We start from the raw sequence: 203352 nt of genomic DNA, 5'->3' as shown, positions 1-203352 counted from the left end.
CTCCCGCCTGCGGGAGAGGGGTTGGGGTGAGGGCAAGCTTTCAGCAAGCAACGCGTCACCCCAAAACGTTCATGTCAGAACGTAAACCGCACCCGCCCATACCAGTACGCACCGTTGCTGCCGATCGGCGACAACACGTCGTAGGGCAGGTTGCCGAAGTAGTAGATGTCTTCGTTCGACTTGTCCGGGTAATTGTCGGTGAGGTTCTGGCCGCCGATGGCCACGCTCCACTGCGGCGTGATGCGGTATTCCACTTCCGCATCCAGTTGCCACTCGGCTTGATAGGTCTGGGTCGGGATGTAGCCGTCGCCGAAATCGAACACGCGCTTGGCACTGCCATGACGGCTCACGCGACTGCTCAACGACCAGTTGTCATTGCCCCAGCTGGCGGCCAACTGCGCGCGGGTGCGGGGGGCTGCGTCGGTCAATGTGTTGCTTTCTTCCACGCCAAACAGCACGTAATCCGGATCCAGCGCCAACAGCTGCGACGGCGTGGCGACGACATTCTTCAGCTCGGTTTTGGCGTAGCTCCAGGTGCCGGTCAACAGCAGCTCACCGTCACCCAGCGACTGCCGCCAGTTGGCGACGAACTCGGCGCCACGGGTGCGCGTATCGGCGGCATTGACGAAGTAATGCGCGCTTTCCAGCCCGCCCACGCCGAACTGCTGCTGCACGAAATCAGTCAGCGCATCACCGGTGATGCTTTCCGACAAGGCGATGCGGTCATCGATGTCGATCTGGAACAGATCCAGCGACAGGTCCAGATGGCTGCCGATCTGGCTGGTGAAGCCCAGGCTGTAGTTGATCGACTTCTCCGGCTTCAGGTCGCTGGCGCCCAGCGCACGCGCGATGGGGTTGTTCACCGACAACAGGCGGCCCTGCAGGAGTTTTCCGTCTTGGCCATATCCGGTTGAAGTGGACTCATAGCCGATCTGGCTCAGCGACGGCGCGTGGAAGTTGTTGGACACCGAGCCACGCAGCGCGAATGCCGGCGCAAAGGCATAGCGCGCGCCGATCTTGCCGGTCAGCTCGCCGCCGAAATCTTCGTAATGCTCGTAGCGCGCGGCGATGTCGGTGGAGAACTTCTCGCCGAACGTCGAGGACAGGCTGCTGTAGGCGCTGATCACATCGCGCGACAGATTGGCCTCGTCCTGCGGGGTCAAGCCACCGCCGGCCTGCGAGCCGGTCGGGCGATCAGTGAACGGGCCGGCCGCGTAGCTGGCGGCGTCGCCTGCGCCGGTTTCGTAGCGCTCGTGACGGCCCTCGATGCCGAAGCCGAGGCTGTGGGTGTCATTGCTGCGCACGAAGATGCGGCCGATATCCAGATTGGCCACGGTCTGCTCGAAACTGAAATCGGCGGTCTTGAAGCGCGTCGGGCTGTTCGGGCCGAGCGAGGCGTTGAGCGAGTTGCGCAGGCGGTAGGTGAATTCGTTGCGGCCGTGGTCGAGGCTGGCATCGTAATTCCAGTCGCCCAGCTCGCCGCGGGCACCGGCCACCAGCTGCACATCCAGGTTTTCGCCTTCGGAAATCGGGCGGTAGCCGTTGGGATACAACTCTTTCCAGTTGGCTTCGCCATCCGGGTAACGGAAGTAGTTGGCGCCTTCGGTATCGCGCTGGTTGTAGGTGCCGAACGCGTAAGCCTTGGAGGCGGTGCCGAAAGGAATTTCAGCGTTGAACCAGGCGTTGAGGTCCTTGCTGGCGCCATCGCCCAGCGCGTAATTGCGCTTGCCGACCAGGGCCAGGTTGTCGGGCGTCTGCGCTTCCCACGGCGGAACCTGATCGAAGCCAGCACGGTTGGTGGCTTCGCGGTTTTTCAATTCCAGGCCAACGCGCAGGAAGCCGCCATCGTCGGTCAGCTTGGTGCCGACCTTGGCACTGAAATAACTGGTCTGGCCATCGGTGAGGGTGCGGTTGATCGGCTTGAGGTCGGTGTGGTGCGCGCCAAAGCTGGCTTCGATGGCGCCGCCTTCCGGGGCGTCGTCGAGGATCACGTTGATCACGCCGGCCACCGCGTCGGAGCCGTACAGCGCACCGGCGCCGTCACGCAGCACTTCGATGCGCTTGATCGCGCTGACCGGGATGGCGTTGAAATCCACCGGCGTGGTGCCCTTGCCGATCTTGCTGTCGGTGTTGACCAGCGCGCTGTTGTGGCGGCGCTTGCCGTTGACCAGCACCAGCACATGGTCCGGCGACAGGCCGCGCAGCTGCGCGGCTCGCACGTGGTCGGCACCGCCGGAGTTGGACTGGCGCGGGAAGTTGAACGACGGCAGCAGCGCCTGCAGCGCGCTACCCAGTTCGCCATTGACCACGCCGGCCTTGCGGATGTCTTCGGCGCTGAGCACGTCCACCGGTGAGGTGGACTCCAGCACGGTGCGGTCCACCGCGCGGGTGCCGGTGACGATCACCGTGTCCAGATTGGTCGCCTGCGGGGCGTCCTGGGCAAAAGCGGGGGAAGACAGCGCCAGCGCGATGGCCAGGCCGAGTGGGGCCGAGGTGGGACGGGACATGCAGACTCCGGGGGAGAGAGGGGGAGGAAGGATGAAATGCTTACATCCATCCGGATGAAGCGATATATTATCTTCGCGTTAACACGCTGCAGGTTGCAAGCGCTGTCAGCAATCTGCTCATAAGCAAGTGCGATATCCCCGCGGTGCAATGGATGCCACCGTATTTCCTGTTTCCGGAGGTTTTCCATGAAGTTGCACGCTGTTGTCCTTCCGTTTCTGCTGTCCGTCGCCGGCAGCGCCATCGCCGCATCCCCAACCCCGCCGCAGACGCCGCCGCAGGCCAGTGCAGCGCTGCACGGCGACGCGCAGCGTCCGGCCGAGGCCGGTGGCTGGGTGCGCAGCGAGCTGTATTTCGGCGTGGGCGAGGAAAGTGGCGTCTCGGCGCGTGAGCAGACCGACGCCATCAGCGACGCGCAGTGGACCGCCTTCCTGGACAAGGAAGTGACGCCGCGCTTCCCGGACGGCCTGACCGTGTTCGACGCCTACGGCCAATGGCTGTTCCGTGGTGCAGCGGAGCCGAACCGCCTGCGCACCAAGGTGCTGGTGGTGCTGCACGAAGACACCCCGCAACGTCGCAACGACATCGAGGCCATCCGCTTGGCGTGGAAGCAGGCCACCAAGCACCAGTCGGTGCTGTGGTCGCGGCAGCCGGTGGAGGTTTCGTTCTGATCAGCGCCGGATCGGCTAGCCTGCACGGGCGGACCCCTCGCAGTCGGCCCGATGCGCGGGCCGCTATGGTCCGGCGTCCACTATCGATTACTTTTTTTCTTCATCAGCGCTGACCGCGCCAGCCTTGCAGACGATATCCCCCATGAATTCCCCCGCATCCTCAACATCGCGCACGCGCTGGTTCGTCGCCGGTGATCTCAACGGCTTCTTCGGCCTGGTGGTCGACAACCTGTCCATCCTCGGCTTCATCGCGATGGCGCTGGTCGGCATTTTCCAGTTCCCCGCCGACGTGGTGTTCGGCCGCATGTTCCCCGGCACCGCCTTCGGTGTGCTGATCGGCAACCTGATGTACACGCTGATGGCGCACCGTTTGGCGGCTCGTACCGGCCGCGACGACGTCACCGCGATGCCGCTGGGCCTGGATGCACCGACCAGCATCGGCATGGCGTTGCTGGTGCTGGGCCCGGCGTTTGTCGGCTTCAAACAATTGGGCATGGACCCGCATACGGCGGCGATGGCGACCTGGAAGCTGGGCATGGCCTCGTTGGTGGTGATGGGCCTGCTGAAGCTGGTGTTGTCTTTCGTGGGCGATGCGGTCACCCGACATGTGCCGCGCGCGGCGTTGCTGGGGTCCATCGGCGGTGCTGCGCTGACGTTGCTGGGCTTCCTGCCGCTGATTGAAAGCATGCGCCAGCCGCTGGTCGGCCTGGTGACGCTGGGCGTGCTGCTGTACGTGCTGGTCGCGCGTGGCGTGGTGCCGTTGCGCTTGCCCGGCGTGTTGTTCTCGCTGCTGGTCGGCGTTGCCCTGTATTACGGCTTGGGCGCGGCCGGAGCACTGACTGGCTTCCAGTGGCCGCCAGCGATCTCCTTCGCGGTGGCGCTGCCGTTGCCGTCGCTGGGCTTTATCGAAGGCCTGCCGCTGACCGTGCCGTATCTGTCGCTGCTGCTGCCGTTCGGCCTGCTGATGGTGGTGGGCGGCATCAATGTCGCCGAAAGCGCACGCGCCGCCGGCGACGACTACCGCACCCGCGACATCCTGCTGGTCGAAGCCATCGCCACGCTGGTCGCCGGTGTCTGCGGCGGCGTCGCGCAGACCACGCCGTACATCGGCCAGCCGGCCTACAAGCGCTTGGGCGCGCGCACCGGCTATACGCTGTTGACCGGCCTGTTCATCGGCATCGGCGGCATGTTGGGCGTGGTGGCTGGCTTGGTGCAGTGGCTGCCGGTGGCGGTGCTGGCGCCGATCATCGTGTTCGTCGGCCTGGACATCACCGTGCAGGCGTTCCAGCAGACCAAGCGCGAACACGCGATTGCGGTGGCGCTGGCGTTCCTGCCGGCGATTGCTTACCTGATCAACATCAAGTTCGGCACCTGGGTGGCCCCGGATGCGGCCGCTGCGATGTATGCCGCAGTGGACGGTCATGGTTTGTCGGATGTGGCCACGCTGCAGCTGCTGGGCAACGGTTTCATCATCAGCGCGATGATCTGGGCGGCGGCCTTGGTCGCCTTGATCGAGCGTCGCCCCGGCGTGGCGGTGAGCCTGTTGCTGGTGGCCGCGGCGCTCAGTGTATTCGGTGTGATTCATTCCACCGATCCGCGCGGCGGCATCTATCTGCCGTGGCAGCTGGAAGGCCTGCGCCAGTCGATCACCCTGCAGGTGAGTGCGGCCTATGCGGTGCTGGCGCTGGTGATCGGCTTGATGTCGCTGCAGAAACCGCGCTGAAAACAAGGGATTGAACCGGCGGGGGAACCCGTCGGGTTTGCCCGGGTCACACCATCACGTGCAATAGAGGTGCAAGTGATGGAAAAGCGCAAAGCAATCGTGTGGCCGTGGGTTGTGGTGGGTGTTGTCGCCGTGGGCGGCGCGGGCTGGTGGTTGTTCCGTGATGACGTGGCGCAACTGCGTCAGGCCGCGCCCGCAACACCGCCGCCGATCAATGCGGCGACAAGCTCGGCAACGCCACTGCTGGACATACCAGAACCGCCGACCGCGCCGCGTCACCCGCTGGAAGCGGCCGCCGATGCCGCATTGCCGGCCTTGGCCGATAGCGATGAATCGGCCTGGCAGGCCCTGAGCGGGCTGCTCCCGGGCGAGGCCTTGTCCCTGCTGTTGCGTGAGCACCTGCTCCAGCGCGTGGTGGTGCACGTGGACAACCTCACCCAGCCGAGCATGCCCAGCAGCGCGATGGCGCTGCGGCCGGTGCCCGGCAGTGTGATGGTGGAACCGAGTGCCACCGGCAATGAACAACTGGCCGCTGCCAATGCCGCGCGTTATGCGCCGTGGGTGGATGCGTTCACCCGTGCCGATGCGGGCGCGCTTGCCGCGGCGTATGTGCGTTTTTATCCGTTGGTGCAGCAGGCCTACCGCGACATCGGCCATCCCGATGGGCATTTCAATGACCGTTTGGTGGCGGTGATCGACCACCTGCTGCAAACCCCCGAGCCGGCGCGGCCGCTGGCAGTAGAGCCGGATGGCAAGGGCAAATACCGCTTTGTTGATCCTGCGCTGCAGTCGCTGTCCGTCGGGCAGAAGGCCTTGCTGCGCATGGATGCGACGCAGCAGCAGGCGGTCAAACAGCAGTTGCGGGCAGTCCGCGCGGCGATCACGCGCGGTTGAGTGCTGCCGGCGCTTGCGCTGGATCAATGTTGCGTCGGGCCAGCTGGCGATACTGGACGTAGGGGCGGATTTCAGCTGAATAAGGGCGCTTGTCACCCTTGAATCACACGGTTGCAACCGCATCTGATTCAGTATCGCCAGCAATGCTGGCCTCCCGAACATTGAGGAAGAAGACCCATGCGGATGGATAAGCTCACCTCCAACTTCCAGAAGGCGCTGTCCGACGCGCAGTCTCTGGCCGTTGGCCGCGACAACAACATCATCGAGCCGGTGCATGTGCTCAGCGCGCTGCTTGACCAGACCGGCGGCAGCAGCCGTCCGCTGCTGGCCCAGGCCGGCGTCAACGTGCCGGTGCTGCGCGAGCGGCTGGCCGAATCGCTGGATGCGCTGCCCAAGGTGTCCGGTCAGGCCGGTAACCTGTCGATGGGCAACGACCTCAGCCGCCTGCTCAACCACACCGACAAGCTGGCCCAGCAGCACAACGATCAGTTCATCGCCAGCGAGTGGTTCCTGCTCGCCGCGGTGGACGACGGCGGCGCGGCCGGCATGGCGTTGCGCGGCGCCGGTGCCGACAAGAAAAAGATTGAAGCCGCCATCGACAAGCTGCGCGGCGGTGAAACCGTGCAGAGCGAAAACGCCGAAGAACAGCGTCAGGCGCTGGAGAAATACACCATCGACCTGACCGCGCGTGCCGAAAGCGGCAAGCTCGATCCGGTGATCGGCCGCGACGAGGAAATCCGTCGCACCATCCAGGTACTGCAGCGTCGCACCAAGAACAACCCGGTGCTGATCGGCGAGCCTGGCGTGGGCAAGACCGCGATTGTCGAAGGCCTGGCCCAGCGCATCATCAACGACGAAGTGCCCGAAGGCCTGCGCGGCAAGCGCGTGCTGTCGCTGGACATGGGCGCGTTGATTGCCGGTGCCAAGTTCCGGGGTGAGTTCGAGGAACGCTTGAAAGCGGTGCTCAGTGATCTGTCCAAGAACGAAGGCCAGATCATCCTGTTCATCGACGAACTGCACACCATGGTCGGCGCCGGCAAGGGCGAAGGCGCGATGGACGCAGGCAACATGCTCAAGCCGGCGCTGGCGCGTGGCGAGCTGCATTGCATCGGTGCGACCACGCTGGACGAATACCGCCAATACATCGAGAAGGATGCCGCGCTGGAGCGCCGCTTCCAGAAGGTGTTCGTGGGTGAGCCGACGGTGGAAGACACCATCGCCATCCTGCGCGGCCTGAAGGAACGCTACGCCGTGCACCACGGCGTGGAAATCACCGACCCGGCCGTGGTCGCGGCGGCCACGTTGTCGAACCGCTACATCACCGACCGACAGCTGCCGGACAAGGCCATCGACCTGATGGACGAAGCCGCCTCGCGCATCCGCATGGAAATTGATTCCAAGCCGGAAGAACTGGATCGCCTTGAGCGCCGTTTGATCCAGCTCAAGATCCAGCGCGAGATGCTGAAGAAGGAGAAGGACGACGCCTCACGCAAGCGCCTGGCCGACCTGGAAGCCGATATCGACACGCTGGAGCGTGAGTTCTCCGACCTCAATGAAATCTGGAAGTCGGAAAAGGCCGCGCTGCAGGGCGCGACCAAGATCAAGGAACAGGTGGAGAAGGCCAAGCTCGACCTGGAGGCCGCACAGCGCCGCCAGGATTTCGCCAAGATGAGCGAGATCCAGTACGGCGTGCTGCCCAATCTTGAGAAGCAGCTCGCTGCCGCGCAAGAAGTGGACCGCAAGGATTTCCGGCTGGTGCAGGACAAGGTGACCGACGAGGAAATCGCCGAAGTCGTCTCGCGCTGGACCGGCATCCCGGTCAGCAAGATGCTGGAAGGCGAGCGCGACAAGCTGCTGCGCATGGAAGACATGCTGCACAACCGCGTGGTCGGCCAGGAAGAAGCGATCCGTGTGGTCTCCGACGCGGTGCGGCGTTCGCGCGCGGGCTTGTCCGATCCGAATCGCCCGAGTGGCTCGTTCCTGTTCCTGGGCCCGACCGGCGTGGGCAAGACCGAGCTGACCAAGGCGCTGGCCGACTTCCTGTTCGACTCACCCGACGCGATGGTGCGCATCGACATGAGTGAGTTCATGGAGAAGCACAGCGTGTCGCGCCTGATTGGTGCGCCCCCGGGTTATGTGGGCTACGAAGAAGGCGGCTATTTGACCGAGGCCGTGCGTCGCCGCCCGTACAGCGTGATTCTGCTGGACGAAGTGGAGAAGGCACATCCGGATGTGTTCAACATCCTGCTGCAGGTGCTGGACGACGGCCGTTTGACTGACGGACAGGGCCGTACGGTGGACTTCCGCAACACCGTCATCGTGATGACCTCGAACCTGGGCTCGCACCAGATCCAGGACATGAGTGGCGACGACAGCCCGGAAGCCTATATGCAGATGAAGGCCGCGGTGATGGGCGTGGTGCAGGCGCACTTCCGTCCGGAGTTCATCAACCGCCTGGACGACATCGTCGTGTTCCATCCGCTGGACAAGCAGCAGATCAAGCAGATCGCACGCATCCAGATGCGTGGCCTGGAGAAGCGTTTGGGCGAGCGTAGTTTGCGCCTGGAAGTGTCGGATTCGGCGTTCGACGTGTTGAGCAACGTCGGCTTCGATCCGGTCTATGGCGCACGTCCGTTGAAGCGCGCGATTCAGGCGCAGCTGGAGAACCCGCTGGCGCAGAAGATTCTGTCCGGCGAGTTTGTCAGCGGCGACACCATCAAGGTGGAAGCTGGTGGTGGCGGGCATTTGCAGTTTGGTAAGGGCTGAGAGCCAGAGCTGCAAAAGCTTTAAGAGCTGCCCTCACCCCAACCCCCGCTCCGCGCCCCGGCCCTTGCGCTGGCGCAAGGGCGTTCGACGGGCAGCGAACCAGTGGTTCGCAAGCTGCCCCTCTCACCCCGCGCGCGGGAGAGGGGCTCGGAATGCGGCGGCTCGTAGTGCATTAGCCCCTCTCCCGTTTACGGGAGAGGGGGTGGGGTGAGGGGAAGCTTCTAGCTAGAAAAAAGCATCACCTCATTCCATTCCCTCACAAGTAACCACTGCAACCGTCCTCAGCAGCACGCATGCATTGGGCTATGGTCAGCGATTCTCTTTCGCGTGAGCACCGCAATGACCGATCCACAGTGGAAGCCTGAAACCATCGCCGTGCACGGCGGCTATTCACCCGATCCCACCACGCGCGCAGTCGCGGTGCCGATCTATCAGACAGTCGCCTACGCCTTCGATGACACCCAGCACGGCGCCGACCTGTTCGACCTGAAAGTGCAGGGCAATATCTACACGCGCATCATGAACCCGACCACCGATGTGCTGGAAAAGCGCATTGCGGCATTGGAAGGCGGCATCGGTGCATTGGCACTGGCCTCAGGGCAGGCGGCCATCACCTACGCCATCCAGACCATCGCCGAAGCCGGTGACAACATCCTGGCATCCAGTGCGTTGTATGGCGGCACCTACAATCTATTCGCGCACACGCTGCCGCAATTCGGTATCCAGACCCGCTTTGCCGACTACCGCGATCCGCAGGCCTTCGCCGCGTTGATCGATGAACGCACCAAAGCCGTGTTCGTGGAATCCATCGGTAACCCGCGCGGCAACGTCACCGACATCGAAGCCATCGCCAAGATCGCCCACGCGCATGGCGTGCCGGTGATCGTCGACAACACCGTCGCCACGCCGTACCTGCAGCGCTCGTTTGATTTCGGCGCCGACATCGTCGTGCATTCGTTGACCAAGTATCTGGGCGGCCACGGCACCAGCCTGGGCGGCGCCATTGTCGATTCCGGGCGCTTCCCGTGGGCCGAGCACAAGGAGCGCTTCCCGCGTCTCAATACGCCGGACGTCAGTTACCACGGCGTTGTTTACACCGAAGCCTTGGGCCCGGCGGCGTTCATCGGCCGCGCACGCGTGGTGCCATTGCGGAACATGGGCGCGGCGATTTCGCCGTTCAACGCGTTCCAGATTCTGCAGGGCATCGAGACGCTGGCGCTGCGCATGGACCGCATCAACAGCAACACGCTGGCTGTTGCCAGGTATCTGCAGAAGCACGCCAAAGTGGCCTGGGTGAACTACGCCGCGCTGCCGGATCATCCGGAGCATGGGCTGGTGCAGAAGTACCTGCGCGGCCACGGCTCGGGCGTGCTGACGTTTGGTCTGCCGGGCGGTCGCGAGGCGGGTGCGCGCTTCCTGGATGCACTGCAGTTGTTCACGCGCTTGGTGAACCTGGGCGATGCCAAATCACTGGCGACGCATCCGGCGTCGACCACGCATCGTCAGTTGGATGCGGCGGAACTGGAGAAGGCCGGCGTGACGCTGGATACGGTGCGGCTGTCGGTCGGCATTGAGCATATCGACGACTTGCTGGCGGATTTGGAGCAGGCGCTGGGGAAGGCTTGAAGCTGGTTTGGTTTTGCTAGCCAGGAGCTTCCCCTCACCCCAACCCCCGCTCCGCGCCCCGGCTCTTGCGCTGGCGCAAGGGCGTTCGATGGGCAGCGAACCAGTGGTTCGCAAGCTGCCCCTCTCACCCCGCGTGCGGGAGAGGGGCTAGTGCACTGGCAGCTGACGCATTCCGAGCCCCTCTCCCGCAGGCGGGAGAGGGGTTGGGGTGAGGGGAGGCTTCCAGCAAGCACCCCCCCCAAAAAAAAACCTCACCAAGCAACCGTAAACCGCTCGCCCACATGCTTCGGCGTTTCCAGCTCATCAACCACCGCCAGCGCCAGATCAGCCACGCTGATGGTGCCCGGGCCGTCGCCGGTGTTCAGTGGGGTATCACCGCCGACGCGGTACTTGCCGGTGCGCTCGCTGGGGCCGCCCGGGTGGAAGGCGACCGGGGGGCTGAGCTGGGTCCAGTCCAGTGCGGTCTCCTGCTTCAGTTCGGTCAGACCATCACGCGCGGCGCTGGCGCCGGGATAGATCGCTGCCGGGAAGTCGGGGGAATCCACCAGTTGGGTGCCGTCGGGCGCGTACAGGCTGCCGGCGCCGCCGATCACGATGTAGCGCTTCACGCCTGCGGCTTTGGTGCCGGCAACAATCGCGCGGGTGCCGCTCATGAAGTCCTGGTAGATGTTCGGGTTGGCCCAGCCGGGGTTGAAGGCGCTGATCACTGCGTCATGGCCGGCGACGGCGGCCTGCACCTGGGCGGCGTCCTGTACGTCCGCCTTGACCACCTGCAGCTGCGGGCGAGCGGCGAGTTTGGCCGGGTCACGGGCCAGCGCGGTGACTTGGTGGCCACGGGCCAGCAGTTCTTCCAGCAGGGCGTTGCCAACGAAACCGGTGGGGCCAATCAGTGCGACTTTCATGGAGAGTTCCTTTGGGGGTTTGAGGACTGACGACAGTGTCCGCCTGTGGCAGTGAAGAGGGCAGTCACTCAAATCCACAATCACCTTGAAGCCTTGCTTCACAATGGCCGCCAAGGAGGTGGCCGATGGACAGCTTCAAACGCATGGCCCTGTTTGCCCAGGTGGTGCAGCACGGGTCGTTGAGTGCGGCGGCGCGCGCGCTGGGCATGAGTACCTCGGCGGTCAGCCAGCAGCTGCGAGCGCTGGAGCGTGATGCCGGCGTGCCGCTGCTGCATCGCTCGACGCGACGGCTGGCCCTGACCGATGTTGGCAGCCGTTATTACGCAGCGTGCGCGCGTCTATTGGATGCGGCCGGCGAAGCGCAGGCGGAGTTGTCGGCCGCGCGCGAAGCACCGAGCGGCGAGCTGCGCTTGTCGGCGCCGTTGGGCATGGCCGATCACCTTGGCCCGGCGCTGGGGCCGTGGCTGCGCGAGCATCCGCAATTACGCGCGCACCTGTATTTCGAGGACGGCTGGACTGACCTGCTGCAGGCGCGTATCGATCTGGCGCTGCGCTTCGGGCAACTGCCCGACAGTGATTGGATGGCGCAGCGCATCGGCACCCTGCAGCGTTGGCCCTGCGCCGCGCCGTCGTGGCTGCAGGTGCATGGCACGCCGGATGATCCCCTGCAGGTGCCGGCCGGCGAATGGCTGGGTTTGCCGCAGACGCCGGGTTTGGCGTGGCGGCATTCCGGCTCGGGCGAGGAGCGTCTGGTTCCCGCGCATCCGCGCATCGTCAGCCAGAACCAGCCCGCCGTGCGGCAGTTGTGCACGTCCGGCCTGGGCGTGGCGGTGCTGACCTGCCTGGACGTGGCGCCGTTGTTGGACAGCGGCGCGCTGCAGCGGTTGTTGCCGGATTGGGAAGTGCCGCCGCTGCCGGTCTGGGCGGTGACGCCGCACCGGCAAACGCAGCCGGCCAAGGTGAAACAGGCCATCAGTCTGTTGCAGGCATACCTCGCCCGTGTGCCCGGCGGCAGTGGTGCAGAAGCGCAAGATCGGAAACGCGGCGGTTGAGCCATCGCGGTTGAATGTGCCCACCGACACACGGAGAACACGGATGAAAGCCCACGCCTCGCACCTGCCGAAACTCGACCGCGTCATCGCCTGCCTGCAACAGGCCGTTGCCAGCGGCGGGCCTTTGCCTGACCTCGACGCACTGGCCGCCGTGGCGCATTACTCGCCGTTCCACTTCCACCGCGTGTACCGCGCCATGACCGGCGAAACCGTCGGCCGCACCGTGCAGCGGCTGCGTCTGCTCAAGGCGCTGCAGCGCTTGAGTGACAGCGATGCCAGCGTCACCGAAATCGCCTTGCTGGCCGGCTACGACACGCCGCAAGCCTTGGCCCGGGTGCTGCGCGAGACGCTGGATGCCAGCCCGACCGAGTTGCGCTCTGATCCGGCGCTGCTGGCTCGGCACCTGCAGCGGCTGTCGCGCCCGGCGTCGCCCTCGGCAGCGCAGATGGCGCCACTGAGCGTGGAAGTGGTGACGCTGGAACCGTTTGAAGTGGTCGCGCTGCGTGCGCAAGGTGCGTTTGACGATCTGGATGGCAGCTTCGGCGAACTGTTTGGCTGGGCGGCCGAGCAGGGCCTGGTCGAGAGCCTGCAGGAGTTGATCGGTTTCCCACTGGGCGACCACCGCGAGCTGCCGGCCGAGGAGTTGCTGTTCGATTGTGCAGTGACGCTGGATGCCGAGCTGCCGCCACTCCCCGCGCCGTTGCGCCGGATGCAGGTGGCGGGTGGCACGGTGGCGCGGCTGCGGCATGTCGGCAGCTACGGTTTGTTGGAGGACGCGACCGACTGGCTGCTGTCGCAATGGCTGCCGGCAAGCGGCTACGCCTTGCGCGACACACCGCTGCATTACCACTTCCTTGACGACCCCGAACACACTCCCGAAGCCATCCTGCGTGCCGACGTGTACCTGCCGCTGGCAGCAAGCTGACATGCAGGAGCGGCGTTCGCCGCGAAGCCGGGAATACGACCGTCAGGCGATGGCTGCAATTGCAGCTGTTTCCTGCAGCGGATGGTCGCTCAGCTTCGCGGCGCAAGCCGCTCCTACGCAGCGGTAGGGGCGTCGGGGGTTGCCGGCGGCGGCGTGGCGCCGGGGCGCAGGCTGCGGTAGGGCGGGGTGGCCATGATCATTTCTGCCAGCGAGTACGCCAGCTCGCGCTCGGCCATCACCGTGCCGTCGGCGCCGTGTGCCAGCAGATGCTTCACTTCGGCATCGCTGTGCGCGCGGGCCAGCAGGGTGAGATTGGGGTTGATGGCGCGCAGCTTGGCCAACGCCTCGCCCGATTCCAGCGGCTGCGGAATGGCCAGCACCGCGATCTTGGCGCGCTCGGGATGGGCTTCGGCCAGCACTTTGTCGGCGGCAGCGCTGCCACGGATGCCGGGAATGCCCGCTGCATGCGCGCGCACCACGTGCTCGCGGTTGTCGTCAATCACCAGCACCGGCACGCCGCGGTCACGCAGCACCTGTGCCAGCTCACTGCCGACGCGGCCATAGCCGACCACGATGGCGTGGTCCTGCAGGTCCAGCGACGGGCCTGGCGGGATATCCGGCGTTTCCGGCACCGGCGTGGTTTCCTTGTGCCGCGCCTGCCAGCGGTCGAGCAGGCCGAACACCAGCGGGTTGAGCATGATCGACACCAGCGCACCGGCCAGCACCAGCGATTGGCCTTCCTGCGGCAGGATCTTCAGCGCCACACCGAGCCCGGCGATGATGAAAGCGAATTCGCCGATCTGCGCCAGCGAGGCGGAGATGGTCAGTGCGGTGCCCTTGCTGTGGCCAAACGCACGCACGATGAAAAATGCCGCGGCCGATTTGCCGAACATGATGATCAGCACCGTTGCCAGCACCTGCCACGGATGCTCGATGATGATGGCCGGGTTGAACAACATGCCAACCGAGACGAAGAACAGCACCGCGAATGCATCACGCAATGGCAGCGAATCGTGCGCCGCCTTGTGGCTGAGTTCGGATTCGTTGAGCATCATGCCGGCGAAGAATGCGCCCAGCGCGAACGACACACCGAACAACGCCGCCGCACCGAACGCCACGCCCAGTGCGATGGCCAGCACGCACAGCGTGAACAATTCGCGCGAACCGGTGCCGGCCACTTTTTCCAGCACCCACGGAATCACCCGGCGGCCGACCACCAGCATCACCGCCACGAACAAGCCCAACTGCACGAAGGTCCAACCGATGGACGCGAGCAGGCCGGTCACGGACGGGCTCTTGCCGCTGGCATCGGGGCCGAACACCTCCGCAATCACCGGCATCATCACCAAGGCCAGCACACAGGCCAGGTCTTCGACGATCAACCAACCCACCGCGATCTTGCCGCGCGTGGTTTCCAACAAGCGGCGTTCTTCCATCGCCCGCAGCAGCACCACGGTGGACGCGGTCGCCAGCGAGAAGCCGAAGATCACGCCATGCAGCGTCGGCCAGCCCATCAACGCGGCCACGCCCCAACCCAGCAAGGTGGCGACCAGAATCTGGCCGATGGCGCCGGGGATGGCGATCGCCTTGACCTCCATCAGGTCTTTCAGCGAGAAGTGCAGGCCCACGCCGAACATCAGCAGCATCACGCCGATTTCGGCCAACTGGTTGGCCAGCGCCTGGTCGGCGACGAAGCCGGGCGTGAACGGGCCGACGACGACACCGGCGATCAGGTAGCCCACCAGCGGAGACAGCCGCAGTTTGTTGGCCAGGGCGCCGAACACAAAGGCAAGGCCCAGGCCAATGGCGAGCATGTTGATCAGGGCGGTGTCATGGTGCATCGAGGCTCGCTTGGTGATTCGGGGGCAGAGCCCGATTCTAAAGGTGCACCGGTGTACACATCGGGAAGATTTTGAAAAATCTGATCTTTTTTGGCAAACGGTGTGTATTGGTGGGGTGAGTGGTTGCGCTTGACGGGCTTGGTACTTGATCAAAGGCTTGCCCTCACCCCAACCCCCGCTCCGCGCCCCGGCCCTTGCGCTGGCGCAAGGGCGTTCGATGGGCAGCGAACCAGTGGTTCGCAAGCTGCCCCTCTCACCCCGCCCGCGGGAGAGGGGCTCGGAATGCGTCGGCTCGTGGTGCACTAGCCCCTCTCCCGCAAGCGGGAGAGGGGTTGGGGTGAGGGCCGCTCTAAGGGCAGCCCCAAAAACAACAGCCAAAAAAATGCCCCGGTCTCCCAGGGCATCTTCTTTCCACGACGTTGCTGCGGTCTTACCAGGTGTAGCTGATGCGGCCGTAGACATAGGCGCCGTTGAAACCGAACGGCGAATAGTTGCTGTACGGCAGCATGCCCCAGGTGGAGTTCTGCAGATCGGTGGTGCGGTCCGGGTACTCGTCCAACAGGTTGTCCGCACCCAGGGTCAGCTTCCACTGCTCGCTGGGCTTGAAGCTGGCCGAGGCATCCAGCACCCACTTGGCGTCATACGTCTGGTCGCGGGTGGCGGTGGCCGAGTTGCGCACGGTGAAGCTGCCGTAGCGGGTGGCAGCCAGGCCCAGCTCCCAGCGATCCGAGCGCCAGGTGCCGCTGAGGATGGCCTTGTCACGCGGGAAGCTGTCCTCGATGCGGCCGATCTCGTCGCGGCCGATCAGCGACTGGGTGATGCCCAGGCTGCCGAACACTGCCGGCGAGGCGATGAACTTCTTCACCTCGGTCTCGTTGTAGCTGTACGCCGCCGTCAGTTCCAGCGAGCTGGCGGTGAACGGGACGGTGTAGCTGGAGACGGCATCGACGCCGCGGGTGCGGGTGTCCAGACCATTGGTGAAGTAGGAGAACGCGGTGACCTGAGGCAGGCCCAGATCGGCCAGCAGTGCGTTGGCTGCGGCGTTGGTGGTGATGTTGGTGGACAGCGCGATGCGGTCGTCGATGTCGATCTGATACGCATCGACGGTCAGGTACAGGCGATCAACCGGCTGCAACACCAGGCCCACGCTGTAAGAGGTGGAGCTCTCAGCCTTGAGCGGGGTGGCACCCAGCGCCTGCGCCGCAGCGCTGGTGGTGGGGAACGTGCCGCGGTCAACGAACACACCGTTGATGATGGTGCTGGTCACGGCCTGATAGCCCTGCTGTGCCAGCGACGGTGCGCGGAAGCCGCTGGACGCGGTGGCACGCAGTGCAACCTTGTCGGTGAAGGCATAACGCGCCGACAGCTTGCCGGAGAACTTGTCGCCGAAGTCGGAGTAGTCCTCGTAGCGGCCGGTCAGGCCGGCGGAGAACTTGTCGGTCAGGTCGGCTTCCAGGCCGGCATAGACGGCGTAGTTGTCGCGGTCGGTGTTCACCGCGTTGATCGGGGTGAAGCCGCCAAAGCCCTGTGCGCCGCTGCCGGTGTAGGAGTTCAGTTCACCGGCGTTCTGCTCCCATTTCTCGCGGCGGTACTCACCACCGAAGGAGAGCGTGACCGGGTAGGCCAGGCCCCAATCCAGTGCCTTGGTGAAGTCGGCGTTGAAGATGTCCTGCTGGTACTTCAGCGTGCCGTCGTAGAACGAGGACGGGCTGTTCTCGCCGAGGCTGTAGTTGATGCTGTTGCGGGTGTGGAAATCCAGCGTGTTTTCGCCGTGGTTGGCGCTCACATCCCAGGTCCAGCCGCTTTCGGTGCTGCCCTTGACGCCGGCAACGACGGAACGGTCCTTGGAGTACTGGTTGATCTGCGGCACGAAGCCGTCCGGATAGACCTGTGCCAGCAATGCGGTCTGGCCGCTGTGGTTGGGCGAACGGTAGAACGCGAACGAGGTGATGTCGCGGTTGCTCAGCAGCGCGTTGGCGTAACCGGTGATGTTGTCGGTGAAGTTGAAGCTGAGGTTGGCCGAGGCTGCGGTGGCATCCACGCGCGGGTCGCCGACCACAAAGGTCTTCTCGCCGATCGACGGGAAGTTGCCGGTGTTCGGCGTGCTGCCCAGGTACGGGCCGGCACGGTTGCTTTCATCCTGCTGGCTGATCTGGCCGGCCACATGCAGGCTGCCACGGCCATCGGCAAAGCTGACGCCGGTGTCGCCTGAGAGCTGGTACTTGTTGCCGTCGCCGGCCGAGTACTGGCCGTAGTCCACGGCCAGGCTGCCGCCGCTGCCACTGCCCTTGAGCACGATGTTGATCACGCCGGCGATGGCGTCGGAGCCGTACTGGGCCGAGGCACCGTCACGCAGCACTTCCACGCGCTCGATGGCGGCAATCGGAATGGCGTTGATATCCACCGCCGAAGAACCACGGCCGATGCTGCCGTTGACGTTGATCATGGCCGAGGTGTGGCGGCGCTTGCCGTTGACCAGCACCAGCACCTGGTCCGGGGACAGACCGCGCAGCTGCGCCGGGCGGATGCCGCTGGTGCCGTCGGTCAGCGCCGGGCGCGGGAAGTTCAGCGAGGGCAGGGCGCGCGACAGCGCGGTGGCCAGCTCCGAAGTACCGGTGGACTGCAGCGCCTCGGGGGTGATGATGTCGATGGGGGACTGCGACTCAGCCACGGTGCGGTCGGCCACGCGGGTGCCGGTGACGATCACCGTGTCCAGCGTGCTGGTGGTGGATTGGGCGAAGGCGGGGGAGGCGAGCGCGATGGCAATTGCGACAGCGAGCGAACTGGACGTGCGGTTCATCAGATTGCAGCTCCGGTATGAAAAGGCGCACTGGCGGGCGGTGAAGTCGTCGCCTTTGCTGTGGTGCGCCATTACGAATTAATGGAATTTTTACGTTGTGTCAAACCGGATTGCATCGCTAAATCGTTGCTTTTGAAAGCAATTTTCGACCAAGGCACCGCGTTATGACGAAGAAAGTAAGGCCTGGGCGCGAAATTCATTAGGGATTTGCGCGTGCAGGAAGTGAGTCAAGTATTCGTTAACGCTAGAATCGCGTCGCAGGAATGCTGCTCACATGCACATTCCGTTTCGTTATAACGGACCTATTCATGATTGCCCTTCGTAATTTCGCCCTTCGCCGGGGCGAGCGCCTGCTGTTGTCCAATGTCGACCTCACCCTGCATGCCGGTTACCGGGTGGGCGTGGTGGGCCGTAACGGTGCAGGCAAATCCAGTCTGTTCGCCGCCGTGCGCGGCGAACTGGAAGCCGACAAGGGTGACGTGTCGCTGCCGGGCAAGATCCGCATTGCCGACGTCGCCCAGGAAACCCCGGCGCTGCCGGACCGCGCCATCGACTATGTGCTCGGCGGTGACGACGAAGTCGCAGCAGTCCTGAATGAAGAAGCCGCCGCCGCTGCGCGCGAAGACTGGGAGGCCGTGGCCAACGCGCACCAGAAGATGGCCGAGCTCAATGCGTATGACGCCGAGGCCCGTGCTGGCAAGCTGCTGCACGGCCTGGGCTTCCCGGCCGACACCCATGAGCGCCCGGTTGCGGCGTTCTCCGGCGGCTGGCGTGCGCGTTTGAATCTGGCGCGCGCGCTGATGATGCCCAGCGACCTGCTGCTGCTCGACGAACCGACCAACCACTTGGATCTGGACGCCGTGTATTGGCTGGAGCAGTGGCTGCTGAAGTATCCGGGCACCTTGCTGCTGATCTCGCATGACCGCGAGTTCCTGGACAACGTCGCCACCCACACGCTGCACCTGCACAGCGGCACCGCCAAGTTGTATGTGGGCGGTTACACCGACTTCGAGCGCCAGCGTGCCGAGCACCTGCGCCAGCAGCAGATCACGCACGAAAAGGAACAGGCCGAGCGCGCGCACCTGCAGAGCTTCATCGACCGCTTCAAGGCGCAGGCCAGCAAGGCGACCCAGGCGCAGAGCCGCATGAAGCGCCTGGCCAAGATGGCCGGCACCGAAGCGGTGCGTGCCGAGCGCGAGTTCCGCATCGAGTTCTCGCCGCCGGCCAAGCTGCCGTTCTCGCTGATCCGCCTCAACGACGTGACGGCCGGTTACGGCCCGGACGCGGTGATCCTGGACAAGGTCGGCTTCGGTCTGGAAGCCGGTCAACGTGTCGGCCTGCTCGGTCCGAACGGTGCCGGTAAGACCACGCTGGTGAAATCGCTGGTCGGTGACCTGCCGTTGCTGGCTGGTGACCGCATGGCCCACCCCGACCTGCAGATTGGTTACTTCGCCCAGCACACGGTGGAGTCGCTGCACGCTGGCATGACGCCGATGGATCACTTCCGCGAGATCGCACCGGACGGCGTGAATCAGTCGTTCCGCGATTTCCTCGGCAAGTGGAATTTCCCGGGTGATCGCGCGTTCGAGACCGTGGATGGTTTCTCCGGCGGTGAGCGCGCGCGCCTGGCGTTGGCGTTGATCGCCTGGCAGCAGCCGAACGTGCTGCTGCTCGACGAACCGACCAACCATCTTGATCTGGAAATGCGCGAGGCCTTGGCCGAAGCGTTGTCGCTGTTTGAAGGCGCGATCGTCATGGTGTCGCATGATCGCCATTTGATTGGCTTGGTCTGCGATACGTTCTGGCGTGTGGCCGATGGTGTGGTTGAACCGTTTGCCGGTGACCTGGACGAATACGCGGCATGGCTGCGTACCCGTGCCAGTGCACAGGGTTCACGCAACAAGGCCGACCGCACCGAGAAAGTCGAACTGCCCACGCCGGTGCAGGTCGTTGCACCGGTGAAGCCGGCCAGCGGCAAAAAGCCGGTCAATCCGCACAAGCTGGAAGCGGCGGAGAAGAAGGTGGAGCAGTTGGGTGCCGCGTTGGCTGATATCGACAGTCAGCTGGCCGACCCGGGCAACTACGCCGACAGCGTCAAGATGGCCAAGCTCGGCAGCGAGCGCGAAGTGCTTGCCCAGCAGCTGGAACAGGCCGAAGCGACCTGGATGGAAATGCTGGAAGACTGAGCCTTGCAGGCGCGGCGCTGGGTGGCCTTGGGCCATAAGCCGCTGAACCGGCAATGCTTGGAATGCCACTGTAGAGCCGAGCCATGCTCGGCTGATGCCTTGCCGATGACACCTCTGCCGAGCATGGCTCGGTACTACCGCCTTAGCCCCTCTCCCGCTTGCGGGAGAGGGGTTGGGGTGAGGGCAGCGTTTTGCTGGTGACGCTCTCGCCGAGCAAGGCGCGGCACTACGACTCCAGTTCTCCCTGCGCCAACAACCACAGTCGGAACCGACGCAGTGGCTCGCGCTCTGCGCGCGAACGCAACCGCGTCAGCCAGTACCGGCCCAGATTCACCGTTTGCGTAAATGGCTGCAGCAAGCGGCCTTCTGCCAGTTCCTGCTCGAACATGCGCAGCGGCAACAACGCCACGCCCGCGCCGGCAGTCGCTGCACTGGCCAGGGTCAGTGACGAATCGAACACCGCACCACGCGCTTCCACACCACTGACGCCGGCCAGCTGCAACCAGCGCGGCCACTCGTCATTGCGATAGGAACGCAGCAACGGCAGCGCGCCGAGATCGCGCGGTTGCCGCAGCTTGCGTGCCAACGCCGGCGCACACAGTGGCGCGAACGGTGCATCGACGATGGCCGTGCATTCCTGTCCCTGCCAATCGCCGTCGCCGAAACGAATGGCGAAATCCAAGCCTTCGCCGGCCAGATCAATGCGGTTGTTGTGGGTCTGCAGGCGCAGGTCGATATCCGGATGCGCGGCTTCAAATGCCGGCAGGCGCGACAGCAGCCAGCCGGTCGCAAACGTACCGACCACGCCAACCGTGAGTACGTCGCGGAAGCTGCCGCCGGTGAAGCGATCCAGCGCAATGGCCACACGGTCGAAGGCATCGGTAAGCACCGGGTACAGCGCCGCGCCCTCATCGGTGAGGGCAACGCCGCGCGGCAGGCGGTGGAACAGCGTGACTTGCAGGCGGTCTTCCAGCGAGCGGATCTGGTGGCTCAATGCGGCCTGGCTGACGCACAGTTCCAGCGCCGCGCGGGTGAAGTTCAGGTGCCGGGCAGCGGCCTCGAAGGCGCGCAGGGCGTTGAGCGGGAGTTGCGGGCGGATCATGCCGAGCCATTACGAAGAGTGATGGGCGCGGCCATTATTCCGCCTTTCACGGCCGGAATCAGGCCTGAGCGGCAAATTTAACTAATGGCTCCTGCAGCTATTTCGCGCTGGTGAGCCTGTGCCGGGCCTGCTGATAATCCATCCCAATCAACACCAAGGAGCGTCTGCATGTTCGCCCGTCGCCAGTTTCTGAAGTTCGGTGGTACTGCTTTGCTCAGCGCGGTAGCGGTGCCCGCGCTGGCACGGGCAGCCAGTGCGACCACCGTCGCACCAACCGCGCGCGATTTCGCCGCGCTGGAGGCCGAAAGCGGTGGCCGCCTCGGTGTGTGCCTGTGGCACCCGGCCAGCGGCGCGCGTTACGGCCATCGCATGGATGAGCGCTTCCCGATGTGCAGCACCTTCAAGTTCCTGCTCTCGGCGGCGGTGCTGCACCGGGCCGATCACGGCCAGCTGTCGCTGGATCAGCGCGTATCGGTGCGTGCGTCGGACATCATCAACCACTCGCCGGGCACCGAACGGCATGTTGGCAAGGACATGACCGTGCGCGATCTGTGCCGCACCACCATGGTCACCAGCGACAACGCCGCCGCCAACCTGCTGCTGCCGCTGGTGGGCGAACCGGCCGGGCTCACTGCCTTCCTGCGCGCGCAGGGCGATGCCGTCACCGTCACCGCGCGCTATGAGCCGGACGCCAATCGCTTCGCCACGGACGATCCGCGCGACACCACCAGCCCGGCCGCGATGGCCGGCAATCTGCAGCGTTTCGTGCTGGGCGATGTGCTCAGCGTGGCATCGCGCCAGCAACTGGCCGATTGGCTTATCGACAACGAAACCGGCGATGCGCGTTTGCGTGCGGGCTTGCCGCAGGGCTGGCGGGTGGGCGACAAAACCGGCAGCAATGGCAAGGACACTACCAACGACGTCGCTGTGTTGTGGCCCGAAGCAGGTGGCATGCCGTGGCTGTTGAGCAGTTTTCTGCAGGGTTCGACGCTGGACGACGACGGTCGCAACGGCATCCTGCGCCGCGTCGGCGAGCTTGCGGGTGTGCGGCTGCGCTGATGCAAGCAGCCGCGTGCGCGGCATTGATCCTGCTGCTGTCGCTGAGCGGCGCGCGTGGAATGCTGCAGAGCGCAGCCACCGATGCGGAGTAGCGCGTCGGAATCGTAAGAGACGCCGATGCCGCGCGCACTCCCGACGATCCAATGCGGCAATCGCGCGGAACAAGGCAAAAGCACCGCTATCATCATCCCCGGGAAGCGCGGCACGACAACGCCGCGCGTACAGGGGAAGTGGGTGGATCGCGATAGTTGGCAACAGGTACGGCAACTGTTTGACGCGGTATGCGAGCTTGAACCGTCGCAATGGCAGCGCGAGCTGTCGCGGCGGAGCATCGATCCGGTAGTCATCGCCGAGACGTTGGAACTGCTGCAGGCGCAGACGCGCGATCTGGGCAATGCGCGCGCGCCGTTGGAACAGTTGCTGACCGCGTCCATGGCGTCGGAGTTGGCCGAAGGTGATCACATCGGCCCGTGGCGTTTGTGCGGCCGTCTGGCCAGCGGCGGCATGGGTATCGTGTTCCGCGCCGAACGCGCCGACGGCCTGTATGCGCAGGAAGTAGCGATCAAGTTCCTGTTGGGCGAACCCGGCCCGCGCGTGGCCGATCGGCTGGCGTCGGAGCGGCGCATCCTGGCTGGCCTGCAGCACCCCAACATCGCGCGCTTGTACGACGGCGGCACCACGCCGGCCGGGCATCCGTATCTGGTGATGGAATACGTCCACGGTGAGCCGTTGGATGTGTACTGCGCGCGGCACAAACTGGATCTGCGTCAGCGCCTCGCTGTGTTCCTGAAAATCTGCAACGCGGTGCAGGCGGCGCACGCGCGGCTGGTGCTGCATTGCGACCTCAAGCCGTCCAATATTCTGGTGCGCGCCGATGGCGAGCCGGTGCTGCTGGACTTCGGCGTGTCGCGCTTGCTCGATGCCGGCGCGGGTGAGGCGCGTGCGCAGTTTTTCACGCCGGCCTATGCATCACCGGAGTTGCAGGCAGGGCAGGCGGTCGGTGTTGCCAGCGACGTTTTCAGCCTGGGCGCGGTATTGGCCGAACTACTGGCCGGCAAAGGCGGCAGGCGCGATGGCCGCGATGCGGGCACTGCGGTATCGCCGCCAAGTGCGTCGGCCGGCGCGGACTGCACCTGGACGCGCGCGCTGCGCGGCGATCTGGATGCCATTGTGGTGCGTGCCGGCGCCTTGCCGCCGGAGCAGCGCTATCCATCGCTGGAAGCCATGGCGGCGGATATAGCGCGTTGGCAGCAGCATCGCCCAGTGCAGGCGCGCGGTGGTGGACGTGGTTATCGCGGCGGTCGTTGGCTGCGCCGGAATTGGCGCGGCATGAGCATGTTGTTGGCGATGCTGCTGCTGGCCGCATGGTTTGTCTGGCGCTTGGCCGAAGCGCGGGCCGTAGCCCAGCGCGAGGCCAAAGTGGCTGAGCAGGTGAGCACCTTCCTGGTGTCGATGTTTGAAGCGGCAGATCCGCGCGCCAAGGGCATGCGAGCGGGTGAAGACATTTCCGCACGCGAAGTGCTGGATCGCGCTGCCAGCCGTGTAAATGAAGAGCTGGATGCCTCGCCGGAAGTACGCGCACGGCTGAAGGGCACGATTGGCCTGGCGTATCGCAACAGCGGCGATCTGCAGCGCGCTCAGCCGTTGATGTTGGAGGCGGCCGAAGCTTTGGCCACCGCGGGCGGCGAGCGCAACCTCGATGAAGCGGCCAAGCTGTTCAATCTGATGGCCGGCAGCTTTGCCAACAACCGCAACGGTGCCGAAGGCATTCGTATGGCGCAGCGCGCGTTGGCCTTGCTGGATGCACAACCTGCCGACAGTTTCCGCGTCGCGCAGTCGTACAACTCGCTGGGTTTGTCGTTCCTGTCCGAGCAGCGTTATGACGATGCGGAGGCGGCATTTCAGCAAGCGCTCAAGCGACACGAACTGGGCAAGCGCGATCAGTTCATCGGCGTGAGTCTGGACAACCTGGGCATGATGTATCGCCGCAAGGGTGATCTGGCGGCTTCCGCAGCGGTTTTCGACCGCTCCACGCCACTGTTCAAGCGCATGTTTGGCGAGTTCTCTTACGATTTCTGGACCAGCAATACCGAGCGCGCGCTGATGGTGATGGATCGCGGTGATCTGGACGAAGCCATCGCCACCTTTGAGAGCAATCTGGCCCGCGCGCCGAAGATTTTCGGCGAGCACAGCGTCTACTTCATCAGCGAGAACAACCGGCTGGCGTTGGCGTTGATCCGCAGGGGGCAGTACGAGCGTGCGCGGCCGTATATCGCCACGGCGTTGCGGCTGTCGGCGCAGGTGATGGGCGAGGCCAGTTACAACTATTCGTTGATGCTGGAAACCGCCGCCATGCTCGCTGCGGCCACCGGCGACAATGCCGCTGCCGAAGCCGATTATCGACGGATGCTGGACACCCGCGCCGCCGCGATTGGGCGTGACCATCCCGACACGCTCGATGCGAGCTTGCAGCTGGGTTTGTTCCTCACCCGACAAGGCAAGGCAGAGGGCGATGCGTTGGTGCAACGCGCACATCAGCAGTGGCTGGCCCGCATTCCCGCCGATAGCGCCAATGGCATCCGCATTCGTCAGGGCTGGGCTGAGTGGCTGCTTGCAAAGGGCCGGCTTGATGACGCAGCGGCGACGTTGGCGGCGTTGCAGCCGGTTGTCGCCAGCAGCCCGTATGCGGCAATTCAGCAGACTATTTTGCAAGCACGGTTGACGGAATTGCGCGGTCAGTATCGCGACGCTCTACCACTTTGGCAGCAGGTGGTGATATCGGCCGAAACACTCTATGGCAAGGATTCCGCGCGGACGAAGCAATGGGAAGCTGTGTTGGAATCGGCTCGGAAAAGGCGAATTTCTACACCGTGAGTGCGCTTGTCAGGCTGCCGGGGCACGGGCTACGTTCGCGGCCATGGACAAGAATTCCCACGGATTGAAACTACGGGTGCTGGCCATCGCCAGCACGCTTGCCATCACTGCATGTACCGCCGAAGTTGATCGCGACAACGCACCGGCCGATCAGTTCATGGCGGCCTTGGCCAGCCACTGCGGCAAGGCTTTCGCCGGCAAGGTGACGGTCAATGAACCAGCCTCCAGCGTGCCCGATCCGTTTGAAGGCAAGCCGCCGGTGTTGCATGTGCGCGACTGCGACGGACCCGCACGCGAAATCCATATGCCGCTGCATGTCGGCGAGGATCATTCGCGCGCATGGACCTTCACCCGCACCCGCGACGGGCTGCGTTTTCGACATCATCAATGGCGGGCAGACGGCACCGCAGATGCGGTCACTTTTTTTGGCGGCACGACGGTGACACCGGGCACGGCGGTTCGACAGATATTTCCGGTGGATGCGGAGTCGATCAAGATGTTCAAGAACATCGGCTTGCCGGCATCGCTGGAAAACAATTGGACCGTGGAGCTGCATCCGCAGCAGGGCTTTACCTATGAACTGTCGCGGCCGGATGGGCGCGTGTTCCGACTGGAGTTTGATTTCTCCCAGCCCGTCGCCGTGCCGCCGGCATCGTGGGGCGACATCGGCAAAGGCGCCTGAGCCGCGCATTGCTTGATCAGTACGCCAGCAACCGAACGCGCTGGCGGTTGCATGCACCGAGCCGACTTGCCTGCTGGCAAGCCAGCGGCTACGGTCGGGCCATGAACCTCAAACCTTTTTCCGTAGTGTTGTGCGCGCTGGCGACTGCCGGCGCGTTTGTTTCCACGCCTGCCAATGCGGCGGGCACTGCCGATCCGGCGGCGGCCGACCAGTTCATGGCGACGTTGGCCAGTCACTGCGGCCAGGCCTTTGCCGGCCGCATCATCAACAACCTGCCGGCCTCGACGACGCCGGATGCCTTTGAAGGCAAGGCGCTGGTAATGCATGTGCGTGGCTGCGACACGCCTGAGCGCGAACTGCGTGTGCCATTCCATGTGGGTGACGATCACTCGCGTACCTGGGTGCTGACCCGCACCGCGAGCGGCCTGCGCCTGAAGCACGATCATCGCCACGAAGACGGCACCCCCGATGCGGTGACGATGTATGGCGGCGACACCGCCGATTCCGGTACTGCAGCGCGCCAGGTGTTCCCGGTGGACGCCGAATCGGTGGCGATGTTCACGCGCGACGGCATGAACGCCTCGCTCAACAACGCCTGGGCGATGGAAGTGGAGCAGGGCAAGCGCTTTGTCTATGAACTGTCGCGCCCGGGTGGCCGTTTGTTCCAGGTCGAGTTCGACCTGAGCACGCCGGTTGCCTTGCCGCCAGCACCGTGGGGCTCGCAGTAACCGACAAGAAGGGCGCCGATCAGGCGCCCTTTTGATTCCTGCCGTCGCTGTGTTCAGCGCGTACCGAAGCGCGCGCGGCAACCGCCGTTCACCCAGATGCTGTTGCCGTTGTAGCCCCAGTTGCGGCCTTCCACGCATTGCGTGTTGGACAACTGCTGGATGATCACCGGCCGGCCCTGACGGCGATCCCAGCCGCAGGAGCGCACGCGGTTGCCGTCGCTGGCGCAGTCCACGACGTAGTTCGAGCTGCCGCCACCGCCCCAGCCGCTGCCATTGCGGGCTTCGGCAAATTCGCCACGGCAGCCGCCGCTGACCCAGATCGTGCCGTTGCCGCTGCGCCAGTTGCGGCCTTCGATGCAGCGGGTGTCGGAGAGCTGCCGCACCAGCACCGCGCTGCGACGCCAGCCGGTATTGCAGGTCTGCTGGCGGTTGCTGTTGCTCTCGCAGCGCACGGTGCCGTTGTTGCCGCCGCCCCAATTGCCGCCCGGGCCGCCGCCGCCCCAGTTGCCGCCGTTGCGGCCTTCGGCGAATTCACCCCGGCAGCCGCCGTTGACCCAGATCATGCCGTTGCCGCTGCCCCAGTTGCGGCCCTCGATGCAGCGGGTGTCGGAGAGCTGGCGGACCAGCACCGCGTTCCGGCGCCAGCCGGTGCGGCAGGTCTGCTGACGGTTGCTGTTGCTTTCGCAGCGGATGGTGTTGCTGTTGCCATTGCCGCCACCCCAGCCGCCGCCGCGGCCCGGACCGAACTCGCCACGGCAACCGCCGTTGACCCAGATCGTGCCGTTGGCACTGCCCCAGTTGCGGCCCTCGGTACAGCGGGTATCGGACAACTGGCGCACCAGAATGGCGTCGCGCCAACCGGTTCGGCATACCTGTTGGCGGTTGCTGTTGCTCTCGCAGCGAATCGTGCCGCCGTGGCCCAGCGGGCTGGTCTGCGCGGCGGCCGGGGCGGACATCGAGGCCAGCGGCAGCGCGGCCAGCAGGCAGGCGAGCAGGAAGCGGCGGTTCATGGCGGTGGCCCTGTTCAGGTTTGGGACGCGGAACTATAGGACCAATCCCGCTTAAAACGACGTGACTATCCGCAGGATTTGCCCCAGCCCCCGCGCGGCCGCAAAATACCGGGCTTGTCCGGCCTTTGGCTGGCGTAAAACCTTGACCGGCGCGCTTTGCGTGCTGGCATCCCCTGCGGAGTTTTCCATGCGTACCCATTTCTGCGGCCTGGTCGATGAGACCTTGACCGGCCAAACCGTGACCCTCGCCGGCTGGACCGACGTTGCCCGTAACCTCGGCGGCGTCTGCTTCATCGATCTGCGAGATCACGAGGGCATCGTCCAGGTCACCGTCGAGCCCGACAACGCCGAGGTCTTTGCCGTCGCTGCCAGCCTGGGTTACGAGGACGTGCTGCAGGTTGAAGGCGTGGTGCGCGCGCGCCATGCGGTCAACGACAAGATCCGCAGCGGCAAGGTGGAAGTGATCGCCACGCGCATCACCATCCTCAACAAGGCCGCGCCGCTGCCGTTCCACGCACACGAGAACCCGGGCGAAGAAACCCGCCTGAAGTACCGTTACCTGGACCTGCGTCGCCCGGAAATGCAGCGCATGCAGCGCACCCGCATCAAGCTGGTGCAGGCGCTGCGTCGCCATCTGGACGCGCGCAGCTTCCAGGACATCGAAACCCCGATCCTGACCAAGGCCACCCCGGAAGGCGCCCGCGACTTTCTGGTGCCGGCGCGCATGCACCCGGGCGAGTTCTACGCCCTGCCGCAGAGCCCGCAGCTGTTCAAGCAGATCCTGATGGTGGCCGGCTTCGACCGTTACTACCAGATTGCCCGCTGCTTCCGCGACGAAGCACTGCGCGCTGACCGCCAGTTGGAGTTCACCCAGCTGGACATGGAATTCGCCTTCGTGCGCGAGCGCGACGTGCAGGATTTCGTCGAGGACATGATCCGCGTCATCTTCAAGGAAGTGGTCGACGTCGATCTCGATGCCAGCTTCCCGCGCATGACCTGGGCCGAGGCGATGCGTCGCTACGGTTCGGACAAGCCGGACCTGCGCATCGCGCTGGAGCTGGTGGATGTGGCCGAACTGGTCAAGACCAGCGAATTCCCGGTGTTCACCGCCGCTGCCAATGACGCCGACGGTCGCGTGGCCGCGCTGCGCATTCCCGGTGGTGCTTCGCTGTCGCGCAAGCAGATCGACGAATACGCCGCCCACGCCGCCAAGTACGGCGCCAAGGGGCTGGCCTATATCAAGATCAGCGAGAGCGGCGAAGTCAGCTCGCCGATCGCCAAGTTCTTCGGTGAAGAAGCCTTCGCTGCACTGGTCAAGCACGTCGGTGCCGGCAACGGCGACATCGTGTTCTTCGGTGCCGGCGGCTACAACAAGGTGTCCGACTTCATGGGCGCGCTGCGTCTGAAGGCCGGCAAGGACTTCGACCTGGTCGCCGCTGGCTGGGCACCGCTGTGGGTTACCGACTTCCCGATGTTTGAGTGGGACGAGGAAGAACAGCGTTACGTGGCCCTGCATCACCCCTTCACCGCACCGGCGGTGGACGATGTGGCCGAGCTGCGTGCGCATGCCAAGACGGCGGTGTCGCGCGGTTACGACATGGTGCTCAACGGCAACGAAATTGGTGGCGGCTCCATCCGTATCCATCGCCCGGAAATGCAGAGCGCGGTGTTTGAACTGCTCGGCATTGACGCCGAAGAGGCACGCGCCAAGTTCGGCTTCCTGTTGGATGCACTGAACTACGGCGCACCGCCGCACGGCGGCATCGCCTTCGGCATCGACCGTATTGCTGCGCTGATGGCCGGCACCGAGTCGATCCGCGACGTGATCCCGTTCCCGAAGACCACCGGCGCGCAGTGCCTGATGACCGATGCGCCGTCGCCGATCGCCGACGCGCAGCTGGCCGAAGTGCACGTGCAGGTGCGCCCGCGCGCCGACAAGGCCTGAGTCTTGTCCGGCAACGCCCGCATCCGTCGCGCTACGCCCGAGGATGCGGGCGTGCTGTGCAGCCTGGCCGAACGTACCTTCGTGGAGACGTTCGGCCATCTGTATCCGCCGCAGGACCTGGCAGATTACCTGGCCAGTGCGTATCCGCAGGATGTGCAGCGACAGCAACTGGAATCCGGCGACTACGCCGCGTGGCTGCTGGATGTCGACGGCGAAGCGGTGGGTTTCGCGTTTGCCGGCCCGTGCGGACTGCCGCATGCGGACGCGCAGCCGGGTGATGGCGAACTGAAGCGGCTGTATGTGCTGCGCGCGCACCAGAACGGCGGCAACGGCGGCCGTTTGTTCGCCGAGGCATTGCATTGGCTGGAGTCGTGTGGCGATCGCACGCTGTGGATTGGCGTGTGGTCGGAAAACCTCGGCGCGCAGCGCTTCTACGCGCGGCACGGCTTTGAGCCGGCGGGTGCCTACGAATTCCCGGTAGGCCGCGTGCGCGACAAGGAATTCATCCTGCGCAGGTCCGCCCACACACGGTAATGCCGGGCCATGCTCGGCCTGCAGTCCTGGCGGTATTAGCGCAGCGCGGCCGGGGCGGTTGAGTTCCTCCCAAAAGCACCCCTCCCCAGCTCTCCCCTTCGCTAGGCGAAAGGGAGGGGGTGGATCATGCTGTCGCTCGGTTCGCTCGGTTCGCTCGGTTCGCGGCCGGGCGCTTTTGCTCCCTCCCTTGCGCCGAAGGCGGAGGGGAGGGCTGGGGAGGGGGAGCGCTTGCGAGTCTCCGATCCCAATCCCAGACGTCTCCTCCCAAAGCCGCATGGCATCCGCGCCGGCAATCAGACAGACTGCGCGCATGTCGCCATCCCCCACGCGCCATCCCCGTGTGCTGTTGCTGCACGGTATCTGGAACACCCGCTCCTGGCTGATCCCACTGGCGTGGCGGTTGCGCGCGCAGGGCTTCGGCGTCGATATCTTTGGCTATCCCAGCGTTTCCGGCGGCCCGGACGTGGCAGTGCCATTGCTGCTGGAGCGGCTGCAGGGCGCCGGGCCGATCAACTTGGTCGGGCACAGTCTGGGCGGGCTGGTCGCACTGGAAGCGCTTCGTCAGGCGCCGGAGCTGGAAGTGCCGCGCGTGGTCTGCCTCGGCTCACCGCTGTGTGGCAGCGAAACCGCACGCAGCCTGGCCGATCACGGCTGGTCGGCCGCGCTCGGGCGCAGCAGCAATCTATTGCTGCGGGGCTTGCCGGACTGGCACGGCCCGGCGCAGGTGGGGTTGATCGCCGGCTCCGTCGCCCACGGCCTGGGTGCGCTGATGGGCGCAATGCAGGGCGATTCGGACGGCACCGTGGCTCTGTCTGAAACCTGTCTGGCCGGGTTGGCGGACCATTGCATCGTGCCAGCCAGTCACAGCGGATTGGTGCTTTCCCATGACGTCGCCACCCTGACCGCTGCCTTCCTGCGGCAGGGGCGGTTCCCGAGTGAAGCGGTCCGTCGCGCGTCGTAACGGGCCGTGGCCGGGGGATCGGGTAGAATTCGCGTCCTGTTCCTGACAGATGTACGGCATTCCCATGGGTAGAGGTCCTTCCATCGAAGGTCGCAAAAACGCGTCTGACGCGAAGCGCGGCAAGATTTTCACCAAGATCATTCGTGAGATCAGCGTTGCTGCTCGCGGCGGTGGAGGCGACCCAAACAACAACCCACGGCTGCGCGTAGCCATGGACAAGGGCTTGAGCGCCAACATGTCCAAGGACGTGATCGAGCGCGCCATCAAGAAGGCCACTGGCGAGCTTGAAGGTGTCGAGTACGAAGAGATCCGCTACGAAGGCTATGCCCCCGGCGGCGTGGCGGTCATCGTTGACTGCCTCACCGACAACCGCGTGCGCACCGTGGCCGATGTGCGTCATGCCTTCAGCAAGTGCGGCGGCAACATGGGTACCGAAGGTTCGGTGGCTTTCATGTTCAAGCGACTGGGCGTGCTGAGTTATGCGCCGGGTGCCGACGAGGAAAAGATCACCGAAGCGGCCATCGAAGCCGGTGCCGACGACATCGTCGTGTACCCGGAAGACGGCGCCATTGATGTCATCACCGCGCCGGATACGTTCCAGTCGGTGAAGGAGGCAATGGACGCGGCCGGTTTGGTCAGCGATCACGCTGAAATCACCTTCCGCGCGGACAACGACATCGCCGTGGATGGCGACACCGCGCTGCAGGTCAAGAAGCTGCTGGACATGATCGAGGACCTGGACGACGTGCAGGACGTGTACTCCAACGTTGACCAGGCCAGCCTGGAAGGCTGATCCAGTCCCGGTAGATGAGACGGCGCGCTGCAATGCTGTGCGCCGTCTTTCTTCCACAGGCCCCTACATGACCCGCATCCTCGGCATTGACCCCGGTTCACAACGCACCGGCGTCGGCATCATCGACATTGATGCCAGCGGCAAGGCGCGGCACGTCCACCATTGCCCGCTGGTGTTGCTGGGCGCGGCGGATTTCCCGCAGCGTTTGAAGCTGCTGGCGCACGGGTTGCACGCGCTGATCGAGGAATACCAGCCGCAGGAAGTGGCGATCGAACGTGTATTCATGGCCAAGAACGCCGATTCGGCGTTGAAGCTGGGCCAGGCGCGCGGCGCCGCCGTGTGTGCGGTGGTGATGCGCGACCTGCCGGTCAGCGAGTACGCCGCCACCGAGATCAAGCTGGCCGTGGTCGGTCGCGGTGGCGCGGAAAAACAGCAGGTGCAGCATATGGTCGGACTGATGCTCAACCTGCAAGGCAAGTTACAGGCCGATGCCGCCGATGCGCTGGCAGTGGCCATTACCCACGCGCATGTACGCGCCACGGCCAACCGGCTGGGCGTGGACGTGCGTCAGGCATGGAGTCGGAAATGAATCTTGAAGCAGGGAACAGGGAGCAGGGAGCGGGGAATGTGCGTTCTCTGCGAACTGGACGCCTTGGCGCTGTCACGGAAACGGTGATCTTCCATTCCCCGTTCCCCATTCCCCGTTCCCCGATCGCGAGGTCCATCCCATGATCGGACGACTGCGCGGCATCCTCGCCTACAAGGCCCCGCCGTGGCTGGTGATCGACGTCAATGGCGTTGGTTATGAGCTGGAGGCGCCGATGAGCACCTTCTACGACCTGCCGGATGTCGGTCGCGAGGTCATTTTGTTCACCCATTACGCACAGAAGGAAGACAGCGTCTCGCTGTACGGCTTCCTGCGCGAAGGCGAGCGGCGCTTGTTCCGCGATGTACAGAAGGTCTCCGGCATCGGCGCGAAGATTGCGCTGGCGGTGTTGTCCGGGGCCAGCGTCGATGAATTTGCGCGTTTGATCCAGAGCGGCGACATCACCGCGCTGACCCGCATCCCCGGCATCGGCAAGAAGACCGCCGAGCGCATGGTGGTGGAACTGCGCGATCGCGCAGCCAATTTCACCGGTGGCGGCGCGCCCATCGCCGGGCAGCTGGGCAACGACCCGGTGTCCGAGGCGACAGTGGCGTTGCAGCAACTGGGCTATAAACCGGCCGAAGCAGCAAAGATGGCGCGCGATGCGGGAGCCGAGGGCGATGATGTCGCCCAGGTGATCCGCAAGGCACTGCAAGCCGCGCTGCGTTGAACCCTTCCACGGCCGCCTGACGGCAACCCGAGATCGCCATGTCCCACGCTTCCCCCGCCCCTGAATCCAGTGGGCATCACGTCAGCCATGGTCCCGCCGGGGGCATGGCGCTGGTCGTCGGTGCCATCGGCGTCGTGTTCGGCGATATCGGCACCAGCCCGCTGTACACCCTGAAGGAGGCGTTCTCGCCGCACTACGGGCTCAATAGCGATCACGACACGGTGCTGGGCGTACTGTCGCTGGCGTTCTGGGCGTTGAACATGGTGGTCACGCTGAAGTACGTGACCATCATCATGCGCGCCGACAACGACGGCGAGGGCGGCATCATGGCGCTGATGGCACTGGCCCAGCGCACCCTGCGCAACGGCTCGCGCTCGGCGTATGTGGTGGGCATTCTCGGTATTTTCGGCGCCTCGCTGTTCTTCGGCGATGGGGTGATCACCCCGGCCATTTCAGTGTTGGGCGCGGTCGAGGGCCTGGAGGTCGCGGCGCCGGGGCTGGGCCACTTCGTGGTGCCGATCACCTTGGTGGTGCTGGCGGCGGTATTCGCTGCGCAGCGCTTTGGTACCGAAAAAGTGGGCAAGGTATTCGGCCCGGTGATGACCGTTTGGTTCCTGTCGCTGGCGGCCATCGGCATTTGGAACGTGATTGCTGCGCCGGAAGTGCTCAAGGCCTTCAACCCGATGTGGGCAGCACGCTTCTTCATCGAGCATGGCTGGCACGGCGTCTTCATCCTCGGCGCGGTGGTGCTGGCGGTGACCGGTGGTGAGGCGCTGTACGCGGACATGGGTCACTTCGGTGCGCCGCCGATCCGCCACGCGTGGTATTTCTTCGTGCTGCCGTGTCTGGTGCTGAATTATCTGGGGCAGGGCGCGCTGGTGTTGCAGCGGCCGGACGCGGTGTCCAACCCGTTCTTTGAGGCGGTGCCGGGCTGGGCGCTGATCCCGATGATTCTGCTGGCGACAATGGCGGCGGTGATCGCCAGCCAGTCCGTCATCACCGGTGCGTTCTCGGTGTCGCGACAAGCCATGCAGCTGGGTTACATCCCGCGCATGCGCATCCTGCACACCTCGCACGACACCATCGGCCAGATCTATATCCCCGGCATCAATTGGGGCTTGGCAGTGATGGTGTTCGGGCTGGTGCTGGCGTTCCGCAGCTCCAGCAATCTGGCCGTGGCATACGGCATTTCGGTGTCGGGCACGATGCTGATCGACACCTTGCTGCTGGCACTGGTGGCGCGTGTGTTGTGGCCGCGTGCGCGTCATGCCATCGTCGCGCTGTGCGTGGTTTTTCTGTTCATCGACCTGGGCTTTGTTATCGCCAATGGCGCCAAGCTGCTACAGGGCGCATGGTTCCCGCTGGTGCTTGGGCTGGTGCTGTTCACGATGATGCGCACCTGGCGGCGTGGCCGCGAGCTGCTGCGTGACGAGATCCGCAAGGACGGTATCCGCCTGGATACCTTCCTGCCCGGCTTGATGCTGGCACCGCCGGTACGGGTGCCGGGGACGGCGGTGTTCCTGACCGCCGATCCGACCGTGGTTCCGCATGCGTTGATGCACAACCTCAAGCACAACAAGGTGCTGCACGAGCGCAATGTGTTCCTGCATGTGGAAACCCTGCCGATGCCATACGCGGCCGATGGCCAGCGCCTGCGGATTGATTCGGTGGGCGATGAGTTCTACCGCGTCTACGTGCGCTACGGCTTCATGGAAACCCCGGATATCCCGCTGGCGCTGATGCGTTCCTGCGACCACGGTGGCATCTATTTCGACCCGATGGACACCACCTTCTTTGCCAGCCGCGAGACCATCGTGGCCAGCGCCAACCGTGGCATGCCGATCTGGCGCGACAAGCTATTCGCTTTCATGCACCGCAACGCGGCCCCTGCCACTGGTTTCTTCCGCATTCCGGGCAACCGTCTGGTGGAACTGGGCGCGCAGGTGGAGATCTGAGGACGGGCCGGGAAGCAGCCGCAAGCCATGCTTCAGTGCCGCGCATTGAGCCCTTCTCCCCTTGCCCGAAAGGGGCTCAGATTGCTGCAGGTTGAAGCAGTCCGAGCAACTGCAGCTTTAAAGCCCCTCTCCCCTTGCGGGAGAGGGGTTGGGGAGAGGGGCAGGGTGAGGCAGGAAAAGACAGGACGCCGCGGTACTTCCATTTCATTCACCGCGCGGCGGCAGAAACGCCGTTGAAGATGAAGGTGAAGCTCTTTTGTCCGGCTTTTTCTCGCTACTCACTCCTCTTCGCTCACTTCTGCCCGTAACATAACCCGATGACTGACGACCGCATCATCGGCGCCGGCGCCACCCGCGAAGACGAGGTGGCCGATGCCAGCATCCGCCCACGCAGCCTGGCCGACTATCTCGGCCAAGCGCCGGTGCGCGAGCAGTTGGATATCTTCATCCAGGCCGCCAAATCACGTCGCGAGGCGCTGGATCACGTCCTGATCTTCGGCCCGCCGGGCTTGGGCAAGACCACGCTCAGCCACGTCATCGCCAACGAACTTGGGGTGAGCCTGCGGGTGACCTCCGGCCCGGTGATCGAAAAAGCCGGCGACCTGGCCGCGCTGCTGACCAATCTGCAGCCGCACGACGTGTTGTTCATCGACGAAATCCATCGCCTCTCGCCAGTGGTCGAGGAAGTGCTGTACCCGGCGATGGAGGATTTCCAGATCGACATCATGATCGGCGAAGGCCCGGCCGCCCGTTCGATCAAGCTCGATCTGCCGCCGTTTACCCTGATCGGCGCCACCACCCGCGCCGGTCTGCTGACCGCGCCGCTGCGTGATCGCTTTGGCATCGTGCAGCGGCTGGAGTTCTATTCGACCGAAGAGCTGACCCGCATCGTGCGGCGTTCGGCCGGCATCCTCGGCATTGATTGCAGCGCCGAAGGCGCAGGCGAGATCGCCCGCCGCGCGCGCGGCACCCCGCGTATCGCCAACCGCCTGCTGCGTCGCGTGCGCGATTACGCGCAGGTCAAGGCCAACGGTCACATCGATCACAACGTGGCACAGGCCGCGATGCAGATGCTCAAGGTGGACCCGGAAGGCTTTGACGAGCTGGATCGGCGCCTGCTGCGCACGATGGTGGAATATTTCGATGGTGGCCCGGTCGGCATCGAGTCACTGGCCGCGGCGCTTTCCGAAGAGCGCGGCACGCTGGAAGACGTGGTCGAGCCGTATCTGATCCAGCAGGGCTACCTCATACGCACCGCGCGCGGCCGCATGGCCACGCACAAGGCCTACCGCCACATGGGCCTGAAGCCGAAGGTGACGCCGACAGATCTGTTTGCAGAGCAAGCCGATGAGTGAGCCCCGGTTCAGTTGGCCGACACGCATTTACTGGGAAGATACCGACGCCGGTGGGGTGGTCTACCACGCCCGCTATGTCGCTTTCATGGAAAGGGCACGCACCGAATGGATGCGCGCCCTGGGTTACGGACAGGAGTCCATGCGCAGTGGTGGCGGTCAGGTGTTCGTGGTTCGCGCCATGACGCTGGATTTCCTCAAGCCTGCCAAACTGGACGACGTGCTGACCATCTCGGTGGAGCTGGCGCAGTGTCGGCGGGCAAGCCTGCTGATGGAGCAGGCGGTGCTGCGTGGGGAAGAAGTGTTGGTCACCGCGCAGGTACGCCTGGCAGCGGTGGGCGCCGTGGATTTCCGCCCGCAGGCCATTGATGACACGCTGTACGCAACGCTCAAACCCCTACAAACCAAACTCGCGTAAGTAAGACTGAGGAAGATCGGATGATCGCTTTGCTTCTGGCCCTGCAGGCCACCGTAACCGAGGCGTTGCCGGCGGATGTCAGCGCCGCCGCCGCGCAGACTGTCGCGCAGGCCAGCCACGGCGGTGGCATCAATTATCTGGACCTGATGATCAAGGCCAGTATCCCGGTCAAGTTGATCGTGCTGCTGCTGCTGGCAGGGTCGTTCATCAGCTGGGTGATCATTTTCCGCAAGGCACGCGTGTTCAAGGCTGCCGACCGCGAAGCCAGCGACTTCGAGAACCGCTTCTGGTCCGGTGCCGACCTCGGCAAGCTGTACGCCTCGGCCACCGACCGCAACCGTTCGGTTGACGGCCTGGAAGCCATCTTTGAATCCGGTTTCCGCGAATACACCCGCATGCAGGGCCGCCGTGGTCTGGATGGCCGCAGCCAGCTGGAAGGTGCGCAGCGCGCCATGCGCACCACCTACGCACGCGAAGTGGACGGGCTGGAACGCAACCTCGAATTGCTCGCCAACATCGGTTCCACCGCGCCTTATGTGGGTCTGGTCGGTACCGTGTTCGGCATCATGGTGACCATGCACGACATGATCAGCAGCGGCGAGCAGGCCGGTATTGCCTCGGTTGCACCAGGTATTTCCGAAGCCCTGTTCGCCACCGCCATCGGCCTGTTCGTGGCCATTCCGGCCGTGTGGGCCTACAACCGGTTCACCACCCGTGTGGAGCGCCTGTCGGTGCGTTATGAAACCTTCGCCGAAGAGTTCAGCTCCATCCTGCAGCGCCAGACCGGCGCTGATGAGTAAGCGCCTGCGCGCTTTCCTCTGACTGCAGGAGCCCAACACATGACCGCCGCCATACCCCGCCGCAAGCGCCGCAAGCTCAAGTCCGAGATCAACGTCGTGCCGTATATCGACGTGATGCTCGTGCTGCTGATCATCTTCATGGTGACCGCGCCGTTGCTGACGCTGAGCTTTGAAGTCGACCTGCCCAGTTCCACCGCCAAGGCGCTGGAGAGCAAGCAGGATCCGGTGATCGTCTCGGTGCGCGCCGACGGCCAGCTCAGCCTCAAGCTGCCCGGTGCCAAGGATCCCGAAGCGATGGACCCCGGCGCGCTGCAGGCGCAGCTGGGTGCGTTGGCGTCGCAGGACAAAGACCTGCGCGTGATCGTTGCCGCCGACAAAAGCGTGGCCTATGAAAAAGTCGTGTCCGCGATGGACGTGATCAAGGCGGCGAGGATCGAGAAGGTGGGTCTGGCGACCGATGCACGCTGATTCCCTGCCGCCGCCGCGTCAGTCCAGCAACGAGTGGGGCCTGCCGGTCGTCCTCGCGCTGTTGGTGCACCTGTTGGTGGCGGCGATTTTCATCATTGCCTGGGTGTGGTCACCGGCGCGCAGCACCGAAGCTGCTGCGGGCGATCCTGCGGTAGAAGCGAGCTTGCAGGTGTCCTCGGCCGAAGCCGCGGCCGCGCGTCAGGCGCTGCGTGCCTCGGAAAAACTGCCAGATCTGCCCGAGCCGGTTGAGGAAGTGCCGCCGGAGCCGGTGCCCGAAGACACCGTGCCGCCGCCGCAACCCATTCCCGAGCCGCGTCCGCAGGATGCGCCCACGCCGCAGCAGCACAATGCGCAGGAGCGCATCGCGCAGCCGGATACGGTGGATCAGGAGCGCGTCAGCGCCTTGGCGATCTCGCAGGAAAAGGCCAAGCAGGAACAGGAAGCCAAGCGCCGTCAGGAGCAGATCGACCTCACCGAGCGCAAGCGCGTGGAAGAGGCTGAGCAGAAGTTGCGCCTGGCCAAGCAACAGGAAGAGGCTGATCGCCAGAAGAAACTGGCCGACGAGCAGCGCCGCGCTACCGACAGCGCCGAGCAGGAGCGTCAGCAGAAGATCGCTGAAATCCGCCGCAAGCGTGAGCAGGCCGAGCGCGAAGCCAAGCTGGCCGAGCAGCGCCTGCGCCAGGTAGCCGATGCGCGGGCACGCGCGCAGGGCAGCTCGTCCAGCAATACCGCCAGCAGCGGTCCGGCCACGCCGTCACCGGGGCAGGGCGGTACCAGCACGGATTTGACCGCCAAGTACGCCGCGGCCATCCAACAGGCCGTGCTCAACCAATGGATGCGTCCGGATTCAATTCCGCGCGGCCAGCGTTGCCGCCTGACCATTCGCCAGTTGCCTGGCGGCGAAGTGGTGAACGTCGAATTCTCGGCAAGCTGCCCGTATGACGAGGCAGGGCGTCGCTCGGTGGAGGCTGCCGTGCTGCGCGCCCAACCGCTGCCTTACCGGGGTTACGAGTCGGTGTTCCAGCGCAACCTGAACTTCAATTTCGAAGCGCAGGACCGTTGAGTCTGCTGAAGCCCCGTGAGGGCTCGCCGGTTTCACCGGTAACCTTTTTGTAACGTTCCCGTGTTCATTCAAGGGGATGGCTTTCACGCGGTATTCGTTCACGATTGCGAAAATGTTCATCCGCCTGCTGCTATCCCTCTTTCCTGCATTCATTCCGTACCGTTGAGCGCCTAATGAAGAAATTGCCTCGCTGGCTGGTCGCCCTCACTGCCCTGTTGTTGCCGCTTGCGGCAATGGCGCAGCAGAAGGGGTTGGAAATCGACATCATTGGCGGCAACGCCTCGGCACTGCCGATCACCGTTGTGCCGATGCCGTATCAAGGTTCGGCGGGTGCGCCGCAGACCGATGTGGCGGCGGTGATCCGCGCGGATCTGGACCGTTCCGGCCAGTTCCGCAATCTGCCGGAAGCGCAGATCGTTGAGCGCCCGACCCGCGGCAGCGAAGTGCAGTACCCGACCTGGCGTGCGCTCAAGCAGGACTACCTGGTCGCCGGCCGTGTGCTCGACGCCGGTGCCGGCGCCTACCGCGTCGAATACGAACTGTTCGACGTGGCCAAGGGGGAGCGCATCCTCGGCCTGGCGATGACCGCGCGCTCCAACGCGATGCGCGATGTCTCGCATCAGATGGCCGATGCCATCTACGAAAAAATCCTCGGTGTGCGCGGTGCGTTCTGGACCCGCATCGCCTACATCACCGCCAGTGGTAGCGGCGCCAACATGCGCTACGCGCTGATGGTGGCCGATTCGGATGGCTACAACCCGCAGACCATCGTGCGTTCGGCCGAGCCGCTGTTGTCGCCGAGCTGGAGCCCGGATGGCCGCAAGCTGGCTTACGTCAGCTTCGAGCGCGGCAACTCGGCGATCTACATGCAGGACATCGCCACCGGTGCGCGTGAGCTGCTGACCAGCTTCCGTGGCATCAACAGTGCGCCGGCGTTTTCGCCGGATGGTCGTCGCCTCGCGCTGGCGCTGTCGCGCAGTGGCAACCCGGAGATTTACGTCATGGATCTGGGCAGCAAGCAGCTGACCCAGTTGACCAATCACTTCGGTATCGACACCGAACCGACCTGGGCCGCGGATGGCAGCTCGGTCTATTTCACCTCCGACCGTGGCGGCCGCCCGCAGATCTATCAGGTGTCGGCAAGCGGTGGCAGTGCCAACCGGGTAACCTTCCAGGGTAATTACAACGCGAAGGCCACCGTGTCTTTCGATGGCAAGAAGATTGCCGTCGCGCAGGGCGCAGGCAGCAGCTACAAGATCGCAATGATGGATAGCAGCCTGGGCGCTCCGCGTTGGAGCACGTTGTCCCCGGGCTCGCTGGACGAATCACCGAGCTTCGCGCCTAATGCGAGCATGGTGTTGTATGCCGCCCGCGAAGGCGGACGTGGTGTGTTGTACGAAGTGTCTGCTGATGGCCGTGTGCGTCAGCGCCTGGTTCTCGCTGATGGCGATGTACGGGAACCCGCTTGGGGCCCATACCGCACCGCGCGTTGATAAAGTGTTAACATCCGACTCGGATTAATCCCAAAAAATTGGCCCAGGAGCCTCTAGGTATCGCCATGAACAAATCCACTCGTGTTTTGCTCGTTTCGTTGCTGTCCGTAGCCGCTCTGGCCGGCTGCTCGAAGAAGGTCAAAGAACAGCCGGCACAGCCGCCGGTCGACAATGGTTCGACCACGCAGCCGACCGGTCCGTCCACCTCTGGCCTGTACGGCCCGGGCGACCTCGATACCGACGCTTGCCTGCGTCAGCGCGTTGTTTACTTCGACCTGGACAAGGAAGAAGTGAAGTCGGAGTTCCAGCAGATCATGGCGTGCCACGCCAAGTACCTGCGTGACCGTCCGTCGTCGCGCATCACCCTGCAGGGCAACACCGACGAACGCGGCAGCCGCGCTTACAACCAGGCACTGGGTGAGCGTCGCGGTAACTCCGTGAACTCCTCGCTGCAGGCCAATGGTGGTTCGGCTTCGCAGCTGACCGTCGTGTCCTACGGTGAAGAGCGTCCGGTGTGCACCGAGTCGAACGAGTCCTGCTGGTCGCAGAACCGTCGCGTCGAAATCGTCTACACCGCGCAGTAATCGATGCGTATCAGCATCAAATCACTGATGCTCGTGGTAGCGGCAGCCCTGGTGGCTGCCGCTCCTGCGTATGCACAGCGGGTAAGTTTGGCTGACCGTGTTGGCGCGCTGGAACAACAGGCCAACAACACGCAGGCCAACACCGACATGCTCAATCAGCTGCAGCAACTGCGTAGTGAAATGCAGGCGTTGCAGGGCACGATCGAGCAGCTTCAGCACGAGAACGAACAGCTGAAGCAGCGCAATCGTGACCAATACCTTGATCTGGACGGGCGGTTGAACCGTTTGGAAGGCAATGGCGGCGCCGATGCCCCTGCGGCATCGGCTGCTCCCGTGCTTCCGGCGAACCCGTCAGCGGCAAGCAAGGAACGCGCACCGACGGTGCGTGGCGATGCTGGCAGCCAGGCGGCGGCCGGTGACGAACGTGCTGCCTACAACGTGGCATTTGATGCGTTGAAGGCCGGCAACTATGCGGATTCGGCGCAGCTGTTCCAGAGTTTCCTGGAGCTGTACCCGAATGCGGCGTACACGCCCAATGCGCTGTATTGGCTGGGCGAAAGCTATTACGCGACACGCAATTTCAAAATGGCGGAGGCGCAGTTCAATGACCTCATCGCCCGTTATCCCACCCACGACAAGGCCGCCGGCGGTTTGCTGAAGCTCGGTCTGTCGCAGTACGGCGAAGGTGATGCCGTGCTGGCACAGCAGACGCTGGAGCAGGTGGTTTCCCGTTATCCCGGCAGTGATGCGGCCCGTACCGCCCAGGATCGTTTGCAGTCGATCCGGGTTGGCCAGCAGCTGCGTTGATTGGTACTGCACCGCGGCAACGCGGTGCGGTTTGAAGTGCAGATGAATTCTCCCGCCGCCGCTGTTCCCAGCGAGATCGTGCAGTCGCCCTTGCCGCGACTGAAGATCACCGAAATATTCCTGTCCCTGCAGGGCGAGGCCGACACCGTCGGCTGGCCGACCGTGTTCGTGCGCCTGACCGGCTGCCCGCTGCGTTGCAGCTACTGCGATACCGAGTACGCCTTCCACGGCGGCACCTGGTGGGACATTGATGACATCGTTGCTGAAGTGCTGAAGCAGGGGGTTCGCCATGTCTGCGTGACCGGCGGTGAACCGCTGGCGCAGAAGCGCTGCCTGATCCTGCTGCAGAAGCTGTGCGATGCGGGAATGGATGTGTCGCTGGAAACCTCGGGTGCGCTGGATATCGCAGCGGTAGATGCACGCGTATCGCGCGTGGTCGACCTGAAGACGCCGGATTCGGCGGAAATGGCGCGCAACCGGCTGGAGAACATTCCGCTGTTGACCGCGCGCGACCAGCTCAAGTTCGTGATCTGCAGCCGTAGCGACTACGACTGGGCCAAGTCCATGTTGATCGAGCACCAGTTGCCTGCGCGTTGCATGGTGTTGTTCTCGCCGAGCAAGTCACAGGTGAGCGCGCGTGAACTGGCGGACTGGATCATTGCCGACCGCCTGCCGGTGCGCTTCCAGATGCAGTTGCACAAACTGCTGTGGGACGACGAACCCGGCCGCTGATGCGGTGATGCTGCCGCAGCTTCGCGCGCGGTGCTGGTTCGGCATCCACGGTTGTGCCTTGTAAGCTTCTTTTTCGCGGGCCGCGGGCAATTTTCCGCTGCGTACCCGCAATCCTGTGGACTGCCGTCCACAGCTACACCCCGGCGCGGGACAGCGTGCTGGCTCTGATCCCCCAACCGGATGTAATCCCATGAAGAAAGCAGTTGTGCTTCTTTCCGGCGGCATGGACTCGGCCGCCGTCGTCGCCATCGCCCAGGAACAAGGTTTTGAGGTGTACGCGCTGAGCGTGCGCTATGGACAACGGCATACGTCGGAACTGGAGGCCGCCGTGCGCGTGTCTGCGGCGCTCGGTGTGGCCGGGCACAAGGTGGTCGATGTCGATCTGCGCAGCATTGGCGGCTCGGCGTTGACGGATGACATCGAGGTGCCGGAGGCCGGCGGTGAAGGCATTCCGATCACCTACGTGCCGGCGCGCAACACCATCATGTTGTCGCTGGCGCTGGGCTGGGCCGAGGTGCTGGGTGCCAATGACATCTTCTGCGGCGTGAACGCGGTGGATTACTCCGGCTACCCGGATTGCCGGCCGGAATTCGTCGCCGCCTTCCAGGCGCTGGCCAACCTGGCCACGAAGGCAGGTGTGGAAGGCGCGGGCATCGTCGTCCACGCGCCGCTGCAATACCTGAGCAAGGCGCAGATTGCTGCAGAGGGCCAGCGGCTGGGTGTGGACTTCGGCTTGACCGTGTCCTGCTATCAGGCCGATGCGGTCGGACGGGCCTGTGGGCACTGCGATGCGTGCCGTTTGCGTGCGGAAGGTTTTGCCGCAGCGGGCATGGCCGACCCCACACATTACGTTTGAATTCCGATTTTCCAATTCTTGCGCTAGAATACGCGCCCCGGCTGCGGCCGGGTCGTTGTTTGGGCCGTTAGCTCAGTCGGTAGAGCAGAAGACTTTTAATCTTTTGGTCGAAGGTTCGAATCCTTCACGGCCCACCAGTATTTCAAAGGCTCCGGAGCAATCCGGGGCCTTTTTTTATTTTCCGCTGGATGACTGCGTGCTTCGTGGAAGCGCCGCGCTGAGCGGGCAGTGCCGGCCTTCCGCGGCAGGAATGCTTTCGCCTGTGCTGGTCGGGGGTAAGCATCGGGCTTTGCGGGCGTGGTGAGGTGAGCCGGTCAGGTCGGCTGTGATGTACCTCCCGCAGCGGGCCGTGCCTCCCTTGTTTCAACAGACCGCGTTGCTGCACGCAGCCGAAGTGCCAGCTGGCTTGGTGACATGACGCGCGGGCGGCGTGGGGCGCCTGCTTTTGCGGCGAGAGTCCGATTGTGGCGTAAGCGTTGGGGTACATTCGGCCCCCCATATTGCTGCAGCGAAGGTGTGGTGATGGTGGCGTCGTTGCGTGATTCCCCGTACATCCTCGTGCTTGAGGACGACGTTGAGATGCGCGAAGAAGTGGTGATGCCGGGACTGCGTGACTATGGTTTCGCAGTGGCCGGTGTGGGCACGGCGGCGGGGTTGTATGAGGCGCTGAAAACGCGCACGCCGGAGGTGGTGATCCTGGACGTCGGCTTGCCCGATGCGGATGGATTCAGCGTTGCGCAGGCCGTGCGTGCTTTGTTGCCCAGCATCGGTGTGGTGATGCTGACCGGGCATGGTGCGGTGGACGAACAAGTGCGGGGACTCAGTCAGGGCGCGGACGCCTATCTGGTGAAGCCGGTGCAGATCGAGCTGCTGGCGGTCTGCATTCACAGCCTGCTACGGCGGCTGCATGGGCCGATTGCGCCGTTGGCAATGAATCGATGGCATTTCGACCCGGAAGGCTGGTGTGTGGTGTCACCACAGCGGCGTACGGTGGCGTTGACCAAGAGCGAGCAGCGCATGATGGTCCGTCTGGCTGGGTCGCTGGGACGTCTGGTCACGCGCGAGCAACTGGCGGCGGCAATGACCGACAACATCGACGATTTCGACCTGCACCGCATCGAGTCGCTGGTACATCGCCTGCGCAGGAAAGTGCTGGACCAGATCGGCGAACGGCTGCCGCTGGTCGCGGTGCACGGCAAGGGTTACGTGCTCGACGACCATTGCAGAGCAGAAGCGCCGCTGGGTGCACTCACTGCCGTGCAGTGAGCTTTCATGCCATTGCTCCCTGTGGCGGCGGCAGCAACACATGGAATGCAGTGCCCTGTCCGGGAGCGCTGTCGACGGTGATGTAGCCGCCGGCGTTGAGCACCATGTCATGGATGCCGGTCAGCCCCAGGCCGGTGCCACCGGTGGCGGATTTGGTGCTGAAGAACGGTATGAATATCTGTTGCTGCACCTGTGTGCTCATGCCGTGGCCGCTGTCGGCCAGTGTCAGCACCGAGAAGCCTTCGGCATTGCGGTCCAAGCCGATGCGGAAGTGCCCGCCGTCGGGCATCGCGTCGCATGCATTGGCGGCGATGTTGAGCACCATCAGTTCGAACTCACTGCGGTCGAAATGCACGAGCACGTCCGGTCGCATATCGGGCAGGTGCAGTTGTACGTTGCCTGGCAGCAGCTGACGCAGCATCGGATGCATGTCGTGCACGGCATGGCCGATGGCGAAACGTTGTGGGCGTGCGGACTCGGGGCGGTTGAAAGCCAGCAATTTTTCGGTGATCTGCATGCCGCTGGCGGCGGCGTTGGCGATGCGTGTCAGGTTGCGATCGATGGCCTGTTCCATCTCCTGGCGTGTGTCGGCCGACAGGATGCGATCACGTTGCCCGGCATAGCCGACGATCAGTCCGAGGATGTGGTTGAAGTCATGGGCGATGCCACCGGCAAGGCGTCCGGTGGCTTCCATTTTCTGTGCGTGGATGAGCCTGGCACGGGCGCGCTCGCGCATCTCATGTTGCAGTTCCTGTTGTCGGCGAATGGATTCGGCAAGGCCGTCGCGTAGTGCGGTAACCGTGCGGTCCAGCACCAGTGTCACCAGCAGGTAGCCGAGCAGCACCGACGGCAGGTGACTGTATGCGCGCTCGATGGGCTGGCCTGCCACCAGCAGACGATGTGCATCGACTGCGAAACCGCAGCCTGCCACCAGCAGCAGTGCAAGCAGGATCCACCATAGTGCCCGCCGTCCGAGTACGAGCCCGCCAATGATGAGGACCAGGAACTGGTCAGTCTGATTGTCTGCCAGGACTGAAAAGCCGAGCCGCAGGTGATCGATACCCTGGATGGCCAGCAGCATTGTCAGATACAGCGTCACCGCAGCGCGGAAATGCCCCTGCCGGATCATCACCACGCAGCTCAGTGCGATGCCGGCCATGAACAACGCCAACGTCATCAGTGAGTGATCACTGACGGGTGTTGTGCCCGCGCCAAGGAAGTACAGCCAACTGATTGGAATCGTCAGGCCCAGCGCCAGGAACAACCGCTGCAACGTCGCTGCGTTGCGTTGATCAATCGGGTCGTTGAGTGGAGCGCTGTGCAGCCATCGAAGCAGGGGGATGCGGTCGTGCATGGCGATGCGGCGAATCCTTACAGAAGAGAGGCGGACATCGGATGGAGCGTGAGTCCGTGACATGGACGGTGAGTATTGAGTGAGCGAAGCGTGCGTGACAAGCCAAGTTGGCGCGCCGTAGTTTCCGTATGCACGTATGGGGCGGCCTGATCAGGACGTCACCACGAACCGGCGGAGTGCACAGGGGACGCCGACACACGACATGCGATGCAGTGGCGGCGGCCGCACAACGGCCGTACATGGCCGCTGGGCGTCGCTCACCTTCAAGAACCGCAACGTGGTGGGAGAGAGTTGATGAACAGGATCTATCGGCGAGTGTGGAGCCATAGCAAGAACGCCATGGTGGTCACTTCGGAACTTGCGTCGGTAAAGGGCCGTAAGGACGGGGCACGCCGCCTGCTCGGCCCGTGCATGGCGGTGTTGGCATCAACGTTCGGATTTGCGGTATTGGCGCCGCCCGTGCATGCCGGGCAGATCGTGATCGAACGCAACGACGCGGGCTGTGTCGTGCGCGGCGAAGATGGCAGCGTGGTGCGGCAGGTGGACTGTGCGCTGTACGAACAAGTGCTGGGTGCACAGGCGCAGCTGCGTTCAAGTAACGCTGCAGCGACTGACGCTTCCCGCAACACGCCTGCTGAAAACAGCACCGCGACGGGTGAGATGAGCATGGCCACTGGCGAGAACAGTACGGCTACCGGTGCGTTCAGCATTGCAAACGGTCAGGACAGCAGCGCCTATGGCTACCAGGCGGACGCGGAAGGTGATTATTCCACCGCCATCGGCAGCAGCAGCCTGGCGCTGGGTGCGGGCTCGCAGGCGGTTGGCACAGGGGCCAATGCGTTCGGCGAATACAGCATCGCCAGCGGCTATGCCAGCATTGCTGACGGTGATAACAGTGTGGCGAACGGCACACAGGCCCAGGCGCTGGGGATGGGCAGTATCGCGCTGGGCTACAACAGCCTGGCGGCGGGCTTCAACAGCGTTGCCATCGGACCGGAAAGCATCGCCAATAGCGCGTTCTCCACGGCGCTCGGCGTATTGGCGAACGCCGACAGTCCGTTTACCACGGCATTGGGCAGCGGCAGTACCGCAAGCGGTTGGCAGAGCAGCGCCATCGGCAGCAACGCCTGGTCCAATGGTTGGTATGCCACGTCGGTTGGCGCTGTCAGCACGGCGGACATGATGGGCACGGCGGTCGGCACCTACAGCCATGCCAATGCTGCCTCGACCGCGATTGGCTACAGCGCCGTTGCCGGTTTCGTCGAGCTGGATACCAATGGCGATCCGGTTGCAACAGGCGCCGGTACGGCCATCGGCAATGCGTCGAAGGCGCTTGGCAACAATGGCACCGCGCTGGGTATCAATACGCTGGCGGGTAAGGATGCCGCCAGCACCACACACGCCGACAACACCACGGCGCTGGGCGCAGAAGCCTGGGCTACCGAAGACGGTGCAAGCGTGGTGGGTTACAACAGCTACGCACAGGCGGTGAACGCCACGGTGCTCGGTTCCAACGCGTGGACCACCAAGGACGCCGAAAACAGCGTCGCGCTGGGAGCGGGCTCGCTGGCGGATCGCGCCAATACCGTGTCGGTGGGTGCGGCGCAGGACTGGACCGATGCCGCTGGCGTCGTGCATTCGGCGATTGATCGTCAGCTCGCCAATGTTGCTGCGGGTACCGAAGCCACCGACGCGGTGAACAAGGCGCAACTGGATGCATTAGCCGACCGTGTCGGAGACGCCAGCAATTATTTCGCTACCAATGGCGCCGGTGATGGCAGCGACCTTGCCGTGGCCAGCGCCGACAACGCCGTTGCCGCCGGTGCCAATGCCGCTGCCACTGGCGTGGAAAGCAGTGCCTTCGGCTATCAGGCCAACGCGGTGGGTGACAACACCATCGCGCTGGGCAGCAGCAGCCTGGCCATCGGCACCGGTGCATCGGCGCTGGGCAGCATGGCCAATGCGCTGGGCGATTACAGCATCGCCAGGGGCTGGGGCAGCGTTGCCGACGGCACAAACGCAATCGCTCAAGGCATGAACAGCAGCGCCAGTGGCAACGCGTCAGTGGCGATAGGCTTCGAGGCCAGCGCGGCGTACAACAATTCGTTGGCACTGGGCTCTTTCGCCGAAGCAAAAGGCGTGGGCAGCGTGGCGGTCGGCGATGGCGCTTATACCGCCGGTGCGTTGTCGGCCAGCCTGGGCATGCTGAGCTGGGCCGAAGGCCGTGAAACGACTGCGCTGGGTGCACTTTCCACCGCGATTGGACGGGGCGCGATGGCCGTTGGCGTGGGCAGCACTGCCAAGGACTACTTCTCCTCGGCGGTGGGCACGTATAGCCAGGCTGGCGGGTTCGGCACCGCGCTGGGCGCACGCAGCATCGCTGGACTGCGTGCCACGGCCGTCGGCATCGATGCCGTTGCCGCACAGGATGCGACCGCCGTGGGCGGCGATGCGCATGCCTCCGGCAAACTCAGTGCTGCGTTTGGTCAGAACGCGCTGGCCGGCGCGGATGGAAACAGCGTTACCGATGGCAACCACACCACCGCCATCGGCGGTGAAGCATGGGCCACCGAAGACGGTGCCACAGTGGTGGGCTACAACAGCTACGCGCAGGCGCTGAATTCGACCGTGCTGGGCTCCAATACGTGGACGACCAAAGATGCCGAAAACAGCGTCGCGCTGGGTTCGGGTTCGCTGGCTGACCGCGCCAATACCGTGTCGGTGGGTGCGGCGCAGGACTGGACCGATGCTGCTGGCGTCGTGCATTCGGCGATCAATCGCCAAATCACCAATGTGGCCGCAGGTACCGCGGCGACCGATGCGGTCAACAAGGGGCAGCTCGACCAGGCCATCGCCGATGTCGGTGGCAGTGTTGGCAACCTCGGTGCCAGCGCAGTGAAGTACGACGACGCGGCGACCAAAGACAAGGCGACGCTGGGCGGGCAGGGCGGCACCACACTGGCCAATGTCAAAGCCGGCGTGAATGCCGACGAAGCGGTCAATGTCGCGCAGCTGGATTCGGTTGCCGCCGCATTGGGTGGCGGTGCAGGCTTGGGCGCCAACGGCATGCTGGTCGCGCCCGCGTACGGCTTCCGGGGTGGTAGCTACGGCAGCGTCGGCGCGACGTTCGATGCCATCGACGCGGCGTTCGGTGGTTTGAGCGACCGCGTATCGAAACTGGAAGGCATCCCGCCGATGAACACCGGCACCGGCACCGGGCTGGCGCTGGGCACGGGCAGCCATGCACAGGACAGCAATGACATCGCCATCGGCAACGGCGCAACAGTGGGCGCGGCCAACGGAACGGCAGTGGGCACCGGCAGCAACATCGATGCCGCCGCGAGCAATGCAGTGGCGGTTGGCGCGGACAGCAAGGTCAGCGCGAGCGGTGGTACCGCGATCGGCCAAGGCGCGTCGGCGACGGCGGAAGGTGCGGTGGCAATCGGGCAGGGCTCGGTGGCCAACGAGGCCAACACCGTTTCGATAGGCAGTGGCGGCAACGAACGCCGCCTTACCCATGTCGCAGCCGGCGTGAATGCTACCGATGGGGTCAACGTGCAACAGATGCAGTCCGGTGATGCGAAGACCTTGGCTTCGGCCAACGCCTACGCCGATACCACCGCCACGCAGACGCTGACCAAGGCCAACAGCTATACCGACAGTCGTTACCAAGCGTTGAGTGATGAGTTCACCGGGCTGCGCAACGACCTGGGCTATCGCCTCGGCAAGATGGACGAGCGCATCGACCGCCAGGGCGCGATGAGCTCGGCAATGATGAACATGTCGATCAACGCCGCAGGAGGCCGTAGTCCGCGCGGTCGTGTCGCGGTGGGCGCGGGTTGGCAGAACGGCGAGAGCGCGCTGTCGGTGGGGTATTCCAAAGCGATGGGCGAGCGTGCGTCGTTCTCGATCGGCGGTGCCTTCAGCAGTGACGACCGTTCAGCAGGTGTCGGCTTTGGTGTCGACCTGTAAGACACACACCGCCAAGGCCGCATGTGCCAGAGAGTGCCGCGCCGCAGCGGGTGCACGTCCGCTGCTCAGCGCGGGGCGCTCCGAACCCATCACGCGTACTTCCATCCATTGAACCGCCACGGCGAAGCGGGCGCATGGTCGCCCGCACGCTTGCGGCGGCACTGTTCCGCCGACCCCCAGTAAACGGAGAGAGAAAATGAAAAAGCACACCCGACTCATCGCCAGCGGTGCGCTGGCCACGGCGGTGATTGCCGCACTTTCGGCCTTCGCCTCGGGTTACACCGGGACGTTGATCAGCGCCTCCACCGGCGCCGCTCCCAACACCAGTGCCGCTCCCGCAGCGGGCAGCCGCACCGTCGCAGGCAAGGGCGCAACCGGCGTGATGAAGCAGCTGCCGACCAGCAGGCCGGCGCAGGCGAACTTTGATCGCTTCATCGTCAAGTTCAAGGATGGCACTGCCGCGCAGCGCAGCCAGACAACCCTGCTTGGCGTGATGAACTCCGCCGCTACCCGCGCCGGTGTTGCCGGCACGCGCAGTACGTTGACCTTGCGTCACCTGCGCAGGACGGCGCAGGGCGCAGAGGTGGTCAGGTTGTCGCATGCGTTGAACCGCACACAGGCCGACGCACTGCTGGCCGAACTGCGCAAGGACCCCAGCGTCGCCTATGCCCAGCCCGACTTCCTCAAGCATGCGTTCGATACAACGCCGAACGACCCCAAGTTCAGCCTCTTGTGGCACTACACCAACCCGACCACCGGCATCCGCGCACCGCTGTCCTGGGAGACCAGCAAGGGTGATGGCGTGCTGGTGGCCGTGCTCGACACCGGCTATCTGGATCACGCTGATCTGAACGCCAACATCGTGCCCGGTTACGACTTCATCAGTGCCTATGGTCAGGACGCGCAGAACCCGGACATTGCTGGCGACGGTGATGGTCGCGATGCCGATGCGCACGATCCGGGCGACTGGACCGACGACACCATGCCGTGGTGCGGCGATACCGGTAGCAGCAGTTTCCATGGCACGCATGTCGCCGGCACGGTCGCGGCGGTGGGCAACAACAACCTCGGTGTAGTAGGTGTTGCCTATGAAGCCAAGGTGCAGCCGGTGCGCGTGCTCGGCCACTGCGGTGGCTTCACCTCCGACATCGCGGATGCCATCACCTGGGCATCGGGTGGCAGCGTGCCGGGTGTGCCGGACAACAGCAGCAACCATGCCGAGGTGCTGAACCTGAGCCTGGGTGGCTCCGGTTCGTGCGCGAATGACCCGGCGACGCAAGCCGCCATTGATGGCGCGATCAGCCGTGGCGTCACGGTGGTCGTGGCCGCCGGCAACGAAAACGCCGATGCGGGTGGCTACTCGCCGGCAAGCTGCAAGGGCGTGATCACCGTGGGTGCCAATGGCGTTGATGGCGCGAAATCGTGGTTCTCCAATTACGGTGCCAGCGTCACCGTGACGGCGCCCGGCGGCAACGCCAAGAGTGGCAGCGCGCCGGACGATGCATGGATCTGGTCGCTCGGCAACGTGGGGACCAAGGCGCCGGAACCCAGCCCGGCGGGTGATCGCCTGATGGGCAGCATTGGCACGTCGATGGCCAGCCCGCATGTGGCGGGCATCGTTGCGCTGATGCAGAGTGCTGCCGTGGCTGCGGGCAACCCACCGCTGACGCCGGACCAGGTGCGCGCGATCCTGCGCCGCACTGCCAAGCCATTTGCTGTCACCCCGCCGACCAGTACGCCGATGGGCGCAGGTATCGTTGATGCAGCCAATGCAGTGCTCGCAGCGACGCAGCCGGTCACCCCGGATTCGTCAACGCTGCTGGACAACCGCATCGCACTGGCCAAGCAGAGCGGTGGAGCGGGCGAGGGACTGATGTACTCCATCGTCGTGCCGGCAGGCACCGCCAGCCTCAACCTGCGCAGCTACGGCGGCATCGGTGATGTCTCGCTGTACGTTTCCTACGACACGCAGCCAACCACCGCGTTGTATGAGCGCAAGTCGGCCAAGCCGGGCAACAGCGAGGCGGTGGTGATCAGCAATCCGAAGCCGGGCACCTATTACCTGCGTATGGAAGGCGAGAAGGCATTCTCCGGCGTCACGGTGATGGGGCTGTATCAGTAAGCAGAAACGACGCGACAACATAAAGGAGGCGGGCGCTCCGCCTCCTTTACCGCTGGCCGCCGAACCTGCAAGTGCAAGGCCCGGCGACGCGGGAATCACGGCTGCTCACAGCGAAAGCATCATCGGCTTCGCCCCGGCGGCTTGGACAAGAGTGTTGGCACTAACACGCATGCCGGCCTACCATGGAGCGATTCCACCCGCGCTTGAAGCAGCGCGGGGAATGATCGTCGGCGCCGGGGGCACGTTTGAGTCAGCAGATAACCCAACTTCTGCATCTTTGGCAGCAGGGCGACCTGGCTGCACGCGAGCACCTGTTCGAGGCGCTGTACTCGGATTTGATGCAGATTGCGCGGCATCGGCTGTCCAATCACACCAACGGCACGCTGCAGCCGGCTGCACTGGTCAATGAATCGCTGATGCGGCTGCTGGGCAGCAGCGCGGATTACAACGACCGCACCCATTTCATCGCCATTGCCGCACTGAAGATGCGCTCGGTATTGGTGGATCACCTGCGCGCGCGCGCGGCGGACAAGCGCGGCGGCAATGCCGAACAGCTGACGCTGTCGCATGCGGTGGAGATGCAGGATGAAAACAATGTCAGCTATGACGTGCTGGCCTTGCACCAGGCCTTGAATCAATTGGCGGAGATGGAACCGCGCGCAGCCAGCACCATCGAGTTGACTTACTTCGGCGGCATGAGCCGCGATGAGATCGCCTTGGTGCTGGGTGTGTCCGCGCCGACAGTGGACCGTGATCTGCGCTTTGCGCGGGCCTGGTTGAATCGCCAGCTCCGCTGACTGGCGCGCAGAGCAGCCACGGCATGGGCATCGAACGATGGAGACAGGTTCGCGATCTGTTTGATGTGGTCTGCGAACTGCCGCGTGAGCAGTGGAAAGCGGCCCTGCTTGAACGTTGTGACGATGCATCGATACGCGACGAGGTTGAACAACTGCTGCGTTCGCAGACGGTGGGGCTGAGCCGGGTCAGCAATCGTCTCGATACCGCACTGGCGCATGCATTGATGCCCGAGTTTGGTGTTGGCGAACGGCTGGGGCCGTGGCGCTTGACCGAGCGTATTGCGCAGGGCGGCATGGGCACCGTGTTCAAGGCCGAACGCGCTGATGGCGTTTATCAGCGCACGGTGGCGATCAAGTTGCTGCATGGCTTGCCAGGCGCGATTGAAGTCGAGCGCCTTGAGGCCGAACGGCAGGTGTTGGCAAATCTGCAGTTGCCGCAGGTGGCGCGCTTGTATGACGGCGGCACCACACCGGATGGTCATCCGTACCTGGTGATGGAGTTTGTCGACGGCGTGCCGCTGGATCGCTGGTGCGTAGAGCATCAGCTGGGTTTGGTGCAGCGACTGCAGTTGTTCCTGGATATCTGCAGCATCGTGCAGTCCGCGCACGAACAATTGGTGCTGCATTGCGACCTCAAGCCCAACAACGTGTTGGTGATGAACAATGGTCAGCCGGTGTTGTTGGACTTCGGCCTGGCCCGCTTGCTCAACGAAGCACGCGACAGCCAGAACTCGGGCTTCTGCACGCCGGCCTATGCCAGCCCGGAGATGATCGCCGGTGACGCCGTCGGTGCGGCCAGCGATGTGTACAGCCTGGGCGTGATGCTGGTGGAATTGCTGTCCCAGCAGCCCTGCGCGCGCGAGCCGCAGGACACCGAGGTGCCGGTTGTCCTGCCCAGCGCCAATGCAGCCGAAGCACTGCCTTGGCGCAACAAGCTGCGGGGCGATCTGGATGCCATCGCCCGCAAGGCCTGTGCGATCAAAGTGGGCGAGCGCTACCGCACGGTGGAAGCGCTGATTGCCGATGTGCGGCGCTACCTTGAGCGGCAGCCGGTAGTGGCGCGAGGCGGTGGGCGTTGGTATCGGCTGCGCAAGGGGCTGCGTCGCAACTGGCATGGCGTTGCACTGGTGACGGGCGTGGTGACGGTGTCGTCGATCTTCATCACCGGCTTGCTGCAAAGCCGCCACCAAGCGCAGGAAGATGCGGCGGTGGCGCGGCAGGTCAGCAACTTCATGATTGGTGTGTTTGAAACCGCCGATCCTTTCCTGCGCACCGAGCGCGGTGAAGAGGAACTCACGTCGCGGCAACTGTTGGACAAGGCTGCGCTGCAGGTATCGCATGATCTGGCGGATGCGCCGGCGCAGTTGGCGCGGATGCGCGCGGTATTGGGCGTTGCCTATCAAAATTCCGGTGTGTCACATCAAGCCGAGGCGCTGTTGCAGCAGGCCTACAACGGCTTCATGGACCCTCGCGTGCACCGCAAAGAGGATGCAGCAGCGGTGCTGGCCGATCTGTCGGTGCAGAAGACGCTGGACGGCAATGGCCGGCTTGGGCTGCAGATGGCCAACCAGGGCTTGGCGTTGTTGCGCAGCGATGATGCATCCGCGACAAGGGCGAAGCTGCTCGGCGCAAAGGGCATGGCGCTGATCAACCAGCAGGCGTTCGACCAGGCCGAAGTGGTGCTGGATGCCGCGACGACGCTGTACGACAAACAGGCCGATCCGACGGCAGCGGCCAAGCGCCTGGAGCTGACCTACAACAAGGGACTGATGTACCTGCGCTGGGGCCGGCAGGAGGCTGCAGAGCGCGAGTTCGGTGAGGTATTGGCGAGCCTGCACGGGCGCCGCACCAGCATGGCGCTGGCCTCGGAAGTGCGGCTTGCGCAGGTGCTGCGCGAACAGGGCAAGTACGCGCAGGCATTGCCGTTGCTGCAGTCGGGCATGCGTCATGCGCTGGAGCTGTACGGGCCGAGAAGCCGGTTTGTGCTGATCCAGCATGATGGCCTGGCCGATCTGTACAGCGATTCCGGTGATTACGCTGCGGCGGACAAACAGTACGAACAGCGCCATGCGTTGAGCGCACTGCTGGATGGCATCGACTCGGTGGAATACTCGATGGGCCTGTTCAACCACGGCACCTTGCGTGAGTTGCGCGGTGACCTGTCGGCGGCCGAGCGTTTGTATCGGCAGGCGCTGGAAATCAGGACGGATCGATTGGGCATTGATTCGCCGACCAGCCTTCGTGCGGAGAGTGGGCTGGGCCGCTTGTTGATGCGCGATGGGCGGATGGAAGAAGCCGGTCGGTTGTTGATGCATGCCGATCAAGGTTTGGCTGCGGCATTGCCGGTGGATGCGCCGGGTCGCATCGAAGCGCGCTTGAACCGGATTGATTGGCTGGTGCGCATGGGCCAGACACAACAGGCCGGGCAGCTGCTTGAGGAAATGGCCACGCATGTGCCGGCCAGCTTCCATCTACAGATGCTGCAGGTACGTTCGGCGCTGGCCTGGCGGCTGGGCCAAGGCGGGCAGGCATTGGCGTTGCGCCGCGCCGCACTGGAATTTGCCCGTGGCCGGTTTGGTGAGGCGGGCAGTGAAACGGCAAGCAGCCGTCTGGCGCTGGCCGAAACGCTGCTGTTGCTCAGTCATGCCCAGCCGGCGCTGGACGAACTGCGCAAGGCCGAGCCGGTGCTGCAGAAGCTGCAGGTGCCGACCTCACCGGAACGGCGCCAGCTGGACGGCTTGGTGCTATTGGCCCGTACTAGCCTGGAGGGCGGGCAGGCCCACTGAGGCGCGTCGCCCGGGAGGCGATGCGGTCGTAGCGGAGGCCGCGACCAGGGTGTGCTGTCATAAATAACCCGTATTAATGAACGGGTTCATGTTTATCGCGCTCAGCCTCCTTTGTAGATGATCGAAATGCGCTGCTTTCCCCGGTTTATTAGACAGGGAGCATTTTTTCGTCACTACCAGGGGGATATCCATGAAGCAGTTGCTTATCTATGAGCGCCCGGTGCAATTGAACCGCGTTGCGCATCGCAATCATCGTGTCCTGCCGAGCCAAGGGGACTTCCGTTTCGCCAATGCGGTGAATTCGGTGCCTTTGGCCTGCGTGGAATTTGTGCAGGTGGCGCGGCAGTACCCGATCGTTTTTGCCGGCAACAGTGCCGAGTCCGTGGTTCCGGCGGCATTGCTGGGGCTGCGCAGCGGCCAGAACCTGATGGTGGATGCCGAAGGCCGTTGGGCGGAAGGCGCCTATGTGCCGGCCTTCCTGCGGCGCTATCCGTTTGTGTTGGCCGAGCGCGAAGCAGAGGGTGAGGATTTCACCGTATGTCTGGATGCCGCCTATGACGGTATCCGTGAAGGTGGCGACGAAGGCGCGCCGCTGTTTGACGAAGAGGGCAAGGACAGCGCGCTGCTGACCAATGCCCTGCAGTTCCTGCAGGAATATCAACTGCACCTGGCGCGTACCCGCGAGTTCAGTGCTGCTTTGGCAGCGCATGGCCTGCTGGTGTCCAAGCAGATCAACGTGCAGAGCGCACAGGGCGAGATGTCGTCGCTGGACGGTTTCTTCGTGGTTGATGAGCAGAAGCTGCGCGATCTGAAGGGCAAGGCATTGCAGGAGCTGGCCAAGTCCGGCGACCTGGGCTGGATTTACGCCCACCTGCTGTCGCTGGGCAATGTGGAACAGCTCAGCCGCGCGCTGGACAAGTCCAGCGCCCCGGCAGCCACCCACTAAAGCCATCGCGAAATACCGCACCCGCGCGGCTGCGCCTGCAGCCGTGCGTCCGCATACCTGAGTGTTGCAGCCAAGCCTGCAGCGCTGCCCGGAGCCTGCCATGAACCGCATCAACGCCAACCGCAAGAACCCTTTGTCCGCCACGACTTCGATTTGCGGGGAGGCGCATCCTCGTCGCGCAGGCCTGGCAGCGGCGATCGGTTCAGTGCTCGGCATCGCGCTGCCGCTGACGGTATGGGCGGGTGATGCGGGCAGCTCCATCACCACCGATGGCAAGACCGACACCACGGTGTCATTGACCGCGCAGGATCGCTGGAAAGTCGCGACCACGACGATCAAGGGCCGGCAGCCGGGTAACCAGGTGGCGTTCAACTCGTTCAAGGAATTTGGTATCGAAGCCGGTCAGACCGTTGATCTGATCCTGCCGACCAAGGACGGCAGCCAGGTGCACAACCTGGTCAACCTGGTGAGCGATTCGCGGGCGTATATCAACGGCACCTTGAACGGTTTTCTGGCCGACGAAGCCACGGTCGGCGGCCGCGTGTTCTTCGTCGATCCGCATGGTTTGCTGGTCAGCGCCGGTGGTGTGGTCAATGTGGGCTCGTTGTCGGTGGCCACGCCCACGCGCACGGTGATGGACGACATGCTTGCCGTCGGTGAAAGCCTGGACGGTTTGATGTTCGGCACGCTGAAGCCGGAACAGCTCAGCGGCGGCGAAGTGCGCATTGCAGGGCGCATCAACGCCAGCAACGGCGTGCGGGTACAGGCGCGGGCGATTGATGTCACCGGCACCATCTTGGTGGCAGTGACACCAGCAGCGGGGCGCGACGCCAATTCCAGCCTGCAGCGCGTGGACGAAACCGCCGTCAATACCGGCGGTGCCGGTGCGCCGCTGACGCTGGTCGATGACGGCGGCAAGATCCAGCTGCGCGCAGCGGCCATTTCCGATACGGGGCTGGGTGAGCGCAGTGCGGCAGCGACCGTCACGGTCGGCGGCAATGCGAAGCTGGAGGCCGATGACATCGAGCTGAGGGCGATTGCGATGGTCGATTCCGGCTACGACAAGGATGCGGCCACCTTCGACGAGCTGAAGGCGGATCTGCTCGGCAGCGTCAAAGACATGTCCACGTTGACCGATCTCGGCGATGCGCTGGTGAATCTTGGCGTGGACAAGGTGCTGGGCGAGCAGGTGTCGTTCCTGCATGCCAGCACCACCGCCCGGGTGGAAGTGAAAGACAACGCAACGCTGGACGCACGCAACGATATCGCGCTGCATGCCAGTACCCGCCAGGCCATCGACAACTCCGCCGCCGGCAAGGCGTATGAGAAGGGCGACTACGTCACCGACGCCAATGGCGATCCGGTGAAGGACGCCTCGGGCAACCCGGTGCCCAAGAAGCATCTGCTGAGCCTGGGCGCGGCCTATGGCCAGATCAATGCCACCAGCGAAGCCATCATCCGCTCCGGCGCAAGCGTCACCGCTGGCGGCGACGTATCGGTGAAGGCCGATGCGGATACGGCAATGAAGCTGGCGGCCGAATCGTTTGCGGTCAACAACACCACGGCGGCGTTCACGGCGGCCATCAGCAACGTCAACGTCAACACGTCTGCGGTGATTGAAGCGGGCAAGCCCTTGACCGCCGGCAGCGTCAATGTTTCTGCCGTAAACACCTCATCGATTGAAACCTCGGCCACCGCGCGTGCCGACAACCAGGGCGCGGTGGGCCTGGCCGGTGCGGTCAGCCTGCAGGACATCAAGGCCGAGGCGCGCCTGGACCGTGATGTCACCACCCATGCAACGGGCGGGCACAGCGGCGATGTGACCGTGCAGGCGGCCAGCATCACTTCGCTCAACAAGACCGAGAGCCTGATCGCTGGCCCCAAGAGCGAGCCACTGCCGGGCCAGGAACAGGTGGAGGCGATCAGCAGTGGCAGCGACGGCCTGATGGGCATGGCGCAGTCGCTGGCCGGCTCGGGCATCGGCAAGGCATTGGAAAAGATCAACGGCGATGACGCCGGCGGCAATACCGGTGGCGGCACCACGCCGACCACACCGCCCAAGGCAGCGCGTTTCCGTCTGGGCGGCGCCATCAGCTTTGTTGATGGCGAACACGCGGCCAAGGCGTCGATTGGCAACAACGCCACGATCAACAGCGCTGGCGACATCGTGGTCGACAGCCAGGTGGTCGACGCGCAGATCGGCAACCATGCCATCAGCAACGTACTGGCCAAGGGCAAGAGCGGCGACGGTTCGGCCTTTGCGCTGTCCGGTGCGATCACCATTGCCAACCTCGAACACGATGCGCAGACGCTGGTGGGCAGCGGTGCGAAGCTCAGTGCCGACCACATCGGCCTGGCCTCGGACGTGCGCCTGCCGCGTGATTTCAGCGCGCTGACCGGTGCAGTGCCGAACTTCGACAGCTTTGACAAATTCAAGGATTCCCTGGGCAAGGCGAAAGATCTGATCACCGATCCGTCGGACCTGTTCACGTCCTACTCCGCCGCCAAGGGTTCGGCTGAAAAAGTGGCCATCGGCGGCGCGGTCAGTTATTTCAAGGCCAAGAACAGCGCCCGCACCGATGTAGCCAGCGGTGCATCGTTGACGACCACGGACGCGTCCGGTAAGCCGTGGAGCGTGGCATTGGATGGCGACGACCATGCAGGTAAGGCGCGGGCGCGCAGCTTCGATGCCGCCACCGAGATCAGTGCTACCACCGATGTCACGGCCTTGCATGCGGCCGGTGATCTGGCGCTGAAGAATCTCATCAGCAGCAACGTCGACAAGGGTGGCACCGCCCTGGGCGGCAGCGTCGGTTACATGGACTACGACAACACCGCTGCGGCCATCGTCAACGATGGCGTCACCATCAATGCGGGTGCCGGCTCCATTGCCGTGGATGCGCTCAACAAGGAAACCATCGTCTCGTTGGCGCTGCAGTCCGGCCAGGGCGGCAGCATCGGCGTCAGTGGCACGGCGTCGGCGCTGGATCTGGACAGCCGCACGCTGGCAGGGGTGAGCAACCGCGCCACGCTGACCGCAGACACGATTGGCATTTCCGCAGAGGAAGACATGTTCGTCTGGTCGGTGGCCGGTGCGGTGGCGATGAGCGACAGCATCTCGGTCGGCGCCAGCGTTGCCTATCAGCAGATGGACACCGATACGCACGCGTTCATCGGTGCGATTCCTGCAGATTTCAAAACGGGCACCAGCGGCGCCACAGGCCAGGTCAATACGGGCGATTTGTCGGTCAATGCTGCCAGCGAAGGCCTGTCCGGCGCGGTGGCGGCGGCAGGCGCCATTGCCAAGAGCAGCTCCGAGCAGCTCAAGCAGCAGCAGGATGCGCTGGCGAAGAAACAGAATGCTGAAAATCCGGGCTTCCTGGACGGCTTGAAGAAGCGCGCGATGGGCAAGGTGACCGCGTTGGAGGGCATGGCCAAGAAGGCCGACTCCGAAGGCAGTGCCGGGCTCACCCAGTATTTCGACAAGGCCAAGGGCTTGTTGGGTTCGGGCAGCGGGCAAGGCGGGCAGGGTGCGCAGACGCCGCAGCCGAAGTTCGGCGTTGCCTTGTCCGGCAGCGCCACGGTCAACCGCGCGCGGCAGAACACCAAGGCCGACATCAGCAACGCCGTGGTCAAGGACAACAGCGGCAATGGCGTGAAGCTGGATATCGCTGCGATCAACAAGACCCTGCTGGTCAGCATCAGCGGTGCGTTGTCGGTGACTGCAGCCGGCTCGGACAACAACCAAGGCAGCGCTTCGCTGGCCGGCGGCGTGGCCTATGGCGACATCCAGAATTCCACTACTGCCGGGCTGTTGAACAGCCGCGTGCAGGATGCCGGTGACGTAACGGTCACTGCGCGCAATGAAAGCGAGCAGGTCAACGTCGGCATCAGCGTGGGCGTCAATGCCTCCAGCGATCAGACCACCGCCGCGGCAGGTGCGATCTCCGCCACGGTGGCGATGTCCAAGAACGAAACCGCAGCAAACCTGCGCGGCTCCACCATACAAGGCAAGGCCGGTGCGTCCGCGGATGTGGACGTCAAGGCGGTCAACGAGTCGAAGATCGCCAATGGCGGCGGCGCGCTCTATGCCGGCGGCAAGGCCGGCTTGGGCGCGGCGGTGACGTATGCCGAGATCAAGGACGACACGCGTGCGGGTATCAGCGGCGGCGTCATCAGTGGCGTGAATGATGTGCGTGTGCGTGCGGCCGATGCGTCGCGCATCATCGCCGCCGCGGCCAGCGGTGGCGCGTCAACCCAGAATAATGGCGTGGCGGTTGCCGGCTCGGTACTCGTCAATCAGGTCGCCAACACCACCATCGCCAGCATCAACGACGGCGCCAGCATCAGCTTTGCAGGTGATCTGGAGGCGTTTGCCGGTACCGCCAGCATCAGCGATGTGCGCTCCACCACTGGTGGCTGCGAGTCCGGCGCGGGCATGGACTACTGCGGCGCCGCCATTGGCGGTATCCAGGTGGATGCCAATGCCGACACGAGCAGCAAGGAAGACACCACGGTCGATGCGGCTGGCCGCAATGCTGGCAAGAGCTCGATCATCGCCGTTGCAGGCATGGTGCAGGTGGGCGGCAACAATGCCGGCGTCGCCTTTGCCTACAACACCATCAAGAACACGCACGCGGTGTCGGTGAACGGCGCGACGCTGAACGCGACCAGCGGTGGCGACATCGCACTGACGGCGGCAGACAAGGCAGACATCCTGGCGGTAAGCGCCGGCATCGGTGGCAGCACCGGCAACTTCACCGGCGTAGGCAGCGCGTCGTACAACGCCATCGGCAACACCACGGCGGTACTGGTGGGCAGCAGCGTTCCCGGCGTGGGTGCGGCGAGCAAGGCCGGTGCAACACTCAATGCGGGCAACATCACGCTGGATGCCAGCGATGAGGCCTTCATCGGTTCGTTTGCCGGTGCCGCCACGCTCGGCTCCAAGGTGGCCGTGGGCGCGGCGCTGACCATCAACGATATCGGCAACAACACGCAGGCCTTGGTCGATGGCGCCAACCTGGATGTGGACAGTGGCGATGTGACGCTGCAGGCGGCCAACAAGGCCAAGATTCTCTCGGGTGCGGTCGCCGCCGGCGCCGCCAACAACGTGGCGATCCAGGGCTCGGTGGGTTGGAGCACGATTGCCAATACCGCCGAAGCGGCATTGAAGGGCGGCACGCTGGAAGCGGGCGGGCTGGGTGTTCACGCCAGCAACCGTTCAAAGGTCTACACGCTGGCCGGTGCGGTTGCCGGCAGTGGCAATGCTGCCATCGGTGCGGCGATCAACGTGGCCACCATCGGCGACACGACCCGCGCGACCGTGGATGAAACCGCGCTGGCGGTGTCCGACACGCTCGATGTCACCGCCGCTGCCGATGCGACCACCAAAACCCTGGCCATCGCCGGCGCACTGGCCGGCACCGCATCGATTGCGGGCAGCAACACCAGCAATTTCATCGACAGCACCACCGAAGCCAGCATCCACGACGTTACCGCGCAGGGCGCAGGCGTCACCGGCGATGTCACGGTGAATGCCGACACGAAGGGCAAGACCTATTCACTGGGCGGCGCATTGGCTGTCGGTGGGTCAGCCGGCGTCGGCGCGGCGTCAAGCGGCAACAGCATTGGGGGCAGCACGTCCGCCGTGGTGGACGGGGCTGCGTTGAACAACGCCAGCAGCCTTGCGATTGAGGCTGCCAACCGCAGCCTGATCCGCACCGCTGCCGTGTCTGGTGCAGGTGCAGGCGCGGCGGCGGTGGCCGGCAGTGTCACCACCAATCTGATCAGTTCCACGACCGGCGCCAGCCTGGTCGACAGCGTGGTGAACAATGACGCCGCCGATGTCGTGGTGCGTGCCCGTGACGAACGCAATATCGACTCGCTGGCCGGTTCCGCCGCGGTGGCAGGCAGTGTCGGTGTGGGTGCTGCAGTGGCCTACAACGACATTGGCGGCAGCACCTCGGCAGTGGTGAAGGGCAATGCGCTGGATCTGGACGTGCGCAACCTTCTGGTCAGCGCGGATGCGTCCGGCGCAGCAGGGGGCAATGGCAATCGCATCCGTACCATTGCGGCCGGCCTTGGCGGTGGCGGCGCGGTCGGCGGTGCCGCCTCGGTTGCGGTCAACCGGATGCAGGGAACCGTCAGCGCCCGGATCGAGGGCGGAGCAGACGTCGTCGCACAGAACAATGTCGGTGTGCTGGCCGCACAGGCACAGAGCATTGACGTGTTTGCCGGCAGCGTTGGCGGCGGCGCTGCTGCCGGCATCGGCTTGGGCACGGTGGTCAACCTGGTCGATGGCACCACCGAAGCGGGCATTTACGGCAGCAATACCGAAGTGACCGCGCTGGGCCACGGTGACGCGCTCAAGGGGATCAACAGCGGCGTGCGCACTACGGCGAACACGCATAGCAGCCGTACCGATACCGCAGGCATGAGTTTCGACAAGATTGATCTGCGCACCGGTTCCATTGATGTGCACGGCGTGGCGGTGGATGCGGCAACCCGCCAGCAGGTCAGCACGCTGGGCTTCAGTGGTGCGCTGGGCACCACGCCCATCGCAAGTGGCGCAGTAGCGGTGATGGCTGCGGTCAATCAGATTGCAGGTTCGACCGTGGCGACCATCAAGGATGCCAAGATCAATCAGCATGGCGTGAGCGCATCCGGCGATCTGGAATCCACCTCGGATAGCCTTGCAAACAACGCGCAGGGTGTGGACGTTCGCGCCAGTCACCATGTTGCATCGGCCAGCTATGTCGCCGGCATTGCCGGCAGCCCTGGTGTGTTCTCCGGCGCGGGCGCGCTGTCCACCAATCTGTTCGACAGCAACAGCACCGCATCCATTGATGGCGCCACGGTGAGCGCGGCCGACGATGTGACGGTCGCGGCCAATGCCAGTCAGAACGCCTTGGCCATTGTCGTCGGTGCGGCGGCAGGCCTTGTCGGCGGTGCCGCGACGGGAGTGGTGAACGACTTCAACACCAACACTCGGGCCAGTGTGCTGGGGGGCTCTGTCCGGAGCGGTTCGCTGGAGGTAACCGCCGATAGCGATAACGCCGCTTCACTTGTCGGCGGTGCCGGCAGTGCAGGTCTGGGGGCAGCAGTCGCCGGTACCGCGTTGGTCAACCTTGGCCGCAGCAGTACGCAGGCGCGGGTGGGGCAAGCGGGCAAAGCCACGGACGTATCGGTCAGCCGTACGCTGGAGGTTGCTGCACGCAGTCGATCCGATTTCAATGGCGTGGCGATCAGCGGTGCATTGGCCGGTGGTGCGGGCGTGGCCGGCATGGCACAGGTACATCTGCTGGAGAACGACACCCAGGCCGTCATCCAGAATGCAACGGTTTCTGCCACCGACACGTCGGTCGTCGCGGATGAAATCCTGCGTTTGTCCTCGTTCTCGGGCGCGCTGGGCGTGGGCGTGACAGGAAGCGGCGTAGGTGCGGGCGCCTCGGTCGCCATCTTGGGCAGCAGTGTCCGTGCCAATGTGCTGGACAGCGACATCAAGGCCAGTGGTGAGGTGGCGGTAAACGCCGCATCGGACCGTGCCGTGGATATGGTCACCATGACCGGTGGCGCAGGGTTGAGCACCGGTATCGGTGGTGCGGCTTCCCTGTTGCTGGCCGGTGTGGGCGACACTGGCGACAGTGGCTCGGAACTGGGTGGCACCTTCGGCAGTTTGAAGCGATTGGGCGGCGGCGAGAAGGTCAACAGCGCTGCGCTGCAGGGCACGTTGGGAACACAGGGTGCTTCGGCACTGAATGCACGCGGCTCGGTGGATCTGGGAAGTCTGCAAGGTCGGGGAGACCTGGTGCAGGCCAAGGTGAGCGGTGGCAGCCTCGAGGCCCGCGAGCTCGGCATTACCGCCGATAGCCGCATGCGTAGCAGCAACACCGTGGGCGGTGTGGGCCTGGGCGGCCTGGGTATCGGTGGTGCATTCGGCATGACCGGCCTGTATGGCACCACCGAAGCTACTTTGGCCGCAGCAAAAACCCGCGCGTCATCGATTGACGTGATTGCGCGTGCAGGGGATGGGGCTGGTGGAAAGGCAGCGGAGTTGGATGTCTATGCCGGCGCGGCCGGTCTGGTCGGCGTGGGTGCGGCGGTAGGTATTGCCAACCTGGAACAGACGGTGACCGCGTCGGTACAGGGCGATGTTGCGGTGACTGGTCAGGCCAAGGCGCTGGACGTGCGCGCTGCCGATGACAGTCAGCTCGATGTGTTTGCTACCGGTATGGCCGTGGGTGCCGCTGCTGTGGGTGCTGTGGTTGCCAAGGCTGAGCGCGATGCCAACGTCGCGGCTTGGCTGGCCAACGACAGCATCGTCAATGGCTTCTCGGATGTGATCATTGATGCTGCCTCGGCAGGTGCTGCACACGCGAAAGCCATTGGTGCGGCGGGTGGTGTGCTGGCCGGTGTCAGTGCAGCGGTAGCGCTTGCCGATGACTCGTCCAAGGCCAATGCCTGGGTGGGCGACCGCAGCAAAGTGTCTGGTGTCAACGGCGATGTATCTGTGACTGCCAGCGCTCGGCCCGATGTGTCGGCAGAAGCCGTCGGCGCCGCAGTGGCAGTTGGATTGGCCGTGGGTGCAGCAGTGGCCGATGCGACGTCGCACACGACGGTGGGTGCATGGGTGGGCAAGAACAGTGTGTTGGCCAACCGCGGTGATCTGAACGTGTCGGCTGCCGTCAATGCAGGCAAGGTGGAAGCAAGCGCCTTTGCAGGCTCCGGTGGTATGTACCTGGCCGGCGCCGGTGCGTTTGCTACCGCCAGCAGCAGCAATGCAGTGGATGCTGAGATCAGGGACGGTGTCATGGTCCATGGTGAGGCCACGGCACAAGGCGGCACCAACGGCTATGGGCGTGCGGGAGACGTATCGGTCAAGGCCACCAACAACAGCCACCAGAACGCACACGCAACGGGCATCAGTGTTGCGGGGCTGCTGGCCGCGGGTGTGGTCAAGGCCAAGGCGACCTCTGACTCCACCACCGACCTGCGAATCGGTGATTCGACAATGCTGTTTGCCGGTGACGTTGTACTTGGCGCCAGCGGTACGGATGAGAACACGGCAAAGGCAAAGGCTGGCAGTGGCGGCTTGCTGGCAGGCAACGCTGCGCTTGCATCCACCCAGTCCAGGAGCGGCACCTTGCTGCTCATCGGCGAAAATGCCGTGATGGACGTGAGTCGCCTGGAGGCCCGGGCAGCACACGATGCCCGCTACGGCGGCAGCGCGGACAGCACCAGTGCGGGTGTACTCAACGCGAGTGGTGCGGATGTCTCCAACGTCGCCGCATCGGATGTGCATATCCAGATCGGTCAGGATGCCCGCTTGATTTCTGCAGGGTCCACAACCCTGCGCACGGACAACAACTACAACAGCACGCTGGGCAGTGCGTTGGCCGTCAGCGCGGCCGGCGGCGGTGTGTTGACTGGCAGTGCGGCGGGGGTCACGACCGAGCTGACGGGTTCAAGCATGATCGACGTGGACCGCGGCGCCTTGCTGCGCACCGGTCACCAACCGGGTGAAGGTGATACGGGCGTATTGGATGTGGTGGCCGGCACGCGTGCCAATACCGACGACCGCGCTGGTCTGACCACGGGCGGCGCCATCAATGTGGCGATCGTCAAGGCCAGTACCCAGGCGTCGTTGCGGAACAAGGTCAACATTGCCAACGATGCAAAGCTGCAAAGCAGCTACATGCTCAATGTCGGCACCTATGCCAATACCGATATCGGCGCCAACGCCTTGGTGAACACCTGGGGTGTGCTGGCAGCGGTTGGCAAGTCCGATGCGGATGTCACGCTGGACATGGACCAGCAGGTCAACGTGGAAAGTGGTGCCAAGTTGGAGTCGCTGCACAACGCGTTTGTGTCGGCCGGCCAGGATGGCATGAATGGCTGGACCTCCAGGCTGTCGGCCAATGCGGTGGCGCTGGGCTATAGCCGTGGTTTGATCGCCATCCCGGATTCATCGGCGCATTCCACGTTGAACAGCGATGCAAGTACACGTTTGGCCGCAGGCAGCAGCCTGCTCAGTGGTGCGTTTGTCTCGCTCGGTTCCTACGGCGAAAACGTATTCCGCAATGCCGATGGTGCTGCAACCGGATACAACCTTGGCTTCATTCCGGTCACGGTGCGTGACAGTCAGGCGTTGGGAAGGACAACTGGAGACGTCATCGTCGACGGCACCGTTGTTGCCGGGCGCTACAACGTGCTGGACATCGTCATCGATGCTGATGGCACGTTGAACAAGAGTGGCGCTGGCGGTGATGTACTTGAGTTCGAGAGCTCGCTGTGGAACAGCAACGAGCTCAAGGCAGTGTTGAATGCTGACGGTATCCACAGCTTCGACGAAACGGCGAACAAGGCAGCCAAGACCTGGAGCATTGGAGATCTGTACGCCGCGGGGGGCGACATCATCCTGTTCGGCAACAACATCCGCGGGACGGGGTCGATGACGGCCAAGGGCGCACCGCGTATCACCATCGTCAATAACAGCAACCACAACCTGTTGTTGGCCGGCGACATACTGGTGCCGGACTACAGTGGTGGCAACATCCTGTTCACCGGCAACAGTGACCAGGCCCATGGCATTGGCTTGAGCCAGAATCCGGGGCTGGGCAATGCTCAGGTGAGCATCAGCAACCTTGGTAGCCTAGGCTCCGCGATCGGAGCGGGCGGCCGGATCTCCGTGACTGGCGGCCAACTCAGCATATACAACGCCCAAGGCAGCATCTATGGCTGGGGCGAGCAGCTCGCCGAGAACGTAACCATCAACGCGCCCAACGGCGAGGTGGGCTACAACCTTGGGACCGGCTCCTGGTACGGCAATATTGCCAGTTCGCTGTGGCGCCAGCACAGCCTGGCTTACGGCATCACCAATGCGGACGATGCCGCGGGCTTCATCGCCAACGCCGTGTATGGCAAGGCAGCTGCCCAGGCGGGTATGTCGTTGACCGACTACCTGCTGTACAAGGGATATGACACCAGTAAATCCAGCGGCGGCGGCAGCATCTTTGTCTATGGTGCCTGCAATTACCGGGTGGGCGACAAGGACTGCACCGAGTCGAGCCTGAAGGGGCAGTTCTACGACGGCGGTCAGGTGTCGAAGTACAGCCATGACAGTACCAATTTCGTGCCCAGAGTGAATGCAAGGACGCTGCTCAAGGAGTTGAGCAGCCAACCGAATGACGTCACTTCGACGGCACAGAACGGCTCGGGCAATACGGGGCCTGGAATCAACGCCGGTACTGGCATCAAGATCACTGCCAACTACATCGACGTAAACGTAGCACTGAAGGCCGGCAAGCCGGTGGACTATTCGGCCATCGTGTCCAACAGCCCAGGGCTGCGCGCGTGGATCGATGCCAAGGACGCGCAGGGCACCAAGGGAATATTCGACGTCCCGGTCGAGTACGTCAGCCGCACCAGTGGCGACTCGCAGAAGGTCAGCCTGAAATACGACTCGTTGAATCGCCAATTCATCGTCCCGGACATCTGGGCCAATGGTGGTGGCTCGATCACGCTGGATGGCAAGATCGTCAGTACCTCGACATCGGGCTCGTTGAACGTCATCAGCGGCAAGGGTTCGGTGGTGATCGACAACAAGCTGGCCGATGTGGGGCTGCAGCTGGGCAATATTCTTGTCGGCAACGGAGCTCCGGGCCAGATCACCATCCGCGACCGCCTGCGGAATGTGTCGACCTGGTATCAGCGGGATGCAAACGGCAATGTGAGCGCTCGCGTTGGCGCTGTTGATGCATCGGGATGGTCGTCGCCCGGGTTGACGCCGTTGGCCGCGACGGGTGCGTACAACCCGCTTACCGGCATGCGTGGGCGTTGGACACAGACGGCCAACATTCGCCGGAACATCAACTGGGCAGACAACGGTGCGATGAGCGCCGAGAACTGGCGCTGGGTGGATGCCAATGGCAAGACGCTCTATGACGGGCAGCAGTGGGCTGTCTCGGGCATGGAGTATTACAACGGCTCGGGCAACGGCAATCTGTTCGATTCCAAGGTCAGCGGTCAGTTCTATAACCAGGCTAGTACAGGGGTGAACTACCGTTGCGAGAAGGGGAACTCGCAGGGCTGCCGCTACAACTACGGTTTCCCGGGTGAGAATCAGTTCAAGGATGGCGAGACCTGGCGTACTTTCTGGGGTTTGAAGGCGCCAACCAGCGGGCGGCTGACGGTGACCAACACGGTCAAGGCCGATAACGCCATCGCCATCAATTTCAAGTCCAATGATGCCGGCGTGCTGGACATTGATTCGGGGCAGACCATTCGCATCAATGGTGTACTGAAGAACACCGATGGCAGTACCTCCCTGACCAGCGTCTACGGCAGCATCGAAAGTGTTTCCAACGATGCCCGCATCATCACCAACAAGTTGACGTTGGAAGCCGGTCGCTCCATTGGCACCCTTGTGGGTGCCCAACCCGGGGATGCGGCCAACCCGATCGACATTCAGATGGTGTCGTACAAGGGCGTCAATGGCGGCACGGTGGAGGCCGGAAGCATCACCGTCAGGGCCGGCGGCGACGTCGCGCTGGACGTGGACTCGGCTGCCAAGGTGTTGATCAGCGCGGGCAATGGCACCGCGACGGGCAATGTATGGCTGCGTGCAAAGTACGACATCGAAGGTGTCAACACCGGTACCGCATCGATCACTGGTGGCGACATCACGCTGTACAGCACGTATGGCGGCATCGGTTCCATGAGTCGTCCGTTGCTGCTCAGGGCAAATGAATTCCCGCGCAGCGATGGCGCAATGCAGGGTGGATTGGTGACGGCCAAGGCGACCGGTGATATCGCACTGAGCGACCTGGCCGGTGATTTCTGGGTGCGGCATATTGAGTCCACCGCTGGCGATGTGCTGGTGGACGCCGCGTCGGGTTCGATCTTCAGCGCATCCCAGCGCGGCGCGGCCAGCTTCCTCAGCGAGGCGGAGCTCAATAGCCTGCGTGAGAACCTGAAGCTCTACCAGGGTGCGGGTGAGCAGTCGGTGGTCAGCTACCAGAGCCAGGTGGATGCCAGCTACGCTGAGTACTTCCAGTTGCGTGGCCTAGGGAGTGTGTCTGGCGGGCAGTTCGTCGCTGGAAGCAATGCCATCAATCTGTATCGCTCCATGGCCGAAGCGGCCAAGGAAACGAGCCTGGATGATGCAGGTGTGGCCGCCTATCTGGCTGAGCGCTACGCACGGCTCACGGTGGTGTTTGCAGACGCATTTGGCGCTGCCTGGGAACAGGAAACGGTCTTCGCCTCGGGCTTCGACGCATCCTTCCGCTACGAGCTGGCCGGCAATACGGGTGACAGTGCGCAAGCTGCGGCACGCAAGGGTCAGCTGTTTAGCAGCCTGACCGATGAATCCAAGTGGACCAAGGATCAGCTGCAGTACGTGTTCAATGCCAACGCGCTGGAGCCATCGACCGGTTCCGCGCTGAATGCAGAGCCTGTGATCGTTGGCCGCAACATCACGTTGCGTGCAAAGGACAACCTTGGTCGTTTGGCCAATGAGTACACCGTCAGTCTTGCGGATGTGAACCGTGGCGCCATCAGCGATGATGCCGCGCTCGCCATGCGTCTTGCCACGACGCCGGGTGACGTTGAAATGCTGGATGCCAGCGGCAACGTACTTACCGCACAGCAGGTTCGCGATGGGTACGTGGTTGCTTCGCTGCGGATCAAGAGCACCGCGCCCGTGGTGGTGGATGCCAAGGGCACGGTAGATGCGATCGTTGGCGCTGACACCTATCTGCATGGAAGTTCGACGCTGACCTTCAGCCGCTTCTCCAGTGGTGGCAATGCACGTATCGGCAGTGATGGAGACATTCTGGGTGTTTCGGGTACTTCGGCGGCATCAATCGTCGTTGGCAAAGACCTGAGCCTGAGCGCTTTGCGCAGCATCATGGGGGGTGATGGGAAGCCACTGCGGGTGCAGGTCAACGGCACGCTGCTGCTGGCCGATGCCGGGGAGCATGTGAAGCTCGCACAACAAAGCGGCAACCTGCGCATCGGCATCGTCAATGCCAATCAGGATGTGGTGCTGAATGTCGCCGATGGCAGCTTGCTGTCTTATCTGAAGGATGTGGCGGCAGTGACCGGCCGTAATATCCAGTTGACGGTCCGTGATGACATCCAGGATGAAACCGGCGCGATGCTTGCTGTGCGGATCATCACCGGCGGTCAGCTCAATGGCGAGGCAAAGGGGGATATCGGGCTTTCCAGCAAGACCGACATGCCGATCGGCACCCTGACAGCCGGGGGCGATCTGCAACTGGCAACCACGGCGGGGGCGTTGTCGGCCCAGGTGCTGGATGCGGGCGCTGGGCTGAAAGTGACCGGCTATGCCGGCGTCGATATCGAACAAGCCGCCGCCGGCCAGGATGCAACGATCAGTGCGCCGATGGGTGATGTCGCGGTTGGGAGTCTGACGGCACGCTCGGCGGACCTGAATGCAGGCAAGCAGCTGACGCTTGGTGATGCGGACATCCAGCAGATTCTGAGGATTCTGGCATTGCAGTCCGCCGCGCTGAGTGCGGGTGCGGTGGTGCACAGTGGCAGCGAAGTGCACATCGACGCCGCCGGTTTCAGCATGGGCGCGGGCAGCCAGCTCAGTGCAGGCAAGGTGGTTTCGGTCCGCACCGCGGGCGATATGTCGCTGGGGCAAGTGGCGATTAGCGGAAATGCGGTTGGCAGCACGATCACGCTCACCGCTGACGGCCATATCCAGTCCAATGGCGATGCGGCCGTCAATATCGGTGGCGGTAGCAATGTTCTGGCCACCCTGGCAGCAGGGGAAGGTATTGGTGCGCGCGGGCAGGCCCTGACGGTTGATGTCGGGAACCTGGTCGCTGCGCGCGCCACGCGGGGTGACGTGGTGTTGGCGTTGCCCAACGGCGGAAATGTTGGGCGCATTGAGGCTGCTGCGGGCGACGTACTGCTGACTGCGGGTGATCATGTCCAGATCACAACCATCGGTGCGGACGGTACGGTCGATCTCAATGCGGCCGCCGCCACCGTGGGAGCCATCGTTGCGGGCGGCAATCTGGATGCCCGCACGACGGGCGACTTGGATGTGGCTGATGCTCAGGTGACGGGGAACGTTCATCTGACCAGTGATGGCAATCTGCATCTGGGGGTTGGCACCGTGGGCGGTAGCGCCACGCTATCGAGTGTGGGCGGCTCGACCATTGATTCGCTGGCAGTGCAAGGCACGCTGGACGTAACTTCGGGAGCCGCATTGGCCGCACGTGTGTTGTCCTCCGGCGCATCAATGACGCTGTCTTCCGGCGACACGCTGGACGTGCAGCAGCTGACCAGCGGTGCCGATTTGACTGCTGATGCAGCAGGAACGCTCTCCATTACCGATGCGAAGGTGACTGGCGCTGCTTCCATCGACGGTCAAGCGGACGTGGTGCTGGGGCAGACGGTTGTCGGCCAGACACTGGCAGTCAACGCTGCCAACGATCTGACCGCGACCACGTTGGACGTGGTGGGCAACAGCACGCTGAGCAGTGGCCGCAACACGCTGGTGACCAATTTCGATGGTCGGGGTGATCTGCTGGCGACTGCAGGCAGCAACCTGGTGATCACCGATGCGAACGTGACCGGCAACGCGCAACTGATCAGTGGCGGAGACCTGGATCTTGGCACCGGCACCGTTGGCGGTAACGCCACGCTGTCGAGCGTCGGCAGCACGACCGTCGATTCGCTGGCGGTGCAGGGCGCGCTGGATGTGACCTCGGGCGCTGCACTGGCTGCACGCGTACTGTCCTCGGGCGCATCAATGACGCTGTCTTCCGGCGACACGCTGGACGTGCAGCAGCTGACCAGCGGCGGAGACCTGACCGCTGATGCGATCAGCACGCTCTCCATTGCCGATGCGAACGTGTCCGGCGATGCCTCCATCGATGGCAAGGCCGATGTAGTGCTGGGCCAGGCAATTGTCGGAAAAACGTTGGCGGTCAACGCAGCGACAGATCTGACTGCGACCACGCTGGATGTGGCGGGCAACAGCAGCCTGAGCAGCGGCAGCAATACATCGGTGACCAGCTTCAATGGTGAGGGTGACTTGTCGGCCAAGGCCGGCGGTGATCTGGTGCTGGATAACGGCACCGTCGGCGGCAACGCCACGCTGTCGAGCGTCGGCAGCACGACCGTCGATTCGCTGGCGGTACAAGGCACGCTGGACGCAACTTCGGGTGCTGCATTGGCCGCACGCGTATTGTCATCCGGCGCATCAATGACGCTGTCTTCCGGCGACACGCTGGACGTGCAGCAGCTGAGCAGCGGCGCTGATCTCAATGCTGGTGCAGTCAGCACGCTGTCCATCGCCGATGCGAAGGTTTCCGGCGATGCCTCCATCGACGGCAAGGCCGACGTGGTGCTGGGCCAGGCAATTGTCGGGAAAACGTTGGCAGTCAACGCGGGCACCAATCTGACCGCGACCACGCTGGATGTGGCAGGCAACAGCACACTGAGCAGTGGCGGCAACACCTCGGTGGCCGGCTTCAATGGTCAGGGTGATCTGCTGGCGACTGCAGGTAGCAACCTGGTGATCACCGATGCGAACGTGACCGGCAACGCGCAACTGATCAGCGGCGGAGACCTGGATCTTGGCACCGGCACCGTTGGCGGCAACGCCACGCTGTCGAGCGTCGGCAGCACGACCGTCGATTCGCTGGCGGTACAAGGCACGCTGGACGCAACTTCGGGTGCTGCATTGACCGCACGTTCGCTGTCCACGGGTGCATCGATGACGCTGTCTTCCAGCAACACGCTGGACGTGCAGCAGCTGACCAGCGGCGCCGATCTTGACGCCGAAGCCGCAGGAACGCTGTCGATTGCCGACGCGACCGTGACCGGCAACGCCTCCATCGACGGCAAGTCCGACGTGGTGTTGGGCCAGGCAACCGTCGGCAAGACGCTGACAGTCAACGCGGCTAACGACCTGGCCGCGGCCACGCTGGATGTGGTGGGCAACAGCACGCTGAGCAGCGGCCGCAACACCTCGGTGACCAGCTTCAATGGTCAGGGTGACTTGTCGGCGAAGGTCGGCGGTGATCTGGTGCTGGGTAACGGCACCGTCGGCGGCAACGCCACGCTGTCGAGCATCGGCAGCACGACCGTCGATTCGCTGGCGGTACAAGGCACGCTGGACGCAACATCGGGTGCCGCATTGACGGCCCGTGTGCTGTCTTCGGGTTCCACGATGACGCTCACGTCCGATGACACGCTGGACGTGCAGCAGCTGACCAGCGGTGCCGATTTGACTGCTGATGCGGCAGGAACGCTCTCCATTGCCGATGCGAAAGTGACTGGCGCTGCTTCCATCGACGGTCAAGCGGACGTGGTGCTGGGGCAGACGGTTGTCGGCCAGACACTGGCAGTCAACGCTGCCAACGATCTGACCGCTACCACGTTGGACGTGGTGGGCAACAGCGCGCTGAGCAGTGGCCGCAACACGCTGGTGACCAATTTCGATGGTCGGGGTGATCTGCTGGCGACCGCAGGTAGCAACCTGGTGATCACCGATGCGAACGTGACCGGCAACGCGCAACTGATCAGCGGCGGAGACCTGGATCTTGGCACCGGCACAGTTGGCGGCAACGCCACGCTATCGAGCATCGGCAGCACGACCGTCGATTCGCTGGCGGTACAAGGCACGCTGGACGCAACATCGGGTGCCGCATTGGCCGCACGTGTGCTGTCTTCGGGTTCCACAATGACGCTCACGTCCGGCGACACGCTGGACGTGCATCAGCTGAGCAGCGGCGCCGATCTTGACGCCGAAGCCGCAGGAACGCTGTCGATTGCCGACGCGACCGTGACCGGCAACGCCTCCATCGACGGCAAGTCCGACGTGGCGCTGGGTCAAGCGGTCGTGGGTAAGACGCTGGCAGTGAATGCGGTCAATGATCTGACCGCCACCACGCTGACTGTGGCAGGTAACAGCGCGCTGAGCAGTGGTCGTAACACTTCGGTTACGACCTTCAACGGGCAGGGAGACTTGTCCGCGAACGCGGGTGGTGACTTGGCGCTGGATAACGGCACCGTCGGCGGCAACGCCACGCTGTCGAGCGTCGGCAGCACGACCGTCGATTCGCTGGCGGTGCAAGGCACGCTGGATGTGACCTCGGGCGTTGCACTGGCTGCACGCGTGCTGTCCTCGGGCGCTGCGATGACCCTTGCCTCCGGCAGCACGCTTGACGTGAAGCAGCTGACGAGCGGCGGTGATCTTGATGCCGATGCGATCAGCACGCTCTCCATCGCTGATGCGAAGGTGTCCGGCGATGCCTCCATCGACGGCAAGGCCGATGTAGTGCTGGGCCAGGCAACCCTCGGCAAGACGCTGACAGTCAACGCGACCACCAATCTGACCGCGACCACGCTGGATGTGGCAGGCAACAGCACGCTGAGCAGCGGTGGCAACACCTCGGTGACCAGCTTCAATGGTCAGGGTGACTTGTCGGCCAAGGCCGGCGGCGATCTGGTGCTGGATAACGGCACGGTCGGCGGTAACGCCACGCTGTCGAGCGTCGGCAGCACGACCGTCGATTCGCTGGCGGTACAAGGCACGCTGGAAGCAACATCGGGTGCCGCATTGGCCGCACGCGTGTTGTCATCCGGCGCATCGATGACGCTGTCTTCCGGCGACACGCTGGACGTGCAGCAGCTGAGCAGCGGCGCTGATCTCAATGCTGATGCAGTCAGCACGCTGTCCATCGCTGATGCGAAGGTGTCCGGCGATGCGTCCATCGATGGCAAGGCCGACGTGGTGCTGGGTCAAGCAACTGTCGGCAAGACGCTGGCAGTCAACGCGACCAACGATCTGACCGCGACCACGCTGGATGTGGCAGGCAACAGCACGCTGAGCAGTGGCGGCAACACCTCGGTGACCAGCTTCAATGGTCAGGGTGACTTGTCGGCGAAGGCGGGCGGTGACTTGGCGCTGGATAACGGCGCGGTCGGCGGAAGCGCCACCTTGTCGAGCGTTGGACGCACGACGATTGGCACGCTGTCGACGCAAGGCACGCTGGACGCAACTTCGGGTGCTGCATTGACCGCACGTTCGCTGTCCACGGGTGCATCGATGACGCTGTCTTCCAGCAACACGCTGGACGTGCATCAGCTGAGCAGCGGCGCCGATCTTGACGCCGAAGCCGCAGGAACGCTGTCGATTGCCGACGCGACCGTGACCGGCAACGCCTCCATCGACGGCAAGTCCGACGTGGCGCTGGGTCAAGCGGTCGTGGGTAAGACGCTGGCAGTGAATGCGGTCAATGATCTGACCGCCACCACGCTGACTGTGGCAGGTAACAGCGCGCTGAGCAGTGGTCGTAACACTTCGGTTACGACCTTCAACGGGCAGGGAGACTTGTCCGCGAACGCGGGTGGTGACTTGGCGCTGGATAACGGCACCGTCGGCGGCAACGCCACGCTGTCGAGCGTCGGCAGCACGACCGTCGATTCGCTGGCGGTGCAAGGCACGCTGGATGCAAGCTCGGGCGCTGCAATGACGGCCCGTGTGCTGTCCTCGGGTTCAGTGATGACGCTCACGTCCGGCGACACGCTGGACGTGCATCAGCTGAGCAGCGGCGCTGATCTCAATGTTGGTACAGTCAGCACGCTGTCCATCGCCGATGCGAAGGTGTCCGGCGATGCCTCCATCGATGGCAAGGCTGACGTGGTGTTGGGCCAGGCAACTGTCGGCAAGGCGCTGACAGTCAACGCGGCCAACGATCTGACGGCAAGCCAGCTGACAGTGACGGGCAACAGCACGTTGGACAGCGGCGCCGACATGTCGGTGACAACGTTCGGTGGCAAGGGCGATCTGGCCGCTACGGCGGCTGGCAATGCCGCATTCGATACCGTCAACGTTGGCGGCTCAATGATCTTGCAGGCCGGCAAGGCGATCAACGTCGGCACGGCCGTGATCGGCGTGGACGGCACATGGGTGGCAGGTACCGACCTCACCGCCGATGACGTGACCACGGGCTGCAACTTCAGTGGTGATGCCGGCGGCACGCTGGCCATCGGCTCGGTGCAGACCGGTTGCGGCCTGCAGCTTGCGTCGACGGACAGCCTGTCCTTCGGCAGTCTGCATGCCGGGGCCGACATCGGCCTGACCTCTCGTGGCGGCGATGTACTTGGCCGCAGCGTGGATGCTGGTGGCTCGCTGCGGGTTGATGCGGCCGACGGTATCGCGATCACTGCCGCATCCGCTGGTGCCGATATCACCGCCAATAGCGGCGGCACGCAGCAGTGGGGCAGCTATGAGGCCGGGCGTGATGCGCAGCTGACGGCCGGCAGTGACGTGCGGGTAGGAAGCGGCGTCAGCGGTGGCCTGCAGTCGATCATCTCCGGCGGCAGCATCCAGTTTGATCGCATCCAGGCGGGTACCACCGTCAGCATGGATGCGCAGGGTGGCGCACTGACGGGTGGGCAGCTGCGTGCAGCGTCGGGTGCGCTGTCGGCACGCGACCATTTGTCGCTGGCAGATGCAATGGTGGATACCCGCCTGAACCTGGCGGCGGACGACATCAATGCGCACATTGCGCAGTCCAACGAGGGCCAAGGCCCACTGACGACCACGCTCACTGGCTACCGCAACGGTGTCGCACGCAAGGTGGTGGTTGAAGTGGATCCGCGTGATGCCTGGTTGATCGATCAGATCAAGGCCGTTGACGCGCAGCTGGCTTCAAGCGCGGCACGCGTCGACATCGCGCAGGGCTTCATCGAAAAGACCATGACCCTGAAGACCGCCGGCATGAACGTGTTGATGGACAACACCAGCCCGGTGCTGCGTCCGGTGGATGTGCAGTTGACGCAGCTGGACAAGACCTTCCGTCTGTCGGCCACTGACACCTTCCTGGATACCAATGCCTACGTGGTCCGCTTCGCTGATGGCTTCCGCGTGACCAGCCCCAACTACAATCCGGACCACGTCGATGGCGGGCCGAACTATCTGGGCGAAAGTGCGGTGCGTTACATGGGCCGCATGCTCAAGCTGGATACGACAGACCGCGGCAGCGTGCCCGCTTCGCGTTGGCTGGATGACGAACAGCAGAAGGACGATGTCATCTCCTCTGCTGCCGGCGCAGTCAACCTCGGGGCTCCCAACTGATGAACTACAGGAATAGAAGCATGTATCGAGGGATGCTCCTCATTGGCAGCGCGCTGTTGCCCTGCATGGCCAGCGCGCAGTCGACAACGGCCAGCGAAGGCCAGGCAGCCGCACAGCGGATCGACGGGTACTACGAGCAGCGCCAGCCATTGCAACCACGCCAGCCGGTGGTGGATCCGCTGCAGCAGGAAGCACCGGCCAGCGACGTGCAGCCCGCTGGCGACGCTTCCACCCGCTTTCTGTTGAAGGAAGTCAGTTTCAGTCCGTCGGAGCTGCTTGCCGCCGACACGCTGGACACCATTCGCGCCCGCTACCAGGGACGCGAAGTGAGTCTGGCGGAGTTGAACCAGATGGTGGCGGAGGTCAATGCCGCTTACGAGGCACAGGGCATCACCACCGCCAAGGCCTTGCTGCGCGAGCAATCCATCGAAGGCGGGCGGGTTGAAGTCACGCTGATGGAAGGGCGGCTGGGGCAATTGCAGGTGACCGGTGAAGGCAAGGTGCCGGTGCGCTTTGTCGAAAAGCGTATCCACCAGCCGGTGGGCGAGGTGGTGCAGACCAATCGTCTGCGCGACGACCTGGTCTATCTCAATCGCACCAGCGATCTGCAGGTGCGCGCGCTGTTGCGCCCCGGTGAAACGGCCGGCCAAACCGACATCGTGCTGATGACCGAGACACCGGACCGCGGCAATTGGGGCGTGTTCGTCGACAACTCCGGCGTGGAGAGCACGGGCCGCGAGCGCTACGGCGTGCAGGGGCAGTTCTGGGGCTTGGCGAGCATCAACGATCTGTTGTCCGGCTCGGTGGCGTACTCGCGCGGGGGCCTGGAAGGGCGCGTGTCGTATTCGGGCATCATCAACAAGCGCAATGGCCGCTTGGGTGTGAATGTCTCGCGCAACCAGATCAACATCATCGACGGCGCCTATCGCGATCTCGATATCACCGGTGAATCCACCAACTACGGTCTGGACTTCACCCAGCCGTGGATCGCCAACCAGCATTGGATACTCTCCACCACGGCCAGCATTGGCCGCAGCAACTCCATTTCCGAGATTGCTGGCGTGCGCGTTTCGGAGATCGATTCAACCGTCATGACGCTGGGGCTGAGCACCGGCTACCGCAACGACGGTTACGACTGGACGTTCTACCAAGGCGTGTCGCGTATCCAGACCGACGAAACCCTGGCGGAGGGTCGCAACTTCACCACCGCCAATGGCAGCACGTCGTGGACGCAGCGGATCGGCGCAAGTGGCTTCCTGTATCGCGCGCAGCTGGGTTGGCAGTTCACCAATGGCGACTTCCTGCCATCGAGCAACCTGTTCCAGGTGGGCGGTATCGGCAGCGTGCGCGGTTATGTCCGTGGCGCGTTGTCCGGTGTGAAAGGCTATTTCGGCAGCGTGGAACTGCACCGCCCGTATCGGCAGGCGCACGATGTGTATGTGTTCTTCGACCACGGCGATGTGCGTGGTGACTTCCCAATGGCCGCCAGCATCAGCAGCGTGGGCTTGGGCCTGAATGGCCAGTTCGCCAGCCGCTACAGCTACAGCCTGGATCTGGGCCATCCCCTGGATGACGTGCTCAAGAATCAGGACAGCGTGCGCGCCGATTTCCGCATCAGCGCACGCTGGTAATTGCAGGCGTCAGGGCGCGGGCAGTGGCGGATCAGCCCTGCTCGCGCACGATGTCCACCAGACGCTCGCCGTAGCGAGCCAGCTTGCTGCCACCAATGCCGCCGACCCGGCCCAGCGCATCGACGCTGGTCGGGCGTTGTTCGGCGATGTTGCGTAGCGTGCTGTCGTGGAAGATGACGAAGGCCGGCACGTTCTGTTCGCGCGCCAATTCCGCACGCAGCCCGCGCAGGGCGTTGAACAGCGCCAGATCCTGCGGCTGCACCGGCAGGCCGGTGCGCGGGCCGCTACTGCGCTCGCGTTCGCGGGTGGCCGGGCTTTCGCGACGCATCATCATCTGCCGACGGCCCTTGAGGACATCGCGACTGGCGTCGGTCAGGCGCAGGCCACCGTGCGCGGTCGGGTCCACTTCCAACAGACTGGCGGCGACCAACTGCCGGAACACGCCACGCCAGCTGCGTGCATCCAGATCGCTGCCGATGCCGTAGGTACTCAATTTGTCGTGGCCAAGCTGGCGCAGGCGCTCAGCGTCGCTGCCGCGCAGGATGTCGATCAAATGGCCCACGCCAAAACGCTGGCCGCTGCGGTAAACACAACTCAGCGCCTTTTGTGCCGGCACGGTGGCGTCCCATGCCGCGGGCGGAGTGAGGCAGTTGTCGCAGTTACCGCAGGGCTTGGGATAGGTTTCGCCAAAGCCGGCGAGCAGCACCTGGCGACGGCATTGCATGGATTCGCAGTAGCCCAGCAGGTGATCGAGTTTGGCGCGTTCGAGTTGCTTGCGCTCTTCGCCAGCCTCGGATTGTTCGATCATCTGCTTGAGCAGCACCACGTCGCCCAGCCCGTAACACAGCCACGCTTCGGCAGACTCGCCATCGCGGCCGGCGCGGCCGGTTTCCTGGTAATAGCCTTCCATCGACTTGGGTAGGTCGGTATGCGCGACGAAACGCACATCCGGCTTGTCGATGCCCATGCCGAAGGCGATGGTGGCGCACATCACGATGCCGTCTTCGCGCAGGAAGCGGCGCTGGTTGGCGGCGCGCACCTCGGCCGGCAGGCCGGCGTGATAGGGCAGGGCGTTCATGCCTTGCTGGCACAGGAACTCGGCGGTCTCTTCAACCTTGCGGCGTGACATGCAGTACACGATGCCGGCTTCGTCGCGGTGATCCTTGAGGAAGCCCAGCAGCTGACGCTTGGCGTTGTCCTTCTGTACCACGGTGTAGCGGATGTTGGGGCGGTCGAACGAGCTGACGAAGTGGCGCGCGGTGGTCAGATCCAGACGCTCGGCGATTTCGCGCTGGGTCGGTGGATCAGCAGTGGCGGTCAGGGCGATGCGCGGGATGTCTGGCCAGCGCTCGTGCAGCACGGTCAGCTGGCGGTATTCCGGGCGGAAATCGTGCCCCCACTGCGACACGCAGTGCGCTTCATCGATGGCGAACAGCGCAATCCGGCTGCGTTCCAGCAAAGAGAGGAAACGCCCCGTCAGCAAGCGCTCCGGCGCCACGTACAGCAGCTGCAGCTCGCCCGAGAGCAGCTCGCGTTCCACCCGCGCGGCGGTTTCGGCATCCAGCGTGGAGTTGAGGAACTCGGCGCGGACACCGGCCTGACGCAGCGCTTCCACCTGGTCCTGCATCAGCGCGATCAATGGCGAGATGACAATGCCGCAGCCATCGCGCAGCAGCGCGGGGATCTGATAGCACAGGGATTTGCCGCCACCGGTCGGCATCAGCACCAGGGCATCGTTGCCGCTGGCGACATGTTCGACGATGGCCTGCTGGTCGCCGCGGAAACTGTCGTAACCGAAAACGCTGGAAAGCAGCTCTTGCGCGGGACTGTGGGGCATCGCGCTAGTTTACGGGATTGGCGGAATCGGGAGGCTGCTGCATTTAGCCTCTCCCCTCGCGGGAGAGGATGCCGAAGGCAGGAGAGGGGCCGGCGCAGCCGCGCCTTTGCTCCATTCCCGACTTCCCGGGAAAGCTCCCAGCCGAGCATGGCTCGGCACTACAGGCAAACCGGAAGCATTGCGGGATTGGCGGAATCGGGAGGTTGCTGAATTTGGCCTCTCCCCTCGCGGGAGAGGATGCCGAAGGCAGGAGAGGGGCCGGCGCAGCCGCGCCTTTGCTTCATTCCCGACTTCCCGGGAAAGTTCCCAGCCGAGCATGGCTCGGCACTACAGGCAGACCGGCAGCATGGCGAGGGCGCGCCGAAGGCGGGGGGATCTGGCTGGCAGATGAAGCAGGATCCCTGGTTCCGCAGGCGGAACCAGGGAAATCCAGCAGGGGCGAAGGCCCGAAGGAATTACTGCAGCAGCGAACGCAGCATCCACGCGTACTTTTCGTGGGTCTGCAGGCGCTGGGTCAGCAGGTCTTCGCTGGGGGCGTCGTCCACGTCGTCGGCCACGTCCAGCACCTTGCGTGCGGTGCGGCAGACCGCTTCGTTGGCGGCGACCAGCTGGCGTACCATTTCCTGCCAGTCAGCACTGTTGCTCAGGCCTGGCTCCTCGGCAATCGAGGTCAGGGCCGCGAATTCGCGGTAGGAACCCGGCGCGTTGAAGCCCAGGGCGCGGATGCGCTCGGCGATTTCATCCAATGCGGCCCACTGCTCGGTGTACTGCGCCTCGAACATGGTGTGCAGCGAGTTGAACATCGGCCCGGTCACGTTCCAATGGAAGTTGTGGGTCTTCAGGTACAGCGTGTAAGCGTCGGCGAGGAAGTGCGACAAGCCGTCGGCCACTTTCTTGCGATCACTGTCCTTGATCCCGATATTGATGCCCGGGGCCGTCGGTGCGGCGGCTGCCAACTTCTTCTTGCCTGCTTCGACTTTGCTGGTGCTTTTGGCCTTGGCCATGACGCATTTCTCCTTGGCGGGTTGAATGGCTTCACAATACCGTTCCGGCAAACATACCGGTATTTCAAGTTTTCACGTTGAACGATTGATGAGCGCTATCGAAAAAGACACTGCCGCGCGCCTGCGCGACGCCCGCAAGGCCATTGACGGCGCAAGCAGCCGTGACCGTGGGCGCCTGCTTGGCCTGTGGTCGCGTTGGCAGAGCAAGCCGGCCGACGCCGCCAGTGAGCAGGCCTTCGCACAGCTGCTGGAGCGTTCGTGCGCCCAGCGCCAGCGGCGAGCCGCGCAGCAGATCACCATCACCATGGACGATGCGCTGCCAATCGCGCGTGAAGCCGAACAGATCACCGCATTGATCCGCGACCACCAAGTGGTGGTGATCGCCGGCGAAACCGGCTCGGGCAAAACCACCCAGCTGCCGAAACTGTGTCTGGCGGCCGGGCGTGGCGAGGCGGGCATGATCGGCTGCACCCAGCCGCGCCGTATTGCCGCCCGTGCGGTGGCCGCGCGCGTGGCCGAAGAGCTGCGGACCGAGTTGGGCTCGGTGGTCGGCTACCAGGTGCGTTTCACCGACAAGGTGGGCGAAGACACCCGCATCAAGTTCATGACCGACGGCATCCTGCTGGCCGAGATCGCCTCGGACCGCTGGTTGTCGCGCTACGACACGCTGATCATCGACGAGGCGCACGAACGCAGCCTCAACATCGATTTTCTGCTGGGCTACCTGAAGCAGCTGCTGGGCAAGCGCCCGGACCTGAAGCTGATCGTCACCTCGGCCACCATTGATACCGAGCGTTTCTCGCGTCACTTCGGCAATGCGCCGGTGGTGAGCGTGGAAGGCCGTACCTTCCCGGTGGAAGTGCGTTACCGGCCGCTGGATGAAAAACCGGGGTCAGCGTCGGATGCTTCCACCGCCGATGCCGGCGCACGGGGCCGGCGCGAAGAGCCCGATGGCGATCCGGTGTCGGCCATCGTTGCGGCCATGGATGAAATCACCCGCAGCGATCCGCGCGGTGACGTGCTGATCTTCCTGCCCGGCGAACGCGAAATCCGCGACACGCATCAGGCGCTGGAACGCCGCAAATACCGCGAAACCGAAGTGCTGCCGCTGTACGCGCGGCTGTCGGCCAAGGATCAAGACCGCGTGTTCAATCCCGGCCCCAAGCGGCGCGTGGTGCTGACCACCAACGTGGCCGAAACCTCGCTGACGGTGCCGCGCATCCGCTATGTGATCGACCCGGGTTTTGCCCGCATCAAGCGCTACAGCCCGCGACAGAAGCTGGACCGCCTGCATATCGAGCCGGTGTCGCAGGCCAGCGCCAACCAGCGCAAGGGCCGCTGCGGTCGTATCGCCGAAGGCATCTGCTACCGCCTGTATTCGGAAGCCGATTTCCAGTCGCGCGCGGAGTTCACTGATCCGGAAATCCGCCGCTCCTCGCTGTCGGGCGTGATCCTGCGCATGTTGCAGCTGGGCCTGGGGCAGATCGACGAATTCCCGTTCCTGGAAGCACCGGACGAACGTGCTGTCGCCGACGGTTGGCAGCAGCTGGCCGAGTTGGGCGCAATTGACGACGAGCGCAAGCTCACCGCAATCGGCCGGCAGATGGCACGCCTGCCGGTGGACGTGAAACTGGCGCGCATGCTGGTGGCCGCACAGAAGGGCGGCTGTCTGCGCGAGATGCTGGTGATCGCCTCGTTCCTGGGCATCCAGGACCCGCGCGAACGCCCGCCGGAATCCCGCGAGGCCGCCGACAATGCGCACGCCTTGTTTGCCGACGCGCGTTCGGAATTCATCGGCATCCTGCGCTTGTGGGAAGGCTATCGTGTCGCCCACGAAGACCTCACCCAGTCCAAGCTGCGCGACTGGTGTGGCCGGCACTTTCTGGGTTTCCTGCGCATGCGCGAATGGCGCGAGCTGCATCGTCAGCTGCGTCTGTTGTGCGACGAACTGGGCTGGGAAACCAATGAAGGCGATGCCTTCGGCAAGGCGCTGTTGTCGGCGCCGCCGGCATTGCCTGCCGGCGGCGACGCCGAAGCCAAGCGCAAGGCCACGCGCGGCGAGCAGCACAAAGCCGCCCGCCTGGCGCGCGAGGGAAAGAAACCGGGGTCAGAGTCGGGTTTTCCTGTTGCTCCTTCAGTGTCGGAGAAAAATGCGAGGAAACCCGACTCTGACCCCGGTTTTGCCTCCATCCCCGACAAGGTGCGTATTGCCGCCTACCAGGCGCTGCATCGGGCTGTGTTGGCCGGCTTGCCGACGCAGGTCGGTCATCGCACCGACAAGGGCGACTTCCAGGCGCCGCGTCAGCGCCGTTTCCATCTGTTCCCCGGCTCGGTGCTGGCCAAGCGGCCGCCGCCGTGGGTGCTCAGCGCCACGTTGCTGGATACGCAGCGCGTGTGGGGCATGACCAATGCGTCCATCGAACCGGATTGGGTGATCGCCGAATTGCCGCATCTGCTTGCGCGCAAGCATTCCGATCCGCATTGGTCGCGTGCGCAGGGACAGGTGCTGGCGTCGGAGCAGATCAGTCTGTTTGGGCTGGTGCTGGCACCGAAAAAGCCGGTGCATTACGGCCGGATCAACCCGGGTGAAGCGCACGACATCTTCGTGCGGCAGGCGCTGGTCACCGGCGAGATCAACACCCGCGTCAGTTTTGTCGCCGATAACCTGAAAGTGCTGGAGCAGGCGCGCGAAGAAGAAGCCAAGCTGCGCCGTGCCGGTATCGTCGCCGATGAAAACTGGCAGGCGCGTTGGTACCTGGACCGCGTGCCGTCCCACATTCATTCGGCCAATCTGCTTGAGGGTTGGTGGAAGACGTTGGCGCCGGAACAACGCCACAGCCTGCAGTGGTCATTGACCGATCTGCTGCCGGGCGAGGGCAGCGAGCAGGACCGCTATCCCAAGTATTTCCCGCTGGGCGATGCGCGCCTGGCGATGCATTACCGCTTCGAGCCGGGCGCCGAAGACGACGGCGTGACGCTGGATGTGCCGTTGCATCTGCTCAATGCCTTGGACCCGGCACGCTTGTCGTGGCTGGCGCCGGGTTTTGTCGCCGAGAAAGCGGCGGCGTTGATCCGCAGCCTGCCCAAGGCGATGCGCCGCAATTACGTGCCGGCACCGGATTTCGGTCGCGCCTTCTTCGAGGCCTGGGCCGAGCCGTCGGCCGATGACATTCGCGGTGAGCTGGCGCGTTTTCTGAGCAAAGCCACCGGCGCGAGCGTGGCGGCGACGGACTTCGATGTGGAAGCACTGGACCCGCATCTGCGCATGAACCTGCGGCTGTTTGAGGCGGTGCCTTCTGCCGGCCGCAGAGCGGGCGGTGGGAAGTCGGGCGGCGCCGAAAATCAGTCATCTCCAACCGCTTCGGCAAGTGGAAGTGAAGGCGTCAAGCTGCTGGCCATGTCGCGCGATCTGGATGCATTGCGCGCGCGCTTCGGCGAGCGTGCCGGCAGCGCGTTCGCGGCGCGTGCGGGCAAGGCGCTGGCGGCGGAAGGTCTGCGCGAATTTCCCTCAACCGCGATTCCCGAGCAGGTGCCCGGCGAAGCCGGTGTGCCGGCATACCCGGCGCTGGTGGATACCGGCGATGCGGCGGCGTTGCGCATCTTTGCCGACCGCAAGGAAGCCTTCCAACTGCATCCGCTGGGCGTTCGACGGCTGCTGGAAATCGGCTTGGCGGACAAGGTCAAGCAAGCGCGCAAGCAACTGCCGGTGCCGCCCAAGACCGGCCTGTTGTATGCGGCCATCGAGTCGCAGGAGCGCCTGCGCGGTGATCTGGTCGATGCGGCGATGAACGCGGTGCTGGCCGATGGTTTGGACACCATCCGCGCACCCGACACCTTTGAGCTGCGCCGCGCTGACGCCGCCAAGCGGCTGTTCGGCGAGGCGATGGAGCGGCTCAAGTTGGCCGAAACCATTCTCGGCCTGGTCGGCGAGCTGAAGCCGCAATTGGAAGCACCGTTGATGGGCTGGGCGCGCGGCAACCTGGACGACATGGAAGCGCAGTTGGCCGGCCTGGTGCATGCCGGCTTCCTGCGCGAGACACCGGCCGATGCGCTGGCGCAGTTCCCGCGTTACCTCAAGGCGATGATCCTGCGTGCGGAGCGTGCCAAGCGTGATCCGCCGCGCGATCAGGCGCGGATGCTCGAACTCAAGCCGTTCGTCGATGCGTTGAACGAGGCGCGTGCACGGGGCCATGCCGGACGACCGGAATGGGCCGCGCTGCGCTGGGATATCGAAGAACTGCGGGTGTCGTTGTTCGCGCAGGAGCTGGGCTTCCGCTCCGGCATCTCAGCCAAGAAGCTTGCTCAGCGAGTGGCGGCATTGCGCAGCTGATCGGTGCAATGCGCAACAGGGCGTAGGTTGGGATGAAGCGAAGCGTAATCCCAGCGTTCCCCGGGCAAGTAACCAACCGCGCTGGGATTGCATCCCAGCCTGCGATTTCATCCGGGGCTACGCGCGTCAGCGCGCCGGTGTCTGCGTCGGGCGGTGCATCTCAAGGCAACGCTGGCGCGCAGCGGTCATCTGCGTATGCGCGTTGCCATGTTCGCGGGTAATGGCCTGGCGGAACGTGGCCATGCGCGTGCGCAAGGCTTGGCTGCGCTGCGCGTCCGGTGCATTGGCCAGTTGCTCGCCGAGCATCGTCATCTGCTGCTGCAGCGTGCTCACGCGGTCGTTGGACGGGCCGTACACCGACGCGGTGGCATTGGCGATACAGCTGCGCTCGGCGTCGCGGTTGGCTTCGCGCTCGCGCTCGCTCTCGGTCGCTGTCGGGCTGGCGCTTTCGCTGGTCTGGCCAGGCTCGTCACGCACCGCTGTCTCCGAGCTCACCGGCGTTGCGACCGGCGTTGGCGCGGAATGCTCACGCAGCTTCATCGGTTCGGCGCGGGCATCACAGGGATGCTCGGAGTACATGGTTTCGCCGGATTTTCCTTTGCACTTGTAGACCTGGGCAAAGGCGCTGGCCGGGAGCAGCAACAACAGGAGCATCAAAATTGCGCGCATGGGTGACGTCGTCTGGCGATGGGCGGGCGGCTGCAGCCGTACCCTTCTCCAGGCTTCACAGCGGAGAAGGGCGGGGTGATGGGGACTGGGCTTACTTGGTCCGACGGACCTTGGCGCGGGTGTTGAGCCCGTCCACCTGCAGATACCACACGCCCATCAGGCCGGGGGTGATGCGCACGTCTGGCGTCTGCTTGCGCACCCCGCCAACGCGGGCGTCATCGGTCTGTTCCCAGACCTGGCCGTTGTCCAGGGTGAACTGGCGGCCCTTGCCGAAGCCGGTGAATTCGCCGGTCAAACGCGACTGGATCGGCTCGCTGGACCCAAAGTCATGGAAGCCACGATTCTTGACGATAACTTCCTGGCGGCCTTCTTCGCGTGCCTGTTCCAACGCCACGGTGGCGGCCTGCTCCACCTTGCCCTGCAGCCAGTTGTTCAGCGTGGACAGCTCCTGGGCACTGAGTTTGTCCAAGCCGGCGGCCTTGAACTCGGTCGCGGACATCTGCTGCTGCAGGTCGCCGGTGACGGCGCGTTGAGCCTGCGCGCTGGATACGGCGGAAAGTGAAAGGGCGGTGAAGGCAAACAGTACGGCCAGGCGCGGAAGCTTCATGGGCAATTGTTCCCGAATGCGGTTGGGCGCTAGTGTAGGGGCAACCGTCTGCAATTGAATGCTGTGAATCGCACCTCCTCCCCTGGCCTGGATACGCTGCTGCAGCGTGCCTCCACCCGCGCCCTGTCCGAGCCGCTGCGGCAGGCCTTGCTTGCCTGCTGGCAGCATCCCGAAACCGATCACGCCCCGCGCCTGTCCTGGCCGGTGCTGTCTGACACGCTGGACTCGCTGGCGCTGCTGTCCGCCGACGAAGGCGTGATCGTGGCCGCGCTGTTGTTCGACCTGCCCGGGCTGCGGACGCGTTTGGCCGAGTTGCCGCTGGGGACCGCCGCGGCCGCCGTGAGTGGTTTGCTTGATGGCCAGGAAGCGGCCGACCAGGTCTGGGCGCTGCATGCCGGGCGTGAGGCCGGGCGCAATTCCGAAGGACTGCGGCGTCTGCTGCTGTCCATCATCCACGACCTGCGGGTGGTGCCGATCCTGCTGTCGCGGCAGCTGGCCAGCATGCGTGCGGCCGACAAACTGCCCGACGCCGAGCGTCGCGCGCTGGCCCAGCTGACCCGTGATATCCACGCACCGCTGGCCAACCGGCTGGGCATCTGGCAGTTGAAGTGGGAGCTGGAAGATCTGGCATTCCGCTTTCTCGAACCGGAAACCTACCGCCACATCGCGCGCGAGGTGGACGAAACCCGCATCGCCCGCGAGCGCTATGTCGAGGCAGTGAAGAAGAAGCTGTCGGCGGCGCTGGAAGAGCAGGGCATCCGTGGCGAAGTCAGCGGCAGGCCGAAGCACATCTACAGCATCTGGCGAAAGATGCAGAAGAAGCAGCTGGCCTTCGAGCAGCTGTACGACCTGCGTGCGGTGCGGGTGATGGTGGACGACGTGGCCGCCTGCTACGCCGCACTGGGCGCGGTGCACGCGTTGTGGACGCCCATCCCCAGCGAGTTCGATGACTACATCGCGCGGCCCAAGGCCAACGATTACCGCTCGCTGCACACGGCGGTGATCGGCCCGGAAGGGCGCACCATCGAAGTACAGATCCGTACTCACGAAATGCACGCGCAGGCCGAGCTGGGCGTGGCCGCGCACTGGAAGTACAAGGAAGGCGGCAAGGGTGCTGAGAAGGCGTTTGATCGCAAGATCACCTGGATGCGGCAGCTGCTGGAACACGCGCAGGAGCCCGGCAGCCCCGAGGACCTGGCCGGCGCGCTGGATGCCGAACTGATCGAAGACCGCGTCTATGCGCTCAGCCCCAAGGGCGAGGTGATGGACCTGCCGGCCGGCGCCACGCCGCTGGATTTTGCCTACCACGTGCACACGATGGTCGGGCACCGTTGCCGTGGGGCAAAGATCAACGGCCGCATCGTGCCGCTGACCTACCGGCTGCGCAGCGGCGACCGCGTGGAAATCCTCACCGGCAAGGAGGCCGATCCACGCCGTGATTGGTTGATGCCGGCCAACGGTTTTCTCGCCAGCGGGCGGTCGCGCGAAAAAGTACGCAACTGGTTCCACAAGTTGGACCGTGCCCGCAACGTGCAGGCCGGCCGCGATCTGCTGGATCGCGAACTCAAGCGGCTGGGCCTGCAGCATTCGGACCTGATGGTGGCGGCGCGCAAGTTCCACGCGGACAGCGTCGATGATCTGTACATCCAGGTTGCGCTGGGCGACACCGGGCCGAACCAGGTCAGCCGCGCGCTGCTGGAGGCGGAAAAAGCACTGTTGGCACCGCCTACGACACCGGCCCTGCCGCGCCCGACCGCGCGCCGTGGCAGCACCGGCAAATCTGATTTCACGGTGCAAGGCGTTGGCAACCTGCTGGTGCAGCTGGCGCGTTGCTGCCAGCCGGTAGCTGGCGAACCGATCCAGGGCTACCTCACCCGCACCCGCGGCGTCACCGTGCACCGCATGGACTGCATCGCGCTGGCGCGCTTGTCGGCGGCTCATCCGGAGCGCGTGCTGCCGGTGGAGTGGGGCCGCAGTGGCTCCGGTTACGAGGTGGATGTGGTGGTGCGCGCAATGGATCGGCGTTGGTTGCTCAAGGACATCACCAACCTGATCGCGCAGGAAGACGCCTACGTCACCGAGATCAACAGCGACAACGTGCGCGGCAGCGGCCGGGTGCAACTGCGGCTGCGCTTGAAGGTGAACGACTACGGCCAGCTCTCCACCTTGCTGGGCAAACTGGATGCGCTGCCCGGCGTCGATGAAGCGCGCAGGCTCGGCTAACCGGCCTGCGCATACGCATCGCGACAAACCGTAGACGGCATCTGACAGTAAGCTTGTTGGCATGGAGAACTGGCGGCAGCGCTGCGCACACGTATTGGAAACGCTCGGCGAACGGCTGCGGTTGTATCTGCGGTGGTGGGTGGCGCGTGGCTGGAACAGCCCGCGTGCATGGCGCTGGATCGCCTTGGGCGTGGCCGTGTTGGCGGTGGTGCTGGCAATTTTTCGGCAACCATTAGCCGACACGATGTGGCCGGAGACCAAGGTCCAACAGTTGCTCGAAGATGGCCGCCAAGCCCTGCGGGAGGGCCGTTTGAGTGCGGAAGACGGTAGCGGTGCACGCGAGTTGTTCGAGGCGGCGGCGGCCTTGGATCCAGACCGCAGTGACGCGCAGCAAGCCTTGGCACTGACCGGGCAGACCGCCCTGAATCAGGCGCGTGCGCATCTGGCGGCGGGCGATTACCCGGCTGCGACCGCTGCCCTTGAACTGGCGCGGCAACTGCAGGCGCCCGCATCGGAGATTGACCCGCTGGTCGCAGCCTTGCCGCGCAATGCGCACGAACGCGACAGCGTCGAACAGCTGTTGCACCAGGCCGAGGCCGCGCAGGCGGAAGGGCGATTGGACGATGGCCCGGACAGCGCACTGCCGTTGTATCAGCGCGTGTTGGCGGTGCAGCCGGATCGCATGCACGCGCTGGAAGGGCGCGATGAAGCGCTGTCGGATTTGTTGGCACAGGCCACGCAACGCGCATCGGCCGGCGATGTCGCTGCGGCGGCCGCGTTGCTCAAACGGGTGGAAAGCTACGATCCCGGGCATGCCAATCTGCCTTCGGCAAAGGCCGCCTTGAACGGCGCATTGGAGCGCCTCAGCCGGCAGGCCGAGCGCGATCTGTCGCGCGGGCAATTGAAGAAAGCGGCCGCAGGCTTCCAGCAGGTGCTGGCGGTGAGCGAAGATCCGGTCGCCCGGCAAGGCTTGCAGCGCGTACTCCTGTTGCAGACCCAGGAGGTGGCGCGGCTGGCCGGGGATTTCCATTTCGAGCAGGCCGAGCAGGCGTTGGCGCAGGCGCGCGAACTTGCCCCCGGCAGCGCCGAGGTCGTTGCCGCCACGCGCACACTGCAGCGCGCCCGCGCCGCACAGAAGTCGATGGAAGCGCCGCTGCCGGCGGCTGGCCGCGAACGCCGCTTGAAGGAGCTGCTCGCCCAGCTGGAGGTCGCCGAAGCGCGCGAGCAATGGCTGTTGCCGCCGGGCAACAGCGCCTACGACCGCTTCAAGGCCGCACAGGCACTGGCCCCGCAGGACGCACGGGTCAAGCGTGCCGCGGCCCGCATCCTGCCGGCGGCACGCAGCTGCTTTGAAGACAATCTGCGCGGCAATCGTCTGCGCGCGGCGCGCACCTGCCTGGATGCGTGGCAGGCCTTGGCATCCACCGATGCCGGTCAGGCACTGGCGCGGCGGCGACTGGCGCAGCGTTGGATCGCGGTCGGCAGCGAGCGCTTGGGTGCAGGCGATACCGCATTCGCTGCGCAGGCCTTGGCACAGGCGCAGGAAATAGACAGCACCACCCCGGAAATCCGCGACTTCGCCGAGCGCGTGCGCACCGTGGTGCCGTAACACGCAAACGTTGCGACGACCGTCAGTTGCGCTGCGTGCCCGACGTTGGATTGAAGAACACCCGCTTCACCGCCTCGCGTGCGGCATCCATCGAAAAGTGCTGGGCGATGTTGCGCAGGCCGTTTCCGGACAACTGCTGCCACAGGGCTTGATCGCTGTACAAGCGCACCACGGCATCGGCGAAGGCCTGTGCTTGGTCGGCGACCAGAACGTCCTGGCCGTCGTGCAAGTGCATGCCTTCCACCGCGCAGGTGGTCGCTACCAGCGGCTGGCCGTGGGCCATGCTCAGGTTGATCTTGCCCTTTACGCCAGCACCAAAACGCAGCGGCGCCACGGCGATGCGTTTGCCGTCCATGTATGGCGTCACGTCAGGCACATAGCCGTGGACGGTGACACCCGCCTGACCGGCGGCCAGTGTGCGGATGCTGTCGGGCACGTCGGCGCCGATGCAGTGGAAGTGCACATCGGGCAGTTGTTCGCGGATCAGCGGGAACACTTCGCCGATGAACCACTGCATCGCATCCAGATTGGGCAGGTGCAGGAAGCCGCCGACGAACACCAGATCGCGGCGCTGTGCCCAATCGGCACCGTGCCCCGCGATTTCATGCAGATTGGAAATCAGTTCGACCTGCACGCGCGGCGCATCGGCGGCCAGTTGTTCTTTTTCGGCGGCGCTGACCAGTACGGTCACGTCGGTGGCATCCATCACCGCCAGTTCGCTGGCGCGGGTGCGCTCGGCACTGCGCGCCAGCCCGGCGTCGGCGGCGACTTCCGCGCCGCGTCGCTCGCGCAGGTAATGCAGGTCAACCGTGTCGAACACCGTGCGTGCCTGCGGCGCAAACTGTTTGACCAACGCCAGGCATTCGTTGGCGACGTGGTAACGCACCATCATCACTGTCGAGAAGCGCGCGCCGTTGTCGCGCAACCAAGCGGTAACGCCCTTCAGGAAAGGCGCATGCCAGACTTCCACACCCATCGATTGCAGTGCTTCGGTGGCTTTGCCGGCATGCAGGCCACGGGTGGGCACAAACACCACATGCGCGCCGTCTTCCAGCAGCATGCGGATCAGGTTGACCTGACGCAGCGAGGCCGAATCGCGATCCGGCTGCGGCACCGATTCATCCAGAATCAGAATCTGCGGTTGATGGCGGTGCTGGTTGGCGGGCGTCGGTACGGTGCCGACCGGCAATTGCTGCTCCAGCGCATCGCGCCACTTCGCCGCGAACACCTGTTGGTTGCGCACCTGGTAGGCCTTGATGCCGCTGCCGGTGTCAGTGCCGTTGCTGGTGCCTTCGTCGTGCACCACGCGGCTGGCCGGTTGTACCAGCACGCGTCGGCCGGCGGCACGCACCTTGAACGCAAGATCGGTGTCTTCGTAGTAGGCCGGCGCATAGCGCGTATCCAGCCCGCCAAGCTGTTCAAACAGCTCGCGGGGAATGGCCAATGCAGCACCGGAGCAATAATCGGTATCGCGCAGACTGGTGAAGCGGGGGTCTTCGGCCGACTCAAAACGGCCGTAGCTCCAGCAACTGCCATCGGCGAACACCACGCCGCCGGATTCCTGCAGGCGCCCATCCGGATACAGCAGCTGCGACCCGATCAGACCGGCGTCGGGAATGCGCTTGAAGGTATCCAGCAGCGCGTCCAGCCAGCCGGGTTGCGGGATGGTGTCGTTGTTGAGCAGCACCACGTATTGCCCGCGGCTCAGCCGCAGGCCATCGTTGCAGGCGGCGATGAAGCCGCCGTTCTGCGCACGCAGGTGGTAACGCAGGCCTTCGATCTGCGGCATCCATTCGGCGGTGGCGTCGCTGCTGCCGTCGTCGATGACCAGGATTTCGCAATCAGCGATCGGCGGATGTGTGGCCAGCGCCCGCAGGCAGGCCAGCGTGTGCGCGCAGTGGTTGTAGACCGGGATGACGATGCTGGCCCGGGGGGTGTCGCTGCTGGGCACGCTGAACGGAGCGAAGGGGCCGCCGGCCGGCTGATACAACGGCTCGCGACGCGGTGGCGGCTGCTGGCGGGTATGCACGCCCACCCGGTGCAGGGTGGCGCGCCAGCCGCGGGTGCGCAGGCTGGCCAAGCCGCGGCGGATCAGGCCGATGACGCGTTTGAGGTGATAACGCGCGTCGGCCAGGGACGTCGACATTCCTTTGGAACTCCAGCTTAAGCAGGAAAACACCCAGCGCCGCGCCAGAGGATTGCGCTGCGTTAGACTCGTGACAACCCACATTCTCGCATCCCCGTGCCACGACGCTACGATTCAGACGCATTCGACGACGATACCGACGACAGCAACCCGTTGTGGCGCAGCCGCCTCATCACCTGGGGGCTGGCAGCTGTTGCGTTGGGACTGGGCTTCCTTATCCCGTACACGTTGTACCTGAACGGTCAGGTCACGCAGCGGTTCGGTGAGCTGCGTTGGCAGATTCCCACCCGTGTCTACGCGCGCCCGCTGGTGCTCAGCCCTGGTGTGGCGATGAACGCGGCCACGCTCAAGACCGAGTTGGCCGCGTCCGGGTATCGCGATGACGGCACCGGCAGCAGCCCGGGCACTTATAAGGTGCAGGGCGGCACGTTCACCATTTCCAGCCGTGGCTACAACGACGTCGATGGTCGTGTGGCACCGCGCCAGCTGACGGTGGCGGTGTCGGACGGGCAGGTGGCCTCGGTGCGTGAAGGCGGCACCCGTAACGCGGTCAAGGCCGCGCGTCTGGACCCGGCACGTATCGCCACGCTGTACGGGCAGAAGCAGGAAGAACGGCGACTGGTGCGGGTGTCCGAGGCGCCGGAGCTGCTGGTCACTGGCCTGCAGGCGGTAGAGGACAAGGATTTCGCGCGCCATCACGGCATCGACCTGAGCGGCATTGCGCGTGCGGTATGGGTGACGGTGCGCAGCGGCGGTGAAACCCGTCAGGGCGCCAGTACGCTGACCCAGCAGTTGGCCCGCAGCGGCCTGCTGGGCATCGGCAAGGAACAGACCCTCACCCGCAAATTCAACGAAGTGCTGTACGCGCTGATCATGGAGGCGCGCTACGACAAGGCCACCATTCTGGAGGCGTATCTCAACCAGGTGTATCTGGGCCAGCGCGGTAGCCAGGCCATTCACGGTGTGTCGTCGGCGGCCGAATTCTGGTTCGGGCGCGACCTCAATTCACTGACCACCGAACAGGTGGCGCTGCTGATCGGGTTGGTCAAAGGGCCGTCGTATTACGACCCGCGCCGTAATCCTGAGCGCGCGCTGGACCGCCGCAACTTCGTGCTGGGCAAGCTGCATGAAAGCCAGCTTATTGATGAGGCCGAATATCAGCGTGCGCTGAAGGCGCCGTTGGGCGTGTCCAAGACCGCAGGCCTGGCGGCGGCCAATCGCTTCCCGGCGTACATCGACCTGGTGCGTCGCCAGCTCGGCCACGATTACCCGGAAAACGTGCTGCAGGGCGCCGGCTTGAATGTCTTCACCGGCATGTCGCCGTCGGCCCAGGCGTATGCCGAAGGCGCGGTGGCGCACACCATCAAATCGTTGGAGAACAAGCGTCGTCCGGAACTGCAGACCGGCTTGGTGGTGACTGACGTCCACAACGGCGACGTGCTGGCGGTGATCGGCAGCCGCGATGTGGCCGAGCCGGGTTTCAATCGTGCCATCGAGGCGCAACGGCAGGTCGGTTCGCTGCTCAAGCCGTTCGTCTATCTGTTGGCGCTTGCCCAGCCGGATCGCTTCTCGCTGGCCAGCTGGGTCGATGACTCACCGGTGACGGTCAAGCTGAGCCGTGGCCGCAACTGGACGCCGGGCAATGCCGACAACCGCAGCCACGGCACGGTGCGACTGATCGATGCGTTGGCGCGTTCCTACAACCAAGCCACGGTGCGAGTGGGCATGCAGGTCGGGCCGGAGCGGCTGACCCAGTTGATCAATGTGCTGGCCGGGCTCAAGGCCGACTCTAATCCAGCGGTGATTCTGGGTGCGACCGACCAGAGCCCGTACGGCATGGCGCAGCTGTATCAATTCCTGGCATCGGGCGGTGAGATCCAACCGTTGCACGCGGTGCGTGGCGTGGTCGATGCGCAGGGTAAGTTGCTCAAGCGTTACGACAAGAGCCCGGCGCCGGCGCAGGAAGGCGACTCCATTGCCGCCAACCTGATCAGCGTCGCGCTGCAGCAGGTGGTGTCCAGCGGCACCGCTGCGCGGCTCAACGCCGATGGCCTGTCGCGGTTGCAGCCGGCCGGCAAGACCGGCACTTCCAATGATGGCCGCGACAGCTGGTATGCCGGCTACACCGGCGATCACCTGGCGGTGATCTGGATGGGCAACGACCAGAACGAGCAGACCGGTTTGTTTGGTTCCACCGGTTCCATGCGGGTGTGGTCGGGCATCTTCCGCAACCTGCCGAGCAAGCCGCTGCATGTGAACAACAAGGGCCTGGATTGGCAGTACGTCGAGGCCGCCGGCAGCAATGCCACCGATGAAGGTTGTCCCGGCGCGCGTCGCTTCCCGTTCGTGGTGGGCTTTGCGCCGCAGTACGTGCCGTGCACGATGCCTGCCGAAGCTGCGCCGATGGAAGGCGAGGCGGGCGGTCAACAGGAAGGCGGCGGTTGGCGCAGTTGGTTTGGCATGGACCCGAAACCGGCTGAACCGGCGGCGGCTCCCGCTGCAGAAACACCTGCGCGATAATGCCAGCCATGAACGACATGCCTTTGATCCGCTCCGCCTTGGTTGCCACGGCCGCCTCCCTGTTGCTCAGCGCCTGCATCAGCGCGCCGCCTTCCGCACCGAAGGTGGTCGACAGCACCACCCCGGCGCAGCGATTGGCCGCCGTGGAAGCCATCGCCGGCATCGATGACACCGAGCTGTCAGTGCAGCCATTGCGCGATGCGCAGGTGGAAGATCTACACGCTTCGGCCATCGCCAAGCGCAAGGCCGGTGATCTGGACGGCGCGGCCGATGCGTTGAATCAGGCGTTGCTGCTGGTCGACAACGACCCGGGCATCCTGCAGGAGCGCGCCGAAGTGGCATTGCTGCAAGCCGATTGGCCACGTGCCGAGTCACTGGCGAAGAAGGCCGTGGACCTGGGCTCGCGGACCGGCCCGCTGTGCCGTCGCCATTGGGCGACCATTGAACAATCGCGCCTGGCCCGCGCCGAGAAGGAAAACGCCGTCTCCGCACATGCACAGATCGAAGGCTGCACCGTGCCGGGCATCAAGCGGTTTTGATGTTGGAGCGGGGATTGTGGGAGCGGGGAACAGGGAATACCGGGTTCAAGTGCGGACGTAGACGATGAACCTTTCATTCCCTGTTTCCCATTCCCCAGCCCCCGCTTTGAATGTGGGCAACCCAGAGAATGCGGACGGTGAACGCGAATTTTCGTTCCCGGTTCCCCATTCCCCAATCCCAGCCCCATAACCATGTCCTCGCTAGCCACCGCCAGCCTTGAAGCCCTGAGTGAAGGCGGCGCACTTGCGCGCCAGCTCGATGCGTTTGTGCCGCGTCCGGCACAGCTGCGTCTGACCGGCGCCATCGCCGAGGCCTTCCAGCAGCGCGATGTGCTGCTCGCCGAAGCCGGCACCGGCACCGGCAAGACGTTTGCCTATCTGGTGCCGGCGTTGCTGTCGGGGTTGAAGACGATTGTCTCTACCGGCACCCGCGCGCTGCAGGACCAGCTGTATCACCGCGACCTGCCGCGCGTGCGCGCCGCGCTGGGCGTGGGCCATCGTGCCGCGTTGCTGAAAGGGCGCTCCAATTACCTGTGCCGCTACCGCTTGGATCAGGCGCGTGGCGAGCCGCGTTTCACCAGCACCGAGCAGGTGGCGCAGTTCCAGCGCATCGTCACCTGGTCCGGGCGTACCCAATACGGCGATGTCGCCGAACTGGATGGCTTGGCCGATGACTCGCCGCTGCTGCCGATGGTCACTTCGACCGTGGACAACTGCCTGGGCACCGACTGCCCGTTCTGGGACGACTGCTTCGTGGTGCGTGCGCGTCAGCGTGCGCAGGAAGCGGACCTGGTAGTGGTCAATCACCACCTGTTGCTGGCCGACCTGGCACTCAAGCAGGAAGGTTTCGGCGAAATATTGCCCGGCGCGCAGGCCTTCATCATCGATGAAGCCCATCAGTTGCCCGAGCTGGCGGCGAACTTCTTCGGCGAAGGCTTTGGCATGCGCCCGTGGCAGGAACTTGCGCGTGACAGCCTGGCCGAATGCCGCAGCGTTGCCGGTGCGCAGGCCACGTTGCAGCAGCCGGTCGCCACGCTGGAGCTGGCGCTGCGTGAACTGCGTGATGCGATGGAAAAGCTGCCGCAGCGCGGTACTCGTTGGCGTGCGTTGGCGGTGCCGCAAGTAGCCGATGGTTTCGATGCGGTGGCTGCTGCGCTGGCGCAGTTGCGCGATGCCTTGGCGCTGTTGCGCGAAGCATCGCCCGGCTTGGATGCGTGCCATGCGCGCGCGCAGGAAGGCATGGCGCGGCTGTCGCGGTGGCTGGATGAAGGCGGCGAAGGCGCGGCCGACGAATGGGATATCGACGACGTGCAAGCGACGACTGAGCCGCTCGCACCTGTGGCAGATGCAGACGCGCCCATTCCCGATTCCCTGTTCCCCGTTCCCGGCCCCAACAACGATGTGCTCTGGTACGAACTCACCCCGCGCGGCTTCCGCTGCCAGCGCACGCCGATGGATGTGTCCGGCCCGTTGCGTGAGCACCGTGAGCGATCAATGGCAGCGTGGGTGTTCACCTCGGCGACGCTGACGGTCGGTGGCGATTTCGCCCATTTGGCCACGCGCTTGGGATTGGATGACCCCAATACGCTGATCCAGCCCAGCCCATTCGATTGGCAACAGCAGGCGCTGTGTTATCTGCCGCAGCACTTGCCCGATCCGGCCGCGCGCGGTTTTGGCACCGCCTTGATTGCCGCGCTGACGCCGGTGCTGGACGCCTCGCAAGGGCGCGCGTTCCTGCTGTTTGCCTCGCACCGCGCGCTGCGTGAAGCGGCCGATGCGTTGCGCGATGGTCCGTGGCCGCTGTTCGTGCAGGGCGAGGCGCCGCGCGCCAGCCTGCTGCAGCGCTTTCGGGAATCCGGCAACGGTGTGTTGCTGGGCTCGGCCAGTTTCCGCGAAGGCGTGGACGTGGTCGGTGACGCGCTGAGCGTGGTGGTCATCGACAAGTTGCCATTCGCCGCGCCGGATGATCCGGTGTTTGAAGCGCGGCTGGATGCCATTCGCCGCGAAGGCGGCAATCCGTTCCGCGACGAACAATTGCCGCAGGCGGTGATCGCGCTGAAGCAGGGCGTTGGCCGGCTGATCCGCAGCGAAACCGACCGCGGCGTGCTGGTGCTGTGCGACCCGCGTTTGCTGAGCAAAGGCTACGGCCGCGTGTTCCTGGATTCGCTGCCGCCGTTCCGGCGCACCCGCGAGCTGGCCGATGTGCAGGCCTTCTTTGCGCGACAATGGGCGCCGGAACACGCTGCCACGCTCGATTCGGCCGATGTTCCTGCTGCCGATGCGGATTCCGCCGCACCGCCTTTTTCCCTGTCGTGATCGCCTGCCATGAAGCTGCTTGCCTTTGAAACCGCCACCGAAGCCTGTTCCGTTGCCCTGTATGTCGATGGACAGGTGCTGGAGCGTTTCGAGGTCGCGCCACGTCGGCATGCCGAACTGAGCCTGCCGTGGGCCGAGCAGTTGTTGGCCGAAGCCGGCATCAGCCGCAGCCAACTCGATGGCATCGCCTTGAGTCGTGGCCCCGGCGCGTTCACCGGCGTGCGTCTGGCGATTGCCATCGCGCAGGGCATCGCGCTGGCGTTGGATCGGCCGTTGCTGCCGGTCTCCACGCTGCAGACGCTGGCGATGCGCGCGCCGCAAACCGCAGCGCAGGTGCTGGCCAGCATCGATGCACGCATGGGCGAAATCTATGCCGCGCGCTTCGTGCGTGATGGCGAAGGTGCACTGCAACTGCAGGGCAATGAAGTCGTCATCGCGCCGGATGCGGTTGAATTGCCGGCGGACGAATCCGGCTGGGCCGGCGTTGGCACCGGCTTCGGTGCCATGGATGGCGTGCTCGCCACGCGCTTCCAGTCGCGACTGACGTCATTGGATGCACAGGCACTGCCGTGCGCATCGGATGTATTGAAGATCGCCGTAGCGGCGATGCAGCGCGGCGAAGGCATTGCCCCGGAACTGGTGCAGCCCGCCTACCTGCGCGACAACGTCGCACTCACCTTGGTCGAGCAGCAGGCATTGCGGGATTCCAAGCGCTGAGCCAGCGGCCAGGTCGGTTGGGGTAGGAGCGGCGTCCGCCGCGAAGCCATTGACGGAGAACGCCGCCAACATGCCGGCAATTGCGGTCGCGTTCGGTATCGGAAGTGCTACTTGTTTCGCGGCTGAAGCCGCTCCTGCGAGAACGGGGGCACATCGCGTGCGTTCCGCTCAGCGGTCGTCGTGCAGCTGCCCGCCGGGCAGGAATACCCAGGTGCGGGTGACCTGCAGGATGTCGATGTCGTCCGCAGTCTTGGGCAGCGCCGGGAACGGCTGGGCCAGTTCAATCACCCGCAACGCGGTGGAATCCAGCAGCGGCACGCCACTGCTGCGCAGCACGCGGCTGCTCTCGACGCTGCCATCGCGACGCACGCCGACGCTGATCACTACTTGACCGCCCAGACGACGACGACGGGCTTCGTCGGGATAGTTCAGATTGCCGACGCGCTCGGCGCGGTCCACCCAGGCGCGCAGGTAGTTGGCATAGGCGTATTCGCGGGTGCTGGCCGAAACGAACTTGCGGTTGGGACGTTTGGCGTACTGCTCCGAACGCAGATGCACTTCGGCTGCCAGGCGTGCCATTTCCGCATCGCGCTGTTCGCGTGCGGTCAGCGCGGCGGTGGGGTCGGGGCGATCCGGCAGGGGCTGCGACTGCGCATCAGCAACCGTGTCCTCGCCGTGCGCGCTGGTCACGATGCGTGCCTGCGGCGGAGGCGGTGCGGCGGCGCTTTGCTGCTGCAGCGGAATCGGCGCCAGCCCGTCCTGCAGCTGCGGCACGATGCCGGCCTGGCTGTCGCGCGGCCGCTGCGCCTTGTCGTGGTCGCCGCCACCTTGCTGATTGGCCTGCGCGAGGAAGTCGGCCTGCTTGGGCGTCAGCGGTGTGCTGGTCTGGCTGAAGATCACATCCAGCGTCGGCACCAACGGCGCGTTGTCGCTCACCGCAAAGCCCACGCCCAGGATCAACAGGCCGTGCACCAGCAGTGACAGCACCAGCGTTGCGGTCAGGCGTTGTTGATCGGTGACGCGGGGCGCCACAGGCAGTGAGCCGGCGGTGGAGCTCATTGCTTCAGACCGGCCTCGATCACGTCGAACAGCTGCCCGGCGATGTTCAGCCCGTACTGCGCATCCAGCTCACGCACGCAGGTGGGGCTGGTGACGTTCACTTCGGTCAGGTAGTCGCCAATCACATCCAGCCCGACGAAACGCATGCCGCGACGCTTCATCTCCGGGCCGACCTGGGCGGCGATCCAGCGGTCACGCTCGCTCAGCGGGCGGCCTTCGCCACGGCCACCGGCGGCCAGGTTGCCGCGGAACTCGTCGCCCTGCGGGATGCGCGCCAGGCAGTAATCCACCGGCACGCCGTCCACCAGCAGGATGCGCTTGTCGCCGGCGCTGATGTCCGGGATGAAGCGCTGCGCCAGCGTCTGGTTGCGGCCGCCGTCGGTGAGCGTTTCCAGAATCACGTTGAGATTCGGGTCGCCGGTGCCGCTGCGGAAGATCGAGCGCCCGCCCATGCCGTCCAACGGCTTGAGCACCGCTTGGCCGTGCTCAAGGACGAACGCCTTCAGCTCGGCCGCATTACGGCTGACCAGGGTCGGCGGGCAGCACTGCGGAAACAGCAGTGCGGCCAGCTTCTCGTTGAAGTCGCGCAGGCCTTGCGGATCGTTGACGATCAGTGCGCCGGCCTGCTGGGCGATGCCCAGGATGTGCGTGTCATACAGGTACTCGCCATCGAACGGCGGATCCTTGCGCATCAACACGACTTGGCCGGGGCCGAATTCCAGCGGTGCAAACTCCCCCAGGGTGAACCAGTCGGCCTTGTCGTCGCGCACCTGCAGCGGCGCCACATGCGCCACCGCCTTGCCGCCATGCAGGGACAAACCACCCGGGCGCACGTAATGCAGCCGGTGACCACGGCGCTGGGCTTCCAGCAGCATGGCGAAGGTGGTGTCCTTGCTGATCTTGATGTCGGCGATGGGGTCCATCACCACGATGACGTCTAAAAGCATGGGGGAAATCCGTCAGGTCAGGGGAGCGATGTTAGCGGTTCGGGACGGGGGCGCCCAGCGCGCGCAGCCGCAGTAAGAGGCTGAATGGAGCTACGCTGAAATTGGGACGTGGCGCACATTGACGCTTGTTACAGACGTATCTGATGGACGCTGCTTGACAGTTTGGTGCAGGGCTGGGATATAGATGCGCTTTCACGGCGGCTTCGCGTTCGATGTCCGCTGCGTGTCCGGGGACTAGCAAATGGTTGAAAACATGACTGCGGGTGGGGAACTCGCAGGGTTGAAGGTGATGGTCATCGATGACTCGAAGACCATCCGGCGCACGGCTGAAACATTGCTCAAGCGCGAAGGCTGTGAGGTTGTGACCGCAACCGACGGCTTCGAGGCCTTGGCCAAAATTGCCGACCAGCAGCCGCAGATCATCTTTGTCGACATCATGATGCCGCGTCTGGATGGTTATCAGACCTGCGCACTGATCAAGGGCAACCAGCTCTTCAAGTCGACCCCGGTGATCATGCTTTCTTCCAAAGATGGCCTGTTCGACAAGGCTCGCGGCCGCATCGTCGGTTCCGAGCAATATCTCACCAAGCCATTCACCCGCGACGAACTCTTAGGTGCCATCCGCACATACGTCAACGCCTGACCAGGGGGGAAAGGCACAAATGGCTCGAATTCTTTTGATCGAGGACTCACCGACCGACAGGGCGGTGTTTACGCAGTGGCTGGTCAAGGCCGGCCACGAAGTTCTGGCAGCCGACAACGCCGAGGAAGGCCTGCAGATTGCCCGCGACCAAGGTCCACAGCTGGTGCTGATGGACGTGGTGTTGCCGGGCATGAGTGGTTTCCAGGCCACGCGTGCGCTGTCGCGCGACGAGGCCACGCGGGACATCCCGGTGCTGATCGTCAGCACCAAGGGCATGGAAACCGACAAGGCCTGGGGCATGCGCCAGGGCGCTACCGATTACATCGTCAAACCGCCGCGCGAGGATGACTTGATCGCGCGGATCAACAAACTGGTGGGTTGATGCGTTCTCCCTTCGACATCCTTGAGGCCTACGAACGGCGCAGCCTGGCGCATGCCGTGCAGTTGCCCGAGCGCAGTTATTCCCAGGATGTCTGGCGCGGCGTGGGTTACCGCGTCGGCAGCCGCCACCTGGTGTCCGATTTCCGTGAAGTGGTGGAAATCGTGCCGATGCCGCCGGTCACTCCGGTGCCCGGTGCGCAGGGCTGGCTGCTGGGCGTGGGCAACCTGCGCGGCAACCTGTTCCCGGTGGTTGACCTGAAGTATTTCCTCGAAGGTGAGCGCACTGCGCCGCAGGAAGGCCAGCGCGTGTTGATCATGCGTCAGGCCGGCGGCGACGTGGCGCTGGTCATCGACGAGTTGTATGGCCAGCGCAGTTTCGAGCAGCAGCTGGAAGTGCCCCCGGCGGATATCGCACAGGGCCGCTACGCGCATTTTGTTGAGCGCGCATTTGACGATGACGGTCGCCATTGGGGCGTCTTCTCGCTTTCGCTGCTTTCCCGCACTCCTGAATTCCGGCAAGCGGCCGCCTGATCGGCGCGCTTGCCTCTTCGCATTGGATATCGAGGTCGAACGATGAGTACTGCTTCCGAAGGCGCCAGGGCTGGCAAGCTTGGCAATGTGGGTACCAATTTCTGGCTGGGCCTGCTGGTGCTCTCGATGGTCGTGTTCGGCGCCAATACCGGCGTTGCGACATGGCAGGGCAGCCGCTTGGCCGGTGCCAGTACCGGCGCGGCCGATCTGCAGGTGCTCTCGCAGCAGCTGGCCAACCAGGGCCGAGAGGCCGTGGCCGGTAGCCGCACCAGCTACGCCGCGTTCAAAGACACGCGCAACAAGATTGAAAGCACGGTGAGCGAGCTGCAGGGCCGCTTCGGCAACGAGACCGGCGTGTCCGGCCCGCTGCGTGATCTGGTCGATACCTGGAAGCCGCTGTCCAAGAACGCCGAGCAGATCGTGGCCTCCGAGCCGGCGGTGCTGGCCTTGGCCGGTAACGCGGACAACTTCGTCGGCGCGGTGCCGCAGCTGCAGGCGCAGTTGAACGAAGTGGTGCGTGCGATGACCGCAGGCGGTGCGCAGGCATCGCAGGTCTACAACGGTCTGCAGCAGGTGGTGGTGGTCGGCACCATGGCCCGCCGCGTGACTGAAATCCGTGCCGGTGGCCAAGGCGCCAGCGGTGCCGGTGACGCACTGGCGCGCGACATGGTGGTGTTCTCGCAGGTGCTGGAAGGCCTGCGTCAGGGCAATGAGGAACTGGGTATTTCGGCGGTTCGCAATGCCAATGCTCAGGTTGCGCTGGAACAGTCGGCCAATCAGTGGGCCAAGATGAAGAAGGATGCCGACGCCATTCTGGCCAGCTCGCGCAACCTCTTTGCTGCACAGTCCTCGGCCGCGGCAATGACCAGCGGCTCGGACAAGATGCTGGAAAGCAGCCGCAAGCTGTTTGATGCGTTCTCGGCCTTCGGTTCGGCCCGCGACACCCGCATCTTCCCGAACTTCTGGTGGAGCGTGATCTTCGGTGGCCTGTCGGTGCTGTCGATTGTCGGCTTCGTGTGGAGCTCGGTGCGCGGCCGTTCGCGCGAACAGGAATTGCGTTACCAGACCCAGGTGGAATTCAACAGCCGCAACCAGCAGGCGATTATGCGTTTGCTGGACGAAATCAGCTCGCTGGGTGAAGGCGATCTGACGGTAAAGGCCTCGGTGACCGAGGACATGACCGGCGCCATCGCCGACGCTATCAACTACGCCGTGGACGAACTGCGCAACCTGGTGACCACCATCAACGACATGTCCGGCAAGGTGGCCGTGTCGGCGCAGGAAACCCAGGCAACGGCGATGCAGCTGGCTGAAGCGGCAGGCCATCAGGCTGACGAAATCACCAGCGCTTCGGAGCGTATCGGCGAAATCGCATCGTCCATTGAGCAGGTCTCGCGCAACTCCACCGAGTCGGCCGAAGTGGCGCAGCGCTCGGTGGTCATCGCAACGGAAGGTGCCGGCGTGGTGCGCCAGACCATCCAGGGCATGGACCAGATCCGCGACCAGATCCAGGAAACCTCCAAGCGCATCAAGCGGCTGGGTGAGTCCTCGCAGGAGATCGGCTCGATCGTGGAACTGATCAACGACATTTCCGAGCAGACCAACATCCTGGCGTTGAACGCCGCGGTGCAGGCCGCGTCGGCCGGTGAAGCCGGTCGCGGTTTCGCTGTGGTGGCCGACGAAGTGCAGCGATTGGCAGAACGTACCTCCGGCGCAACGCGGCGAATCGAAGGCCTGGTGCAGGCGATTCAGGCCGATACCAACGAAGCGGTCACCTCGATGGAACAGACCACCGCCGAAGTGGTGTCGGGTGCGCGACTGGCCGAAGACGCCGGCACCGCGCTGACCGAAATCGAACGCGTGTCCAACGCACTGAACAACTTGATTAAAAACATCTCCATCGCCGCGCACCAGCAGGCCTCGGCTGCAACGGACATCACCCAGACGATGGGCGTGATCCGGCAGATTACCGGCCAGACGTCGCAGGGTGCCGGGCAGACCGCCGATTCGCTGGGCCAGCTGAACCAGCTGGCCGCGGAACTGCGCCGTTCGGTGGCCGACTTCAAGCTGCCAGCCTGAGCGGGCTGAGTGCGCTGATGCAGGCGGGGATGCAAAGGAACCAGCAGATGAAGTGTCGTCATAACGCAAAGCAGGGCCGCCCGAACGGCATGCGATTGATGCTGTACAGGGGAATGCAATGAGTACCTTGCGCGATGCCATGAGCCACGCGGCTCTTGGCTGGGTGAAGCCCGAGTTGGACGAGACCCTGCGCCAGGTGCGCAGCGAGGTCGAATACTTCGTGGAAGATCCCGGCGACACCAGTCGCATGCGTTTCTGCGCCGGCTACCTGCACCAGGTGCAGGGCACGCTGCGCATGGTCGAGTTGTATGCCCCGGCGATGGTGGCCGAGGAGCTGGAGCAGCTGGCCAACGCCGTGCGCGACGGCGCGGTCACCGATCGCGACGAAGCCTGCGGCACGCTGATGCGCGGCACCGTGTTGCTGCCGGACTACCTGGAACGCCTGCAGAACGGCCATCGCGACATTCCGATCGTGCTGCTGCCGCTGCTCAACGAAATCCGTGCTGCACGCGGTGCTGAAGGCATCAACGAAAGCGTGTTGCTGGCCTTCAATCCGGATGCCAGCAACGCCACGCCGGACGAAGTGGAACACGCACGCGGCAGCCTGAGCGGGCGCAATCGCGAACTGCTCGATACCGTGGGCAGCGCGGTCAAAGAAGAATTGATGCGCATCAAGGATGCGCTCGATCTGCACGTGCGCACCGGCGGCAATCCCGCTGATCTGCAGGTGCAGGTGAGTGAGCTGGGCGCGGTGGCCGACACGCTCGGCGTGATGGGGCTGGGCGTGCCGCGCAGCATCGTCGGCCAGCAGCGCGATGCGCTGCGCGACGTGGTGTCCGGCGCGCGCATCATCGACGACAGTCTGTTGCTGGATATCGCCGGTGCGCTGCTGTACGTGGACGCATCGCTGGACGACCAGGTCGAACACCTGGGCGCCATACCCGGCGGCGAAGACGATGCGGTCACCGTGGAAACCCGGCGCACGGTGGAAGTGCTGGCGCACGAAGCCATTGCCAATTTCACCGCCGCGCGCGAATCGTTCGTGGCCTTCATCGAAACCAACTGGGACCACCAGCGTCTGGCCGAAGTGCCGCGCTTGCTGGAAGAAGTCAGCGGCGCGCTGCGTATGCTGGAAATCCCGGAGCCGGCGGGCTATCTGCAGGCCGTGCGCCAGTACATCCAAGCCGAGTTGATCGAACGCCAGCGCGTGCCCAGTGGCCGCCAGCTCGACACCTTGGCCGATGCGATGGCCAGCCTGGAGTACTACCTCGAAGCGCTGCGCGACCGTCGTCCTGGCCGCGAGGAAATTCTCGACATCACCCGCACCAGCCTGGAAACGCTGCGTTACTGGCCGCTGCCGTCAGCGTCGGGCGCGGCGGAACCGGTGACCATTGCTGCGCCGTTGGAAGCCGCCATTGCGCCGGCCGAAATCAACACGGCGCAGGAAACTGCAGCTGTGGCGGAAACACCGGCACCGACAGTAGCCGCCGCCGTCATGCCGCCACCGTTGCCGTCGCTGCTGGATGTACAGGCAACGACCGGCGCCGACATTCCGCTGGTGTTCGCTGCTGCGATCAACGCCAAGCCGGTGCCGGTTGAAGCCGATTCCGCGCCGGAAGTGGCGTCGGAATCGCAGGTGTTCGACCCGGTTGGTGCCGAAGATCTTTCGGTAGGCGAGACCAGTTACACGCTGGCGCCCATCGCGCTGGAAGGCTTCGAGCTTGACGCTGCGAGCGACGCCACGCCGCTCGAACCGCTTGCCTTCGATCCCATCGCCGCCGAGCTGGACGCGGCACCTGCGGCCTCTGCCGACGTCTACACGTTCGACAGCAGCCTGTTGGAACTGGACGTGGAAGACGCGCCGGCGCCCGTGTCGCTGTCGGCCACGCCGGTCTACAACTTTGATCTGGAGGCCGCCGACGCCTTCTTCGAGCCGGTGCTTGAAGCGCCGGTTGCCGCTGCCCCGGTGGTGGAAGCGCCGCTGGATTGGCAGCTGGATGCCGCACCGCTGGCCAATGCCGAGCTGGAGCCGCTGGAACTGACCGTCGACGACAGCCGCAATGTCGAAGCTGACGTGCCGGCTGTCGTGGTCGACACCGAAGTCGACGCCGAGACCGCCGCGTTCATGGCCGAGCTCAACGCGGCCTCCGAATCGTTCGATGGCTTCGCCGCCGCCGCAAACGCTGCCGAGCCGGTTGCCGAAGTCGCACTGGCGCAGGCCGCAAGCGTGACGGCTACGCCGTTTGCCGGCGCTGCCACGCATCAGTTGGAAGGTGGCTTCATCGACAACGGTGATGCCATCGACCAGGACATCCGCGAAGTCTTCATCGAGGAATTCGACGAAGAACTGGTGAACCTGGGCAACCTGCTGCCGGCATGGCGCGCTGCGCCGAACAATGCCGAGCGCCTGCGCCCGGTGCGCCGCGTGTTCCATACGCTCAAGGGCAGTGGCCGCCTGGTCGGCGCCCGCACTCTGGGTGAGTTCAGCTGGAAGATCGAGAGCATGCTCAACCGCGTGCTTGACGGTAACCGCCCGGCCAGCCCGGCCGTGGTGGCGCTGGTCAATCAGGCCTACGACGTGCTGCCGGAACTCAATGCCGCACTGCGCGGCACCGGCACCATTCAGTCCGATCTGATCGCCATGCAGGACGTCGCCGAGCGCGTTGCCGCCGGCGAGGAAGCCTTCCACATTGTGGGTGCGACGGAGGCCACTGCGGCCATCGTCGAACCGGCGCATGAAGCATCGCCGTTGGGCGACGACGGCGAAGGCATGCCGGCCTCGGTGGACAGCGTGCTGCGCGAGATTCTGGAAGCTGAAATCGGCGTGCACCTGGAAACGGTGAACCGCTGGTTGGCGCAATCGCAGCTGCAGCCGCAGCCGGCGTCGGAAGAACTGCTGCGCGCCGTGCACACCATGAGCGGCGCGTTCGCGATGACCGACGTGCCGGTGATCACTGGCATCACCACGCCGGCCGAATCGTTCGTGAAGCGTTCGTTGGCGGCCGGCATCGTTCCGACCGCGAGCGGCGTTGGCGCGCTGGCGCAGATGGCGACCGCCGTGGCGACCACCATCGCTGCGCTGCGTGATCCGTCGCCGCGCATTCCGGCATTCCCGGGTGTCGCTGAGCGTCTGCAGACGCTGGCCGATGCGCTGCCGGATGCCAAGTGGCCGCCGATGGCGATGGATGACGACCTGGCATTTGCCGATGACGCGTCCGAGTTCGACGCCGCAGGCGAAGCCGAGCAGGCCGCGGTGCAGGAAGCGCCAAAGGCCGAGTTGGAAGGCGTGGAAGACCTGTCGGCTTACTTCGACCCGACCTTGCTGGAAGGCACGCTCGGCGATCTGCCGTCGTTCCTGTCCGAGCCAGCGCGTCCGGCAGCCGCGTCGCAGGACGAAGGCCTCGTTGCCACGCCGGATCTGTCGTTCGTGGATGCCCCGGCCTTCATTGCGCCGGTCGAAGAGACTGTCGAGCCGGCGTTGATCGATGCGTTGAACGTTGGCGATATCGATACGTTGGATCTGGTCGAAGTCGAAGCCGAAGCCGAGAACGCCAGCCTGGACGAAGCGGTAGTGGCAGAAGAACTGCCCGCATCGGTACCGCTGGTTGAAGAAATCGCGATTGAAGAAGTCACACTCGTTGAAGCCGATCTGGAAGACGTGGCATTTGCCGCTGTCGCGCCGGTCGGTACCGACGAGGTGGCTGACGACGAAGCCGTTGCCGTGCAGGACGTGGATTCGTTGAACAGCGGCGCTGCGCCGGGCGACGCTGCGGACAGCACGGTCGATGCCGCTGCGGCGGTCGAGACCTCCGTTGTCGAAGACGATACAGCCGAAGCTGTCGAAGCTGTCGAAGCCGTCGAAGCCGTCGAAGTTGCAGAAGCTGCAGAAGACGTTGTTGACGCTGCCGCCATCGAAGAAGAAATCGTTGCCGCTGAAGTCGATGCGGCCGAGGCGAACGACGCTGCGCCGCGGGTTGAAAGCAGCGATGTGACCGACGCCGAACTGTCGATTGAATCCGAAGCCGCTGATGCCGCAAACGATGACGTCATCGACAACGCAGATGCCGTGGAGGTCGCCGCTGTCGAACCGACCTCGGCCGATGACAGTGAAGCAACGATTGCATCGGTAGACGTCGTTTCGGTAGATGTTGCCGAGACGGAAGAAGCATTGGACGTCGTCGACGCTGCAGCATCTGTCGACGCTGTTGAAGCCGAAGCCGAAGCCGAAGCCGAAGCCACCGAAGACGCCACAGCCGAAGAAGTCCTCGCCGAAGCGACCATCGCCGAAATCGAAGACAACACCGAAAGCGAAGACAACACCGAAAGCGAAGACCTGCAGCCGGCCGACGCGGTCGCCGAACTGCCGCCCGAGCCGGTCAAGATCACGCTGGCGCCGCTCACCGCGCCGCTGCCGGAAGACGCCGCAGCGCCGGTAGTCGTTGCGTTGGTCGCGCAGTTCGATGCCGGCCCGCTGGACTTCAGCGAGCTGGATCGCGAACTGATCGACATCTTTGTCGAGGAGGGCAAGGACCTGCTCGACCATTGCGATGGTCTGGTCAGCGAGCTGCGTAGTGCGCCGGAAGACCGGGAAGCATTGGCCGGCCTGCAGCGCGATCTGCACACCCTCAAGGGTGGCGCGCGCATGGCGGGCATCAATGCCATCGGCGACCTTGGCCACGGCATCGAATCGTTGCTGGAAGCCGTTGCCGCCAACCGCACCGAGATGACCCGCAGCGATGTACAGCTGCTGGAGCGCGGTTTCGACCGCCTGCATCAGTTGCTGCTCCGTACCGGCGAACACCGCGCGGTGCAGATGCCGACCGATGTGATCGAAGCGTTTGAAGCGCGGACCGAAGGCCGTGCCGAAGCCGTCGCCGCACCGGTGACCGCCTCGGTGGTCAACGCTGCAGCGGTTAACGTTAAACAGTCTTCCGTGGTTGTTGTCCCGCAGCCGCTGGCCGTCAACGAGCCGCTGTCGGCGCCGTTGGCCGACGAGCAGGCAAGCGAGGATGACGGTTCGCCGCGTGGGCAGGAACAGGTGCGTGTGCGCGCCGACCTGCTCGACAGCCTGGTCAACCACGCCGGTGAAGTGGCGATCTACCGCTCGCGTCTGGAACAGCAGCTGGGTGCCTTCCGTGGCGCCATGGCCGAGCTGGACCGCACCAACGCACGTCTGCGCGATCAGCTGCGTCGTCTGGATCTGGAAACCGAAGCGCAGATCGTCGCGCGTTACCGTCGCGAACACGAACAGGCCGATCAGACCTTCGATCCGCTGGAACTGGACCGTTTCTCGACGCTGCAGCAGTTGAGTCGTGCGCTGAACGAATCGGCGGCCGACTTGGGCGGTTTGCAGGGTGTGCTGGACGATCTCTCGCGCAACTACGACGTGCTGCTGCAGCAGCAGTCGCGCGTCAGCTCCGAACTGCAGGACGGCCTGATGCGCGCGCGCATGGTGCCGTTCGATGGTCTGGTGCCGCGTCTGCGTCGTGTGGTGCGTCAGGCGGCGCAGGAAACCGAAAAGCAGGTGCACCTGAAGCTTGAAGGCACCCACGGCGAACTGGATCGCAACGTGCTCGACCGCATGGTCGCACCGCTGGAACACATGCTGCGCAACTCGGTGGCCCACGGCCTGGAGCAACCGGCCGCGCGTACCGAAGCGGGCAAGCCGGAAGAGGGCGAAATCACCCTGCGTCTGCGCCGCGAAGGTTCGGAAATCGTGCTGGAAGTCGGCGACGACGGTGCCGGTCTGGACCGTGAGGCGATCCGTCGCCGCGCCGAACAGCGCGGGTTGCTGGCCGCCGACGAAACGCTGGACGACACGCAGCTGGATCAGATGATCTTCGCTTCCGGGTTCAGCACCAGCGAACAGGTCAGCCAGTTGGCGGGCCGTGGCGTTGGCATGGACGTGGTGCGCAACGAAGTGCGTCAGCTTGGCGGCTCGGTGGACATCCACTCGGTACGCGGCCAGGGCGCGACCTTCACCCTGCGCCTGCCGCAGACACTGGCGGTCACCCAGGCGGTGTTCGTGCGTATTGGCGAAACCACCTACGCGGTGCCGGTGGCCTCGGTCAGCGGTATCGGCCGCATCTCGCGCGAGCGGTTTGATGCCGGGCAGGGCGGTTACCACTACAACGGCGAAGACTTCACCCTGTACAACCTCGGCGCTCTGGTCGGCCAGGCCGCTGCCAAGGCCGAAGGCCAGGCGGAAATTCCGCTGCTGCTGGTGCGCTCGGGCGACCTGCGCGCGGCCGTGGCCATCGACCAGGTGCTGGGCAACCGCGAAATCGTGGTCAAGCCGGTGGGCCTGCAGTTGGCCTCGGTGCCGGGCATCTACGGCGCGACCATCACCGGCGAAGGCAACGTGGTGGTGATTCTGGACGTGGCACCGCTGGTGCGTCGTCACCTGGCACAGCCGCAGCAGCCGGTGGAAACTGCCGTCGTCGCACAGCAGCGCCATGTGCCGCTGGTGATGGTGGTGGATGACTCGCTGACCATGCGCAAGGTCACCGGCCGCGTGCTGGAACGCCACAACTTTGAAGTGGTGGTGGCACGCGACGGTATCGAGGCGCTGGAGCAACTGGAAGAGCGCGTGCCCGACCTGATGCTGCTGGATATCGAAATGCCGCGTATGGACGGCTATGAGCTGGCCACCGCGATGCGTGCCGATGCCCGCTACAAGGGCGTGCCGATTGTGATGATCACCTCGCGCAGTGGCGACAAACATCGCCAGCGTGCCTTCGAGATTGGCGTGCAGCGCTACCTCGGCAAGCCGTATCAGGAGCTGGACCTGATGCGCAATGTTTATGACCTGCTGGGGATTGCACGTGTACGCGACTGATGATTCGGCCAAGCCGGTAGCCCTGTTGGCCCGCGCCGGTGCCGCCCGCGACCGCCTGCGCGAAGCGATCGCCGCTGCCGGCGGCCGCATCGTGCTGGAAGAGGATCCCAACGAACTGGATGCGGCAGCGCTCGACGCCGCCGCACCGCAGGTGGTGCTGGTGGCGCTGGAGCCGGCGGTGGAAGACGCATTGGAGCGTCTGGAAACCGTGCTTGAAGCGCCGCACCTGAGCCTGTTGTTTGAGGAGGCTGAACTGGCTGCGCGCCGGGAAGGCTGGGAAGCACAGCGCTGGATCCGCCATCTGGCAGCCAAGCTGCAAGGCCACCAGAACGTGTTGCCGCCGGGTTCGGAAAGCGAATTGGCCGACGCCACCAACGCTGTGCAGGCAGTGCCGGAAGTGGCAGTGCAGGCAGCGGAGTCGGCGCCCAGCGCGCCACTGAATTTCGAGCTGGAAGATGCAGCAGCAGCGCTCAGCGATTGGCAGCCGGATGCGCCGCGATTCGAGCCGATGGCCGACGACGCCCGTCCCGAAGTCCTGGATTTCGAGCAGTTGATCGCAGCCTCGGCGACGGAGACAGCACCCGCGCAGGAAGCACCGCGCAGCGCTGCGGTTCCGCCGCCGCTGCCGCCGCTGGATACCACTGTGGTGGAACCGGAGGCCGCACTGCCGAAGCCGGCTGGTGATTTCAACAGCTGGTCGCTGCTGGAAGACGACGGCTATGTCGCTGAACCGGTCACGGTCGACGTGGAAAAAGAACAGGCGCCGGTCCTGGCCAGCCTGCTCAACCGCGAGTTTTCGCTGGTCGAGATTGATGCTGGCGAGGCCGATGCAAACGGCGCGGTGTTGCTGCTCGCCGGTGTGGGTGGCCCCGATGCTGTGCGTCGTGTGTTGGCCGGCCTGCCGGAAGATTTCCAGCACCCGGTGTTGGTGCAGCTGCGCCTGGACGGCGGACGCTACGCCAATCTGGTCAAGCAGATGGCGCGCGCCACCGTGTTGCCGGTGGCACTGGCCGATCCGGGTCAGCCGCTGGTGGCTGGCAACGTCTACATCCTGCCGGACGCGATGGGCCTGGAGTTGTCTGGTGCTGGTTTGAGTTTCAGTGCCGAACAAAACGATCTGCTGTCGGCGATGCCGCCGGCACGCAGCGCGGTGATGATGCTCAGTGGCGCCGACGTGGCGTTGGTGCCGCAGGTGCTGGAGTTCGCCAGCAAGGGCGGTTGGGTGGCCGGGCAGGTCGGTGAGGGTTGCTACGATCCCGCCGCTGCCAGCCAATTGGCCGCCGCCGAAATGACCGCTGGTGATCCGGAATTCCTGGTCGCCGAATTGGCCGTGCACTGCGCCGGCTGATACCGCCGCGATCAAGGAACAGACGATGAGTTATGCAAACAATGACGAAGTACGCGGTGTCCTGATCCAATCCGGCAACGAGCGCGTGCTGCTGCCCAACGCCACCGTGGCCGAAATGATGTCGCGCGTGCCGGTGGAACCCATCGCCAATGCACCGCATTGGCTGATCGGGCAGATTGCCTGGCACGGCTGGAGCGTGCCGCTGCTGTCCTACGCCGGCTTGAGCGGCCACGGCCACGAAACGGTGACCACCAACAACAAGGTGGTGGTGCTCAAGGCGCTGGGCGGAAACCCGGACCTGCCGTACTTTGCGTTGCTGACCCAGACCTTCCCGCAGTTGATCGCGGTGCCGCGTGACGGCCTGCTGGCCGACGCATCGGAAGAAAGCCTGCCGGCTGGCGTGCACATGCGCGTGCTGCTGGGCGAGCAGAGCGCACTGCTGCCGGATCTGGATGCGATTGAAAGCGCCGTGGTCACGGCCCTGGCGGCCGCTGCCTGAGCACGCAGGCGGTCCGTTTCGGACTGCCGCAGCGCTCCCGATCCAAGCCACGCGCGCGGGCCGCGATACGCGGCCTTGCCAGCGGCTTGGTCCGTTTGCAGCCATTGAATTGAATGCGGGCACCCCCGCAGGCACCATCCCTTGCTTGTCTGCGGGAACGCAAAGGAGTGCGGAATGGAAAGCTGCGCCAAGGCCGTCAGTCGTTTTTCGGTTCCCCTTGCTCGCCGCGTGCTGCCATCGCTGATGGGCGCGCTGCTGCTTGGCTGCTCGGGGGCGGCCCAGCAAGGGCCGGCGGATGCGGCAGCGGATCATGTCTCACTTGAGGAGGCCTTGCAGGGTTTCAGCAACTGCCGCCTGCATGGTTTTTACCGAGAGGGCGACCCGCTCGAACCGGTCAATCCGTATTTCCGCCAACGCGGCCTGTTGATCCCGTGCGAGGTCGATGATGCGGCCGAGATCGCCTATTTCTGTGTCAAGGACAGTTTCCACGGGCTGCCGGTGGATCGCATCGAAATGCCTTCTTCCACCGCCACGTTCGCGCAGGGCCTGCACTTCACCGTGCCGCTGGAACAGGCGCGCGCCGTGCTGCTGCGAACGTTGGGCTCGGATTTCGCCCGCAGCGCTGCATCGGACGAAGGCAATGCGCCGGAGCTGATGGAAATTCCGGAGGACCCGCAGCGCTCGGCGCTGTTGTGCATCCAGCCGTTCGGCTGATGCCAGCGTAAGGCCCGTGCTTGAAGCCCCTCTCCCGCGGGCGGGAGAGGGGTTGGGGTGAGGGGAGATCGAAGTCGCTGCAATGACAGCTGCACAATCTTCCCGAAGCCAAAGCAAAAGCTGCCCTCATCCGCCCCTACGGGGCACCTCGCTCCGCGCCCCGGCCTCGCACAGCGTGCGAGGCGTTCAGTCATGCACGAGCCGGTGGCTCGTAAGCCGCATGCCTTCACCCCGCATGCGGGAGAAGGGCGGTGATCAGGCATTTCCGGCGCTTCAGCGCCGTAGGCTGGGATGGAGCGCAGCGTAATCCCAGCTATGCCGCCAACGAGGGGTATGCGCGGACGGCGCTGGGAGTTCTTCCCAGCCTACGCATGCGGTTTGCTTTCCCCGCGTGCTTACAAATCCCCCAACCGCGCCTGCAACGCCGCCACAGCGGCCAGACCGGCCGTTTCGGTGCGCAGGATGCGTGGGCCCAGCTGCAGGCCCTGGAAGCCGGCCTCGGCCAGCTGCTGGCGATCACGCGGCGACCAACCGCCTTCCGGGCCGATGGCAATCACCACGCCATTGGCCGGGGCCGCCGACAATGACGCCAGCCGGTGCTCGCCGAGCGGGTCGAGGGTCAATCGCAAGGTCTGTTCCGGCAAGCTCGCTGCGGCGGCCGCCAGCGATTGCGGCGCACTGATCGCGGGAATGCGGGCGCGGCCGGATTGACCGCAGGCCGAGCCGACCACATTGCGCCAATGGGCGATGCGCTTTTCGGCGCGGGCTGCATCCAGTTTGACTTCGGTGCGCTCGGCGTTGACCGGGATGATGGCGCTGACGCCCAACTCGGTGGCCTTCTGCAGGATCAGGTCCATCTTCTCGCCGCGTGCGATGCCCTGCAGCAGCGTGATCGGCAGCGGCGATTCGTTGTCCACCGCCAGTGCGCTGTCGATCCGCACCAGCACTTCACGTTTGCTGACCGCGGCAATGGTGGCGCTGTAATCGTGGCCGTCGCCGTTGAACAGCACGCAGCTGTCACCTTCGCGCAGGCGCATTACCCGCACCAGATGATTGGCCGCTTCTTCCGGCAACGGCAGGGTCTGGCCCACGCTGAGCGGCAGTTCGATGGGGGAGCGGGTCAGGCGCATGCGGAGGTCTCGGTAGGGCGGGGGCGGCTGGGGCGGGCCGGGTCTGCTAGCATTTCGGGCTCATGAGAACGTATCAGCCAATGCGCATTCTATCGGTCGTCTGCATTCTTGCCGGGGGCGACGCATGACCCGCCCGCTGCCGTTGATTCACAAAATCGTGGAAGAACACATCGGTCCGTTCCGTCAGGAACATCTGGATCTGGAGTTCTCCAACGGTGAACGCCGCCACTTCCAGCGCTTGGTCAGTGGCGGACATGGCGCGGTGGTCGTGGTGCCGATGCTCGATGACGAAACCGTGCTGCTGGTGCGCGAGTACGCCGCTGGCCTGCACCGCTACGAGTTGGGTTTGGTGAAGGGCCGCATCGATGCCGGTGAGAACCCGCTGCAGGCCGCCGATCGCGAGCTCAAGGAAGAAGCCGGCTACGGTGCGCGCCAGTTGGATGTGCTGCGCAGCCTGACCCTGGCGCCTACGTATATGAGTCACCAATCGTGGCTGGTGGTGGCGCGCGATCTTTATCCCGAGCGCCTGCCCGGCGACGAACCCGAGGAGCTGGAAGTGGTGCCGTGGAAACTGGCTGATCTGGACAAACTGATGCTGCGCGACGATTTCTCCGAAGGCCGTTCGCTGGCGGCGCTGTTCATCGTCCGGGAGTGGTTGGGGAGCCAGCGATGAGCGGGCTGGACGCTGCCGTGCGCGAAGGCGTCATCGGCATTGCCGAACAGGCGGGCGCGGCGATCATGCAGGTCTACGCCCACGGTTTTGATATCGAACAGAAGGCCGACGACAGCCCGGTGACCACCGCTGATCTGGCCGCGCACCGGCTGATCGTGCAGGGCCTGACGCAACTGACTCCGGATATCCCGGTGCTGTCGGAGGAGTCGGCCCACGTTGCGTGGGAAACCCGTCGTCAATGGCAGCGGTATTGGTTGGTCGATCCGCTCGACGGCACCCGCGAATTCATCAAGCGCAATGGCGAGTTCAGCGTGAACATCGCCTTGATTGATGGTGGCGTGTCGGTGTTTGGCGTGGTGCAGGCGCCGGTGACTGGCGTGATCTGGCACGCCGAGCGCGGTGCCAAGGCATACCGTCGCGAAGGTGCGCAGCAGAACGCGATCAACACCCGTGTGCCGCCGGTCGCTCCGCTGCGGGTGGCCGCCAGCCGCTCACATCGCGGTGAACGCACACAGACGTTGTTGGCACGGATGGGTGAGATTGAAGTGATCGCGCAAGGCTCGTCACTGAAATTCTGCCGCATCGCCGAAGGCACGCTCGACGTGTACCCACGCCTGGGGCCGACCAGTGAGTGGGACACCGCGGCCGGTCAATGCGTATTGGAAGCGGCCGGTGGCGTGGTGCTGGCCGCCGACAGCGGCCTGCCGTTCCAGTACAACCAGCGGCCGCGTCTGCTCAATGGCGACTTTGTCGCGCTGGGCGACGCAACGTTGCCGTGGCGGGATTGGGTCGCCGGGCTGTAAGCCGGTGGCTGCAGATTGCGAGTGTTTCAAGCGCCGGCAACCGCCGGCGCAATGCTGATGAGAGCGAGGCGAACATGTCCGAGTTGAACGATATCCAGTCGCTGTTGAAGATCATGGCGCGCCTGCGTGATCCAAACGGTGGCTGTCCGTGGGACCTGGAACAGGACTTCGCCAGCATCGCGCCGTACACCGTGGAAGAAGCCTATGAAGTGGCCGACGCCATCGACCGCAACGACCTGGTCGACCTCAAGGATGAGCTCGGCGATCTGCTGCTGCAGGTGGTGTTCCATGCGCAGATGGCCAGCGAGCAGGGCGCCTTTGATTTCGGTGATGTGGTGGCGTCGATCAACAACAAAATGATCCGCCGCCATCCGCATATTTTCGGCGACGCCGAGGCCGGTGATGCGGCCGAGGTCCTGACCAACTGGGAAGAAATCAAGCGCGGCGAGCGCGCTGCCAAGGGCGAACAGGATCACTCCGCGCTGGCCGGTATTTCGCGTGGCCTGCCGGAATGGCTGCGCGCCACCAAGCTGCAGTCGCGCGCCGCACGCACCGGCTTTGATTGGCCCGATGCTGCGCCGGTGCTGGACAAGCTGCGCGAAGAAATCGACGAAGTGCAGGCCGAGTTCGAGGCCGCACCGGTCGCTGACAACCAGGCGCGGCTGCAGGAAGAGCTCGGTGATGTGTTGTTCGTTGCTGCCAACCTGGCACGTCACGCCAAGGTCGATGTCGGCACCGCATTGCGCCAGGCCAATCACAAATTCGAGCGCCGCTTCCGTGCGATGGAAGCGCTGGCGGCCGCGCAGGGCAGTGAGATGACAGCGCTGACACTGGAGCAGCAGGAAGCGCTGTGGCAGTCGGTCAAGCGCGATGAAAAGGCGGCTGCGTCATGAAGACGCTGCTCCTGTTCCTGGTGACCGCGCTGGCCGAGATCATCGGCTGCTATCTGCCGTGGTTGTGGCTGCGCAAGCAGGGCAGCCCGTGGCTGCTGGTGCCGGCGGCGGCGAGCCTGGCGCTGTTCGCCTGGCTGCTGACCTTGCATCCCACCGCAACCGGCCGCGTCTATGCCGCGTACGGCGGCGTGTATGTCTGCGTGGCGCTGTTGTGGCTGTGGCTGGTGGATTCGGTCAAACCCTCGCGCTGGGACCTGCTGGGCGGAAGCCTGTGCCTGCTGGGCATGGCGGTGATCATGTTCGCGCCGCGCAGCAACTGAAGGTCGTATCCTCCCGCAGGGATACCCGGGAGCAGGCCATGTCGCGGTTCAGCAGTTTCCGTCAGTTCTATCCGTACTACCTGCAGGAACACCGCAACGTGGTGAGCCGGCGGTTGCACTTCATCGGCAGCTGGGGCGTGCTTGCGTGTCTGGCAATGGCGCTCTGGCACCGCAACGGTGCATGGCTGCTGGCGGCGTTGTTGTGCGGCTATGGCTTTGCCTGGGTGGGCCATTTCTTCTTCGAGAAAAACCGCCCGGCGACCTTCCGCCACCCGTTCTATTCATTTGCCGGCGACTGGGTGATGTTCGTCGACATCCTGCGCGGCCGCGTCACGATCTGATCCGATCCGCAGGAGCGGCCTCGGCCGCGAAGCTCACAACGCTTCCGACGACCATCATTTCTGCAATCACAAAGACTGCCGGCGGCGGATGCACCGATAGCCTCGCGGCTGAAGCCGCTCCTACAAAACAGCCCGGCTGCCCAGGTAACAACGCGCCCTTCCCCCCTCCCGCTGAATGGCGCAGGGCCGCGACACCGCGCTTCAATCACGATTTCACCCTGCACGCCGATGGCTATACTCGGCCCAACATCATAGGGCGGGAGCAGGCATATGGGCGGTGGCGCAGGTGTTCTGGCAATGGTCGTGGTGGTGGCGGGCATCATCATCCTGTTCAAGACGGTGCGGATGGTGCCGCAGGGGTACGAATGGACCGTGGAGCGCTTCGGCAAGTACACGCACACGATGTCGCCCGGCCTGCATTTCCTGATCCCGGTCGTCTACGGCGTGGGCCGCAAGATCAACATGATGGAACAGGTGCTGGACGTGCCCAGCCAGGACGTCATCACCAAGGACAACGCAGTCGTGCGCGTGGACGGCGTGGTGTTCTTCCAGGTGCTGGACGCGGCCAAGGCCGCCTATGAAGTCGCCCATCTGGAAGTGGCGATGATCGCGCTGGTGCAGACCAACATCCGCACCGTGATCGGTTCGATGGACTTGGACGCCTCACTGAGCCAGCGCGAAACCATCAACGCGCAGCTGCTCAACGTGGTCGACCAGGCCACCAATCCGTGGGGCGTCAAGGTCACCCGCATCGAGATCCGCGACATCCAGCCGCCGCGTGATCTGGTTGATTCCATGGCGCGGCAGATGAAGGCCGAGCGCGAGAAGCGCGCGCAGATTCTGGAAGCCGAAGGTCTGCGTCAGGCCGCGATCCTGCGTGCCGAGGGTGAAAAGCAGGCTGCGGTGCTGGACGCCGAAGGGCGCAAGGAAGCCGCCTTCCGCGATGCAGAAGCACGCGAGCGCCAGGCCGAAGCCGAGGCCAAGGCGACCACGCTGGTGTCCCAGGCCATCGCCGAGGGCGACGTGCAGGCCATCAATTACTTCATCGCGCAGAAGTACGTGGAAGCTTTCGGCAAGCTGGCCACCTCGCCCAATCAGAAGCTGGTGCTGATGCCGATGGAAGCCACCGGCGTGATCAGCTCCATTGCCGGCGTTGCCGAGTTGGCCAAGGAAGCGTTCGCCAAGCAGGAAGAACGCCGACCCGCCGCCGCGCGCGGCAACCCGCCACCACTGGAGCGCTGAGTCATGCGTTGGGAAGTCGTGATCTGGGCCGCGTTGGCGGTCGCCTTGTTCGCCGCTGAAGCCTTGGCGCCTGGCGCATTCATGCTGTGGATGGGCGTCGCCGCGGCGGCGGTGTTCCTTACCGTGTGGGCGTTCGAGGGCATGACCGTGCTGCTGCAGGTCATCCTGTTTGTGGTGCTGAGCTTCGTGTCGATCCAGGTGTACCGCACCTGGTTCCGCAAACGCGACCGCCAGAGTGAGCAGCCGTTGCTCAATCGCCGTGCCGAACAACTGGTCGGCCGCGTGGTGGTGCTTGAACAGGCCATTGCCGATGGCATCGGGCGCGCGAAAATCGACGACGCGTTCTGGGTGGTCGCCGGGCCGGACCTGCCCAGCGGCAGCCGCGTGCGGGTGGTCGCGGTGGATGGCATGACCTTGAAAGTCCAGCAGGCTTGACCTGTCTGCGGCACCCCGTGTGGCGGTGCCGCAGGTTTTACCGGTAACCATCTGGGATAATGGCGCACCCTTTTTAGTGGAACGGCCATGACCCTGAAAACCCTGCTCAACGAAACCCACCGCTCGCTCGGCGCCAAGATGGTCGACTTCGGCGGTTGGGACATGCCGATCCATTACGGTTCGCAGATCGATGAGCATCACCTGGTGCGCAACGCCGCCGGCATGTTCGACGTCAGCCACATGACCGTGGTCGACCTGAAGGGCGCACGTACCCGCGAGTTCCTGCGCCACTTGCTGGCCAACTCCATCGACAAGGTCAAGGTCACCGGCAAGGCGCTGTACTCGTGCATGCTCAATGCGCAGGGCGGCGTGATCGACGACCTGATCGTGTACTTCCTGGCCGATGATTTCTTCCGCATGGTGGTCAACGCCTCCACCCGGGAGAAGGACCTGGCGTGGATCCGCCAGCACGCCGCCGCGTTCGACGTTGAAGTGGTCGAGCGCGAAGACCTGGCCATCATCGCCGTGCAGGGGCCGCAGGCCCGCGCGCTGGTCGCCGGCCTGGTCGCCGAATCCGATCGCGCTGCGCTGGACAAGCTGGGCCGGTTCGCCGCACTGGATGTCACCGCCGCCGACGGCACGCCGCTGTTCGTCGCACGCACCGGCTACACCGGTGAGGACGGTTACGAAGTGTTGTTGCCGCAGAGCGCGGTTGTCGCCTTCTGGAACGCACTGCTTGCCGCAGGCGTGAAGCCGGCCGGCCTCGGCGCGCGCGACACGCTGCGCCTGGAAGCCGGCATGAATCTTTACGGCCAGGACATGGACGAAGCCATCAGCCCTTACGAAGCCGCGCTGTCGTGGACGGTGGCACTGGATGACCTGGCTGACGGAACCCCGCGCAACTTCATCGGTCGCCCGGTGTTGGAAGCGCAGAAGGCCGCCGGCAACGCGCGCCAGATGATCGGCATCGTGATGGATGACAAGGGCGTGCTGCGCCACGGCCAGAAAGTGCTCACCGCCAATGGCGAAGGCGAAATCCTGTCCGGCACGTTCTCGCCGACGCTGGGCAAGGCCATTGCGTTCGCCCGCGTGCCGGCCGGCGCGCCGACGGATGTGCGCGTGGATATCCGTGGCAAGGAAGTGCCGGTGCGCGTGGTGAAGTTCCCGTTCGTGCGTGACGGCCAGGCACAGGCCGGCATCAATCTTTGAGTTTTGTAGGACCGGGCGCAGGCGTCAGCCAGTGCCCGGTTGGTTAAACTAGCGTTCCATCCCGACCACCGTTTTTTTCGGAGCAGTTCCATGAGCGAGATCCCTGGCGACCTCAAATTCCTCAAGTCCCACGAGTGGGCCCGTGCCGAAGGCAATGGCCGCGTCACCGTTGGTATTTCCGACCACGCCCAAGGTTTGCTGGGTGACCTGGTCTACGTCGAGCTGCCGGCTGTCGGTGACACCGTGCAGGCCGGCAACGGCGCTGCCGTGGTCGAGTCGGTCAAGGCTGCTTCGGACGTCTACAGCCCGGTGTCCGGCACCGTGGTCGAAGTCAACGAAGCGGTGACCGACAAGCCGGAAACCATCAACGAAGATGCGTACGGCGACGGTTGGCTGTTTGTTGTCGAGCTGTCCGAGCCGGCGGAGTTGAACGACCTGCTCGGTCCGGACGACTACGCACAGATGCTGGAAGACGACGAACACTAAGTTCCCGTGATCCAAAAAACGGCCGCCTTCGGGCGGCCTTTTTTTTTACCCGCACCGGCATCGCAGTGGGCGGAGCAGGTGCAGTGCACGTGCTGCCGGCCGTCGTCGAGGTGATCGCGTTGCAGTTGCCGGGTGCGTCGCGAATGTCATCGCCATGTGATGAAAGACGACGGGTACAGCGCCTGCGATGCGCATCGAAACGGATGCATGCGTGGATGCATCGGACGACAGAAGGTCATGTCGCGGCTGGGCGAAGGTGCAAAAAATTCTGCGCAAAATGATCGCTGCACACCGCAATGCATGACCGGAAGATGAAATATTTTCAAGGCGCTGCGTGCGGCACTTTCGGTGCGTTAGCGGTGTGGTAAGGCGTCCGTCGCAGGTGCATGGTTGTACGCGATATGTTTGTCGTAATGAAATAAAAGTGCATTTTCCTCGACGTTTTTTTGCATTCGTGTTTTTGTGGCGTGCTTCAACACGGCAACGATGACGGTGCATGGCCGGTCGTTGCCAGGTAGGCGGGGGAGGATGGGCGGGGGGCGGGTAGAAAAAAAATGCAGCAAGATAGTTGACAGTAAAAAAAACCGTGATTAGGTTTCGCCCAGCAGACCTTTCTGCGGAAGCGAGTGAGCCGAATCAACATTCAGACGCGAAGCACAACTTGGACGTCCGCCAGGATCTCTTCAATGGTGGAGCAGGACTCGCTTCCTTCCGCGAAACACCCCCCCGAATTAGACATGGCACCCGCAGCGGGCACCGATGCGGGTGTTTCTGTATCCGGCACGACGCGCCAGACGCGTCGTCGGTCCTCCGCGGTTCACCGCGGATTTGCTTCAACTGGGCATTTCAATTCCATAGATCACTGACGAGGAACCATTCCATGGCCACGAAAAAAGCTGCTAAGAAACCGGCCGCCAAAAAGGCGGTAAAGAAAGTTGCCAAGAAAGCTGCTGTGAAGAAGGTCGCCAAAAAGGCAACCGCCAAGAAGGCAGTGAAGAAGGTCGCCAAGAAGGCCACCGCCAAGAAGGCAGTCAAGAAGACTGCAAAGAAGGCAGTGAAGAAGACCGTCAAGAAGGCAGCTGCCAAGAAGACCGTCAAAAAGGCTGCGGCCAAGAAGACCGTCAAGAAGGCCGCCAAGAAGACTGCTAAAAAGGCAGTGAAGAAGACCGTCAAGAAGGCTGCGGCCAAGAAGACCGTCAAAAAGGCTGCCAAGAAAGTAGCCAAGAAGGCCGCTGCCAAGAAGACCGTCAAGAAGGCTGCGGCCAAGAAGACTGTCAAAAAGGCTGCCAAAAAAGTAGCCAAGAAGGCTACTGCCAAGAAGACCGTCAAGAAGGCTGCGGCCAAGAAGACTGTCAAGAAGGCCGTAAAGAAGGTTGCCGCCAAGAAGCCGGCTGCCAAGAAGGTCGCTGCGAAGAAGAAGCCGGTCGCCCGCAAGAAGAAGGCCGCTCCGGTCGCGCTGCCGGCAACCCCGGCGCCGCTGATCTGATCCAGCGTCACTAGCACTACCTGAAACTCCTTCCCCGACTGCCCAGCGGGGAGGGAGTTTTTTTATGCGCGATTTGCGCCGTCGACGCCTCGGCTGTTCCCTTTTCCCCTTGCGGGACAGCAGCCCCCTTCTTGGGGGAAGGTGCCCGAAGGGCGGAAGAGGGGAGAGCAAAGCTGAGTTTGCTCAGGCACTGGCAACTTTTGCCTCCACCCCTCTCACCAACCGCCGCTCCGCGCCCCGGCTCTTGCGTTGCCGCAAAGGCACTCATCAGGTCGCGAACCGGTGGTTCGCAAACGACCCTCTTCGTCCCGCAAGGGGAGAGGAGCTTGACTACGAGAGTTTGAAGTTTTGTTCGGCAGAGTAGGGCTGTGCTCTACCGTTGGCGAATGTCTGCCTGCCAGATACACAAAGGGCGGCCAATGGCCGCCCTTCGTTTGCATCATCACGCCATTGCCGCTCAGCGCGGGGATGCCACTGCGCGGTCGGACGATGCGCCCTTCTTGCCGCCGCGTGCCGGTGCGCCATCTTCGGCCATCAGGTTGTCGCTACCGAAGTCGGTGTCCACGTCCAGCCAACGCTGGGTGGGCAGGCCGATGGCGCGATCAAGAATGGTCGGCATCAAACCAGAGGGCAGGCTGCTTTCACCGTTCCACATCACCGCAATGCCGAGGTCGCGTTCGGGCAGCAGTGCGACCAGGCCGCGATAGCCCTGCACGGCGCCGGCATGGAACACCACCGGGTGGCCGGAGTAATCGAACACGCGCCAGCCCAATGCATAACCGGCCGAGTCCAGACGCTGGTGACGCCAGCCCGAGCGCATCTCGCCTGGTGTGCTGACCAGCGGTGCATGCAGCGTGGCCAGCAACGGAGCCGGCAACACGTCGGGGCGATGACCGGTGTGGGCCAGCAACCACTGCGCCATGTCGCTGGCGCTGGCGTTGACGCCAGCTGCCGGCGCAACGCGGTAGTAAGTGGGCTTGGGCGTCAGCGACACCCAGCCATTGCGGCTGCGCACGTGCGGGCGTGCCCAACGCGAACTGGCCTGGATGCCGGCCAAGCCGAGGCTGGCATCGTTCATGCCCAGCGGCTTGAGGATGCGCTTTTCCACGGCCTGTTCGTAGAAGTTGCCGGAAGCGGCAAACACCACGTCGCCGACCAGGCTGAAAGCGACGTTCTGATAGGAATAGCAGTCGCCCGGCGAACACTTGAGCGGCGCGGTGGCCAGCTTCTGGGTCAGCGAGTAGTAGTCGGCATTGGCCTCGACATCGCGGTCATAGGCATTGCTGGTCAGGCCGACGCGTTGGCTGAGCACGTCGGCGACGGTCAGCTTGCTGGTGGCCTCGGGTGTTGCCAGGCGGAAACCCGGCACGTAATCGGTGACCTTGCTGTCCCAGCGCAGGGTGCCGTCGTTGACCAGCAAACCGGCCATGGTGCCGGCGAAGGCTTTGGACAGTGAGGCCAGGCGGAACACGGTGTGCGCATCGACCGGCTGCGGATTGCTGATGTCGGTGACGCCGTAGCCGCGCGCGGACAGAATGCGACCGTTCTGGACGATGGCCATTGCCATGCCGGGCACGCGGTTGCCGTAGGTCAGCTGTTCGGCCAGCGCCTCGATGGCGGCGACATTGAATTCGGCGGGCAGCGGCTGCACCTGGTCTGGCCGCAATGCAGCGCGGTAGGCCATCGGTTGCGTCGGCGACTGCGCCGGTGCGTTTTCCAGATTCACCGGCAATGCGGCGGCCGGTGCGGTAGTGGGCAGGTTCACCTGGGCGGGCGTCTGCGCGGTCGATGACAATGCGAAGGGCATCAATACCCCCAGCAACCCCGATGCGACCGGGCGAATACGCCGGCGCCTGCTGTTGTCTTTCATCGTGATCGGTGCCTGTAAGCTACTGCTGGCATGGATTCTAGCGCTGCTTTTTACGATTGCACAAACGGGGAGAGGATGAATGGGCATCGCGTTGATATTTCTTGTTTTTCTTGTGGTGGTTATCGCAGTTATCGCCGTGGGGATCGGCATCTATAACGGGCTGGTGCGCTCTCGCAATACTTACAAGAACGCGTTTGCCCAGATTGACGTGCAATTGCAGCGCCGCTTTGACCTGATTCCCAACCTGGTGGAGACCGCCAAGGCCTACATGGGCCACGAGCGGCAGACGCTGGAAGCGGTGATCGCCGCCCGCAGTGCCGCGCAGTCAGGTTTGGCTGCGGCCAAGGCCGACCCGGGCGACGCCGCCGCGATGGCGCAGTTGGCGGCATCACAAGGACAGTTGAACAGCGTGCTGGGGCGGTTGATGGCGGTCGCCGAGGCCTATCCGGACTTGAAGGCCAACCAGACCATGATGCAGCTGAGCGAAGAGTTGGCCAGCACCGAGAACCGCGTGGCGTTTGCGCGGCAGGCTTACAACGATGCGGTGCTGGGCTACAACAACCGCCGCGAGACATTCCCGGCCAATGTGTTTGCCGAGATGTTTAATTTCAGCACTGCCGCGCTGCTGGATATTCCGCTGGAGAAGCGTGAGCAGGTGCGCGAGGCGCCCAAGGTCCAGTTCTGAATCGCGCTGGCTGAGTGCAGCGATCACACCGCGTGACATGATCGTCGCGCGGGCGGCGGTCGCAGGGGGAAGGGATGAATTTTTTTGAACATCAAGCGCAGGCGCGGCGGAACTCCACGCGCCTGTTGCTGCTGTTCGCCGCAGCGGTGATCGCGATTGTCGCGGTGGTGGATGTGGTGGTGTTGCTGCTTGTCAGCGGCAGCCCGCAGGCAGTGCTGTGGTCGAGCGTCCTGACGCTGGCGGTGATCGGGCTGGCGTCGCTGTACCGCATCTCCAGTCTGCGCGGCGGTGGTGAAGTGGTGGCGGTGCAGATGGGCGGCACCGAAGTGCCTGCCAGCAGCACCGATCCCGCACTGCGACGGCTGCGCAACGTGGTGGAGGAAATCGCGATTGCCTCCGGCGTGCCGATGCCGCGTTTGTATGTGCTGGAGCAGGAACCGGGCATCAATGCATTTGCGGCGGGTTACTCGCCGGCCGATGCCGCCATCGCGGTCACGCGCGGCGCGCTGGAGCGGCTCAATCGTGACGAGTTGCAGGGCGTGATCGCGCACGAGTTCAGCCACATCCTCAACGGCGACATGCGCCTGAACATCCGCCTGATGGGTGTGCTGTTCGGCATTTTGATGATCAGCGTGATCGGCAGGCGCGTGCTGCTGCACATGGGCACCGGCGCGCGCGGGCGCAGCGGGCGCACCTTGGGCCCGGTGGTGGCGCTGCTGGTGGCCGGCGTCGTGGCGATTGCCATCGGCAGCATCGGCGTGTTTTTCGGTCGGTTGATCAAGGCGGCGGTGTCGCGCCAGCGCGAAATCCTGGCCGATGCCTCGGCGGTGCAGTTCACCCGGCAGACGCAGGGCTTGGCCGGTGCCTTGAAGAAGATCGGCGGCTTACCGGACGGCTCGCATCTGGGCAATCGCGCCGATGCCGAAGAAGTGAGCCACATGTTGTTCGGCGAAGGCCTGGGCTTCTCGCGTTGGTTCGCCACGCATCCGCCGTTGCTTGAACGCATCCAGCGGCTGCAGCCGTCATTCCGCGCGTCGCAGTTGCAGACGCTGCGCGGCAATTGGTTGGCGACGCCGCCCGATGGTCTGGCCGAAGACCGCGCGCTGGGTTTGGCCGCGCATTACGCACCGAGCGTGGATGCGCTGGTGCCGCCGGCGTTGCCGGGCACGCCGTACCGGATGCGCGTGGACCCGGAACAGGTCGCCGCGCAGGTGGCCACGCCGGCCGACGATGATTTCCAACAGGCGGTGCGTTTGGCCGGCAATCTTTCGCCTGCGCTGCGCGAACTCGCACGTGATCGTGAAAGCGCGCCTGCGTTGTTGCTGGCGCTGTTGCTCGATACGGATGCACGGGTGGCGGTTAGCCAGCGCGAGGCCGTCCAGGCGCAGCTGGGGGCGTTACAGGCGCAACGCATGCAGGAGTTGGCCGTCGGCCCGTTGCGTGACCTGCATGCAGCGCTGCGGTTGCCGGTCGCGGCATTGGCCTTCCCGACCTTGCGCAGCTTGCCGCGTCCGCAGTTGCAGGCCTTCGTGCAATGCATCGATGCACTCACTCACGCCGACGGCCGCATCTCGTTGTTCGAGTACTGCCTGTCGCGCTTGCTGCAGGTACAGGTGCAGGCGGCGCTGGAGCCGTCGAAACATCTGCACTTCGGTCGCCGCAAAGTGATCGGCGTGCGCCAGGAGTTCGCAACGTTGTTGGCGGTGGTGGCGCGGGCGGGAAATCCGGGCGATGAAGCCGGTGCGCGTCGCGCCTATCTGGCCGGGCTGCAGCGCGTCCTGCCGCAGGATCACCTGCCGTATGCGCCGCCGGTCAACGGCGTGCTGGCATTGGATGCGGTGTGGGAGCCGCTGGATGCATTGGATCCGCTGGCCAAGCAGCTGCTGGTCGAATCGGTGACCGCCACCGTCAGCCACAACCAGCGCGTCAACGTGGCCGAAGCCGAACTGCTGCGCACCCTCTGCGCGACCCTGCATTGCCCGTTGCCGGCGCTGCTTCAAGTGAGTTGAGCGTGCCGGCGCGCTAGTGTCGAGCCACGCTCGGCAAGAGCATTGCCGGGAAGGCGTCAGCGGAACATGACGCCGCGCTACAAGATCTCGTTGTTGAGAATCAGGCTGGCTGCGCGCTCGGCAATCATGATGGTCGGCGCGTTGGTGTTGCCGCTGAGCAGGCTGGGCATCACCGAGGCGTCGATCACGCGCAGGCCATCGATACCGCGTACCCGCAGTTGCGGGTCAACCACGGCGGTGTCGTTGCTGCCCATGCGGCAGGTGCCGACCGGGTGATAAATCGTTTCGGCCTTGGCGCGGATGAAAGCTTCCAAGCCCGCGTCGTCCAAATCATCGCGTTCGGGGAACAAGGGCGCCTTGCGCCATGCGGCGAACGCCGGTTGCTGCAGGAGGTCGCGGCTTAGGCGCGCGGCTTCGATCATCATCTTCAGGTCGAAGCCTTCGGCATCACTCAGATAGTTGGCATGGATGCGCGCCGGCGCCTGTGGATCGTTGCTGGCCAGTGCGATGTGGCCACGGCTGCGCGGGTGCAGATAGCAGGCGTGCAGGGTGTAGCCGTCGCCAGGCAGGCGGTGGCGGCCGTGGTTGTCGAGCATGGCCGGGACGAAGTGGAACTGGATGTCGGCGCGCTCGTCCGGGGCGAAACGCGAACGCACGAAGCCGCCGGCCTCGGCGACATTGCTGGTGCCGGCACCGCGATGGCCGCGCAGAAAATAGTCGAAACCGATCTTCACTTCGCTCAGCCGGTCGTAGCTGACGCCGGGCACGGTGCGGTAGAGCGTGCAGATGTCCAGATGGTCCTGCAGGTTGGCGCCGACGCGGGGTTGGTCCAACTGAACGTCGATGCCGTGATCGCGCAGGTGATCGGCCGGGCCGACGCCGGACAACATCAGCAACTGCGGTGAGTTGATCGCGCCTGCACTCAGCAACACTTCGCGCGCTGCCTGCAGGTGTTGGCGTTGACCACCGGCGCGCAGCACCACGCCGGTCGCGCGGCCGTTGTCGATCTGAATTCGCTCGACCTGCGCGCCGGTAAGCACCTGCAGGTTGGCGCGCTGGCGCACCGGCGCCAGATAGGCGGCAGCCGACGAGCAGCGTGCGCCGTCCTTTTGGGTGACCTGATACAGGCCAACACCTTCATGCCGAGGACCGTTGAAGTCGGTGTTGAGTGCGTACCCGGCCTGCTGACCGGCTTCGATGAAGGCGTGGCTGAGCGGATTGACGTGGCGCAGGTCGGCGACCTGCAGCGGGCCGTCACCGCCATGCAAGGCATCGCCGCCGCGCGCGTTGCCTTCGCTGTGACGGAACCACGGCAGCACGCTGTCCCATTCCCAGCCAGTGGCGCCGGCCTGCGCCCAGCGGTCGTAGTCGCCGGGCACGCCGCGCACGTAACACATGGCGTTGATCGAACTGGAGCCGCCCAGCACTTTCCCGCGCGGCCACCACAGGCGGCGGTTACCCAGTGCCGGTTCCGGCTCGGTGTCGTAGTTCCAGTTGATTCGACGATTGTTGACCAGGTGCGCCAACCCGGCCGGCATGTGGATGAAGGGGTGCCAGTCACGCGGCCCGGCTTCAATCAGCAATACGCGCAGCTGCGGGTCGGCACTGAGTCGGTTGGCCAATACGCAGCCGGCGGACCCGGCGCCGACGATGATGTAGTCGAACTCCTTCACGACCTCTCCCTTTCAATGCGTTGCAGGATAGAACGCCGCGTTGTTCCCTGACATCCCAGTGCGCACTGGCGATGTTGCGGTGCATTAGATAACTTACGCGCTTCGCAGCCCCCGGAGTTCCCGATGTCGCCGTCCTGTCGTCACCCGCTTGCACGGGGTGCTGCATGAGCGCCGCTGGTCGAACCACTCCGCTGCTGCGGCTGAAGCAGGCGCTGGGCGAGTCGCCGGCGCTGTTGTGGTCGTTCCTGTACTTCTTCTGCCTGCTCAGCGGCTACTACGTGCTGCGCCCGGTGCGGGAGGCCATGGCCGCCTCGTCGGACATGCGGACCTTGTTTCCTCAAGGACTGATTGACTGGTTTGCCGGCCACGGTATCGCGCTGCAGGACTTCACACTGCAGTTCCTGTTCTCCTGCGTGTTCGTGATCATGCTGGTGCTGCAGCCGCTGTATGGCTGGCTGGTGAGCCGATACCCGCGGCGGGTGTTCCTGCCGCTGGTCTATGGCTTCTTCATCGTCACGCTGCTTGTGTTTTACGTCATGTTCAACGCCGGCGTGCCGGGTCGGGGCATGGCGTTTTTCTTCTGGATCGCCGTCTATAACCTGTTCGCGGTGGCGGTGTTCTGGAGCTTCATGGCGGATGTGTTCTCCAACGCCCAGGCCCGCGCTTATTACGGCTATATCGGTGCAGCCGGAACCTTGGGAGCGTTTCTGGGTCCGCTCATCACCAGCACGCTGGTGGAGCGGGTGGGGATTGCCAACCTGATGCTGGTCTCGGCCGGCTTCCTGCTGGCCTGCATGGTCTGCATCTGGCGGTTGCGGCCTTGGGCGGTGCAGCGTGAGCGCGAACAGAAGCTGGTCGACGGCGAGCAGCCGATGGGCGGCAGCGTGATCGACGGCCTGAAGCTGATCGCACGCGAACCGCTGCTGCGCTGGCTGACCTTGATGGTGGTGTTCGGCGTGGGCGTCGGCACGATGTTGTACAACGAGCAGGCGTCCATCGTGCGCCGCATGATCACCGACCCCGCCGCCAGCACCGCGTTCTATTCGCGCATTGATCTGGCAGTGAACGCACTGACCCTGGTCGTGCAGCTCGGGCTCACCCGTTGGCTGTTGTCGCGCTTCGGCATCGCGCCAGCATTGTTGATTCCGGGCTTTGCGATCATCGTCGGCTTCTCGGTATTGGCGGCCTCGCCGCTGCCGTTGATGGTGGCGATGGTGCAGGTGATGACCCGCGCCAGCGAGTTCTCGCTGGGCAAGCCCGCACGCGAGACCATCTACACCCGCGTGGACCGGCAATGGCGTTACAAGGCGGGCGCGGCCATCGATACCGTGTTCTACCGTGGCGCGGACATCACCTTCGCCTGGGTACACAAGGGTTTGTCGCTGTTCGGCTCGCACGTGGTGTTCGCCGGAGGCACGCTGGTGGCGATATTCATGACGCTGTCGGCGCTGGGTGTGTTGCGTGAGGAAAAGAAGCTGCCCCGCGATCGCTGAATGCAGCGGCGCGCCACCTTGTCGTTGATGACCTGAAGGAAGCCACGTTCATGTCCTTGCTCGCGCTGCTACTGACCGTACTGGTCGCCGTTCTACACGCGTACTTCCTGGTGCTGGAGATGTTCCTGTGGACGCGCCCGCTGGGGCTGAAGACGTTCCGCAACACGCCGGAGAAAGCCGAGACAACACGCGTGCTGGCAGCCAATCAGGGGTTGTACAACGGCTTCCTCGCCGCCGGGATCATCGCCGGTCTGGCACTTGGCCAACCGGTGCTGGTGACGTTCTCGCTGATCTGTGTGGCGGTGGCCGGTGCCTATGGCGCGTGGACCGTGAGCCCGCGCATCTTCTACATCCAGGCCGTGCCGGCGACTCTTGCGCTGGTGTTGCGGGCGCTTTGACGCAAAAGCCAAAAGCCATAAAGGCAGCCCTCACCGCAACCCCTCTCCCATAAACGGGAGAGGGGAGCAGATCAGGCATCGCTTGTGCTTAAAGCCCCTCTCCCGTTTATGGGAGAGGGGTTGGGGTGAGGGCTGCGCTTGATTCTGCATCGCTGCCGCAGCACCCAAACCCAACGCACACTCAACCTTTACGCGGTGACACCCACATCGCAATCTGCGCATGGAACACCTCAACCCCCGCCGCGTCGGTCACGCTGACCTCCACCGGCAGGTCGTAGCCCGCCGCCGCGCTGACGATGGGCAGTGCCGGCGTCGCCACCGCCTTCAGCACGCCCAGTGCCTTGGCCTGATATTTCACCTCCATGCCTTTGGGAATCCAGCGCATGTCGGCCGGCAATGTGGCATCGACCATCACCCCGGCGACCAGTTCGGCCAGGTTGCACATGGCAATCGCATGCACGGTGCCGATGTGGTTGCTGATCCGTCGACGCTGGCGGATCACGCCTTCGCAGCGGCTCGGCTCCAATACGGTGATCGTCGGCGAGATGCTGGCGAAGTAGGGCGCCTTGAAGCACACCGCCCGCGAGAACAGCCAGTTGCCGGCTGGCCAGCGGATGAAACGTCGGTACAGCGAAAGCAATGGAGCGGCCATGTGCAGGATTCCTGATATGAAAACGGCGGGCACAAGGCCCGCCGTTGGTGTCGCGTTGCGGAGGGCTTACGCCGCCTGCTGCGGGCGCTGCTTGCCCGGCAGGTCGTAGTAGCCGGCCGAACGCAGTTCGTGCGCATCAAAGTCGTCCACGGTGATCGTGTCCATCGTCAGCTCGCGCAGTTCTTCCAGCAACTTGCGCTCGTCCTGGGTGATCACACCTTCAGCCACGGCCTCGTCCAACTGCGTGGCAAAGGTGAGTGCCTCGATGCCCTTGGTCTTCAGCGCCTTGATGAACTTGCGCTCCACCGGCTCGGCCATGATCGCCTTGGACAGGTAGCTGTTGATGCGGCCACCCGGGTTGTTCTCGCACGGCGTCATGAACACGCCCTGCGCCAAGCGATCACGCGCTTCGTTCGGTGCCATCAGCGTGGCAGCGACGCGGCGGCTCAGGCGGTCGCCCGGTGCTTCGGCGCGGCGGCCAAACGGGAAGATCAACGCCCACATCAGCCAACCAATCGGGCGGATCGGGAAGTTGCGCAGTGCCGCCGACAACGACTCCTCGATCTTGTGCGCGCTGTCATGGAAGGCCCAGGCCAGCAGCGGCTGATCGGCCTGCGGTGCACCTTCGTCGTGGTAACGCTTGAGCATGGCGCTGGTCATGTAGACGTGGCTGAGCACGTCACCCAGACGACCGGACAGCGATTCCTTGAACTTCAACTTGCCACCCAGCGTCATCATCGAGATGTCGGCCATCAGCGCCAGGTTGGCCGAATAGCGGTCCAGCTTGCGGAAGTAGCGACGTGTGTACGCATCACCCGGTGCCGAACCGAAGCGCGCGCCGGTCAGGCCGAACCACAGCGAACGCACCGCGTTGGAAATGCCGAAACGGACATGACCGAACAGCGCCTGGTCGAACTCACGCAGGCCGGTCTTGCGGTCTTCGTCCTGCGCGGCCTTCATTTCCTTCAGCACCCACGGGTGGCAGAGGATGGCGCCCTGACCAAAGATCAACAGCGAGCGGGTCATGATGTTGGCGCCTTCCACCGTGATGGCGATCGGCGCGGCCTGCCAGTTGCGGCCGGCAAAGTTGCGCGGCCCCAGAATGATGCCCTTGCCGCCGATCACATCCATCACGTCGGCGATGATTTCGCGGCTCATGTTGGTGCAGTGGTACTTGGCAATGGCCGACGGCACCGACGGCACATCGCCACGGTCAACCGCCGCAGCGGTCGCCTGCGACAGCGCGCTGATCTTGTAGGCCTTGCCGCCAATGCGGGCCAGCGCCTCTTCCACGCCCTCGAAGCGGCCGACCGACAGGCCGAACTGCTTGCGGATGCGTGCATACGCGCCAGTCACCACTGCGCCCGCCTTGGCGCCGCCCGAAGCGGTCGAAGGCAGGGTGATGGAGCGACCAACGGCCAGGCATTCGTTGAGCATGTTCCAGCCGAGGCCACGCTTCTCGGCACCGCCGATCAGCTGTTCCAACGGAATGAACACGTCCTTGCCGCGGATCGGGCCGTTCTGGAAGGTAGAGTTCAGCGGGAAGTGACGACGGCCGATTTCAACGCCGTCGGTATCGCGCGGCAGCAGCGCCAGGGTGATGCCGATGTCCTTGGTGTCGCCGAGCAGGCCATCCGGGTCGTACATGCGGAACGCCATACCGATCAGCGTCGCAACCGGTGCCAAGGTGATGTAGCGCTTGTCGAACGTGAGCTTCAGGCCCAGCACTTCCTCGCCCTTCCACATGCCCTTGCAGACGATGCCGAAGTCGGGAATCGAGGTCGCATCGGAGCCGGCGAACGGGCCGGTCAAACCGAAGCAGGGCACTTCCTGGCCAATGGCCAGACGCGGCAGGTAGTAATCCTTCTGCGCCTGCGTGCCGTAATGGTTGAGCAGTTCGCCCGGACCGAGCGAGTTGGGCACGCCGACGGTGGAGCTGACCACGCTGGAAACCGAGGCCAGCTTCTGGATCACCTTGTGGTGCGCCAGCGCGCTGAAACCCAGGCCGCCGTATTCCTTCGGAATGATCATACCGAAGAACTTGTTCTTCTTGATGAACTCCCACATCTCCGGTGGCAGATCCGCATGGACGTGCGTGATCTCGAAATCGTTGGTCATCGCACACAGCGCTTCCACCGGGCCATCCAGGAAGGCTTGTTCCTCGGCGGTGAGCTGCGGCTTGGGATAGTTGAGCAGAATGTTCCAATCCGGGTCGCCGGTGAACAGCTCGCCTTCAAAACCGACCGAACCGGTTTCCAGTGCGATGCGCTCGGTCTTGGACAGCGGCGGCAGCACCTTGCGGAACACGCCCATGAACGGCGCGGTGATCAGCGGCTTGCGCAGGAACGGCAACAGCACCGGCACGCTCACCAAGGCGAGGATGGCGGCCGCCACGATGATCGCGGTCTGGTTGACGCCGGCAAACCAGCAACCGGCCAGCAGTACCGCACTGGCCAAGGTCCAGACGACGAGCCGCATGCGGTGATAGGCGACGAAGGCACCTACCAACAGCAGGGCCAGGAAGGGAACGACAATGCTCATTGACTTGCTCCGGTAACGTGCTCGGTTCGGGCGGACGCGGCGGCCGAAGGCAGGGCGTCCAAGTAGTTCAACACGGCGGTGGTAAACGCGTTGTTGTCATCGCCGGCCACCATGTGAGTGGCTTCGGGCAGATGCACGTGTTGCGCGTGCGGTACCAACGTCATGAATTCTTCAACGGTCTGCGGCGAGACCAGGTCACTGCGGCCGCCGCTGATCAGCAACAGCGGGCATTCCACCCGGCGTGCGGCGTCGGCGATCGCGTCCTGGTGCTGCTCGCTGTCGCGCGCCAGTTCCTCGACCAGACGTGGGTCCCAATGCCAGCTCCAGCGTCCGTCGGTTGTCGGCCGCAGCAGCGCGCGCAACGAGTCTTCACTCTTGCGTGGGCGGTGCGGCATGTAAGTGGCAATGCTGTCGGCGGCGGCTTCCAGCGAGGCAAAGCCGTCCGGGTGCGCGCTCATGAAGGCCAGAATGCGTTCCACACCACGGGTTTCCCAGCGCGGCGTGATGTCCACCAGCACCATCGCCGAGAACAATCCCGGCCAGCGCGATTCGGCCATCAGCCCGAACAAGCCGCCCATCGACGCAGCCACCAGAACCGGCGGGCTACGCAACTCACCGGCCACGACGATCAAGTCGTCAGTGAACTGATCGCCGTGATAGGCCAGATCAGCCGTATTCCAGTCAGAGCCGCCGTGGCCGCGCGCGTCATAGCTGAGCGTGGGATGGCCGGCAGCAGCCATGGCCTCAGCGGTCGTGGTCCACGCCCCGCGTGTCTGACCAAAGCCGTGGGCGAACACGATCGGCGAGCGCTTGCCGCTGGACCGGGTTGCCGCCAGCCCAGCGCCGTTCGCGCCTTCAAGGCGGATTTCTTCACTGCGCATGGGTAAAGAGGAGATGGATGCCATACGCAATGGTATGGAATGCCGTCGGACACTGTCAATACTGATCGGTATGGAAAAGGTGGTGCACCAGCGGCCGGGTCTCCCGGCGCTTGCCGGCGGAATGCCGCGTATGGCTTTTCGCCACCCGCATACTGCAACCAGTCCCCGCCGTATGGTTAAATCTGCGCATGAACGACACAGCAGCTTCACCTGCGGAGAACCGCAGCGGACGAAACAGCCGCCTGAGCGCGGATGACTGGGCGCAAGCCGCCCTGGACATGGTGGCCGAGCAGGGCGTCGGCGCAGTGGCAGTAGAGCCGCTGGCGCGTCGTCTTGGTGTCACCAAAGGCAGTTTCTATTGGCATTTCCCATCGCGCGATGCATTGCTGCAGGCCGCCTTGGAGCGCTGGGAAGTCGTCGAACAACAACAGGTTTTCGGCAGTCTTGAAGAAGTGCCGGATCCGCGCACGCGACTGCGCGCCCTGTTCCAGTTGGTCGCACACGAAGTCACCCCGCACGTCATCTACAGCGAACTGCTCAAGGCGCTGGACAACCCGATGGTGCGCCCGGTCATCGACCGCGTCTCGCAACGCCGCATGGAATACCTGATCGCCTCGTTCCGCCAGGCCGGCCTCAGCTCCACCGACTCCCGCCACCGCGCACGCCTGGCCTACGCGGCCTACGTCGGCTTCCTGCAGTTGTCACTGCAACTGCAGCAGCCCAAACAGGCCCGCGAAGATTTCGAGGCGTATGTGGAGCATGTGATCGAGACGTTGATTCCGGGTGGTTGAAGACCGTCAACGGGGCTCGCTACGACGACCGCCGCGAGGCGGTCTTTTTTTTGCGCTTCCGAATTAACTTCAGTAGATGAAAGACAACGGCCCCTTTCGGGGCCGTTGTTGAAGGACATGATCAGTAGTTGATCGATCAGAACTTCTGCTGGTACTTCATGTACAGGAAGCGGCCCGTATCGAAGCCACCGTAGTACGAGAAGTTCGATGCACCCTGGCTGTACATGATCGGGCCGACCTTGTTGAACACGTTGTTAACGCCGAGGGCGACACGTGCGTTCCAAGGGGCCTGCCATCCAACTTGCACATCGTTGAACACGGTGCTGCTCATGCGCTCCTGCGGGAGAATCTTGCCAGCCGTAGGGCTGTAGTAATTCGGAACACGGCAGTGTTCGTCATAGCTGCAGTCTTCCTTGGTGCTGGAGTAGTAGCGCATGTTCCAGTTGGCAGACCAGTCACCCTTGTTCCAGCCCAGAGCCAAGCTGGAGCGGATACGGAAGTAAGTCTCGAAACCGTTGACCTGGCTCGGCATCGTACCCGCGTCATTGGTGCTCTTGATCTCGAACTTGCTGACGTAGGTGGTAGCCCACTTGGCGTTGAAATTGCCCCACTCGGTATCCAGGCCGTAGCTTGCGTCGAAGTCGAAGCCCTCGGTCAGGTAGTAACCGGCGTTGCGGGTGCCGAACGTCAGGTCACTGACAATGCCGCCCTGTGCCGGATCACGCTTGAACATGGCGCAGCGCGATTCGATCAGATTGACATAGCAGTCATTCAGGATCGCGTTCGGCGAGTCGGAAACAACGGTTTGATCGATGCGGATCTGCCACCAGTCAAGCGACAAGGCCAGGCCCTGGACATAGCTCGGGCTGTAGACCAAGCCGACGGTCTTGGAGGTGGAGGTTTCCGGCTGCAAGAGCGGGTTGGAGCCAGAAACGAACGGGATCGGGGTCTGGTTACCGTTAGGGCCGGTGATCGGCACAAAGCCCTGCTTCAACTGCTGATAGCCAGCCCCCACATCCTTCAGGCAGCGTGCCGAGTTGGCGGCCCTGCCGAAGTTGACGTCGCACGGATCCTGGAAGCCCGTGGCGAAGGTCTGCGAGCCGCCGCCGTAGAGGTTGCCGATGGTCGGAGCGCGGAAGCCTTCGGCGTAGGTGGCACGAACCAGCAGGTCGTCAATCGGACGCCACTTCAGGCCGAACTTGTTGTTGGTGGTGTTGCCGAAGGTGTCGAACTTTGAATAACGCGTTGCAGCGTTGAAGGTCAGTTCCTTGGCGCCGGTCATGTTGGCCAGAACCGGAATGTTCAATTCCAGATAGCCTTCATCGACCTTGTATGAACCATAGGTCGGGCCAGAGGCGAGGTTGGTGGAGTCGCCGGACTGGGCAATGGCGTCAGGCGTGAAACCACCTTCTTCCTTGCGGCTTTCGTAGCCCAGTGCGAAGCCCAGATCGCCTGCCGGCAAAGTGAAGAGCGAACCGGCAAGGTTGGCGAAGTAGTTATTGGTCTTCGTCTTGCCGACGGCATGCTCTTCCTTGAACATGAAGTCACGAACGGCTTGATCATCCAGTGAGTTTGCGACCGCGCCGGTGCCGAAGCCGGCAAACGGGTTCCACGGCACGCAGCCGGCAATCACATTACCCGGCGTGCCGCAGACGATCTTGCCGGTGATGGGATCCTGGAACGACGGGCCTACAGCAGCCTCGACTGCCGGCACGAAGAAGTTGCCGTTGTTGATGATGCTGGTGTCGGCTTCATTGAACATGTAGCCGGCGTCCCAATCGAAATAGCGGTCGCCGATCTCGAACGAACCTTCCAAGGCGGCGGTGAAGCGCCAGGTGGTCTGATCGGTAGCGGTGGTACGGGGCAGTTCCCAGCCGCGACGACGCCAGTCGACGGCACTGGTGCCACCCGTCGGGTTGAAATAGCTGTCCTTCGACATCGGCGTGCCGACTGCGGCGGACTGCAGTGGATAGCCGGCGATCTGACGGTCCGACGAGCGCTTGGTATACCCAATATCGCTGGTGAAGCGGACGTTGTCGGTGATGTCGTAGTTCGCACTGACGAACAGCGAGCGACGCTCCAGCGGCGTCAGCAGCTGCATCTGGTCAATGGAGTTGCTGGTGTCATCGGCATTCTGCGGATGGAAGCTGCCTGCACCCATCGCGTCGCCGCCACGGTTGGGGGCCTGCCATGCACCGCTGGTGCCGGAGGGACGCCAGTTGCCCCACTGGCCGACGGTGGTGTTGTTGGCGCCCGGAGCGCGCGGGTCGGCTTCGGCGGTGTACCAACGGTCCTTGGCCCACACCGGATCTTCCTTGTGGTACTCAACACCCATGGTGACCGAGCCGCGCTCGCCCGAGAAGCCGACCAGGAAGTCGTAGGTCTGCTTCTGGCCGTCACCCTGGCTGTACTGGCCGGTATAGACGTTGGCTTCGGCGCCGTCGAAGTTCCTGCGGGTGATGATGTTGATCACGCCCGCCATCGCGTCGGAGCCATAGATTGCCGAGGCGCCGTCCTTCAGGACTTCGATGCGCTCGACGATGACTGTCGGAATGGAGGAAATATCCTGATAACCGTTCGGGCTGATGCCCAAACGCTTGCCGTTGACCAGCACCAGCGTGCGCTGGGCACCCAGGTTGCGCAGGTCAATGTACTGGCCGCCGGCTTCCTGGTTGGCGGTCAGCGGCGAGGCGCGGCTGAAGTTGGGGCTACCGGCGGCAGAGATGTTCTGCAGAATATCGGCGACCGAGCTGAAGCCCTGGTTTTCGATATCGGCGCGGGAGATGGTCAGAACCGGCTGGGCGGTTTCAACGTCTACCTGACGGATGCGCGAGCCGGTGACTTCGATGCGATCGAGGTTGGTCGCGCCGCTCTTGGCGGCGTCCTGGGCGTAGGCGGTGCCTGCGGTGCCTGCGCTTGCGACAAGCGCAAGTACTACTGCATCGCGCAGCTTATTGGTCTTGCAATTCATTGGGTTCTCTCTCTCTCTGCCAAGTGGACTTGGGTGTTACGTGAGTGCCTCGGGAGGGTTCGAAAAGTGAACCCAAAGCCCTAGGCTGGTTCCGATAGTACTTGCGACTGCAAATAAATTAAAGATTGGTTAATGATTGGTGTGATTTCTATGAAAATCGGCAAAGTGTTGATTTGGAAGGCAGAAATGCAAAACGCCCCGTAAGGGGCGTTTTTAAGAACGTAGTTTGTAATTTTGGTTACAGATCCTGCTCGTACCGGACGTACGGAATTGCGCCGTCGTCGTTGCTCTCGTTGCGCGGGGAGAACGGGTTTTTGCCGCGGGTGATGACGTTTTCGGCGCCGACGGTCAGTTGGCCGCTCCACGGGGTACGCCAGGTGATGCCCAGGCCGAGACCTTCCCACTTGCTGCTGCCGGGGGCGTCGACGACGCGGCCGATGACGTTGGCGCTGAAGGGGCCGTAGCCGCCGCCGACGCTCAGGCTCTTGCTGTCCCATTGGTCAACGATGGCCGGCGAGGCGTCGCTGAGCGGAACCAGACGCGCCTTGGCGTAGGTGCCGCCGATGGACACGAAGCCTTCGCGGCCGATGTTCTTCTGGCCGAACACGGTCAGGTCGTTCTGCTCCATGCGCGCCGTGCCGGCTTTGTTGCCGCCGGCCAGCCATGCAGGAAGGGTGTCGCGGCCGGTGCCGGCGGTGAGGCCGACGCGTCCGCCGGGACGGTTGAATGCAGTGGTGGCGGAGATATGGCGGCCAACGCTGTCGTCGTCGTCATCGCCCAGGCTGGCGAGCATGCAGTGGCTGGCCAGCCCGCCGATGCTGGTGCCGCGGCTGCTGTTGCAGAGCAGGCCCAGCGAATCGCCGGATGACAGGCCGAAAGCGGCGTCCAGTGAGCTGCGACCGAAGTTCCAGCGGGCGCCGGCGCGTTGTTCGCCGGTCGGCTCCAGATAAAGGAGTGCTTCAACCTTGCCGCTGCCGCGGTTCCAGACCGGAAGCACGGTGCCGTCTGCCGACCTGGGCTTGCTCTGTGCATGCGCTGCCGTGACCGCGCTCAAGGCGATCATCAGGGCAAGCGGTAGGCGCAGGAAGGCGTTCATGGACTCAATCAGACCCAGTACGCGCCAGGAAGTTCCCGGCGCATGAGCGTTTGATCGTATGTCGTTTATGGTTTCTTAACAAGTCTTCGCCCTCCCCAGAACGCAACTCGCTGTAACCGTCACTGTAGCCGCTCGGGAGCGGGCTGATTGGCCGGTGTGGACGCAAACAATACGCCGAACTCAGTCAAAGGGAAGTGATATTCCTGACCGCAGAATTCGCAGCGGATGTCCACTTGGCCGGTGGCCTCGGCGGCCGCCCGGGCTTCGTCTTCGCCCAGTGACTGCAGCATCGAGCGCACCCGTTCGTGGGAGCAGGAGCAGCCGAAGCGCAGCGGCTTGTCGCCCATCAGTTCCGGGTGTTCTTCATGGAACAGGCGGTGCAGCAGCGCGTGGCCGGGCAGGGAGAGCAGTTCTTCGTGACCGAGCGTATCGAACAAGGCGCCGCTACGGACCCAGCCATCGTCGTCGCCGGCATCGCCGGGCAGCTTCTGCAGCAGCAGGCCGGCGGCGTGCTCGCCGTCGCTGGTCAACAGCAAACGGGTCGGGAGCTGTTCGGAATGACGGAAATAGTCCTCAAACGCCTCGTCCAGGCTGTCGCCGGTGAGGCTGACCAGGCTCTGGTAGCGCTGCGGTTCGCGCGGGTCCAGGCCGGGGTTTTCGATGGTGATGGCCAGCAGGGTGCCTTCGCCCAGTTCCTGCAGGGTCGGCGGGGCATCTTCGCCATCGGCCAGCTGCACGATGCCGCGCAGGGTGCCGGCCGACGTGCATTCGGTGAACAGCGTCCGTAGCGAGGAGCTGCTGCGCAGCTGGATCGACAGGCGGCCGTCGACCTTGGTGTGGCCGGTGAACAGTGCCGAGGCAACCGTGGCTTCGCCGAGCAGGCGCGTGGCCGAGGCGGGGTAGTTGCCGTGGGACAGGATTTCGCGCCAGCTTTCGCTCAAACGGACATGAACGCCGCGCACGCCGGCGTCGGGCAGGAGGAAGCGAACGAGAAGGTCGGAGGTATCGGTCATGAGCGGCATCTGCGCGAGGTGGGGCCGGTGCCGGATAATGCGCCGGACAGTGGAAGGTGCAAGGTGAACATCAATGGGGGCGGAGCAGGTCAAGCTCAAGGCGGAGCCGGCGGTCAATTCAGGCCGCAAGCGTGGCGGATGGCGGTTGTTGTTGTGGGTGCCGGTGCTGCTGGTGATCGCCAGTGTGCTGCAGGTGATCGTGCTGCGTTTCGTGGACCCGGTGTTTTCCACGGTGATGGTGTTCCGCCAGCTGGAGGCGTGGGGCGAGGGCGACTGGAGGTTCCGCATTCATTACCAATGGCGGGATCTGGATGAAATGGCGCCGAGCGTGCCGATTTCGCTGGTGGCGGCGGAGGATCAGCGCTTCCCCGAGCACAATGGTTTCGACCTGAAAGCCATCGAAAAGGCGCGCAAGCACAACGCCGATGGTGGGCGCCTGCGCGGCGCCAGTACCATCAGCCAGCAGACTGCGAAGAACGTGTTTCTGTGGCAGGGCCGGAGTTGGCTGCGCAAGGGGTTGGAGGCCTGGTACACGGTGCTGATCGAAACGTTCTGGTCCAAGCGGCGGATTCTGGAGGTGTACGCCAACGTGGCCGAATTTGGTGACGGTGTGTATGGCGTGCAGGCTGCCGCACAGCAGTACTGGCATAAAGATGCCGCCAAACTCACGCCGGCCGAGAGCGCGCGGCTGGCGGCGGTACTGCCGTCGCCGCGTCGTTACAGCGCGGCCAAGCCGGGGCCGTATGTGCAACGTCGTGCGACGTGGATCCAGCGGCAGGCCCGTCAGCTGGGCGGTGCCGGGTATATCGACGATGCGGACTGAGCCCGGGTGCCTGCGTAGAATTGGCCCATGAATGAATGCGAACGTTTAACCCTTGTCATCACCGCCTTCAACGAGCAGGACGCGTTGCCGTTGCTGCATCCGCGCCTGTGCGCGCAGTTGGATGCCTTGGCCGATGTGGATGGCCGCATTCTGTATGTGGACGATGGCAGCAGTGATGCCAGCTGGGCGGTGATGCAGCAGTTGGCGGCGGGCGATCCGCGTGTTTCCGCGCTGCGTTTGTCACGCAACTTCGGCAAGGAAGCTGCGCTGACCGCTGGCCTGGATTTTGTCGAAGAAGGTGCGGCGATCATGCTCGACGCCGATGGTCAGGATCCGCCGGAACTGGTGCCGCAGTTTGTGGCGTTGTGGCGGCAGGGCTATGACGATGTGTATGGCTTGCGCATGGAGCGCGATGGCGATGGTTGGCTCAAGCGCGCTACCGCGTCGGTGTTCTATCGGGTGATCGGGCGGTTGTCGAAAACCCCCATTCCTGCCGACGCCGGTGACTTCCGCCTGCTGTCGCCTCGCGCGCTCGACGGGTTGCGGCAACTGCGTGAACGCCAGCGCTTCATGAAAGGCTTGTTCGGCTGGGTGGGGCACCGCCGTGTGGCGCTGCCTTACAAGCGCGAGCGGCGTGTGGCCGGGCGCAGCAAGTTTGGCTTCTGGAAGTTGTGGAACTTCGCGCTGGAAGGCATCACCAGCTTCTCCACCGCGCCGCTGCGTGCGGCGACGTATCTGGGATTGTTCACCGCAGCGGGCGCGTTCGCGTTTGGCGCGTGGGTGGTGTGCAAGGCAGCATTTTACGGCGACCGCGTGGCCGGCTGGCCGACGATGATGGCGGCGATTCTGTTCCTGGGCGGCGTGCAATTGATTGCGCTGGGGCTGATTGGCGAGTACCTGGGGCGGCTGTACATGGAGGCCAAGCAGCGGCCGCTGTACCTGGTCGACACCTGGTTGCCAGCGAACGTGGCAGTATCTGCCCCATCCGCCAGCGCAGGAGAACGCAATGCACACCGTTCGACAGTTGCTTGGGGCCAAGTCCCCTGAGATTCATGCGGTAACACCGGATGCAGCGGTGGTACAGGCCATCCGGCTGATGGCTGAAAAAGGTATCGGTGCGGTACTGGTGATGGAAGGCCCGCATCTGGTCGGCATCCTTTCCGAGCGCGATTACGCGCGCAAGATCGTGCTCAAGGACCGCTCCTCGGCGACCACGGCAGTGCGCGAGATCATGACCTCCGAACTGGTCACCGTGGCGCCCACGGTCACGGTCGAGCAATGCCTTGAATTGGTAACCAATCGCCGCATCCGCCACCTGCCGGTAGTCGATGGCGATGAAGTGGTGGGTGTGATTTCTATCGGCGACCTGGTCAAGGCCGTGATCGAGCAGCAGCGCCTTGAGCTGGGGCAGCTGCAGCAATACATCACCGGTACCTGAGCCGCCACGTGCGGCGGTGCTACTTGGCGTAGCGGCCGCCGCAGTCGACATCCTTGCCTGGGCCGGTTTCCAGCGTGGCCAGCAATGCGGCTGGCGGTGTGATGCTGGCAAGCGTCAGCGCGATCGCACCGCGTATGCCCAGCGCCTTGAAGTCGGGACGGAATGACGGGTCCTTGAAGCTGCCGCCGATGCGCAGCGGCGAGCGCAGCGCGAGGATGCTGATGTCCTTCGGGCGTGGGCGCAGCAGCAGATCCAGTTGTTCCTGTTTGAGGCTGACCGTGCCTTCGCCCAGCACCAGTGTATCGGTGGTGTCGAAGGCCATCGCGCGGGTACGCATCAGCCCGTCGCGCACGCCGAAATCAGCGAAGGCGCAGCGCAGTGGAATCTGGCGATCGCCGGTGAACAGGAACTTCACCGATTCGGCGACGTCCAGGCCGGCCAGCTCCATCAGCAGGTTGCCGATGTGTCCGCGCCCCATGCCGAGGGACACGTCACCATCGCTGCCGCCGAGCATGGCGGCGATTGAATTGCCGTTGCCGCTCAAGCGGACTTCGCCGCTGATGCCGCCGGATGCCTGTTCGGCCAGTTTTGCGTCGGGGAACAACTGGCCGAGTTGAACCTTGCGCAGGCTGGTATTCAATGTGGTGGCGATCTGCGGGCGGCGAGCGTCCATCCGAATGGTGCTGCGGATGTTGCCGCCGGCGACGCCGAAATCCAGCGGCTCCAACCGCAGTAAACCGTCGTCGAGCTTGAGGTGCGCATCCATGTCGTCCAGCGGCAGTGACGGTGCGTTGATGCGTTGTGCTTTCCAGCGCACATCGGCATCCATTGCGCGCAACTTGCTCAGGTCGTACGCCTTGTCCGGCAACACGGTGGCTTTGGCCGCGAGCTGCGCGGCTTGGGCTTTCTGCTGGGCGTTGGCCGATTCTGTGCCGCCCGTCTTGGGTGGCGCACCGATGAAGCCGGCAAGGTCATCAAAATCCAAGCGGCGCGAAAGCAGGTTGGCAGTCAGTCGCGGTCGTTCGTCGGCCACATCAATCTGCATGTCGCCGGACAGATCGCTGTCGCCAACGCGGCCGCTGAATTTCTCGTAATGCCAGATCTGGTGATCGCGTTTGAGCTGGCCGTCCAGTTGATACGGTGGCGAGGACGGAATGGCGAGTCCGATCAGCGGATACAGGTCTTCCAGGTCTTGGCCGGTGAGGCGGAAGTGCAGGTCGAAAACCTGCAGTTGGAATGGATTGGTCAGCGTGCCGCTGGCGATGGCGCGGGTGGCACCGGCACGGGCGTCGAGATGGATGTGGAACGGCGAATCACTGTTGCTGAGTTCCAGTGGCGATTCGGTATCGCCGCGCAATGTGAAGTTGGCGCCGCGCCAATGCCCTTTGCCCTCCACCAGAATCGGTGGCGCGGTGTCGGCCTGTTTGGGCTTGCCGCTTTGTACGTGCAGCCGTACATCGGTGCGGCCGGCTTCATCCAGGAACTGCAGCGTGCCGTCGTCGATGCGCAGGCGTTTGAGCTGCGGCGATTTGCCGCCACCCCCACCGAGGAAGTCCCAGTTGCCGGGTTGATCCTTGCTGGGGTTGGTCTGCAGCAGCACGTCCGGGCGGGTCAGTCGCACTTCGGGCAGCTGCACGCTGGCGCGAAGCAGCGGCCACAGGCGGATGTCGATCTCCACGCGTTCGGCGCGGGCCATCTGCGCTTGCTTGGCCCAACTGGCGTTGGCGAAGGTAAGCGCGTCGGCGCGCACGGTGGTGGTGTTGCCGAGGTCGACATCGAGGTTGCCGATGTGCAGGGCGCGACCGGTGCGGGCCTGTACCGCGCGCTCGAGCGGGCCTTTGAACCAGTTCCAATCCCACAACAGGATCAGCGCGATGATCGCGGCGACCAGCAAAGTCAGAACAGCGAACCAACGCTGACCACGTTTGCCAGGGCGTTTGAAGCGCCAGCGCGACGCGCGTGGCGTGGCGGGTACAGAAGAAATATTCACGCGCCCATGGTTGCCTGCCGGTAGTGCAGGGAGCGCGAAGTGTTCATTGGCGTGATGTGCAGGTTCCGTTGCCGGAGTGTGTTGCTGCAGATGCGAAAACGGCGGCCTTGGCCGCCGTCGCGTTGCGGATTCAGAGGATCTGCGCAGTCACCGAGACGAAGTGACAGACGCTGCCGGCGATCACGAACAAATGCCAGATCGCATGCGAATACGGCAGTTGTTCGCGGTGATAGAACACCGTGCCCAGCGTGTAGAAGAAGCCGCCGGCAAACAGCCAGCCGATGGTCCACGCATCCAGCGAATTCCACATCGGCTTGATTGCCACCAGCACCAACCAACCCATCGCGATGTAGATGGCGGTGGAGAGTTTCTTGAAGCGGCCGGTGTAGAACAGCTTGAACACGACGCCGAACAGCGCCAGCGCCCAGATGCCCGCAAACATGCCCCAGCCCCACGGCCCACGCAGGCCGATCAGGGTGAACGGCGTGTAGGTGCCGGCAATCAATATGTAGATCGCGCAGTGGTCGAAAATCTTCAGCCGACCTTTGGCCACCGGATGCTGGATGGCGTGGTACAGCGTGGAGGCGGTGTAGAGCAGCAACAGCGCCACGCCGAAGACGATGGCACTGGCCAGTTGCCAGCCATCGCCGTAGATCGCTGCAAGGGTGATCAGCACGGCGCCAGCGGCCAGTGCGGTGACAGCGCCCAGACCGTGGGTGAGGGCGCTGGCGAGTTCTTCCCGGATGGAAGCAGTAGCAGTCATGTAGAAGATGCCACGGGCTGGGGGTGCCCGGTGGCGCCTATTAAAGCAGGGAATCGGGAGCGGGGAACAGGGAGCGAGGGCGCAGCGCGGTGTCTGCCATTCCCTGTTCCCGATTCCCCGATCCCTGCTTTCAGGACACCGAAACCGTATGCGCGGCTTCGCGGGTGGCCGAGAAACGCACATCCGGTGCGCGTTCCTGCGCCAGCTGCAGGTTGACGCGGGTTGGCGCCAGGTACACGAGGTGGCCTGCGGCGTCGATGCTGAGATTGCTGGCGTTCTTTTCGCGGAACTCCTCCAGCTTCTTGGCGTTGTCGCAGCTGATCCAGCGCGCGGTGGTCACCGTCACCGGCTCGAATACCGCTTCCACGCCGTATTCGTCCTTCAGGCGATACGCGGCCACGTCGAACTGCAGCACACCCACTGCGCCCAGGATCAGGTCGTTGCTCATCAGCGGGCGGAAGAACTGGGTGGCGCCTTCTTCCGACAACTGCGCCAGGCCCTTCTGCAGCTGCTTGAGCTTGAGCGGATCGCGCAGGCGCGCGCGGCGGAACAGTTCCGGTGCGAAGTTGGGGATGCCGGTGAAGGTGACCGCCTCGCCTTCGGTGAAGGTGTCGCCGATGGAGATGGTGCCGTGGTTGTGGATGCCGATGACATCGCCCGGCCAGGCTTCAGCGGCGATTTCACGGTCGCTGGCCATGAAGGTCAGCGCGTTGGCCAGCTTCATTTCCTTGCCCGTGCGGACGTGGAAGGTCTTCATGCCGGCCGTGAACTTGCCCGAACACACACGCATGAACGCCACGCGGTCACGATGCTGCGGATCCATGTTGGCCTGGATCTTGAAAACGAAGCCGGTGAGCTTGTTTTCCTGCGGTGCGATCACGCGGCCGGTGGTGGCGCGCGGCTGTGGTGCCGGCGCGTGCTCGACGAAGAAGTCCAGCAGCGGCTGCACGCCGAAGTTGTTCACACCCGAGCCGAAGAACACCGGAGTCTGCACGCCGCGCAGGTAGGCGTCCTTGTCGAATGCATGGCTGGCGCCCTGCACCAGTTCCAGTTCTTCGCGCAGGTCGGCCAGCATTTTCTCGCCGATCTTCTCAGCCAGACCGGGCGAGTCGATGGACGGGAAGATGGTGGAATCCTGACGGGTGAAATTGCGGCCGACTTCGTACAGATGCACTTCACCGGTGAGCAGATGCACCACGCCCTTCAGGCGCTGGCCCATGCCGATCGGCCAGGTCACCGGGGCGCACTGGATGCCGAGCACGGTTTCCACTTCATCCAGCAGATCGATCGGCTCCTTGCCCTCGCGGTCGAGCTTGTTGATGAAGGTCATGATCGGCGTGTCGCGCAGGCGGCAGACCTCCATCAGCTTGATGGTGCGTTCCTCGACGCCCTTGGCCACGTCGATGACCATCAGCGCCGAGTCCACTGCGGTCAGCACGCGGTAGGTGTCTTCACCGAAGTCGGCATGGCCGGGGGTGTCGAGCAGGTTGATGATCTTGTCTTCGTACGGGAACTGCATCACCGATGAAGTGACCGAGATGCCGCGCTCTTTTTCCAGCGCCATCCAGTCGGAGGTAGCGTGCTTGCTGGTCTTGCGCGACTTCACCGAGCCGGCCATCTGGATCGCACCGCCGAACAGCAACAGCTTTTCGGTCAGCGTGGTCTTGCCGGCGTCAGGGTGGGAAATGATGGCGAAGGTGCGGCGGCGCGCGGCTTCGGAGGCGACTTCGGACATGGCAGGCGCGCCCGCCCGGGCGCATCAGGAAACGAATGAACCGGCGATTATACCTGCCGACCCGCCGCTGCCGCATAAGCGAGTCTGGCCGCCCCGTTCAGTTCTGCAGCCAGGGGTGGGGGCGCTTTTCCAGCCGACGGCGGGCCATTGCCGACGCCAGCGCTCCGGCCAGCAGGGCGCAGGACCACAGCGGCAGGAGCGAGGAGGGTGTTTTCAAGGGCATGGCGCTGATGACCATTGCGATGGGCAGCAGCACCATCAACGTCACCAACGCGGCACGGCCGAGGCGACTTTGCAGTGCGAACAGGATGGCCGCATGCAGCCACATCAGGCTGGCCGTGCAGCACCACAGCAGCAGAAGCAGGTAGTGATGGTCTGCGCCGAGCAGGATGGCGGTGGCTGCCATGATCGCCAGCGCTGGCAAGGCACGCAGCAACATCTGCCGCGTCAGCAGGCCGGCCAAGGCCGTTGCGGGGCGGCGCGGAAGACCGGGCAGCAACGCGGGTTCATGCAGCCCAATCGGCGGGAGCCGCAGCAACGAGTACAGGCGCATTACCGGGGGAAAGGCGGCGACAACCACCAGTAGCGGCGTAAAGAACAGCGCCGTGACGGCGATCTCGGAACGGTTCAACAGCAACCACAGCACCGCCACGGCGATGATGGGGAGTTGCGCGGCCAGTACACTTTTTACGGTGCTTTGCCCGAACCCCGGACCTAGCGCAATGGCCAGGGCTTTGTCGGGATGCTGGGCGAGGTCGTGGCTGACTGGTATGTCGATAGCGAAGAATGTGCTTTCAGGAATCTGTGCTGGCTTGCCCCAAAGTCCCTGATCGTTTCGCAGGGTGACGAGTGCCAATGGGGTGGACCACGGATGCGTTCCGGGATTTCGCAGCATCAACCGCCAGCACCCTGCATTGGCTAACAGCAGGACCACAGCCAACACCGATAAGAGGAGTGCGGGCGTGCTGCCGAGGCGTTCCCATTCGCGCTGCAAGGGCGCTTCAAACTGGGCCAGCACCGCGCCCAGCGCAAAGAACGCCCACATCATCCACGGCGGCATGCTGGTCCAGAACACGCCCAGTAGCAGGCCAACCGCCGGCACCAATAGGTTGAGCGCAAATCCCGGGCTACCCGCTGCAGTGAGCAGCATGGCGGGCAGCACCACACTCAGCAGCAGCACTGCCAGACCAAGCCGCAGGGCTTGGTGGCCGGCGTTGGGGAGCTGTAGTCGCCGGGCCTGCAGCGTGAGCCCGGTCAGGCGGCTGGTGGACAGCATTGCCCAGCACATGACCAGCACCGCAGTGAGCACGGGTGCCAGGTTGATGGCGTTGTCGCGGCTGTCGTCCCAGCGCGGAACGGTGATGGCCAGCAGCCATGCGGCTACCAGTAGCAGGTTGGTCCAGCTGCCGGCGGCCAACACGCTGCGCAGGGTGATCAGCGCGGAGGCCGACAGCGAAAGGCGATGGATGGCTGCGTTCACTCGGCCACCTCGACGAACAGGTCTTCCAGATTCAGATGGTCAGCGCGAATGCCTTCCAACTGCAGCAGTTCGTTCGGAACGCTTTGCTGTTCGGCGAGCAGACGCAGACTTCCGTCAGTAAGTGTGCTGCGAACCAGTTCACCAGGCAGGCGGCTTGGCAGTTGCGCAACGTGGGCGGCCGGAATGATCAGGCGGATGACCCGACCTTTAAGTTCATCCAGCGGCTGGTTGAGCAGAATTTTGCCTTCGTGCAGGAAGGCAACCTGCGAGGCAATGCGCTCCAGGTCACTGATGATGTGGCTGGAAAACAGCACGGTGGCTTCGTTGTCGATGGCCTGCTCGACGATGTCGCGCATCAATTCGCGGCGGGCGACCGGGTCCAGCGCTGAGGCCGGTTCATCCAGCACCAGCAAGCGCGGGCGCGGCGCGAGGGCGCGGATCAGGGCCAGCCGTTGAACTTGCCCGGGCGAAAGTTTGGAGATGACGCGGGCCGGATCCAGTTCCCAGCGTTTGAGCAGGGAGTCGGCATAAGCACGATCCCAGCTTGGGTACAGCTGGCTCAGGTAGGCGAACAGTTGGCCCACTTTCATCCAGGAGAACGACTGCGGCTGCTGCGGCACGTAGACCAACCGCGCCTTGCGCGCATCGTCCAGGGCAAGGGCCGGCGCGCCCATCACCCACGCCTGGCCGGATTGCGGTTGCATCAGGCCCAGCAGACAGCTGATCAAGCTGCTCTTGCCGGCGCCATTGCGACCGATCAGCCCCAACACCTGCCCGCGCGGCAGTTGCAGGCTGACATCGCGCAGCACTTCATGGCGGCCATAGCGCAGCTGCAGGTTATCTGCGCGCAAAGGCAGCGCCAGATCCAACTCGGCGCCGAAGGTGGGGGCGGGTACGGCCAATGCATTCATGTCGATTCCTTTTCGAGCAGTTGTTGCAGCCGCGCCAACACGCGGTCGGCAGGGAGTTCCAGTTCGTGGCAATGACGGGCGAGTTCCTGCAGCAGCGGTTCGGCGAGTTGCAGGCGCTGCTTGAGGCTGTCGCTTCCTGCATTGCCGGCCGCCACGACCATGCCTTTGCCGCGCAGGCGTTCCAGCACGCCTTCGGCTTCCAGCTGGCTGTATGCGCGGGAGACCGTCATCGGGTTGATCGCATGTGCCGAGGCCACTTCTCGCACCGATGGCAAGGCATCGCCGGCCTGCAATTGCCCGGCGCTGACCAGCCGCCGCAGTTGTTCGGCGATCTGCCGATAAATGGGCTCGGCCGCCTGCGGTGAGATATGAAGTGCTCTTGCGTCCATGTGTATTAATACATCAATACACTTGGGTGATGTCAAGCGCCTGAGCGGGAGGTCATCGTTCTGGACAGCGCTGATCGCGGTGCTTGGGTGCCGCCGTTGAGTCGGATTCGACGCTGAACGTCAGGGTGTTTCCCGGGCGAACTGCAGCTCACCGCGTTCACTGCGCATGCGGAAGCGCAGTGAGGTCAGGGCCAGGCCGGTGTTGACCTGCACCGCGAAGTGCAGGTGTGGGCCGGTGCTTTGGCCGGTGTTGCCCGAGGCGGCGAGGGCTTGCCCGGTTTCCACGGTTTGGCCCGGGCGTACCTGCAGACTGCCGGCTTGGAGATGCGCGTACAGCGCCATGCTGCCGTCGCTGTGCAGCACGCGCACCAGACAACCGAGGTCGGGCGCGTTCTCCACTATCTGCATGACCTTGCCCGCGCGCGCTGCCAACACAGGCGTGCTTTCGGCCAGGGGGAAATCGACCGCATGCAGGTTCTGCGCGTCGGTGTGGCTGTAACGCCCGCCGAAGGCCTGGCTGACGCGGACCTGCTGGCTGCGGAAGGGCAGTTGGTACAGATGATTGTCCGGACGGGCGGCGGGGTCACCCGGGAAGGCATCGAGCAACAGCTGTGAGCGGCCGCCATCGGCGGGCAGCCAGAGCAGCGTGCGCTGTTCGTACGGCATCAGCACCGTCGGGGACGGTGGGGTTTCCTGCAGCGCCGCACTTTGACCGTGCAGACGCACCTGGACCGGGCCGGCCAACAGATTGGTGGCGATGGCGGCATGGCCACCGGCGCGCGGTTGCAGATTCAGCTTGGCGAAGGCAGCGCTGGTGGGCGCGCGCGCTGTCGCGGCGCTGTTCAGCCCCCAGCTTTGCCGCCAGCGGCTGCTGGGCGCGGCATCGGTGACGGCCGGGGCCGCGAGCATTGCGGAAAACAGCAATAAGGAAAGGGTGCGCACGGCGGCTACGGTGACATGACTGGGGAGCGATTGTGCCTGTTTGGTTGCGTTTGCAATTGTTATATCGCTTTATCCGAATAAAGCGATTGACATCGGAAAAGGGCGCTGGCATCGTAGCGCCACCATCGAGACCGGCAGAGGGACAGGCCCTTTGAAGCCGGGGCAACCAGCAGACGCGCAAGCGCCTGTGTTTGGTGCCAAATCCTGCGGGGACCATGTGTCCGCCGAAAAGATGGTTCGTTACGTGCATCGCACGGCGAACACGGGCTCCGCGAAGCTCGATGGCTGCTCCTTATCGGGATACCGCCATGAGTTTCGCCACTGCAATTGCCGCCCAGGAATTTCCTGCTGCTTCCTTCGTCAGCGCCGAGCGCGCGATCACTGCTGTGCGCGGTGAAGTGGAAGTGCGGCTGGCGATGCGTCACGCAGGACAGCGGCTGCTGCGCCTGCGCTATGAACTGGTCGGCGCGGCCGGCTTGCCGGTGGTGCTGGTGGCCGGCGGTATTTCCGCACACCGTCATATCGCGTCCAACAGCGGCTTTGCCGAGAAAGGCTGGGCCGAAGGCTTGGTGGGCGCCGGTCGCGCGCTGGATCCGCAGCACCGCCGCCTGCTCGGCTTTGATTTCATCGGCGCCGATGGTGAGCTTGACGAGCCGATCGACACCGCCGATCAGGCCGACGCCATTGCTGCCTTGTTGGACGCGCTGCATATCGAGCAGCTGCAGGGCTTTGTCGGCTATTCCTACGGTGCGTTGGTGGGCCAGCAACTGGCACTGCGTCACCCGCAACGTGTGGCCAAGTTGATTGCGGTCAGCGGCGCACATCGTCCGCATCCCTATGCGTCGGCATGGCGCGCGCTGCAGCGCCGTGCGGTGGCGCTGGGCCAGCTGCAATGTGCTGAAGCGCATGGGCTGGCCTTGGCGCGGCAGTTCGCGATGCTCAGCTATCGCACGCCGGAAGAGTTCGGCGAACGCTTCGACGCGGCGCCGGAAGTGGTCAACGGCCGCGTGCGCGTGGCGGCTGAAGATTATCTCGACGCGGCCGGCGCGCAGTACGTCGCCCGCACCCGCGTCAACGCTTATCTGCGTCTGTCCGAATCCATCGACCTGCACCGCGTCGATCCTGCTGCCATCAACGTACCGACGTTGGTGGTCGCGGTGGAAGGCGACCGGTTGGTGCCGCTGTCCGACCTTGTTTCGCTGGTTGAAGGCCTGGGCCAGCGCGGCAGCCTGCGCGTACTGCGCTCGCCTTACGGCCACGACGCTTTTTTGAAAGAAACCGATCGCATCGACGCAATTCTTGCCAACGCCCTTCGTCTGCCTGGAGAAACTGTATGAGCCTGTCCCACACTTCCGATATCTCCTGCAGCCGCGCCACGGCGGCGGTGCGTGCCGGCATTGATCGCGATACCGCCTACGGCGCGGTGACGCCGCCGATCGTGTTGTCGTCGAATTTCAGCTTCGACGGCTTCGGCAACAAGCGCCAATACGACTACACCCGCAGCGGCAATCCCACCCGCGATCTGCTGGGCGAAGCGCTGGCGGAACTGGAAGGCGGCGCCGGTGGCGTGATCACCGCGACCGGTATGGGCGCGATCAACCTGGTGCTCAACGCGCTGCTGGAGCCGGGTGATCGCCTGGTGGTGCCGCACGATGCCTACGGCGGCAGCTGGCGCCTGTTCAACGCGCTGGCGACCAAGGGCCACTTCGAGCTGATCACCGCCGATCTGACCGACCCGCGCTCGCTGGCCGACGCGCTCGCACAGCAGCCGAAGCTGGTGTTGATCGAAACCCCGTCCAACCCGCTGCTGCGTATCACCGACCTGCGTTTCGTTATCGACGCCGCACACAAGGCCGGCGCCAAAGTGGTGGTGGACAACACCTTCCTGTCGCCTGCGTTGCAGACGCCGATTGCCTTCGGCGCTGACGTGGTGCTGCACTCGACCACCAAGTACGTCAACGGTCACAGCGATGTGGTCGGCGGTGCGGTGATCGCACGTGATGCCGAGGTGCACCAGCAACTGGTGTGGTGGGCCAACGCGCTGGGCCTGACCGGCTCGCCGTTCGATGCATTCCTGACCCTGCGCGGCCTGCGCACGCTGGATGCTCGCCTGCGTGTGCACCAGGAAAACACGCAGGTGCTGGTTGACCTGCTGGCTACCAGCGACGTGGTGAGCAATGTCTATTACCCGGGACTGGAATCGCATCCGGGCCATGCGGTGGCCGCGCGCCAGCAAAAGGGTTTTGGCGCGATGCTGTCCTTCGAGCTGGTGCCGAGCGAAGGCGACGATCCGCATGCGGTCGTGCGCGCCTTCCTGGAGGGCCTGAACTACTTCACGCTGGCCGAATCGCTGGGCGGCGTGGAAAGCCTGGTCGCGCATCCGGCCACCATGACGCACGCGGCAATGACCGCTGATGCGCGTGCCAAGGCCGGTATCAACGATGGTCTGCTGCGCATTTCGGTGGGTATCGAATCCAGCGAGGATTTGCTGGCCGATCTGCAGGCCGGGCTTGCCCGCGCTGCACAGGCAGTGGCTGACATTCAGGCCGACAACGCCAAATGTAAAAAATCGGTGGATGCATGAGCGCTCAACTGCGTCCGCTGGAAGCTCCGCAGGCTCGTTTGGTATTGCTGGGCACCGGCACGGTCGGTTCGGCCTTTGTCGCGCGCTATCAGGCGCTGCAACAGCGGCAGCTGTCATTGCCGGCGCTGCAGGTGGTGGCCAATTCGCGTATCGCATTGGCCTGTGACAACGCACCGGATGCCGCGCTGTCGGCCGCGCGCAGTGCGCTGCCGCGTGTCGGTGAGCCGGTGCATCGGCAGGAAGTCGGGCGTTTGAGCGTCGGCGATATCGTGGTGGATGCCACCGCCAGCGAGGACGTTGCGGCCGATCATGCGCATTGGCTGGGGCAGGGTATTCATGTCGTCACCGCCAACAAGCTGGGCAATGGCACCGCGTTGTCGCGTGCGCGCGGCATTGGCGATGCGGCCACTGCCGGCAATGCGCGTTATGGCGATGCGGCGACGGTCGGCGCGGGCTTGCCGCTGTTGCGCAGCATCCGCGCGCTGGTCGCCGGCGGCGACCATGTGCAGGCCATCGAAGGCGTGTTGTCCGGTTCGCTGGCGTGGTTGTTTGATCGTTTCGACGGCAGCACGCCGTTCTCCGCTTGCGTGCGTGAAGCGGCCGCGGCCGGCTACACCGAGCCGGACCCGCGCATTGATCTGTCCGGTGAGGATGTACGCCGCAAGTTGCTGATCCTGGCCCGCGCGGCAGGCGTGGCGCTGGAAGCGGATCAGGTGCAGGTGGAATCGCTGGTGCCGCCGGCATTGGCCGCGTTGTCAGCCGATGACGTAGGCGCTGCGCTGGAGCTGCTGGATGCACCGTTGCAGGCGCGTGTTTTACAAGCGCGCGAGCAGGGTTTGAAGTTGTGTTTTGTCGGCCGCCTCGATGCGCAGGGTGCAAGCGTCGGCCTGCGCGCATTGCCGGCCGATCACCCGCTTGCAGGCGGGCGCGGAACCGACAATCGCGTGGCGATCCACAGTGATCGTTACTGCACGCAGCCGTTGTTGATTCAGGGCCCGGGCGCGGGTGCGGAAGTGACCGCTGCCGCGTTGCTGGATGACGTGTTGAGCATCGTCAATCGCTGAGCGGCTGTGGTGTGCGTGCTGGTGCAGGGGCGGCTTCAGCCGCGAAGCTGATGGCGCATCGGATGGCAGAACCAACCGATCGCTGCGCCAGTCCCGGCTTCGCGGCTGAAGCCGCTCCTACGCGAGTGGCTCAGCGCCGCCCGAATTTCTCAGCCAGGTAATGCTGTACGTCGGCACGGGTCATGCGGGTTCCGTCGTGGCTGACTACGCTGAAATCCACGCCGTTTTCCCACAGCTGGGGGGCGGCGAGGATGGCGATGTCTTTGGATGCGGTCTTGGTCTGCAGATCAAGCAGGTATTGATTGAAGCCGGCATCGCGTAGCCACGCGTCGTAGCTGGCGTCGTGGTCGGTGGCGAACTGCATCTGGTAATGGCATTCCTCACGGATGGGCGAGGGACGCTGGTCGCAACGGGCATCCCAGTCGTGCAGGCCGATCCAGGCGTCCGGTTCCATCTGCCGCTGTGCGCCGGCTGCCCAGAGTGCAACGCACATGCTCGCGCATTGCGATTTCACACGGACGATCAGGCTGCGCCTGCGGATCATCCGTGCCGCTTCCAGCCCCGGGCCGGCATAGCCGCCGCCGCTGGTGATGTCGATGCGCTGCAACGATGGATTGGCATCCAACGCGGCGCGTAGATCGTTGGCGAAATTCTTGCCGACGCTGCCTTCAATGCGCAGCACGCTGCCACTTTCGCTGGTCTGCATGCGCGCTTCATCGAGGGTGGTCAGCGTGGTGGGCTTCTCGCCCTCTACCACCATCGCTTCGCGTCTGACGGCGGTCGGCGCAGCGGCCGGCGCTTCCGATCCGGAGGTGGCAATAGTGGCTTCGGAATCTGCCGGCGCCGGCTTTTTATTGCCGATGAAATAGGCGCCGATCACCAGCACCATTGCTGCAATCAGCAGCTTGCCGAGACTGAGTCCGCCCGAACGTGGCGCAGGGCGCGACGCGGGCCGTGCGGCCGGGCGAGGTGAAGGTATGCGCGGCGCGGGTGGTTGCCCGTCGGGTTCCTGCTCGGTCTGCATCCGTCCCCCTGACGTTCCTTCGTGTGGCGCGATTCTGGGGGGGCGATCAGGGGGATTGCAATACGAGGCACCGGGCCGGTAGTGCCGAGCCATGCTCGGCACGGGCGTTACCGGGAAAGCTCCAGCGGAGCATGGCTCCGCTCTACGGGGTGTCGCGGTAGATGCGCAGGCTGGGATGGAATCCCCGCCTGCGTATCAGGCCTCAGCACTCGATGACGTTGACGGCGAGGCCGCCACGGCTGGTTTCCTTGTACTTGTCCTGCATGTCGCGGCCGGTGTCGCGCATGGTCTTGATGACCTTGTCCAGCGAGACCTTGTGCTTGCCGTCGCCACGCATGGCCATGCGGCTGGCGTTGATCGCCTTCACCGCGCCCATTGCGTTGCGCTCGATGCAGGGAATCTGCACCAGCCCGCCGATGGGATCGCAGGTCAGGCCGAGGTTGTGTTCCATGCCGATTTCAGCAGCGTTCTCGATCTGCCCCGGGTTGCCGCCCAGTGCCGCCATCAGGCCGCCGGCCGCCATCGAGCAGGCCACACCCACTTCGCCCTGGCAGCCGACTTCGGCGCCGCTGATCGAGGCGTTTTCCTTGTAGAGGATGCCAATCGCTGCGGCGGTGAGCAGGAAATTGAACACGCCCTGTTCGTTGCTGCCCGGGCAGAAACGGTCGTAGTAATGCAGCACCGAGGGAATGATGCCGGCCGCGCCATTGGTCGGCGCGGTGACGACGCGGCCGCCTGCGGCGTTTTCTTCGTTGACGGCCAGCGCGTACAGATTGACCCAGTCCAGCGTGGTCAACGGATCGCGCATGGCCGCTTCCGGGCGCGCGGACAACTCGCGGTACAGCGCCGGTGCGCGGCGGCTGACGTTGAGCCCGCCGGGCAGCGTGCCTTCGGAACGGATGCCGCGGGTCACGCAGGACTGCATCGCATCCCAGAGTTCACGCAGGCCGGCGCGGATTTCGTCCTCGCTGCGCCAGCATTTTTCGTTCTCGAAAATCATCTGGGCGATGCTCAGGCCGCTGCGTGCGGCCTGTGCCAGCAGCTCGTCGCCGCTCTTGAATGGATACGGCACGGGCGTCTGGTCGGGCACGATGCGGTCATCGGCGGCATCGTCCTCGTTGACCACAAAACCGCCGCCCACCGAGTAGTAATCGCGGGTGGCGATGATCTGGTCGTCGGCGTCATAGGCGGTGAAGCGCATGCCGTTGGTGTGGTACGGCAGCTTCTGGCGCTTGTTCAGGGCCAGGTCGCGCTTCTCGTCGAAGGCGATCTCGCGCTGTCCCATCAGGTTGATGCGCTTGCTGCTGCGGATGCGTTCCAGCGTGGCGGGAATGATGTCCGGGTCGATCACGTTGGGGCGGTGGCCTTCCAGCCCCAGCAGCACGGCCTTGTCGGTGCCGTGGCCGCGCCCGGTCAGCGCCAGTGAGCCGAATACTTCGGCGCGGATGCGCACCACATCCTGCAGCCGGCCCGGATCCAGCAGCCAGCGGTGCACGAAGCGCTCGGCCGCGCGCATGGGCCCCACGGTGTGTGACGAACTCGGGCCGATGCCGATCTTGAACAGGTCGAACGTACTGACGGACATGCGTATTTCTGCGAACTGCGTAGAGAGGGCCGCTATTCTACGGGCTCGCCGCCGCTGGCCTTGCCCGCAGCGCAGCATTCCCCCGGTGGAGCAAAGAATGAGCGGACTGGTGCTGTATCAACGTGACGACTGCCACCTGTGCGATCTGGCGCTGGCAGTGCTGGCGCAGGCTCGGGCGCCGGAGTTCGACAGCGTCTTCATCGACGAAGATGCCGCGTTGGAAGACCGCTACGGCGTGCGCGTGCCGGTGTTGCGCGATGGGGCAGGTCGTGAGCTGGATTGGCCGTTTGATGCGGCGCGGCTGGCGGTGTGGCTGGGCGGCGAGGTATAGCCGCGTAGGCTGGGATGAAATCCCAGCGCTTGGGAGGGTTCGTAGATGCTGGGATTGCGTTGCGCTGCATCCCAGCCTACGGCGTTGACGGACTGGCTCAGACCGCCTGACGGGCGGGATCGCTGAGTTCCAGCTCGCGCAGCACCACGCTGGCCTGGGTGCGGTTGCGCACGCCCAGGCGTTCAAAGATTGCCGACAGATGCGCCTTCACTGTGCGCTCCTGCACCTCCAGCCGGTCGGCGATCTGCTTGTTGAGCAGGCCTTCGGCCACCAAGGCCAACACGCGGAACTGCTGTGGTGACAGGCTGGCCAGGCGTGCGGCCAGTTCGCTGTCGTGGCGCGAGGATTGCGCCCGCGTCACCGAGGCACGCAACGACGCCGGCAGCCATTGTTCGCAGGCCATCACGCAGCGGATGGCGTCATGCAGTTCGTTCAGGCCCGAACTCTTGGGCAGGTAACCGGCGGCGCCGTGGTCGAGCGCGCGGCGGACCACGCGCGGGTCGTCATTGGCCGACACCACAATCACTGCCACGCCCGGGTGTTGGGCGCGGATGGCTGCCAAACCGGCCAAGCCGTGATTGCCCGGCATATGCAGATCCAACAGGATCAGATCGGTATCCGGTGCAGCATCCAGCGCGGCCAGCACGCCTTCCAGTGACTCGGCCTCGCGCACCTGCATGCCACTGACCGCATCGCTGGCGGCCTGACGCAGGGCAGCGCGGAACAGAGGATGGTCGTCGGCGATCAACAGGCTGGGCATGTAGGGCTGGAATGAGTGAGCAGGCGTGAGTAGAGGCTGAAGTGGCAACAAAGGCAACATCCGGGAAGGGCTGAGTGAGAGAGGCCACACACCGCATTGGCGTTGCGTGATGTTGCTACCGCTCCCACTCCGCACCGATTCCGCCTTACTGCGCCGTCCACGCGCCGTCGATCGGCATGGCGGCGCCGGTGACGTTGTGCGATTCGCGGCGGCACAGCCAGACCACCATTGCGGCGATGTCCTCGGGCAGCGACATGCGCTGGCTGGGCTGTTTTTCTTCCAGCAGGGCGCGCACGCCGTCGTCGCGGCTGCCGCCGTTGCGATGGGCCTGGATCTGCGGCTCGATCAGCGGCGTTTCCACCCAGCCCGGACACACGCAGTTGACGGTGACACCGCCACTGTCGCGGCTACCAGCGGCGGCATATTCCAGCGCGGCAACTTTACTCAGGCCGACAATGCCGAACTTGCTGGCCACATATGGCGCCTTGTTCTTGGACGCCACCAGCCCGTGCACCGAGGCGATGTTGAGCACGCGGCCGAAGCCGCGCTCGCCCATGCCCGGCAGCACGTGCTGCATGGTGTGGAAGGCGGCGCTGAGGTTGATGGCGATGATGTCGTCCCATTTCTGGGCAGGCTGCTCGGCCAATGGTGCGGCGTGCTGGATGCCGGCGCAGTTCACCAGCACGTCGATCTCGCCCCAGGCCTGCACGGCGTCGAGCATGCCGGTGATCTGTTCGGGCTTGCGCAGGTCCGCATCAAAGTGACGTGCCTCGCTGCCGGCGTCGGTCACGCGCTTGAGCGCGGCTTCAAGCTGCTCGGCGCTGCCCAGGCCATTGATGGCGACGCGTGCGCCAGCGGCGGAGAGCGCTTCAGCGATGGCCAAACCAATGCCGGAGGTACTGCCAGTCACCAATGCGGTGCGGCCCTGCAGAAAACGGTCCATGTGGGGGACTCCATAAAACGGGGGAAAGTGCTGGGAAACGTAGCAGTCAACGCGGCAAAAGCGCGTGGTACCAAAGTACGATGAGCCGGCCCGGGAGCCTCTGCTAGTGTGCGCCCATGAGCCAATCCCTACTGCGCGCCGCCTGCGGCCTATTCGTCGGACTGAGCCTGGCATCCTGTGCCAGCGGCCCAGCGTCCAAGTCCGTGGAGCCTTCCATGTTCAGCAACGAACTCCGCAGCGAGCACCGCGGCAGCGACGATCTGCTCACCGCCGGGCTGGGGTTGACGGGCCTGCGCAGCATGGCGCCGCCCGCCTTTGCCGATGCCAACGCACCGACTGTGGAAGAACTGCGCCGGCGTGCGCTGTGGGGCAGCTGGCGCGGCATTGCCGATCTCGCCCCGGGTGGCGGCTACGGCGAGTTGTTCGGCAGCCTGGCGCCGGTGCCGGGTCGCGAATACTCGGCCTATGCACGACTGCCCGACGCCAAGCAGCCGCACCGCGTGCTGGCGCAGGTGCCGGACAACTTCGATCGTGAAAAGCGCTGCGTGCTGGTCGCACCGGCATCCGGTTCGCGTGGCATCTATGGCGCGGTGTCGGTGGCCGCAGCCTGGGGCCTGCCCAAGGGCTGTGCGGTGGTTTACACCGACAAGGGCGCGGGTAGCGATTACTACGATCTCGATGCGCAGATGGGCGTGCGTGCCAACGGCACCGTCGGTGCATTGGGCGACGTCGCCGACCTGGCCTTCGTGCCGGATGCGCCGGTCAACGCGTCAGGTGTCGCGTTCAAGCACGCACATTCCAAGGACAACCCGGAAGCCGATTGGGGCCGCCATGTACAACAGGCCGCGCAGTTCGCGCTGCTGGCGCTGGAGCAGGCCTATCCGCAGTCCGCACCGTTTACCTTCGATAACACCCGCATCATCGCGGTGGGCATTTCCAACGGCGGTGGTGCGGTGCTGCGTGCAGCCGAACTGGACGGCGATTGGCTGGATGCGGTGGTGGCCGGCGAGCCCAGCATCTATTCCGATGGCCCCGGCGCGCGTGCGCTGTATGACTACACCACCGAAGCGGCGTTGTTGATGCCGTGCGCGCAGTTGCACATGGGCAACCTGCCGCAGCCGCCGATGACCGCTGCACTGCAGGCCGGTGCGGCCGTGCGTTGCGCCACGCTGGCCGCCGAAGGTGTCATCAGCGGTGCTACGCCGGCCGCGCAGGCCAAGTCCGCCTACGAATTGATGATGCGCAAAGGCTGGACCGACGAAGCGCTGCGCGCCGGTGCCTTGTCCACCGGTTTTGATCTATGGCGCGCCATCGCCGCGACCTACGCATCGGCGTACGGCCGCTATGGTGTGGGCGAGCATCCGTGTGGTTTCAACTTCGCGGCGCAGAACCCGAACTTCACACCGCGCGCTGCGACGGCTGCCGAACGCGCCGCCTGGATTTCCGACGGCAGTGGTATTCCGCCGGGCGCGGGCGTCGGCTTGCTGGACAGCAAAGTGCAGCTGCCGGATCTGACCTACGCCGGCCTGAAGTGTCTGCGTGGTTTGTGGGACGGGCAGGGCGATGACGCCAAGCGCGTGCAAGCCGGTATCCAGGCCACCCGCGCCGGTTTGCCGCGTCAGGGTCTGCCGGTGATGGTGATACACGGCACCGATGACGGCCTGATTCCGCCGGCTTTCAGCAGCGCACCGTATGCCGCTGCGGCCAAGGCCGCTGGGCGCGAGGTGAGCTATTGGCAGGTCAAACACGTGCAGCACTTCGACGGCTTCCTCGGCCTGCCGGATTACGGTGCGCGTTATCTGCCATTGCTGCCATATGTGTACGCCGCGTTGGACCGCGTGCAGGCACGTTTGGACAGCGGCACCGCATTGCCGGCCAGCGCGCTGATCCAGACCACGCCGCGCGCCGGCAAACCGCTGACGGCGGAAAATCTAGCGATGCCGAAGTAATCGATATCTCCCGTAGGGGCGGCCTCGGCCGCGAAGCATGCGACGGGCCGGATCGCGGGAATGTGTGCCGCCCCGTCCTGCGGGACGGCAGGATGCACGATGTCGGTCAGGTCGCGGGTTTCGCGGCCGAGGCCGCTCCTACATGGGCGATATCCTGCGGCGATGGCATCATGCGCGCATGAACCTTCTGAACTCACCTTCCCGCGTCATTCCTTCCGCTGACTATCACCGCGAACGCTGGCGGAATGGTCTTGGCTGGACCCGCGAAATCCTGCGCTTGCCCGAACAGGGCGATTGGCAGCTGCGTTTGTCGATTGCCGAAATCGAGCAGGACGCGGCGTTCTCCGCGTTTCCGGGTGTCGAGCGCGAGTTGGTATTGCTGCAGGGCGAAGGCCTGCGGCTGCGCTTTGCCGATGGTCGCTGCGAAACCTTGTTGCCGCCGTATCAGCGGCTGCGGTTTGCGGGTGAGGAGACGATCCACGGTGAGTTGGTCGATGGGCTGACCCAGGATTTCAACCTGATGTGGCGCCGCGATGCGCTGCAGGCCGAGCTGTTGCACCGGCCCTTGGTCGGCAGCATGTTGTTCTTCACCGAGCCGCAAGCGGCATGGGCGATCCATCTGCTCGCCGGGCAGGCCGAATTCGAGGGCGGTGTGCTGCCGGCGATGGCTGCAGGCGATACCGCGTGGCTGCGTGCCGGCGAGCGGCAGCGTTTCGCATTGACCGGCGGCGGCGAGTTGTTGGCGATCCGGGTGACGCCTGTTGTGGGAGCGGCGTAAGCGGCGAAGCCACAGAACCAACAGCGCAGGCTTCGCCTGTAGTGCCGAGGTTGTGGTGCGAACCCAGCCCGCTCAATACACGTCGCGGCGGTAGCGACCGGCGATGCGCAGTGCTTCATGCGCTTCTGCGCCGAGTGCCTGCACGATGACGGCATCCACCGCCGGTGCCATGCCTTGCAGGCTGCCGCAGACCAGAATCGTCGCGCCTTGTTCCACCCACTCGCGCAGGCGCTGTGCATGCGCGGCGAGCGCGTCCTGCACATGGTGGAACGGGCCATCGTCGCGGCTGAAAACAGCATCCAGATGTTCGATGCCACCGTCGCGCAGCCATTGCTGCAGTTCATCGCCGAAATGGAAATCGTGGGCAACGTTACGCTCGCCGAACAACAACCAGTTGCGATGCGCACCGGCGTCGATGCGCGCCTGCAGATGCGCGCGCAGGCCGGCGATGCCGGTGCCGTTGCCGATCAGGATCAGCGGTGCGTCGTTCTGCGGTGGATGGAAGTTGCGGTTGCTGCGCAGGCGCAGGTCGATGGCATCGCCGGGCGAGGTGAAATCGCACAACCAGCCGCTGGCCAGGCCGGGGGTTCCATCCGGACGCAGCTGGCGGCGCAGCATCAATTGCAGCGTGCCTTCCGATGGCATCGAGGCGATGGAGTATTCGCGGTGCGGCAGCGGCTTGAGCGCGGCGTTGAGTGCGGTGATGTCGCCGCTGGCGATCTGTTCCGGCAGATACGACACCGCCAGCACCTCACGCAGCGAACGGCCATCCGGCAGCAATGCAGTCACGGCGAAACGGTTGGCTTGCATCCACTGTGCGACGGCATCGGCCGAGTGATGCGGGCCGATTTCGGCGATGTCGCCGGCCTGCCAGTTCGGCAGCGCGCCTTCCGTTGGATGCAGCTTGAGGTGAAAGACCGTGCCGCCAACGCTGCCGGGGTTGAGCGCTTGTCGCTCCTGCAGTCGCCACGGTTGGTAAGCCGGTGCGCTCCAGTCGGGAACATCGGCAACGGTGCCGCCGAGTTGGCCAAGCAACTGCTGCCAATGGCGCAATGCGTCCGGATCGGCGTTGTCTACGTCCACCGTATCGAACAGCGGTTGTGCGCCGTGCTCGCGCAACCAGTCATCCAGTTGATGGCCGAACGCGCAGAACTGGTCGTAGGTGCGGTCGCCGAGCGCCAGTACCGCGTAGTGCAGTTGTGACAGTGCGGCCGGTTGCGTCATCACCCGGCTCAGGAACGCGAGTGCATGATCGGGCGGGTCACCTTCGCCCGTGGTGCTGGCGATGAACAAGGCTTTGCGACTGCTGCCGAGCAGGGCGGTGTCTACCTGATCGAGGGCGCGCAGGCGGGTGGTATGGCCGGCAGCGCGCAGGCTTTCGGCGGTGCGTTCTGCAAGCTGTTGGGCGAAGCCGGTTTGGCTGGCCCACACCACCAGCACCGGCGGCTCGCCGTTATTGCTGGCTTCTTCCTTGCGCGGACGCACCCGCCACCACAGCGCGAAACAGGCGGCGTAGATCGCAGTGGTGATCAGCGCGCTCCACCACTGCGTAGGCAGCGGCGAAGCCAGCCACCAGCTTTCGCCCAGATGCAGGCGCAGCAGCAGGAAGGCGACGAGCAGCAGCGCGGCGATCATGCCGAGGTTGCCGAGCGTGGCGCGGAGGGAGCGGTTGGAACTCATTGCGTGTCTGCGTCCAGGTAGCGCTGGAAGGCAGGCGTCATGGCCTCTTCCAGCCCGGTGCTGCCGCGCGATACAAAGCGCGCGGCAAGGTCATGTTGCTGGGCGAATGCCAGGCCGTGTTCGGCACCCATCACGGTGAGCGCGGTGGCCCACGCATCGGCGCGCATCGCCTCGCGGTCGATCACGGTGACCGCCGCAGCGGCACGCGTTACCGGTGCCTGCGTGCGTGGGTCGAGGGTGTGGCTGTAGGACACGCCATCGTGTTCGTAGTGGTGCCAGCGGTCGCCGGAGGTAGCGACGGCGAGGTCGTTCAAGGCCAATACGCGCGGTGGGAAGTCGGCGCCGGCATCTTCTTCCGGTGCGGATTCCACCAGCACGCGCCACGGCTGGCCATCGGGTTTGAGCCCATAACCGTGCAGCTCACCGCCGACTTCGACCAAGGCAGCGTCGATGCCGTTGCGGCGCAGCCAGCGGCTGACCAGATCCACGCCGTAGCCCTTGGCGATGGCGGACAGATCCAACTGCAGGCCGCCGGGTTGCAGCGCCGCTTGCGTCTGCGGATTCAACTGGAGCCTGTTCCAGCCACAGCGGCGCGCGACCTCGGCCAGTTGTGCAGGATCGGGAACGCGCTGTGCAGCGGCGTCCGCACCAAAGCCCCACAGCGCGACCAACGGCCCGATGCTGGGGTCGAACGCGCCCTTGCTGCGCGCGGCAATCGCTTGCGCGGCACTGAGCACGGTCCAGAAATCGTTTGGCAGTGGGTGCCAGCTATCGGCAGCGGCACGGTTGTAGCGGCTGATGTCCGAACCGGCTTCCCAGGTACTCATCTGCGCGACCACGCGATCCAGTTCGGCCTGGATGCCGGCATGCAGCGCATGCAGGTCACGACTGCGCGGTGCGACCAGTTTGGCGCTCCACGAGGTGCCCATGGTGTGGCCGCCAAGGGCGGCGATGTCGGAGTTGGGGGACATCGGTATCAAAAAGCCGGCTGGGCGGGCGTCCCTTCTCCCGTTCACGGGAGAAGGTGCCCCGAAGGGGCGGATGAGGGGAAGCGCTAAATAGTTCGCCTTCAAGGCGCGTGGCGACGCGTTCTTCTTCGCTACAGTTTGAAGGAGTTCTGAGGCGCCCCTCACCCCAGCCCCTCTCCCGCTGGCGGGAGAGGGGCTTCAAGCGTTACTGCGGCAGCACTTCCAGCGTGCCGACGTAGCTCAGGCGGCGGACGTTGGCCTGCGGCACGGAGGTCTTGTTGTCTTCGGTGCCGGTTTCCAGCCAGTACATGCCGGCCTGCGGCCAGGTCACCGAGAACTCGCCGTTGGCGTCGGTGGTGACTTTGATCTCTTCCTGCGCGTTGCGGTAACGGGTGCCGCCGCGGGTGATCTCGACTTCAAGACCGGCCTGCGGCTTGCCGTCGACCAGCAGCTTGAACTTGGCTTCTTCGCCCGCGAACAGATCGTTCGGATGGCCAACGGCGACCAGCTCCATGCCCTTGCCGGTTGGCTTGAGCGCGGTGTCGTTCGGCTTGCCGTTGGTGACAAAGGTCTCGATGCGGCCAGCAGTCTCGGAGACCTTCAGCTCCGGTGCGTCCTTCGGCACTTCGGCCGCGAACTTCTCGGCGTTGCCGCGCCAGCGCTTGGGCTTGCCATCTTCCTGCCAGCTGGCCGACAGGCCGGCATTGACGGTGGCCAGGCGGTAGGTGCCTTGCTGGGTCAGTTCAACGTCGAACACGCTGCGGTACTTGCCGGTGGCCGCGTTCTGCGGCTGCACGGTGCTGCCGTCAGGGGCGGTGATGACCAGGTTGTCCAGGCGCAGCGGCACATGGTTGAAATAGAACAAGTCGTTGGACACGGCCGCGTCCACCGTGATCCACGGGTTGGTGCCGGCAATGACGGTCTGCGACGGCTGCAGCCAGGCCTTGTGGGCGGAGGCGGTGAACGGAAGCACCGCGGCGATGGCGGCGGCAATCAGAAGGGAACGCTTCATCGGTTGGCTCCAGTGGAGTAAGGCGGATCAGGGTTTGACGGCGAGGGTGACGGCGCCCAGCTCGGAGGTGCCTTGGACACTGCCGTTCTGTGCGGCGCGCGCCGGCCAGGTGAAGGGAATCTTGACCAGCTCACGGCCGCCCACTTCGCGTGCGGCTTCCACCACCAGCGTGTACTGGCCGGCGGGCAGGCCACGCAGCTGCGGCTGGCGGTCGTTGAAGCTGAGTTGGTGCTTGCCGACCGGGCGGGTCGGGCCGGTCACGCCATCCACCGGCACCTGCAGGGTGCGGCCGCTCTTGCGCCACCACTGGCGCAGGTCCGGCAACCACTTGGTGCCGTGGCCTTCGGCGGTGTCCTTGAGCTGGTACCAGACCGACAGGTTGGCGGCGACCTTCTGGTCGGCGCCTTCAATCCACACGGCCACATACGGGCGGTGGTATTCGGCCACGTTGAGCGAAGGCACTTCGACGTTGACGTCGAGGCTGGCGGCGTAGGCCGCAGGAGCAGTGGCGATCAGGCCGCTCAGGGCGATGGTCAGGGTGACGCGCATGGTGCGACTCCGGGGAGGACGGTCAATGGATGAGGAGCAGGGCAATCAACAGCGGGATCATCAAGCCCAGGCCAACCAGCGGCCAGGTCATGCGCCGCTGTCGCGCATGCAGGTGCAGCAGGAACAGGCCGGTGATGCAGAACACCAGGCAGGCCACGGCGAACAGGTCCAGGAACCAACCCCAGCCCGGGCCGGCGTTGCGGCCCTTGTGCAGATCGTTGAAATACGAGACCCAGCCGCGCCGGGTTTTCTCGAATTCCACCGCACCGGTTTCGCGGTCAATGCTCAACCAGGCATCACTGCCGGGGCCGGGCATGGACAGATAGATTTCTTCCGGCGACCACTCGGCCGGGCGCTTGCCGATGGACACATCCAACTCGCGTGACAACCAATCCGCCACTTTGCCTGGCAGCGGCGCGTTGCCGTCTTCGCGCTCACCCAATGCTTCGAGCAGCGGCGCGGACAATTCGATCTTCTGGTTGTGCACGTCGGGTTTGGCTTCAATCTTGGACGCGTGGTTCAAGGTGATGCCGGTGATGGAGAACAGCAACATGCCGATCAGGCAGACCGCCGAACTGATCCAGTGCCACTGATGCAGGGTGCGCAACCAAAAGCCGCGGCTGGCTTGTTGCTGCACGAGGTTGGCCGAAGCGCGGTCTACAGACACGGGATTAGGACGAGTGAGAGGGCAAAGATTAGATCACTAATGAGAATGATTCGCAATTTGTATCTATTTGTATCAGGGGTTCAACGTGTTTTGCGGGGTTCTGGGTGGCTGGGAATGTCCCGGAAAGGGGCAGATGCATTGACGCCCCACCTTTCAAACGCTCCCCGGCGCTTTGCGCAAGGGAGCGAACGCACCTGACAAACAACAACGCCCCGGTTCCCAGCCACGAAGGCAGGAACCGGGGCGCAGCGTCATTCATTAGAAGCGGGCGTTGACGCTCAGCCAGAAGCTGCGTGCCTTGTCCTTGTTGTTGTAGTCGTCGAAGTACAGCACTTCATTGGTGCCGTCGGCGTAGCTGCCGTCGCCGTCCAGGTCGGTGAAGGTGGTCTGGTAGGTGGTGAAGTCACGATCGAACAGATTGTTGATGCGTGCGTTGACGGTCAGCCACTCCGTGGCCTCGAACGAAGCACCCAGATGGAACACGGTGTAGTTCTTGTAATACAGCGCCTCGCCGGTGACCGCGCTGACATCGTTGAAGCGCTTGGAGCGCGCTTCGCCGGTCAGGAACAGGCTGAAGCGGTCGTTGGCCTGCCAATTGAAGGTGGCGTTGGCCATGTGCTTGGCGCTGTTGCCCAGCGGCAAGCCTTTCTTCGCGCCGCTCTTCTGCTCGCTGTCGGTGTAGGTGTAGTTGGCGCGCAGGCTGAAGGCGTCGCTGATCTCCCAACGGCCGGCCACTTCCGCACCCTGGATCACCACCTTGTCGATGTTCACCGTCTTGTTGCTGGTGGCGTAACCCAGATCGGCGTACTCGCCGGTCGTGGTGCAGGCCAGCGCAAACGCGGCGCCGCACGGCTGCTGGGCGATCTTGTCGTCGAACTTGTTGTGGAACAGCGTGGCGTTGAAGTTGTGACCGTCCGGGTGCTGCCAGTAGACCGCCAGCTCGGTGCTGGTGCTGGTTTCCGGCTTCAGGTCCGGGTTGCCGAACATCGGCGAGGTGCCCTGGCCGCCGAAACCGGTGACGCCGTCATACAGCTGCGTGGTCTTGGGAGTTTTGAAGCCAGTGCTGACGCCGCCCTTGACCGTCCACAGCTCGTTGACCGTGTACACGCCGTACAGGCGTGGGCTCAGATGGTCGCCGAACACTTCATGGTCGTCGTAGCGAAGGCCGTAGGTGATGGCCAACGGTGCGATCACCGTCCAGGTGTCCTCGGCGAACAGCGAGTACATGTTGTGCTCCTGCTTGCGGCCCGGCGTACCGATTTCGGTGCCGAACACGCCGTCGGTCAGCTCGCCACGGATCACCTGCGTGCCGAACACGGCAACGTGTTCACCGGCGGCCTGGAACGGCATGTCGATCTTGGCGTCGAGGGTGTACTGGGCGCTTTCCAGCACGCGCTTGGGGCGCGGCAGGAAGGTGGACGCGGCCAGCGCGCGACGGTCGGCCAGCGACATGTCGGCATACGGGCCGGTGGCGTCGATCATCTGCAGCAGGTGTTCGCGCTCGGTCACGGTGAACGGCATGGTGCGGCCGTCGTTGTTGGTGGCGACATGCGAGAGCGAGACAAAGCTGTTGCCGAAGTCCCAGTTGCCGTCGTGGGTCAGTGCCCAGGCGTCACGGGTGAACTTCTGGGTCGGGCCGTAACCGGCGCGCGGGTCGGCGCGGCGCGACCAGGTACCACCGTTGCCGTGACAAGCATTGGCGTTGGCGCCGCTGGCGCCCAGGCAGAAGTTGCTGCTGCGCCAGATGCTGCTGAGGCTGTCGACCGTGCCGACCGGATATTCCTCTTCGCCTTGATCGTTGATCTTGATCGAGTTGTCGTACTCCTGGCGCGAGGTGTCGTAGTCCAGAGTGATGGTCTGTGCGTCGGTCGGCGTCCACGCCAGGCTGATGCCGCCAGCCTTGTTGGTGTTGTCCACGGTCTTGCCGCCTGCACCAAAGCCCAGTGCGCGGTTGTGCTCGACGCCAGCCGGATCAGTGACCGACGAATACACCGGATTGGAGGCCTTGCGGTCGTACCAGCTGCCGCGCGCGCTGAGGTTCAATACGCCCGGCACCAGCGGGCCGGTGACGAACAGGTCGGCGGTGCTGTCATCGCCGAATTCGTCGTTGGTCTCAAAGGTACGGGCCACGGTGGCCGAACCGTGCCAGCTGTCGAGCGTGCGCTTGGTGATGATGTTGATCACGCCGCCCATCGCGTCGGCACCGTACAGGGTGGAGGCCGGGCCGCGGATCACTTCGATGCGTTCGATCGCATCCAGCGGCGGGATGTGGTTGAACTGGTTGCCGCCGAAGTTGTTCGGGTAGATGTCGCCGTGATTGTTCTGGCGGCGGCCGTTGACCAGGATCAGCGTGTAATCCGAGCCCATGCCACGCATCGAGATGCTGCCCTGGCCGGTCTTGTCGCGGGTTTCGCCCACGTCCACGCCTTCCAGGTCGCGCACGGCGTCGAGCAGCGTCATGTACGGGCGCTTGGCCAGTTCTTCCTGGGTGATGACCGAGATGCTGGCCGGCGCATCGGTGATCTTCTGCTCGAAGCCGCTGGCGGTGACGACCACCTTGTCCAGCGTGGTCGGGGCGCCGCTGCCATTGGCATGGGCGGTGACGCTGAGCGCGCCGAGCACCGCGGCGGTGAGCAGGTGGCGGGAAACGGACGCACGACGACGATGGCGCTGAGCCATGGGGGAACCTCGAAAGTAGATGAGAGCAGGTGCGCAGACGGCTACCGCAGGCGATTGCACCGGCGGTGGGCGTAGCGACAGAAGAAAAATGCGGGGATGCGCAGGCCAGAACCGGCCCGGGATGAAGCGATCAGGCCAGCGGGGGCGCTTGGCCGCGTTGCTGGCGCAGGCTGGGCAACGTGTGACGTGGCTGGCCCGGCGCGGCCGGGATCAGCGAATGGCGGAGCACGGCAGCAACGGCGAAAGTGTGCCCCTGCAGTTCCGGGTACTGCTGTGCGGCGCGTGGTACCCGCAGGCCCGCTACCCGGCGCAGTTTGGCCGGGCTTTCTTCTTCAAGTTGCTTCTCGCCGCCCGAACGTTCTTCGGCGGAAGCGGAGGCGGTGCTTTCGACGATGCCGCTGCGCGGCGCGTGTTGCCCGATTTGCCAGAGCGAGGCCAGCAACGACAGCAGGAGCAGTGCATACAAGGCCACCGGGCGCATCGCAGTGACGCGATGGGCGGTGGCCAGGTACTGAGGGCGCTGCGGTTGCTGCACTGAAATCCCGGATGGCAGGGGCGACGCGGTGGGGCGGTCGCTTTCGAGCCGGAATTGTAAGTGTGATTCGTTAACTTTTGCAAATGAGAATTGATAACAACAATTGACGGATATCAATCCAATCGCATCCGCCGGGAATTGATCCCATCGGGCCTACGGCGGTCGGTGATACGCCCGGCGCACGGCACGGCTCAGGTTTCAGCCCATTGCCGCAGCAGGTTGTGATAAATGCCGGTCAGGCTGACCAATGAGGGATGCTGCGGGACATCTGCGGTCAACTGCTGGATCGACATATCCATCTCCCACAGCAGGCGCCGATGCGCGTCATCGCGGACCAGGCTTTGCACCCAGAAGAACGATGCCAGCCGGGCGCCGTGGGTGACCGGCTGCACTTTGTGCAGGCTGCTGGAGGGATACACGATCAGATCGCCGGCCGGCAGCTTCACTTCGTGCTCGCCGTATGTGTCGCTGATCACCAGCTCGCCGCCTTCGTATTCCTCCGGCTCGCACAGGAACAGGGTGCAGGAGATATCCGAACGGATGTGCGTGCGTTGCTGGCCATGCCCGACGCTCATCACCGAGCCATCGACATGGAAGCCATATTCGCCACCGCCGGTGTAGCGATTGAAACGTGGCGGCAGGATGCGCAGCGGCAAGGCCGCGGCAAAAAACAGGGGATTGCGTTCCAGCGCCGCAAGTACGTGCTGGCCCAGCTCGGCCTTCAGCGGTGAAGCGTCGGGCAACTGCTGGTTGCGTTTGACCTGGGCGCCTTGGTGGCCCACGGTCTCGCGCCCATCGGCCCAGTCGGCCGCATCCAGTGCGCGGCGGAAACCGGCGACGTCCTCGGCGCTGAGTACATTGGGGATGTGCAGCAACATGGTGGTCTTTCCGAAGAGGGCGCAGGGGAGTGTAAGCCCCTGCGCCCACCTGATCAGAAGCGGAAGTCCGCGCTGAACATGAAGGTACGCGGGGTACCCGGGGTGTAGCGGTAACCGCTCTTGTTGATCGCGGCGACGTACTGCTTGTCGAACAGGTTGTAGGCGTTCAAACGCAGCACCAGGTTGTCGTTGACCGCATAGGAGGCCACGGCGTCATACACGGTGTACGACTTGACGAAGGCCGGCGTGCCTTTGGCACCGTCGGTGCCGCGGTGCATCTCGCCGGAGTAACGCACGCCGCCGCCGATGGTCAGGCCGAACGGGAACACGTAGCTGGTCCAGCCGGTGAACGCATCATCCGGGGTGTAGGTCAGGTTGTTGCTGCCATCGGCGGTCACCAGGCTGCCGGTGTCCACCTGGGTGTTCATGTGGGTGTAGCCGGCCGAGACCGACCAGTTGTCGGTGATCTTGCCGACGGTGGAAATCTCAACGCCTTCCACGGTCTTCTGGCCGTTCTGGAAGTAACCATCGGCAGCACTGCCGGTGATCTCGTTGGTGACTTCGGTGCGGAACAGCGCAACGTTCAGTGCCAGCGCGTCATCCATGAAGGCCCACTTGGTGCCGACCTCGATGGTGCGGGCCTCCTGCGGATCCATGTTGATGTTGTTGACGTTGCCAGCGGTTTCGTTGAGCTGGAAGTTGTTGCCGCCCGGGGGCTGCTGCGAGATGGCGTAGTTGGCGTACAGGCTGACGGCATCGTTGGGCTTGTAGAGCGCGCCCACCTTCCAGTTGATCAGGGTGTCGGAGTCATCGACCGACGGCAGCGCGATCAGGGTGCCGATCGGATTGGTGCCGCAGTTCGCGGCGGTGCACAGTGCCGAGCTGCTGTACTCGGTCTTGTAGTGATCAGCACGCACGCCGGCGGTCAGCATGAAGCTTTCGCTGAACTTGAGGGTGTCGAACACATACAGCGAAGACGTGGTGGTCTTGCCGTCGGTGCGGACGCCGGTGCGGCGGGTGCTCAGGCCTGTCGCGTTCCAGTCCGGGTTGTACAGGTTGGCTGGGCCCCAATCGGCGTCGAGGGTGGCGGCCTTGCCCCAGGACTTCTGCTCTTCCTGGGTGAACTCCACGCCGGTGCTGAGGTTGTGCTGCACGCGGCCGGTGACGAAGTCGATGCGCAGGTTCAACTGGTCGGTGAGGATCGTGTTTTCCTGATCCTTGTAGGTCAGGTTGCTGCGATTCATCGTGTAGGTGGACAGGTCATTGGGGTCCGTCCACTTGATGTTGCCGGTGGCGCCACCGGTCGACATGAACGCGGTGAGCAGATAGTCCTGCTCGGTCTTGCCCCAACGCGCGGTGTTGGTCAGCTTGAACGTGTCCGAGAAATCATGTTCGAAACGGAAGGTTGCCTGCTGTGAGGCCACGTCATCGTGGTCGTAGCGGGTGCCGTAGAAGTTCTCCGGATTCACCGGATGACCGGCCAATTGCTCCAGGCCCGGCTGCGGGGTCCAGCCCGGCAGGCCGATGGTCGGCACGAAGCCGTCGGGGATGTTGTCCTGCTTCAGGTAGAGCAGGTTGAGGAAGTAGCGGGTGTCGGTGCCCAGGCCGAAGCCGAACGACGGCGCGAGGCCCCAGCGCTTGTTGTTGACGTGGTCACGGCCGGCGACATCGCTGTCCTGCCACATGGCGTTCAGGCGCAGCGCGGCGGTGGCGCCCAGGGTCTGGTTCCAGTCAGCGGTGGCACGCTGCTGGCTATCAGTACCGGCGGTGAGGCTGCCCGACACGGCATCGCGCAGGTTGGCCTGCTTGCTGATCATGTTGATCGCGCCGGTCGGTGCGGTGCGGCCGATATCGGTGCCGGCCGGGCCCTTGAGCACTTCGACCTGCTCGGTGTTGAACACGTCGCGGGAGACCGAGCCCAGGTCGCGGATGCCGTCGACCAGAATGCTGCTGGAGCTGTCGAAGCCACGCATGTAGATGGTGTCACCGGTGCTGGTGTTGCCGTTCTCACCCGCATAGAAGGTGCCCACGCCGGCGCTGTTGCGCAGCGCTTCGGTCAGGGTGGTGGCGCCCTGCTGGTTGAACAGGTCGCTGGTGATCACCTGGATGGTCTGCGGGGTGTTCTGCAGCGTCTGGGTGTACTTGCTGTTGGCCGACTTCTCGGTCTTGTAGCCGGTGGTGGCATGCACTTCGACCTGGTCCAGCGTCTGCGCGTCGCGGTTGGCCGACTGCGCCAGGGCCAGGGCCGGGAAGGCGACCAGGCCGGTGATCAGACCGGCCGTGGAGGCCAGCGTGCCAACGCTGCGCGTCGGGGAAACATGCTTGCGGCTTTTGATATGCGTCATGGGGATAGGTAGGTCAGTTAAGGAGGGCGACAGCCACGCGCAGGAGCAGGCGGAGAACGGCCGTGGTCCAGTGCGCAGAACGGGATGAAACAGTCAGCAGCTGGCGGGCCGTGGCCGAGGGAAACAACCCAAGATCAATGGCTTGCAGGCGCGGTGATGGGGAATCGGTACAGCAAAACCGCTGGCTCGACGCCAGCGACGAACGCGATCAGGCCAGCGGTGGGGCGTGGCCGGGGTTCAGCAGCAGATACGGCGCCGGCGGGTAACGGTGTGACCGTTCCAAGGCATGCTGGAGCAGGGTGTCGGCGGCGGCCGCCACGAACATGCCGGCCGGCGCGGCCACGAGGGCGGTCGGCGGCGGGGGGGTATCAGCAGGGCGCGAGCGCGCGCTGCGGGATGACTCGGCGCCGGATTCCGCGATGGCGACCAGGTCGGGCAGCTCGTCCGGGTGGCCCCGGTCTGGACTGACCAGCACCGGGGCAACCGTTGCCAGCGAAACGCTGGTGGTGACCTGCTTGGCGTGACCCAGCATCGCCCAGACCAGCAGCATGCCAGCCACCAGCATCAACCACGGCAAGCGCTGCCGCACAAAGGCGGTTGGACGCTGAATAGCCGTGGCGGGCAGGGTGGGCATGGCGTGCAGGGAAGTGTCAGAAACATTGCGAACTGCAATGGATGCGCATCTTATTGAGAATTGTTTGCGTTATCAATATTGAGAACCGGCTGGATCCAGACGAAAAGCGACTGATTCCGGGGAAGATCAGCGGTGATCGCTGCCGACAAGGGCGTGGTCAGCAAGGCCGCCGGCCGCTGACGGCAGAAGCGACAACGCCCCTTGCGGGGCGTCGGCGAAATCGTTGCTTGCGGGCTTGCGGGCTTGCGGGCTTGCGGCTCAGTCGCGGTCGTCGCGTGACCAGATGCCGCCGTGTTCGCGCTTGACCGGGAACTTGGGCACCGCCGTGTACGCCGGTGCGCACAGCGCGCTGCCGTCGCGGATGTCGAAGCGCGCACCGTGCAGGATGCATTCGATGCTGCCTTCGACCGGGTCAATCACGCCCGAGGACAACTCAAACTCTTCATGGCTGCATTGGTCTTCCAGCGCGTACAACTCGCCATCGAGGTTGAACACCACCAACGGCACGCCGGTGACTTCATCGAAGGCGGTTTTCAGCTCACCCGGCAGCAGTTCCTCGCTGGCGCAGATGAAGGTCCAGGTCTCGCTCATGCCATTGCTCCCAGCGGCTTTTCCAATATTTCAAACTGCAGATCGTCGCGCTTGGGAATGCCGTAGCGCGCGTCGCCGTAGGGGAAAGGTTTTTTGATGCCGGTACGGACGTAACCACGGCGCTCGTAGAACGCAATCAATTCATCGCGGCAGTCGATCACCGTCATCTGCATTGTTGGCAGCTGCCAGTGCTCGAATACATGACGCTCGGCCTGCTGCATCACCTGCTTGCCGACGCCGCCACCCTGGGCATCCGGGCTGACCGCGAACATGCCGAAATAACCGTGGCCGTCTTCGTCGGCAACATGGCAACAGGCCATCAACTGCGCATTCTGTTCGGCCAGCAGGATCACGCTGCGGGGACGGTTGATGTCGGCCAGGATGCCCTCGGCGTCAACGCGCTGACCATCCAGCAGGTCGGCTTCGGTGGTCCAGCCCACGCGGGACGCATCGCCGCGATAGGCGGAGGTCACCAGTTCGATCAGGGCCGGGATATCGGCGGCGGTAGCGGTGCGGAAGGTCAGCTCGTTCATCGAGACATTCTAGAACGGCAACTGCGGGCTGTAATCCGTGTTGCTGTGCGAATGCTGAGCCCGTTACGCAGCGGTTGCTGTTTCGGATCGTGATCGCTGCTGGGATGGGGATTGGGGTCATGCGGGTTGCCGTCGTTGTTCGGCGTCCATTTTTGAATCAGCCACGACGCTTTTTCTTGAAAATCGCGTAGCCCGGGTAAGTACCGCGCACCCGGGGTTTGTGTTGGGAATGGCGCGTTGCATCAGGTGCGTAGGCTGGGATGGAAGTCCGCGTGGTTCTTGTTTCATCTCTGCTTGAACGCTGGGATTTCATCCCCGCCTACGGAGGCTTTGCGTGCTTCCCGGGTGCGCTGCGCTTACCCGGGCTACAAAAGCGGTTTCGCGCGCAAAAAAACGCCGCAGCAAAGCCACGGCGTTTTTTATTCCTGCTTGAGCGCGGTGAATCAGCCCAGTAGCGTGCGCACTTTCTTCAACGCGACCATGAAGGATTCGATCTCTTCATGGGTGTTGTAGAACGCGAGCGAGGCGCGGCACGTTGCAGCGACGCCGTAGTACTGCAGCAGCGGGTGCGCGCAGTGCTGGCCGGAACGCACGGCCACGCCCTGCAGGTCGAGCAGGGTGGCCAGGTCGTGCGAATGCGCGCCTTCCACCTGGAAGGACACCACCGCCGCCTTGTGTGGCGTCGTGCCGAAGATGCGCACGCCTTCCACGCGTTGCAGTTCTTCAGTGAAGTGCGCCAGCAGTTCCTGCTCGCGCGCTTCGATGTGCTCACGGCCCAGTGCTTCGAGATAATCCACGGCCACGCCCAGACCGACGAAACCGGAGATGTTCGGCGTGCCGGCTTCAAACTTGTGCGGGGCGTCGTTGAACACGGTGCCGTCGAAGCTGACTTCCTTGATCATCTCGCCGCCACCGATGAATGGCGGCATTTCCTGCAGCAGTTCGCGCCGTGCCCACAGTGCGCCGGTGCCGGTCGGGCCGCACATCTTGTGGCCGGTGATCGCGTAGAAGTCGCAGCCGATGGCGGCCACGTCCACGCTCAAATGCGGTGCCGCCTGCGAGCCGTCAATCAAGGTGACGATGCCGCGCTTGCGCGCCTCGCGGCAGATTTCGCGGACCGGGTTGATGGTGCCCAGCACGTTGGAAACGTGGGTCAGCGCCAGCAGTTTCACGTCCGGGGTCATGGCCGCATGCAGCGCGTCCATGTCCAGGCTGCCGTCCGGGAGGATCTCGGCCACGCGGATAGTGGCGCCGGTGCGCTGGGCGACCAACTGCCACGGCACGATGTTGGCGTGGTGCTCCATGCGCGAGACCAGAATCACATCGCGGGTCTTCAAGCGCGGCAGCGCCCACGAATACGCCACCAGATTGATCGCGAACGTGGTGCCGCTGCACAGCACCAGCTCGTCGCCGCGCACGTTGAGGAAGCGGGCCAACTTGGTGCGCGCACCTTCGTAAGCGTCGGTGGCCTCGGTGCCCAGCGCGTGCACCGCGCGGCTCACGTTGGCGTTGTAGCGGCGGTAGAACTCATCCACCGCGCCGATCACCGGCAGCGGTTTCTGCGAGGTGTTGGCGTTGTCGAAATACACCAGTGGCTTGCCGTTGACTTCGCGCATCAGCAGCGGGAAATCGGCGCGCACGCGCTCCCAGTCGGGAGCGGTGGCCGGAGGCAGGATCGGGCGCGGGGAAGAGAGGTTCATGCCATGCCTGCTTGTTGCAATGCCTGGTCCAGGTGGCGGGCCAGCTTCTCGGTGAGGATGCCTTCCACGGCCGCCAGCGGTTCGTGGCAGAACGCCGCGCTCAACATCGCGCGCGCCTGTTCGGACGGCACGCCACGCGAGCGCAGGTAGAACAACGCATTGGCATCGAGCTGACCGACCGTCGCGCCGTGTGCGGCCTTGACTTCGTCGGCATCGATCACCAGCGTCGGCTGGGTGTCGATTTCGGCATCAGCGGACAACAGCAGGTTCTTGTTGGACAGATTCGCATCGGTGCCGTCGGCACCTTCGCGGATGTTGATGCCGCCATGGAACACCACGCGGCTGCGGTTGGCCGCCACGCCACGCCACACCAGCTCGGCGCTGGTATCGCGGGCAATGTGCTCGATGCCCAGGCGCGTATCGATATGGCGACGGCCGGTGCCCAGCAGCACGCCATTGGCGGTGAGCTTGGCGTTGTCGCCTTCCAATCGCACGTTCAACTCGTGACGGCTGAGTGCGGCACCCAGTTCCAGGTCAATGCGGCGGTACTGTGCATCGCGGGCGAGCACGGCATCGGTACGCAGCAAACGGGTCATGCGCGCGCTGTCGGCCTGCACACGGGCGTGCGAGAGCACGGCGTCCTGCGCAAGGTGGACGTGAACCAGGGTGTTGTCGAAGTTGGCGCTGTCGCCGTTGTGCAGGTGGTGTTCCACCAGCCCCAGCGAGGCGCCACGACGCAGCTCGATGAAATGACGGTGATGCCAGACACGGTCGGTTTCGTCGGCGGTGCTGACAAACACCAGGTGCAACGGCGTGACGCTGTGAATGCCGGCTTCCACCTGCACCAGCACGCCTTCATCAGCGAGCGCAGCGTTGAGCTGCGCGAACACTTCTTCGTCGCGGTTGAAGCGGCGGCCGAGGAAACGTGTCGCTTCGGGCTCCTGTTCCTTGACGGCAGACAGCGTGCGCACCTGCACGCCGGCATCGACGCCGGACAGATCGCTGTGCGCGTCACTCAGGCGACCGTTGACGAATACCAGGCGCGGCATCGGAATGTCGGCCAGCAGCGCGTCGTCGATGGCCGGCGCCTGCAGCGGCGCGGCACTGAAGCTGCGGCGTTCGAGCTGACGCAGCGAGGTGTACTTCCACGCTTCGCTGCGCGCACCCGGCAGGCCGGTCTTCAGCGCGGCCTCAAGAATCGCTTCCCGTTCGGCGATGTTCGTTGAATCCCCGCACATGGATGTGCGGGCAGTTGCGAAGGACTCGCGTAACGAATCGAGCAGGGCACTCATTACTTTGCCGCCTCGCGGACCACGCGGTCCTTCAGGAAGTCATAACCGTGTGCTTCCAGTTCCAGCGCCAGTTCCGGGCCGCCAGTCTTGACGATGCGGCCTTCGGCCAGCACGTGCACCACGTCCGGCTTGATGTAGTCGAGCAGGCGCTGGTAATGGGTGATGACCAGGAAGGAACGCTCCGGCGAACGCAGTGCGTTGACGCCGTCAGCCACGCTCTTCAGTGCATCGATGTCCAGGCCTGAATCGGTTTCGTCCAGGATCGCCAGCTTCGGCTCCAGCACGGCCAGCTGGAAAATCTCGTTGCGTTTCTTCTCACCGCCGGAGAAGCCTTCGTTGACGCCACGGTGCAGCAGTTCGTCCTTCAGGTGCAGCACGGCCAGCTTCTGCCGCACCAGCTTCAGGAACTGCATTGAATCCAGTTCTTCCTCGCCGCGCGCCTTGCGCTGTGCGTTGAGCGCGGCGCGCAGGAAGTAGGTGTTGTTCACGCCGGGGATTTCCACCGGGTACTGGAACGCCAGGAACAAACCCGCAGCGGCGCGTTCTTCCGGCGCCAGATCCAGCAGGCCATTGCCCTCGAACTGCACGGTGCCTTCGGTGACGTCGTAGCCTTCGCGGCCCGCGAGCACATTGCCCAGCGTGGATTTGCCGGCGCCGTTGGGGCCCATGATGGCGTGGACTTCGCCCGGCTTCACGTCCAGCGACAGGCCCTTGAGAATTTCCTTGTCGCCGATGCTTGCGTGGAGGTTTTCGATCTTCAGCATGAGAGTGGGGTCTTCAATAAGTGGGGAGCGGAGCGATCAGAGATCGCCTTCAGCGCGGTCGATGAAGGTGGCGCGCAACCAGTGGGTGCGCTGCCGGGTGAGTTCGGCCTTGGCGGCGGAATGCAACATCGGGTACATCGAGCCGTAAAGCATGCGCGGGTCCTCGTCCTTGCCGACCGGGTAACGCGCTTCGACGTCAGCATCGCGCAGCGGAACCCACAAACGCTGGGCCGCACGCAGTTTCTCGATGGCGACCGGCTGGCCCTGCAACTGCTGCATCACCTGCCGGTACACGGCATTGAGTTCGGTGTCTGCAGCCTGGGCGTCGTGCGCGGCGCATTCGTTGATATCCAACTGGGTGCGCGCGTCGTCACACGCCTTGCCGGGCGATGCGGCAGAGGCGGCGACCGGCAACAAGGCCAGCAGGAGCAGTGACAGGCGGCTCATCCGACCGACCCTTCAAGCGACACTTCCAACAGCTTCTTGGCTTCGACTGCGAATTCCATGGGCAACTCCCTGAACACCTGTTTGCAGAAGCCATCGACGATCATCGACACCGCGTTTTCCTGGTCGATGCCACGGGTGCGGCAATAGAACATCTGGTCGTCGGAAATCTTCGACGTGGTGGCTTCGTGCTCGACCGTCGCGCTGGGGTTCTTCACTTCGATATAGGGGAAGGTGTGCGCGCCGCACTTCTTGCCGATCAGCAGCGAATCGCACTGGGTGTAGTTGCGCGCGCCATCGGCACCGGCAGCCACCTTGACCAGGCCGCGATAGGTGTTCTGGCCACGGCCGGCGCTGATGCCCTTGGAAATGATCTTGCTCTTGGTGCGCTTGCCGACGTGGATCATCTTGGTGCCGGTGTCGGCCTGCTGGCGGTGATGGGTCAGCGCCACCGAGTGGAACTCGCCCACCGAGTCGTCGCCCAGCAGCACGCAGGACGGGTACTTCCAGGTGATGGCCGAACCGGTTTCCACCTGCGTCCAGGTCACTTTGGAGCGTGCGCCACGGCATTCGGCACGCTTGGTGACGAAGTTGTAGATGCCGCCGACGCCGTTTTCATCGCCCGGGTACCAGTTCTGCACGGTCGAATACTTGATCTCGGCATCTTCCAGCGCCACCAGCTCGACCACGGCCGCGTGCAGCTGGTTTTCATCGCGCATCGGCGCGGTGCAGCCTTCCAGGTAAGACACGTAGGCCTTGTCCTCGCAGATGATCAAAGTGCGCTCGAACTGACCGGTGTTGCTGGCGTTGATGCGGAAATAGGTGCTCAGCTCCATCGGGCTGCGCACGCCTGCAGGCACGAACACAAAGCTGCCGTCGGAAAACACGGCCGAGTTGAGCGCGGCGAAATAGTTGTCGCCCACCGGCACCACCGAGCCCAGGTACTTGCGCACCAGCTCGGGGTATTCGCGGATGGCTTCGGAGATCGAGCAGAAGATCACGCCCTTCTCGGCCAGTTCCTTGCGGAAGGTGGTGCCGACGGAGACCGAGTCGAACACCGCATCCACGGCCACGCCGGCCAGCTTTGCGCGCTCATGCAGCGGCACGCCGAGCTTGTCGTAGGTGTCCAGCAGTTCCTTCGGCACCTCGTCCAGCGACTGGTACTTCGGACCCTTGGGTGCGGAGAAGTAGCTCAGCGCCTGCAGATCGATCGGTTCGATCTCCAGCTTGGCCCAGTTGGGCTGCTGCATGGTCAGGAAGTGACGGTAGGCGTCCAGGCGCCACTGCGTCATCCATTCCGGCTCTTCCTTCTTGGCCGACAGAGCGCGGATGACATCCTCGTCCAGCCCGGGCGCGAAGGAATCGGCCTCGATATTGGTGACAAAGCCCGCTTCGTACTTGCGACCCAGCTGTTCGTGGATCTCACGGTTCGGAGTGTCGGCAATGCCGACGTTTTCAATGGTTTCGGTGGCCATGGGGCTGCCTACTGTGGTTCAGGAGACGACGTCGACGCTGATGCGGCGACGGTCGGCAAGCGGTAAGGGGTGCAGCATCTGGGCGAGGGTGACCGCGCGCAGGGCGTCGCTGACAACGTCGTTGATGAGCCGCCAGTTCGAGCGCACGCCGCATTGGCTGGCAATGCCGCAATGACTCTCGCCCTGGCTGCATTCGGTGATCGCCAGCGGGCCTTCCATTGCCTCGACGATCTCGATCAGGGTGATTTCATTGGCCGGGCGGGTCAGGCGGTAGCCACCGCGCACACCGCGCAGGCCTTCCACCAGTCCGGCCTGGGCCAGCGGTTTGAGCAGCTTGCTGACGGTCGGCGGTTCCAGCCCGGCCGCTTCAGCCAACTCGGTCGCACTCAACACCTCGCCCGGCCGCGCAGCGAGCACGGTCATGACAACGGTTGCGTAATCGGTGAGTTTGGTGACGCGGAGCATTTTGGCAGTGGGGTAATCAATGCGGACCAAAATTGTACGCTTTGCCGGCGTCAGGTCCAAGTTTTCCTGTTCAGGTGGGGAGGGTGGGGTTGGGGATGCGGGATTGGCAGGAGCGGGCTGTTGCACTTCTCCTCTCCCCTTGCGGGGTGAACGCAGGTGGCCTGCGATCCACTGGATCGCAGCTGCGCGAAGCCGGGGCGCGGAGCGGGATGCCGAAGGCAGGAGAGGGGAAGCAGCGCAGCTGTGCCTTTGCAAATCCCCAATCCCCCATCCCGGCCTTTCCTCAATCCCCACTTGGGTTGTACGCCTTCATCGGCGAGAATCCCTGACTTCCCTCAAGTTCCGGTCAGATACATGCCCAAGAAGATCCAGGCGCGCAAATCCGCCATCCACGGCAACGGCGTGTTTTCGCTGGCAGCCATCAAGAAGGGCGAGCGCGTCATCGAGTACAAGGGCAAGCGCCGGAGCCACGAGGAAGTGGACGCCGACGACACCGGTGACGTGGAAAGCGGACACACCTTCCTGTTCACGCTCAACGATGAGTACGTCATCGACGCCAACCACAAGGGCAACGACGCACGCTGGATCAACCACAGCTGCGACCCGAACTGCGAGGCGATGATCGAAGAAATGGAAGGCGACGACCGCACCGCCGACAAGGTGTTCATCGAAGCGGTGCGTGACATCCAGCCGGGCGAAGAGCTGACCTACAACTACGGCATCACCCTGGCCGAGCGCCACACCGCGCGCCTGAAGAAGATCTGGGAATGCCGCTGCGGCTCGCCCAAGTGCACCGGCACCATGCTGCAGCCGAAGCGCTGATTTGAGCGGGGAGCGGGGGTTGGGGAGCGGGGAATGAGGGTGCGTGGGGTGTTGAGCCCTCATTGCGGTGTCATTGGAGCGGGGAGCAGGGATTGGGGAATAGGGAATAGGGAATGAGGGTGCGCGAGGTGTTGAATCCTCAGTGCAGTGTCATTCCCCAATCCCAGTTCCCCATTCCCAGCACTTCAAGCGGGGAATGATCGTGCAGCAGGCATCAAGTCCGCACCATGCCGTTATTCCCCAATCCCCGTTCCCACAATCCCCGCTTCCGATCAGTTCCCCAACAATCCCTGCGGCACAAAGCTGCCCAGGTTCTGGTTGAAGGTCACCGCGATGCGGCCGTTTTCGATGCCTACCGACTGCACCTGCAGGACGCCCATCACTTTGGCGATGGCGGGGTCGATCTTGTAGATCGGCTCGCGGCGCGCGTAATCGGCCAGCCAGCTGTTGAGCAGGCTGCGGGTGCTGGAGTCGATTTCGCCACCGGCCATTGCCGGGCGGAAGTTGTCGACCGTCGGCTGGTCCAGGTGGAAGCCCTGCGTCTGCGGGTTGTAGCGCAGGCCGCTGCTGATCTGCACGTTGCCGACCGGCATCGATGAGCCGCCAGCGGCCATTGCCAGATCAAAGCCCAGGTCCAAACGGCTGCCCTTCGGCAAGGTCAGGTGCGGTTGGCTGACGGTGAGTGCGAGCAGGCCGCCAAGTGCTTTCTGCGTGCGCGGGAAGCTGCCGTCCAGGTATTGCTGCACGTCGGCAGCGCCTACCGTCAATTGCCGGCCTTGCACCTGCGGTGCGGCGTGGGCGGTGGTGGCCAGGGCCACGCAGGCGATGGCGGGCAGGATCAGGTGGCGCAGGTTCATCGGAGCGGCTCGCAACAATGGCGGGAAGATGCGCACGATAACCGGAACCGGTGAATGCTCAGTTAGTGGCGATGCAACACCGCCAACCGCGGTTCACGCTTTGCTGCGCAGCCCGTGCAGTTTGCGCAGCAGCTGATCCAGCTCCGGTTGTAGCGTGGCCAAGGGACTCTCGGCGCGCGTTGAGGCGTCGGCCAGGCCGGTGAGCAGGCCGGTGACCACGACCAGGCTGGCGTCGTCGTTGCAGGACAGCCGGCGCAGACGCTGGGCCGCTTCAAATTCGCGCATCCAGCTGTGTTGGCTGTGCTGCTCGAATTCGATGCTGCAGCGGCCGCTGCATTGCTGGCCGTCGGTTTCGATGGGAGTGACGCTGATGCGATAGCGATGCTTGCTGTGGGTCATGGCGGCATCGGGACGTTGGGGGAGGACTGTCACCATAGGCCCGCCTCCGCGCCGGTACGAGGCGTTGAACCAACACGCTGTGTTCCAGTGTTTTCGCGGCGTTGCCGGTGGAACGCAGCGGCCCATGGGAGCGTTTCCGGCACTTGCCAATGTAGTGCCGAGCTTTGCTCGGCAGGCCGTTCCAGCTAATGCCGCCGCCGTCAATGGCCGGGCGTTCCATAAAAAAGCGGGCAAAAAAAACGGGACGGCAATGCCGTCCCGTCTGGTTCGCCACAAGGGGCGCGCTGATTAGAGCGCGGCGTCCTTGAGCTTCTTGAGCGGACGAACCTTCAGCTTGGTGGTGGCCGGCTTGGCGGCAAACCACTGCTCTTCCTTGGTGAACGGGTTGATGCCCTTGCGCTTCGGCTTGGCAGCAACGCTGACGGTGGTGATCTTCAGCAGGCCCGGCAGGGTGAAGCTGCCAGCGCCCTTCTTGTTGATCGAAGCGGCCACGGCGCCTTCCAGGGCGGCGAACACAGCGCGCACGTCCTTGGCAGCAACGCTGGTGGCTTCGGCGATGTGTGCAACCAGACCCGACTTGGTCAGGGCTTCCTTGATCGGCTTCGGTGCGGCCGGCTTTGCGGCGGCCTTGGTGGCGACTTTCTTCACTGCCTTTTTCGGGGCAGCCTTTTTAGCGATCTTTGCCATGATTTCCTGTTCCATTGAACGGTTGGTTGTTTGGTCGTGCCGACCCCGTCGGCAAGCGAAATGTAGGGCATGAATTGCATGCCGCCAATAGGCAATCGACAAAAAAGCCCATAAAAATTGCTTCTGAGCACCTTGTCGTCCCGCATGGATGGCGAAAGTGTCACAAAAACAGCGGTTCTGCGCTGCTTTGCAGCGGCTTGTCATGGTGTGTCCGTTTGCGCAGGCCGTGTACCCGCCGCACCGCACAATGCGCTAACACCCGCTGGTCTACGCTGGCCCGGTGTCTATCAACAGGAGTCGTTCCATGGGTATTTCGCGCCACGCCACTGCACATTGGGAAGGGGATCTGAAGTCCGGTCAGGGCCGTTTGAGCACGCCGCAAAGCGGCTTGATGGAGAACACGCGCTACGCCTTCAACAGCCGCTTTGGCGATGAGAAGGGCACCAATCCGGAAGAACTGATCGCTGCCGCGCATGCCGGCTGCTTCACCATGGCGCTGTCGGCCAAGTTGAGCGAAGCCGGGTTCCCGCCGACCTCGCTGGATACCCGCGCCGATGTCGACCTGTCGATGGAAGGCGGGCCGCAGTTCTCGCAGATCCGGCTCAAGGTAAAAGCCGTTGTGCCGGGACTGGACGAAGCCAAGTTCCGCGCATTGGCCGATGACGCCAAGCAGAACTGCCCGGTGTCCAAGGCACTCAGTGCGGTACCGGTCAGCCTGGAAACCGAGTTTTCCGCCTGATTCACGCGCCGGACGGGCGGGCCGCAATGGCCGGCCCGTCCGGTTCAGGGTGGTTTCACCTGGTGCGCCCGAGCATCGCCACATTCCAACCACGCTGAGTGAACCTTCCGCCATGCTTCGTTCGCTGCCTCTTGCCGGTGTTCTGATCCTGGGCGGATTGACCGCTTTCAACGCCTCGGCCCAACGTTACGACGATGGCCAGTACCGGCCCGATCCGCGCTATGACGATGGCCAGTACCGCCCGGGCAACGCCCAGAACAACAACGGCCCCACCTACGACTACGCACGCGTGATGCGGGTGGATCCGATCATCGTTGGCGGCAACCAGGGCAGCTACGAGCGTTGCTACCAGCGCAGTGATGGCGACTATGTCCAGGGCAACAACGGCAACGGTTATCGCAACGACGGCTATCGCAATGATGGCTATGCAGACCGTGGCTATGACGACGGCAGCTACCGGCAGGGCACCGACACCGGGCGGCAGATCGCCACGGTGATCGGCGGGTTGGCCGGCGCGGTGCTGGGCAGCCAGATCGGTGGCGGTGATGGCCGCTACATCGGTACGGCGGTCGGCACGCTGGCCGGCGGTGCCGCGGGCCGGGCCATCTACGAGGCCAACAACCGCACCCAGGATTACCGCCGTGGCGATGTGCGCGTGTGTGAGCCAAGCGGCTATGGCAGCGAGAGTGAGCGCGTGGATGGCTATGACGTCACTTACGAATACGCTGGCCGCGAGTACCACACCCGCCGCGATTACCACCCCGGCGAGCGCATCCGGGTGCGCGTGGACGTCAGTGCCGACTGATCCGCCGGTCGCATCCGCACCTTTGTGGTTTGTCACGCCTGCGCGATGACGGCATAGTCGCCGCACATCCTGTTTGGGAGTGCCTGCATGCGTCGTGTCGCCAGTCTTGCCCTGTTGCTTCCTTGCCTGCTGTTGAACCCGGCCCACGCCGAGGTGCGGGTGCTGGTGGCCGATACCATCCGTACCGGCGATGCCGCCCAACCCGTGGCCGGTGCGCTGGCCTGGGACACCCGCAGCGGTCGTGTGCTGGATGTGGGCAGCGCCGAGGCCATGTTGCAGCTCTATCCCGACGCGCCGCGCATCGACGCCGGTGAGGCGACCGTGGTGCCGGGCTTGATCGACGCCCATGCGCATCTGGTCTACCTCGGCGATTCGCTGGCGCAGGCGGACCTGTCCGGTGCGCGCAGCCGCGCTGAAGTGGTCGCGCGGTTGCAGGCATTTGAAAAGGACCTGGCGCCGGGCGAATGGCTGCTGGGCCGTGGCTGGGATCAGAATCACTGGGAAGACACCGCGTTCCCGACCGTGGCCGACCTGGATGCGGCGTTCCCGGAGCGGCCGTTGTACTTGGATCGCGTCGATGGTCACGCCGGCTGGGTCAACAGCGCGGCGATCCGCATCGCGGAGAAGGGCGGTAAATCGCTCAGTGGCGATTGGCAGCCGGAAGGCGGGCGCATCGTGCGCGATGCCGCCGGCAAACCGACCGGCGTGCTGGTGGATGGTGCGTCAACGCTGGTTCGTTCGCATATTCCGCCGCTGCAGGAAGCCGCGCGCGAGAAGCGCTTGCTGGCCGCATTGCAGGCGGCGGTGAGCAACGGTTTGACCGGCGTGCATGACATGGGTGTGTCGCGCGAGGATCTGGCGCTGATGAAGCGGCTGGCCGATGAAGGCAAGCTGCCGCTGCGCATTGATGCGTATGCCAACGGCAATGAGGGCGCGCTGGATGACCTCTGCAAAAACGGTCTCTATACCCACGCCGGTGGCCGCCTGCAGATGCACGGCGTCAAATTGTTCATGGACGGCGCACTCGGCAGCCGGGGCGCGGCGATGCTGACCGACTACAGCGACGACCCGCACAACCGGGGCCTGCTGGTGACGTCGCCGGCCGATTTTGAAGTGGCGGTGCGCAAGGCCGACGGCTGCAAGGTGCAGGTGGCCACGCATGCCATCGGCGATCGCGGCAACCGCATCGTGCTGGATACCTACGAAAAGGTGCTGGGCGCACACAAGGGCAATGACCACCGCTGGCGCGTGGAGCACGCACAGGTGGTGTCGCTGGAGGACATCCCGCGCTTCGCCGGGTTGGGCGTGATCGCCTCGATGCAGCCGACCCACGCAACTTCCGACATGGGCTGGGCCGAACAGCGGGTCGGGCCGGAGCGGGTCAAGGGCGCGTACGCCTGGCAGCGTTATCTGCACAGCGGCGCACGTTTGGCGCTGGGCTCGGATTTCCCGGTCGAGCAGGTTGACCCACGGCTGGGCCTGTATGCAGCAGTGACCCGCCAGGACCGCGACGGTCAGCCGCCGGGTGGTTGGCAACCGGAGCAGCGCTTGAGCGCCGAAGAAGCGCTGCGTGGTTTTACCAGCGATGCGGCCTGGGCGGGCCATGATGAAGCCCAGGTTGGCAAGTTGCAGCGCGGGCTGCGCGCGGACTTCGTGGTGCTCGATCACGACCCGCTGAAAGTGGCCGCCGACCAGTTGGACGAGCTGAAGGTGCTGTCGACCTGGGTGGACGGTGAGCTGGTTTACAAGGCAGCGGCTACGCCGGAGGGGTAAAGCGCGGCGTGGTTTGGATCGGCGCAGCAGGATGGGATTCCCGTCCTGCTGCGTGAGGCAGCACGGTTCTTCTGCGGTCAGGCGGAGTTTTTATCCGCAGCCAGATCGTGCAGGCTGCGCAGCTTCTTCTTGTTGATCTTGCCGACGCTGGTGCGTTCGATTGCATCGACAAACCGGACCCGCTCGGGAATCGCATAGCGGGAAATGTCGCCGGAGCGGCTGCGGGCGGCGACCAGTTCGATGATCTCGGCTTCGGTTACCTCGCTGCCGGCATGCTTGACCACCAATGGCAGCGGGCGTTCGCCCCATTTTTCGTCGGCGATGCCGATCACCGCGACCTCGTTGACGGCCGGATGCATCGCGATGATGTCTTCCAGCGCCAGTGAGGAAATCCATTCGCCGCCGGTTTTGATGACGTCCTTGATGCGGTCGGTCACGCGCAGATAGCCGCCCGTGTCGATGTTGCCGATGTCGCCGGTATGCAGATAGCCGCCGGCCCACAATGCAGTGGAGGCGTCCGGGTTGTGCAGATAGCCTTGGGTGAGCCAGGGCGCACGCACCACGACTTCGCCGGTGGCATTGCCGTCGTGTGCGACGTCGTTCATGTCCTCATCGACGATGCGCAGATCCACCAGCGGTATCGGGATGCCGGCCTTGGTCCGCAGCGACAGTTCCTCGTCGGTTCCGGCCAATGCCTCGGCGTCGATCTGGGCAAGGGTCAGCACGGGGCAGGTTTCGGACATGCCATAGCCGCCAAAGATGTCGATGCCGCGCGCCAGCGCCTGCTGCGCCAATGCACGCGGCAGCGCCGCGCCACCGATGATGACTTTCCAGCCGCGCAGGTCGGTATTGGCGGCGGTGGCATCGCTCAGCAGCATATGCAGGATGGTCGGCACACAGTGCGAGAACGTCACCTTCTCGCGCCGGATCAACTCCAGCAGCCGCGCAGGAACGTAGCGGCCCGGGTAAACCTGCTTGATGCCCATCAGCGTGGCCACGTACGGCACGCCCCAGGCGTGGACATGGAACATCGGCGTGATCGGCATGTACACGTCATCGCGATGCAGGCGGCCTTGTGACGGCGCCGAGCCCAGCGCCGCCATCGCGGACAGCGAGTGCAGCACCAGTTGCCGGTGGCTGAAGTACACGCCCTTCGGCAGGCCGGTAGTGCCGGTGGTGTAGAACGTGGTGGCGCGGGTGTTTTCGTCGAAATCGGGGAAGTGGGTGACCGGTTCGGCGTGGCGCAGACCCGCCTCGTATTCGGTTGCGAAACCGTCCGGCAGCGGGCCGCCTGCATCGTCCAGCAGGATGCGGGTGTGCACGTCCGGCAGTTGTTCGTGGATGCCTTCAAGCACCGACAGGAATTCGCGATTGGCCAGGATCACCCGGGCGCCGCTGTGGTTGAGCGTGTAGGCGATCTGTTCCGGCGCCAGGCGGATGTTCACCATCATCAGCACCGCGCCGATCATCGGCACTGCGAAATAGCTTTCCAGATAGCGGTTGCTGTCCCAATCCATCACCGCCACCGTATCGCCGGGCTTCACGCCCAGTGATGTCAGCAGACCGGCCAACTGGCCGATGCGTGCCTGCAGGGTGCGGTAGTTGAAGCGGACCGTATCGCCGTAGACGATTTCCTGCTCGGGGCGCACCGCCAGCGGCGTGTGCAGCAGCTGTTTGATCAGCAGCGGATACGCGTAGGCACCGGGATCGGGCGGGTTTGAGGATGCGGAAGAAGACATGCAGATTCCTGGAGGGCTGCGTGGGGCGGCCGTCAGCGGCTGGAAACAACGGGAATGGACAACTGCGCAGGCTGCAGCGGTGCGTCCGCACGCGGCGTTGTTTCGATCAGCGCGTCCTGTGGCAGGCCACGCGTGGGATCTTCAAGGTGGGCCCACACCTGATCCATCGCCGCGAACATATAGGGCAGCAGCGGCACATAGCGCTTGCGGTAGTCCGGGAACGCCAGCAGCGAATCGAAGTGCTGTGCGTTGGTCACGCGCCAATAGGCGATCTGTGCACCGGCCGCGCGGGCCTGCGGCACGTAGCGGTCGCTGGTCATGCTGCTCGGCACCAAGCCGTCGTCGATGCCGTGAATGACCACGATCGGCAGGCCGGCACGCGGCTTGTTGGCCGCTGCCTTGGCGATGCCGGCACGCACCCGCTTGGCCTCGGCGCTGTCGCCGGTGCCGAGCGCGTGCAGGCAGCGCAAACCGCGCAAGGGATCGTCGGCGACGTGTGCGGCGTTGCCGTCCACCAGCACCACGCCACTGCCCGGCGGGATGCCGCTGGCTTCGCTCCACCAGCTTGCGCGTGCTTCAGGCGTCGCCGCGCCGGGCTTGCCGTCGGCACCGACGGCCGAGAACGTATACGCGCAGGGATGTTGGCCAGCAGCAAAGCCGCCATAGGCCGAGGCGTAGGTGACCGCAATCGCGCGCCACAGGTCGAATCCGGTGGAGAACGCACCAGCGCGCAATGCGCCATCGCTCAGGCCAGCGTTCGCCAGCTGCTGGCGTGCCGATTGCGCCTGCGCATCGGTGTCATCCCCCTGCACCAGCCCGTTGGCCTTCAGCGCTGCGCATTGCTGCGTCCATAGTGGTCGCGCCTGTGCCTGCACGGGCGGTTGCGGCAGGTCATCGATTGCCAGCAGCGCACACGGCATCAGCAGGGCAGCTTGCGTGACGAAGTCATACAGCGGCGGCGCGCCCGCGATCGAGACATTGGGCTCGCCGGCCACCATCGCGTCGAACCAATCGCCTTCGATTTCAGCGGCACGCAGGACCGCGCCGCCGCCGTTGGAAACGCCGACGCCCAGCGTGCGGGTGTTGGCGGAGGTGAACGGTGCCGACTGCGGATAGGCACGGTCCAGCGCCTGCAACCCGAACTGCACCGCCTGCACCAGATGCCGGCCCCAGTCTGCTTCCGGGTTGTCGCCCGAATGCGCATGTTTGAACGCCACACCGTGCGCGGCGGTGCCAGCCTCGGGCACAAACGCCAACGCGCCGTGCGTGGCCGGTGTGCCATCGGCCTGAAAGCCGGATTTCGCGTCCAGATCGTAGTAGTCGCTGCCGGCGCCCTTGTCGGTAAAGGCGACCGCGCAGCCGTGGGCCAGGCCCCAACTGCCGGCGACGGGGATCGCGCCGTAGATGCCACGCGAGCCGGACGACGCGGTGGCCACCAGACAGCGGCGCGCCGGATCGAAGTTGTCGGGTATCTGCACCAGCACGCGATGCGGATGGCGTGCGCCGGGGATGCGCGCATACGCGGAGAACTCGCGGCCCGGTGCGGATTGGACAGAACCGTAGCGGTCGCCGAAGCCACCGCCCGGAGTCAGGTCGGCGATGCCGCGCCAACTGCTCCAGATCGCACGTCGGCGGGCTTCGTCAGCCGTCGGCAGGGCAGGGCTGGAAAACACCGGGGCCACGCTTGCGCGCAGGCCTTCCAGTCCCAGTCCGGCGGTCATCAGGTCATCGCCGCCACGGTGCTGGGTTTCACGCCATTGCTCGAACACGGGCGCTGCCGTGGCGGTGCTGGCCGGCGCAGCGTTCACGACAAGGGCGCAGCCCGACAACAGTGGCAGCGCGGCGCACAGCAGGGAGACGCGGTGAGTGATGTTCATCGCTTCAGCCTATCAACCCGGCCTGGAACTACCAGCGTACCTAGGTACCCGTGCTCAGCTGCAGGTGGATTTGCTAACCTCGCACCGACATGCCAACCCTGCTCATCGCCGATGACCACCCCTTGTTCCGTGCCGCGCTGCATCGCGCGGCCGACGAGGCGCTGGTCGATCTGCAGATCAGCGAAGCCGATTCGCTGGAAGGCGTGCTTGAGGCGATTGAAAGCCAGCAGATCGATCTGATGCTGCTGGATCTGCACATGCCGGGCAATCACGGACTTGCCGGGCTGGCGACCATCCGCGCCCTGCAGCCGGGGCTGGCGATCATCATCGTCTCGGCGAATGAAGAACCGCATGTGATCCGTCGTGCCATCGACCTCGGTGCCGCCGGTTATCTGCCCAAGAGTTCAGGGCTGGTGGATCTGCAGCAGGCCTTGCAGACCGTGCTTGATGGCGAACGCTGGATCCCATCGATGCTGCGCGAAACCGTGGCGCGGGTTGCGCCCTTCAGCAAGGACGCCGATCTGGCCGCGCGCCTGTCCAGCCTGTCCGCGCATCAATACAAAGTGCTGAGCCTGGTGGCGGAAGGGTTGCTCAACAAGCAGATTGCCGACCGTCTTGGCGTGCAGTTGCGCACGGTCAAGGCGCATATGACGCGGATCATGGGCCGGCTTGGCGTACGCAACCGGGCACAGGCAATTCGCGTGCTGCACGAGTTGGGTTTGAACGATCCGTCGCGGCAGATTGAAGAAACAACCGTGCCCAACACGCGCGCACACGCCGACGCCTGAGCCGCGCTTCGGCGACGGCGCACCCGCCATGTAATCAACGTGCGTCAGCCCCGGCGGCTTCGCTGTCGGTCACGCGGCGTGTGGCGAGCAGGTGGTTGATCGCCCAGCGCAGCGCCAAGGGTTTGAAGGGCTTGTTCAGCAGCGACAGGCCCGCCTCGCGAACGGCTTCCCGGGTCTGGCTGCCGGTATCGGCGCTCAGGATCACCGTTGGCCGCGGCCCGTGCATTGCGACCAGTCGCGTCCACAACTGGACGCCGGTGTCGTCATCGTCAAGGTGGTAGTCGAACAACCAAAGGCTGGCTTCGCGTGCGGCCGCATCAATGTCCGTGCCATCACGCGCTGCGGTGACTTCGCAGCCCCAGGCCAGCAGCATCTGCCGCATGGCTTCCAGTGCATCGGGATCGTTGTCGACCACCAGCACGCGCGTGCCCTTGATGGTGCTGCTGGTGGCCGGTGCGGCGTCGCGCGTGGACGGCGCCGGATGCGCCCGCGGCACCGCAATGGAGAAGGCCGAGCCGTGGCCGAGCACGCTGTGCAGTGCCAGCGGTGCGTGCAGCAGCCCGGCGATGCGGTGCGCAATCGCCAAGCCAAGCCCCAGGCCTTGGCCGTTGCTGCGGTCGCCGCGTTGGAATTCCTCAAACACCACGGTCTGCTGCTCGCGCGCGATGCCGGGGCCGCTGTCGTGCACGCCGATGGACAGTGTTTCGCCATGACGGCGCACACCCAGCAGCACCCCGCCGCGTTGGGTGTAGCGGATGGCGTTGGCGAGGAAGTTCTGCAGCACGCGGCGCAGCAGCAGCGGGTCGCTGTGCACCCAGGCGCGGGTGCGCACATAACGGAACTGCAGGCCGCGCGCGGCCGCCAGCACGGCGAACTCCTGGGCCAGCGGATCGAGCACGTTCGACAGTGCGAAGGGACGCGGATCGGCGACCAGCCCGCCGGCTTCCAAGCGCGAAATGTCGAGCAGGCCCGACAGCAGGTCATCAGTGGAATCCAGCGCGCCGCGAATCTGCCGCAGGAAGCTGTCCAGAAATTCGGATTCGATGTGCTGCGACATCGCATCAGTGAGAAGTTGCGCAGCGTGCAGGGGCTGGATCAGATCGTGACCGACGGCGGTCAGGAACCGCGTTTTCGCCACGTTGGCGCGCTCGGCTTCGCGCACCGCCTGTTCCAGACGCGCAGTGCGATCCTGCACGCGGTGCTCCAGGGTTTCATTGCTGCGCTTCAGCGCGTCTTCGGCCAAACGGAACGCGGTGACATCGGTGAAGGTGGCGACATAGCCGCCGCCGGGCATCGGATTGCCACGGATTTCGACGATGGTGTTGTCCGGGAAAATCCGCTCCGACAGATGCGGCGTGCCGCGCCGCATATGCGCCATGCGCCGGGTCAGCGCCTTGCTGGGGTTGTCACCGGCGATATCGCCGATCTTCAGTTCACCCAACGCCCACGCGGTGAGGTTGGCGACCGGCTGCCCGACCTGCAGCAGCTCGGGGGGGAATTTGAACAAGGCAGCGTAGCGGCTGTTCCAGGCAACCAGTTGCAGTTGCGCGTCGACCACGCTGATGCCTTGGCTCATGTTTTCCAGTGCCGCTTCCAGCAGGCGCTGATTGAAACGCAGCACCTGGGTCGCCTCGCCGACCGCACGGGTGACCGCATCCAACGGCGCCGCGCCGCCATCGCGGGCGGCCTCGACCAATAGCCGCGCCATGCCCGCGCCGACCACGGCGGTGAGTTCACGTTCAATGGCGGTGACGCGCTCGTCATCCAGCATCTGCCCGGCATGGCCGGCCATCAATTGCCGCGCGCGTTCCTGGCCGAGGAAGCGCCCGGCGGTCTTGCGCATCGATGCGGCGGCCACCGCGTCGCGCTGCAAGGGCAGGGACGGGCGCACGGCCCGCGACACCAGCGCAACGGTGACCAGGTTGACCGCCAGGCTGACGCCCATGCTGATGGCGATATGGCCGGGCTGCATGCGCAGCGAGAACAGCGCCAGCCAGTGCAATCCTTCCGGGCTGGCGGAAGGTTCGGGCGCGGGTATCACCATCGGCAGCAACACCAGCCACAGCCACACCAGTGAACCCAGCACGATGCCGGCCATGATTGCCGGCGACGGGGTGCGCGGGCGATACACCGCCAGCAGCACGGCTGGCGCCAGCTGCGACAGCGCGGTGAATGACATCAGGCCGAAATCACTCAGCGCTTCGGTGCCGCTCATCGCGCGGCTGTACAGCCACGACATCAGGAACACGGCAAGAATGCCGCCGCGACGGAACGCCAGCACACGCGGCCGAAGATCGGCACCGGCATCGATACCGCCGCCATTGACGCCACCGAGCAGACGCGCGCCAAAGCCGTGGTTGCCGAGCATGATCGACAAGGTCAGGCCCGACAGAATCATCATGCCGGTGGCCGCGCTCAGGCTGCCGAGATAGGCAAGCAGCGCGAGCAGGTGATGACCGCGTGCCTGCGGAAGTGCCAGCACGTACAAGTCCGGCGATATCGACTGACCCAACTGTGCCGCGCCGGAAAGCGCCATCGGCACCGACGGCAGCCCGATCAACAGCAGGTACAGCGGAAACAGCCAGCGTGCAGTCTTCAGATCGGACGATTGACGCAGCTCGACCACGCCGACGTGGAATTGATGGGGCAGGGTGAATGCGGCCATCGCACCCAGCGCGACCATGGTGAGGAAATCCGGAACCACCGCTGGCGGCGGCAGCTGCAGCATCTTCTCAACCAAGGGCCCGCCGGCCTTGTGCACCGACAGCGCCGCATACAGACCGATGGCGAACAGCGCGGCGAGCTTGAGCAGCGATTCCAATCCCAGCGCCACCACGATGCCGCGGTTGTGCTCGGTCGCCGAGGCCTTGCGCGCGCCAAACAGCATGGTGAACGCTGCCATCGTCAGCGCGAACCAGAACGACATGTCCAGCTGCCATCCGCTGGCCGCGAACTGATCGCCGAGCAACGCAGTGAGCCCTTGGCTGACCGCTTTCAGCTGCAATGCGATGTAAGGAACGATGCCGAGCAGCGCGACCAGGGTAATGGTCATTCCCAGCCCTTGATCGGTGCGCAGCCGCGCGACGACCAAATCAGCAATCGTGGCGCTGTTGTGCTGCTTGGCCAGCCGCCCCAGCCGCGCCAGGAACGGCAGGCCGAAGGCAAAGATCAGCGCCATGCCGATCAAGGTCGGCGGAATCGCGAAGCCCCACTGCACGCCTTGCGAGGCGGCCCCGTAATAGGTCCACGCGGTGCAATGTACGGCCAGTGACAGTGCGTAGATGACCGGCCAGAAGCGCGAAAGACGGTGACCCTGGCGCTCGCCCCACAGCGCGACGCCGAACAGCAGCACGGTCCACGCAAGGCAGGCCAACAGGACGATGGTGGGCGTCAACATCGCTCCAGTGTAGAGAGAACGGCCATGGCCATGCGAGGTGCCGAAAGTACAGTGCAGCGCGCTGCGGAAACGGCCGTGAACCGGCCCGGTGCTAGGCTCCGATCACGATCAACGACAGCTGCTCGGCAACCAGGGCCACGTCGCCGGAAGGCTGCAGCTCCACGGTCTTGTGCTGGGTCAGCAGCCACTGCCCCGGCTGCCGGCATTCCAGCGAACGCAGTTGCGAACGTACTCGGATCTCCGAGCCACTCGGCACCGGGGCCAGGAAGCGCACCTTGTTCAAACCGTAGTTGAGCACCCGGGCGATGCCGGGGAAGCCAACCAGCGCGGCCACATCGTCCTCGACCGTGAGCGACAGCAGCAGAAAGCCGTGGGCAATGGTCTGGCCGCCCGGCAACGCGGTCTGTGCGCGGGCCGGATCGACATGGATCCAGTTGTGGTCACCGGTCGCCTCGGCGAACAGATCGATGCGGGATTGTGCGATATGCACGGGCTTGCCCAGCCGCTCGCTCGCGGCCCACTGATGCAGCGCCTCAAGTTCCGGTGGCAGGGTGATGTCGGTGTTGGGAGCGCTCATTGCACACGTCCGAGCAAGGCCAGAATTGCATCGCGTGCCTCGGGTTCGGCCAAGGTCGGTGCATGGCCGACCTCCGGCACTTCAACCAAGCTGGCGGTGGGCGAGGTTGCCGCCATCCGCTGCGCGATTTCCGGCGGGAGAATGTCAGAAAGGGCGCCACGTACCACCAGCACCGGCGCATGCCGGGTCAGTGTACGCACCGCGCGCCACAGCACCGGACGCAGCAGCCACAGCACCCACGGACGGGTGGTGCGGATGACGGCCGGGTCGTAATCCAGTTCCAGCAGGCCATCGTCGCGTTGGCGGAACGAGCGCGTGGCCATCGCGCGCCAGTCGTCGGCATTGAAACGCGGGAAGGCAGCTTTGCCGATGGATTCGGCATAGGTGGCGGCCTGTTCCAGCGTCATTGGCGGCAAGGTTTTGCCGGCGTATTTGCCGATTCGTGCCAAGGCCGCGCGCGGCACCTGCGGGCCGGCATCGTTGAGCACGGCCGCTGCGATCAATTGCGGCGCGCGTGCGGCCAAGGTAACGGTGACCAGCACGCCCAGCGACGTACCGATGAACACCGCTTTGTCGATGCCTTGCGAGCGCAACAGCGCCACCATGTCGTCGGCGTATACGCGCGGGTTGTAGCTGGACGGATCCGTCGCACGTGCCGAGCCGGCGCGGCCGCGCAGGTCGACGGCGAGCACACGCCAGCCGATGGCGGTCAGTTCCTGGGCGAGGGCATCGAAGTCCGCGGCATTGCGGGTCAGGCCTGGAATGCACACCACCGTGCCGCGGGGAGATTGCCCCGCGGCAGGTGCATGGTCGCGTGCGTGCAGGCGCAGGCCGTCGCTGCTGTTCCAGTACAGATCATCGTAAGACTGCGTCATGCCGGGTGGTTCCTAGAAATCGTAACGAACGCTGAGACTGTACTGGCGCGGCGGGCCATAGAAGCCGATCAGCGTGCCGACCGCTGGGATGTTGTAACCGGTGGTGCGGTATTCCTTGTCGGCCAGATTGGTGCCTTGCAGGGAGAAGGTCCAGGCGTCGTTGAGCTTCCAGATCACGCCGGCATTGACCAGCCCATAGCCGTCCTGCCTGATGATCGGGCTGAGGTCGGTGGTCGGCCAGACTTCGCTCTGGTAGCTGTAGCCCACCCGTGCGGAGAAATTGCCGCCATTGGCCAGCGCGGTGCGGTACTCCACGTTCACCGCACCCGAGAACTCCGGCGCATTGGTGAACTTCATCTTGTCGGCGACGTTGATGCCGCCATCGATGTACTCGTCGTACTTGGTATCCAGCCAGGCCAGGTTGCCGGAGATCAGCCAATTGGGCGTCGGCAGGTACTGGTATTCCACTTCCAGGCCGTTGACGGTGCCCTTGCCGGCGTTGGTGAAGTCACCGAAGAACGCGTCGTCCACGCCATCGCCATTGGTATCGATGCCGGTGAACACCGACAGCTGGATGTCCTTGTACTTGTTGTGGAAGGCCGACAGGTTCAGGAACAGGCGCTGGTCGAGGAAGGCCATCTTGCTGCCGATCTCGAAGCTGTCCACCGTCTCGTCATCGAACGGCTCGGCCGAGCGCGGCACGGCCACGGCATTGGCGCGGATGTTGTAGCCGCCGGACTTGAAGCCGCGCGTTGCCAGACCGTAAACCATGATGTCCGGGGTGATTTCGTAATCCAGTGACACCTTCGGCGACACGTTCTTGAAGTTGGTGGTCTTGTCGAAATCGGCTGCAACGGCAATCGGCCGGGTAAAGGTGGCATCGGCGTAGAAGCGGTTCAGCACGATCGCGCGCTTGTCTTCGTCGGTGTAGCGCGCGCCGACATCGAGCTTGAGCTTGTTGGTCAGGTCGAAGGTCCAGTCCGCATACAGTGCGATGCTGTCGGTCAGCACCTTGCCGCGCGTGTCGCCGAACTGCAGGTTGAAGAAGTTGTTGCGGATCTGCCCACCGGCTTCGCCGCTGAACTGATACAGGCCGACCACGCCGCGCACGCGCCCGCCGCCGTCGTAGTTGACCTGCACTTCATTGCTGACCTGGTTGTCCTGGTAGGAACCGCCAACGTCGGCCAGCTTGATCGGTGTGGTGTCGAAATCGATGTTGGAGTGACTGTCGGACTCGCGCTTGGCGACCACATACTTCAATGCCAAGTCGTCGTTGGGCCGCCAGTTCACCGTGGCCGACGCGCCCTTGGTTTCCACGCTGTTGAGGTTGGGCATGCCCGAGCGGATGTCGTAGCGGTCGTCCATCGGCGGATAGGCCGGCGTGAACGGGTTGGGCGAGAGCATCTTGGAGCCACGCATGCCGGATTGGTCGTCAATCCAGTCCAATGCGAACTGCACGTCGAAATCGTCACCTGCGTAAGCGCCCAGGTTCAATCGCGCCGCGTTGACCTGCTTGTCGCTGATCGGCTGGCCGGTGAGGGTGTTCTCGCCGAAGCCGTCGCGGTTCATGCTGGCCACCGCGATACGGCCGCGCAGGCCGCTGTCCGGCCCGCCCAGCGGCCCGCCGATGGCGGCCTTGGCGTCGAGCTGGTTGTAGTTGCCCACGGTGATCTGGGCGAAGCCTTCCGGCGTCGTCGGCAGGCCGCGCGACACATATTTGATGGCGCCGCCGATGGTGTTCTTGCCATACAGCGTGCCCTGCGGGCCACGCAGTACTTCGATGCGCGAGACGTCGAACACATCCAGCAAGGCACCCTGCGGACGCGCGATGTATACGTCGTCCAGATAGATGCCCACGCCAGGATCGGCGCCCCAGGTGGGATCGGATTGGCCGACGCCACGGATGTAGGCGGTAACCGTGCTGCTGGCGCCGCGTGCGGCGTAGATGGTCAGGTTGGGCACCTGCGCATCGAGGTCGCCGATGTCCTGCACGTTCAACTTGTCCAGTGCCTCGGAGGTGAACGCGGTCACCGCGACCGGTACTTCCTGCAGGGTTTCTTCGCGCTTGCGCGCGGTCACCACAATGCTGTCCAGGTTGGTGGCTGAAGCAACCTTGCCTGCCGCCGACGCAGCAGGTTGCGCCTCCTGTGCCAATACCGGCCCGGAGGCCAACAGCGCGCCGATCATCAGGCTCAAACAGTTCCGCTTCATTCGGTCCTCCCCAGGCATGTGCGTTGCTGATGGCCGATTGCCACCGTGGAGCCTAGGCTAGCGGCGCGCTTTCGCACCAGCGAGTAGACCTAGGTACAGTCGGCAGCGGCCAGCAGATCTGGATACTGAGCGCCTCCTCATCTGGAAGCGCCGTATGTCGTTGCTGATCGTACTTGCTGCGCTGGGGTTCCTGATGCTGGTCGCCTATCGCGGCTACAGCGTCATCCTGTTTGCGCCCATTGCCGCACTCGGAGCGGTGCTGCTGACCGACCCCTCGTTGGTGGCGCCGATGTTCACCGGCTTGTTCATGGACAAGATGGTGGGGTTCTTGAAGCTCTACTTCCCGGTGTTCCTGCTGGGTGCGGTGTTCGGCAAGCTGATTGAACTCTCGGGTTTCTCCAAGTCGATTGTCGGCGCGGCGATCCGGTTGTTCGGCCCACAACGGGCGATGTTGTCGATTGTGGTGGTGTCGGGCCTGCTCACTTACGGCGGCGTCTCGCTGTTTGTGGTGGTGTTTGCGGTGTATCCGTTTGCTGCCGAAATGTTCCGGCAAAGCAACATCCCCAAGCGGCTGATTCCCGCCACGCTGGCGGTCGGCGGCTTCAGTTTCACCATGGACGCGCTGCCGGGCACGCCGCAGATCCAGAACATCATTCCGACCACGTTCTTTGGCACCGACACCTGGGCTGCGCCGGTACTGGGGACGCTTGGCAGCGTGTTCGTGCTGGCGGTTGGCATGGCGTACCTGGAATGGCGTCGGCGCGTTGCGGTACGCAAGGGCGAGGGCTACGGTGATCCGGCGACGTTGGTCAACGAGCCGGCGGCGTTCTCCGGTAACAACCTCGCGCATGCCGGCATCGCGGTGTTGCCACTGCTGCTGGTGTTTGTCTCGAACAAGCTGTTCACCCTGGGCATACCGCAGTGGTATGGCGCCGAGCACAGCTTCGTGCCGTCGATCATGGGCAAGGCCGCCCCAGTGGTGCAGGAAGTGCCGAAGATTGCCGCGATCTGGGCCGTGGAAGGCGCGCTGTTGGTTGGCATTCTGTCGGTGATGCTGCTGGCCTGGCGCCCGGTCGTCACCCAGTTTGCCGACGGCACCAAGACCGCGATCAGTGGCGCGTTGTTGGCCGCCATGAACACCGCATCGGAATATGGTTTTGGCGCGGTGATCGCGGCATTGCCGGGCTTCATGGTGGTGGCCAATGCGCTGGGCTCGATCAAGGATCCCTTGATGCATGAGGCAGTCACCGTGACCGGCTTGGCCGGCGTCACCGGCTCGGCCTCCGGCGGTATGAGCATCGCCTTGGCAGCAATGTCCGAGACCTTCATTGCCAATGCGCAGGCGGCGGGCATTCCGATGGAAGTGCTGCATCGCGTCGCCTCAATGGCCTCCGGCGGCATGGACAGCCTGCCGCACAACGGTGCGGTCATCACCTTGTTGATGGTGACGGGGCTCACCCATCGCCAAGCCTACAAAGACATCTTCGCGGTAACGATCATCAAGACGCTCGCGGTGTTCGTTGTGATCGGCATCTATTACGCCACCGGCTGGGTTTGACGGCAGCGCTGCAACACTCGCTGGGCACGTCGCCCCACGAGGTTCTTCGGTACGACTTCATCCACGACTCACACATGGGGATCTGGTTATGAAATACGGCATCGATACGATCAAGGCAGGCTTCTTAATTCTTTTTTCATGGGTTGCGCTGGCCGCTGGCGCCAGTGCACAAACGACATCCGGGCACTGGGATATCGGTGTGTACGGCAATATTCATGGCGCCCGCGAGTACCAGGTATGGGTGCCTGCCGACTATCAGGAAACCAAACCGCTGCCGCTGTTGCTGGTACTGCACGGCTGCGTCAACGGGCCCAACCTGATGGGCGAAGCCTCGGGCTTCAATGACGTTGCCGATGTGGAAGGCTTCATCGCGGTCTATCCACGGCAGAACGTCACCGCCAATCCGGGGCGTTGCTGGAACTGGCAGTTGCCGATCAACCAGGCACGCGGCGGCGGTGAGGCCGCGATTCTGGCCGGCATCGTGGATGCGGTGAAGGCCGGTTACGCCGTCGATCCGCGCCGGGTCTATGTCACCGGCATTTCTGCTGGCGGTGCGATGACCTCGATCATGCTGGCCTGCTACTCGGATGTATTCGCGGCAGGCGCCGTGCATTCCGGCGGCATGTACAAGGGCGCAACGACCATCTCCGGCAGTGCCTACGCATTGTTGGCCGGCAGCATCTATTCGCCGGAAAGCAACGGGCGCCTGGCTTGGCAGTGCTCGGGCTCGCCGAAGCCACGTCCGTTGCCGGTGCTCGTGTTCCATGGCAGCGCCGATGCTACGGTCAATCCGGTGAACGGTCAGCAGGCCGTGCGGCAGTTCCTGCAGACCAATGATCTGGCCGATGACGGCGTTGACAATGATTCGGTCAAGTACGTGCCCACCAGCACCATCGCTGGGCAAGTGCCGGGTGGTCGCGCCTACACGATCAAAAACTACACCTACGGTGGCAAGACCTTGGTTCAGGACTACCTCGTGCACGGTATGGGCCACGCCTGGAGCGGCAGCACTTCCGGCCTGCCGTTTACCGACCCCAAGGGGCCGGATGCGACCTTGATCACCTGGTTGTTCCTGAAGGACCAAGTGCGTTGAATGGATGAGCCAAGCCGTGGGTTGGTGAGTGCGGCTTGGTGAAATGCTTGAAGGCTTTAAGGCTTTAAGGCTTTAAGGCTTGTCATTGCCCGTGTGGGAGCAGACCGCTCTAGCCCCTCTCCCGCCTGCGGGAGAGGGGTTGGGGTGAGGGCAGCTCGAAGTCAGGGCAATGACTGCTGCAAGAGCAAGCCAAAGCCAAAGCTGCCCTCATCCGCCCCTACGGGGCACCTTCTCCCGCAAGCGGGAGAAGGGAATGCGCCAAAAGCCAGAGCCAAAAGCCAGAGCCAAAAGCCAGAGCCAAAAGCCAGAGCCAAAAGCCAGAGCCAAAAGCCAGAGCCAAAAGCCAGAGCCAAAAGCCAGAGCCAAAAGCCAGAGCCAAAAGCC

General features: G+C 64.4%; 144 protein-coding genes, 1 tRNA gene and 1 riboswitch. Of the genes, 84 read left to right on the top strand and 61 right to left on the bottom strand.

Annotated elements, in window-relative coordinates; genetic code table 11:
• Positions 1-74 precede the first annotated feature (74 nt).
• Positions 75-2507, bottom strand: a complete 2433-nt coding sequence (locus ACREP4_RS15330; RefSeq protein ID WP_431597057.1) for a TonB-dependent receptor plug domain-containing protein — start codon at positions 2505-2507, stop codon at positions 75-77.
• A 186-nt stretch (positions 2508-2693) separates the two neighbouring features.
• Between ACREP4_RS15330 and ACREP4_RS15325 the strand changes: the two genes are divergently transcribed.
• The 5 genes from ACREP4_RS15325 (at position 2694) to ACREP4_RS15305 (ending at position 10185) form a co-directional block, all read left to right on the top strand.
• Positions 2694-3176 carry a DUF3574 domain-containing protein gene (locus ACREP4_RS15325; protein ID WP_431597056.1) on the top strand — a complete coding sequence of 161 codons (483 nt, stop codon included), beginning with the start codon at positions 2694-2696 and terminating at the stop codon, positions 3174-3176.
• Positions 3177-3318: 142 nt separating this feature from the next.
• On the top strand, positions 3319-4899 hold the full coding sequence (locus ACREP4_RS15320; protein WP_431597055.1) for a hypothetical protein: 1581 nt from the start codon (positions 3319-3321) through the stop codon (positions 4897-4899).
• A 78-nt stretch (positions 4900-4977) separates the two neighbouring features.
• Positions 4978-5793, top strand: coding sequence for a DUF3014 domain-containing protein (locus ACREP4_RS15315; RefSeq protein WP_431597054.1), 816 nt, complete (start codon positions 4978-4980; stop codon positions 5791-5793).
• Between the two features lie 177 nt (positions 5794-5970).
• Positions 5971-8559, top strand: coding sequence for an ATP-dependent chaperone ClpB (gene clpB, locus ACREP4_RS15310; protein ID WP_431597053.1), 2589 nt, complete (start codon positions 5971-5973; stop codon positions 8557-8559).
• Positions 8560-8898: 339 nt separating this feature from the next.
• A complete protein-coding gene (locus ACREP4_RS15305; RefSeq protein WP_431597052.1) occupies positions 8899-10185 on the top strand; it encodes an O-acetylhomoserine aminocarboxypropyltransferase/cysteine synthase family protein in 1287 nt (428 codons plus the stop codon).
• 251 nt (positions 10186-10436) lie between these two features.
• Here ACREP4_RS15305 and ACREP4_RS15300 read toward each other — a convergent pair whose 3' ends face one another.
• A complete protein-coding gene (locus tag ACREP4_RS15300) occupies positions 10437-11087 on the bottom strand; it encodes an NAD(P)-dependent oxidoreductase (protein WP_431597051.1) in 651 nt (216 codons plus the stop codon).
• A gap of 125 nt (positions 11088-11212) precedes the next feature.
• On the opposite strand from ACREP4_RS15300, the gene ACREP4_RS15295 reads away from it, so the two are divergent.
• Positions 11213-12139, top strand: coding sequence for a LysR family transcriptional regulator (locus tag ACREP4_RS15295; RefSeq protein WP_431597050.1), 927 nt, complete (start codon positions 11213-11215; stop codon positions 12137-12139).
• A 43-nt stretch (positions 12140-12182) separates the two neighbouring features.
• Positions 12183-13064 carry an AraC family transcriptional regulator gene (locus tag ACREP4_RS15290; RefSeq protein ID WP_431597049.1) on the top strand — a complete coding sequence of 294 codons (882 nt, stop codon included), beginning with the start codon at positions 12183-12185 and terminating at the stop codon, positions 13062-13064.
• Positions 13065-13177: 113 nt separating this feature from the next.
• Here the strand turns inward: ACREP4_RS15290 and ybaL are convergent, their stop codons facing one another.
• Positions 13178-14905, bottom strand: coding sequence for a YbaL family putative K(+) efflux transporter (gene ybaL / locus ACREP4_RS15285; RefSeq protein ID WP_431597048.1), 1728 nt, complete (start codon positions 14903-14905; stop codon positions 13178-13180).
• Between the two features lie 430 nt (positions 14906-15335).
• The gene (locus ACREP4_RS15280) at positions 15336-17705 is read right to left on the bottom strand and encodes a TonB-dependent receptor plug domain-containing protein (RefSeq protein ID WP_431597047.1); all 2370 of its coding nucleotides are present in this window, start codon (positions 17703-17705) and stop codon (positions 15336-15338) included.
• 308 nt (positions 17706-18013) lie between these two features.
• Here ACREP4_RS15280 and ACREP4_RS15275 point away from each other — a divergent pair, with 308 nt between their 5' ends.
• Positions 18014-19891: an ABC-F family ATP-binding cassette domain-containing protein gene (locus tag ACREP4_RS15275; protein WP_431597046.1), complete on the top strand. Its 1878-nt coding sequence runs from the start codon at positions 18014-18016 to the stop codon at positions 19889-19891.
• 226 nt (positions 19892-20117) lie between these two features.
• Here ACREP4_RS15275 and ACREP4_RS15270 read toward each other — a convergent pair whose 3' ends face one another.
• The gene (locus tag ACREP4_RS15270; RefSeq protein ID WP_431597045.1) at positions 20118-20993 is read right to left on the bottom strand and encodes a LysR family transcriptional regulator; all 876 of its coding nucleotides are present in this window, start codon (positions 20991-20993) and stop codon (positions 20118-20120) included.
• 168 nt (positions 20994-21161) lie between these two features.
• On the opposite strand from ACREP4_RS15270, the gene blaCESS reads away from it, so the two are divergent.
• From blaCESS to ACREP4_RS15250, 4 genes are all read left to right on the top strand, one after another.
• Positions 21162-22052, top strand: a complete 891-nt coding sequence (gene blaCESS, locus ACREP4_RS15265; RefSeq protein WP_431597044.1) for a CESS family extended-spectrum class A beta-lactamase — start codon at positions 21162-21164, stop codon at positions 22050-22052.
• Between the two features lie 234 nt (positions 22053-22286).
• Complete coding sequence (locus ACREP4_RS15260; RefSeq protein ID WP_431597043.1) at positions 22287-24926, top strand: protein kinase domain-containing protein; 2640 nt, start codon at positions 22287-22289, stop codon at positions 24924-24926.
• A gap of 43 nt (positions 24927-24969) precedes the next feature.
• Positions 24970-25608: a hypothetical protein gene (locus ACREP4_RS15255; RefSeq protein ID WP_431597042.1), complete on the top strand. Its 639-nt coding sequence runs from the start codon at positions 24970-24972 to the stop codon at positions 25606-25608.
• A 101-nt stretch (positions 25609-25709) separates the two neighbouring features.
• Entirely contained in the window at positions 25710-26336 is a 627-nt protein-coding gene (locus ACREP4_RS15250) for a hypothetical protein (protein ID WP_431597041.1), read from the top strand.
• A 53-nt stretch (positions 26337-26389) separates the two neighbouring features.
• Here the strand turns inward: ACREP4_RS15250 and ACREP4_RS15245 are convergent, their stop codons facing one another.
• The gene (locus ACREP4_RS15245) at positions 26390-27292 is read right to left on the bottom strand and encodes a DUF3011 domain-containing protein (RefSeq protein WP_431597062.1); all 903 of its coding nucleotides are present in this window, start codon (positions 27290-27292) and stop codon (positions 26390-26392) included.
• Between the two features lie 241 nt (positions 27293-27533).
• Here ACREP4_RS15245 and aspS point away from each other — a divergent pair, with 241 nt between their 5' ends.
• The 19 genes from aspS (at position 27534) to ACREP4_RS15150 (ending at position 44689) form a co-directional block, all read left to right on the top strand.
• Positions 27534-29291: an aspartate--tRNA ligase gene (gene aspS, locus ACREP4_RS15240; protein ID WP_431597040.1), complete on the top strand. Its 1758-nt coding sequence runs from the start codon at positions 27534-27536 to the stop codon at positions 29289-29291.
• A gap of 3 nt (positions 29292-29294) precedes the next feature.
• A complete protein-coding gene (locus ACREP4_RS15235; RefSeq protein ID WP_431597039.1) occupies positions 29295-29825 on the top strand; it encodes an N-acetyltransferase family protein in 531 nt (176 codons plus the stop codon).
• Positions 29826-30135: 310 nt separating this feature from the next.
• Complete coding sequence (locus ACREP4_RS15230; RefSeq protein ID WP_431597038.1) at positions 30136-30786, top strand: esterase/lipase family protein; 651 nt, start codon at positions 30136-30138, stop codon at positions 30784-30786.
• A 64-nt stretch (positions 30787-30850) separates the two neighbouring features.
• Positions 30851-31579, top strand: coding sequence for a YebC/PmpR family DNA-binding transcriptional regulator (locus ACREP4_RS15225; protein ID WP_431597037.1), 729 nt, complete (start codon positions 30851-30853; stop codon positions 31577-31579).
• Between the two features lie 67 nt (positions 31580-31646).
• The gene (ruvC, locus tag ACREP4_RS15220; protein ID WP_057632726.1) at positions 31647-32168 is read left to right on the top strand and encodes a crossover junction endodeoxyribonuclease RuvC; all 522 of its coding nucleotides are present in this window, start codon (positions 31647-31649) and stop codon (positions 32166-32168) included.
• A 139-nt stretch (positions 32169-32307) separates the two neighbouring features.
• Positions 32308-32895, top strand: a complete 588-nt coding sequence (gene ruvA, locus ACREP4_RS15215; RefSeq protein ID WP_431597036.1) for a Holliday junction branch migration protein RuvA — start codon at positions 32308-32310, stop codon at positions 32893-32895.
• A gap of 38 nt (positions 32896-32933) precedes the next feature.
• Positions 32934-34850 carry a potassium transporter Kup gene (locus ACREP4_RS15210; RefSeq protein WP_431597035.1) on the top strand — a complete coding sequence of 639 codons (1917 nt, stop codon included), beginning with the start codon at positions 32934-32936 and terminating at the stop codon, positions 34848-34850.
• Positions 34851-35167: 317 nt separating this feature from the next.
• The gene (gene ruvB / locus ACREP4_RS15205) at positions 35168-36205 is read left to right on the top strand and encodes a Holliday junction branch migration DNA helicase RuvB (RefSeq protein WP_431597034.1); all 1038 of its coding nucleotides are present in this window, start codon (positions 35168-35170) and stop codon (positions 36203-36205) included.
• A complete protein-coding gene (gene ybgC, locus ACREP4_RS15200) occupies positions 36198-36620 on the top strand; it encodes a tol-pal system-associated acyl-CoA thioesterase (RefSeq protein ID WP_431597033.1) in 423 nt (140 codons plus the stop codon). Before ruvB ends, ybgC begins: the two co-directional genes overlap by 8 nt.
• 20 nt (positions 36621-36640) lie before the next feature.
• The gene (tolQ, locus tag ACREP4_RS15195; RefSeq protein ID WP_431597032.1) at positions 36641-37420 is read left to right on the top strand and encodes a protein TolQ; all 780 of its coding nucleotides are present in this window, start codon (positions 36641-36643) and stop codon (positions 37418-37420) included.
• A gap of 39 nt (positions 37421-37459) precedes the next feature.
• Positions 37460-37888 carry a protein TolR gene (gene tolR / locus ACREP4_RS15190; RefSeq protein WP_431597031.1) on the top strand — a complete coding sequence of 143 codons (429 nt, stop codon included), beginning with the start codon at positions 37460-37462 and terminating at the stop codon, positions 37886-37888.
• Complete coding sequence (gene tolA / locus ACREP4_RS15185; protein WP_431597030.1) at positions 37878-38951, top strand: cell envelope integrity protein TolA; 1074 nt, start codon at positions 37878-37880, stop codon at positions 38949-38951. Before tolR ends, tolA begins: the two co-directional genes overlap by 11 nt.
• A gap of 173 nt (positions 38952-39124) precedes the next feature.
• Entirely contained in the window at positions 39125-40444 is a 1320-nt protein-coding gene (gene tolB, locus ACREP4_RS15180) for a Tol-Pal system beta propeller repeat protein TolB (RefSeq protein WP_431597029.1), read from the top strand.
• 65 nt (positions 40445-40509) lie between these two features.
• Entirely contained in the window at positions 40510-41028 is a 519-nt protein-coding gene (gene pal / locus ACREP4_RS15175) for a peptidoglycan-associated lipoprotein Pal (protein ID WP_431597028.1), read from the top strand.
• Between the two features lie 3 nt (positions 41029-41031).
• On the top strand, positions 41032-41835 hold the full coding sequence (gene ybgF / locus ACREP4_RS15170; RefSeq protein WP_431597027.1) for a tol-pal system protein YbgF: 804 nt from the start codon (positions 41032-41034) through the stop codon (positions 41833-41835).
• Between the two features lie 42 nt (positions 41836-41877).
• A complete protein-coding gene (gene queE / locus ACREP4_RS15165) occupies positions 41878-42567 on the top strand; it encodes a 7-carboxy-7-deazaguanine synthase QueE (protein WP_431597026.1) in 690 nt (229 codons plus the stop codon).
• Positions 42568-42757: 190 nt separating this feature from the next.
• Complete coding sequence (gene queC, locus ACREP4_RS15160) at positions 42758-43423, top strand: 7-cyano-7-deazaguanine synthase QueC (RefSeq protein WP_431597025.1); 666 nt, start codon at positions 42758-42760, stop codon at positions 43421-43423.
• Positions 43424-43484: 61 nt separating this feature from the next.
• Positions 43485-43560 (top strand) — tRNA-Lys (locus tag ACREP4_RS15155).
• 385 nt (positions 43561-43945) lie between these two features.
• Positions 43946-44689, top strand: coding sequence for a response regulator transcription factor (locus tag ACREP4_RS15150; RefSeq protein WP_431597024.1), 744 nt, complete (start codon positions 43946-43948; stop codon positions 44687-44689).
• A 4-nt stretch (positions 44690-44693) separates the two neighbouring features.
• Here the strand turns inward: ACREP4_RS15150 and ACREP4_RS15145 are convergent, their stop codons facing one another.
• Positions 44694-46043, bottom strand: coding sequence for a sensor histidine kinase (locus ACREP4_RS15145; protein ID WP_431597023.1), 1350 nt, complete (start codon positions 46041-46043; stop codon positions 44694-44696).
• 294 nt (positions 46044-46337) lie between these two features.
• Here ACREP4_RS15145 and ACREP4_RS15140 point away from each other — a divergent pair, with 294 nt between their 5' ends.
• The 7 genes from ACREP4_RS15140 to ACREP4_RS15110 all read left to right on the top strand — a co-directional run bounded on the left by ACREP4_RS15140 (position 46338) and on the right by ACREP4_RS15110 (position 79424).
• Positions 46338-50015: an ESPR-type extended signal peptide-containing protein gene (locus ACREP4_RS15140; RefSeq protein ID WP_431597022.1), complete on the top strand. Its 3678-nt coding sequence runs from the start codon at positions 46338-46340 to the stop codon at positions 50013-50015.
• 196 nt (positions 50016-50211) lie between these two features.
• On the top strand, positions 50212-52137 hold the full coding sequence (locus ACREP4_RS15135) for a S8 family peptidase (RefSeq protein ID WP_431597021.1): 1926 nt from the start codon (positions 50212-50214) through the stop codon (positions 52135-52137).
• Positions 52138-52382: 245 nt separating this feature from the next.
• Positions 52383-52934, top strand: a complete 552-nt coding sequence (locus ACREP4_RS15130) for an ECF-type sigma factor (RefSeq protein WP_431597020.1) — start codon at positions 52383-52385, stop codon at positions 52932-52934.
• Positions 52935-52957: 23 nt separating this feature from the next.
• Complete coding sequence (locus ACREP4_RS15125; RefSeq protein ID WP_431597019.1) at positions 52958-55720, top strand: protein kinase domain-containing protein; 2763 nt, start codon at positions 52958-52960, stop codon at positions 55718-55720.
• A 190-nt stretch (positions 55721-55910) separates the two neighbouring features.
• The gene (locus ACREP4_RS15120) at positions 55911-56666 is read left to right on the top strand and encodes a SapC family protein (RefSeq protein WP_431597018.1); all 756 of its coding nucleotides are present in this window, start codon (positions 55911-55913) and stop codon (positions 56664-56666) included.
• A gap of 100 nt (positions 56667-56766) precedes the next feature.
• Positions 56767-77793: a leukotoxin LktA family filamentous adhesin gene (locus tag ACREP4_RS15115; RefSeq protein WP_431597017.1), complete on the top strand. Its 21027-nt coding sequence runs from the start codon at positions 56767-56769 to the stop codon at positions 77791-77793.
• Between the two features lie 20 nt (positions 77794-77813).
• Positions 77814-79424 (top strand): ShlB/FhaC/HecB family hemolysin secretion/activation protein, encoded by a 1611-nt coding sequence (locus ACREP4_RS15110; protein WP_431597016.1) that lies wholly within the window; start codon positions 77814-77816, stop codon positions 79422-79424.
• Between the two features lie 31 nt (positions 79425-79455).
• Here the strand turns inward: ACREP4_RS15110 and recQ are convergent, their stop codons facing one another.
• Together recQ and ACREP4_RS15100 are read right to left on the bottom strand one after the other, a co-directional pair.
• On the bottom strand, positions 79456-81261 hold the full coding sequence (gene recQ, locus ACREP4_RS15105; protein ID WP_431597015.1) for a DNA helicase RecQ: 1806 nt from the start codon (positions 81259-81261) through the stop codon (positions 79456-79458).
• Between the two features lie 455 nt (positions 81262-81716).
• The gene (locus tag ACREP4_RS15100; protein ID WP_431597014.1) at positions 81717-82265 is read right to left on the bottom strand and encodes a Dps family protein; all 549 of its coding nucleotides are present in this window, start codon (positions 82263-82265) and stop codon (positions 81717-81719) included.
• An 88-nt stretch (positions 82266-82353) separates the two neighbouring features.
• On the opposite strand from ACREP4_RS15100, the gene hrpA reads away from it, so the two are divergent.
• Positions 82354-86595, top strand: coding sequence for an ATP-dependent RNA helicase HrpA (gene hrpA / locus ACREP4_RS15095; protein WP_431597013.1), 4242 nt, complete (start codon positions 82354-82356; stop codon positions 86593-86595).
• Between the two features lie 126 nt (positions 86596-86721).
• On the opposite strand, the gene ACREP4_RS15090 is transcribed toward hrpA, so the two are convergent.
• Positions 86722-87264, bottom strand: coding sequence for a DUF4124 domain-containing protein (locus ACREP4_RS15090; RefSeq protein WP_431597012.1), 543 nt, complete (start codon positions 87262-87264; stop codon positions 86722-86724).
• A 91-nt stretch (positions 87265-87355) separates the two neighbouring features.
• Positions 87356-87871 (bottom strand): hypothetical protein, encoded by a 516-nt coding sequence (locus ACREP4_RS15085; RefSeq protein WP_431597011.1) that lies wholly within the window; start codon positions 87869-87871, stop codon positions 87356-87358.
• A 63-nt stretch (positions 87872-87934) separates the two neighbouring features.
• On the opposite strand from ACREP4_RS15085, the gene ACREP4_RS15080 reads away from it, so the two are divergent.
• Both ACREP4_RS15080 and ACREP4_RS15075 read left to right on the top strand, forming a co-directional pair.
• Positions 87935-90094 carry a RelA/SpoT family protein gene (locus ACREP4_RS15080; RefSeq protein WP_431597010.1) on the top strand — a complete coding sequence of 720 codons (2160 nt, stop codon included), beginning with the start codon at positions 87935-87937 and terminating at the stop codon, positions 90092-90094.
• A gap of 61 nt (positions 90095-90155) precedes the next feature.
• Positions 90156-91703: a hypothetical protein gene (locus ACREP4_RS15075; RefSeq protein WP_431597009.1), complete on the top strand. Its 1548-nt coding sequence runs from the start codon at positions 90156-90158 to the stop codon at positions 91701-91703.
• 22 nt (positions 91704-91725) lie between these two features.
• On the opposite strand, the gene ACREP4_RS15070 is transcribed toward ACREP4_RS15075, so the two are convergent.
• Positions 91726-93849, bottom strand: a complete 2124-nt coding sequence (locus tag ACREP4_RS15070; protein WP_431597008.1) for a glycosyltransferase — start codon at positions 93847-93849, stop codon at positions 91726-91728.
• 96 nt (positions 93850-93945) lie between these two features.
• On the opposite strand from ACREP4_RS15070, the gene mrcB reads away from it, so the two are divergent.
• The 4 genes from mrcB (at position 93946) to tsaB (ending at position 99941) form a co-directional block, all read left to right on the top strand.
• The gene (gene mrcB, locus ACREP4_RS15065; RefSeq protein ID WP_431597007.1) at positions 93946-96369 is read left to right on the top strand and encodes a penicillin-binding protein 1B; all 2424 of its coding nucleotides are present in this window, start codon (positions 93946-93948) and stop codon (positions 96367-96369) included.
• Positions 96369-96908 carry a hypothetical protein gene (locus ACREP4_RS15060; RefSeq protein WP_431597006.1) on the top strand — a complete coding sequence of 180 codons (540 nt, stop codon included), beginning with the start codon at positions 96369-96371 and terminating at the stop codon, positions 96906-96908. The genes mrcB and ACREP4_RS15060 overlap by 1 nt, the downstream gene beginning before the upstream one ends.
• A 192-nt stretch (positions 96909-97100) precedes the next feature.
• Positions 97101-99224, top strand: coding sequence for an ATP-dependent DNA helicase (locus tag ACREP4_RS15055; RefSeq protein WP_431597005.1), 2124 nt, complete (start codon positions 97101-97103; stop codon positions 99222-99224).
• A 9-nt stretch (positions 99225-99233) separates the two neighbouring features.
• Positions 99234-99941, top strand: a complete 708-nt coding sequence (gene tsaB, locus ACREP4_RS15050) for a tRNA (adenosine(37)-N6)-threonylcarbamoyltransferase complex dimerization subunit type 1 TsaB (protein WP_431597004.1) — start codon at positions 99234-99236, stop codon at positions 99939-99941.
• A gap of 168 nt (positions 99942-100109) precedes the next feature.
• Here the strand turns inward: tsaB and ACREP4_RS15045 are convergent, their stop codons facing one another.
• Together ACREP4_RS15045 and gshB are read right to left on the bottom strand one after the other, a co-directional pair.
• Positions 100110-101000, bottom strand: a complete 891-nt coding sequence (locus tag ACREP4_RS15045) for a TonB family protein (protein ID WP_431597003.1) — start codon at positions 100998-101000, stop codon at positions 100110-100112.
• On the bottom strand, positions 100997-101947 hold the full coding sequence (gshB, locus tag ACREP4_RS15040) for a glutathione synthase (protein WP_431597002.1): 951 nt from the start codon (positions 101945-101947) through the stop codon (positions 100997-100999). The genes ACREP4_RS15045 and gshB overlap by 4 nt, the downstream gene beginning before the upstream one ends.
• 241 nt (positions 101948-102188) lie before the next feature.
• Here gshB and pilG point away from each other — a divergent pair, with 241 nt between their 5' ends.
• The 8 genes from pilG (at position 102189) to ACREP4_RS15000 (ending at position 114980) form a co-directional block, all read left to right on the top strand.
• On the top strand, positions 102189-102590 hold the full coding sequence (pilG, locus tag ACREP4_RS15035; protein ID WP_057632755.1) for a twitching motility response regulator PilG: 402 nt from the start codon (positions 102189-102191) through the stop codon (positions 102588-102590).
• Between the two features lie 19 nt (positions 102591-102609).
• Positions 102610-102972, top strand: a complete 363-nt coding sequence (locus tag ACREP4_RS15030; protein ID WP_431597001.1) for a response regulator — start codon at positions 102610-102612, stop codon at positions 102970-102972.
• Positions 102972-103502 (top strand): chemotaxis protein CheW, encoded by a 531-nt coding sequence (locus ACREP4_RS15025; RefSeq protein ID WP_431597000.1) that lies wholly within the window; start codon positions 102972-102974, stop codon positions 103500-103502. Before ACREP4_RS15030 ends, ACREP4_RS15025 begins: the two co-directional genes overlap by 1 nt.
• A 42-nt stretch (positions 103503-103544) precedes the next feature.
• On the top strand, positions 103545-105581 hold the full coding sequence (locus ACREP4_RS15020) for a methyl-accepting chemotaxis protein (RefSeq protein WP_431596999.1): 2037 nt from the start codon (positions 103545-103547) through the stop codon (positions 105579-105581).
• Positions 105582-105699: 118 nt separating this feature from the next.
• Positions 105700-112419 carry an Hpt domain-containing protein gene (locus ACREP4_RS15015; RefSeq protein WP_431596998.1) on the top strand — a complete coding sequence of 2240 codons (6720 nt, stop codon included), beginning with the start codon at positions 105700-105702 and terminating at the stop codon, positions 112417-112419.
• Positions 112385-113767: a chemotaxis protein CheB gene (locus tag ACREP4_RS15010; protein ID WP_431597061.1), complete on the top strand. Its 1383-nt coding sequence runs from the start codon at positions 112385-112387 to the stop codon at positions 113765-113767. The genes ACREP4_RS15015 and ACREP4_RS15010 overlap by 35 nt, the downstream gene beginning before the upstream one ends.
• 25 nt (positions 113768-113792) lie before the next feature.
• Positions 113793-114266, top strand: a complete 474-nt coding sequence (locus ACREP4_RS15005) for a chemotaxis protein CheW (RefSeq protein ID WP_431596997.1) — start codon at positions 113793-113795, stop codon at positions 114264-114266.
• A gap of 174 nt (positions 114267-114440) precedes the next feature.
• Positions 114441-114980, top strand: coding sequence for a hypothetical protein (locus tag ACREP4_RS15000; protein WP_431596996.1), 540 nt, complete (start codon positions 114441-114443; stop codon positions 114978-114980).
• Between the two features lie 395 nt (positions 114981-115375).
• On the opposite strand, the gene ACREP4_RS14995 is transcribed toward ACREP4_RS15000, so the two are convergent.
• Entirely contained in the window at positions 115376-116110 is a 735-nt protein-coding gene (locus ACREP4_RS14995; protein ID WP_431596995.1) for a 16S rRNA (uracil(1498)-N(3))-methyltransferase, read from the bottom strand.
• Between the two features lie 124 nt (positions 116111-116234).
• On the opposite strand from ACREP4_RS14995, the gene nudE reads away from it, so the two are divergent.
• The 10 genes from nudE to ACREP4_RS14945 all read left to right on the top strand — a co-directional run bounded on the left by nudE (position 116235) and on the right by ACREP4_RS14945 (position 123998).
• The gene (gene nudE, locus ACREP4_RS14990) at positions 116235-116783 is read left to right on the top strand and encodes an ADP compounds hydrolase NudE (RefSeq protein WP_431596994.1); all 549 of its coding nucleotides are present in this window, start codon (positions 116235-116237) and stop codon (positions 116781-116783) included.
• Positions 116780-117586 carry a 3'(2'),5'-bisphosphate nucleotidase CysQ gene (cysQ, locus tag ACREP4_RS14985; protein WP_431596993.1) on the top strand — a complete coding sequence of 269 codons (807 nt, stop codon included), beginning with the start codon at positions 116780-116782 and terminating at the stop codon, positions 117584-117586. The genes nudE and cysQ overlap by 4 nt, the downstream gene beginning before the upstream one ends.
• Positions 117587-117660: 74 nt before the next feature.
• Positions 117661-118479 carry a nucleoside triphosphate pyrophosphohydrolase gene (gene mazG / locus ACREP4_RS14980; protein ID WP_431596992.1) on the top strand — a complete coding sequence of 273 codons (819 nt, stop codon included), beginning with the start codon at positions 117661-117663 and terminating at the stop codon, positions 118477-118479.
• Complete coding sequence (locus tag ACREP4_RS14975; RefSeq protein WP_431596991.1) at positions 118476-118799, top strand: YnfA family protein; 324 nt, start codon at positions 118476-118478, stop codon at positions 118797-118799. Before mazG ends, ACREP4_RS14975 begins: the two co-directional genes overlap by 4 nt.
• Positions 118800-118837: 38 nt before the next feature.
• Positions 118838-119140: an Mpo1-like protein gene (locus ACREP4_RS14970; protein ID WP_431596990.1), complete on the top strand. Its 303-nt coding sequence runs from the start codon at positions 118838-118840 to the stop codon at positions 119138-119140.
• A 270-nt stretch (positions 119141-119410) separates the two neighbouring features.
• Positions 119411-120382, top strand: a complete 972-nt coding sequence (locus ACREP4_RS14965; protein ID WP_431596989.1) for an SPFH domain-containing protein — start codon at positions 119411-119413, stop codon at positions 120380-120382.
• A gap of 3 nt (positions 120383-120385) precedes the next feature.
• Positions 120386-120817 carry an NfeD family protein gene (locus ACREP4_RS14960; protein ID WP_431596988.1) on the top strand — a complete coding sequence of 144 codons (432 nt, stop codon included), beginning with the start codon at positions 120386-120388 and terminating at the stop codon, positions 120815-120817.
• Positions 120818-120904: 87 nt separating this feature from the next.
• Positions 120905-122026, top strand: a complete 1122-nt coding sequence (gcvT, locus tag ACREP4_RS14955; protein WP_431596987.1) for a glycine cleavage system aminomethyltransferase GcvT — start codon at positions 120905-120907, stop codon at positions 122024-122026.
• A gap of 90 nt (positions 122027-122116) precedes the next feature.
• Positions 122117-122512, top strand: a complete 396-nt coding sequence (gcvH, locus tag ACREP4_RS14950; protein ID WP_431596986.1) for a glycine cleavage system protein GcvH — start codon at positions 122117-122119, stop codon at positions 122510-122512.
• Positions 122513-123392: 880 nt separating this feature from the next.
• The gene (locus tag ACREP4_RS14945; protein WP_431596985.1) at positions 123393-123998 is read left to right on the top strand and encodes a hypothetical protein; all 606 of its coding nucleotides are present in this window, start codon (positions 123393-123395) and stop codon (positions 123996-123998) included.
• A gap of 457 nt (positions 123999-124455) precedes the next feature.
• Here the strand turns inward: ACREP4_RS14945 and ACREP4_RS14940 are convergent, their stop codons facing one another.
• A complete protein-coding gene (locus ACREP4_RS14940) occupies positions 124456-125868 on the bottom strand; it encodes a serine hydrolase domain-containing protein (protein ID WP_431596984.1) in 1413 nt (470 codons plus the stop codon).
• A gap of 79 nt (positions 125869-125947) precedes the next feature.
• On the opposite strand from ACREP4_RS14940, the gene ACREP4_RS14935 reads away from it, so the two are divergent.
• Positions 125948-126553, top strand: a complete 606-nt coding sequence (locus ACREP4_RS14935) for a LemA family protein (RefSeq protein ID WP_431596983.1) — start codon at positions 125948-125950, stop codon at positions 126551-126553.
• 74 nt (positions 126554-126627) lie between these two features.
• Entirely contained in the window at positions 126628-128562 is a 1935-nt protein-coding gene (locus ACREP4_RS14930; protein ID WP_431596982.1) for a M48 family metallopeptidase, read from the top strand.
• Between the two features lie 77 nt (positions 128563-128639).
• On the opposite strand, the gene ACREP4_RS14925 is transcribed toward ACREP4_RS14930, so the two are convergent.
• Positions 128640-130235 (bottom strand): GMC family oxidoreductase, encoded by a 1596-nt coding sequence (locus ACREP4_RS14925; RefSeq protein ID WP_431596981.1) that lies wholly within the window; start codon positions 130233-130235, stop codon positions 128640-128642.
• A 134-nt stretch (positions 130236-130369) separates the two neighbouring features.
• On the opposite strand from ACREP4_RS14925, the gene ACREP4_RS14920 reads away from it, so the two are divergent.
• Together ACREP4_RS14920 and ACREP4_RS14915 are read left to right on the top strand one after the other, a co-directional pair.
• Complete coding sequence (locus ACREP4_RS14920; RefSeq protein ID WP_431597060.1) at positions 130370-131728, top strand: NTP/NDP exchange transporter; 1359 nt, start codon at positions 130370-130372, stop codon at positions 131726-131728.
• Between the two features lie 50 nt (positions 131729-131778).
• Positions 131779-132126 carry a DUF1304 domain-containing protein gene (locus ACREP4_RS14915; protein ID WP_431596980.1) on the top strand — a complete coding sequence of 116 codons (348 nt, stop codon included), beginning with the start codon at positions 131779-131781 and terminating at the stop codon, positions 132124-132126.
• A 181-nt stretch (positions 132127-132307) separates the two neighbouring features.
• Here the strand turns inward: ACREP4_RS14915 and ACREP4_RS14910 are convergent, their stop codons facing one another.
• The 3 genes from ACREP4_RS14910 to ACREP4_RS14900 all read right to left on the bottom strand — a co-directional run bounded on the left by ACREP4_RS14910 (position 132308) and on the right by ACREP4_RS14900 (position 136224).
• On the bottom strand, positions 132308-132778 hold the full coding sequence (locus tag ACREP4_RS14910) for a hotdog fold domain-containing protein (protein WP_431596979.1): 471 nt from the start codon (positions 132776-132778) through the stop codon (positions 132308-132310).
• A gap of 66 nt (positions 132779-132844) precedes the next feature.
• Positions 132845-135319, bottom strand: a complete 2475-nt coding sequence (locus tag ACREP4_RS14905) for an acyl-CoA dehydrogenase (protein WP_431596978.1) — start codon at positions 135317-135319, stop codon at positions 132845-132847.
• A complete protein-coding gene (locus tag ACREP4_RS14900) occupies positions 135316-136224 on the bottom strand; it encodes an alpha/beta fold hydrolase (RefSeq protein WP_431596977.1) in 909 nt (302 codons plus the stop codon). Before ACREP4_RS14900 ends, ACREP4_RS14905 begins: the two co-directional genes overlap by 4 nt.
• A 164-nt stretch (positions 136225-136388) precedes the next feature.
• On the opposite strand from ACREP4_RS14900, the gene ACREP4_RS14895 reads away from it, so the two are divergent.
• The gene (locus ACREP4_RS14895) at positions 136389-136991 is read left to right on the top strand and encodes a TetR/AcrR family transcriptional regulator (protein WP_431596976.1); all 603 of its coding nucleotides are present in this window, start codon (positions 136389-136391) and stop codon (positions 136989-136991) included.
• A gap of 136 nt (positions 136992-137127) precedes the next feature.
• On the opposite strand, the gene ACREP4_RS14890 is transcribed toward ACREP4_RS14895, so the two are convergent.
• The 3 genes from ACREP4_RS14890 to ACREP4_RS14880 form a co-directional block, all read right to left on the bottom strand.
• Positions 137128-139962, bottom strand: coding sequence for a TonB-dependent receptor (locus ACREP4_RS14890; protein WP_431596975.1), 2835 nt, complete (start codon positions 139960-139962; stop codon positions 137128-137130).
• 238 nt (positions 139963-140200) lie between these two features.
• Positions 140201-141025, bottom strand: a complete 825-nt coding sequence (locus tag ACREP4_RS14885) for a hypothetical protein (RefSeq protein ID WP_431597059.1) — start codon at positions 141023-141025, stop codon at positions 140201-140203.
• Between the two features lie 152 nt (positions 141026-141177).
• Complete coding sequence (locus ACREP4_RS14880; protein WP_431596974.1) at positions 141178-142071, bottom strand: Hsp33 family molecular chaperone HslO; 894 nt, start codon at positions 142069-142071, stop codon at positions 141178-141180.
• A 73-nt stretch (positions 142072-142144) separates the two neighbouring features.
• Between ACREP4_RS14880 and mtgA the strand changes: the two genes are divergently transcribed.
• Genes mtgA through ACREP4_RS14865 form a run of 3 tightly spaced genes read left to right on the top strand, consistent with a single transcriptional unit; the run spans position 142145 to position 144332 of the window.
• Positions 142145-142894, top strand: a complete 750-nt coding sequence (mtgA, locus tag ACREP4_RS14875) for a monofunctional biosynthetic peptidoglycan transglycosylase (RefSeq protein ID WP_431596973.1) — start codon at positions 142145-142147, stop codon at positions 142892-142894.
• Positions 142895-142921: 27 nt separating this feature from the next.
• Entirely contained in the window at positions 142922-143941 is a 1020-nt protein-coding gene (locus tag ACREP4_RS14870; protein WP_431596972.1) for a glycosyltransferase family 2 protein, read from the top strand.
• Entirely contained in the window at positions 143901-144332 is a 432-nt protein-coding gene (locus ACREP4_RS14865) for a CBS domain-containing protein (RefSeq protein ID WP_431596971.1), read from the top strand. Before ACREP4_RS14870 ends, ACREP4_RS14865 begins: the two co-directional genes overlap by 41 nt.
• 19 nt (positions 144333-144351) lie before the next feature.
• Here ACREP4_RS14865 and ACREP4_RS14860 read toward each other — a convergent pair whose 3' ends face one another.
• The 7 genes from ACREP4_RS14860 to ACREP4_RS14830 form a co-directional block, all read right to left on the bottom strand.
• Complete coding sequence (locus ACREP4_RS14860; protein ID WP_431597058.1) at positions 144352-146316, bottom strand: AsmA family protein; 1965 nt, start codon at positions 146314-146316, stop codon at positions 144352-144354.
• Positions 146317-146452: 136 nt separating this feature from the next.
• Positions 146453-147085 carry a PAQR family membrane homeostasis protein TrhA gene (gene trhA / locus ACREP4_RS14855; RefSeq protein WP_431596970.1) on the bottom strand — a complete coding sequence of 211 codons (633 nt, stop codon included), beginning with the start codon at positions 147083-147085 and terminating at the stop codon, positions 146453-146455.
• A 130-nt stretch (positions 147086-147215) separates the two neighbouring features.
• Entirely contained in the window at positions 147216-148820 is a 1605-nt protein-coding gene (locus ACREP4_RS14850) for a peptide chain release factor 3 (protein WP_431596969.1), read from the bottom strand.
• 97 nt (positions 148821-148917) lie between these two features.
• On the bottom strand, positions 148918-150300 hold the full coding sequence (locus ACREP4_RS14845) for a hypothetical protein (protein ID WP_431596968.1): 1383 nt from the start codon (positions 150298-150300) through the stop codon (positions 148918-148920).
• Positions 150297-151211 carry an ABC transporter ATP-binding protein gene (locus ACREP4_RS14840; RefSeq protein WP_431596967.1) on the bottom strand — a complete coding sequence of 305 codons (915 nt, stop codon included), beginning with the start codon at positions 151209-151211 and terminating at the stop codon, positions 150297-150299. The genes ACREP4_RS14845 and ACREP4_RS14840 overlap by 4 nt, the downstream gene beginning before the upstream one ends.
• Positions 151208-151600: a GntR family transcriptional regulator gene (locus ACREP4_RS14835; protein ID WP_431596966.1), complete on the bottom strand. Its 393-nt coding sequence runs from the start codon at positions 151598-151600 to the stop codon at positions 151208-151210. Before ACREP4_RS14835 ends, ACREP4_RS14840 begins: the two co-directional genes overlap by 4 nt.
• Positions 151601-151720: 120 nt before the next feature.
• Positions 151721-152509 (bottom strand): M23 family metallopeptidase, encoded by a 789-nt coding sequence (locus tag ACREP4_RS14830; protein WP_431596965.1) that lies wholly within the window; start codon positions 152507-152509, stop codon positions 151721-151723.
• Between the two features lie 152 nt (positions 152510-152661).
• Positions 152662-152781: riboswitch (SAM riboswitch) on the top strand.
• Positions 152782-152850: 69 nt separating this feature from the next.
• On the opposite strand from ACREP4_RS14830, the gene metX reads away from it, so the two are divergent.
• From metX to ACREP4_RS14815, 3 genes are read left to right on the top strand one after another with little or no spacing between them, the layout of a single operon-like run.
• Positions 152851-153879, top strand: a complete 1029-nt coding sequence (gene metX, locus ACREP4_RS14825; protein ID WP_431596964.1) for a homoserine O-succinyltransferase MetX — start codon at positions 152851-152853, stop codon at positions 153877-153879.
• Entirely contained in the window at positions 153876-155126 is a 1251-nt protein-coding gene (locus ACREP4_RS14820) for an O-succinylhomoserine (thiol)-lyase (protein ID WP_431596963.1), read from the top strand. Before metX ends, ACREP4_RS14820 begins: the two co-directional genes overlap by 4 nt.
• Positions 155123-156190 (top strand): homoserine dehydrogenase, encoded by a 1068-nt coding sequence (locus ACREP4_RS14815; protein WP_431596962.1) that lies wholly within the window; start codon positions 155123-155125, stop codon positions 156188-156190. Before ACREP4_RS14820 ends, ACREP4_RS14815 begins: the two co-directional genes overlap by 4 nt.
• Before the next feature lie 130 nt (positions 156191-156320).
• Here the strand turns inward: ACREP4_RS14815 and ACREP4_RS14810 are convergent, their stop codons facing one another.
• Positions 156321-157079 carry a hypothetical protein gene (locus tag ACREP4_RS14810; protein WP_431596961.1) on the bottom strand — a complete coding sequence of 253 codons (759 nt, stop codon included), beginning with the start codon at positions 157077-157079 and terminating at the stop codon, positions 156321-156323.
• A 337-nt stretch (positions 157080-157416) separates the two neighbouring features.
• Complete coding sequence (locus ACREP4_RS14805) at positions 157417-158799, bottom strand: L-serine ammonia-lyase (protein ID WP_431596960.1); 1383 nt, start codon at positions 158797-158799, stop codon at positions 157417-157419.
• A 97-nt stretch (positions 158800-158896) separates the two neighbouring features.
• Between ACREP4_RS14805 and ACREP4_RS14800 the strand changes: the two genes are divergently transcribed.
• Positions 158897-159130 carry a glutaredoxin family protein gene (locus ACREP4_RS14800; protein ID WP_431596959.1) on the top strand — a complete coding sequence of 78 codons (234 nt, stop codon included), beginning with the start codon at positions 158897-158899 and terminating at the stop codon, positions 159128-159130.
• 97 nt (positions 159131-159227) lie between these two features.
• Here ACREP4_RS14800 and ACREP4_RS14795 read toward each other — a convergent pair whose 3' ends face one another.
• A complete protein-coding gene (locus ACREP4_RS14795; RefSeq protein WP_431596958.1) occupies positions 159228-159890 on the bottom strand; it encodes a response regulator transcription factor in 663 nt (220 codons plus the stop codon).
• Positions 159891-160035: 145 nt separating this feature from the next.
• Complete coding sequence (locus tag ACREP4_RS14790) at positions 160036-160833, bottom strand: 3-hydroxybutyrate dehydrogenase (RefSeq protein WP_431596957.1); 798 nt, start codon at positions 160831-160833, stop codon at positions 160036-160038.
• Between the two features lie 116 nt (positions 160834-160949).
• Between ACREP4_RS14790 and ACREP4_RS14785 the strand changes: the two genes are divergently transcribed.
• Complete coding sequence (locus ACREP4_RS14785; RefSeq protein WP_431596956.1) at positions 160950-162782, top strand: 3-hydroxybutyrate oligomer hydrolase family protein; 1833 nt, start codon at positions 160950-160952, stop codon at positions 162780-162782.
• Between the two features lie 178 nt (positions 162783-162960).
• On the top strand, positions 162961-163560 hold the full coding sequence (locus tag ACREP4_RS14780) for a HutD/Ves family protein (protein WP_431596955.1): 600 nt from the start codon (positions 162961-162963) through the stop codon (positions 163558-163560).
• Between the two features lie 72 nt (positions 163561-163632).
• On the opposite strand, the gene ACREP4_RS14775 is transcribed toward ACREP4_RS14780, so the two are convergent.
• The 18 genes from ACREP4_RS14775 to ACREP4_RS14690 form a co-directional block, all read right to left on the bottom strand.
• Positions 163633-165240 (bottom strand): sulfite reductase subunit alpha, encoded by a 1608-nt coding sequence (locus ACREP4_RS14775; protein ID WP_431596954.1) that lies wholly within the window; start codon positions 165238-165240, stop codon positions 163633-163635.
• Positions 165237-166211 carry an FAD:protein FMN transferase gene (locus tag ACREP4_RS14770; RefSeq protein WP_431596953.1) on the bottom strand — a complete coding sequence of 325 codons (975 nt, stop codon included), beginning with the start codon at positions 166209-166211 and terminating at the stop codon, positions 165237-165239. Before ACREP4_RS14770 ends, ACREP4_RS14775 begins: the two co-directional genes overlap by 4 nt.
• A gap of 202 nt (positions 166212-166413) precedes the next feature.
• Positions 166414-167220, bottom strand: a complete 807-nt coding sequence (locus ACREP4_RS14765) for a DUF4198 domain-containing protein (protein ID WP_431596952.1) — start codon at positions 167218-167220, stop codon at positions 166414-166416.
• 27 nt (positions 167221-167247) lie between these two features.
• On the bottom strand, positions 167248-167769 hold the full coding sequence (locus tag ACREP4_RS14760; protein WP_431596951.1) for a DUF2271 domain-containing protein: 522 nt from the start codon (positions 167767-167769) through the stop codon (positions 167248-167250).
• A 22-nt stretch (positions 167770-167791) separates the two neighbouring features.
• Positions 167792-168436 carry a PepSY-associated TM helix domain-containing protein gene (locus tag ACREP4_RS14755; protein ID WP_431596950.1) on the bottom strand — a complete coding sequence of 215 codons (645 nt, stop codon included), beginning with the start codon at positions 168434-168436 and terminating at the stop codon, positions 167792-167794.
• A 258-nt stretch (positions 168437-168694) separates the two neighbouring features.
• Positions 168695-171115: a TonB-dependent receptor domain-containing protein gene (locus ACREP4_RS14750; protein WP_431596949.1), complete on the bottom strand. Its 2421-nt coding sequence runs from the start codon at positions 171113-171115 to the stop codon at positions 168695-168697.
• 130 nt (positions 171116-171245) lie between these two features.
• Entirely contained in the window at positions 171246-171650 is a 405-nt protein-coding gene (locus ACREP4_RS14745) for a hypothetical protein (protein WP_431596948.1), read from the bottom strand.
• A gap of 191 nt (positions 171651-171841) precedes the next feature.
• A complete protein-coding gene (locus ACREP4_RS14740) occupies positions 171842-172528 on the bottom strand; it encodes a Fe2+-dependent dioxygenase (protein ID WP_431596947.1) in 687 nt (228 codons plus the stop codon).
• A gap of 53 nt (positions 172529-172581) precedes the next feature.
• Positions 172582-174873, bottom strand: coding sequence for a catecholate siderophore receptor Fiu (locus tag ACREP4_RS14735; protein ID WP_431596946.1), 2292 nt, complete (start codon positions 174871-174873; stop codon positions 172582-172584).
• 208 nt (positions 174874-175081) lie between these two features.
• Positions 175082-175507: a hypothetical protein gene (locus tag ACREP4_RS14730; protein ID WP_431596945.1), complete on the bottom strand. Its 426-nt coding sequence runs from the start codon at positions 175505-175507 to the stop codon at positions 175082-175084.
• Positions 175508-175765: 258 nt separating this feature from the next.
• Positions 175766-176098, bottom strand: coding sequence for a non-heme iron oxygenase ferredoxin subunit (locus tag ACREP4_RS14725; RefSeq protein ID WP_431596944.1), 333 nt, complete (start codon positions 176096-176098; stop codon positions 175766-175768).
• A complete protein-coding gene (locus tag ACREP4_RS14720; RefSeq protein WP_431596943.1) occupies positions 176095-176631 on the bottom strand; it encodes a GNAT family N-acetyltransferase in 537 nt (178 codons plus the stop codon). The genes ACREP4_RS14725 and ACREP4_RS14720 overlap by 4 nt, the downstream gene beginning before the upstream one ends.
• Positions 176632-177074: 443 nt before the next feature.
• Positions 177075-178331, bottom strand: a complete 1257-nt coding sequence (locus ACREP4_RS14715) for a cysteine desulfurase (protein ID WP_431596942.1) — start codon at positions 178329-178331, stop codon at positions 177075-177077.
• Complete coding sequence (sufD, locus tag ACREP4_RS14710) at positions 178328-179623, bottom strand: Fe-S cluster assembly protein SufD (protein WP_431596941.1); 1296 nt, start codon at positions 179621-179623, stop codon at positions 178328-178330. Before sufD ends, ACREP4_RS14715 begins: the two co-directional genes overlap by 4 nt.
• Positions 179623-180387 carry a Fe-S cluster assembly ATPase SufC gene (gene sufC, locus ACREP4_RS14705; protein WP_431596940.1) on the bottom strand — a complete coding sequence of 255 codons (765 nt, stop codon included), beginning with the start codon at positions 180385-180387 and terminating at the stop codon, positions 179623-179625. Before sufC ends, sufD begins: the two co-directional genes overlap by 1 nt.
• Positions 180388-180423: 36 nt before the next feature.
• Entirely contained in the window at positions 180424-180834 is a 411-nt protein-coding gene (locus ACREP4_RS14700; RefSeq protein WP_431596939.1) for a lysozyme inhibitor LprI family protein, read from the bottom strand.
• Positions 180831-182306 (bottom strand): Fe-S cluster assembly protein SufB, encoded by a 1476-nt coding sequence (sufB, locus tag ACREP4_RS14695; protein WP_431596938.1) that lies wholly within the window; start codon positions 182304-182306, stop codon positions 180831-180833. Before sufB ends, ACREP4_RS14700 begins: the two co-directional genes overlap by 4 nt.
• 18 nt (positions 182307-182324) lie before the next feature.
• Entirely contained in the window at positions 182325-182771 is a 447-nt protein-coding gene (locus tag ACREP4_RS14690) for an SUF system Fe-S cluster assembly regulator (RefSeq protein WP_431596937.1), read from the bottom strand.
• A 354-nt stretch (positions 182772-183125) separates the two neighbouring features.
• On the opposite strand from ACREP4_RS14690, the gene ACREP4_RS14685 reads away from it, so the two are divergent.
• The gene (locus ACREP4_RS14685) at positions 183126-183593 is read left to right on the top strand and encodes an SET domain-containing protein (RefSeq protein WP_431596936.1); all 468 of its coding nucleotides are present in this window, start codon (positions 183126-183128) and stop codon (positions 183591-183593) included.
• A gap of 272 nt (positions 183594-183865) precedes the next feature.
• Here the strand turns inward: ACREP4_RS14685 and ACREP4_RS14680 are convergent, their stop codons facing one another.
• From ACREP4_RS14680 to ACREP4_RS14670, 3 genes are all read right to left on the bottom strand, one after another.
• Positions 183866-184450 (bottom strand): DUF1439 domain-containing protein, encoded by a 585-nt coding sequence (locus ACREP4_RS14680; protein ID WP_431596935.1) that lies wholly within the window; start codon positions 184448-184450, stop codon positions 183866-183868.
• A 93-nt stretch (positions 184451-184543) separates the two neighbouring features.
• On the bottom strand, positions 184544-184849 hold the full coding sequence (locus ACREP4_RS14675; RefSeq protein ID WP_431596934.1) for a DUF3861 family protein: 306 nt from the start codon (positions 184847-184849) through the stop codon (positions 184544-184546).
• A gap of 288 nt (positions 184850-185137) precedes the next feature.
• Positions 185138-185536, bottom strand: a complete 399-nt coding sequence (locus ACREP4_RS14670) for an HU family DNA-binding protein (RefSeq protein WP_431596933.1) — start codon at positions 185534-185536, stop codon at positions 185138-185140.
• A gap of 304 nt (positions 185537-185840) precedes the next feature.
• Here ACREP4_RS14670 and ACREP4_RS14665 point away from each other — a divergent pair, with 304 nt between their 5' ends.
• From ACREP4_RS14665 to ACREP4_RS14655, 3 genes are all read left to right on the top strand, one after another.
• On the top strand, positions 185841-186275 hold the full coding sequence (locus tag ACREP4_RS14665; protein WP_431596932.1) for an OsmC family protein: 435 nt from the start codon (positions 185841-185843) through the stop codon (positions 186273-186275).
• 112 nt (positions 186276-186387) lie between these two features.
• Complete coding sequence (locus ACREP4_RS14660) at positions 186388-187080, top strand: glycine zipper 2TM domain-containing protein (protein WP_431596931.1); 693 nt, start codon at positions 186388-186390, stop codon at positions 187078-187080.
• 87 nt (positions 187081-187167) lie between these two features.
• The gene (locus ACREP4_RS14655) at positions 187168-188853 is read left to right on the top strand and encodes an amidohydrolase (RefSeq protein ID WP_431596930.1); all 1686 of its coding nucleotides are present in this window, start codon (positions 187168-187170) and stop codon (positions 188851-188853) included.
• Positions 188854-188930: 77 nt separating this feature from the next.
• Here the strand turns inward: ACREP4_RS14655 and ACREP4_RS14650 are convergent, their stop codons facing one another.
• Positions 188931-190592: a fatty acid--CoA ligase gene (locus ACREP4_RS14650; protein WP_431596929.1), complete on the bottom strand. Its 1662-nt coding sequence runs from the start codon at positions 190590-190592 to the stop codon at positions 188931-188933.
• Between the two features lie 32 nt (positions 190593-190624).
• A complete protein-coding gene (locus ACREP4_RS14645) occupies positions 190625-192469 on the bottom strand; it encodes a 3-hydroxybutyrate oligomer hydrolase family protein (RefSeq protein ID WP_431596928.1) in 1845 nt (614 codons plus the stop codon).
• Positions 192470-192558: 89 nt separating this feature from the next.
• Here ACREP4_RS14645 and ACREP4_RS14640 point away from each other — a divergent pair, with 89 nt between their 5' ends.
• Positions 192559-193257 carry a response regulator transcription factor gene (locus ACREP4_RS14640; protein WP_431596927.1) on the top strand — a complete coding sequence of 233 codons (699 nt, stop codon included), beginning with the start codon at positions 192559-192561 and terminating at the stop codon, positions 193255-193257.
• Between the two features lie 34 nt (positions 193258-193291).
• On the opposite strand, the gene ACREP4_RS14635 is transcribed toward ACREP4_RS14640, so the two are convergent.
• The 4 genes from ACREP4_RS14635 to ACREP4_RS14620 all read right to left on the bottom strand — a co-directional run bounded on the left by ACREP4_RS14635 (position 193292) and on the right by ACREP4_RS14620 (position 200317).
• A complete protein-coding gene (locus ACREP4_RS14635) occupies positions 193292-196654 on the bottom strand; it encodes a hybrid sensor histidine kinase/response regulator (RefSeq protein WP_431596926.1) in 3363 nt (1120 codons plus the stop codon).
• 91 nt (positions 196655-196745) lie between these two features.
• Positions 196746-197231, bottom strand: a complete 486-nt coding sequence (locus tag ACREP4_RS14630) for a MaoC family dehydratase (RefSeq protein ID WP_431596925.1) — start codon at positions 197229-197231, stop codon at positions 196746-196748.
• On the bottom strand, positions 197228-198106 hold the full coding sequence (locus tag ACREP4_RS14625) for an alpha/beta fold hydrolase (RefSeq protein WP_431596924.1): 879 nt from the start codon (positions 198104-198106) through the stop codon (positions 197228-197230). Before ACREP4_RS14625 ends, ACREP4_RS14630 begins: the two co-directional genes overlap by 4 nt.
• A 12-nt stretch (positions 198107-198118) precedes the next feature.
• Positions 198119-200317 (bottom strand): TonB-dependent receptor, encoded by a 2199-nt coding sequence (locus ACREP4_RS14620; RefSeq protein WP_431596923.1) that lies wholly within the window; start codon positions 200315-200317, stop codon positions 198119-198121.
• Between the two features lie 154 nt (positions 200318-200471).
• On the opposite strand from ACREP4_RS14620, the gene ACREP4_RS14615 reads away from it, so the two are divergent.
• Complete coding sequence (locus tag ACREP4_RS14615; protein WP_431596922.1) at positions 200472-201875, top strand: GntP family permease; 1404 nt, start codon at positions 200472-200474, stop codon at positions 201873-201875.
• A gap of 88 nt (positions 201876-201963) precedes the next feature.
• Positions 201964-202968 (top strand): extracellular catalytic domain type 1 short-chain-length polyhydroxyalkanoate depolymerase, encoded by a 1005-nt coding sequence (locus ACREP4_RS14610; RefSeq protein WP_431596921.1) that lies wholly within the window; start codon positions 201964-201966, stop codon positions 202966-202968.
• The last annotated feature ends 384 nt before the right edge of the window (positions 202969-203352 follow it).

This window comes from Stenotrophomonas sp. (assembly GCF_050737575.1).
Classification (GTDB): Bacteria; Pseudomonadota; Gammaproteobacteria; order Xanthomonadales; family Xanthomonadaceae; genus Stenotrophomonas.
The sequence above is the reverse complement of the archived record's forward strand: the minus strand, read 5'-3'. Positions and strand labels throughout refer to the sequence as shown.

What these genes read in the sequence shown, in the direction of transcription:
- ACREP4_RS15330 (WP_431597057.1), bottom strand. Translation starts at nt 2,507, where the DNA reads ATGTCCCGTCCCACCTCGGCCCCACTCGGCCTGGCCATCGCGCTGGCG.
- ACREP4_RS15325 (WP_431597056.1), top strand. Translation starts at nt 2,694, where the DNA reads ATGAAGTTGCACGCTGTTGTCCTTCCGTTTCTGCTGTCCGTCGCCGGC.
- ACREP4_RS15320 (WP_431597055.1), top strand. Translation starts at nt 3,319, where the DNA reads ATGAATTCCCCCGCATCCTCAACATCGCGCACGCGCTGGTTCGTCGCC.
- ACREP4_RS15315 (WP_431597054.1), top strand. Translation starts at nt 4,978, where the DNA reads ATGGAAAAGCGCAAAGCAATCGTGTGGCCGTGGGTTGTGGTGGGTGTT.
- clpB (WP_431597053.1), top strand. Translation starts at nt 5,971, where the DNA reads ATGCGGATGGATAAGCTCACCTCCAACTTCCAGAAGGCGCTGTCCGAC.
- ACREP4_RS15305 (WP_431597052.1), top strand. Translation starts at nt 8,899, where the DNA reads ATGACCGATCCACAGTGGAAGCCTGAAACCATCGCCGTGCACGGCGGC.
- ACREP4_RS15300 (WP_431597051.1), bottom strand. Translation starts at nt 11,087, where the DNA reads ATGAAAGTCGCACTGATTGGCCCCACCGGTTTCGTTGGCAACGCCCTG.
- ACREP4_RS15295 (WP_431597050.1), top strand. Translation starts at nt 11,213, where the DNA reads ATGGACAGCTTCAAACGCATGGCCCTGTTTGCCCAGGTGGTGCAGCAC.
- ACREP4_RS15290 (WP_431597049.1), top strand. Translation starts at nt 12,183, where the DNA reads ATGAAAGCCCACGCCTCGCACCTGCCGAAACTCGACCGCGTCATCGCC.
- ybaL (WP_431597048.1), bottom strand. Translation starts at nt 14,905, where the DNA reads ATGCACCATGACACCGCCCTGATCAACATGCTCGCCATTGGCCTGGGC.
- ACREP4_RS15280 (WP_431597047.1), bottom strand. Translation starts at nt 17,705, where the DNA reads ATGAACCGCACGTCCAGTTCGCTCGCTGTCGCAATTGCCATCGCGCTC.
- ACREP4_RS15275 (WP_431597046.1), top strand. Translation starts at nt 18,014, where the DNA reads ATGATTGCCCTTCGTAATTTCGCCCTTCGCCGGGGCGAGCGCCTGCTG.
- ACREP4_RS15270 (WP_431597045.1), bottom strand. Translation starts at nt 20,993, where the DNA reads ATGATCCGCCCGCAACTCCCGCTCAACGCCCTGCGCGCCTTCGAGGCC.
- blaCESS (WP_431597044.1), top strand. Translation starts at nt 21,162, where the DNA reads ATGTTCGCCCGTCGCCAGTTTCTGAAGTTCGGTGGTACTGCTTTGCTC.
- ACREP4_RS15255 (WP_431597042.1), top strand. Translation starts at nt 24,970, where the DNA reads ATGGACAAGAATTCCCACGGATTGAAACTACGGGTGCTGGCCATCGCC.
- ACREP4_RS15250 (WP_431597041.1), top strand. Translation starts at nt 25,710, where the DNA reads ATGAACCTCAAACCTTTTTCCGTAGTGTTGTGCGCGCTGGCGACTGCC.
- ACREP4_RS15245 (WP_431597062.1), bottom strand. Translation starts at nt 27,292, where the DNA reads ATGTCCGCCCCGGCCGCCGCGCAGACCAGCCCGCTGGGCCACGGCGGC.
- aspS (WP_431597040.1), top strand. Translation starts at nt 27,534, where the DNA reads ATGCGTACCCATTTCTGCGGCCTGGTCGATGAGACCTTGACCGGCCAA.
- ACREP4_RS15230 (WP_431597038.1), top strand. Translation starts at nt 30,136, where the DNA reads ATGTCGCCATCCCCCACGCGCCATCCCCGTGTGCTGTTGCTGCACGGT.
- ACREP4_RS15225 (WP_431597037.1), top strand. Translation starts at nt 30,851, where the DNA reads ATGGGTAGAGGTCCTTCCATCGAAGGTCGCAAAAACGCGTCTGACGCG.
- ruvC (WP_057632726.1), top strand. Translation starts at nt 31,647, where the DNA reads ATGACCCGCATCCTCGGCATTGACCCCGGTTCACAACGCACCGGCGTC.
- ruvA (WP_431597036.1), top strand. Translation starts at nt 32,308, where the DNA reads ATGATCGGACGACTGCGCGGCATCCTCGCCTACAAGGCCCCGCCGTGG.
- ACREP4_RS15210 (WP_431597035.1), top strand. Translation starts at nt 32,934, where the DNA reads ATGTCCCACGCTTCCCCCGCCCCTGAATCCAGTGGGCATCACGTCAGC.
- ruvB (WP_431597034.1), top strand. Translation starts at nt 35,168, where the DNA reads ATGACTGACGACCGCATCATCGGCGCCGGCGCCACCCGCGAAGACGAG.
- ybgC (WP_431597033.1), top strand. Translation starts at nt 36,198, where the DNA reads ATGAGTGAGCCCCGGTTCAGTTGGCCGACACGCATTTACTGGGAAGAT.
- tolQ (WP_431597032.1), top strand. Translation starts at nt 36,641, where the DNA reads ATGATCGCTTTGCTTCTGGCCCTGCAGGCCACCGTAACCGAGGCGTTG.
- tolR (WP_431597031.1), top strand. Translation starts at nt 37,460, where the DNA reads ATGACCGCCGCCATACCCCGCCGCAAGCGCCGCAAGCTCAAGTCCGAG.
- tolA (WP_431597030.1), top strand. Translation starts at nt 37,878, where the DNA reads ATGCACGCTGATTCCCTGCCGCCGCCGCGTCAGTCCAGCAACGAGTGG.
- tolB (WP_431597029.1), top strand. Translation starts at nt 39,125, where the DNA reads ATGAAGAAATTGCCTCGCTGGCTGGTCGCCCTCACTGCCCTGTTGTTG.
- pal (WP_431597028.1), top strand. Translation starts at nt 40,510, where the DNA reads ATGAACAAATCCACTCGTGTTTTGCTCGTTTCGTTGCTGTCCGTAGCC.
- ybgF (WP_431597027.1), top strand. Translation starts at nt 41,032, where the DNA reads ATGCGTATCAGCATCAAATCACTGATGCTCGTGGTAGCGGCAGCCCTG.
- queE (WP_431597026.1), top strand. Translation starts at nt 41,878, where the DNA reads ATGAATTCTCCCGCCGCCGCTGTTCCCAGCGAGATCGTGCAGTCGCCC.
- queC (WP_431597025.1), top strand. Translation starts at nt 42,758, where the DNA reads ATGAAGAAAGCAGTTGTGCTTCTTTCCGGCGGCATGGACTCGGCCGCC.
- ACREP4_RS15150 (WP_431597024.1), top strand. Translation starts at nt 43,946, where the DNA reads ATGGTGGCGTCGTTGCGTGATTCCCCGTACATCCTCGTGCTTGAGGAC.
- ACREP4_RS15145 (WP_431597023.1), bottom strand. Translation starts at nt 46,043, where the DNA reads ATGCACGACCGCATCCCCCTGCTTCGATGGCTGCACAGCGCTCCACTC.
- ACREP4_RS15140 (WP_431597022.1), top strand. Translation starts at nt 46,338, where the DNA reads ATGAACAGGATCTATCGGCGAGTGTGGAGCCATAGCAAGAACGCCATG.
- ACREP4_RS15135 (WP_431597021.1), top strand. Translation starts at nt 50,212, where the DNA reads ATGAAAAAGCACACCCGACTCATCGCCAGCGGTGCGCTGGCCACGGCG.
- ACREP4_RS15125 (WP_431597019.1), top strand. Translation starts at nt 52,958, where the DNA reads ATGGGCATCGAACGATGGAGACAGGTTCGCGATCTGTTTGATGTGGTC.
- ACREP4_RS15120 (WP_431597018.1), top strand. Translation starts at nt 55,911, where the DNA reads ATGAAGCAGTTGCTTATCTATGAGCGCCCGGTGCAATTGAACCGCGTT.
- ACREP4_RS15115 (WP_431597017.1), top strand. Translation starts at nt 56,767, where the DNA reads ATGAACCGCATCAACGCCAACCGCAAGAACCCTTTGTCCGCCACGACT.
- ACREP4_RS15110 (WP_431597016.1), top strand. Translation starts at nt 77,814, where the DNA reads ATGTATCGAGGGATGCTCCTCATTGGCAGCGCGCTGTTGCCCTGCATG.
- recQ (WP_431597015.1), bottom strand. Translation starts at nt 81,261, where the DNA reads ATGCCCCACAGTCCCGCGCAAGAGCTGCTTTCCAGCGTTTTCGGTTAC.
- ACREP4_RS15100 (WP_431597014.1), bottom strand. Translation starts at nt 82,265, where the DNA reads ATGGCCAAGGCCAAAAGCACCAGCAAAGTCGAAGCAGGCAAGAAGAAG.
- hrpA (WP_431597013.1), top strand. Translation starts at nt 82,354, where the DNA reads ATGAGCGCTATCGAAAAAGACACTGCCGCGCGCCTGCGCGACGCCCGC.
- ACREP4_RS15090 (WP_431597012.1), bottom strand. Translation starts at nt 87,264, where the DNA reads ATGCGCGCAATTTTGATGCTCCTGTTGTTGCTGCTCCCGGCCAGCGCC.
- ACREP4_RS15085 (WP_431597011.1), bottom strand. Translation starts at nt 87,871, where the DNA reads ATGAAGCTTCCGCGCCTGGCCGTACTGTTTGCCTTCACCGCCCTTTCA.
- ACREP4_RS15075 (WP_431597009.1), top strand. Translation starts at nt 90,156, where the DNA reads ATGGAGAACTGGCGGCAGCGCTGCGCACACGTATTGGAAACGCTCGGC.
- ACREP4_RS15070 (WP_431597008.1), bottom strand. Translation starts at nt 93,849, where the DNA reads ATGTCGACGTCCCTGGCCGACGCGCGTTATCACCTCAAACGCGTCATC.
- ACREP4_RS15060 (WP_431597006.1), top strand. Translation starts at nt 96,369, where the DNA reads ATGCCAGCCATGAACGACATGCCTTTGATCCGCTCCGCCTTGGTTGCC.
- ACREP4_RS15055 (WP_431597005.1), top strand. Translation starts at nt 97,101, where the DNA reads ATGTCCTCGCTAGCCACCGCCAGCCTTGAAGCCCTGAGTGAAGGCGGC.
- tsaB (WP_431597004.1), top strand. Translation starts at nt 99,234, where the DNA reads ATGAAGCTGCTTGCCTTTGAAACCGCCACCGAAGCCTGTTCCGTTGCC.
- ACREP4_RS15045 (WP_431597003.1), bottom strand. Translation starts at nt 101,000, where the DNA reads ATGAGCTCCACCGCCGGCTCACTGCCTGTGGCGCCCCGCGTCACCGAT.
- gshB (WP_431597002.1), bottom strand. Translation starts at nt 101,947, where the DNA reads ATGCTTTTAGACGTCATCGTGGTGATGGACCCCATCGCCGACATCAAG.
- pilG (WP_057632755.1), top strand. Translation starts at nt 102,189, where the DNA reads ATGGTTGAAAACATGACTGCGGGTGGGGAACTCGCAGGGTTGAAGGTG.
- ACREP4_RS15030 (WP_431597001.1), top strand. Translation starts at nt 102,610, where the DNA reads ATGGCTCGAATTCTTTTGATCGAGGACTCACCGACCGACAGGGCGGTG.
- ACREP4_RS15025 (WP_431597000.1), top strand. Translation starts at nt 102,972, where the DNA reads ATGCGTTCTCCCTTCGACATCCTTGAGGCCTACGAACGGCGCAGCCTG.
- ACREP4_RS15020 (WP_431596999.1), top strand. Translation starts at nt 103,545, where the DNA reads ATGAGTACTGCTTCCGAAGGCGCCAGGGCTGGCAAGCTTGGCAATGTG.
- ACREP4_RS15015 (WP_431596998.1), top strand. Translation starts at nt 105,700, where the DNA reads ATGAGTACCTTGCGCGATGCCATGAGCCACGCGGCTCTTGGCTGGGTG.
- ACREP4_RS15010 (WP_431597061.1), top strand. Translation starts at nt 112,385, where the DNA reads ATGACCTGCTGGGGATTGCACGTGTACGCGACTGATGATTCGGCCAAG.
- ACREP4_RS15005 (WP_431596997.1), top strand. Translation starts at nt 113,793, where the DNA reads ATGAGTTATGCAAACAATGACGAAGTACGCGGTGTCCTGATCCAATCC.
- ACREP4_RS15000 (WP_431596996.1), top strand. Translation starts at nt 114,441, where the DNA reads ATGGAAAGCTGCGCCAAGGCCGTCAGTCGTTTTTCGGTTCCCCTTGCT.
- ACREP4_RS14995 (WP_431596995.1), bottom strand. Translation starts at nt 116,110, where the DNA reads ATGCGCCTGACCCGCTCCCCCATCGAACTGCCGCTCAGCGTGGGCCAG.
- nudE (WP_431596994.1), top strand. Translation starts at nt 116,235, where the DNA reads ATGACCCGCCCGCTGCCGTTGATTCACAAAATCGTGGAAGAACACATC.
- cysQ (WP_431596993.1), top strand. Translation starts at nt 116,780, where the DNA reads ATGAGCGGGCTGGACGCTGCCGTGCGCGAAGGCGTCATCGGCATTGCC.
- mazG (WP_431596992.1), top strand. Translation starts at nt 117,661, where the DNA reads ATGTCCGAGTTGAACGATATCCAGTCGCTGTTGAAGATCATGGCGCGC.
- ACREP4_RS14975 (WP_431596991.1), top strand. Translation starts at nt 118,476, where the DNA reads ATGAAGACGCTGCTCCTGTTCCTGGTGACCGCGCTGGCCGAGATCATC.
- ACREP4_RS14970 (WP_431596990.1), top strand. Translation starts at nt 118,838, where the DNA reads ATGTCGCGGTTCAGCAGTTTCCGTCAGTTCTATCCGTACTACCTGCAG.
- ACREP4_RS14965 (WP_431596989.1), top strand. Translation starts at nt 119,411, where the DNA reads ATGGGCGGTGGCGCAGGTGTTCTGGCAATGGTCGTGGTGGTGGCGGGC.
- ACREP4_RS14960 (WP_431596988.1), top strand. Translation starts at nt 120,386, where the DNA reads ATGCGTTGGGAAGTCGTGATCTGGGCCGCGTTGGCGGTCGCCTTGTTC.
- gcvT (WP_431596987.1), top strand. Translation starts at nt 120,905, where the DNA reads ATGACCCTGAAAACCCTGCTCAACGAAACCCACCGCTCGCTCGGCGCC.
- gcvH (WP_431596986.1), top strand. Translation starts at nt 122,117, where the DNA reads ATGAGCGAGATCCCTGGCGACCTCAAATTCCTCAAGTCCCACGAGTGG.
- ACREP4_RS14945 (WP_431596985.1), top strand. Translation starts at nt 123,393, where the DNA reads ATGGCCACGAAAAAAGCTGCTAAGAAACCGGCCGCCAAAAAGGCGGTA.
- ACREP4_RS14940 (WP_431596984.1), bottom strand. Translation starts at nt 125,868, where the DNA reads ATGAAAGACAACAGCAGGCGCCGGCGTATTCGCCCGGTCGCATCGGGG.
- ACREP4_RS14935 (WP_431596983.1), top strand. Translation starts at nt 125,948, where the DNA reads ATGGGCATCGCGTTGATATTTCTTGTTTTTCTTGTGGTGGTTATCGCA.
- ACREP4_RS14930 (WP_431596982.1), top strand. Translation starts at nt 126,628, where the DNA reads ATGAATTTTTTTGAACATCAAGCGCAGGCGCGGCGGAACTCCACGCGC.
- ACREP4_RS14915 (WP_431596980.1), top strand. Translation starts at nt 131,779, where the DNA reads ATGTCCTTGCTCGCGCTGCTACTGACCGTACTGGTCGCCGTTCTACAC.
- ACREP4_RS14910 (WP_431596979.1), bottom strand. Translation starts at nt 132,778, where the DNA reads ATGGCCGCTCCATTGCTTTCGCTGTACCGACGTTTCATCCGCTGGCCA.
- ACREP4_RS14905 (WP_431596978.1), bottom strand. Translation starts at nt 135,319, where the DNA reads ATGAGCATTGTCGTTCCCTTCCTGGCCCTGCTGTTGGTAGGTGCCTTC.
- ACREP4_RS14900 (WP_431596977.1), bottom strand. Translation starts at nt 136,224, where the DNA reads ATGGCATCCATCTCCTCTTTACCCATGCGCAGTGAAGAAATCCGCCTT.
- ACREP4_RS14895 (WP_431596976.1), top strand. Translation starts at nt 136,389, where the DNA reads ATGAACGACACAGCAGCTTCACCTGCGGAGAACCGCAGCGGACGAAAC.
- ACREP4_RS14890 (WP_431596975.1), bottom strand. Translation starts at nt 139,962, where the DNA reads ATGAATTGCAAGACCAATAAGCTGCGCGATGCAGTAGTACTTGCGCTT.
- ACREP4_RS14885 (WP_431597059.1), bottom strand. Translation starts at nt 141,025, where the DNA reads ATGATCGCCTTGAGCGCGGTCACGGCAGCGCATGCACAGAGCAAGCCC.
- ACREP4_RS14880 (WP_431596974.1), bottom strand. Translation starts at nt 142,071, where the DNA reads ATGACCGATACCTCCGACCTTCTCGTTCGCTTCCTCCTGCCCGACGCC.
- mtgA (WP_431596973.1), top strand. Translation starts at nt 142,145, where the DNA reads ATGGGGGCGGAGCAGGTCAAGCTCAAGGCGGAGCCGGCGGTCAATTCA.
- ACREP4_RS14870 (WP_431596972.1), top strand. Translation starts at nt 142,922, where the DNA reads ATGAATGAATGCGAACGTTTAACCCTTGTCATCACCGCCTTCAACGAG.
- ACREP4_RS14865 (WP_431596971.1), top strand. Translation starts at nt 143,901, where the DNA reads ATGCACACCGTTCGACAGTTGCTTGGGGCCAAGTCCCCTGAGATTCAT.
- trhA (WP_431596970.1), bottom strand. Translation starts at nt 147,085, where the DNA reads ATGACTGCTACTGCTTCCATCCGGGAAGAACTCGCCAGCGCCCTCACC.
- ACREP4_RS14850 (WP_431596969.1), bottom strand. Translation starts at nt 148,820, where the DNA reads ATGTCCGAAGTCGCCTCCGAAGCCGCGCGCCGCCGCACCTTCGCCATC.
- ACREP4_RS14840 (WP_431596967.1), bottom strand. Translation starts at nt 151,211, where the DNA reads ATGAATGCATTGGCCGTACCCGCCCCCACCTTCGGCGCCGAGTTGGAT.
- ACREP4_RS14835 (WP_431596966.1), bottom strand. Translation starts at nt 151,600, where the DNA reads ATGGACGCAAGAGCACTTCATATCTCACCGCAGGCGGCCGAGCCCATT.
- ACREP4_RS14830 (WP_431596965.1), bottom strand. Translation starts at nt 152,509, where the DNA reads ATGCTCGCGGCCCCGGCCGTCACCGATGCCGCGCCCAGCAGCCGCTGG.
- metX (WP_431596964.1), top strand. Translation starts at nt 152,851, where the DNA reads ATGAGTTTCGCCACTGCAATTGCCGCCCAGGAATTTCCTGCTGCTTCC.
- ACREP4_RS14820 (WP_431596963.1), top strand. Translation starts at nt 153,876, where the DNA reads ATGAGCCTGTCCCACACTTCCGATATCTCCTGCAGCCGCGCCACGGCG.
- ACREP4_RS14815 (WP_431596962.1), top strand. Translation starts at nt 155,123, where the DNA reads ATGAGCGCTCAACTGCGTCCGCTGGAAGCTCCGCAGGCTCGTTTGGTA.
- ACREP4_RS14810 (WP_431596961.1), bottom strand. Translation starts at nt 157,079, where the DNA reads ATGGTGCTGGTGATCGGCGCCTATTTCATCGGCAATAAAAAGCCGGCG.
- ACREP4_RS14805 (WP_431596960.1), bottom strand. Translation starts at nt 158,799, where the DNA reads ATGTCCGTCAGTACGTTCGACCTGTTCAAGATCGGCATCGGCCCGAGT.
- ACREP4_RS14800 (WP_431596959.1), top strand. Translation starts at nt 158,897, where the DNA reads ATGAGCGGACTGGTGCTGTATCAACGTGACGACTGCCACCTGTGCGAT.
- ACREP4_RS14795 (WP_431596958.1), bottom strand. Translation starts at nt 159,890, where the DNA reads ATGCCCAGCCTGTTGATCGCCGACGACCATCCTCTGTTCCGCGCTGCC.
- ACREP4_RS14790 (WP_431596957.1), bottom strand. Translation starts at nt 160,833, where the DNA reads ATGGACCGTTTTCTGCAGGGCCGCACCGCATTGGTGACTGGCAGTACC.
- ACREP4_RS14785 (WP_431596956.1), top strand. Translation starts at nt 160,950, where the DNA reads ATGAGCCAATCCCTACTGCGCGCCGCCTGCGGCCTATTCGTCGGACTG.
- ACREP4_RS14780 (WP_431596955.1), top strand. Translation starts at nt 162,961, where the DNA reads ATGAACCTTCTGAACTCACCTTCCCGCGTCATTCCTTCCGCTGACTAT.
- ACREP4_RS14775 (WP_431596954.1), bottom strand. Translation starts at nt 165,240, where the DNA reads ATGAGTTCCAACCGCTCCCTCCGCGCCACGCTCGGCAACCTCGGCATG.
- ACREP4_RS14770 (WP_431596953.1), bottom strand. Translation starts at nt 166,211, where the DNA reads ATGTCCCCCAACTCCGACATCGCCGCCCTTGGCGGCCACACCATGGGC.
- ACREP4_RS14765 (WP_431596952.1), bottom strand. Translation starts at nt 167,220, where the DNA reads ATGAAGCGTTCCCTTCTGATTGCCGCCGCCATCGCCGCGGTGCTTCCG.
- ACREP4_RS14760 (WP_431596951.1), bottom strand. Translation starts at nt 167,769, where the DNA reads ATGCGCGTCACCCTGACCATCGCCCTGAGCGGCCTGATCGCCACTGCT.
- ACREP4_RS14750 (WP_431596949.1), bottom strand. Translation starts at nt 171,115, where the DNA reads ATGGCTCAGCGCCATCGTCGTCGTGCGTCCGTTTCCCGCCACCTGCTC.
- ACREP4_RS14740 (WP_431596947.1), bottom strand. Translation starts at nt 172,528, where the DNA reads ATGTTGCTGCACATCCCCAATGTACTCAGCGCCGAGGACGTCGCCGGT.
- ACREP4_RS14735 (WP_431596946.1), bottom strand. Translation starts at nt 174,873, where the DNA reads ATGACGCATATCAAAAGCCGCAAGCATGTTTCCCCGACGCGCAGCGTT.
- ACREP4_RS14730 (WP_431596945.1), bottom strand. Translation starts at nt 175,507, where the DNA reads ATGCCCACCCTGCCCGCCACGGCTATTCAGCGTCCAACCGCCTTTGTG.
- ACREP4_RS14725 (WP_431596944.1), bottom strand. Translation starts at nt 176,098, where the DNA reads ATGAGCGAGACCTGGACCTTCATCTGCGCCAGCGAGGAACTGCTGCCG.
- ACREP4_RS14720 (WP_431596943.1), bottom strand. Translation starts at nt 176,631, where the DNA reads ATGAACGAGCTGACCTTCCGCACCGCTACCGCCGCCGATATCCCGGCC.
- ACREP4_RS14715 (WP_431596942.1), bottom strand. Translation starts at nt 178,331, where the DNA reads ATGAACCTCTCTTCCCCGCGCCCGATCCTGCCTCCGGCCACCGCTCCC.
- sufD (WP_431596941.1), bottom strand. Translation starts at nt 179,623, where the DNA reads ATGAGTGCCCTGCTCGATTCGTTACGCGAGTCCTTCGCAACTGCCCGC.
- sufC (WP_431596940.1), bottom strand. Translation starts at nt 180,387, where the DNA reads ATGCTGAAGATCGAAAACCTCCACGCAAGCATCGGCGACAAGGAAATT.
- ACREP4_RS14700 (WP_431596939.1), bottom strand. Translation starts at nt 180,834, where the DNA reads ATGAGCCGCCTGTCACTGCTCCTGCTGGCCTTGTTGCCGGTCGCCGCC.
- sufB (WP_431596938.1), bottom strand. Translation starts at nt 182,306, where the DNA reads ATGGCCACCGAAACCATTGAAAACGTCGGCATTGCCGACACTCCGAAC.
- ACREP4_RS14690 (WP_431596937.1), bottom strand. Translation starts at nt 182,771, where the DNA reads ATGCTCCGCGTCACCAAACTCACCGATTACGCAACCGTTGTCATGACC.
- ACREP4_RS14685 (WP_431596936.1), top strand. Translation starts at nt 183,126, where the DNA reads ATGCCCAAGAAGATCCAGGCGCGCAAATCCGCCATCCACGGCAACGGC.
- ACREP4_RS14680 (WP_431596935.1), bottom strand. Translation starts at nt 184,450, where the DNA reads ATGAACCTGCGCCACCTGATCCTGCCCGCCATCGCCTGCGTGGCCCTG.
- ACREP4_RS14675 (WP_431596934.1), bottom strand. Translation starts at nt 184,849, where the DNA reads ATGACCCACAGCAAGCATCGCTATCGCATCAGCGTCACTCCCATCGAA.
- ACREP4_RS14670 (WP_431596933.1), bottom strand. Translation starts at nt 185,536, where the DNA reads ATGGCAAAGATCGCTAAAAAGGCTGCCCCGAAAAAGGCAGTGAAGAAA.
- ACREP4_RS14665 (WP_431596932.1), top strand. Translation starts at nt 185,841, where the DNA reads ATGGGTATTTCGCGCCACGCCACTGCACATTGGGAAGGGGATCTGAAG.
- ACREP4_RS14660 (WP_431596931.1), top strand. Translation starts at nt 186,388, where the DNA reads ATGCTTCGTTCGCTGCCTCTTGCCGGTGTTCTGATCCTGGGCGGATTG.
- ACREP4_RS14655 (WP_431596930.1), top strand. Translation starts at nt 187,168, where the DNA reads ATGCGTCGTGTCGCCAGTCTTGCCCTGTTGCTTCCTTGCCTGCTGTTG.
- ACREP4_RS14650 (WP_431596929.1), bottom strand. Translation starts at nt 190,592, where the DNA reads ATGTCTTCTTCCGCATCCTCAAACCCGCCCGATCCCGGTGCCTACGCG.
- ACREP4_RS14645 (WP_431596928.1), bottom strand. Translation starts at nt 192,469, where the DNA reads ATGAACATCACTCACCGCGTCTCCCTGCTGTGCGCCGCGCTGCCACTG.
- ACREP4_RS14640 (WP_431596927.1), top strand. Translation starts at nt 192,559, where the DNA reads ATGCCAACCCTGCTCATCGCCGATGACCACCCCTTGTTCCGTGCCGCG.
- ACREP4_RS14635 (WP_431596926.1), bottom strand. Translation starts at nt 196,654, where the DNA reads ATGTTGACGCCCACCATCGTCCTGTTGGCCTGCCTTGCGTGGACCGTG.
- ACREP4_RS14630 (WP_431596925.1), bottom strand. Translation starts at nt 197,231, where the DNA reads ATGAGCGCTCCCAACACCGACATCACCCTGCCACCGGAACTTGAGGCG.
- ACREP4_RS14625 (WP_431596924.1), bottom strand. Translation starts at nt 198,106, where the DNA reads ATGACGCAGTCTTACGATGATCTGTACTGGAACAGCAGCGACGGCCTG.
- ACREP4_RS14620 (WP_431596923.1), bottom strand. Translation starts at nt 200,317, where the DNA reads ATGAAGCGGAACTGTTTGAGCCTGATGATCGGCGCGCTGTTGGCCTCC.
- ACREP4_RS14615 (WP_431596922.1), top strand. Translation starts at nt 200,472, where the DNA reads ATGTCGTTGCTGATCGTACTTGCTGCGCTGGGGTTCCTGATGCTGGTC.
- ACREP4_RS14610 (WP_431596921.1), top strand. Translation starts at nt 201,964, where the DNA reads ATGAAATACGGCATCGATACGATCAAGGCAGGCTTCTTAATTCTTTTT.